Below are 230,686 nucleotides of genomic sequence, written 5' to 3' on the forward strand. Positions count from 1 at the left end.
AGACTGATTCGTCTTCAGGGTAAAGCTCCGGGGAGGCAGAGGTCCGGGGGTTCCTTCAACAGCCGTAATTCCCTGAGTGTAGAGGACGGACTCCAGCAGCAGTGTAAGCTCCTGCAATTGTACGCCCGGCGTTCCTCCTGCTGCTGCCGGTTCAATTAATGAAGCTACTCCTTCACCCAGCTTTTTAAAGACCGGGGAGCGCTCCCCCAGCTGCTGAAACTGCGGCAGCAGCCGCTTCAGGCGGAAATCTCCGGCCGCCAGCTCGCTTCCGGCAATATACAGTCTTCGAAACTCCTGATGCAGCTCCTGTAATAACGCTGTGCTCATGGATTATCCTCCTATATGAGTAAACTTGATATTTTTACTTACCGGCAGACTATTGCTCAATCAGTCAGGCTATTAATACAGCAGCCTGATAACCTCATCGTCCTTAATGACTGTAAGCGGCTGTGCGGTAAGCCGGCCCTGGTCCAGATTATGCTCGAACATCACCAGAATATAGCTGTCCATCTGGGCGTTCGCCGGCAGAAACGGCAGCAGATGCACCGTTCCCTGCGGCAGCGACGGGATATCCGCGAGCACCAGCTGGCTGCCGGATTCGTCTGTGATTACATATTGTCCGCTCTCCGTGATACCGAGGCTGGCGGCATGCAGCAGCAGGACCGGCAGCTTGTCGCTGAGCGGATTCTTGATCTGATTCTTCACCTTCTTAATTACGTCCGCGTAGGAGCGGTGAGCCTGAGCAGCTGCCCGTTCAATATCTGCAGCCTGCACTGGTCTTGGCGTCAGCGCCTCAAACCGGATGCGAGCATTCATATCCCCGGGATAGGTATAGACCTGCGGAACCACAGCAATCTCGAAGAAGCTGTCGTCCTCACGCATCAGCTTCGCAGCCTTGTACGGCCGGTAGTTCAGCGTACGGCGGATCTCTCCCCCTTCAGCCGTCAGATCCAGCCAATATCCGAGATCGACAAACTCCTGGCGGGCTGTATCATCGAAGCTGTAGAAGGCCAGCTGCAGCAGCTCGCCGCCTTCCTTCACCAGCCCGTACTCCTTCAGCTCACTCAGCTGCCAGGCATGGCCCAGCCACTCGTCAATGGTCGATTCATGATCGAGCGCCAGCTCCGGGTCCTCGCTCCGGGCCAGCAGATATGCCCGGCCCTTCTTGATGAACGCGTGGAGCCGGGTCAGCTGCTCCACCGCATATGTATAGTTCTGCTCCTGATCCTTGCCGCTGAACATCAGAATGGAGAAGCGGCGCAGCTCAATCTGGGCACCGGACAGATAATAGTTCCCGAGCTGCTTCACCTGCTCCTGAACCGTCTTCGCCGCTGAGCGGTCAAGGGTAGACAAGCCGCTGCGGACGAAGGACAGCACCAGCTTCTCCAGCAGATCCAGCCCTTCGAGCTGGGCCGAGATTTTTTTCTTAAGCGCGGATTTGTTGACCTTCTTGGGTTTGGCCGGTTCGCCTTCAGCGGCAGCCTTCGCTTTGTTCTCTTCCCGCTTCTCTGCCTTTTCACGCTTGCCGGCGATATCCTCCGGAACAGGAGCCGGACTGAATGTCTGGCCCTCTACAAAGGCGTAGAGCAGACCCAGCGCATGCTTGCAGGGGAACTGGCGGCTCGGGCAGCTGCAGCGGAATACCGGGCTCTCCGGCGTAATGAAATCTGCAGAGCATTCGTAGGGTGTCTTACCGCTCCCCGCACACTTGCCGAACAGCAGCTCACCGCCGTCAGACTGGTGAAGCTCGGTGAAGCTTTTTTTGCGGACCAGTCCCTGGCCGTTCTTCATAGCCGCAGCATTGGGTGCTAGTGAATCAACGTATGATGAAGTAAGTTCAGGCAAATCAGATTCCTCCCGGCTGAATTAGGATGTATACAGCATTAATAATAGTGCAGATACGGCACATGCATGTTATTACCCATTTCCACAGGATAAGATCACATGTTTGCATTCATCTTAGCAAAAATAAGGCTCCGGTCCAATGCCGCAACGGATCACGTGGAATAATCAGGAAAAAGGACCTATGCCTATAGGAAAATATGCGCCAGCAGAGATTTTCATACAGATGAAACGCAAAGAAACGGCCGCCCGGGGGACAGCCGCTGTTCGCTTAAAAGAATATCCTTCATAATCAGGTTAAATTACTTGAACCAGCCCTTCTCCTTAAATCGCGTAATCGCCTCAATCCGGTTGCCGACATCGAGCTTGTCCAGAATCACCGAAATATAGTTGCGGACCGTGCCGGTAGTAATGTACAGCTGGCTGGCAATCTCCTTTGTGTTCTTGCCGTCCGCAATCAGGCCGAGCACTTCCTTCTCGCGCTGTGTCAAGGGATTGGCTTCGTTGCTGTAAGCCTCATCCATCAGCTCGGGGGCATACATCCGCCTGCCGTCCATTACACTGCGGATCGACAGTGCCAGCTCCTCGCTCGGGCTGTCTTTGAGCAGATAGGCATCCACCCCTGCTTTGACCGCACGCTCGAAATAACCGGTCCGGGCGAACGTGGTCAGAATCATAATTTTGCAGCCGGAGCCCTTCAGTGCTTCCGCCGCTTCCAGACCGCTCATGGCCGGCATCTCAATATCCATAATGCAGATATCCGGCTGATGCTGCTTCACCAGCTTCACCGCCTCTTCCCCGTTGCCTGCGCGGCCCACCACCTTCATATCCTCCTCCAGATCCAGCAGGGCAGACAGCGCCCCGAGCAGCATCCGCTGATCTTCGGCAATCACAATCTTGATCATTGGGCATTAACCTCCATTTCCGGCCGCTGAGTCACATTAGGCACTTTAATGACTATCGTAGTTCCCTCATCACGCACCACATCCATACAGCCGTTAACGAATTCAAGCCGCTCTCTCATCCCCTGCAGGCCGTGGCCTTTATGATAGAGATTGGCGCCTTCGATGCCTCCGCCATTATCCTTCACCTGCAGGACCAGATCCGTCCGGGACGGCTCAATCCGGATACAGCAGAGCGAAGCGCCGCTATGCTTGACCACATTGTTCACCGCTTCCTTCAGGCACATGCTCAGTACGTTCTCCGTAATCAGCGAGGTGTTGCTCAGGATAGGATCGCCCTCAAGCATGTAATCAATCTCCGCTGCCTGAAGAAGCTGGCGGACACGGCTCAGCTCATCCTCAAGCCGGATTCCGCGCATCTGGGTAATCATTTCCCGCACTTCCTTAAGCGCGCTTCTGGCCGTCATCCGGACATCATTAATTTCTATCAGCGCCTGTGCCGGATTCTTGGTAATCAGCTTGCCGGCGAGATCACTTTTGAGGCCGATCAGCGACAGGCGCTGGCCCAGCGTATCATGCAGATCACGTGAGATGCGCTGGCGCTCCTCCATAATGACCAGCTCGGAGATGCGCTTGTTGGCATCCTCCAGCTGCCCCTGCAGCTTATCCTGGTTATTGCGGTTGTAGGTAGTGACCGGAAGCAGTACGACAGCAATAATACTGACCAGTACAAACGGCAGCTGGGAGAGAAATACCGGATTCCGCGTAATCAGCTCATAGTTGATCGCAACAATTGTAGTCAGCAGATGAATCGTATACAGGGTGAAGAAGCCGGCCCGCTTCTGGATATTGCCGATGAAGAATGCCAGGAACAGGGCAAAGTACATATACCCGAACATCAGCGTCATCGTGATCGAGACTACAATCTGCACACTGGTCCAGAAATAGACAACCCAGCCTCTCGACTTGAACGCCAGCACATAGCAGGCGAAGTAGACGATGATCATAATAATTCCGTACACCCAGCGGTCAGGCGAGGCGGAACGGATAATCGAATAGAAAGGAAGAATGTAAAAAACAACCCACACATAAGGGCTGAGACCTGTGCTTTTATGAAAAATATGATGCCACTTCTGCATATCAGCCATCCTTTTTACCAGCAAGTGTATACCCCCATTTTAGCATAAACCTTCCGGCAACCGGCAATAGCTTACAAAGTTTCATCTCAAAAAGAAAGACAGCACCGGCAGCCTGCGCTCACGGTCCTGCCTTCCTCTGCTCTATCCGCTCTATTCTCCTTGAAGCCCCGGCTTGATCACCTGCAGCACCTCGGCAACTCCAGGCTTCTGCTGCCGCAGCCGCTGCTTCATTTCCTTGAAGCTTATAAACGCCTTACGTTCCTCATCCCACAGCCGGTACTTCAGTGCCTGCAGGCTTGTGCTGAGCGTAATGGTTGTGGCCTTTTGCAGCGGCGGTGTGGCATTATGGGCCAGCTCCAGATTATAGTTAGGCACCTTCGGGCTCAAATGATGCACATGATGAAAACCGATATTGCCGGTAATCCACTGCAGCAGCTTCGGCAGCTTGTAATAGGAGCTTCCTTCTACTGCGGCATTCACATAACTCCATTCCTCATCATGCTCGAAGTACGTATGCTCGAACTGGTGCTGCACATAGAACAGCCAGATGCCCAGGAAGCCGGAGATGAATACGATCGGCAGCTGCACCAGCAGGAATGCCTGCCAGCCGGTCAGCATAATCAGTCCGCTGTAGAGCAACACAATCAGGACATTCGTCAAATACGTATTCATCCGTTCCTTGCGTCTCGCACCCTTGGCATTGAAGCGGTACTGGATGACGAACACGGCAATCGGACCGATTACGAACATAACCAGGGGATTGCGGTAGATCCGGTAATACAGGCGCTGCAGCGGCTTTGCCGCCGCATATTCGTCCACGGTCATGATCCAGATATCACCGATCCCCCGCTTATCAAGATTGCTGCTGCCGGCGTGATGGATGGAATGGCTGTGCTTCCACTGGCGGTAAGGGACCAGGGTAAGCACACCGGTCAGCGTTCCGAGAATATCGTTGGCTTTGCGGTTGCGGAAGAAGGAGCCGTGACAGCAGTCATGAAAAATGATAAACGTGCGGATAACAAACCCTGCAGCAGGAACAGCAAACAACAGCGTCAGACCGTAGGATACGGATAAGCTGAAGTACGCGGCTGCCCAGAGCAGCACCAGCGGCCCAAGTGTATTTATGAGCTGCCGGATGCTCGTTTTGCGGTCGTTTTTCTCATATGGGGCTACGCTTTTCTTCAATCCGGGAAGCTGGGATGTCTGTTTGGTGGTCACCTGGGATCAATTCCTCTCGTCCTGCACCCTGCCCTAGGATGCTTTATCTTTCTACATTATAGAGAAGGAAGTGTCACCCCTGTAAGGCATAAACGTCAAGCCTTCAGTATGACATATGTCATACTTGATTACGCATGTGCCGGCCCGGTTCCTCACGCAGCACGAGCGGCAGCAGGAGCAGCATCCCGATCAGGAACAGCACACCGCTGGCGGTAAATAACGCAGACAGTGAGAACATCCCTTTCAGATAACCGGCCGTTGACATCCCGATCACCATGAAACCCATGAACACCGGTCCCATAATTCCGCCGACCCTGCCCATATAGGCAGCCTCCGTATTGCGCAGAATCAGCGTATTGATACCGATATGGATACACGGGTAAAAGAATCCGGTCAGCGCCTGCAGCAGAATGGTCAGTCCCGCCTGATGCGACCAGCCGACAGCCACGGTCCCGGCAGCACTGACCAGGAGACCGAGTGCCAGCAGCGTCTGCGGCTTCACCGCTTTGCCTTTGCTCATAATGAGAACTCCGCCGAGCAGCATTGCTGCCCCGTTCGCCATCATCACCCACTGCAGGAATCCGCTTTCCCTTCCCAGATTCTCAATAATAACGAAGACCCCCAGCGGCTGGATCAGTCCGGCAGCAAGTCCGGCAAAGGCAAATGCAGCCCCGAGATTCCTAAGCACAGGGCTATTACGCACATAGCTGAGACCGGATTTCATCTCTGCCATAACACTCCCGCGTATTGTACCGGCTTCATCCGGAGCATCCCCGGGCAGCCTGCTAAGGATGAGTGCCGAGCCGATGAACATTCCGCCCATGACCGCCAGTGAGACCTCAATCCCGTAATGACCATAGATAAAGGCCCCGATCACCGGACCGATGACCATAAAGAAAGCCGACAGTGACTGAAACATTGCCATCACACTCTGCAGCTGCTCTTCCGGCACATGCTGCTTGAACAGCTTCATCGCTGACGGCTGCGAGAACTGAGACAGAATTGCCGATAACAGCGTTGCCAGCAGCAGCGCTCTCCACGACCCGGACAGGACTACCAGCAGCACGACGAATACAGAACAGGCAGATAACATATCGCTGATCATCATCGTCCGCTTCGGCAGCCAGCGGTCAGCAAAGGTTCCTCCGACAATGGCAAACAAAAAGACCGGCGCATACTCCGCCACCGAGATCAGGGATACATAAAACGGATCGTTCCCCGTAATCTCCGTCACATAGAGCAATATGGCAAAATTCCTTACCCACACGCCCAATTGCAGCAATACCCGGGACATAATTATTGTCCGCACATACTTGTTACTTAACACGATACACCCTCCAAATTTCATTATCGACTAAATAGATGAATATCTAATCTATTGATAAATATATAGATGTATATTTATTTTGTCTAGTAATAAATAAACATTCCATATTATCGTTTGCTTTTTTTAATCAGAATCGCCTTATTATTCACTTTGCAAAACTCTTAATTTATAGATGTCACTCCAGTGCAAATCTTGCACTTTTTGCAGGATTGTTAGGAAATGGAGACTCTTTAAGCGGGATTGTTGTTCTTAATGCAGGATTTCTGCCGGATGTAGGCCAATGTGAGCTAAATTGTTGTATCTGGTGCAGCATTATTGTGAAGCGAGGGATATCAGCAATAGCTTTGTTGTAATTTGTGCAGGATTTCAGCGGTTCTTAGAGCAGCGCAAAAAGGGCATCCGCAGATGCCCTTACATGTACTTACTGCTCTTACCGCTATACCTGCTTCACATGCTCCTCCCGGTACTCCGTGGGTGTCTTGCCGGTGGCTTTCTTGAACACCTGGGTGAAGTAACGCGGGTCCTGGTAGCCGACGAGCGGCGCTACCTGGTATACTTTTACATTGCTATTCTGCAAGATATACTTGGCGTTCTCCATCCGGCAGTGGGTGACAAATTCCAGGAAGGTATAACCTGAAATCTGCTTGAAGAGGGTACAGAAATGGCTGATGCTGAGATCGGCCACCTCGGATACCTCTTCGATGCTGAGATCCTTATGGTAATTGGCTTCTATATACCGTTTCGCCTTCTCAATAATGCTGCGCCCGTCCTCGCGCGCAGCGCTCCGGTGGCTCTGCTCGAGCCACTCACGGAACTCCGCCTTCAGCACAGCAATCATCGCCGGAAGTGTACCCAGCCCGTTCAGCTTGCTGAGCAGCCCCTCCATCGACCAGTCCTGGTGGGTATTCAAATGCTCGAACTGCCTGTACAGCACGACGCTCATCTCAATCATCAGCCGCTCAGCCAGCGGCTGCGGCAGGCTCTGGGCTTCAATGAACAGGGACATCTCATCGAACAGGGCAAGCATCCGCTCCAGATTCAGGGTACGGATGCTCTCAATCAGGGACAGCTCCAGCTCCTTCGGGTATTTCACCTCACGGCTGCCGGCAGCGGCGGTCTCCTCTTCGAGGAAGACCCCCGCCTGCCCGGAATAGAACCGCTGATATAGCGCCTGTGCCGCCAGAGGATAGATTGTGCTCAGCTGGTCGATCCCGCGTGTACTGCGGCTGATCCCCACTGAGCAGTTCAGCTTGGAGTACCGCTTAATGCCGGCAATCAGGTTCTCGCCGAGCTCTTTTTTGCCGGTGCTGATGCCGGCCGGGAAGAGCAGGATCCATTCCCCGTTATAGAACGGGAAGATGGATAACGCCCCGTTCTCAAGAGACCATTCCTCGAGAATATTGCGGACTGCAAACAGCCACAGATGCTTCTCCTCAGCACTCCACTTGGCAGTCAGCCCGGTATAGTCGTCCAGCCGGACCACCGCCATGAAATAATCCTCCTCCAGCTCGCTGTTCTCCAGCCATTTCAGATGCTGCAGCGGCCGCGGATTGCCGAGCGTGAACTCCGCCAGCATCCGCTCGCGGGCAAGCAGGGATAAGGTCTGAACAGACAGCATCAGCTGCTCGTTCTCCTTCTGGCGGTCCAGGCGCTCTCTGGCCCGGCTAAGCATCTCCGTCAGCTCGTCATGGTCGATCGGCTTCAGCAAATAATCGAATGCCCCGAGCCGCAGTGCCTCCCTGGCATATTCGAATTCCCCGTAGCCGCTGATGAAGATGAAGATCAGCTTCGCGCTGCGCGGCAGCACCTCCTTCATCAGGGCAATGCCGTCAAGCACCGGCATGCGGATATCGCTGATAATGATATGCGGCGCTGTCTCCTGAATCAGCTGCAGCGCAGCTTCCCCGTTCTTCGCCTCCCCGGCTATGCTCAGCCCCAGCTCCTCCCAGGGAATTGCCACCTTCAGGCTGCGCAGAATGATCGGCTCATCATCTACGAGCAGCACTTTATATTTCTCCTGATGCTTATTCATCCCTCATCCCCCCTTAAGACTTATTGGCCGGCCGAACTCCGGATCAGATTCCAGTATTGCTTCGACGCGGACTGAAGCTGCTCCAGCGCCTGATCTCCCGCAAGTCCGCCGTCAATCATCTCCTCGATTACACTCAGGAACGTCTTCTTCACCTCAGGCGACAGCAGATTATCGTACGGCACGAAGCTCTCGTGATTCTCCTCCATCAGATCCATCACCTGGGCAAAGACCGGTCCGGTCTGCTGCGGGTCAAACGAAATCCGCATGGACGGAATTCGAAGGCCTTCATATACAATCCTTGTCTGGATCTCCTTCGTGTAGAAGCCTTTCAGCAGTTCCAGCGCAGCTTCCCGCTTCGCTCCGCTGAGACTCGAGGAAAGTCCGATGCCTATCGTATACCCGCCGGCCATGGACGGTTCCGCTCCCTGGACGAGCGCCGGGAAGGGAATCACGCCCACCTGGTTCTGGAAATCCTCAGGCGCAGCCTTACCGGAGAATAAATTGATATCCCAGTTTCCGTTCAGATACATCGCCGCCTCTCCACCGGTGAACAGGCGGACGGCATTCTCGGTCGAGGTATCATTGGAGCCCGGACTGAAGGCTCCCCCTGCAATCCATGTATTCAGATGCCTGAACGCTTCCGAATATCCACTGTTCTGAAAGCTGGCCTGCTCTCCGCTAGTGACCAGCTTCTGGATCAGCTCCGGTCCGGCGTAACGGTCCATCAGATAGTGGGCAAAGATGCCGGCAGGCCAGCGGTCTTCGTTCCCGAGGGCGAATGGTATGTAGCCAGCCGCTTTCAGCTTTAGAATGACTGCGTCCAGCTCCGCAACCGTTGATGGCGCCTTCAGGCCAAGCCGTGTGAAGATTTCCTTATTGTAATAGAGCGGCTCTGCATTGCCTTCAATCGGCAGGCCGTAGATCCGCTCGCTGAAGGTCCACAGGTGCAGGTCCTTGAACTGGTTACGCAGTCCGTTCTCTTCTGTGAACTCCGTCAGGTCCATCAGCCTGTCGGAGCGCACGTAAGGCTCAATCTCAGCTCCCCCGAACAGGACGAACATATCCGGCGGTGTACCGGTGACCATCTCGCTCTTCAGCTTCTGCTCGCGGTGAATCGTCTGGTCCAGCCCCTCGAAGTTCACCTTCACATTGGGATGCTGCTCCTGATAGTTCCGCACAACCTCTTCGAATATCGCCAGCAGCGGCCGGTCATGCTCCTTGATCCAGAAGTGCCTGAAGGTCAGGGTGATTTTCTCGGGTGAATTATCCTCGATCTGCCCGCGGTCCTCCTGCATAATGAATACAACTGCACCGGCCATCAGCACAATGTAGAGCAGAATCCAACCCCAATTCGTCCACCACCTGGCCATCTTACGCTGCTCCTTCATTTCACTGCTCCTTCTGAGGCTGGCTGGATTCGCGGAATCCGGATACAGATGGCTGATCCGAAGCCCGGGGATGAGCAGACCAGAATGCCGTAAGGATTGCCGAACCGGATATTCAGCCGCTCATGCACATTCTTCAGCCCGACCCCGCTGTCACTGTATTTCTTGGGATTGGTGCGTTCCTTATTCCACTGGCTCATCAGCACATCCAGATCAAAGCCAGGTCCGTTATCCTTAACGATGATAATGATATCCTTACCGTTCTCCTGGGCTTTAACAGTAATCGTGCCATGCTCCTCCATCTGCTCAATGGCATGGTATAAAGCGTTTTCTACAATCGGCTGGACAATCAGCTTCTGTGTCATAACATATCTCAGCGAATCGGGCAATTCCAGCTCATAGGAGAATTTGTCCTCGAACCGGAATTTCTGGATATCCAGATAGTGGCGGACATGCTCAAACTCCATCTGCAGCGGAATCAGCTCCTGATTCTGGCTGATGCTGATCCGCAGCAGGCGTCCAAGCGAGACAACCATCCGGCTGATATCCCGGTTGCCGGCCAGCACCGCCATGGAGTTGATCGATTCCAGTGAATTATAGATGAAATGCGGATTAATCTGCGCCATCAGCGCCTTCATCTCCGCCTCTTTCTTGCGCCCCTGCTCCGTCTGCACCTGCTCAATCAGCTCATTGATCTGCGAGCTCATCCGGTTAAAGCCGTCAATCAGGGAATCACTCTCATCATTGGCCCGTGTCGGTACGGTAATCGGCATGAAAATCCCCTGCTTGACCCGCTTCATCCCGTTCACCGCACTGTTGATGCTGCGGACGAGCCTGCGGATGAAGTAGTGGTCGAACAGAAACGCGGACAGCAGCGACACCACACCGAGAATAACCGCGATATTGCGGATCGATACCGATTCTGAAGAGATCAGGTTCATCGGGGTAATGGCTGCCAGATACCAGTCTGTATTATGTGAAGGCAGGAAGGTGATCAGCGACCGCACTCCCTGATAATTGTCAATGTAATAGTCCTGCTCCTGCGTATAATTCTCCTGTAAAAAAGGAAAATCCGTCCGCTCGCCGATATGCGCTCCTGACTTGTTGAAGACAATATTGCCCTGCTTGTTGACCAGCAGGATATCCCCTTCCTTCAGGGTGGCAGCTTCCCAGAAAATCTGATCGAGCAAATCCGGTTTAACGTATACGACCAGATAGCCGATATCCTCCAGTGAATAATAATCCTTAACCACTCTGGCCTGCACGAGCACCGGCCTGCCGCTGCTGGACGAGCCGTTCTCGCCCGGACCGGACCAGACAGGACGCCCTTCGGCACCCTTCATTGCCCCGAACCAGACCTGCCGCTGCATGTCGTTGAAAGACATCGGCGCATTATATTGATAGAGCAGCCGGTCTTTACCGTAGAGGCTGAACGAAGTGATCATCGGATGGTTGATCAGCAGATTATTAATCTCCTGTTTGCGGTCATACGTAAGCACGAAATTCTGCTGCTTGAGCGATTGCTGGATAGCCGGCTGTGTAATCGCCGAATTCGTAATTGAAGTTATCTCACTGAGCGCGAACTTGAGCTTGCGGTCCGTCTCCAGCAGCGAGATCCAGTAGAAATTGCTTGATTTCTTCTCCATTGCATTGGAGAAATTGACATACGTAACCATCCCCATGACAATCACGGGAATGAATACGAGAAGAATAATAGCAAACAAGATTTTGCGGCGGAGCTTCATAACCGTTCTCTTCCTCCTGCTGTCTCTGTCCGAATAGAAGAATTTATATGTTTCACATGATAACTTATCCTTCTATTTCTCGCTGAAACGGTACCGTCCTATAAAAGGACGGTAAAGCCGTTTCCACTTGATTATTATTCTTCACAGCATTCTGTATTTCCTGTTACAGCCACGTGAATCGTGAATCAGCTCTTGATAGCGCCTGAGGTCAGGCCGGCAATTACCCAGCGGCTGAACAGCAGGAATACAATAAGCAGCGGCAGTGTCGCCGTAAAGGTCGCAGACATAATCATGCCGTAATCAAGACCGTCACGGGTCGTGAACAGCTGCTGCAGGGCAATCTGAATCGTGTAATGCTCTTTATTCTTCAGCACAACGAGCGGCCAGAAGAAATCATTCCAGACCGTCATGAAGTTCAGAATGCCCAGTGTTGCCATCGCCGGTGTAATGACAGGGACCGCGATGTTCCAGAAGATCCGGAAATGCCCGCCTCCGTCAATCCGTCCGGCTTCAATCAGCTCGGTCGGAACAGCTGCGGAGATATACTGGCGCATCCAGAAGATACCGAAGGCGTTGACCATCGCCGGTACAACCAGCGCCTTGAAGCTGTCAATCCAGTGCAGCTTCGCCATAATTACATAGGTCGGCAGTACACCGAGCTGCTGCGGTACAATCAAGGTGGCAATAACGAAGATGAACAGCATATTTTTGCCGGGAAATTCATATTTGGCAAACGCATAACCGGCCAGTGTGCAGAAGAACACGACCGAAATGGTTACCATAGACGATACGAACAGCGAGTTGCCGAGCGCCTGGAAGAAGTCCGCCTTTTCAAGTACCCGCTTGAAATTAACGAAGAACTGGTCCCCGATCGTCAGCAGCGGCGGAACATGGAAGACAGCCCCCTTGTCATTCGTGCCGACGACAAACATCCAATAGAACGGGAAGACCGAAACCAGCGCCCCGAGAATCAGCACGAAATAGAAGCCCAGCTTACCGAACAAGCCGAGATCATCCGGTTTTTTTCTGAATATCCGCAGTGTGCTCACGCTTTTTTCCCTCCAGTCTCTCTGCCGCCCCGTGAAATCAGCATATTTAGAACAGAGAACAGAATCGTAACGAGGAACAGCATAACTGCTGTTGCCGCCGCCGTACCGAAGAATCCATTACGGAAAGCTTCACTGTACAGATAAGTAACCATGGTAATCCCTTCCTGCCGGGTAGAACCGGTTCCCGATTGGCCGAGGAAGACATACGGCTCAGTAAACAGCTGCAGGGCACCAATCGTAGATTGCAGCGTCACGAAGATAATAAACGGCTTCAGCAGCGGCAGGGTGATGGAGATCAGCTGCTGCCTGCGGTTTGCCCCGTCAATCCGGGCGGATTCATACAGATCCATCGGAATGCTCTGCAGTCCGGAGAGGAACAGAATGGCATTGTATCCCGTCCAGCGCCACATCACCATGGTCGAGATGGCAATTTTGACCCCCCACCAGCCGGAGTTAAAGGCCATACTGTCCAGGCCTACCCCGTTCAGCAGCCAGTTGATCATCCCGTTGTTACCGAACAATGTACTGAACACGAGCGTTACCGCAACGATGGATGTAATGTTCGGCATGAAGTACAGGATGCGGAATGTTTTTTTGAATTTGGTCATGCCGGAATGCAGCAGCACCGCCAGCAGCAGCGCCAGGAATATCTGCGGCACCGTACCCATCAGGCCCATAATCAGCGTATTGCTGAATGAAATCCAGAAGGTCGGGTCGCTGGTGATGAGATCATAGTTTTTGAACCCTACATATTTCATAGGACCCAGTGCATCCCACTTGAAGAACGATAAATAGAATGTGAAGAAGATCGGATACAGTCCGAATATCGAGAACAGAATAAAGAACGGTGAAATGAACGTATATGCAGTGATGCGGCTCCGTCTTTGTTCGGTCAAAAAAGGACGTTTGCTCTCGGCATGCGGACTCGCTAATACAGGCTCAGCCATGTCACACCTCCAGGGAATTCATAACGTTATAAATCCGGACTCACAGAGGATGAAAGCTCACTGTGAATCCGGACAGTCGAGGAGAATAATTACTCCCCGTGTGGAATTAAGAAATATTAGCCGCGTTCTGCGAGCGTTTTGGCCTGCTTCACTGCGTCATCCCACTCTTTGGCCGGATCGGCTTTCTTCTCAAGCACGTTTTTCAGCGCGTTCTTGAAGAAGGTATCCGTCTGGTCATGCAGCGGTCCGTAGTATACCGGTTTAACGCGGTTAGCCGCTTTACCGAATTCCACTGCAGTCTGCTGGCCGCCGAAGAAATCATCCTTGAAGTCTACGAATGCAGGATCTTCATACAGTGCAGGAATGGAAGGCATCAGGCCTTTGGTCTTGAAGGATTCCAGCTGGCTGTCCTTGTTGACCAGGAACTGGATGAAATCATAAGCTTCTTTCGGGTGTTTGCCTTCTTTAGGCAGGGTAATGAACGATCCGCCCCAGTTACCTGCACCTTCAGGAAGCTGAGCGATTTTCCATTTGCCTGAAGAATCAGGCGCATTGCTCTTGATATTGCCGGCCATCCAAGCCGGTCCCATTACTACTGCGAACGAACCGTCGTTCATGCCTTGGCCCCACTCCGGCGACCAGAGCATAACATTGCTGATCCAGCCTTCCTGGATGCCTTTCACAGTAAAGTCATACGCCTTCTTCACCTGCGGATTCGTATCGCCGATGAACTTGCCGTCTGCTTTGCTGAAGTAGATTTCATCTGCCGACTGGTCACGAAGCGCATTGTACGTGAGATCTGTCAGGTCGGAGAAGTATTTACCGGTCTTGTCCTTGAAGGCTTTCGCTACCGTTCCGAATTTATCCCAGGTATCGATTGCTGCACTGAAGCCATCCGGATCGCTTGGCAGTCCTGCCGCTTCAGCCAGATCAGTACGGTAGTACACTACAGTCGGCCCGATATCGGTTGGAAGTCCCAGCTGGAAGCTGCCATCGACCGATGAAGCCTGCTTCCACTTCCAGTCCAGATAATTCGCCTGGATGTCCTTCGCGCCCAGATCATTCAAGTTGTAGAACTTATCCTGTGCTCCCAGGAAGCGCTCCATGAAACCGATTTCAAGTTGGAAAATATCCGGTGCGCCTGAGCCGGCCGAAAGGGCTGTTGTCAGGTTGTTGTGGTGGGCCGTCTGGTCACCGGTGTTCTGAATCTTGATCGTTACATTCGGATGTTCCTTGGTGTATTCAGCGGCCAGCTCTTCGTAGTTCACGTTACCAAGTGTCCAGAACGAAAGCTCAACCTTCTCTGCAGGCTCTGTTTTGTCCCCTTCAGTTGCCGGTGCATTTGTGCTTGCTGCGTTGTTACCCGTATTTTTCTCTGCGTTGTTGCCGCCGTTGTTGTTGCCTCCGCAGCCCGCGAGCGCCCCCACGAGCATGATCGACACCAGCCCCAGCGCCAGGTGTTTTGCATTTTTCATTCCTCTGTACCCCTCTCAAAGGTTTCTCTTACAAGATTTAGTGTACAGCAGGCAGATGTATTTTTTGAGGAGGTAAACTTCCGATTTATGGTGGAAATTATTCTGATTCTTAATTGAAGCTAGAATACATAGCTCATCATTACTTATTTTGGTAAAATAGGTTTAATTGTCAGCTCACTAATCTGCTATAAACTATGAAACGGGGTGATCCATTTGCTCATCTTTTTCAAATCCAAATCATTTCTAATAACCACAGTGCTATTCAGTTTACTGTTTATCGTTAACGTGACTGCTGCCCACTCCACACCAGGAGAGATTGCTCTTGCACTGCTAAAATGTGTATTAGCGGGGATTGTCTGCGGAGCCGTATTCGGAGGGATATTCTTCCTGCTGATGAATAGAAAGCAAAAACAGGATTAACACACTAACGCTAATCCTGCACTCAATGTAAATTCTGCTCATCTTTCAAGGCTCTATTCCCGCTTCAACTGCTTCGTATTAGCCAGATAGAGGGTAACCACCAGCACAAGGATGGCACCGGAGTAGAGAATCGTATCCAGCGGACTCTCATGGTCAATGATGATCAGGCGGATGATCGCGGTAATGCCGATATAGATGAAATAACGCAGCGGGAAATGGTATTTGGCTTCGAAATATTTGATGATCAGCGCAATGAATTCGAAGTACAGGAAATAGACCAGTATCCCTTCGAGCAGCTCCAGCTTGGATACGTGTGTACCATTATTAATGTAGCTGAAGATATAGAGGGTTTCCTTACCAAGGAAGATTACCAGGATTAAAGCGAGAACTACCAGCGACAGATTCAGCACCCATTGCAGCACCACCGGCACAAGGCCGAATTTACTCATTATTTTCATCAGATCAGCTCCTGCTCCAGGTTAATCCACAGTATAGAAGTGATTACGTTTCCAGTGCAAGCCCCGGTTTGCCCCGTCTGCCGGGCTGGATTAATAGCTGCTGCATGGGTATACTGGTTGTATTTGCTGCACTATATCTTTCCTACAAAAAGGAGAATTATCCCATGCCTATTAACCGTCCTTTGCTGACTGACAGTGACCTGCAGGAAGCGATTGACCGCAAGCTGCCCGTCCGTGTATTTCAGGATGATCATCTGGTGAATTCCGGCGCGACTGTTGTCCGCTTCACCGATTCCGATGTGGTAATCCAGTCCCGGGTCAGCGATCTGACCTATTATTCCCGCAGCCGCTGCGAATTCTTCGAAGTCCGGCCATAGCGAATGAAAGACCAAGCCTCCAGCAAGTGTGAGCTATGCGGCCGTTCCCCTCTTGCCACTACCGTTCATCATCTCATTCCCCGGGAAAAAGGGGGAGCGATGCTGCCTACCGCACTTCTGTGTAAGGCTTGCCACCGGCAGATTCATGCGCTGTATACCAATAATGATCTCATCGCTCTTGGCTTGACCACACTGGACAATCTCCGTAAGGACCTCCGGATTGCCGCTTATCTCAAATGGATTACGAAGCAGCCGCCAGGCTCTGAGCCCAAGCTCCGCAAATCAAAACGTGTACGCGGCGGACGGTAGCATAACCGGGTTACCGGATCTACCGGCTACCGGCTGCACAAATGTATAGATTGCCTGATTCGGAGACACTATAGAGCGGAGAATGGCCGGAAGGCTAACTATACCTATAGTGAGGCAGGTGCTTTCATGTTCAAGCGTTTTGATGAGATTGCCATCGAGATTCCCGAGGTAGAGCGTCCGGATGCCAATGCTGCGGCGGCAGTTCAGGAGCTGCTGGGCGGTAAATTCGGTGAGATGTCGACCCTGAATAACTATCTGTTCCAATCCTTTAATTTCCGCAGCAAAAAAAAGCTCAAGCCCTTCTACGATCTCGTCACGAGCATTACCGCAGAAGAACTGGGCCATGTAGAGCTGGTATCCCATGCCGTCAATAAATGCCTGTGCGGCTCAACCTCCTATAAGGATCCGGATCAGACTCCCCTGAATCCGTTCAAGGATGCCCGCAACACTTATTTCGCCCTTGCCGGCGCCCAGTCGGCAATGCCCTTTGACTCCATGGGCCGGCCCTGGAGCGGGGAATATGTCTTTAACAGCGGAAATCTGATTCTTGATCTGCTGCATAACTTCTTCCTGGAATGCGGCGCCCGCACCCATAAGATGAAGGTATATGAATTGACTGATCACCCCGCTGCACGTGAAGTCGTAGGTTATCTGCTTGTCCGCGGAGGCGTCCATGTCGTGGCTTATGCCAAGGCGCTGGAGGTAGCGACCGGCGTCGATGTCAGCAAGCTGGTGCCGATTCCGTCCCTCAGCAATAAGGCATTTAATGAAACGCGTAAATATGAGTCAAGAGGCGTACACACGAAGCTGTATACTAACAGTGACGGTGACTTTACTGCGATCAGGCAGATCTGGAAAGGCCTTCATCCCGAGGACGGACAGCCGCTGGAAGTCATTGAAGGCTCACCGAAGGGTTATCCGATTGCGGAAGCGCCTGAGGTACCGGAAGAATTCGCCCCGGGCTTCTCGGAGGAGGATTTCCTGAATATCGCCGCCCGTCTGCAGGCTGCCGCCAATATCCCTGCTTCTGAGCAAGTACATTAACATTTCCGCAGCTGCTTAGCGGTCAAAATAACGGGGGTGTCCCATAAGCCATGAAATGGCTGGGACACCCTTGTTTTGGAGTTGGATGGACGTTTGCGCTCGGTGAGGACGCTCCGCGAACGAAACGTTGTTACAATCGCTGTGCTCTCCAGATTTTTTTCATTCCTCTTAGCGGTGAAAATCCGGAGACCAAGGCGAACGCTTCCGCTTTTCCACAATCGTTCCGTCCTCTCCGCTGTTTAAGCGGGATACGAATACACATTTTTCAACAAAACAAAAAAGAAATCGCCTTTTTGGTAAAATGGAGGTACCACCCAACCATCCCAAAAGGAGCGATTTCTTTGTACATTCAATATACCATGGACCAACTTTGCCTGCCAATGGATTTAGAAGAAGACATTCCAGAAAACCACCTCGTTCGTGTCGTGAATGCCGCCGTTAGTCGGCTGGACGACGCTATCTTTGACGCTGCCTACCCTGGGGGCGGCCGTGACAGCTACCATCCTAAAATGCTGACCAAAGTCATTATTTACGCCTACACTCAGCGTATCTATTCCTCTCGCCAAATCGCCAAAGCGGTACGCGAGAATATTCCCTTCATGTGGCTCGCTGGTCGGCAGCGGCCAGACTTTCGGACGTTGAATCGTTTCCGTTCCCAACGGATGAAGACCGTTCTCGAAACCGTATTTACCGCCGTGCTCCAGTTTCTGGCTGACGAAAAATACGTTTCACTGGAGCAGTACTTTGTGGACGGAACCAAAATGGAGGCGAACGCCAACCGCTATACGTTTGTGTGGGGCAAGGCGGTCAGCAAACACAAAGCCAAACTGCAGGAAAAGGTGCATGCCCTGTTCACTGGCATTGAAACGGCAGAAGAGCAGGAACAACAGGCGAATCAAGGAAAAGATCTTGTTGAACTCGGTTCAAGTTCTGAAGTGAGCAGCGAGAAACTCGAACAAGCCGTGCAAAAGCTTGAAGCTCAGCTTAAGACAAGCCCCTAAAAAAGGCAGTACGGAAGCTACGCAAGGATTTGCTTCCGCGGCTGCTGAAGTACGAACAGTACCAAAAGCTGCTTGGCGACCGAAATCGCTTCAGTAAAACAGATTCAGACGCGACGTTTATGCGAATGAAAGAAGACCACATGCGAAATGGCCAACTGAAACCGGGCTACAATGTACAGATTGGGACCGAAAACCAGTTTATTTTAGCCTACAGTCTACACCAAAGACCGACCGACACCCGCTGTTTACAGCCGCACATGGAAAAAGCAAGGCATATCCTTGGGAAACTTCCAAAGACCGTAATCGCGGATGCAGGTTACGGCAGCGAAGAAAACTACGCCTACCTAGAAAAGAAAGAAATTCAGGCGGTCGTGAAATACGGCAGCTACCATAAGGAAAAGAGCAAAGCCTGGAAAGCGAATGCCGGAAAGATTGAGAACTGGACGTACGACGAAGCCGAGGATCGCTGGACATGCCTGGCAGGACAAACGCTGCATTTCCGCAAAGAGAGCAAGGAAATCTTAGAGAGCGGATATGAAATTCAGAAGCGTCATTACCGAAGTCAGAACTGCGAAAGATGTCCGCTAAAGGAAAGCTGCACGAAGGCAAGTGGAAATCGGGAAGTTGTGGTGAGTTTGGAACGGTTAAGGTACCAAAAGCAGGCTCGGAAAATGCTGCGAAGCGAGGAAGGATACCTCTTAGCCGTTCGTCGAATGACGGAGCCAGAAAGCGTATTTGGACAACTGAAGAACAACCGGGGCTTCCGGCGTTTTCTGCTTCGCGGCATGGAGAAAGTGACGCCCCAGGTCGGATGGCTTTCCCTTGCTCACAATCTACTGAAGCAAGCTGCGAATGACCAAAACGCAAAACAGTGATCCTCCAATAACCGAAGGATCGCTGTTTTGCTGTCATTTTACTTTTTCAAGATAATAAATTCCTGTCTCTGTTGTAAGAATATCTACTTATGAGACAGCCCCGTTTCTTACGCTGCATGTTCATTTAGTTCTTAAGTCGCTATACGCCTTCAGCTTCTCATTAAGCACATCCTGAAAGCTCTGAGTCTTATCATCCGTCCGTTGCGGCTTAGGATTAAGAACGGGCTGAGGTCTAAAAAACTGATGATTAAAAGCCATAAGATTATGTACGCTCATACTCATTGAAATTCAACCTCCTTCTTTAATCTCCAGCACGCTTTTCGCGAGTGCGAAGTATCTTATTCCTTATATAAACCGCTCCTTCCAGTCCTAAACAGTTAATTCTCATTTTCAGGAAAAAAATAATCTCCAAGCCGCTATTCCGGCTGGAGATTATGTGCAAACACGCAAATCCGTTCTACTTTTTCAGCGCTGACCAGGAAACCTCATTCAGCAGCTCCAGCTCCTCCCGGCTCAGCCGGAAGGCCATGGCACCGATATTCTCCCGGGCATGGCGGACCTTGGAGGCACCCGGAATGGCGACTACGGTATCGCCGTGATAATGAATCAGCCAGTTCAGCGCCACCTGGCCCGGAGTAACCCCGTACTTCCCGGCCAGCCCGGACAGGCAGTCAATCAGCGGCCTGCTGCGGTTCATACTGCCTTCGTCCAGACCCGACTGCATCCGCCGGATCCGTGACACTGAAGCAATCTGTGAAGGGTCTTGGTGGAAACGGCCGGTCAGAATGCCCTGCTGCAGCGGAGAGTAGGCAATAATTGAAATTCCCAGCTCCTTGGCAGCGTCCATCGTTCCGTTCTGCTCGATACTGCGGTGCAGCAGATTGTATTTCACCTGATTGGAAACCAGCGTTAAGCCGTACGTTTTCAATATGCGGTGAGCTTCTGTCATTTGCTTCACAGAATAATTGCTTACACCGACATAGCGGATTTTGCCTGCGGCAACCAGTCCCGCCATCGCTTTCATTTCACTGGCAATGCTCGATAAGGAGAAGGGCTGATGGATCTGATACAAATCAATTTCTCTTCCGCCAAGGCAGGCAATCCGTTCATCAATGGTAGCTGTAATCGAGCCTGCCGTCCGCAGCAGCGGCCACCATTTGGTGGCAATGAGCGGGGCGGCATGCGGGCTGCCTTCTTGCTTGAGCCGGTCCAGCACCTGGGCCAATGCCTGCTCAGATTTGCCCCCGCCATAGATTTCTGCCGTATCGACCCAGTTCATGCCGCCCGTAAGGCTCACGCGCACAATTTCCAGAATATCGTCATCGGTAAGATTGCTCCAGTAGCGGCCTACAATCCCGCTGCCCCGGCTGAACTGCCAGCAGCCAAGCCCAAGCGGTGATACGGATAAATCCGACCGGCCCAGCGGCCGTAATTGAACCTTGGTCAGAAGTGTCTCCATGCTTCATCCTTCTCTCAGAGATATAGTATTTAACACACAGCTTAAGACTTCCCCTGCAGCCTGTCAAATACAGGATGTACAGCAGCGATCCCCTGCTTATTTATAGAACAGGAAGAACCTGTATAATCGGTGATGGCCTCCCAAAAGGGGGATATGGTATAATGTCCCTGCCTAACTGCTCAACGCTGCAGGAAGCTCAAGCTACACAAATGTAACGGAGGGAATTCATGATTAAATTTTTAGGTGTCCTGCTGCTCTTTCAGCTGGTGGGCAATCCGTTTCTGGCCCTGATTATTCTGTTTGCCGTCCTATATTTCCTGGACCGCCGGTATGTTGGGATTATGCCCAGCATTGCCAAGCCTTTCCGCCGCAGCCGGCAAATATCCAAGCTGCGGACAACGATTGCCATGAGCCCGAATGATGTAACGGCCAAATTCGATCTGGCGCGGCTGCTCACTGAACGCAAACGCTACAGCGAATCCAAGGAACTGCTGACAGCCATTGCTGACCGTTATGAGACCTCCGCTGAATACTGGGTGGAGCTTGGCTATGCCAACCTGAAGCTGGGACAGCTTCCCGAAGGGGAAGCCCAGATGCTTAAGGGCCTTGACATCAACCGCAGGGCTCAATACGGCCAGCCTTATCTCCGCCTGGCTGAAACCTTCCGCCACACGGACCAGGACAAGGCCCTGTTCTATGTGAGCCAGTTCCAGGAGATCCAGACCTCTTCGAGTGAGGCTTACTATCTGGCCGGCTCCATGTATAAAGCGCTGGGCCGCAGTGAGGATGCCTCCCGGGCTTTTGCCGAATCCATTGCCATTTACCGCTCATTACCCAAATACAAGAAACGCCAGGAGCGCGGCTGGGCGCTGCGCAGTTACCTCGCTAAGCTCCGCTGAGAGAACCGCTACATACGTCCCGCAGTAACGGGACAGCCTTACCCGATATGCAACATTATGCAATGTATAGCGTGTGCATTCACTTGCCACTTGCCTGCTAACGCAAATAACCTCCGGGTTCTGCACATGCCCTGCGCAGCCCGGAGGTTGTTTTTTACTATTTTACAGGAACCGTGATCTCCAGCTCCGGAATATACGCCTTCAGTCCGCCCTCCTTCCCGGTATAAGGCTTGATTACAATATACTCCGGCGTCGTTTCAAAGGGTTCAAATCCAAAGCTGTAGGACAGGATATCCCCTCCGCCTGTACCGTTGCCGCTAATCATCTGAACCTCCCGTCCCTGTTCATCCGTAAGCTCAATTCCGAGGGCGAAATGGCCGTTGACCTTATATTTCTCCGGAATAGCCGCTTCTAACGCTTGGATTCCTGCTCCAGGCTCCCCTATTACCTCTGCCTCCAGCATGGTCGTAGTCCGGCTTACCTCCAGCCGCTTAATCTGCAGACGGATATGATCGTGGACTTTAATCTCATCCGGAGTGAGCACGAAGCCTTCAAGTGTATGCTTGCTCACCGGGAACTCGAAAATGAAGGGCTCAGCTTCTTCGGGAATGTAAACCCGCATTTTGAAATCAAACTGGTCCGGGACTTGCAGATTGCCTGAATTCAGTGTTGTAACAATGACAGAGTCAGGTGCCTCCAGCCCGCCGGGTGCAACGCCCCATGCCGTGTTTACAAGTTCTCCATCCACAAAAAACTCAATTTCATTTCTTTGCCCGGTCTCAGGATCAGGAATGACCCATGTATCGGAAAAGGACTCATGTGCATACACGCCCTGCGACCGGGTCAGCACCAGCGATAAGCGGCTCCCGTCATACATTTGCTCCGATACGGTCAGTGTGATCCCACCATGTGTAACGCTATGCCGGATCTCTGAAGTCAGCCCCGCCTCATTTGCTTTTTGCAGCCCCGTGTCTCCGGCCAGCCTGAATACACTGTCCAGGAACGGCAGCTTCTTCAGCGTTTCCGCCATTGCCGGGGAGACAAATCCGAGGCTGATCACCAGCACCAGCACTGCGGCAGCTGACGCTGCACTGATGAGTATCCGGGACAGCCAGGTGTGTTGTTTACGGTGCACTCTGGCTGTTTCTGCTTCGCCGTGCAGGTCCGTAGCTTCAAGCCCGGTTCCGGCCTGGCCGCCGATCATCAGGTAAGTGTTCTCCATGCGGGCCTTCACCTGATCCGGCAGCTCCGGGAGGGCCTTTTCCTTCAAGCCGGCCAGCCGTTCCTCTAATTGCTGCTCATTCATCCGTTCATCTTCCTTTCTGCAGGTTCTGTAAGGATTCCATAGAGTGTTTTCCTCGCCCTGTGCAGCCTGGTCTTGACCGCTCCAGCAGGCAGCTCCAGCAGCCCGCCGATTTCCTGGAGCGTCAGCCCCTGGTAATAATGAAGCGTCACAATTGTCCGGGAGATTTCTTCAAGTCCGCTGATGGCATTATGAAGATCCATATCCGTCTCCTGCCGGGATAACGAATGTATTCCCTCAGGCGGCTCAGACATTATCACCACCCGCTCCCGCTTCCGCAGAATCATATTGCATTCATTGATCAGAATCCGCATTATCCAGGTGCCAAAGAACGACGCTTCCTTGAGGCCGGATATCGCTTTGTAGGCTTTCAGCACCGTCTCCTGCATGGCATCGCTGCAATCCTCGTCGTTTCTGACAATCGACCGCGCCACACTGTACATCTGCCTTTCCCGGCCCTTGACCAGCCCAATAAAAGCTTCGCTGTCTCCTCCCTGTGCACGCCTGACCAGTTCCTCTAGATTGCTGTCCAAGTGGCTTCCCCTCCTTCCTTTCTGCTGATTAGATGAAGCACAGGCCCGAAAGGTTACTTCTTATGTAGACAAAAATATCCGCATGCATCCAGCTGAACAATAAAGGGCAGGCTTCACGAAACCGGAAGCCTGCCCTTATTCATTTCTGTTCAATCATACAGCAGCCTATAAATCCAGGGACCCGCGCTGTTCCTCAGCGGAGGCCGAGGCCGAGCCCGAGAACGGCCACCAGTTGGCCCGGCCGAACATCCGCACCATGACCGGCACGAAGAACGGCAGGAACACCAGCGCATACAGGGCAAGACCCGACAGCACCACTGTAGCAATCTGCATCATCGACAGCACCCCGGAAGGGTACATCGAGGCGAAGGTTCCGCCCAGAATCACTACCGCAGACAGAATTACCGTGCCCATATTCCGCATGGCATGCAGAATGGCTTCGCGCACATCCCAGGTTTTATTCTCATTGAACCGTGCCATCAGGAAGATGCTGTAGTCAACCCCGAGGGCAATCAGCATTACGAAGCTGAAGAACGGTGTCGTCCAGGTAATACCGGAATAGTTCAGCAGATGCACGAAGATCGCTTCCGTTACGCCAAGCGCAGAGAAGTAGGTAATCAGCAGTGAAATAATCAGATACAGCGGCATTACGATGGAGCGGAGCAGCACCACCAGAATGATGAAGATCCCGCCCAGCATCAGAATAACCGTACGTGTATAATCCTCATTCGAGATCGTCTGCAGATCATTGTAAGTGCTCGTAACCCCGCTCATGGCGGTCTCCGCATTCTCCAGCTTCGTCCCGGCTACTGCCCGGTCCACCGCTGCCTGAATGGCACCGACGCTGTCAATCGCTTCTGCACTGTAAGGATTCTCGGCAAACACAACATCCAGAGTCATTACCTTCCGGTCCTGCGACAGGTAAGTGTCAAATACCTGCTGAATCCCGTCCGCTTCAAGTGCCTCGGCCGGTACAAAGAACCCGCTCAGCTCTTCATCCTTGGCCTCCTGAATCTGCTTGAGATAATCCTGGGCGGAACTGAGCCCGCCCGTAATCTGCCCCAGGCCGTCCGCACTCTGGGTGAGTCCGTCCGTGAGCTGGCCGAGCTGGCCGCTCAGCTCGCCGAAGCCGTCCGCCAGCTGCTGCTGTCCGCCCTGCAGCCCGTCAAGGCCGCTTGTGATGGCCGGAATCTTCCCGGCAATCTGGCCCTGACCGTCTGCCGCCTGGTTCAGGCCCGACTGCAGCCGGCCGATTCCGGCCACAAGCTGATCCAGACCCTTCACCAGCGCGCTTTGCCCCGCTGCCGCCTTGACGTAGCCGGCGTTAGCCTCGGTAAGGCCGGCAGCTGCTCCCTGCAGCTGGCCGGAAATCTGGCCAAGCCCGCCGGCCAGCCCTGCAGCACCGGTCGCGCTCTGCGCTACCGTGCCTTTGATGGTCTGGTAATTCACATCCTGCAGCAGATCAGGATGACTTGCTTCAAGTCCGCTGAAGGAGCCGCTTAGCCCCGCCAGGGCATCAGCTACGCTCTGCAGCTGGGTCTGGACGCCCGCCAGCCCGCCGTTAAGCGCCGTCAAGCCGCTGCCGATCTTCTCGTAGCCTTCGAGCAGCGCTGTATTCGCAGCCGCCAGCTGCTTCGCGCTTGCCGCCGCCTGCGCGAGGCCGGCCTTGATCTCTCCGGCTCCGGCTGAGCCGCTGCGGATGCCGCTCTCGATCTGCGTCAGGCCCTCGCCCAGCGCAATGATGCCCGTCTTCAGCTCTGCCGTGCCTTCGGTCAGCTTCCTGCTTCCCGAAGCGGCCTCAGCCAGCTTCGGCTCATTCGCCTTAAGCTGCTCACCCGCTTCAGCCAGCCCGGCCTGAATTTTGGCCAGGCCTTCATTGCTCTGATCCAGACCGTCAGACAGCGTTGCCACCTGAACCGGGATCAGGAAATCATTAATTTGCTCCCCGGTCGGGCGCGACATGCTGCGCACAGCCTTAACACCATCCACCTTTTCCAGCTCCCGGCTGATTTTCTCCGCCAGTCCCATATACTCGGCGGTATCCATCCGGTCATCGTTCTTGATCACAATCTTGCCCGGCATGGACTCACCCGGCCCGAAGCTTTCCGAGATGATGTTGAAGCCTTTGACGGAGGCGTAATCCGAGCCGATTTCATCCAGATTGTTAAACGACAGCTTCCCGCTGTAAGTGAACAGGAACGGTCCTACAATGACTGCGACGATCAGCAGCGCAGCCCATGGTCTTTTTAAAGAAAACGAACCTGCCGCTCCCCAGATCCGGCTCTCGCTATGCTCCAGGTTGCCGCGCGAAGGCCAGAACAGCTTCTGCCCCAGTACTGCCATGAAGAACGGAACAATACTCACCAGTGCCAGCAGCATCACCGCGATGCCGACAGCCACCGCTACCGCCGAACGGTAGAGCATGAACTTGGACAGCCCGATGGCCAGGAAGCCGACGAATACCGCCAGCCCGGAATAAAAGACCGTGCCGCCAGCCTTGCGGTAAGTAGCAATAATTGCGCTTGTTGTATCCTCTGCATGGGCCAGCTCTTCCTTAAACCGGCTGATCAGCAGAATGCAATAATCCGTCCCGATCCCGAACATAACGGCAACCATGAAGATTTGCGTGAAGGTCGACAACGGGAAGTCAAACCGGTCTACCAGAAAAGCAACAACCGACTGGGACACTATGTAGCTTATCCCCACGGTCAGCAGCGGCACAAACGGCGCCACCAGCGAGCGGAATACCACGAACAGAATCAGCAGGATAAATACGACCGTAATATATTCCGACTTCTTGAGCCCTGCTTCCGAGCTGGCAATCGTATCCTCGGTAATCAGCCCTTCACTGGTCATATAATGATCCGCAGTGACATCGCCAAGCAGCGCCTCCGCTTTGGCCGGCAGCTCCTTGACAGCCTCTTCCCCGCCCTGCACCGACAGGGCAACCATGATCGTCTTGCCGTCTTTGGCAATCAGCGTATCTGCCAGCTCCGGCTGCGTGAACGGGTCTGTTATTGCGCTTAGCTGGAGAGATTCCATCTCCCCGGCCAGCTGCTCAACCCCCTGCCTGATGCTCGCGGTATCTGCGGCCTGCAGACCCTCCGGCTTGTTGAACACCAGCGCCACCTGATGGACAGTCTCTCCGCCCTTCGCGGCAGACACCTCTCTCATAATCTCAGCAGCCCGCGAAGAGGTATAGCCCTCCGGAACAGCAATTTGCCCCTTCTCCCGCACCAGATCAGACATTGCAGGCGCGCTCAGGAATAGCACGGCTGCCACAGCCAGCCAGATCACGATAACCGCCCATCTCGCTTTAAATATCGTTCTCAATTATTTCTACCTCCCGTATCCTGCATCAGAAATGCCAGCTTCTCAAACATCGTGATGAACCGCTCGATGTCATGATCCTCGAAATGAAACAAATAAGGTGAGATAACATCCTGCATCTGCTTCTCTGAAGTACTATAGACGCTCTTGCCCTGCTCTGTCATAGACAGATAGACCTGGCGCCGGTCATTCTCATCCCTGGTCCGCTGGATCAGCCCTGCTTCATCGAGCCGGTTGATGATGGCCGTAATTGAGCTTTTGCCTACGGCAACAGCTTCGGCCAGATAGGTGGAGGTGCATTTCTCCTGCCCGGCAATCAGCCGCAGAATCAGAAACTGGTCATTCGTCAGCCCTTCGCCAAAAATATCCCGGAGCCTCGCATTAATCTGCCGCGTAACGACCATATAAGCATCCACGTAGCGGTTAATCCATTCCTCCGCATCCTTTTTCAATGGGTTCCCCCCCTTTCCAGTAATAGTTCACGTGTAGAACAGTTTCACAGTAAAACTATATTGTCCTATCCGCAAAATGTCAACCATTTGTGGAGCATATAAATGCTTATATTTGTACAAAAACAGCCACCCTGCACCGTAACAGGTGCTGAATGGCTGCCCTAAATCAATTCATATCCGTATCGCAGCTACATCCTTACGGTGCTGCTGCGCTTACTCTTCATCCTCAGTCTCTTCAACCTCGTATACACAGCGGAACATTTCAATTCCGGCAGCGTTCTCACCCAGACTGTAGACCATAAACCCGAGGCTGCGGTAAAAATCTGCGGCTATCACATCTTCAGTCTCCGCGACCACATACCGCGGTTCACGGCTCGTGACCAGCTCAAGAATCATTCCGCGCGCATACCCCTTGCCGCGGTTCTCCGGCAGCACCGCAATATGACGGATATCCAGCGAGCCGTCTTCTGTCACTTCAAAGCCGGTAAGTCCGAGCAGCAGCCCGTCCTCTTCCCAGCCGCAGAGCTGCAGCGCAGCCTGCGTGCCATACTCCGCAGTCGTGCGTTCCAGCTCCTCCGGATCATCGATTACTGCATACGCCAGCAGCTCATTTACCTCGGGGTTTTGGGCCCGCGGCTTTAAATCAATCAGCATGTGTAAACCTCCTAGTAAGTATAGCATGTATAACCTTTATTTCCGCTCAGTCCTGCTTTGGCCCCATTCTAGTCCCTAATCAGCCGTACCAGTGCATAACCTGCCCAGACACCCAGCAGATTAAGCAGCAGATCATCTACATCCAGGCTGCCGACCCGCAGCAGCATCTGCATTAGCTCCAGCACGAATATACCCAGAACGGAGATCAGCGTCAACCGGAACAAAGAGTTGTAACGCGGCTTAACCAGCGGCAGCAGAATGCCAAACGGGACGAACACCGCAACATTGCCCAGTAAATTGACCAGCCTGCCCGAATAAGAGACCCCATTGCTCAGATCAAAATATAAACGTATTGTACGCAGCGGTTCCAGATTGTAGCGCAGCGGTCCTTCGGTCTGCACCGCCCGCCCAAAACCGAGAAACATCCAGTAGATGAGCATGGCGCTATAAGCAATCAGCAGCAGCCAGGCCAGGATCCTCCGCCCCTGCGGCAGAACCTGTCTGCCCGCCAGAGGTTTCCCTCCGGAACGGCGTTTACGGTTATTAGAGATTGCTATCACCCTCTATGATTTCAATCGTCCCGTCAGTCTTCCCGATGACCGCCATGTCTGCTATACCGATAAAGAGCCCGTGCTCGACCACTCCCGGAATACGCTGAAGGGAAAGAGCGAGCTCCGCAGCCGAGTCAATTGCACCAAAACGGCAATCGGCAATATAGTTTCCGTTGTCTGTCTTATACAGCTCATCGCCGCTGCGGCGAAGCTCTGCTTCACAGCCAAGCTTAATCAGATCAGCTACCGTCCATTCCCAGGCAAACGGTACAATCTCAACCGGCAGCGGGAATTGACCCAGTGTCTTAACGGCCTTGCTCTCATCGGCAACCACAATCATCCGGGTGCTGCCCATCGCTACAATCTTCTCGCGCAGCAGTGCACCGCCGCCGCCTTTAATCAGCTGCAGCGAGCCGTCCAGCTCATCTGCACCGTCAATCGTCAGATCCAGGCTGTCTACCTCGCTGAAGTTAACGAGCGGAATTCCCAGCTCGCGCGCCTGGTCCTCCGAAGCCTGGGAAGTGGCTACTGCGGTGATCTTCAGACCTTCGCTAACCCGTTCGCCCAGCTTGCGGATCGCCCAGTAAGCTGTAGAACCTGTTCCCAGTCCAACCTTCATGCCGTCCTGCACATACTCAACTGCTTTTTCCGCTGCCAGCTGCTTTACATTGATACTCATTTTATTACCCCCATGTTATCCGTTATAATATACCAAGAACGATACCTATTACACTCCAGGAGGATCCCCGGATGAGAACCCAGAATCAGATTCAATCCAAAATCAATGAATTGACCATGCAGCGCAGATCCTTGGAATCACGCCTGGCCCCCCTGCCGGAAGGAGATCCGCAGCAGGCCGCGCTGAATGCCCAGCTAACCCGGCTTGAGGATATGCTTCTGATGCTGGAATGGGTGCTTGAAGCACCGTCAGGCAAATACCACGCCTAAGCTGCGCAGACCTTTTCAGGACAGGCTTTTGCCGTAGCATAAGCTGTCCGGATCGCCAACATACGGCCCGAACAGATCAATCGGCAGGTAGCCATGCTTCACGTAGAGGGCAATGGCTTCCGGCTGCTTGATGCCCGTCTCCAGCCTGATTTCGCCGCAGCCTGCCGCAAGGGCACGGGCTTCCAGATCCAGCAGCATCCGGTCCGCAATTCCCCGCTTACGCGTACCCGGGTCCACATAGAACCGCTTCAGCTCCATGACGGAACCGGCCGGATCCAGCCGACGCAAGCCTCCGCAGCCTACCGGCTGCTTCTGCAGATAAGCCACTACGAAAGTCATCTCCTTAACCTTGGGATCAGCGAAATACACCACATAGATCGTCTCATGCGGATAACGTGACTTAAGCTCCTCATCCAGCCGCTCAATCAATGCGCGCAAATCCTTGTTCTCCGGATCAACACTTACAAATTCCACTTCAGTTGCCTTGTTCATGCCAGCTTCAAGCTCCTTCTATGTCAATAGGTTTCGTTGTCACTCTGCAGAAGACGGGTAGTGAGCATAGTCTCATATAACAAGGTATTTTCATGCTCGAAGCAGACAAACTCGATCCGCCGCAAGGGAAGCACCAGCGGTTCTACAGCGCGTACATAACGGATAATGGTGTCTACTGCCGTCTTACAGGCTATATCTTTCGGAAAGTTATACAGTCCTGTACTGATATTCGGAAAAGCAATGCTACGCGCCCCCTGCGAGCAGGCTATATCCAGGCTGCTGACGTAACATCTGGACAGCACAGCAGCTTCTCCTGCGGAGCCGCCCTTCCATATCGGCCCCACTGTATGTATGATCCCCCGGAAAGAGAGCATGCCTGCGCTGGTCAACGCAGCGTCACCGGGCAGAATCCCGCCCTGCTTCAGCCGGATCGCAGCACATTCCTCAGCAATCCGCGGACCGCCGGCACGGTGAATCGCAGCATCCACAGGACCGCCTCCATACAGTCCCGAATTGGAGGCATTCACAATGATGTCACCTTGCCAGGCAGTAATATCCCCCTCAGTTACTGAAAGAATTACATCGTTAACTCTGATCTGCATGGCGGGCCTCCTCTAACACTGCCTGTTCCAGCACCTTGATTAATTCCTTCTCGCCCCTGCGGGCGGCCTTACCGGCGTAAGCAGCGTATTCCAGCCGGATTCCCTGCAGCACCGCCTGACGGAGCTGGCCGAGCATATAAGTCTGCGCATCTGATAATACCATCTCACCTTTACCGGCGGCCACCCTGCACAGTGCATAAGTCGTCCCGGCTTCCCCTTCCGAAGGAGCTTGCGCATAACCGTCAAACAATGTGAACTGAAACAGAGGGACTGCTTCCGGGAGCTCCTTATCCGGAGAGAAATCCTGATTATATACTGAATACATCAGATACCCTGTGTAGGCTCTGGAGGAATCATTTTCCTGCTCCCTGATGATTCTGCTGTTCTGAAAGGCGATAATTCCGGCGGCCAGCAGCAGAAACAACGCAACGCTTCCGAGTAAAGCATACATGCTCATCACCCGCCAATATCATGAAATGGACAATACCGTTTCTATAATATCATGTAAGGAACTATGCCGTGAATGGCTCTGAAGGTTGAAATATTTATTTTGCATTCATTCCATAAAGTTATTTTGAGATATTCAAATTAACAGTTGAAAGTTGCTGCAGCATGTCTCATAATGAAGTGGAGCATACTGTTTTGTCAATCCATACGAAATCAAGGGAGGATACCTGGAAATGAAATTTTTCTTGGATACCGGAAATATTGAAGAAATCAAGCGTATTACCCGCCTCGGATTAGTGGATGGCGTTACGACGAACCCGTCGCTGATCGCCAAGGAAGGCAGATTGTTTAAAGATGTTATCCAAGAGATCGTGGCAATTGTTCCTGGTCCTGTAAGTGCTGAAGTAATCGGACTCACTGCGGAAGAAATGCTGAAGGAAGCATTCGAAATCGCTGAATGGGCTCCGAACGTTGTAATCAAGCTGCCGATGACAGAAGACGGTCTCGAAGCTTGTTATGAGCTAAGCAAGAAAGGCATTAAGACTAACGTTACCCTTGTCTTCTCTGCTGCCCAGGGCCTTATGGCTGCCAAAGCAGGAGCTACTTATATCAGCCCGTTCGTCGGACGCCTTGATGATATCGGTGTTGACGGCATGAAGCTGATCAAGGATCTGAAGACTATTCTGACCAACTACGGTCTGAAATCGGAAATCATTGCTGCCAGCATCCGCAACATTGCCCATGTTGAGCAGGCTGCCATTGCCGGCGCACATATCGCTACTATCCCTGGCTCACTCTTGCCGTCCCTCTGGAAGCATCCGCTGACAGACAACGGAATTGAGCGCTTCCTGAAGGATTGGGAGAAGGTTCCGCAAGCATAATATCATTATGGAGATTTCAGTCCAGCCCCGTTCCGCACTTGCGGAGCGGGGCTTTTTGTTATTGACTGATTTACTTGTTGTAATTATAATTGTCATAACAAGTATTTTAAAGGAGACTACTTTTATGCCGACTTCCTCACCTCAGCAATTCCTCGGCTTCCTGCTGGGCTCCACCTACCGGAGAATCTCCAACAGCTTCGCCCGGGCACTGCGGCCGCATGACATAACTCCCGAGCAATGGTCTGTGCTGCTGATGATCTGTGACCGCAGCGGAATCAGCCAGAAGGAGGTTGCCGCTGCCGCGGCCAAGGATCAGCCGACAACCGCCCGTATCGTAGAGCTGCTGATTAAGAAAGGCTTCATCCGCAAATCAATGAATCCGGATGACCGCCGGGCGTTTCAGCTCTACGCCACGGAAGAGGGGCGGTCGTTAATCGGAAGCACTATTGCGCTCGAACAGCAGACCATCGACAACGCCGTAACCGGGCTGAATCCGGAACAGCTTGAACAGCTGCGCTCCATGCTGGAGCTCATCTACAACAATACCGGAAATACTCATCAAGAATAGGAGCACCCCCTTTGAACGATTCATCAGAACGTCTATGGACTTCATCCTTCATTACGCTAACACTTTGCAATCTGCTGCTATTTACCGGCCTGCAGATGACCTTATCCACTCTTCCGGCGTATGCGGAAGGAACTTTGCATGCCACTTCCGTACAGGTCAGTCTTGTGACCAGTCTGTTCGCCCTGAGCGCGATTGCCTCCCGCCTCTTCTCAGCCAAAGCCATGGAGAAGGGCGGCCGCAATCTGCTGATCTTTCTTGGCCTGGCCGTCTCGCTGACGGCGGTAGCCGGCTATTACTTCGCAGGCAGCATTATTGCCCTGCTGCTGCTGCGGATACTGTTCGGCATCGGCTTCGGCATGGCCAGCACCGCGTTTCCGACCATGGCTTCTGACATCATTCCGGTCCGCCGGATGGGTGAAGGCATGGGCTATTTCGGTTTGTCCACCAGCCTTGCTATGTCAGCAGGGCCGCTAATCGGGCTTAGCCTGCTGCAAGGTCCCGGCTTCGGCTCCCTGCTGCTCGGAACCGGGGCAGCGCTTGCCTGCATCGTTCCGCTGGGCCTGCGGCTCTCCAGATCACTGCCCGCACAGCATAAAGAGCCGGCTGCCGTACCGGCGGCCGGCTCTCCCGGGAATGCATACCGCAGGCTGCTCCTGCCCTGCCTGCTTAACTTCCTGCTCTCCATCTCTTATGGCGGGCTGCTTGGCTTCCTGGCCCTCTACGGCACAGAACGGCAGCTGCAGCATGTCGCTTATTTCTTCCTGTTCAATGCCGTAGCCATTGTAATTATCCGTCCGTTATCCGGCAAGATCTATGACCGCTTCGGCCCGGCAGCCCTGCTTATCCCGGGCAGCCTGTTCATTATGGCTGGTCTGCTGCTGTTGTCCTTTGCAGCATCGACTGCCGCCCTGTTTCCGGCCGCCTTATGTTACGGCATCGGCTTTGGATCAATGCAGCCTGCCCTCCAGACCTGGATGATCCAGTCTGTCAGACCGCGCCAGCGCGGCCTGGCCAATGGAATGTTCTTCAATTCCCTCGATCTTGGGGTGGCGGTCGGCTCCATGCTGCTCGGCACGATCGCCCTGTTCACCAGCTATGCTGTGATGTACCGTTATTCGGCTCTGGCCCTTGTCCTGCTGCTGTCTGTCTACCTACCGGTATACTTAACCCAGCGGAATCATAAGCGGAAAGATCTCACTCAGGGGACGCTGAGCTGGGGTGAACAGCGAACAGAGTAAGCAATCCCCCGGCCGCAGCCAGCCCGGTCATCGTTCCGAATACCTGCCAGTGCCCCCAAGACATCAGCAGCGAGACCAGCGGAGGCCCTAATGCCACTCCGATGAACCGCATGCTGCTGTACAGGGCGGTAATGGTCCCCCGGTTCTCCTGTTCAATCCCTTCAGTAATCAGCGCATCCATACAAGGCAAGGCAGTCCCGATGCCGATGCCGCCGAGACTCAGCAGCCCGATCAGCCAATATATTCCGGCGGCGAATCCTGCCAGCAGCATTGCCGCCGTTAGCAGCAGCATTCCGCCGAATCCCAGCCATTTCATTTTGATTTTGCTGCGGCCGATGATTTTACCTGTAAGATAAGAGGCCAGACACAGCGCGGCCAGCGGAACAGCCAGCACATACCCCTTCGCCGCCCCGTGGAGCTTATACTCCTCCTCAAGCGTTTCTGACAGAAAAAACAGCACCCCGAAGGTTACAAACATGCTGATTCCGCCAACGCCGAAGATCGCGTACAGCCATCTGCCCTTCGCGCGCAATATCCCGGCAATAACGGACATGAACTCCCGCAGCCCCGTCTTAACCGGAGTCTGCCCGGAGTCCGGCTTACCGACCAGAAACCAGACAAGCAGGAAGGAAATGATACACAGCACCGGGATCGCTATAAACGGCGCATACCAGAGCAGGAGACCGAGATAGGCACCAAGAATCGGACTGAGTACTTTTCCGAAGGTATTTGCGGTTTCAATCAGTCCCAGGCTTGCGCTGACCAGCTTCTCATCCTTGAACAAATCTCCGACAAAGGGCATCACAATAGGAAAAGCACCTGCAGCACCGATCCCCTGCAGCAGCCTTCCGGCAATGATCAGCCCGTAAGCCGCTGAACCTTCGGTAAACCAAGCGGCAGCCACGCATACCATGCCGCCGACAGCAGCTGTGAGCAGGCTGGGAAGGATTACTTTTTTGCGGCCGAAGCGGTCTGACAAATAACCGGCTACCGGGATCAGCACAATCGCCATCAGCCCGTACACCGTAATCAGCATGCTGACCTGGAAGGAAGAAATCTGCAGCTCGCGGGAAATAAGCGGCAGCACAGGCAGAAGCATGGAATTGCCTAAGGTCATAATCAGCGGAATTGAGGCCAGTGCAGCCAGATCCCACTTCCGTTCCTTCATCGGTTAACCACCTTTAGGAGAAGTACTGTACGAATTCTCTTTATTGTGTATTAATCTCCGCCGCAGTATTCAAACATGCCAAATAACCCCGCAAGTGCGGGGCTTTGGCTGATGCAATTATTCAGGTACCGGTGCAACCGGAAGCCTTAGTCTTGGCGTGAGCCTGCGGCTGCAGTACCGCGTACGGAAGCCGGCAGGAAAGGGTTCGGCTGCCCCAGGCTATAGATGTGCAGCAGATGCATTGCCCGTGTGCAGGCAGTATAGAACAGCTTGCGTTCATGCTCACGGCCGTACCGCTCTGCGGAACCGTCGTAGATAATCACTGCATCGAATTCAACGCCTTTTGCCAGATAGGCCGGGAGCACAAGCGTGCCCTTCTGGAAGTTAGGCGTCTCCTTGGTAACCAGCCTGACCGGCAGCCTGTCTTGCAGCCTGCCGTGCACCTGTGCGCTCTCCTCCGCTGTTTTGCAGATTACTGCAACATAATGATAGCCCTGGGCATGCAGCTTCAGGACATCCTGCTCCACTGCCGCCAGCAGCTCTGCTTCAGTGTCTACTACGGTCAAGAGCGGCTCCTCGCCCCGCCGGTTGAACGGAACAATTTTTTCTCCGCCCGGAATCATCGCTCTTGTGAACTCAACAATCTCGTACGTGGAGCGGTAGCTGCGGGTAAGGGAAATAACCTCCGTGTTCTCTTCACCGTAAATACTGACCAGACCGGCCAGATCGCCAAGCACTTCACCCTGGGCATAGATGGCCTGGTTGAGGTCGCCGAGCACGGTCATTTTGGCCCGCGGGAACAGCCGGCGCATGAATTCCAGCTGAAACGGAGAGTAATCCTGCACTTCATCGACAATAACATGCCGGATCAGCGTATTCGTCCGGAACCCCTGGCTGAGCTCCTTCAAATACAGAAACGGAGTGGCATCTTCATACGCCAGCTCGTTTCCGCTGATGGAATCCAGCGTAAGTCTGCAGATCTCCTCCCATCCTTCCGGCAATGCCTCGCTCACGTTCAGGCTTTCCATCAATTCACGATCGCTGAACAGCCTGCTGTACAGCCCCTTCACATCGACGAACCGGCCGCGTTTGGTCCAGCCGCGCAGCGGCTTCAGACGCTGGCTGACAATATAACGGGCAAGCATCGTTTTCTCTGTATCATAATCATCAAAGCTCTCATTGTGCCCTCCGCCCTTACGGCGCGTCATATTGTAGGCACGCTGATAATCGCTGTTGTCCATCAGGTCGATCTGGTCCTCCACCCACGCAGCACTGCGCTCCTCCACGCTGAAAGCCGCGGTCTTCTTGAGCAGCCAGCCTGTCATCAGCTCAATCCGGTTAGCCAGCTTAATGCTGTGATCGTAGCTGTAGAATTGGCGGGCCATTTCTTCCTTGCTGACAACCGCCCTACCCTGGAACATCAGCGGCTTGAACAGCATGCCCTCATGCTCCAGCAGATTCACGTACCGCCGGATGACATCAAGGAAAGCCACTGAAGATTTATAGGCAATCGCTTCCCTGCGTATGAAGGCTTCCGGACCGTCCGGAGCCCCCAGCAGGCTTTCGGTCTGACTAAAGACATCCTCCAGCTGGAACTCCTGTCCAAGCCGGTGCTCCAGATACATCTGGAATGTTGTCTGCTGCATGTTGTCTTCACCCAGCTCCGGCAGGACCGTGGAGACATAACTGTTAAACAGCGGATTGGGAGAAAAGAGCAGCATCTGATCAGCTTGCAGCACTTCCCGGTACTTGTACAGCAGATAAGCTACCCGCTGCAGCGCAGCCGAGGTTTTCCCGCTGCCGGCGGCTCCCTGCACAACCAGCATCCGGCTCTTGTCGTTGCGGATGACCGCATTCTGCTCCTTCTGGATAGTCGCAACTATACTTTTCATCCGGTCATCAGCACTATGGCTCAGCACCTGCTGCAGCAGCTCATCCCCGATGGTCATCCCGGTATCGAACATCACTTCGATCTCACCGTCATCGATTACATACTGGCGCTTCAGCACCATCGTGCCTGTGATCACACCGCCTGGTGTATCATAACTTGCCGGACCCGGCGCACCGTCATAATAGAGGCTGGAGATCGGTGCCCGCCAGTCGTAGATCAGGAAATTGCCGTCATCCTCCATCAATGAGCCGATGCCGAGGTAGATCTTCTCCGCTGCCGTCTCAGCTGATTCCGAGAAATCAATCCGCCCGAAATAAGGGGAGAGCACCAGCTTTCTATACTTTTTGAGCGCTTTGCTGGACTGCAAATGATGACGCTCGCGTTCGTTCAGAATTTGTGCCTGCTGCCGCAGACTGGTTGAGGTTTCACCCAGATCGTCAGGGCTGCTGAAATTAACGGTAACCTCCTCCCAGAAGTCTTTACGCATATCTACAACATCCGTGCGGTGCAGGCCAAGCTCCTCCGACAGCTGCCGGATCCTGGCGGATAACAGCCCCGTAATGCCGGTTACCCGTGCCTGCTCCTCTTGCCACTCGTGGTCATGTTTTTCCAAGTGTATTTCATCCCCTTCAAAAGGTTAATCCTTTAAATTGTCACGGCTGATCTGGTCAGCCACCTTGTCCAGCCGGTCCAGCTGATAGCCGTAATCATAGATGGCTGCCGCGACCACAGACAGGCGCAGCTGCCCCGCCTTCTCCGGATCATAACCGTTGATGGCAGCTTCCAGGAAGCGGTCATTATCCTCTGCAAGCGGCTCTGAATCACCCGCACCCGGCTTCAGCTTATCTTCGAACTTCAGCAGGATATATTCATGATATTTAATTAACTGCTCCAGATGGCGGTCAAACAGCTCATCTGTCCGTCCCGTCCGCTCCGCCTGGAAATAATGACGGTCCACAGCCTCCAGGACCTGGAAGCCTTTCTGCAAGGAATTGAGCAGATTTTTGTATACTACCAGCTGCCTCGTCTGGCTGTATTTTGCCCTTCTCAGCTGGTTTTGCTCCTCTTCGAAGAGGGCATACTTGTCTGCAAGTGCCTTAATTGAACCCTCCAGCGCGTTCTTTTCATCCCGGAACACACTTTCCTTCATTTCATGTGACACCGCAGTGCGCAGCAGCAGCGACAAGCTGGTAAAAACGTTCTCGATCTGCTGGATGTACTGCTTGCGCGGCTTTGGCGGGAACACCGCTATATTAATTATGAATGCCGAGAAAATACCGGTCAGGGTCAGCAAAAAACGGGTCAGGGCGAACTCCCATTGGCCTGAAGCCTCCATTACGGAGATAACCGTAACCAGCGAGAGGCCGATCGTGTCCGCACGGTTCATTTTCATGCTGATCATAATGACCAGAATACATACCAGGCCGACCGCAATCGGTTCATTAGACAGCAGCATGCCCCCAAGCAGCGCAAGCACCGCCCCCATGGTGCTGGTCTGAATCTGATCGAGAAAATATCTCCAGGATCTGTATATGGAAGGCTGCATTGCAAAGATGGCTGCAATGGCCGCACCGACAGGCGAAGCGAAATTTAATAGGGCGGACAAATATAGAGCGAGTGTAACTGCAAGACCTGTTTTGAGTATGCGGGCGCCAAAAGCCAAATCCATTCCTCCTAAAGTTTTATGGAGCGCTGCTTCCTTGAATTACTCCGTAATAAAACTTGCTCCGGAAGCATCTGCTTTGTTTTATGGAGCGTTGCTTCCTTGAATTACTCCGTAATAAAACTTGCTTCGTAAGCATCCTCTTAGTTTTATGGAGCGTTGCTTCCTTGAATTACTCCAGCGCTGCTTCATACATTTATGTATATCCTGAGGCGTTTCGGTTAATCTCTAATATTTGCATACACATTATTACCCATGATGCATACTCAACACACATTTCAGAAGAGGTGAACCCATGAACAGCAACATTAGAAGAATAACCGTATTCGCCGCAGCTGTGATGCTCAGTCTGGCTCCGGCTGCCGCATTTGCAGAGCATCCCTCTGCGGGCAAGCCTACCGCTGCACCTGATTCCATTCATGCCGGCCAAGGCCACGGCCATCCGCACAGCCGGGAAAAGGGCTTCCGGACCGGCGGCCACTTCATTATCAGCGAATCAGCAAAGCTGCTTGAAATGGACCGTTCAGAGCTGATTAACAGCCTGAAAGCAGGCAAGACGCTGTACGGTCTGGCCCAGGAGAAGAAGGGCTGGAGTGAAGAGCAGTATATTCAGAAGCTGACTGAAGCAGCCGGCCTCAAGCTCGATGAGTCGGTCAAGGACGGGCGGCTGACCAAAGAAGATGCGGACAAGCTCAGAGCGGGCCTGCCGGTGATGATCAAGCTGAGCCTCAGCCACACAGCCCGGATTCAGCAGGGCCAGCCGTCTCAGCAGCCGTCTCAGCAGCCTTCGGCTCCGAAGAACAGATAAATACCAGAATGCGGATGCCTGGCATGCTATTTGCGGGGATCCGCATTTTTGCGTGGAATAACAGGCTTACGGCCCCTTGCATTCCGGTAAGCCTCGAAGCAGGCAGCCGACAGCATCAGCCAGGCTCCGCTGGCCGCGTACCCGCCAATAACATCACTGGGGTAATGCACCCCGAGATAAATCCGGCTCCAGCCGATTCCTCCAGTCATCAGCACTGTGAACAGAATCAGCAACAGCCGTTCCCGCCGGTTACGCATATGTCTCCAGAGCAGATAGGCGATTACACCATACAGGGAGAAGGCAGCCATGGAGTGACCGCTTGGGAAGCTGTAGCCGGCCTGCTCAATGAGCCGGTGGATGTTGGGGCGCTCCCGGTGGAACCAGAGCTTCAGCAGTGTGTTCAGCAGCTGCGAGCCTATGCCTACCCAGAGAAACAGAACGAGCTCCATCCGGTGCTTCAGGATGAAGAACAGAATCGCTATCGTCAGCAGCGATATTCCTACAGCCAGCTTGGAGGAGCCGACGAGAGACAGGCTTTTGGCTAAGGCAGTCAGACCCGGTGATTCCATTGATTGTACGATATTAATAACTGTACGGTCAAAGCCGGCGGTTTCGTCCAGCACAACCAGTACCGCAATTAGAATAAATCCCAGCAAAAACCATATAAAACGGCGAAATCCGCCGGACCAGTAATGATAATAAAGCATAACTACCCCCTTGTCTATTGCCAAGCCGCTTGAACAGATTTCCTGAGAGCGGCTGTCCCGTGTTATAATTGCCTAGAAGTTAATTCATATACAGATGGAGTGCTGCCAAAGTGGAAAGTCTAAAATTACAGGAACGTTTGTTGAACCAGTGCATCTCAACAAAGGTGCCCGTGACGATTTTTACAACTAACGGAGTCAAAATGCAGGGCCTCGTAACTTCTTATGACGCTTACACAATCACCTTGCAGGGCCAGGGTGACGGCAGGCAAAACGTGCTCTTCAAATCAGCTGTCTCCACTGTAGTACCGCTTAAGCCTGTCTCGCTTAAATAAGCAATCCGGCAGACATGCTCTTTAACCCACAATTACAATTATGCTGTCCCGAATCAAAAGGAACACCGGAGCAAGCTAATCCGGTGTTCCTTTTGTGATTCAATGGCCCGCTCAGGCATACATGCTGCCTAGTGCATGGCTGCGGTAAACACGCTGCTTACGCGCTTACTGCAGGAATGCAGCAGGCCGTACACAGACAGGCTTGGACAGCTCTGCCGTGTTCCCTGTGAAGTTCAGCAGCCCGCTGGCAGCATCCAAAGAGAAGACAACCAGATTGTTGCCGTCACGGTTAGCCACAATCAGATATGCCCCGTCCGGTGTAACTGTGAAATGACGCGGGTGGCCCCCACGGGTGGATTCATGCTGGACCACTGTCAGCTCAGCCGTCTCCGGATTTACCGCGTAGACCACAATACTGTCATGCCCGCGGTTAGAGCCGTACAGATACTTGCCGTCCTTGGAGAACGCAATTTCCGCACAGCCGTTCTTATCAGCCGGGTAATCATCAGGCAGGGTAGATATTGTATAAGCTGTCTGCAATGCTCCAGTGTCTGCATCATACTTGAACGAAGTTACGCTGCTGTCAAGCTCGTTAATGACATATGCAGATTTGCCGTCCGGATGGAACACAAAATGGCGCGGCCCTGCTCCTTCATGCAGCTTCGTATCCCCGATCACTTCAAACTTCCCGGTCTCCTCATGAATCCGGTAGCTGCGGATCAGATCCAGGCCCAGATCAGACACGAACAGGAAAGTTTCATCCGGGCTGAAAATAGCCGAATGCGGATGCGGCTTGTCCTGTCCCGGGCGGACACTGTGTCCTGTATGTACAGCAGTATCAGTCAGGGCAACCGGCAGTCCGGCTTCATCAAGCGCAAGCAGGCCAACCGTTCCTCCATGGTAGCTGCACACTACAATATGTTTATGGTCTGCATCTCTGTTAATATGGCAGGTTGTGGCCTGTGCTGTGCCTGCGGCAGACATCGTAGGAATCCGGCTCAGCTCTGTCAGCTTGCCTGTCTCCGGCTCAATTGCGAAGGTGATGACTTCCCCTTCTTTGCCGCCTGCCCCATTAGGCTTCTCTCCAATGGCATAGAGCTTCAGCCCGGAAGGGTCTACATTCACGAACGTAGGGTTCGTTATGCCTTCTGCTGTATCCAGCCGCTCAAGCGTACCTCCTGCTGCGCCGTCAAAAGCAAACACCTGAACCCCGCTCTCTTCTGCAGTCGCATAAGAGCCGGTAAATAGCAGCAGCTTCGTATTCTTATTCATCTGGGTACTCCTCCTCCAAGTTGTTATGGATGCTGTTCCGGCAACCGGATGGCATCAGCCATCTATATAATTTACAATTTTTCATGAGGTATGACAAATGCAACGGAAAAAATGACAAAAAACATTTCAAAAATAAGACTTCTCAAAGAGAAAAGAGTATGCTATAATGAAAGCGCTAACATCAATGTTAATTATGGATAAAGGGGGAACACGAATGAGCAGCCTGCTGGAAGCCAGAAATGTATATGAGGACTTCGAGGTGGAGACAGACATTCTGTTCTTTAAGGTCGGGGACCATGACCTGGTCATTTTTCACGGCAGAAACTACAATATTAAAAAAAGAATGACTGCCGAGCAACTGAACCGCTTATTGTCAAGCAACAGCTATTATCATGTGTACGGAGGCTGTTATGTCAACCTGAATAAGATCAGCTCCATCGAAGATGACTGCATCTATTTCGGGGAAATGGGCTTATACGCCAAGTCAGTGCGTGTTCCCAGACGCAAACAGGAAAGCATCCGCCATCTGCTGAGAGGACTCAGCTCCTGACGCGGATACATATCCGCCGTAACCTGCAACTTACCGTATTCAAAGTCTCTTCTCATCAGGCCGGAGCGCACATGGGGAACCATGGCTGCTCCGGCTTTTTCCTGTATCTTAATGAATTATTAAAAAGTTATTAAGCTTTTTTATACTTTCTTAAGGTTTGGAAATCTTTTTTCTGGTAAAGTTGTAGAAAGACAGGCACCACCTATATTGAAGGGAGTCATTACTTATAATGGACAAAAAAGATTTCAACGAAAATGAAGAGCTTCAAAACGGCGTTACACCGGAAGAGGGAAACGAACCTGCTGAGGCTGCACAAACTGATTCTGCACCTGAAGAAGTTATTGTTTCAGAAGAACCAGTGCAAGCTGCAGAAGTAAGCTCCAGCACACCTCCATCTCCGATTATTGAAGAAAGCGTTCCCGTAATGAATAAGGTTGGCGGCGCTACACCTCCTTCCACTCCGGCGGCACCTGCCGGCGGCAAAGGCTGGATGATCGCTTCGATCGTACTGGCTGCGGCGCTGATCGTTGTGCTGATTGTACAACCTTTCAAGAAGGATGATAGCAAAATTGCTGTGGCAACCGTTAACGGAGCGGATATCACCAAAGCACAGCTTTATGATAAATTGGTTGAAGCCGGCGGTAAATCCACACTGCAGAACCTGATCACTACTACACTAGTGGATCAGGAGGCCAAGAAAGCCAATATTACCGTAACCGATGAAGATATCAATAAAGAGATCGAAGACCTGACAGCACAGTTCGGCGGTGAGGAAGCCTTGAATTCTGCTCTGCAGCAGAGCTCCATGACCCTTGACGACCTGAAGAAGCAAATGCCTTTGCAGGTAGAAATCCGCAAGCTGGTAGAACCGCAAGTGAGTGTTACCGACGAAGAAATCTCTAAATATTTCGACGAGAACAAAGCCACCTTCAACCAGGAAGAAGAGGTCCGCGCATCCCATATCCTCGTTGAAACCAAAGAAGAAGCTGACGCCATCGTTAAGCAGCTGAAAGACGGCGCTGACTTTGCAGCGCTGGCTAAAGAGAAATCCGCAGATACCGGTTCGAAGGACAACGGCGGGGATCTTGACTTCTTCAAACGCGGCGATATGGTTGCTGAATTCTCCGATGCTGCCTTCAAATTGAAGATTGGTGAAACCAGCGGTGCGGTGAAGACCGATTACGGCTACCACATCATCAAGGTAACTGACCGCAAGGAAGCACATGAGTACACCCTTGAGGAAAAGAAAGAGGAAATCAAGAAAACTCTGACTTCCCAAAAGGTATCTGAAAAGTCCTCCACCTGGCTGGCTGATCTGACTAAAAATGCTACCATCACCAATACTTTGACTGATGATCCAGAAGCTTCCGCAACCCCGGCTGCAAGTGAAGAGCCTGCTGCCACAGCAACTGAAGCACCTTCCAAATAATACAGCTATACAAAGAGGACAGGCGGATTAACCGCCTGTCCTCTTTAATAGTTAAGAATACATATGTTTCGTGGTCAATGATTCTTTTTGCGGATCTGCTTATCCCGGTTCTCGCCCCATTCCTTGGCCTGTGCGGTAGCGATGGAAATCGCCCGCCCCTCCTCATACCCCTCCTCAAGCAGTGCATTAGCAATCTCTACCGCCTTATTCCTGATCGGTGCGGTGAAATTCTTCAGTGATTCAGGATAAACATCCTTATTCCATGGCATAGCAAAAACCTCCTTGACCGGACTATATACATACATAGCCTGATCAGGGAGGTTCTAAACCATCTGTTATTTGCTTGTTACATTATTTAATGAATTTCACGCGGTCTTCAATCGGCTGGAATTCCTTCTCGCCTGGAGCGGTTACGGTCTTGCCGAACGGCAGCTGGGCAATCAGCTTCCATTCTGCAGGAATGCCGAAGGTTGCCTTTACTTCATCATCAATCAGCGGGTTATAGTGCTGCAATGAAGCGCCCAGGCCCTCTTCTGCAAATGCCGTCCATACAACAAACTGCAGAATACCGGAGGACTGGTTGGACCAGATCGGGAAGTTCTCGGCATACAGGGCGAAGTTCTCCTGCAGATGCTTCACTACAGCCTGATCCTCGAAGAAGAGCACGGAGCCGTAGCCAGCCTTGAAGGAAGCCAATTTCTGTGCTGTGCCTTCAAATTGCTCTGTCGGAACGATTTTACGCAAAGTCTCTGCCGTAATATCCCACAGCTTATCATGCTGTTCTCCCAGCAGAACAACAGCTCTGGAGCTTTGGGAGTTGAAGGAAGTCGGGCTATGTAGAACTGCCTCCTCAACAATTTCTTTAATCCGGGCATCGGAGACCGGGGATTCTTTGCTGATCGCATATACGGAACGTCTGTCTTTTACTGCATCAAGGAAACTTTTAGACATAAAATAACTACCTCCATTAAATTAAGTTACTTACTTTTCTAAACTTTAACACTTTTATTCCTGAAACACAATACTTATTCTCAACTTTTTCCTGAAAATCATTCTTCATTTACACATCAGCCCTTAGTCTTGCTGGAATCCGGTTAATTATACGTCTTCCACTATTTTCATTAAGCTGATTTGCCGGCTTAGAAACATCGCACTAACTTTTCGTATATACACCTGGTAATAAATGCGCTACAATAATTCAGCAAAAGTGCAGAAAGAAGGCTAATTAATGGACTCTACTTCAATATACAGTTTCACCAAAACTGCCAGGCTCCCATTGCTGCTCCTGTTCTCGGTCTTGCTGCTTGCGGGCTGCAAAGACTCGGCTCCACCTTCATCACAGCCTTCCCCGGCAGTTACGGCTGCATCCGCCGATTCTACTGAACCCGTAGCCTTCTGGGTAGCCACAGATACTCATTATCTGGATAAGGCGCTGCAGGATGGCGGACAGGCCTTCCAGACCTATGTCACTGGCGGAGACGGCAAAATGCTTCCCTACAGCGATGAGCTGGCTGAAGCCCTCGTCTATGATGTGGAGCGCAAGCAACCGGATTTTCTCATTCTCAGCGGTGATCTGACTAATAACGGAGAAGCCTCGAGCCATACTGAATTAGCCGCGAAGCTCCGCCGGATCGAAGATATGGGTACCAGTGTCTATGTCATTCCGGGCAACCACGATATCAATAACCCTTGGGCCAGATCCTTTGACGGCGACAAACAGGTAGTTGCAAAGCATATTAACGCAGAGGATTTCGTGAATACTTACGCGGATTACGGATACAACGAGGCAATCTCCCGGGATACAGACAGCTTAAGCTATCTCGTCAAGGCGGCTCCGAAGCTCTGGCTCCTGATGATTGACAGTGCCCAGTATGCGCATAACGAGGAATATAATTTCCCGCAGACAGACGGCCGCATCCTCCCTTCTACGCTGTCGTGGATGGATGATTGTGTGAAGCTCGCCGCGCAGGAGCATGCTTCCATTATTACCGTGATGCATCATAATCTGCTCAGCCATACCTCTATGGCCGTCTCCGGCTTCAAGCTCAATAACAGTCAAGAGACAATGAAGACACTGCGCAAGGATGGTCTAAATCTGGTGTTATCCGGGCATATTCACATGCAGGATATCCGGCGTGATCCGGCTGAGGACTCCATTGATCCGGCACTGCCAGTCTATGATATAGCCACCGGCGCAATGGCGGTTAACCCCCATCAATACGGGGCGATGACCTTTGACCCGCTCTCCCGCGCGGTTACGTATACCGCAACTGCTGTGGATGTGGAGGCCTGGGCCAAAGCGAATAACAACACCGATCCCAATCTGCTGAACTTCAAGTCTTATGCAGAAAAGAGCTTTGCTGATGCATCTTATGGCAAGGCAATGAACAGACTGGCAGAGAGCACCTTCTCAGAAGAAGAGAAGCAGTCCATGGCCGAAGTGATGTCGGAGCTGAATGTGAAATATTTTGCCGGTACTGCTGCGGATTCACTGGATAAGATCAAAGCGATGCCTGGATTCACGCTGTGGGAAAGTATGGAGGGCGGCTTCATGTCCGGCTATATCCGCAGTATGGCTGAGCATTCCGGGCAGAGCAATGTGTCCCTGGAGATGGTACTAACCACCCAGTAGAAGGAGATTATATGGAAGGAGCATACTTCGTATGACCGATTCTGATCAATCGCAGCAAGGCACCAGCCTGCCTGTCAAAATCTCCAAGCCGGCAGACCGCGCACTCGCTGAAGCTGGAATTGTAAATTTGGAGCAGCTTACCGCGGTTACAGAAGCAGAGTTGCTTAGCCTGCATGGGATGGGGCCGAAGGGCATCCGGATTCTCCGTGAAGCGCTGGCTGCCAAAGGGCTGGATTTAGCCAGATAATCTTCCAAGCGGGATTTCAATTAAGTATCCCGAACCATTACGTTTATACAGAAAACGGCAGCCTGTGAACAATAATGTTCCGGGCTGCCGTTTCTTTATTCTTCAATTATTTCTGCAAGAAACCCAGCAGTTACAACCTGTTTGGCACTCATTATAGCAGCAGTTAGCATTTCTATTGATTTCTATTGCAATGCAGGGTTATTTTCTCTATAATTTCTTCGTGACTCACCACTGAGAATCAATCTCATCAATATCATGATAATGAACCAGGAGGATTTCCGGATGCGGCACACCTATGAGGAGCTTGCCCATTATTTCGCAGCAACACCTATTCATCTGTATGGTGTATACCGCACCCGGCTGGAGGGCAACCGGATCTATGGCGGCCATGTCAACAAGCCTACTGCCAAATGTGCTGTCATCATCGCACTTGATGGGGAAGCCTGCTTCGACTTTGACGGGGGAGAACAATATGTACTGAAGCCCGGCCGTATTCTGATCGGCGGAGCAGGCAGACGCCTGGAAATCACTCCAAGTGAAGACGGTTTCTTATATTGCCTGGCTCATTATCTGCCAAGCGGTGCAATTGAACAGGGACAACGGCAGAACCGGGATATCTCCTGCCTGGACATCACGCTCAATCCGGAGCTGCTCAGGCTTGTAGACCAACTGCTAAATGCAGCCTCTGCTCCCGATGTGATGGATCAGCTGAACCAGCGGTCATTATTTTACCAGCTTGTTACGAATGTGCTGCAATCCGAGCGCTACCTCCAGAATGAGGGCAGCTACCTGATCATAGAGGATGCCATCCGGTATATTCAGCAGCACTTCACTGAACCGCTCACACTCAGCAAGCTGGCTGACCGGTATGAGCTTAAGGCCAAATATTTCTCTTACCTGTTCACCAAATATACCGGAACCGGCCCGATCGATTACCTGATCCGCTACCGGATGAACAAGGCGCATGAATGGCTGCTGACCAGACAATTCTCAGTCACGACTGTGGCTAAGAGTATCGGTTACTCAGATCCTTATTATTTCAGCAGATTATTCAAAAAATATAAAGGTGTAGCTCCCAGCCAGGTTGATTTCACCAGCCGCGAGGACTGATTATTTTACTTGGATGAAGGCGAAATTGTCCAGCATCCCATCGGGAATCTCTACATTCTCATTAGGCCGGGTTGATGATACTATGGAAAATGTAATTGATAATGATCATCATTTTCAGGCAGAGGAGCCCCTTACTAATGAAATTTTGGCTAACCCATTCACGTTTCGCCATTCTCGCAGGTCTGCTTAGCATGCTGCTGCTGCTGAGTGCCTGCTCCAGCAACACTGCAGCAACCAATCAGGCGGCAGTGCCTGCTCCTTCCCCGGTGCCTGCAGCAGCTGAACAAGCAGCGGAAACAACAGCTGCCGTCGCATTCCCGCGGACCATCGAAGCTGCTAACGGCAGCATCGTCATTGACGAGCAGCCTGAACGTGTCGCTGTTGTTCATTGGGGTTACAATGATTCTATTCTGCTGTTCGATCTGAAGTCTGTTGGACTCGCCCTGCCATTCACGAAGGCTGACTCTTCACTGACCACAGATACATACAAGCCATATGCGGACAAGGTCGGTGAACTGGCTATCGTCGGTGAGAACACGACTGTCAATCTGGAGGCTTTGCTGGAGTACGCCCCGGATCTTATTATTGCCGGGAATGCCGTCAATGCGGAAATAACAGCTCAGCTGGAGCAGATTGCCACCACAGTCGTGATCGATGAAACCAAGACTGATGTATGGGGCAACTGGCCGGCGCTGGTCACTAAGTTCGGGGAAATTCTCGGCCAGGAAACGGTGGCAGCAGATTTCATCAGCGGATATGAAGCGAAAGTGGCGGACGGTAAAGCTAAGCTGGCTGATCTCGGCGGGACTGTTGCCTTCCTCCAGGTGCGCAGCAATGCGGTTTGGCTCGGCGGAACGAAGTATCTGAACCCTTATTATGATAACGGTCTTGGACTTAAGGCACCGGATAGCCCTTCCATGACAGAGGGTGCGGAACTGACCCTTGAAGGTCTTATTGCCCTGGACCCGGATTATCTGTTCCTCGGTTATTTCAACTATGAGCAGCCCTCAGCAGCCTCGGCGACTGATGAATGGGAGACAACCGAAGTATGGAAGAAGCTAAAAGCCGTCCAGAACGGGCATGTATACTCCATTAACGGATCACTGGCCATGGGCTATGGGCCGCTTGGCAACAGCTACGGTGTAGGTGCGGTACTGGAAGCGCTGGGTAAGTGATGTTTGAACAGAACACAACCTCTCATCCGGATTGCGGAGAGAGGTTGCATTTTTATTGTATACTCAATAGCTTTCAAGGAACTGTAAAGCCCGCATGGTATGATATTCAGCGATATTTCTGGCCGTCTGCTGATCCGGATACTCTCTATGAACCAGCTTCAAGCCTGCTGCAATCAATGACAGATGATGATGATACTGGTAGAACAGCATCCGGTCCGGATCAAGGCGCTCATTCCCCAAATACTGGTATAATTCCCCGAAACGGAATTTCATAAAACTGTGCTCATATTCAATATCAAAGAAACCGGCGCCCTCAATATCTATCAGGCAAGGCTCCAGATTCTCAAGGATGATGACATGATTAGGGCCAAGCTCCCCATGAATATAACCATAACGGTTTCGGGGTTCTATCTTAGCTGCAAGCCGGTTTGAAATATCGACCAGCTTATCCCGGTTCTTCCTTATCGTATCTACATGCTCAGAGGCATAGGACAAATGAGCTTCAGCACTTACAAAATGGATAAGATGGCATTGCTCCTCATTCGGGCTAGTCTGATTCGGTTTTCCGTATATATTGCTTTCATCAGCATGCATCTCTGAGATCATGTCACCCAGCTTAAGGAATACAGTATCTTTAACCTGCGTATCGCCATGGCTAAAATATGCCTCGGCACTTTGTCCCCCTGTATACTCTACAAGGGCATAATCAAAGGGATAGCGGCTTCTTTCCTGATTCAAGTTATAGAGCACCGGTGTCCGAATGGAATGCGCGGTTAAGTATCTGTTATTCACTTCAAATAAATTACTGCCGTACGACTGACTATGGGTTGTATTGCCGGCGATCTCTTCTTCAAAATAATTCTTGGTTACATCCCACACGTACAGGACACAGGAGAATCCATTCGTGCAGTCAATTTTATAGACGAGCTTTTGCGCGCCGCCATGCATTTTCATGACACCGGCGACAACAAATTTTGCCCCAAAGACATTCCTGATATATTCCTGCAGATCCGCTGAATCGAGATGACAATCAAATTTCACTTAACAACACTCCATTCTTCTTGTATTGCCGGCTACCCAAATGTATAATATTCCCCGGCAAAAATATAGACTATTTCTTTCTGTTCTGCTAGAATATTGAATTAGGTCTTGATAAAAATAGACATACAAAACAGGCTTTGGAATCATTCCAAGGCCTGTTTTGTATGCACCGTTCTGCCCGCTGACCTCCAGCATCATGAGAAATATAACCACCGCCACGAGGATATACTATCCAGCCGGTCTATCAGCCCGCGCAGGCCCGCCTCATCCACCGCATACTGCCGTACATCCTCGCCCTGCCACCTATCGACCTCTTCTCTTGTAAACGGGAAACTGTAGGAAACGCCATCGTATTGTCCCGTATTATCAATAAGGGTGTAGTTTATTTGATCAACATTATCTATCAGACTCAAGAGCAGCACCGAATTACGGTAGAATGCTTTGCGGCTTAATGCTTCAACCTCTTATCCCACACTTCCCCGTACTCATTCATGACGTAATTGATAGTCAGTTCATACGGACGGGAGCCTGTCTGCAATTCGATACCGGCACCTTCCAGTCCTTCAGGCCAAGGCAGTTCACCAATAAGCGCAGATACCTTGCTGAAATCACCTACGTAACGAGTCCGGTTCTCTATAAGCTTATCCACGTTGTAGCCCGAATACAGTGATTCTTGCGGTGATACTATAGGCTTGGGGTTGGCAGTGCAGCCTGCTACCAAAGCGGTAATTAGGAGCAGACACCCGGCGGTTCTTCTGGAAGAGGGCGGGCGGTAAGCGAGAATGTTGGTAATTCTGGTCTTGACACTGCCCTCTACAAAAGCCAGCGGGCCTCCGGGAGGCAAACCGCTGCTGCGCATGGAAAAAGCTAATAGTGATGCGGAATAACTCCCCTTAATCTGCATACCGAGCTTGTTGACAACGGATTCGTCACAGGACATCTCCATGTCTTTACTCATGAGTGCATAGGAGAGCCACATCAGCGGATTAAACCAGTGCAGGATCAGCAGCAGAAACATAAAAGGTTTAATCAGGTAATCCCGTCTACGGATATGAGTCTGCTCATGCAAAATAATGTATGACCGCTCAGACCCGCTTAATCCGGCAGGAATGTATATCCGCGGCCGCACAAAACCGCAGACAAACGGCGTCATAATCAGATCCGTCTCGAATATATTATCGCTGACAAGAGTTGCTGTACGGACTCTGCGCAGAATTCTTATGTAAGAGAAGGCACTGTATGCCAGAATGATAACAACTCCGGTTAGCCAGATGATACTCCCGGCCCACAATAGAACCTGCACAGGATTCACGCTTGCCTCAGGTACTGCGGCGGGAAGCTCTACCAGGCGGTTGATGCTGCTAATGCCGAGATCTGCAGCAGGCTTCAGCTGCATTCCAATGTCCTGCGGTATGAACCCTAGACTGGAGCCGGCATGACCGGCAGGCTGTACCAGCTGCAATAGACTGAAAGCTGAAGTGAAGCTTACAGGAACAGCAAGCCTGAAGATGACAGCCGTCCACAGCAGATAAGAGAATATTTTCGGCGCACGCCGGAGCAGCAGTCTCACCAGCATTACGGCAATAGCCACATAACTGGCCGTAATACTCATATTAAGGACTGCCACAAAAGCATTCGTCATTTGGCTGCCTCCTCAATGATCCGTTTCAGCTCCTCTGCCTCCTGCTTGCTCAGCTTCTTACCACCCAGAAAGGCAGTCAAAAACTGCGGTAAAGAGCCATCGAACGCCTTCTCCACTACAGTCTGGCTTTCATGCTGCTGTGCCTCAGTTTTTTTGATAACCGCTGTTACAACAGCCCCCTCATTCCTGAGAATTCCCCGCTCACACAGCTTCCTTAACACAGTGTAGGTCGTAGATTTCTTCCAGCCCAGCCGGGCCAGGCTAAGCTTCACCAGCTCCGTAGAATTGATCGGCTCGTGTTCCCAGATCAGGCAGGCAAATTTATATTCAGCATCAAAGAGTTTGTACGGCTCCATGCTGCTCCCTCCTTATAAGTTTAGTACAGTAAACCTTATAAGAGGAGTTTATTGGAATAAACCTCAAGTGTCAAGGTATACAGTACACAAAAAAAACCGGAGCCGCCCGATATCTCGGGGGCTCCAGCTTTTTAAAAAATATAGGTCAATCACAGTATTAAGGACGTTCAATCCAGATATATCCGTCTTCATCCACATCAATTGTAGCATGCAGTCCTTGCGCCAGCACACGCAGCGGCACATTCGCATCACCGTATTCATCCACGAAGACCGGCTTCACCAGCTTCACAGTGGTACCGCCGATCAGAGCCTGATCGGAGCCGATTTTGAATACAAGCTTATCGCCGTACACATCATCGGTAACATTAATGGCACGGTTGACTGCATCCCACTCTACAGTGGCATCCAGATCTTCAGCCACATAACGCAGCGGAACAAATGTGGTGCCATTGATAACCACAGGATAATAATAGTCATCATCCGGGGCAATCATCAGGCTTCTGTACGTAATCCCCATATCATCTTTGAGCAGGTTATAGATATCTGAACCTTGTTCAAAGCTTCTCAGCGTCTCACCCGGAGTGAGCTCAGCTGTAGAGTAATTAATTGCCCCTACTGTACTGATCGGATCAGCCGTCACCGGACCATTGACATTCCAGGTCTCTGAAGCCAGCTTCACATTGATACTCTGCAGCGGGAGATCATCATTAGCCGGCAGCGCAACATGGAGGTCGATATTTTGTTTGCGGATATGGAAGCCGCTGTCTACGAACAGATCTACTGCCAGCTTCGTATCCTTACCCAGGATCGTTTTCAGCTCAGGAGTATCCTTATAGAGGTTCTCCAATTGCTTGTCGTAGACCAGCAGGAGTGCATCAACTGCCAGTTTGGCAGCATCATGCGCTACAGTAACTACATCTTCCTTGTTCTCCAGCGGGATTTCACCGAAGCCCAGGCTATCGAGATCATCTCCGGAAGCCTCAATCAGCGGATACAGATAATCGTAAAGGCCGCTGATCAGAGCTGTGAACCCTTCTGTATCTTTGGAGACGGCTTTCAGGAAGGTCTTCAGTAAGCCAGGGAGTTCCTGGCCTGAAATCTCTGTGTGCAGCTTGGTCAGGCCTACCTGCTGGCCATATACGGATTCTGTAACAGATGCCACCGTAATAGCCTCAGGATTCGGCAGATTTTTAACTACAAACTGCGTGACCAGCTTCGACAGCTCGGTTACCTTCGTCTGATCAAATCCTTCCAGGCCAAGTACAGGATCATATCCCGAAATCGGGTAATAGAACGGCTGCTTGGCGCCTTCAGCTGTGAACACAATATTCGCTGAATCCATAAAGAATGAGAATGGAATCTGCATCTGCTTGTAACCCACAATACCGGATGCCGAGACATTGCCGTTATCCTGCAGCTTCACACTTCCAAGCGTGAGGGAGAATGAATTAATTAGATCGACTATTTCCTGATCCTCTGCACTGATGCCTGCGGCAGGCACTGCGTTCAAGCTAAGTGTAGTGCTGGATTCAGAGGATTTCACATCGAGATCCCCCAGCAGCGCCTTGTTCACATCGAAACCGCCGACGGTCTGGCAGCCTGCGAGAATCAGCAGTATTGCTAGAAACGGCAGCAGCCATTTGGTGATTGTTGCTTTCTTTGTCCTCATAGCATGTCTCCTCTGGTTCAAATTTAATAACGTATCCATCATCTCGGGAAGAGGAAGGATTGTAAATTAAGAGGGCTGATTCTATCCATACTTCAGATACTGAATAGACTCCGCCACTCTATAGATACCCATTCTTGGAAAAAGAGAATCTTTACCAGCGCAAGTACAGCCAGATGTGCCGGATAAAAGGACCACCATACCCAGCGCGGCAGGCGTTTCTGCGCAAGCAGCGCCCATAATGCCGGAGTGAGCGCAATAAGAATAGTAGGTATAATACTGGCCATCTGCACCAGCCAATTATAGTAGAACAGATAAAAAATATTAAGCGCTAAATGGGCCAGCACCAGCCAGTAGGAACGGGTATAGCGGAAAATGAGCACCAGCAGCAGCCCGTACGCATTATAATCCAGCGGCAGATAATCCATAATCAGCACAGCCGCAATTATCACGGGTATGCCGTACCAGAGGTTAGGCAGCTTATCAAGCAGCGTCAGCACAAGTGCAGACAGCAGAAGCGTGAATACAACATTCCATCCGCCGGGATCGATGGCCAGATTGTACGGAATCTGGGCAATCAGGGCAATGACCAGCAGCCGCCGCAGGTAACGCGGTCTCGATGATGTATGTATATGCCCCTGAACCAGCGCGTAGCAGTAGATTGGAAAAGCAATTCTCCCTATGTATCTCCAGGCAAGCTCACCCGGAAAAAATATAAGGCCGACATGATCAATCAGCATGGTCAGCATGGCGATGATCTGCATCTGTTACCTCCCCCCGATAATATTTAAAATTTGTTGGTCCTAGATGTTATTATCCATGTCCGGGGGGAATGGCGCAAGCGTTACATTTTATTACACCTGAACATACGCTGTTGTAAGAAAGAGGTGACCGCAATTGAAAAAGCTTAAGCAGCAAGCCCCATCCTTAGCTTTACAGAAGGTAAAACCCAAATTTCCGGTCTATAATTTACTTAAAATTGATGTTAGAGAAACAACAATTGATGAAGTAATGCCCACGCATTTGTATTTTTATGTGGACAGCCGTTTTACCCCGGCACAACTTTCCAGAATAAGACTTATACTCATGCAGGCCGTCTTCTTCTGGTCAGATTATTATGAACAAATGGATAACAAAGGAACATCAGATTTAGCAAAAAACGTGAATTTATATGCACGGTTTAATCTAAGCCCGGTCGCGATAGATGAGAAATTGGCAAATGGCCGGGTTGCAACAGACGTTATGATGAGTATTATTACTCAAATATTTCAAAGCAATGGCTTTCAGCGAGCAGGAAAATCCTATATTAAATATAAAATCCCGGCAAAAGGAACTAAAAAACATTTCACTATTAGCGCCGTTGATGGAGGTGAGGATTTGGAGCAGGCAACGCTAACAGTCACCATTAATCCGCAAAGTCTGGATAGAAAAGACCTTGGCGATGTAACTTTAACCGGCTCTTTATTCCACGCCTGGCTCCATCGCATCGGTTACCGGCATCCTGCCTCTAAATACACCTCTTATTTCATGGTTGAAGCCGCACTGTCAATAATGAGGGCTACAGCTGACAAAACTTCTGGTACTAAAGATAGTCTTTTCATTAAATATCTAGACTGATGATAGCCGAGGAGATTGTAGCTTATGCCAGAAGTTATGAAGGCAGGCAGTATAAACACAATTCTAACCTAAATAAAATTGACTGCTCCCTATTCACCCAAATGGTATACCGGAAATACAACATCCGGCTCGGCAGGACAGTACAGAAACAATCATTACAGGGTACTACAGTTGAGAAGGCTTGTCTTCAAAAAGGGGATTTATTATTTTTCTTCGTAGACGGCAAGCATTCAACGAATGAAATAGCCGGCCACGTGGGTATTTATGCGGGAGAACAGACCATGATTCACTGCATTCCATACTCGAATTTCTTTATCACCAATCTGAACAAAGCACATTGGAGCAAGTCCTATCTCTATGCACGAAGAATCCTGGAGGAATGCTGATCCATTCTGCAAATAGGCAGACTCAGAGGAAAAGAGCGGGATTCCCCCTGAACTGGAGAATTTCCGCTCTTAAATAGTGAATGTTATCCTTCTGGACGAGATTGTTCTAAGCCGTCTTCGACTTATTATAAATATCAAAGCCTACCGCCAGCAGCAGCACCAGCCCCTTGATGCCCTGCTGCCAATCGACGCCGAGGCCGACAAGCGACATCCCGTTGTTCATGACCCCCATGACGAGACCGCCGATGATTGCCCCGACCACCGTCCCGATCCCCCCGGAAGCCGAAGCTCCGCCGATGAAGCAGGCCGCAATGGCATCCAGCTCGAAGTTCGTTCCGGCCTTTGGTGTAGCCGAGTTAAGGCGTGCCGCGAATACGAGACCGGATAAAGCAGCAAGTACGCCCATGTTGACGAATACCCAGAAGGTCACCCGTTTGGTTTTGACTCCTGACAGGCTGGCCGCCTTCTCGTTGCCGCCCAGCGCATAGATATGCCGGCCCATGGTCATACGGTTCATTACGAAGGAATAAATAACGATCAGCACCATCAGGATAACCAGAATGTTCGGAATCCCGTTGTACTGGGCAAGCACATAAGTGAACAGGTTGATTACAATGACCAGCGCCGCTGCCTTGGCCACCGAAATCCAGAGCGGAGCCTGTTCAAAGCCGTATTTCACAGTGATCTTGCGGCTGCGGTATTCCTGATAGATTACGAGGAGTGACAGGATCACCCCGATGACCAGGGTCAGAATATTCAGCGGGCTGCCGCTTGCGATATCAGGCAGGAAGCCCGAGCTGATCTTCTGAAAAGCCTTCGGAAATGGCGCAATCGACTGCCCGTTCAGCACAATCATCGTCAGTCCGCGGAACAGCAGCATGCCTGCCAGGGTGACGATGAACGCCGGGATTTTGATATAAGCGACCCAAAAGCCCTGCCAGGCACCGACCAGCGCGCCCATCAGCAACGAGAGCACTACGGCCAGCACCGGATTCAGCTGCATATCCACCATCATGATTGCAGACAGTGCGCCGATGAAGGCGGCTACCGAGCCAACCGACAGGTCGATATGTCCAGTAATGATTACAAGCACCATTCCGATGGCCAGCACCAGAATGTAGCTGTTCTGCAGAATCAGGTTCGTTACGTTCAGCGGTTTAAGCAAAATGCCGTCAGTCAGAATCTGAAAGAAAATGGAGATAAAAATCAAGGCAATGATCATGCCGTATTGGCGGATATTCTTTTTGAAAATGTCAGTAATCGCTCCCATGCGGTGTTACCCCCTGCTTCGTGTCATAAATTTCATCAACAGCTCCTGCGATGCATCCTTGCGCTCCACTTCACCGCTGATCCTTCCTTCGCACATCGTATAGATCCTGTCGCACATTCCGAGAATTTCCGGCAGCTCGGAGGAGATGACCAGCACTCCCTTGCCTTCAGCCGCCAGCCCGTTAATAATGGAGTAAATTTCGTATTTGGCCCCGACATCAATCCCGCGCGTAGGCTCATCCAGAATGAGAATATCCGGCCCGGTGTAGATCCATTTGCTGAGCACTACCTTCTGCTGGTTGCCGCCGCTGAGATTCACTGTTTTTTGCAAAATGCTCGGCGTCTTAATATTCAGCTTCTTCCGGTACTCCTCGGCCACCAGCACTTCCTCATTCTCATTGATTACGCCGCGGCGGGACAGCTTCTTCAAGTTGGTCAGTGAGATATTCCGCTTGATGTCATCGATCAGAATAAGGCCGTAATGCTTACGGTCCTCGGTGACATAAGCCAGCCCGTTCTCAATCGCCTGTGTGATGTTATTCAAATGGACTTCCTTGCCGTGCATGAATGTCTGGCCGCTGATCCGCTTGCCGTACGACTTGCCGAATACACTCATCGCCAGCTCTGTCCGCCCGGCCCCCATTAGTCCGGCAATACCTACCACCTCGCCGCGGCGGATATGCAGGTTAATGCCATCGAGCACTTGGCGGTCCTGCTGCGTAGGATGATAGACATCCCAGTTCCGGATCTCAAAGATCGTCCCGCCCAGCTCCGGTGTACGCTCCGGGTAACGGTTCGTCAGATCACGGCCGACCATCCCTTTAATGATTACATCCTCAGTCACCGCATCCTGCTTCATGTCCAGTGTCTTAATGGTCTGTCCATCACGCAGAATCGTTACAGAATCCGCTATCTTCTCGATTTCGTTCAATTTGTGGGAAATGATAATCGAAGAGATCCCGCGCTTCTTCAGCTCCAGAATGAGCGTCAGCAGATTCTCGCTATCATCCTCGTTCAGCGCCGCTGTCGGCTCGTCGAGAATCAGCAGCTTCACTTCCTTGGAGAGCGCCTTCGCGATCTCTACAAGCTGCTGCTTGCCGACGCCGATTGTTGAGACTCCGGTAAACGGCGATTCCTTGAGGCCGACGGTGTTCAGCAGTTCCTTGGTCTTTACCGTCGTTTCGTTCCAGTTGATCACCCCGCGCCTTGCTTGCTCATTGCCGAGGAAAATATTCTCCGAAATCGACAAATACGGAATCAGCGCCAGCTCCTGATGGATAATAACAATACCCAGTCCCTCGCTGTCCTTAATACCCTTGAACTGGCAAACCTCTCCCTGGTACAGAATATCCCCTTCATAGGTTCCATACGGATACACTCCGCTCAGCACCTTCATCAGCGTGGATTTACCGGCTCCGTTCTCTCCACAGAGCGCGTGAATCTCTCCGGCCTTGACCTGGAGGTTCACATTCGACAGCGCTTTGACGCCGGGGAATGTCTTCGTAATGCCTTTCATCTCCAAAATATACTCACTCACGTATCTCACCCTGCTTTCCTTGTGACTGTAGCAGCGGCCAGCCGGCGGCCCGCTCCTCTGGTTACCGGAGCGCCGCCGGCTGGCTGCTAAGTAAGCATCTTAAGTACAGCAGGCTACTGGCCCAGCTGTTCTTTGGTATAGTAGCCGCCTTCCACCAGCACCTTATCCACATTGCTTGCGTCCACCGACACAGGCTCGAGCAGGTAGGAAGGTACGATTTTCACACCATTGTCGTAGGTTGTAGTATCGTTAACTTCGGCTTCTGTACCCTTCAGTACGCTTTCGGTCATGTCTACAGCCTTCTTCGCCAGCTCACGCGTATCCTTGAATACGGTCTGGGTCTGCTCACCGGCAAGAATCGATTTCACGGAAGCCAGCTCGGCATCCTGTCCGGTAACAACCGGAAGCTTCTTGTCGCCTGAACCGTAGCCAACACCTTTAAGTGAGGACAGGATACCGATACTGATGCCGTCGTAAGGAGAGAGCACTGCATCCAGATTGTCGCTTGCATAGTTCGCGCTCAGCAGGTTATCCATCCGGGCCTGCGCAGCAGCACCATCCCAGCGCAGCGTAGCCACCTGATCCATCGTAAGCTGCTTGCTGCGGACCACGAGCTTGCCGGAGTCAATGTAAGGCTTCAGGATGGACATTGCCCCATCGAAGAAGAAGTAGGCGTTGTTGTCATCCGGCGATCCGCCGAACAGCTCGATGTTGAACGGGCCTTTGCCGTCCTTCAGGCCAAGCTTCTCTTCAATATAGGAGCCCTGCAGCACGCCCACCTTGAAGTTATCGAAGGTTGCATAGTAGTCTACATACTCGCTTTTCTTAATCAGGCGGTCGTAAGCTATAACTTTGACATTAGCATCATGCGCCTTCTGCAGCACATCGGTCAGCGCCTCGCCGTCAATTGAAGCGATTACAATCGCATTCACGCCTTTGGTAATCATATTCTCAATCTGGGACACCTGGTTCTCTACAACATCCTCTGCATACTGCAGATCCGTGCCATAACCCAGCTTCTCAAATTCCTTCACCATGTTGTTGCCGTCATTCACCCAGCGTTCCGATGATTTCGTCGGCATGGCGATCCCGACCTTGCCTTTGGACGAATCACCGCCGCTGGCCGAATTCCCGCTGTTATTGCCGCATGCGGATAAAATAAGTACGAGTGCCAATGTCAACATAATCAGTGAATATTTCTTCATTCCTGCACTACCCCCTGGACTATTCTGTTGCCTGCACGGATGCCCCGTGTGACAAGTTGAGTATAGCAACGGAGGCCAGAAGGCGTATTTACACTCAGGCTACTGTTTTTATAAAAATCTAACTTTTGTGATTTGGCACGCGGGCAGGGTGAATAAAAAGCTGAATGGCGGTGCGGAGGCAGGGATGGCTTCTGTATGCGGCAGAACAGGAGAGGGTTCGGGCTTGCGTATGCGGGAGCGGCAGGGGCTGGGTTAGTACAGGGTTAGGCTTGCGTCTGCGAAAGGCAGAGGCAGGACTACGGCAGGTGCCTGTGTAAGCGTGAGATTGCCCATGGCGAATGGTGCTAACGGACACAGATGCACTTATTTCAAGCTACCCCAGTAATTTAGGTTGTTTGCGGACACCAGCGCTCTTAAATTCGGATTTTGCACCTAAAATCAGCTGCATATGCGGAAATAAGTGCACTCAGGTCCGTTAGCCGGGGAAAAAGCGCATTTTGGCGCGGATAAGGTCTCTCAGGTCCGTAACGAATTGCGTTGGAAGAATTCGTGCCAGATTGTAGTTCTCGCAGCGCTTGTGCAGCAAGAAACCTCCTTATGGGCTAAGGAGGCTCCTGTATTGAATATTGAATCGGCATGGCTGATAAAGCCTGCTTAGCAGATTAGCGGCGCAGCCTAAACCAGCTTGCTGAGTAACGCCTTAATCTCCCCCAGCTCCTGCTTCAACTGGGTGAACAGGCGGCTGTTATGGTCTGAATCTTTGTTTTTGAAATTTGTTTTGCCTAAGAAAGCCATATAAACACCAGCGATTCTTCTGGTGATACTCTCCGCTCCGGCAGGCTCTGAAGAGAGCCCGAAGAAATGATTCATCTGCTGTCTGGTCTTTTCCGTAAAGGCAGATTGCTCCAGACACGACTCCAGAATTCCGATACTGCCCAGGGCAGCCAGCCTGTATTCGCCGGCGGTTCCGGCATCTTTACTGCCAGGGTTATCTTCAGGGTTATTACTGAATTCAATATTAATCTTGCCTGCCTTCTCCAAGACTTGCCCTCCTTGCAATTATAGATAGTATAAGATTACTCATCACTGCGCTTACTGCCTCCATCCCCGGCCAGCACGCCTTTGCGGAATTGCAGCGGGGATACTCCCGTCTGCTTCTTGAACGCCGTGCTGAAATAATGCTGCGTCTCATAACCTGACTGCTCCGCTACCTCATTGATGCTTAGCTCCGTGGAGTTCAGCAGCTGGGCCGCCCTGCGGATGCGGATCTGGGTCAGGTACGTGCCGAAGGACTCGCCCAGCTCCTGCTTGAACAGCCGGCTGAGATAGACCGGCGAAGCCAGCAGCTGGCCGGCCAATCCCTCAAGGGTAAGCCCGTATTCGCTGTAATGCTCCTGGATATACTGCTTGGCCCGGCGCACAAGCGGTGACAGCGGCTGCTCCTTGGCCAGTGCAACCCGGCAGCTCCGGTATGCACCTGCCAGCTCAGTAATTCCACCCTGCACAGGCTGCATTCCGATTTCAACGGCAATCTTGAGCGTGCTGCGCACCGCACCTTCAGCCCCGGCCAGCACCCGCTCTGCAGCGGCATCCCACAACAGAATGACGATCAGTCCGGCGGGATCGCGGAAGATAACCTTGATATACGGCTCCAGCAGCTCAGCGATAATATTCTCAATCGCGAACAGAAACAGCTGCCGTTCATTCTCCTTCATCCCCGGGTTCTGCCCTTCCCATCTCCAGCGGACAATGCTGAGCAGCTCCGGCCGCTCGGCCGGCAGCTGGAGAAATTGCAGCTGCTCCCGGATCTCCGCCTGGCTGAGATTGCCGTCCAGCCATTCCTGGCAGAACCGCTCCCGCAGCAGCGGGAAATTCCGCTGCAGCTGCCGGGAGGCCTGCTGCAGATGCTGGCTCTGCTGCCGCTCCGCCTCCAGCTCATCGCGGACGCCGCGCAGCACCTGCATCAGCTGCTTCGGCTCTGCAGGCTTGAGAATATAATCGTTCACCTGCAGGCGGATCGATTCCTGGGCGTACGAGAACTCATCATGTCCTGTGATGACAATGATTTTACAGCCGGGCAGCTGCTCTCTCAGGCATCGCATCAGCTCCATTCCATGCATTATCGGCATATTGAGGTCAACCAGCGCGATATGTATGGAATGCTGAACCGCAAGCTCGAGCGCCTCTTCCCCATCCTCCGCCTCCGCTGCTACAGTCATCCCAAGAGCGTCCCAGTCCACACACTGGCGGATGCCTGTGCGGATAATCCCTTCATCGTCTGCAATCAATACCTTCCACTTCTCCATAAACGGCCCCCTCCTCCTGTTCGCTTAATCCTTCTCCGGATAGCTGTCACGGACCACCGGATGGCGGATGGTTACCACCGTGCCTGCTCCCGGCTCACTCTCAACCGCAATCCCGTACGGCTCCCCGTAGGTCAGCCTGATCCTTGCCTGCACATTCAGAATGCCGTAGCCGCTGCCGCCGCTGTCCGGAAGCGGAGCATCCGCCCCGCCGTGCCCGCGTTCCTGTGTTCCTACAGCGGCAAGCCGCTGCTTCAGCAGGGCCAGCCGCTCTGGAGCCATTCCCGCCCCGTCATCACGCACGGTGAGGTACAGCTCCTTCTCCCGCTCCTCCACTTGGATGGAGAGATGCCCGGGTCCGCGCCGTTCTTTGATCCCATGGTAGATCGCATTCTCCACCATCGGCTGCAGCAGCAGCTTAAGCACATACAGCTCCTGCAGCTGCGGCTCCACTTCGATGGAATACGTCAGCTTGCTGCTGTAGCGGACATGCTGAATCTTCAGATAACTGACGATATGCTCCAGCTCATCGGAGAGCGGAATAATATCACTCCCTTTGCTTAAGCCCAGCCGGAACAGCCTGGACAAGGACTGGACCACCTCGGCAATATCCTCCGCCCCTTTGCTGCGGGCCATCCAGTGAATCGTGTCGAGCGTATTGTAGAGAAAATGCGGCTTAATATGCGCCTGGAGGCTGCGCAGCTCTGCTTCACGCTTTTGCCGCGCCTGCAGCTCTGTCAACGATAACAGCCGGCCAATCTGGGCCAGCATCGTGTTGAAGCTGCGGCCCAGCAGCCCGATCTCGTCGGAGCGGCTGCCCCAGTAGCGGATCGTCAGATCGCCGGACTCCGCCTTGCTCATGAATGAAGCCAGCTGTCCGATCGGCCGCGAGATGGAATATGCCAGATAGAACGAGGCAGTCATGCCCAGCATACAGACCACAAACACAAAGCTGACGACGCTGAACGTAATCTCCCGCACGCCGAAGGCAGACTCGTCCATCGGGAACACTCCCATGGTAGTCCAGCCGGTAAACGGCGAGGTCCGGTAGATCAGCTGCAAATGGCGGCCGTCCACCGTTTCCGAAGTGATGCCCGAGGACTCTGTGATCAGGCCGGCCGGAATCTTTTGCATAAAAGGGTGCTGCGGCGCGTAGATCATCTCCCCCTTGTCATCCACAACGGTCAGATAGCCGGTCTTGCCCAGCGTAACATCCCTGGCCGTCTCGGCGATAACCCGCAGCTTCAGATCCACCAGCACCACCCCCTCCACAACCTGTGTTTCGGGATCAACAATCGCCCTTACCGCGGAGACGACTTCACTTTCCTTATAATCTACATGGGACATTACAGCCCGGCCATAGGGATGCCCGACGATCCGGAAGATCCCCTTGTTGGCAGCCGCCTGCTTATACCAGTCCTCCTCTGTCACCTGTGTGCCGGGACGGGCATACATCTCATTGCTGATGAACTCGCCGTCACGGTTAACCAGCATAATGCCGGCAATCTCGGAGCTGAGCGTAGTGAAGCCCTGCAGAAATTTGCGGATGTTATACTCCGCCGATTCACCGTTACCTCCATTATCCGGCTGCGCTCCTGAGTGGAGCTTCCCTTTGAGAAATTGCTGCACACCCGGATCAAAAGAAATCAGGTACGTAATTTTCTGCAGATTCTCCACATCATTCTCAATGGCTGTGTTCACCTTGCCGATCAGCTGTACCGTGTTCTCATTATTCTGCTCCTCTACAATCCGGTCGACCGTCCAGCCAATCAGCAGCCCCAGACCTATAGCAGGCAGAATACTGATCAGCAAAAAGTGGATAATCAGCTTGTAGCGGATCGGCATATTATTCAGCTTCAGCTTCTCCATGTTCAGGCTGCCCCTGCGCATCACATAATCCCCCTCTGCCGGCGCCTACTTGGCATAATAATTATCTACGTTGGCCCGGGTAACCACATCAATGCCCGTATCCACCAGATCCGGGACAGGCAGCGGTTTATTATTCGCATAAGCCGCAGGATCTGCCTCCAGATCCCGGTGCAGATGAAACAGCTCGGTCAGCGACCAGTAGCCCATATTCCAGGTGCCCTGCGCCATCGTTGCGGCAATCTTGCCTTCCTTCACCAGATCGAGGGTACCCTTATCCGTATCAAAGCTGATAATCTGCGGCGCCGGGCCGCTGCCCCGGGCGGCATCTACAGCCTCTGCTACACCAATACCGCCATTAGATTCCGTAGCAAAAATCCCCGCAAGCTGCGGATATCCGGCTAACAGCTGCTCGGCAGCATCACGCGAGGCCACCTGATCGCCCCGCCCGTCTTTTACAGCTACAAGCGTCATCTCCGGGTACTCGCTCTTAATCGTGTCCCTGAAGCCGTCTGTCCGTTCCTGATGATTATGCTGATCCGGTGTCGTAATCACAGCCACTTCACCTTTGCCGCCGGTCAGCTCGGCCATCTTGCGGGCAGCCTCGGTTCCTGCATTATAGTTATCTGTGCCGAGGAACGAATACGCCTTGCTGTCCGGCGCACCTGAGTCGAACAGCACTACCGGGATGCCGCTCTCCACGGCCTTGTTGATCGTCGCTGTAAGCAGCTTCGAATTCACTGCCGAGATGGCAATACCCGCCGGCTTCTTCGCAATCGTCTGTTCCAGCACGGTCATCTGCTCACTCGCATTATGCTGGGTAGACCCGTGATATTCCACGGACACATTCAGCTCCTCGGCTGCATCCTCGAAGCCCTTCAGCACGCTTTTCCAATAGTCGATACCGATCTGAAAAGTAACCATCACATATTTATCTTCAATATTGCCGCGCAATCCTGCCGTCTCCCACGGGTCAGCCGTGTCCGCCTGCTGCTTATAATTCAGCACGTAGATAAGGAAGATGCCGATCAATATTACGTAGACTAGCCAAAGCTTCTTCACTAATGTAACCCCTTTCAAAAACAGGAAGTAAGTCCGGATGGCCAAAGCGCACCAACCCATACCCAGTCTAGTCTACGTGCTCGGCAGGTTTCCGTCAATGAGGATCGGGCTACAGCCGGATTACCGGACGGAGTCTGGTGAGTAGGGGCTGATGGGGCATATATTCTGCTCCATTAATGATACGACATTTTATGTCGCAGCAAGTATTCTATACTGAAGCGGTAACAATCAATTTACCGAAAAGAGGATTAAACGATGGTAAAAACAAAACGCGGGCGGGTGCTCTGGACTCTCCCTTCCCATGGCCGTGGGACCTGTCCGGTCTGCGGAACTACAAGAATCAAGGTGCTCTATACAAAAGTGAAGGCCGATGGAACTACGCTTAAGGTATGCAAGCGCTGCGATAAGGCGCCGCAAGCGAAAGTAGATGCCGTATCCCGGTAACCGGTTGACCAAGACGCCCGCTGTGCTCATGCTGATGGCATGCAGTCCGGCGGGCTTCGTTATTTCCATGCGGCGTAATGAACGGTATACTGACTGTAATCAGGGAAGGAGCGGAGCCGCTTGAGCCATATTCACCGGATTCAATGGTTTGACCAGCAAATCCGAAATCAATGTTATCCGAACAGCCATACTCTTTCCAGCCGTTTCGAAATCTCCAGACGCCAGGCCCAGCGGGATATCGAATACTTGACCGAGTCCCTCCGGGCCCCGTTGCGTTATGTAGCTAAGCAGCGCGGGTACATGTATGAGGATAACAGCTTCGTGCTTCCCCATCTGTACATTACAGACGAAGAACAGCGTGTGCTGAAGTATCTCGCTTACCGTTACAGTCATTATGATTACGAGAACAGCGGGACCATCCGCCGGATCGGCGCCCTGCTGGAACGGTTGACAGATCAGACGCAGCCGGAGGAGATCCGTCTGCCGGTATTCGAGGTTAATTCCCGGCGCCTGCAGATGATTGAATTGCTGCAGCAGGCCATTCAGGCCCGCCGGGTCATACATGTGCTTACCCGCCAGCAGCCGGATGGGCCGCAGGAGCTGTACCTTTGTCCGCTCACGCTGAACCGCCGGCTGGAGGAGGATTATGTCCTTGCCGCCATCGAAGGAGACTGCCGGACAGAATCCTTCAGCCTGTCCGGTATCCGGGAGCTGGCATTGACAGACCGGCACTTCACCCCGGCCGGAGAAGCTGCAGCCCCCCGGCAGAAACAGGGCAGGCCGCTTAAACCGTTCACAGCCAGGCTCCGCCTGGCCAGCCGGCCTGAGGATAACGCCTGGAGGGGTTATCCGGTTCGCGGGAACAGCGGTGAGGCAGGAGATATATATGAGATTGAGTTTTTTGATCCCGAAGCTTTTCTGGGGCAGCTGCTGACATCGGAGTGGACCGGACTCCTGTCTCCGAAATGGCTCAAAGACAAACTCCGCAGCAGGTGCAGGGATGTCCTGAAGCTGCTGCCTGAACAGGAGAACCAATGATTCTTGACAACATTCAGATGAAGCGTGAATCGAAATCATTCACCGACGCCCTTTATGCGGTCCTGACCGCTGCCGGATTGTTTCAAGGACCGAAATTCCTGCTCTCCGGCCTCAGCGGCATGGCCTTCAAATTCACCGTTCATGAGCAGCTGCTTCCCCTCTCGGTTACCGCTTACGGACAATGGGGGGAAGCGCATCAGCCGGCTATCGATAATCTGGGCATCTTCACCAGCAATGACGGCGGACGGACAAGACATGAATCATTCGCCGTTTATCAGCAGACTGCTGTAGACAGTGTGAAGCGGAGCCTGGACCGCGGACTGGCCTGTATTTACTGGATTCCGGAGTTCGGCGTCATCCACGGTTATGACGAAGAGGACCGGGTGTTCTATGTGCAGGACGGCTGGTCCCGGGAATCACACTGTGTGCTGTATGATAACTTCGGGGTTAATATTACAGGCTTCTGGTATTGCCAGTTTGTCGGCGATCATGTAGTCATCCCCCTGCGGGACACGGTACTTGAGTCGCTGCGGCTGGCTCTAGATGACTGGGAGACGCCGCACCGGACACTGCCGGACCGGAGCCTGGCTTCCGGCCGCCTGGCCTACAGCTATCTGCTTCGCGGCTTACAGCAGGGAGACTCCGATACCGGCGGTGCCGGATATATTCTGGACTCCTACCTGAGCGCAAGAACAGAGATCCGGATGTACCTGGAGGAAGTACAAGCTGAACTGCCGGGACTCAGCAGCATCCACAGCTTGTATGCTGAGCTTGAGGCTGTCATGCGGGAGGCACTTACCGCTGCACGTCCTTCATTCAAGGAACACAGCAAAGGGACAGTAGGGCAGCAAGTGCCCCTGCTCTGCCGTTCACTGGAGCTTGCCTGTGCCCTGGAGGAGCAGGCGATGCAGCAAGCCCGGCTGATCTCCGGGCGTTATCCTGATCTGAAACGTTCCATTCTGCCAAGATGGGGGGCGCATACAGCCAGATGAATAATAATTATCAAGCTGACTTTGAACCCGCTTCACACCCCAGGAAGCCATCTGCCTTGTCTTATGTGGATGCTATGCACCGGGTTCTTACCGCCAAAGCCTGGTTCACAATGCCCAAATTTATGTTATCGGGAATGACAGCTTCGTGCTTCCGCCTGTCTCTTCACAGACAGCTGCATGAGGATTCACCCACCGCCTACAACTGGATGGCCGAGCATACGGTTGCTGCCGATCTGGCCGGCATTGTTGCCGGACAAGCGGCCGGGTTCCATTTCTCGCCCACCTTTCCGCTCTATCAGCGCCGGGCCGTAGAGGAAATCCGCCAATCGCTTGATCAAGGCACGGGAGCCGTCTGCTGGAAGGACCAGTTCGTTATCATTACCGGCTATGATGATGCCAGGCAGGTCTTCTACTATCAGGAAGGCCAGGCCTCAGCTGCTCAGGAGCTGCCGTACTGTCAATTCGGTAAGAATAAGACCCCCTATTGGTACTGCCAGATCTATGAGGGGCAGATCGGCAAGGAGCTGCCGCAGATAATCCGGGAGTCCTTCATCCAGGCTGTCTATAAGGCGGAGACACATGATCCGATGCTGCCGGAGGAGCAGTATGCCTGCGGCCTGCAGGCCTATGATGCTATGCTGGAAGCCTTCTCCAGCGACCGTTATGATACTGGCGGAGCATACGAAACTATGAAGTATTATGCAATCTGCAAAAAAGATGCCGCCCTCTATACCAGAGAAGCCTGCACTATCTGGCCTGAGCTTGAGGAAACAGCCAGCCATTACGACAAGCTCTCGGCAGTATATGAACAGCTTGCGCTGCTCCTGAAGCGGGAACCCGATCACTCCCCGGCTCCCTGTACAGATATCCTGCTGGAACTCGTCCGCGAAGCTAAGGCTGCCGAAGCTTCAGCGATAGAGTCCATCCGCCGTCTGCTGCGGGAACCGATTGCGAATCGTTTCCTTGATATAGGCCTGCGCTAACCGGCGCCGGATCGCTCAGAACATAAGGTCTTTGGCATACTGCTCCCCTTCCAGCAGATCATACTCGATCAGCCGGTAATCTTCGAGCAGCCTCTGCTGCTCTGCCGTAAGTCCGCTCAGGACCCCGCTGTTGCCCGGACCCACAAGCACCTGCTTGCTAAGTCCAGGCAGCTCGGCCTTCACCTGCTCAAGCAGCTTGTAGAAAGGAGGCAGCTCCTGTCCGGAAAGTCCGAAGACGGCCGGGCCGAGGAAGGCCGGGCTGAGTGTGCCAAGCGGTTCATTACCGATATCATAGTTGGCCAGGATCATCAGCTTCGTCTCATGCTTCAGCCGCGGCTGCTGATCCCAGCCCGCCGCCGTATAGATTCCGGCCGATAACGCCGGCAGATGATCCCCCCAGAAGACTGCGATGCTTGGCCGCTTAAGCTTCAGCAGCTCCTGCTGCAGGTAAGCCAGCGCCTGATCGGTCAGCTTGGTACTCTGGACATATGTCTCCAGCTCGTCCTTCTGCTCCGGCTGTCCGCCGGTAACTGTGATTGTGTTCGGGCCGTTCAGCCCTTTGGTGAACGGGAAATGATTCTGCATGGTGACCAGATGGAGAAAGACCGGTCCCGAAGCCGCCTGCAGCTCACGGACCGCCTCATCCACCGCTGCCTTATCCGAGATGTAGCCGTCCGGTGTCAGACGGGCTGCATCCGGCAAATCCTTTTCACTGGTGAAACGCTCAAAGCCGAGCACCGGATAGACCGTGTTGCGGTTATAAAAGGTCTCATCGAACGGATGCAGCGCCAGGGCCTGATATCCTCGCTCCTTCAGAATACTGACGATGGACGGCAGCGAGGACATCTTCACCAGCCGCTGCTGATAAGGAATGGTCCCATCCCCCAGGAAGTACATGGACAGCCCCGTCAGCGCCTCAAATTCAACATTAGCCGTATTGCCGCCGAACTCCGGTGAGAGCAAGAATCCGGATGGGGTCTTATTGTCTTCTCCATGAATAAAGGCCAGCGGATCTTCACTAAACATGTAGCCCGGCAGCCGCGTCGGATCGAAAAACGCCTCATCCATCATAAAGAGAATATTCGGCTGTTCAGCAGGGATGGCCGTTGCCTGGCTATCCGGCAAGGCCGCATATTTCGCTGCTGCCGCTTCAACCGCCTCACGGCTGTAGCCTTCAGGCTTCTCCAGCAGGTTCTGCCGCAGATTACCCGCAAAGGCAAACAGAAAGCCGTTCTGGGTATAATTCACTTTCTGATTCCAGAAAATGTTCTGGTACTTCAGCGCGGCAATAACGGGGGATTGTCCGCTGACCAGCACAAGAAACCCAGCAGCCAGGGCCATAGCCATTCCGCCCATCCCCATACGCAGCAGGAAGCCCGCCTTGATCTTAGGCAGCTTGACAATTAAGAACACCAGAACGGCAACCATTATCACAGAGGCTACAAGCACAAGCGGTGAGATCATGCCTCTTGTAATTTTGCTCATTCCGGCAGCATTCTTCACCAGCATCAGATCCCAGGGAAACAGCGGCTCTCCGGTAGTAGCGAGCTTCTCGTAACCCGTAATGCCGAGCAGCAGGAACACTATACTAACAACTGCTGGACCTGTATATGGATTCGGCACTATTACCGAGCCTATGATCAGGATACAGAACAGAAACAGGCTGCCCGCGCAGTACAACCAGGGATAGGCCGATACCCACAATACTGCGCTAAACAAATTCATTCCCAAGGAAGCTGCCTGCAGGAACAAATTCAGCATGCATCCCCCGGCCAGCAGAACTAACAGCAAATAACATAATCGTTTGGAAGGCAATAACTGCGACACTCTTATCCACTCCTAACTAGACTAAAGGAGTAGTATACGCCTTTTAGCTTAAAGCCGCCTTAAAATGTGAGATTTCAAAGCAGTACACCCTCACAGTATGGGCATCTCTCCCCCTGTTCATAATCCAGCGCGGCCGATTTGATTGCCAAAAAAAGAGAGCAGCCTATTTCGCTGCTCTCTCTGCTTCTCACTCCAAAATATATAAATTGAAAAAAATATAACAACAAGCGAAAGGACCGGAGGGGAAATTTGGAACTGTAGGAGCGGTAGCGACCGCCTTTGTCACCGGATTTCCTCCGCAAATAGCGGTGAAAACAAGAAATCTGGGGACAACAGCGGCCGGAAGTCCAAATGTTCACCGCAGCGACGTATACGCTAATGTTGATCTCTTTAGGTCAATTTATATAAAAACTACTTCACATACAGGCGGCTGCTCTCTTCCCAATACTCCCCTGGCTCAAGACCGAACAAACCGATCTCATCGGCGGGAAGATCCACTTTAGGCGCATTCACCAGATTGATTTGCGGTTCCGGGCAGAAGAAGCCTTCGGTTGCTCCGTTGTTCCAGATCATCCATTGCTTATAGGATGTGCCTACATCATACACCAGCGTAACTCCCGCTTTGGTGTCTGTAAGCTCCATCCGGTTACGGCCGTTCTGGGCCACTGCGGTGTAGTGGTTATCCATCGAGGCAAAGAACGGATTCACACCTTCATCACGCATTGCCTTCTCCTCTGCCGTCAGCTCCTGGAATTTGCCGGTCGGCAGCATCCGGTCGCTAAGCTCCCAGCGCTCGCCGAGCGTCAGCTTCACCTTGTAGTCCTGTGCTGTACTGCCTTCTGCAAACGGGGCATTTACAGCAGTATGGAATGCCAGCAGACACGGCATCAGCTCCTGTCCGTCATTGTGGACCAGCAGCTGCTGGGACAGGCCGGCTTCCCCCAGCGTATAACGCAGCTTGATGGTGTATTTGAACGGCAGGTACTTATAAGACGGATGATTCTCGTCCACCTTGATTGCGACCGTGACGAAGCTCTCATTTTTGCCGGCGCCAAATTCTTCTACTTCCCAGGCTGCTGTATGTAAGAAACCATGCAAATGGTTGCCGGTCTTGGCTTCATTCACCGGGAGATGGTAGGTTTGTCCATTCCAAGGGAACTCCCCATCCTCATAGCGGTTTGGCGGGAACAATACAGGAATGCCATGAATGCCCGGACTGGCCTTGAACGCCTCCATCTCTTCCGCACCCGGCTCATGCAGGAAACGGTAACCGTTCTCAGTATCACGGAAGCAGATCAGGTTTCCGCCAATTCCCGGCAGAATAGCAGCCTCATAACGTCCAGCCTTAAGCCAGACAGCGGCTTCCCCCTCGTAAAGTCCTTCATATGCAGTAATCGACATAATCATTTCAATCTCCCTTCCATATGTTCAAAACGACTCTCTCATAGATAGAGTACCACATCTTCCGGAACGGCAACATGTCATTTTTACAGTTGTTCCACTTCAACGCTCATGACATGCTCAATTTTTTTGACATCATAATAGATCTCAGTGGCATAGTCCCGGTCCGGTGCCGAGATGACCATATCAATCAGCTGTCTTCCGTCGTCCAGGTCCTTAATCTTCATCCGCCGGATGGTCCGGCCGGTTTTCCGGGTTTTGCGCTGCTCGGTGATTACATCACGCTGCTCGATTTTCTGAATGACATCGGTCAGAATATAATTCGGCTCCATGATGATCCGGATCGATATTTCATGCTTGTTCAGCACTTCAGGGCCAACCGCCTTAATCAGATGCGGGACGGCATTCACCGCGAACATCAGCAGCACAACCGCATAACCCGCTTCTACATAAAAACCAGCGCCGACCGCAATCCCTATGCCCGAAGCTGTCCAGATCAGCGCCGCTGAAGTCAGCCCGGAAATAGCGTCCCCGCCTCTGCGCAGGATTACACCCGCCCCGAGAAATCCGATCCCGCTGACAATCTGCGCCGCCAGCCGCATCGGGTCCATATTGGGATGATCCGGTCCGCCGAACTTGTCGTACGCATGGATCGAGACCAGCGTGACCAGACAGCTGGCGATGCTGATGACCATACTGGTCCGGATTCCCAGCGGTTTCTGTTTCAATTGCCGGTCAATCCCGATGAACAGCCCGAACAGCATGGCCACAAGCAGCTTCACAATTGATTCCGTATGCAGATTAATATCCATCGCTGCTCCTCCCTCCCTAAGACAGATAGAATCAGTATACCTGAAATGAGCGGCAGTTTTTAATTATTTTTGATATGGCAAAAAGCGGACCAACGCCCTTTCACCGGCACTCAGGCAGTACCTGGAAAGCTCCGGCAAAGGAACATCGTCCGCTTCAATAAATGCCTGCACCTCATTTACTATATGAGCGTCTAATGGCGGATAGAAGAATCAGCCGTGCAGCAATGACTCTGCCCCGTCGCAATATATTTCTGTACCCGTAATATGATCCGAATCACCGGAGGCCAGGAAGAGCGCCAGCTTCGCAACCTGGGCAGGGCGTCCCGGCCCCTTTTCCAGCGGCTGTCCGCCATCCGGGAATTCTACCGGAATCTGTACCTCCTTGAGATCTTCCGAAGGATAAGTATTATCATCGATATGGGTCGTGATGGCTCCCGGACAGATGGCGTTGACACGGATTTTGTATTGGGCCAGCTCCAGTGCCGCCATTTTCATAAAAGCGACCTGGCCGGCCTTCGTGGTACTGTATGCGGAGAAGCCGATGTTCGAGAACACCCGGTTGCCGTTAATTGAGCTGTTGATCAGAATACTGCCCCCGCGCTCCTTCAGATGGGGAATAGCATACTTGACTGTAGCGAACGTCCCCCGCAGATTGATCTGGATCGTCTGGTCCCAGGACTCGATATCCATCGTTTCGATCGGGGTCATCGCCCCGTTAATTCCGGCATTGGCGAACACAATATCCAGCTGTCCCCACTTGGCAACAACCTGCTTCATGGCATCCTCCACCTGCTGCGGCTCGGCGATATCACATTCGAATACGGCAGCCTGTCCGCCTTCCTTCTCTACCTCCCGGACCACTTTCTCGGCGTTTTCTACAGTGCGGTCCAGCAGTGCAACCTTCGCCCCGTTTCTCGCGAACTCCAGGACGGACGCCCTTCCGATTCCTGAGCCGCCTCCTGTAACTACTGCTACCAGGCCATCGAGTTTAGTATGGGTTGTATGGGTCATCTTTGCAGTCTCCTCCCCGTATTCCTTGCTCCTTAGCATAAGTTACTGTCCTTAACCCTTACCTCTCCTGGGGCAAAATGAATCGTTCAGGCCCTGCTGTAAGATGCAGGTTGAACCGGAGATATGTCTTATTCTGTGCACGGGGAGGATTATTACTCTTGCCGGTGCAGTTTTCACGCTCCATATTCAAAAAGGCTTAGGCTCTGTCTGTGTAAGAGACATCGCCCAAGCCTTGATTAAGCATTAATTATAATTAACCCAGCATCATCCGGTCATCCGCCAGCTTATGTCCGCTGATGGACTCAAATTCGCCAAGCAGCCGTTCAACCGTCAAATCCTTCTTGCGCGCTTCGTCGAAATCAAGAATGACCGATCCCTTGTCCATCATGATCAGCCGGTTGCCGAGCCGGATCGCCTGATCCATGTTATGGGTGACCATCAGGGTGGTCAGCTTCATCTCACGGACAATCGATTCGGTCAGCTGCGTAATCAGTTCGGCACGCGAAGGGTCAAGTGCGGCGGTATGCTCATCCAGCAGCAGAATCTGCGGCTGGGTGAAGGTTGCCATCAGCAGGCTCAATGCCTGCCGCTCGCCCCCGGAGAGCAGGCCGACCTTCGCACGCAGCCGGTTCTCCAGGCCAATGCCCAGCTTGCTGAGCTGTTCACGGAACAGCCCGCGTCTGGCCGCATTGACACCGAAGGACAACCCGCGGCTCTGACCCCGCTTGTAAGCCATGGCCAGATTCTCCTCAATTGTCATATGCGGCGCCGTACCGGCCATCGGATCCTGGAAGACCCGGCCGATCCAGCGGGCCCGCTGATATTCTGCCAGGCTGCTCAGCGAGCTGCCTTCGATCCGCACTTCACCCAGATCCGGCTTCATTACCCCGGAAATAATGTTCATCAGGGTGGATTTACCCGCCCCGTTGCTGCCGATAATCGTAACGAAATCACCGGCACGCAGCTCCAGATCAATGCCGAGCAGCGCAATCTTCTCATCAGGAGAGCCGGGGTTGAACAGCTTGGAGACATTATCAAGCTTTAGCATCAGCTGCGCCTCCTCTCTTGCTGCTGCGCGTCAGCTCAGCAAGCTCCTCAGTCCGTCTGCGGGCCATGCTCTTCTGCTTCATGAACCGCTGAACAGACGGGAAGACCAGGGCAATAATAACGATAATCGCTGTAATCAGCTTCAGATCTGAAGGATTAAGCCATGGCACACGCAGTGCGAGTGCAACTACAACCCGGTAGACAATGGAGCCGAGTACTACGGCCAGCGTCGCCCGGAATACGTTGCCTGCCCCGAATATAGCTTCCCCGATAATAACCGAAGCAAGTCCGATTACGATCATCCCGATGCCCATTGAAGAATCGGCAAAAGTGGAATACTGCGCAATCAGCGCGCCGGAGAGCGCTACCATACCGTTAGCCAGACTAATACCGAGAATTGTCGTTGAATCCGTATTAACCCCGAAGCTGCGGATCATGCGGGAGTTATCACCGGTAGCCCGCAATGCAAGACCGAGATCTGTACGCAGGAACAGGTCCATCAGTATTTTAACCAGCAGTACTACAAAAGGCATAACCAGCAGCGGGTTCACCGTGGTGAACAAGGATACCTCACCCATCAGCGACACGTTCGGCCGGACCAGGATCCGTAAATTGATCGAGTACAAGGCGATCATCATCAGAATTCCTGACAGCAGACCGTTGATTTTGCCTTTGGTATGAAGCAGGCCGGTACACATTCCTGCAAGCATTCCGCCGGCCAGCGCACAGATTGTAGCCAGCCACGGAGAATATCCGTGAGTAATCATCACTGCGGCAATTGCTCCGCCGGTCGTGAAGCTTCCATCCACAGTCAAATCAGGAAAATCGAGAATCCGGAATGTAATATACACACCCAGAGCCATGAACGCGTACAGCAGACCCATTTCCAGGGCGCCCATTAATGAATTATACATAGATGACTTCCTCCCTCAAGCGGCAAAGGGCGCCCGCATGGGAACGCCCCGTAATAATGTCTGTATTTTATTGAATAATATTATTGTCAGGATCTGCAACTTCAGCCTTCATGGCATCCGTCACTTCAATTCCTTGGGCTGCTGCTGCTTTGAGGTTAAGAATAAGGTCCAGCTTCTCCTGCATCGTCACCTTCATATCACCAGGGCTGGTGCCGTTCTTAAGCACCTCTGCCGCCATTTCCCCAACCTGATAGCCGTGGTCATAATATTTGAAGCCTACTGTAGCAAAAGCGCCTTTCTCTACCGTATCGCGGTCTGCCGAGAAGAATGGCAGCTTGTTGTCGTTGGCAGTCTGAATGATAGTATCCACACCGCTTACTACAGAGTTATCAAGCGTAATATAAATAGCATCTACGCGTCCTACCAGTGATTCCGAAGCCTGCTTCACTTCCGAAGTATTCGTGATCGGCGCCTTCACCAGCTCAATGCCATGCTTGTCCAGCTCTTCCTTGGCGATATCAGCCATCACTACGGCATTCGGCTCACCTTCATTAATAACGAGCCCCAGCTTCTTCACGTTCGGGAACTGGGTGGAGATGAAGCTCATCAGCCGTGTAATTGCTTCCGGATTCGTATCAGAAGCACCGGAGACATTGCCGCCGGGATGATCCAAATCACTTACAATCTTGGCGCTAAGCGGATCAGTAACAGCCGCGAACAAGATCGGCGTATCCTTCACTTTCTGTACAATGGATTGTGCAGACGGTGTAGCGATGGCCAGCACCAGATCATTCTTGTCACCGGCGATCTTCTGGGCAATCGACAGGTTGTTAGCCTGGTCTGCCTGTGCATTCTCAAGATCAACGGTCAGGTTCTCTCCTTCGACAATACCCGCATCCTTCAAGGCAGCCATGAAGCCTTCACGGGTGGCATCCAGGGAAGGATGCTCAACATATTGCGAGATGGCAATCTTGTAAGACTTCGCATCAGCAGAGCCGCTGCCCGCCGGAGCATTCGTAGCCGTACCTGCCGGAGCATTTCCTGCATTGTTCCCTGCTGCATTGTTGTTGCTTCCACAACCGGCGGCCACCAGCATTAAGGACAAGCTGAGGCCCAGCAAAATGTTCTTTTTCTTCATCGGATAACCCCTCTTCTTTTACGGTTTCAGCGCGCGAACCTGGGTTAGCGGTTCAGCATTATCGCTTTCATCTTTAAAAGCATTAAAGCAAACATTCGCGCCCAAGTGACATCTGCTGCCGCAATCTATTAAACATATATTATATGTAGGTTGATTTTCCGTCAATCATTTATGTCCGCTCCATTTTTTACAATAAACGCACAAAAGCCAAACACCCGGACCACAATTTGTCAGTTAGTCTTGACATTGATTGCTAGGCCCGGATTCCACATAAAAAAAACTGCCCTGCACAAACTTTACTTAAAGTTTGGAAATGGAGCGTGAGAAACGATGCCAAAGATGAAAATATTCAAAACAGCCGTCACTGCAACAGTACTGATAACCGCAATTCTTGGTTCTGCCGGCTGCAGCTATTCCAGCAAGGACACCAGTACCCCGAAGGTCAACTCCGTGACCCCCGCCGGAACCTTTGCCGGAAGCTATTATGAGAAGAACTCCATCACCGACAAGGAAGGAAAGTACTGGATTCCGCTTAAGCCGGCAGCAGCTTCAATCGGCTACAGAATGAAGGACGACACCTCAAGCGGAGGTTATACGAAGCTCGGCTACACCGACGTAATGTACATGCTGCGGCCGGATTCCAGCCAGGTATTCTCACTGGGCCAGACAATCACCCTGCCGGATGTGCCCATCCGCCGTGAGGGCCAGATCTACATTACCCCTACCGCATTGTCCAAGCTGCTGCAGACAGAGGTCGGCTGGAATCCGAGCACGGGTGAGATCAACATCGCCGCTCCTTCAGACAGGGAAACTGCCGCCGGTACAGGGGGCAGTGAAGCTCCGCGGCCGCTGCGGATTCAAAGTGTATCTAACGTGGATACCGGAGAGCTGATTTCCTATGCCAAGAAATTTCTGGGCGTGCCCTATGAATTTGGTGCCGGACCCTATGAGGAGACCAAACGCTTTGACTGCTCTTCCTTTACCCGCCATGTGTTCAAGAAATTCGGCGTCGACCTGCCCCGGCTGGCCAAAGACCAGGACAACCGCGGTACACGGGTATCGCGGAGCGAACTGGAGCCGGGTGATCTGATCTTCTTCACTGTGCCGGGCCGGTTCGAGAGCGACGCTGTTCCGGGTCATGTAGGCATTTATATCGGCGGCGGAAAATTTATTCATACCTGGGGGGATCCCGGAGTGCAGATCAGTGAGCTGGACAGCGGCTACTGGAGCAATGTAATCATTCACATGCAGCGGGTGCTCTAATCCTGCCGGCGTACCGGCACATGACATATAACCCAGAGAAGGCAAGGAAGACGGCGGCTTCTATGAAGCACAGGCTTCCCTGCCTTTTTGTCGGTTTTCAAGGTTGGTCCATCGGATTACTCCCAGTTCCTGCTGCGCCCGCTTATACGGACAACAAGCTTCACCAGTTCTACCAGAATCACGATTGCCAGAGCAGCTCCGCAGACTATTCCCCATTGCAATCCGCTCAGATGCTGCACACCGAACCACCCGTTTAGCCCCGGAATAATTATAACCAGCACCAGCAGCAGTCCCGAGATCACCGACGCCCCCAGCATGAAGCGGTTGCTGAACAAGCCAATCTGAAACAGCGATTTCGTATTCGACCTTACATTGAATGCGTGGGTAATCTGCAGCAGCCCGAGCGTGGCGAACGCCATTGTGACGGCAACGCCCTCATCATAATGGGTATGGGCCCAGTAAAAGACCAGCAGTGTCAGTGCCGCCTCCAGCAATCCTTGATAGATGATGGAAATCCCCACACCACCGGCAAAAATACTGCTGCCCGACTGACGCGGCTTCTTCGACATCACATCACGGTCCGCTTTCTCCAGCCCCAGCGCAAGCGCAGGCAGCGTATCCGTAACCAGATTGATCCAGAGAATATGAATCGGCTCCAGAATCCGCCAGCCGACCAGCGTGGCAATGAAGAGCGTAAGGACCTCCCCGAGATTGGCCGACAGCAGAAATTGGATCGCTTTGCGGATATTGCTGTATACCTTCCGGCCTTCCTCGACAGCGACCACGATTGTAGTGAAATTATCGTCCGCGAGCACCATATCGGATACCCCTTTGGCGACATCTGTACCTGTAATGCCCATCCCGACGCCAATATCCGCCGATTTCAGGGCAGGCGCATCATTGACCCCGTCACCCGTCATGGCGACAATTTTCCCCTTTTGCCTCCAGGCTTTAACGATCCGCACCTTATGCTCTGGCGAAACCCGGGCATACACGGAATAATCAGCCACTCTCGCGGCAAAATCCTCCTCACTGATTCCATCCAGCTCACTCCCGGTCAACACCGCCTTGTCATCCTCGATGATGCCAAGCCGTGTGGCAATCGCGGCAGCCGTGTCCCGGTGATCGCCTGTAATCATTACCGGTCGGATCCCCGCCCGCCTGCATACCGCAACCGCATCCCGGACCTCTTCGCGCGGCGGATCTATCATGCCGCTCAGGCCAATGAAGACCAGCTTCTGCTCTGTCGCATCCGGCGAAGGCTCCGCAGGCTGCTGCTCATGATCGCGGTAGGCAAAAGCCAGCACCCGCAGCGCTTCATCAGCCATTCCTTTATTGCTAGCCGTGATGCTGCGGATATGCTCCTCTGTCAAAGGAATGATCTCACCATGTATACTGATGTGGCTGCATCTCGAGACCAGCACATCCGGTGCACCTTTGGTCAATACACGGAATATACCGTTTTCCAGCCGATGGATGGTCGTCATCAGCTTGCGGTCCGAATCAAACGGCAGCTCATCCACGCGCGGATACCGCTTTTCCAGCTCCCGCTTATCCATTCCGATGCTGAGCGCATAATCGACAAGCGCGGTTTCAGTAGGATCGCCAATAATAGCTTTACCGCTGCGCGTCGCCCCGCCTGACCCCGGCCCCGCCTCAGTCGCGGCTCCTTTAGCACCGTCAGTCCCTTTCCCTTCGTCAATACTGGAATCATTACACAGCGTCATCGCCTGCAGCAGCAGCCCGCCGTCCGGTGTCTCATTAAGCTTGCTGTCCGCTTCCACAATCTCTCCGTCCACATACAGCTTCTCGACAGTCATCTTGTTCAGCGTCAGAGTTCCCGTCTTATCGGAGCAGATAATTTCAGTACTGCCCAGCGTTTCTACCGCCGGAAGCTTGCGGATGATCGCCTTCCGCTTTGCCATCCGCTGCACGCCAAGGGCCAGAATAATGGTGACAATCGCAGGCAGACCCTCTGGAATAGCTGCTACGGCGAGCGAGATTGAGGTTAGAAGCATATCCAGCAGCTCTCTGCCCTCCAGCCAGCCGATGACGAAGATGACCACGCATACGCCAAGGATGATAAATGTAAAATATTTTCCCAGCTCATCCAGCTTTTTTTGCAGCGGGGTAACTTCATTCTCAGCCTCCGAGATGAATCCGGCAATCCGGCCCACTTCTGTATTCATCCCCGTAGCCGTGACCACACCAACACCCCGTCCGTAGGTTACACTGCTGCTCATGTAAGCCATGTTCGTCCGGTCACCGATGACCAGATCACTGCCCTCCAGCGCCTGGGAACGCTTCTCTGAAGGCAGAGACTCCCCGGTTAATGCAGCTTCCTCAGTCTTCAGGGACGCAGCCTCCAGCAGACGGAGATCGGCAGGCACCACATTGCCGGCTTCCAGGAGCACAATGTCACCAGGCACCAGCTCCTCGCTTTTGATCTCAGTCACCTGAGCGCCCCGCCGGACTCTGGCTTGCGGAGACGACATGCTTTTGAGCGCTTCCAGTGCCTGCTCCGCTTTATTCTCCTGAATGACTCCAAGCACTGCATTCAGGACCACTACGAGCAGAATTATTACAGTATCTGTCCACTCCCCGAGTATTCCCGACAGCACAGCTGCCACAAGCAGAATAAAAATCATTACGTTCTTGAACTGCTCAATAAATTTGGCCAGCAATGATTTGGGCTTCACTTCCTGCAGCATGTTCTTGCCGTACCGCTCCAGCAAGCGCGCCGCTTCTTCCGCCGACAGCCCCTCCTCCCGGCTCTCCAGCCGTCTCAGTACCTCTGCCGGCTCCAGCGTGTGATACGGTTTATTGTCCTGGCTCTTTCCTTTGGCAGCATCCGATTTCAAGCCATCAGCTCCTTCAATGATCTATTTAGAGCAGTTAACCCTTCTATGGAGTTTTACCCAAAAATAGCCGGAGAATGCTGAAATATTATGTATATTTATATAGTCCCCGCCCGTACAAATCCCTTGAACCGGGTTCCCTGATAGGACAGCTGTCCCCTGTCACCTTCAACAATCTGTGCAAAAGCCTTAGCCTTCACCTCCAGCTCCATCCGGGTGCCGTCGTGAAATTCAAATGTGACGTAATAGCTGGTATTGGCCTGTGCATGCCCTCTTCCGCCCCAGACCTCTATCCGCTTGGTCACTGCAGTCACCAGTCTGGACTGGAGAGGACTGGCATTATTAGTCATCCAGGTCTTCATTGCCTTTACAATCGTATATGCAATGTAACCGGTTATCAGCAGCAGCACCAGCTTTAACAGAATAGGCCCTTCAAAAAAGAAGCCGCGCGAACTGCTCAATATAGCAGAATTCATCAAAACGTCAAAATTGCCCTCTGGATGCAAATTATCCGCTCCTTTGCCAAAAATAAATATAAAAAGCTCATTTTACTTAGAAATACGCTGATTTTCAACGCCGGTTTCGTTTTTTGGCCTTTATTCCTCACCAAAAACAGCGGCAGAAATTTGGTCCTGCTAAGAATCATATGTTATGCTTTAACTACAATATACAGGAAGGAGGTGTTCTTATGATGAGTTATCTGGAAAGATTGTCTCTCCCCAGACTGCTGAAGGCCGCTTTTATTCCAGTGCTTCTTCTGACCTTCCTGGCTGTTTCCTCCCAGTTGCTTCACGAACAGGAGCCGGAGGCGCAGCAGGCCAGTCTGGAACGGTATGAACATAAAATGGCACAGCCGGCCCGTACCCACAGCAGCCAGATTCACTACATTCCTTCTGTGCGGCAGGCTCATCCCGAGAACATTCTGGCACTTTGGCCGGAAGCGTCCGCGCCTCTGCTCTGTATTTCAGTTTTTTCCGTTATTTATATCATCCTGAAGCGGCTGCTGCTGTATCCGCTTAAATATAATTCGCATTTCATTCGGATGTAAGGTCTGATGTCACATACCTGATCAGGCCCCCCAAGACCTATACACTGGAGGCTGGAAATCCAATGAAAATCAGATATAGGGGCATTGCCCCGCTGCGCTATTCCAAACTGCTGCGGCTGCTCTTCGTCATCGGAGGAGGACTGCTCGCTGCAGTAGGGCTTGAATTGTTCCTGATGCCGCATAAGCTGCTTCCCGGTGGAATTGCCGGATTGTCCGCCCTGCTGTCACATATCACGGAAATGCGCCTTGGCTTATTCCTGTTTCTGTTCAATCTTCCGTTCATTCTGATGTCGCGCAGTCAGATTAATCTGCGGTTCGCACTGTATACCATGCTCGGATTGGTTGGCCTGACCGCTGGCTCACTGGCTCTGCATCACTTCCCTGCGGCCATCAGCGAGCCGTTACCCGCTGCTATCGCCGGAGGGCTGTGTCTGGGATTCGGACTGGGTATTTCAGTCCGCTTCGGCGGGATTACGAGCGGCAGCGAGAAGCAGGGTGTCGCCCTGCTGAACGGCGGTCCGCCCAAATCGGCTGAAATGTCAATTATGCTGTTCAACTGTGTCATTCTGCTCTTTGGCGGATCTTTATTCGGCTGGGATCAGGCGATGTACAGCATTATTGCCTACCTCCTGGCCTTTGAAGCACTGCGCTTCTCCTTAAGGGATCTGTCCCTCTCACAGGCAGTCTGGATCACAAGCAGCAACGTTGAAGAGATCCGCCGCAAGCTTCAGCAGTCCCTCGACCGTGAGGTTAAGCTTGTGAAATCCTCCGGCCCCGAGGGCCAGCCGGGTACGGTCTTCTGCCTGGCGAGCAGACTGGAGGAAGAGGAGCTCGCTTCCATTGTGCACGGCTGTGACCAGGACAGCAAGATTGTAATCAATACAGCCCGGAACAACCGGATTTCAGCGCTTTTCCGCCATAAGCCGCCGGGATGATTATCCGTTACCGGCCCGTGAACAGTATTCTGCTTCATATCAAAAAGCGTTCCCGCCTATTTCCGGCGGGAACGCTTTTTGATTATGATCCGCTCCTGGAGCAGCCCCGCTATTTCAGCGGAACATTCCCCACAGCCGGATCAAATGAAAGGTATTGCTCGGATCAATTTTCTGGGCGATCACGAATTTCACGATTTGCTCTTCCTGCGCCGAAGTCAGCTTCTCATTCAGCACTGCTGAAGCATTGCGCACCAGCCTCCGTACAACAGCTGTATCCTGCAGCTCCTGCCGCGATATTCCGTTGATCATATTCTTGATGCGTTCCTTAACCGCCGGATTCTTCATCTTCAGCTTAATACGCTCCACCAACTGGGGACTGATTCCGAATTGCTGATAACCCAAGCCCAGCACCTCCCGTCATATCAATCATTCACAGTATATGAGGGCCGGGGGCCGCATGTGCCTAATCAGTCAATTAAATCCCCCTGGAAAATTTGCTCCTGCTGCAGATAGCCGCGCAGCGGGGCATAATCAGCGGAGGTCCAGAAATCGGCAGCCCGCAGCAGCTCTGCGGCATCATCCCTTGCCTGCTCCAGAATCTCGAAATCAGCCGTCATATCAGCCAGGCGGAATTCCGGCAGCCCGCTCTGCTTCGTCCCGAAGAAGTCTCCCGGGCCCCGCAGCTCCAGATCCCGGCGCGACACCTCGAAGCCGTCATCCGTATCGGTCATCGCCGTCATCCGCTCCCGTCCAATCTCTGATTTGGGATCAGCCATGAGCACGCAATAGGAGGCATGCTGGCCCCGGCCGACCCGGCCGCGTAATTGATGCAGCTGCGACAGGCCGAAACGGTCGGCATCCATAATAATCATCAGCGTGGCGTTCGGAACATCGACACCTACCTCTACTACGGTCGTAGAGACCAGCAGCTGCAGCTCATTGCTGTAGAAGGCACGCATCACCTCATCCTTCTCGCCCGGCGTCATCCGGCCATGAAGCAGTCCTACCTTATATGCCGGGAAAGCCTGGGACATCTGCACATGCAGATCAATCGCATTCTGCACATCCAGCTTCTCCGATTCCTCAATCAGCGGACAGATCAGATAAGCCTGCCGTCCCTGCTCAATCTCCCTGCTGACCAGATTCAGCACCCGCTCCAGCATATCGGGCTTTACCCAATAGGTCGTAATGGGCACACGTCCTTTAGGCCGTTCTGACAGTGTAGATACATCCATATCCCCGAATACGGTAATGGCCAGCGTCCGCGGAATCGGCGTTGCCGTCATGGTCAGCACATCCGGGTTATACCCCTTGCGCCGCAGGACACTGCGCTGGTTCACCCCGAAACGGTGCTGCTCATCGGTTACCACAAGCCCCAGGCTGCGGAAGAAGACATCCTCCTGAATCAGGGCATGGGTGCCGACTACAACATCCAGCATGCCCAGCTGGAGCGACGCCAGCAGGTCCTTGCGTTTGCGCCCGGTCACGCTGCCGGTCAGCAGACCGACTGTAATCCCGAACGGCTCGAACATCCTCGTCAGCGAGCGCATATGCTGCTCCGCCAGGATTTCGGTCGGCACCATCAGGGCGCCCTGGAATCCGGAGCGCACTGTAGCATATAGCGCGATAGCCGCAAGCACTGTTTTGCCGGAGCCGACATCCCCCTGAAGCAGCCGGTTCATACAGAACCCGGAACGCATATCATGCAGAATCTCCAGCTCTACGTGCTTCTGGGCATCCGTCAGCTCAAACGGCAGGCTGCGGACGAACTGCCGTACGGTAGCATTGTCCACCGTATGAACCACACCGTCCATTCTGCCGCGGTTCAGCACCCGGAAGGCTTGTACCTTAAGCTGGAACAGAAAAAGCTCTTCATAGACCATTCTGCGCCTGCCCTGCTGGCCTTCACGGGTATCCTCCGGCTGGTGGATGGTCGCGATTGCCCGCTTGCGGGACATGAAGTCATACTTACGCATAATACTGTGGGGCAAAATCTCCGGAATCAGCTCCCCATACTGCTGCAGTGCCTGGGTAATAACTTTACGGATCCATGATTGCGTAATCTTGCCGCCTACGGAATATACCGGCTGCAGTGTTCCGGTCTTGCCTTCCCCCCGGTCCGGGAATTCATACCCTGTCACCGTAATCTGGCTCCGCTTCTGATCCCATTTCCCGGTCAGCACCACTTCACGGCCTACGGTCAGCTGCTCACGGACATAATGCTGGTTGAACCAGGTTGCCGTGAACATCCATGGCTCGGATACCATCTTGCAGCTCATGCGTGATTTGCCCCCGAAGCGCTGCAGCACCGGTATGCCGATTACTTTGGCAACCAGCGTTGCCTTATCGCCATGCTTAACCTCACTAAGCGGTTTGGGACGGAAGTCCTCATACCGGAACGGATAATACTCCAGCAAATCCTTCACTGTAGAGACGCCAAAGGCGTGAAGCTCGCTTTGCTTTTGAGCACTCACGCCAGTTACTTGCTTCACTTCAATTGCATCCAAAGATAACACCAGCTTCATCCCCTATACTTAGGCGGGCCAGATGAATACGGCTAAGGTACCGTTGCCGACATGGCTGCCTACAACAGGGCCGATGTTGGTCAGCACCTTCTCTTCCAAGGTGAAATGCCCGGCTAATTCCTTCAGGAATTCTTCCCCGGAAGCCGGTTCAGCCGTATGACCCACGGCCACATTGATTTTGTCCACACCCGGCAGATCGCTCTTGAACAGCTCGATCATGCGGGCAACTGCCTTCTTGCGGCCTCTGACCTTCTCGACTGCGTAGATAATGCCTTCCGCATCAATCGAGAGGATCGGCTTAATATTGAGCAGCGTGCCCAGGATGGCTGACGCTTTGCCGATCCTGCCGCCTTTTTGCAGATACTCCAAGGTATCCACAAGGAAGTACAGCTTGCGCGACCGGCGCAGACGTTCTACCTCCTCCAGGATTTGCCCAGGTGCTTTACCCTGCTCTGCAAGTCTGGCAGCTTCTACGACCATAAATCCGAATCCGTAGGAAGCGGACAGGGAATCAACCACGGTGATAGCTTCCCCTTCCTCTTCCAGCATGGATTTGGCCAGAACCGCAGACTGGTACGTACCGCTGAGTCCTGAGGAGATATGGAAGGACAGTATAGGACTGCCCTGGTAACGTTCCTGAATGCTGCGGTACACATTCATATATTCGACCGGTGACGGCTGTGAGGTGGTCGGCAGCTGCTGCGAGCGGGGAAGACGTTCATAGAACTGCTCCGGCGTCATATCCACATTATCCCGGAATGCCTCTTCGCCGAACATTAAAGTGAGCGGAACAACTTCAATGCCGTACTTGGCCGCCAGGGCAGGCGGGATATCGGATGTGCTGTCGGTAACGATTACGGTACGATTCATGGATTTCCTCCCCATACTGTATTTTTGCTGATCCACACTGCTTGCTTATATCTATGGCTCCACGGAGAAAAGATAGTAATACAGCGGCTGTCCGCCTGCATGTACTTCAACCTCAACCTGCGGATAGGTCTCTTCCAGCCAGCTTCCGAGGGCATCCGTAATATCAGCTTCGGTGTCAGCACCTGTCAGTACGGTAACGATCTCATCGCCGTTCACCAGCATGCTGCCAAGCAGCTGCTTGCTCACTTCCAGCAGTTCATCCGCCGCAGCAACGATTGTGGAATTGGAGATGCCGATATACTGTCCGGACTTGATCTCAAGGTTCTCAAGCACCGTATCACGTACAGCGTTGGTGACTTGTCCTGATTTCACCTGGGCGATCGCCTCCAGCATGTTGCTGGTGTTAACCTGGGCATCGTCTTCTTCCTGGAAAGCGAAGGCAGCAGAAATCCCCTGCGGAATGCTCTTGCTCGGGATTACAGTAATTTCACGCTCATTCTCCAGCAGGTCCTTGGCTTGCTGTGCAGCCAGCACGATATTGGAGTTATTCGGCAGAATGTAAATATGCTTTGCTGAGATTGAAGAAATCGCATTAACGAAATCCTCTGTGCTTGGATTCATCGTCTGTCCGCCGGCCAGAATGGCATCCACCCCAAGGCTGCGGAAAATATCAGAGATCCCGTCGCCCGAAGATACTGCAATAAAGCCGTAAGGGGCCAGATCATCCGCAGGCGGAACTGCAGGTGCCTGTACACTGGATTTCTCTTCCGGAATATCCGCGAAGACATCCGGCATTGGCGCGATATCCATCCCTGCAGTCAGCAGATCACGGTGCTGCTCGCGCATGTTAAGGATATGAATCTGCGTAATCTCACCGTGCACCAGTGCCAGATTCAGCACCTCGCCGGGAGTCTTCGAGTGCACATGGACCTTGATTGTCTCGTCATCCGAAATGACGATAATCGAGTCACCGTTAACTGACAACGCTTTCCGAAAAACATCCTCATCGAAATCAGATTTCACGGCTCCGCCCAGCTGGCGGTTGATGAAAAATTCCATATCATATAAAAATTCAATGTCTTCCGTATGAAGCTGGGATTGTGCGGAGGACTGCACAGATGAAGGCACTGGCTCATGCTTGGTCAGCACGGGTATTGCAGCCGCAGGCGCAGGAGCTTGTCCCTGCACAGAGGCAGGTTCAGCCGTAATTCCGCCAGTCAGATACTGATGGAAGCCTTCATAGATGTAGACGAGACCCTGGCCGCCGGAATCCACAACACCAACCTGCTTCAGCACAGGCAGAAGCTCCGGAGTATTCGCTAATGCTTCTTTGGCTTTGGACAATACTTCAGTCATCAGTTCGGTAACATCAGTAGTACGGCGCGCATAATACACTGCATGTCTGGCAGCTTCCTTAGCTACCGTAAGAATAGTACCCTCTACCGGTTTGACCACTGCCTTATAAGCGGTATCCACACCGGTCTGCAGGGCTGCAGCGAACTGCTGCGTGTTTAATTCCTCATATTGGGCTGCATAACGTCCAAGACCTCTGAACAGCTGCGACAAAATAACGCCGGAGTTCCCGCGTGCGCCCATCAGGAGTCCCTTGGAAAGTACTCCTGCACATTGACCGACAGAGGCAGTATTATTTTTCTTCAATTCGTTAGCGCCTGCGGTCATCGTCAAATTCATGTTCGTTCCCGTATCGCCATCCGGCACCGGAAATACATTTAAGGAATTGACATGCTCTGCATGCTGCTGCAGTTTTTCCGCACCGGCAAGTACCATTGCGGTAAAATCTGTTCCATTTATAGAACGCTTACTCAATGAGAATTCCCCTTCCTAACTTCATGCCTAATCAATTCTATGATTAACTGGACATAATGCACTAATTTATATTGTACTATAAGAGTCTAAAGAAATAAATGTTTTTGAAGCGGTTGACGTAGCAAATTTTGCTGTGATATTATATTTAAGTATTGTTTTATGCAGGTGTAAGTAACAAGGAGGTGTAATCTATGTCCCGCACATGTACAGTAACAGGCAAGAAACCGGGAAGCGGCAACCACGTGTCTCACGCGAACAACCGTAACCGTCGCTCTTGGGGAGTTAACGTTCAGAAGGTCCGTATCCTGGTGAACGGCAAACCGAAACGCGTGTACGTCAGCACCCGTGCTTTGAAAGCCGGCAAAGTTGAACGCGTCTAGTCTTGGTTTAATCCAGGGCACTTTATAGCGCATAGCATATAAAGGCTTGTATTTGTAGCAAAAAGCACCCTTTACATTCGTAAGGTGCTTTTTTTCATGTTTTCTATTCTTTTTCCGCTCAGCTCTTCTGAAAAGTATTCAAAATCGCTTTAACAAAACCTCCCAAAAATCTTGGCAGCTTGAACGTGTAAAATTTCATGATTTACCCTCCCATCGATTCATGCCGTGCAGCAGGAGCCTATCCTGTCATGATGTATATCCGGCGAACTGCAGACCTCCCTTATCAAACCAAAAAAGGCTACATGAGATTTCTGCTCATGTAACCATATTTATGCGGGCACAACTTGGCCTATACCTTATCCCTTAAGTGAGATTACCGGACCGCTGTCTCAGCAGCACTGCGGATCGCCAGAATCGCTGCAGCACGGTCTGCCCGTCCAAATACTGCGTTACCTGCCACCAGCACGTCTGCACCGGCTTCAGCTGCAAGCGGAGCTGTAGCCTCACCTATGCCTCCGTCCACTTCGATGTGCAGGCCCTTATGATTGATTTCCCCCGCCCATTCGCGGATCTGGCGGATTTTGCGCAGGGTAGCCGGAATGAAGGCTTGTCCGCCAAATCCGGGGTTCACTGTCATTACCAGCACCAGATCCACATCCTCCAGCACTTCACGCACCGCTGCTGCCGGAGTGCCCGGATTAATCGCTACCCCCGCCTTCAGGCCGAGCTCCTTAATCTGATGGACTACACGGTGCAGATGCACGCATGCCTCCGCATGAACAGTAATTACAGCAGCTCCGGCAGCGGCAAAATCAGCGATATACCGCTCCGGGTTCTCAATCATCAAATGAACATCAAGCGGCAGTGCAGTATGGGCTTTGACTGCCGATACAATGGCCGGTCCCAGTGTAATATTCGGCACGAAATGGCCGTCCATCACATCTACGTGAATCCAGTCTCCACCGCTGGCTTCGGCTTCGGCTACTTCTGCGCCAAGTGCTGCGAAATCTGCCGATAATATAGAAGGAGCAACAATAACCATGAGTTTAGTACCTCCGCTTTTTATCTTTCATTTCGTTGTAGAACGTCTTGTAATGCTCATAACGGCTGCCGGCAATTTCACCTGTCTGCACAGCCTCAATGACCTTGCAGCCCGGCTCGTGGAGGTGGCTGCAGCCGCGGAATTTGCAGCTGTCCGCATAGGAGGCGAATTCCCGGAAGCAATGGGATAATTCCTCCACCCCAAGCTCCAGGAAATCCAGCTGGCTGAATCCCGGTGTATCGGCTACAAAGCCGCCGTTCCCGATATCCATCAGCTCTACATGACGGGTTGTATGCCGCCCGCGGCCCAGGCGCAGGCTGATCTCGCCTGTCTCCAGCGCAAGGCCCGGCACCAGCCGGTTCAGAAGCGTTGACTTGCCTACACCGGACTGGCCAGAGAAGACGCTGATGATTCCGGCCAGTCGCTCGCGCAGGGCATCAGCACCGAGTCCATTCAGTGAGCTTGTGACCATCACTTCATAACCAATCTCCTCGTACATAGCTCTGACTGCCTCAGTAGCCTGGCCGTCGTCCTCCTCCAGATCCTGCTTCGTCAATACTATCAGCGTGTCCAGGCCGGAATGCTCAATATGAACCAGGAACTTATCCAGCAGGTTCAGGTTCATATCCGGTTCACGTACAGAGAACAGGAGTACCGCCAGCTTCACATTTGCTACCTGCGGACGGATCAGCTCGGATTCACGGGGAAGGATTTCATCAACCATTCCTTCGCCGTTCTCGGTCAGCATATAGATAATCCGGTCACCGACCAGGGGAGCCGTTCCCTTTTTCTTCAGGATTCCGCGCCCCCTGCACTGTACCGCCTCTTCTTCTGTCACAATCACTCCGTCATGAAGCGGCTTGACATAATAATAACCGCTGAGCGCTTTAATAATGATTCCTTCAGGCATACATGATGAGCCTTCCTCTCCTGATTTTGCGCAAATGACCCAAGTGTGGAATCACCGGGTCATTTCGCTGCTTCAGCTGCCCCAGGTATCAACCGGGAGGCGGCATAGCTTATCTCTTCTTATTTATGGTTGCCTTTACCTTTAGCTTTACCCTTGCCGTTGTTGTTGCCATATCCGTTAGCGGCGGCGATCAGCTTGGTTTCGCTGCCCTGGCTTGGCACGAAGCCGGTAGCCGGCTCTTCCGTGCCGGTATCCCCGCCCTCACCGGAGCCCGGAGGCAGGATCTCAGGTTCAATTGTCGGCTCAACCGGAGGCTCCGTTGGCGTAACTGTCGGTGCCGGTGTCTGGGTCTGTACCGGAGGCTCCGGCACCTGCACATTGTTATTCTTCACATCTACATAAGTGACCGGGTATGTTTCCAGGAACTCTCCGTCACGGTAAACCGATACCATTCCGTCCTTATTCGGAGCAAGTACGAGATTTACAGACAGAATCTGGCTCTTGCCGATGGTCCGGGTGCCCCACTCCTGGTTCTCGCCTTCATTACGCGCATCTGCAAAAACAATCCGGATCTGGCTTCGCTTGCCGTCTGCTGCCGGTGCTACCGGTACAGGGAAGGTATATTCCAGCGCTTCCGGCGGATAACCTGTACTGAGATAAATCGTAATCTTCTCACCTGGAGGAACCAGATCACCTTTCTCATATGCCCATTGCTTCGTTACTTTGCCCTGTTCATAAGTGAAGCTCGGCTCTTCCTTGATCTCATCCAGTACCAGCCCGGCTTTCTCAATTGCAGCCTTCGCTTCCTTCTCGGTCATGCCGAGCAGTCCCGGCATCTCAATGCTTTCTTTTCCCTTACTGACGATCAGGTTAACTGTCACCGTCTCAGGATCAAATTCCGCGAGCGGGGCAGGCTCAGAGCTGATTACCTTGCCTGAGTCAAAGTCCTCGCTGAAGCGGGGATCCTGATTAATTCTGTCCCGGGCGATGCCCAGTGCAGCCAGTTCCTTGACCGCATCCTCATAGCTTTTACCCGAAACATCAGGAAGCTTAGGCAAGGTCTTGGCTGTGCCTACCGTAAGAATAATATGGGTTCCCTCTTTGACCATCGTATCTTTCTTGCTCTGCTCCCAGACGATGTTCTCTTCAACATTAGGGTTGTATTTCAGCACCGGCGGCTCCTCGGCAAGCAGGCCAACCTTTTCCAGTTCGGCCTTGGCCGCTTCAAAGGTAATACCGGTAACATCCGGCACCGCTACTTCGTCCACTGACAATTTGGAATTAAAATACCAGACTACTCCGGCCATAGCAATCAGCACGACCAGTGTAAGGCTGATCCACAGCACCGGCCGTCCCCATTTACGCTTGCCGGAAACAGGAGGAGGATCATCATCCACACTGCGCATACGGTCTTCTCCGCCGCTGCGGCTGCCCAGCCCGCGCTGAAGCGGTTTGATCGCGGGGATAATCCGCGTTCTGTCCTCATCATCATCATCATGGAATACCGCTTTGGCCTCGCTCCGCCGCTCAGGCAGCAGGCAGGTCTCCAGGTCCTGCAGCATCTGCTTGGCCGACTGATAACGTTCCTCCGGGTTCTTGCGCATCGATTTGAGAATTACATTCTCTACACTCTGCGGAATAAGCGGATTAATCAGGCGCGGCTCCTCGAATTCCTCCTGCAAATGCTTCAGCGCAACACTGATCGGACTTTCCCCCAGGAAAGGCAATACTCCGGTAAGCATCTGGTACAGCACAATACCCAGGGAATACAGGTCGGACTTCTCCCCTGTAGTCACCCCTTTGGCATGCTCCGGGGAGAAATAATGTACTGAACCGACCACAGACCCTGTCTGGGTAATAGTCGTCGATGTCACCGCCCGGGCAATTCCGAAATCTGTTACTTTCACCCGGCCGTTGCGGCCGATTAATATATTATGAGGTTTAATATCGCGGTGAATGATCTGGTTCTGGTGTGCATGGTCCAGCGCATCACAGATTTGCGAAGCAATCCGCACGGATTCATCGACCTGCAGCGGCGCCCGTTCTTTAATAATTTCATTCAGGTTCTTGCCTTCGACGTATTCCATCACAATGTAATGAACGTCCTCTTCCTGGCCGACATCATAAATGCTGACTACGTTCGGATGAGATAACGATGCGGCTGACTGCGCCTCCCGCCGGAAACGGCGGATGAATTCCTCATCATGCACAAATTGATTGCGCAGTACTTTGATAGCAACATTCCGGTTCAGCAAAATGTCATGGGCTCTGTATACCAGGGCCATGCCACCTCCGCCAATCCGTTCGATGACTTGGTAACGGCCGCCCAATTCGTGACCGATCATCTATCCCACTCCTTTGTCTCGGGCACTGCGGCCTCTCCTTGATGTTCTAACATAGCAACGCTGATATTATCGCTGCCGCCGGCAAGCAGTGCCAGCTGAAGTAATCGGTCCGCTCTTTCCTCGAGTGAAATCTCATGAATACCGGCTACCTTGCCCATATGCTCCCGGCTGATGAAGTTGCTGAGCCCGTCACTGCACAGCAGCAGAAGCTCGCGGGGAGCAAGCGCAACAGGGATCAGATCGGCAGATACCGCGGCATCCGTTCCCAGTGCTCTGGTCAGTACATTGCGGCGCGGGTGGCTGCCCAGCTCTTCCAGGCTGATCTGGCCGTTCTTGAACAGCTCATTGACCAGCGTATGGTCTTCGGTTAATTGTACTGCGGTACCGTCCTGAATGAGATAGGCTCTGCTGTCTCCGATGTGGCCGATAAATCCTGCTGACTCTTTGAGCAGTGCCGCTACGATGGTAGTCCCCATATTATGGTACTTCTCATCGCTCTGTGCCTCCTGGTGGACCGTGTGATTGGCCTCCATAATAGCGGCAGACAACGCTTCTCTCAGCTCCTCCTCCGGGAGGTCAGGCTGAAGTGTGTCCAGAATCCCGCGGACCGTCTCCAGCGCAAGCCTGCTCGCGGTATCGCCAGCCAAATGTCCCCCCATTCCGTCGGCGATAATGCCGAGGGTATAACCGTGGCGCGTGGCGCCGATCCAGACCGAATCCTCATTGACCGTACGTACCCGGCCAATGTCGCTGGCTTGAACTGTTCTGATCAAATATCCTCACCCCAACTCCATATGTTTGGCGCGCAGCTGTCCGCATGCGGCCGCAATATCATGGCCTTGTTCACGGCGGATCGTTACATTTACACCGTTGTCGGCCAGTATACGCTGAAATTCAAAGATATCATTGCGGGAAGTCCGTACATACTTGCGCTCAGGCACGTGGTTGACCGGAATCAGGTTGACATGGCAGAGCATGGTCTTAAGCACATCTGCCAGCTCCTGGGCATGCTCAGGCTGGTCATTCACGCCGCCGATAAGCGCGTATTCGAAACTGATCCGGCGGCCTGTTTTGGCCTGATAGTAACGTAAAGATTCAATCACATCATCAAAGGGATAACGGCGGTTAACCGGCATCAGCTTGGAGCGGAGCTTGTCATTAGGTGCATGAATCGAAATCGCCAGATTAATCTGCGTGTCTTCATCAGCGAACTTATAAATATTCGGTACGATGCCGCTGGTGGATACAGTAATATGGCGCTGGCCGATATTAAGGCCCTTCTCATGAATCATCAGGCGCAGGAATCTCATCGTTGCATCATAATTCTCAAACGGTTCGCCGGTACCCATAATGACTATGCTGCTTACGCGCTCACCCCGGGTATCCAGAATCTGCTGGGATCGGACGACCTGGGCAACAATCTCCCCGGCAGTCAAATCACGCTTCAGCCCGCCAAGTGTCGAAGCGCAGAACGTGCAGCCGATCCGGCAGCCTACCTGTGTGGTTACACATACGCTGTTGCCGTAATTATGCTTCATAATTACCGTCTCAATCGCATGGTCATCATGCAGGCCGAACAGGAACTTCACGGTGCCGTCTTTGGACTCAAGCTTCGTAATCTCAGTCAGTGCCGCAATCCGGAACTGGTCTGCAAGCTTAATGCGCAGTGCCTTGGAGAGGTTGCTCATCGATTCGAAGTCGTTGACACGCTTCACATACAGCCAGTCGAAAATCTGTCCGCCGCGAAAAGCCGGCTCGCCGTTATCCTTGGCCCACTGCTGCAACTCTTCTAAAGAAAAATCATATATTAAAGGTTTCATTGTTTTTTAGCACCTGTACTTTCTTAATTTATATGCGTATTATTTCTCATTCTTCCTATTTTAACACAAATATTAGAGACGGTAAAAGAAAAGCCCGCCGCGCAGGGGCTCTGCGGGCGGGAAGCTGTAATTCCTTACGCAAATCACTATATTACAAGAGTCGCTCTAACCGGGCAATATAGAAGCCGTCGCTGCCGAAATGCTGCGGAAGCAGCTGCATGCCTTCACCTGCGGCGATTGCAGTGCCTTCCAGCCGTTCCCAGGCGGCTGTCTTAAAGGTAACCGGTGCAAACCCGGGATTATCCGTCAGGAAACTGCTGATAATCCTGCTGTTCTCTTCCTGCTCGGTAGTGCAGGTGCTGTACACCAGCACACCGCCCGGCTTCAGCAGCCCGGAGACGGACTGCAGCAGCTCCCGCTGCAGCGCAGCGATGCCAGCCACATCCCCCGGCTGCTTCCGCCATTTGAGATCCGGCTTGCGGCGGATGACGCCTAACCCCGAGCAAGGCGCATCCAGCAGAATGCGGTCGAAGGATCCGGGCTGAAGCGCCTGGCTAAGCTCCAGTGCATCTCCGCTAGCCGTGGTAATGCACTCAAGTCCCAGGCGTGCCGCCTGATCCGTAATGAGCCCGGCCTTGTGCTCATGCAGGTCATTGGCCAGAATTGTGCCCTCATCCTTCATCAGCTCGCCCATGTGGGCGCTTTTGCCTCCCGGTGCTGCACAGCAGTCCAGCACCTTCATACCGGGCTCCGGGGCAACAACCTCCGCTACAAGCATGGAGCTCTCATCCTGGACGGACAGATAGCCGTCCTTATACCAGGAGGACAGCGCCAGATTGCCGCCGCCCCTGACAGTCAGCCCGAAGGGGCTGACCGCAGATTCAGCGGCATCCAGCCCGGCTGCAAGCATCTCGGCCAGCAATGCCGCACGGCTGATCATTGTCGTGTTCACACGGACACTGACCGCTGGCGGCTCATTGTTCGCGGCACACATGGCTTCTGCCGTGTCCGCGCCGTATTCCGCAGACCAGCGCTGCACCATCCACAGGGGATGGGAATGAAGAATAGAAATCCGCTCTTCACGGCCAAGGCCATCCGGCAGCACCGGCAGCTCTCCGGCCCGCAGCACACTGCGCAGCACGCCATTAACCATGCCGGAGATTCCCTGATGTCCGCGCTTTTTCGCTGTATTCACCGCTTCGTTCACCGCGGCATGCGAAGGAACCCGGTCCAGATACATGATCTGGTACAGGCTCAGGCGCAGCAGATTGCGTACCCAGGGCTCAAGCTTATGCAGCCCCTTGCTCACGAAGCTGCCCAGCACATAATCCAGCGTAATCATCCGCGAGAGGCTCCCGTAGACCAGCTCAGTAGCAAGTCCTGTATCCTCCCGGTTGAGACCCGCTTTCTGCAGGCTGCTGCCAAGCAGCAGATTGCTGTAAGCGCCTTGCTGCTCTACACGGACCAGCACATCAAGCGCTACCTCCCGGGCTGTAGCCGGTGCAGCAGGCTTATAACCTGCCTTGCTTTTCCCTTGACCGGCAGCAGCTCCCTTACGCGGTCCGCTGCCGCCCTTGCCGCCCGCGCTCAACCCAGCACCGTCCCGGCTGCAAGGCTCGCACCGCGGCTGAAGTCAGCCGCACTCATCGCTTTTTTCCCGGCAGGCTGTACCGTGGTCAGCAGGATCACTCCGTCTCCTGTCTTCACTTCCACACCTCTGCTACTTGCAGCCAGCACGGTACCCGGAGCGGCACTGCCGCCTGTACTGTGCGGATCAGGCTTCTCAGCCGCCCACACCTTAAAGGTCTCGCCTTCTAGCAAGGTGAATGCACCGGAGAACGGCACCAGACCGCGGATGCGGTTGTAGACCGCAACCGAGCCGGCCGTCCAGTCAATCCGCTCGTCGTCCCGGCTGAGATTAGGCGCATACGTAGCTTCGCTGTCATCCTGCACAGCCGCCTCTACACGTCCTGCTGCCAGGCGCGGCATTTCAGCCTTCAGCAGTTCCATTCCGGCAATACTAAGCTTCTCAAACATCGTGCCGGAAGTATCTTCGTCCTCGATCGGCACCTCTACCCTTGAGATCATGTCTCCGGTGTCCAGACCTTCCGCCATATACATCAGCGTAACGCCGGTAACTTGCTCACCGTTAATAATACTGCGCTGAATCGGGGCACCGCCGCGGTACTTCGGCAGCAGCGAGCCATGCACATTCACACAGCCGTTCTTCGGCATATCCAGCACACTTTTCGGCAGAATCTGACCATAAGCGGCTGTTACAATCAGATCCGGCTCATAGGCAGCCAGCTCAGCAACCGCTTCAGGACGGCGCATCCGCTCCGGCTGCAGCACCGGCAATCCAAGCTCAAGCGCAGCCTCCTTAACCGGAGACGGCACAAGCGTCTTCTTGCGGCCCTGCGGCCGGTCCGGCTGGGTAACAACAGCCGCTACCTCATAGCCTTCTTCCAGCAGCATCCGCAGGGAAGGCACCGCGAAAGCCGGGGTTCCCATGAACACTATCTTCATTTCATTCACTCCTCAGTTTCACTGCGTTCTGCTGTATACTCATATACCTTCTCGGCGATATCCGTAAACAGCACACCGTTCAGGTGGTCAATCTCATGCTGAAAGGCCCGGGCCAGCAGGCCGCTTCCGGTGATCGTTATTTCAGTGCCTTCACGGTCAAGGCCGCGCACCGTCACCGTCTCCGCACGGCGCACATCGCCGTTCAGGCCGGGAATGCTGAGGCAGCCTTCGGGTCCGAACTGCTCTCCGTCCATACTCACAATCTCGGGATTGATCATCTTGATCAGTCCATGCTCTTCGTCAGCATCCACAACGATCAGCCGTTTCAGGATACCGACCTGCGGTGCTGCCAGGCCGACACCTTCTGCGTCATACATGGTGTCCGCCATATCGTCGAGCAGCTTTTGTACATTCGGGGTAACCGTAGTTACCGTTTTCGCTTTCTTGTGCAGCACTTCATCCGGTTCTTTCACAATCAGCCTGATTGCCATTACAACAACACCATCCTTGTTCTTAACATGTCTATAGTATATGAAACGAAGAGCAGCCCTTCATTTCATAGTAAAGCTCCTGAATAATACTTTCAGCAGAAAACTCCTTACCCATTGTAACACGCCGGGAGATTACATCAACATCTGCGGATCAACATCGATGCTGATCTGCAGACCCTTATCCCGGACGGAATCCTCCAGCTCCTCGGCTGTCTTGCGGGCCAGACCGATGGCATCAATCGCCCCGCGCCATTTAATAATGCACTGGAATCTGTAGCGCCCCTTCAGGCGGGGCAGCGGCGAGGCCACCGGACCCAGCAGATCGAGCGCATCGGAGGAAAGCTTGTCCAGGCTGCCGTACCAGCGGAGCTGCCGGGCCTTGCCTTGAATACTAAGAGCATAATTCTCCGCAAGCTTCAGCAGCAGGGGAAGCTGCTCATGCGACAGAGTGACCAGAATAAGCCGGCAGTACGGCGGATAATGCAGCGCCTTGCGGTGCTTCAGCTCATCCCGTACGAAGGATCTGTAATCATGCCCGCTGGCATGAATGATGGAATAATGCTCCGGAGTATATGACTGCACGACCACCTCGCCGGGAAGCTGATGCCGTCCGGCCCGGCCTGCTACCTGCGTCAGCAGCTGGAAGGTTTTCTCGGCTGCCCGGAAGTCCGGCAGATTGAGCGCAGAATCCGCAGTGATTACACCGACAAGGGTAACATCCGGAAAGTCGAGGCCTTTGGCAACCATTTGTGTTCCAAGCAGCACATCAGCCTTCTTATCCCTGAACTGGTTAAGCAGCTTCTCATGCGAACCCTTCTCCGTAGTTGTATCCACATCCATACGGATTACGCGGATGCCGGGGAACAGCTTGCCCAGTTCCTCCTCCACCCGCTGCGTCCCCGTTCCGAAGAACCGGATATGCTCACTGCCGCATTCCGGGCATGTCTTCGGAGCCGGCTCGGCATGACCGCAGTAGTGACAGCGCAGATTGTCGCTGCGGCTGTGGTAGGTCAGCGAAATATCACATTCCGGGCAGCCGGCGACATATCCGCAGCTCCGGCACATGACAAAGGTGGAGAAGCCTCTGCGGTTCAGCAGCAGCACCGTCTGTTCCCCGCGCTCCAGTCTCGCCGCCAGTGCAGAATGCAGCCTGCGGCTGAACATGGAGCGGTTGCCCTCCTTCAGCTCCTCACGCATATCGACCACATCCACCTTCGGCAGCTCATTACCGAGCGCACGGGTCGGCATCTCGAGAAGTACAGGCGAGAAGTGAATATCGATCTGTGATTTTGCTGCATAGTAGCTTTCGAGCGACGGGGTGGCTGAACCCAGTATGACCACCGCTCCGCCCTGCTCTGCCCTGCGGACTGCTACATCCCGGGCATGGTATTTCGGATTCTCTTCCTGCTTATACGAGCCTTCATGCTCTTCGTCCATGATAATCAGCCCCAGATTGGCAAACGGGGCAAATACCGCCGAGCGCGCTCCAACTGCAACCATCGCTTTTCCTTCGCGGATTTTGCGCCATTCATCATAGCGCTCACCGACAGACAAGCGGCTGTGCATCACCGCCACGCCGCTCCCGAAGCGGCCCTTGAACCGCTCAACCATCTGCGGGGTCAGGGCAATTTCCGGTACAAGCACGACAGCCTGGCGGCCCTGCTCGATACAGCGCTGAATACACTGCAGGTAGATTTCCGTCTTCCCGCTGCCCGTAACACCATGCAGCAGAAACACCTCATGCATCTGCTGCTCCACGGCGCCTACAATCCGCTTATACACAATCTCCTGCTCCGCAGTCAGCGGCAGCGGAGCGGTTGGCTTGAAATCACGCCCGCGGTAAGGATCACGGTATACTTCAATTTCACTTATCTCGATATAGCCCTTATCCTCAAGCGCCTTCACCGTTCCGGCAGTGACCTGGAGAACTGCCAGCACATCCTTAAGCGGCATAGGCAGCATAGCTTCCATATCAATCAGGAAGGACAATACTTCCCGCTGGCGTGCCGAACGCGCCGGGAAGCCCGACAAGGATTCACGGGCAGCAGCAAGCCCAATCGCCAGATCAACGGCCTTCAGCTTTTTTTTGCCCAGCTTATCCTTGATGGACTGGCTCTCTGACAGCACCCCGCGCCGCAGCATGAACTTTACGGTCTCCGCTGCCTCCGGAAAGGTGCGGGTCAGCTGCTTCATCGTTACCTCGCCTTGACGTCTTACGAAGTCCGTAATTAACTGTTCTTCCGGGTCGGCTTCAAGGAACAAGGGAAATAGCCCGTCTCCCGATGCTGCCTCCTCCTCACCCGCATCCCCTAGCGAAATCAGCCGCTCCGCCTTGCCCTTAAGGGCAGTCGGAAGCATCGCCTGCAGGGCAGAAATCCGCCTGCAGGCATATCTTTGGCTCATCCAGTCGCCAAGCTCCACCAGCTCCGGGGAGAGGGGCGGAAGCAGATCCAGCACTTCTTCAACCGGCTTCATCCTCGAGACGCTGCCGGTCTCCCCCGATTCAAGAGAGACCACAAAGCCCTGCACCGTACGGGGGCCAAATGGAACTGCTACTCTGCTGCCTACCTCAATCCATAGTTTCAATGATTCCGGAATCAGATAATCAAACGGCCGGTCGGTGCTGCGCACAGGAACATCGACGATGACCTTGGCAATATCCATTATATTAAGGCTCCGCTGACACGCTCCGCAGCAAGCCGGAGCACCTGGCGTGCGACCTCATCCTTGGAGACGAGCGGAAGATCCAGCACCAGGCCTTCAGCATCATACACTGAGACTATATTGGTATCCGTACCGAACCCGGCACCCTCTACAGCAACATCATTAGCCACGATCAGATCCAGGTTTTTGCGGACCAGCTTATCCTTGGCGTAATATTCGGCATTCCCTGTTTCTGCGGCAAAGCCGATCAGGAACTGCCCATCTTTAATTTTGCCCAGACTCTCCAGTATATCTGTAGTTTTCACCAGTTCAAGCGTCATGGTGTCGCCGCTCTTTTTGATCTTGGAGCCTGCACTGTGCTTCGGCCGGTAATCGGCCACAGCCGCCGCCTTAACCAGGATGTCGCAATCCTTCCAGCGGGTCATGACCGCATCATACATCTCCTGTGCGGACTCCACACGAACCAGCGCAATACCGTTATCGCGCGGCGGCGCTTCATCGGTGCGTGCTGCAATCAGGGTAACCTCAGCCCCCATGTCACGGGCAGCACGGGCCAGGGCAAAGCCCATTTTGCCGGAGGAATCATTGGAAATATAACGGACAGGATCAATGCGTTCTACTGTTCCTCCAGCGGTAACAACAACCTTTTTACCTTGAAGGGGACCCGGCTGCTTGTCCGGCTGCAACGCAAAAAAATTCTCCACTACCTTCACAATTGTCTCCGGCTCCTCAAGCCGCCCTTTGCCTACATAACCGCAGGCCAGCAGCCCTTCCCCCGGCTCGATAAAATGAACTCCCCGCTTATAAAGGGTATCCATATTGGCAAGCACAGCCGGATGCTGGTACATATGCACGTTCATTGCAGGTGCGACCATAATAGGCGCCGTGACAGCAAGCAGTGTGGTAGAGAGCATATCGTCAGCCAGGCCGTGTGCCATTTTGGCGATCATATTGGCGGTAGCCGGGGCAATCAGGACGAGATCGGCGGAATCCGCCAGATCGATATGCGAGATGGACGACGGGTCACGCTCCTGAAAGGTATCACTGTACACCCGCTGCTTGGACAATGACTGGAGCGTCAGCTCCGTAATGAACTCCTTGGCCGACGACGTCATGATTACATGCACCGCAGCCCCCTTCTGGGTAAGCTTGCTGGTCAATGCCGCCGCCTTATAAGCTGCAATTCCGCCTGTCACCCCAAGAATAATGGATTTCCCCTGTAAGCTCTTCAATTTGAACTCCCCCCTGTTCCTTATCCGTACCCACTCTAAATGCAGATATGAAAAGAAAAGATGAAAATCTTCATTTCCTCTTATAAATAGAGAAAAAAATAACAACCTTCCGGTTGTCAGGAACAGCCCGGTACGGGCCATTAATACTTCAGTTACGGCAGTGCCTGGCAGAAATGGTTCTGCCGACCTTATTCAAGGGCGGCACCATTTCAGCTGTAAGCCTTAAAACAGGATCACCTGAGACTATTCTTCGCCGCGGGTTACCACAATACGGTCTTCATAAATCTCTTCGAGCGCAACACCGACAAACTTATGCGATCTTGGAGCTTTAATATCGGTTTTTCCGCCTTCACGGAGCGCTCTAGCCCGTCGGGCTGAAGCGACAACCAGGGAATACTTGCTATCAACCTTGGTCATCATTTCGTCAATGGATGGATATAGCATGTAAGGCACCTCTTCATCTTTTACTGTAAATCTGGGCAAGTCCTGTATAATCTGTTATCTCACCTTACAATGTTCGGCGATAATAATACTTTCTATTCGCTTGCAGGCCAGATCGATCTCATCGTTCACAACTGCATAATCATAATGACGGATCAGGCCAATCTCATCTTCAGCGACAGACATCCGGTGATTGATCACATCAGGATGCTCCGTGCCGCGTCCGCGGATGCGGTCCTTCAGCTCGTCCATGGACGGAGGCAGCAGGAACACAAAGATTCCTTCGGGGAATTTCTCTTTGACTTTGAGCGCACCCTGAACCTCGATCTCCAGAATGATATCTCTTCCGCTCTCAAGTGTCCGCTCCACAAAGTCACGCGGAGTACCGTAGTAATTGCCTACGTACTCTGCATATTCAAGCAGCTGGTCAGCTTCAATCATCTCAGCAAACTGCTCTCTGGATTTGAAGAAATAGTTGACTCCGTTCTCTTCGCCTTCACGCGGTGAACGCGTAGTGGCAGAGACAGAATAGACGAGTTCAGGCATCTTCGGCCGCAGCGCCGTGCATACCGTACCTTTGCCGACACCGGAAGGGCCGGATAATATAATCAGCAATCCTTTTGACATAATACACTCCATTTGTTGTTATTCGTCGTTATCGTCATCTTTGCTGGACAGGCGGTGAGCCACGGTCTCCGGCTGAACCGCCGAGAGAATGACATGATCACTGTCTGTAATGATGACGGCCCGCGTCCGTCTGCCGTAAGTGGCGTCGATCAGCATGTGCCGGTCTCTGGCTTCCTGAATGATCCGTTTGATCGGTGCAGATTCCGGGCTGACAATGGAAATAATGCGGTTGGCCGACACGATATTTCCAAAGCCGATGTTGATTAGTTTGATTGCCATGTTCCGGTTGTTCCCCCCATAAGTAACATCTTGGCTTGCTTCAGGTCTCTGTTATTCTAAATTCGCCGCCTGCTCGCGTATCTTCTCAAGCTCTGCCTTCATATCAAGCGTAAGATTCACGATATTCAGATGATTGCACTTCATCCCGATAGTGTTCGTCTCCCGGTTCATCTCCTGAACGAGAAAATCCAGCTTGCGTCCTGCCGGCTCACTGTCCAGCAGAATTGCCCTGCATTGTCCCAGGTGACTGTGCAGACGGGTCAGCTCTTCATCTATATTGCAGCGGTCGGCAAATACAGCCAGTTCCATGCCGAATTTATGCTCGTCCCAAGGAAAGCTTCCGTCATTAAGTCCGCCAAGCCGCTGCCGCAGCTTCTCGCGGTATTCACTAACAACCAGGGGAGCAAACCCGGAAATTCCGGCATGCAGCTCTTCCAGATGATCCAGCCGGCGTGACAGATCGGCAGCCAGAACCCTGCCCTCACGGGCGCGCATCTCCAGTAAACCCTCAAGGCTGGCTTTCAGGCCCTGCTCCAGAAGTGCGGCAAGCTCTCCCGACATATCCGCAGCAGCAGGGTTAGCATCTTCCTTCAATTCCATAACCCCGGGCATAGAAAGTATATCACGGAGAGTCAACTCTCCCTTGAAACCGTACTTCAGGCGGAGCATCTCCGCTGACTCCAGATAGGAATTCACCATACCCATGTTCAGCGCATGACCATCAGCCGCCCCGTCAGTGAGCTCTCTATTAATGATGATATCTACCCGTCCCCGTTTGATATGCTGCTGCGCGAGCCGCCGCAGCATATCCTCATAACCTGACCAATCCCGGGGCATCCGCAGCACAACTTCGCAGTACCGGTTATTCACCGATTTGACTTCGAACGTAATCTTGTGTCCACCGAATTGCAGGGATGACTGACCGTATCCGGTCATACTAAATGACAACGGAATCACATCCATTACACTATTGTAATTGATTCTTACTAGCGAAACAAGGGGGACAATTTGCGCCCCTGCTTGGCCCAGATATACTCCAGCAGCTGTACGCTCATATCATAGAACATAAACGGAGTGATCAGATAAATGCCGTTAAAATGTGCTATTGCCGCATCCAGCAGCTCCTTCGCGATCAATACGCCTTCCGCCCGTCCCGCTTCACCCTCCAGTCCCTGCATCCGGCTGCGCACCTCGGCGGAAAGCTGGATACCCGGAACCTCGTTATGCAGATATTCGGCATTGCGGCCGCTCGCAAGCGGCATAATACCGATGAAGATCGGAATATTGAGATGCTCAGTGGCTTTGGCTATGCGGGCAATCAGCTCAGGATCGTATACCGGCTGGGTCATAATATAATCCGCACCTGAAGCGATCTTCTTCTCCAGCCGCTCCACTGCCTTATCCAGATGCTTGACATTGGGATTAAAGGCGGCGCCGATGACGAACCTGGCCTTCTGCTTAAGCGGTTTGCCCGAGAAGGCAACCCCGTCATTCAGCTGTCTGATCATGCGGATAATTTCGAATGAGGTCAGATCGTAAATGGAGCTTGAGCCAGGCAGATCGCCGAACCGGGCCGGATCGCCGGTTACGGCGAGGACATGGTCTATACCCAGGGCATCGAAGCCCATCAAATGCGATTGTGTCCCGATCAGATTGCGGTCCCGGCAGGCAATGTGCACCAGCGGCCGCAGCCCGGTACGGGCCTGAACCAGATGTCCGAGCGCCATGTTGCTCATCCGGGTGACAGCCAGCGAGTTATCCGCCAGCGTCAGCGCATCAGCGCCGGCTCTGCGCAGCGCCTCCGCCCCCTGCATGAACTTCGCAATATCCAGATCCCGCGGCGGATCGAGCTCCACAATCACGGTATGCCGTTCCTTAACCAGATCCACAAGCGTCGGCTCTCCGCCGCCCTGCCCGGCATCTTCAGCGAGATGCTCATGCACTGTAATCCGTTCCGCCGCCTTGGATTCAACAGGCTCAGGAAGCGGAAGCACCTCGTAGCCCTTAAGCGCAGCGGAGATCTCCGCAATATGGCGCGGGGTTGTCCCGCAGCAGCCGCCGATGATCCGGCTGCCCATATCCGCGAAGACCGGGGCCATCTGGCCGAAATATTCAGGCGACGCCCCATAGCGGTACTGGCCGTCAACGTAATCCGCCACACCGGCATTCGGATAGATGGACACGGGAAGCACAAGACGCCCCTGAAGCGTACCCAGCGCCCGCTTGATCCCGTTAGGTCCGGTATTACAGTTGAAGCCGATGACATCTGCCCCGTCCTGCTCCAGAATGCGGAAGGCTTCCGGCAGGGTGAGCCCGTCCAGCGTACGGGCGGAATCATCCACTGCCAGCTGGCAGATCACAGGCAGCCCGCTCAGCTTGCGCACCGTTCTTAAGGCAAGATGCAGCTCCTCCACATCATAGAAGGTCTCCAGCATAATGCCGTCCGGCTGCTCTTCCAGCAGCGCAGCTATCTGCTGGGAGAAGAATCTTTTCAGTTCTGCCGAAGACAGGTTGGCCCGCTTGCCGGCACGGATAGAACCTACAGCCCCGACAACATATCCCTGCTCACCCGCGGCACGCCGGGCAATCCGGATTCCCGCACGGTTGATCTCGGCAACCTTGGATTCCAGTCCGAATTTGGACAGCTTATCATAGTTCGCAGAATAAGTATTACTCTCCAGCAGAACAGCACCAGCCTCGATGTAGCTCCGGTGTACATCCTCAATAACCTCCGGAGAGGTCAAATTCAATTCCTCGTAAGAGATACCGACCGGGAAGCCCTTTTGATATAAAAAGGTTCCCATCGCTCCGTCTCCGACCAATACGTTATTCTCCCATGCAGAGCGCAAATCCGGCTTCACCGCAAGAACCTCCCCTTGTGTGGCATTAGTTTCATACTAATGTAACATAAAACGGGATGGATGATAAGCTTTCACCGGGAAATGAGGCTGGTGCCTCCGCTGCCTTGCATGCCTGCGGGGAAAATGATTCATACTACTCCTAATTCTTGCAAAGGAGCCTCAAAATGAAGAAAAAAACAAGAAAGCTGCTGCTGCGCAAATACGCGGTCATTCTGCTGTTGTCCCTGTTCTCCCTGCTGTATCTGTATCTGGGGGACTGGCTGTTCGGCTACGGCCTTGGTAACATCAGCTATATCGTCGATTATCTGCTGTATACAGCTTCCGAGAAGCTCGCCGCGGCCGTTCTGGTGCTGTGCCTGCTGGTGCCGGATGCCGTGTACTGGATTCGCGGAAGTCAGCCGGGCCGCGGAGCGGAGAAATGAGCGCGGACCGCGGCGACAATAATCAATACGGCAGGAATGACCAGCATGAAGAACGGGTACACCGTATACAGCAGCGCCCCGCCTTCATCCAGATGCTCAGTGAAGCTGCGTGCATCCAGCATGGAGGTGAAAAGAATGATGAGCGCGCAAGGATAGAGCATTCTCCGGTAGGATATCCTGAACAGCTCGGAGATACCAATCAGCGCAGCAGCGAAGAACACAGCCATTTTGAAAAACACCCCGATGATCAGCACCATCACCACAAAGATATCCACCCGCTGGATGAAATCCGAAATCGAAATCTTGCTGATCGTCGGCATCAGCGGCAGCGGGGAACGCTCGACGATGTCTGCTCCCAGTACAGAAATATTAAGCGCCATAGTAAAGCTGAGCAGAACTGCCGAGAAGAGCATGGCGGCAGCGATGACCCAGGGCCCTTTTTTCACATCCGGCAAATAGGGCATCAGCATCGTGAAACACACCATCTCCCCAAAAGGGAACATATAATTCTGATGCGCCACCGAGGCAAGCACCGGCTGCAGGCCATCCCCCAGCACAGGCAGCAGCCTGTTCAGATTAATCGAGCCGGAGAGCATCAGCATAATGGTCCCGAACAGCCCTATCAGCATGACTACCAGCGCGAATACCATCGAGGTTCTGCCCAGCACCTCCACACCCTTATGCAGCACGTAAGCTCCCGAGAGCAGCATCAGGGTACTGAGAATGAACAGCGGGGTGTTATGCATGGTAGCCATAGCGAGCATAGTACTGCCGTCGCGCAGATCCCGGGCGGCCAGATTAATGTACAGTATAATGTAAGCTAAACCGACCGGAGCACCGATGTATTTGCCGAGCAGCTTGCGGGTATATGCGGTAAAGGGAAGGTCCGGATGCTTCCGGTACAGGTAGGCATAACCCGTAAAGACAATCAGACCGGCAGCACAGCCGAGCAGTATAGATATCCAGGCATCCCTGCCTGAACTCATCCCCAGATTCACCACCAGCGCCGTCCCCAGCTCAAACAGCACCGTCAGGCAAAAAAACTCGCCCAGTCCGAATTTAACAGTACCCATTCTGAACACCTCCAGGGAATTATAATACAGATTTGTGCAGATCCATTATTGAAGCGGCTGGTTAGTTGATCTGAAAAGAGTTGCTGCGCATATCCGTGTGCCGGATGACCGCATCTGCTTCGAATTTAAGCTCACAGCGGGCAAAAACTTCCTCCCAATGGTTCTTTATCTGCTTCCAGCCGCGCGGATTGCTCCGCTGCATTGCCTGCCCGAAGCCGAGATAATCGCTGTTAAACTCCCGGGCTGTAGTTACCGCCAATCTGATCTGCTTCACCGTCTCCCCGGTAAGCTGCTCCGACAAATCTTCAAGCACCTCCGGGGAGGTGAGATCCAGGGAATTGGGCGACTCCTTCACAGCAGCCTGCTGCCTGATTCTGATGGTAATAACGGGATGCTCGGGATCGGCAGACTCCACCTTCAGCGATACCTGCGACTGATACACATTGAAGGCAATATATCCGCCCTCACTGTGTTTAATCAGGACGGGGAACTGTTTGGTTTTGTTATGCAAAAGAACCGTACCCAGCGCAGCGTCGCCATCCAGCCAGCCCTTCATCTTATCATCCTTGAACGCGGCAAACCCTGATATCCGTAAAATGCTCTTCGGTTCAATACTCTTCAGATTGTCATTGGTATCCGCCTGTTTCCGGCTTCCGGACGTAAACACCCCGTTAATAATCGGCCCTCCCCCTCTCAGCTGAATGCCTCTGATCACATCATCCACTTCCATCCGGAAGTTATAGCCGAATTGCTTGGAACTCGTTTCCAGCTTTTCTACCAGGTCGTTGGCAGGGATCTTACTGAACACCGTCATCGTGGACATCAGTGTAAGCGCCGGCTGGCCCCTCGATATAAAGATCAGGCTGGTGAGCCTGGTGTCACTTTCGCGCTCCAGGACATCCAGAATGTCCTTGATTCCCTCACGGGCAAACTCCTCGGAGATGACCAGCACCCGCACATGCCCCAGCGACAGGAAACGCGCCGTCTGCCGCGAGGCGTTGGCCAGCGCCTCAAACATAGTCCGTCCCGTGCCTGTGTAGAGGGCAACCGGCGAGATTCCCCGGGTGTTCTCCCCGGAGATTTCTTCAGCGACGATGACCTGAAAAGACAGCCTGAACTTCTCGGCCTCTGTCTCCCCCCTGTCAATCGCTACACCGGAGACAATTGCCCGGCGGTTCAGCTCCACACTGTCCCAGCAGCCGGTCAGCAGCAATAGCTGGACAAGAGCCAGCAGTATCCCGGAGAGCTTAAACGGTTTATTATTCATTCGTTTCATGGTCTTCACCTTCAGCCTGCTGCCCTGCAGCGGAATTGTTCTTCAGAATAAGCGGGGACAGCTGCTCGTCATACCCTGTAGTGACCCGCATGTATTCAGGCATCTCCGCACGTATCTGCTGCGGGGATTTGCCGGATCCCATCACCCAGAGCGGCAGCCGCAGAAGGGTATCCTTCTGCCCCTTGACCGAGAGCGGCACAAACGGGGAGAGATACGGAATTCCGAACGAACGCAGGCTGTTCATATGTGCTACCAGCACGATCAGTCCCAGTGTAATCCCGTAGAAGCCGAACATACTGCCCAGTACTACGAAGGCGAAGCGGATAATTCTGCCGGCAATCGCCATGTTATACGCCGGAATGGCGAAGCTGGCAATCCCGGTCAGCGCTACAACAATAACTATGATTGGGGTGATGATCCCCGCCTCCACAACAGCTGTTCCCAGAATCAGCGCTCCGACTACAGATACTGTCTGCCCGATTACGCGAGGCATCCGCACCCCTGCTTCACGCAGAATCTCGAAGGCGGTTTCCATCAGCAGCACCTCGACAAAAGCCGGAAACGGTACATTCTCCCGCTGCGAGAGCAGATTAATCAGCAGCGTCGTCGGAATCATTTCATAATGATATGTAGTCAGTGCAATATATACAGACGGTCCCAGAAGCAGGACGATAAAGCTCATATACCGGACCAACCGCATCAGGATGGCAATATCGAACCGCTGGGAATAGTCCTCGGCAGACTGGAAAAACTGCGTAAATACCGCCGGAAGAATCAGCACAAACGGTGTCCCGTCAACAATAACAACCGCCCTGCCCTCCAGCAGATTCCCGGCAGCCACATCAGGCCGCTCCGTATTATAGATGGTCGGAAACGGCGTGAACGTCTTATCCTGAATCAGTTCTTCAATAAAACCAGACTCGAGCACTTCGTCGATGGATATCTTCCGGAGCCGGTCCCTGACCTCCTGAACGAGCTCCTCCCCGGCGATCCCTTTCATATACATCAGCGCTACATGAGTCTGCGTCTCTGTGCCGACCTTCATGTATTCAAGATGCAGCTTGGGCGATTTGATCCTCCGCCGGATCAGCGCAATATTCGTCGCTGCCGATTCCACGAAGCCGTCCTTCGAACCGCGGACCACCAGCTGCGAGGTCGGCTCGCTGACTGCACGCTGCTCCCCGCCCCTCGTCTCACAGATGATGGCCGTTCTGTAGCCCTCCAGCAGTATCGCCGTGTCCCCTGAGAGAATGGCCAGCATCATCTCCTTCCACTCCTCTATGAGCACCGCATCCCCGATTTCCAGGGCACGGCTTAAGAGAAGCTGCGGAAGCGGGGGCAGTTGCAGAGCTTCGGCTTCCGCGGCAGCAGCGTCAATTGCTGCGGCGGGGCGGATGCCTGGGGTAACGCTGGTGTCACCGGCGATAGGAGCGCCGGGGGCTGCTGCGGCCGGCTCGGCGGTGGGAGATGCGGCGGCTCGGGCGACATCGCCGGGGACGGCGGGTGGACCGGCACCGGGACGGGTGGCAGGTGCGGCGGTGTGACATGTACGTGAATACCCGGCAGATGCAGATTTAGCCGATCCTCTTCCTGTTCTGCCGTCTGCAATGTCCGCAAACAGCTCCTCTGTATTGGCTAGCAACGAGCCCATAACAAATTCGTTGACCGCTACAGTATCAGCCAGCCCGCTAAGATGGACGGCCGCCGCCTCGATCCGGAGTTCTCCTCCAATCAGGATGCGGCGGATCTTGAGGTCCGGGCTGCCGCCCAGCTCAGACTGAATATAGCTCAGGCTCTGGGCGACGGTATCGGCCAGGCATGGGACAATGCGAACGGGTTGTTCTCCCGGCACCTCAGTTCCTGTTGCCTGTGCATTTCTCTTTGTCATCGACTTCATACATGCCACCTCCTCCCCTGTTTATGCAGAGTCCTATTATTCGCGGATAACCTTACCATTATTCGGATAACCTTCCACTCTGTCACCTAAACTGCCTACTTTGCACCGGGCTTAGTCTCATGCAACTCACTTTCAGCCTCAGTAACGGGATTTTTCACTCTAATCTCCTCGTACAGCCCGATTTCCGCCTCAGTAATGGGATTTTTCACACTAATTTCCTCCTACAGCCCGATTTCAGCCTCAGTAACGGGATTTTTCACTCTAATTTACTCGTACAGCCCAATTTCCGCCTCAGCAACGGGATTTTTCACACTAATTTCACACGTACAGCCCGATTTCCGCCTCAGTAACGGGATCTCCGCATCCGGATTACAGGGATCAAGACAACCCCCGAGCAAGCAGCAGCTCCTTAAGAAGTTTCTTTTCCTTCCCAGCACAAAATGCCCCGCAAGCTCGCAGCTTGCGGGGCACCCATGCAAAACATAAGTTATCTTACTAAAGTAGTGTGATCGAGCCTCTTTTATACATCCACCGAACCGGTGTACACTACCTGTGCAGGACCGGTCATGTAGACATGATTGTCTGCCTCATTCCACTCGATATACAGGTCGCCGCCCTTCAGGCTGATTACAGCCGAGCGGTCGGTCACACCGTTCAGCACCGAGGAGACCAGCGTAGCACAGGCTCCGGTTCCGCAGGCCAGCGTAGGTCCGGCGCCGCGCTCCCAGACGCGCATATCCACATGTCCGCGGTCAATTACAGTGGCGAACTCCACATTGACTTTGCGCGGAAAGAGCGGATGCACCTCAAGCTTCGGCCCCCAGGTGCCAAGATCGAAGGATACCGCATCGTCGACATAAATAACTGCGTGCGGATTGCCCATGGAAACTGCCGTAAACTTGAATTCAGTCCCGTCCGCTTCAATCGGCTGATCCAGTACCGGCTCGGCATCGATAGCTACCGGGATCTGCAGGCCTGACAGCACCGGCTCACCCATATCCACCGTAACCGTCTCTACCACACCGTCTTTAACTTTTAACGATACCTTCTGCTCACCGGCGCCGATCGTCTCAATAACAATCTGCTCCGACTCGACCAGTCCGTGCTCATATACATATTTGGATACGCAGCGGATGGCGTTGCCGCATTGCTCAGCCTCCGAGCCGTCGGAGTTCATGATGCGCATCATATAATCACCGCGCTGCGAAGGCAGAATGTACACCAGACCGTCAGCGCCGATGCCGAAGAACCGGTTGCACAGGGTAACCGCCAGCTCTGAGGCATTGGCCGGCAGCTCCTCTTCACCGAATACGATAATAAAATCATTGCCTAAGCCATGCATTTTTGTAAATTCCATTGGACCGTCCACTCCTAATGTTTTGTCAGCATTCACTACTTCCGAATCCGCTTCGTACAAAACTTGCTTCGAAAGCATACGCTTAGTTTTGTCAGCATCTACTACTTCCGAATCCGCTTCGTTCAAAACTTGCTCCGGAAGCATACGCTTAGTTTTGTCAGCATTCACCAGCTCATTCAAGCATAAGCCAAGCTGCCCAGTGAAACCAGCATACCTTATAGGAGTGGAACTTTGCTATTGATTTTATGCCGAAAACTTTGTACTTTTTATCATTTGCTGTCCGCCGCTGCGCATGCGGTTGCGGTTCTTCTTGCCGCCCCAGACACTGCCCGCCCCCATCACGAATGTAGGGACACCGGCCATAACCAGCACAAGGCACCATTCACGGAAGCTGAGCGGAACGGTCTTGAAGACCGGCTGCAAGAGCGGAATATACATGACTGCCAGCATCAGTATCACGGAGGACAGGACGGCGAGTACCAGATATTTGTTCTGGAACGGGTTACGGTGGAATACCGAGCGTGAGCTGCGGCAGTCGAAGACATGGATCAGCTGGGCCATAACCAGTGTGGCAAAAGCAACCGACTGTGCGCGGATCAGCTGCCCGGCATCATGCGGGGCAATCCGTAGGGTCAGCCAGAATGCGGCGAGTGTGCAGAGGCCGATCAGCAGTCCGCGGCTGACGATTTTCCAGCCCAGGCGGCGGGCAAAAATATTCTCCTTCGCACCGCGCGGCTTGTGCTCCATTAAATCCTTCTCCGGCTGGTCTACGCCAAGCGCCATGGCCGGCAGCCCATCCGTCACCAGATTGACCCAGAGGATCTGGATCGGCACCAGCGGCAGCGGCAGGCCCAGCATCATGGCGAAGAACATCGTCAGAATCTCACCGACATTCGAGGCCAGCAGATAGCGGATGAACTTGCGGATGTTCTCATAGATATTCCGGCCTTCTTCGATGGCTGCAACAATCGTCGAGAAATTATCATCGCCGAGAACAAGCGCCGAGGCTTCTTTAGTGACGTCAGTTCCGGTGATCCCCATTGAAATTCCGATATCCGCCGCCTTGATCGCCGGCGCATCATTAACCCCGTCACCGGTCATCGCCACCACATGGCCGTGGCGCTGCAGCGACTTGACAATGCGCAGCTTATGCTCCGGAGATACCCGGGCGTAGACATACACGCTGTCGGAGACCTTATCGAGCGCATCATCATCCATCCGGGTCAGCTGGCTGCCGGTCAGGACCGTGCCGCCCCGCTGCAGAATCCCGAGCTGATGGGCGATCGCCTCCGCGGTTGTACCGTGATCGCCGGTAATCATCACGGTTTTGATGCCTGCCCGGCGGGTCACCTGGATTGCATCGCGCACTTCCCGGCGCGGCGGGTCAATCATGCCTGTAAGTCCGGCGAAGACGAGCTGGCATTCCACTTCCTTCTCACTACCGGCGGCTTCTCCGGAGCGGATATCGCGGTAAGCCATCCCCAGCACGCGCAGCGCACCGGAGGCCATTTCTTCATTGGCATCAAGCACTTTCTGGCGCAAGGTCGGCGTTAACGGCACCACTCCGCCTTCCCATAGCATGTATGTGCAGCAGTTCAGCAGCACATCCGGCGCCCCTTTAGTGCAGATCATCCGTCCGCCGGGATGGCTGACGATGACTGACATCAGCTTGCGTTCAGAGTCAAAAGGAAACTCTGTATCCCTGGTAAAGGTTACGGCAAGTGTACTTGCCGATAAGCCCATTTTGGCAGACAGGGCTACCAGCGCACCTTCAGTCGGATCGCCCTTCAACTCCCAGACGGATGCTGTACCCGCAGCAGGATCCGTATCGGTACCTTTTCCTTTTTTCTTGCCGCGTGTATCCGTAACGGTCTCTACAATTTCCGCATTGCTGCACAGTGCGCCTACCTGCAGCATCCGCCGTAGGCTCTGGTCGTTTTTCAGATCAACAGGCTTGCCCTTCTGGAGTACATGTCCGGTGGGAGCATACCCTTCTCCGGTTACCTCAAGGCTCCGTCCGGCACTCCAGAGCCGCGTCACCGTCATTTTATTCTGTGTCAGCGTTCCCGTCTTATCAGAGCAGATAACCGAAGCACACCCAAGCGTCTCTACCGACGGCAGCTTGCGGACAATCGCCTTGCGCTTGATCATCCGCTGGACACCGAGCGCCAGGGCTATGGTTACAATGGCCGGAAGGCCTTCCGGAATCGCCGCAACAGCCAGGCTCACACCAGCCAGGAACATGGCTGTCGCCGGCTGCCCGTGCAGAATACCGGCAATGACAACGACGATGGTAAGTCCTAAAGAGACATAGATCAGAATCTTGCCCAGCTGTTCCAGCCGGTGCTGCAGCGGCGTTTCCTGCGCTTCTGTATTCTGGATCAGATCGGCAATCTTGCCCATTTCCGTATCCATACCGGTACGGACCACCACTGCCCGGCCGGTCCCGCGGGTGACCATCGTGCCCATGAAACCGATATTTTTCTGATCGCCCAGCGGGATCTCTTCGGACCTGATAGCCTGTGCATGCTTCGAGACCGGCAGGGATTCACCCGTCAGTGCCGACTCCTCGGCATAAAGCGCGCTGCACTGCAGCCAGCGTACATCTGCAGGAATCCGGTCCCCGCTCTCCAGCAGGACAATGTCACCGGGCACCAGCATTCTGGCCGGGATATTCTCCTGCTTGCCCCCGCGCAGCACCTTGGCCGTAGGCGCAGAGAGCTGCTTAAGCGCCCGGAGTGAACGCTCGGCGCGGAATTCCTGGACGAAGCCGAGTATCCCGTTAAGCAGAATAATAGCGATAATCGTAATGGCATCCAGATACTCCCCGAGGAGGCCTGATACCAGTGTTGCACCCATCAGCACCAGCACCATGAAATCCTTGAACTGATTGAGCAGCAGCATCACTGGCGATACTTTTTTCCCTTCCGACAGCTCATTGAACCCGCTCTCTTTGCGTCTTTCCGCAGCAGCCTCCGCACTCAGACCCGCGCCCGGCTGGACGCCGAACATCTCCTGCAGCTCCTCTGCACCGAGCTGGTGCCAACTTTTTTGTTCCATGTCTTATCTTTCCCCTCCCGGTCGTTTCTTGACTTCCGGCGGCGCACAGCTTTTCCACCTGTTTAGTCCAAAGTGTATTCAAGGTCGTCCCAAATTATCACCCCGGGAGACTTTCTCCTTTTGCGCGAACAAGGGAAAGTATGGCATCATAGGGAGAGTACATCATTTTAGCGACAGGAGAACCTTATCATGGCATTAGACGGAATCGTTACCAGAGCGATCGTGCATGAGCTTCAGGCCTTTATCGGTGCACGTGTCAGCAAAATATATCAGCCCAGCACACATGACCTCATCTTCACCCTGCGCGGTGCGGGCGGCGGCGGCAAGCTGCTGCTGTCTGCCAATCCGACTTATCCCCGCCTGCATCTGACAGAGCGGAATACTCTCAACCCGGCGGAGGCGCCGATGTTCTGCATGCTGATGCGCAAGCATTGTGAAGGCGGGGCCATTGAGAGCATCACCCAGGTGGGCATGGAACGGATCATTCATATCACAATCAGAACCCGGGATGAGCTGGGGGATGTCTCGGCCAAAAAAATCATTATCGAGCTCATGGGCCGGCACAGCAATATCATTCTGACGGAGCTGGCCACAGGGACCATTATCGACGGCATTCATCATGTCACGCCGTCCATCAGCAGCTACCGGGTCGTTATGCCCGGGGCCGCCTATACGCAGCCGCCGCAGCAGCACAAGCTGAATCCGCTGGACATCAGCGGATCCGCTTTCGTTACATTGATGGCTGACGCCGAGGAAGCGGCGCGTTATGCCGCCGAGCATCCCGCCGAGCCCGAGGAGGATATGATTGAGGGCGATATCGCCGGATTGCTGGCCTCCCTTGGAGAGCCGCAGGCTGACGGCACCGGCGGCCCTTCTCCTTCAGCCGATCCGGCCGGCTGGATGGTCCATGCTTTCAGCGGATTAAGCCCGCTGATTGCCGCAGAGATACTGCTCCGGTACAAGCAGCTGCAGGGCGGGGAAGCCGAATACAGCAGCTTAACAGGAGCAGACAACCCTCAGCAGCTGTGGGCGGCTTTCGATTCTGTGATGGAGCCGGTAAGGAAGCAGGAATATGAGCCGGTGTCCGGCCTGAACGCCAAGGGCAAGCCTGTCTTCTCCGCTCTTGCGCTGAGACTGATCGGCGGACCGGTGAAGCGGTTCAGCTCCATAAGTACCTGCCTTGAGGATTATTACGGGGATAAAGCGGAGAAGGACACGGTCAAGCAGCGGGTAAGCGATCTGCTCCGCTTCCTCGGCAATGAGCGCAGCAAGAATATCAAGAAGCTGGCCAACCTGCAGAAGGATAGGGATGAGGCCGAGGATGCCGACCAGTACCGGATCTGGGGCGAGCTGCTGTTCGCCTCCTTGCATTCCGTAGCTAAAGGCGATAAGGCCGCAAAGCTGGTTAACTATTATGATGAGGATCAGGCAGAAATTACGGTCCCGCTTGATCCGCTGCTCAGCCCGACAGATAATGCCCAGCGGTATTTCAAGAAATACAATAAATACAAGAACAGCCTGCGGGTAATCGGTGAACAGCTGCTGAAGACCCATGAAGAGATCGCCTATCTGGAGACACTGCTCCAGCAGCTCGCCCATGCCTCGCTGAATGATATTGAAGAGATCCGCGAAGAGCTGGTGACCCAGGGCTACCTGCGCGACCGCAGTAAGAAGGGTAAGAAAAAGAAGAAGGCGGCCCGGCCGACGATCCAGGTGTTCACTTCTTCTGAAGGTGTAGATATCTATGTCGGCAAAAATAACCTGCAGAACGAATACGTCACCAACCGTCTAGCCTCACCGAATGACACCTGGCTGCACACCAAGGACATTCCGGGTTCGCATGTGGTGATCCGCAGTGAAGAATTCGGTGATGCCACACTGGAGGAAGCCGCTCAGCTCGCCGCTTACTACAGCCAGGCCAAGCAGTCCAGCAGCGTGCCGGTGGATTGTACCCTGATCCGCCATGTGCGCAAACCGAGCGGGGCCAAGCCGGGCTTCGTGATCTATGATCATCAGCGGACGCTGTTCGTCACACCGGATGAAGAGCGGATCAAGCAGCTGCCGAGTGTGCTGCGGAGCTAGCACAGAGCAGACTAAAATAACCCTACAAAGTGGGGCTTTGGCTTCGAGGCGAACTCAGGTACTTTGCGGGGACCCCGAAACCTATCAATTCTTATCTACAAAAAAACAACCTCAGGTCCAGAAGCGTCGCCGCTGCTGGACCTGAGGTTGTTTTCGGTTAATCTGTACTTGTCCGCCCAAGAGGGCTCTTCCCGTCAGATGCCGCCTGCGGCCTTCAGCTCTTCCAGGACAGCGACCGGCACATTGACACTGCCGAGATCCCCGTGGAAAACAACTCCCTGCCGCGCCCCATGGAAATCGGAGCCGCCGGTAACGAGCAGCCCGAATTCTCCGGCCAGCGCCAGATAGCGCTCATGCTCTGCCGGGCCATGATCGGAATGGTAGACTTCTATTCCGCGCAGCCCGCCTGCCTGGGCGAGCTTCCGCACCAGGGCATCATCCCCGTATATTCCGGGATGGGCCAGCACGGCTGTACCGCCTGCCTCCTGAATCCACTGGCAGGCCGTTTCCGGCGTAATCCGCGGCGGCGATACATATGCCGCTGCACCTTCGGCCAGATATTTGTCGAAGGCGTCGCGCATATCTGCAGCCGCGCCCAGCCGGACCAGCTCATCGGCAATATGCGGACGGCCGATGCTCTCATCCGGCTTAAGCTCCCGGCCCATGCCGGACACAACCTGCTCCAGGGTAATCTCTATACCCAGCTCCCGCAGCTTGGCGAGAATCGCTTCATTCCGGCCGAGCCGGGTACTCCGCTGCTCTTCCAGCCGGGACAGCAGCAGCTCCTGCTCAGTATCAATATAGTAGCCGAGCACATGAATCTCTTTCCCTCCGGCCCGCGTGCTGATCTCAACACCGGGAACCACCGTAATCCCGTACCGCTTACCGGCCTCAAGGGCTTCCGCGACACCGCTGACCGTATCATGATCAGTAATCGCTACCGCCGCCAGTCCCTTTTCATAGGCGAGCCGTACATTGTCGGCCGGAGGCTGCATGCCGTCCGAAGCCTGCGTATGCGTATGCAGATCGCAGCGCCCCGCTGTCACGTTTACACCGCCGGTCTCATTTTCGCCAAGCTGAATGTGCTTCTCCATATAATTCTCCGCCTCCGGGAATAAAGTCTTGTCCTGTTCCAATTCGCTACTGGCCGTCTGCATGCTGGCGCAGGAAGGTCAGGAAGGTTACCGCCGAGATCGGCAGCAGCGTCGATTTCAGATGAATCGCATAGAACTGCCGTTTGAATGAAGCATCCTGCAGATTCACGACCTTCAGCAGCCCGAGCGCCACCTCATGCTTGACCGACGAGGTCGAGATAATCGTAATCCCCAGCCCCGCCTCTACAGCCGACTTCACCGCCCCTGTGCTGCCCAGCTCCATCACAATCCGCATGGCAGCAGGGTCCAGCCCTTTCGCCAGCAGCTGCTCCTCCATCACCCGCCGGGTGCCCGATCCCTGCTCGCGCAGCACGAACGGATACCCGAGCGCATCGCCAAGTGTAACCTCAGCCCGGTCCGCCAGCGGATGATCACGGGGAACAATCAGCTTCAGCTCATCGCCCATGACGGGCTCAATCTCCATATCCGGATGGGAGACCGGAGCTTCAATCAATCCGAAATTCAGCTGATGCTTATGGATCTCATCCATAATCTGCGAGGTGTTCATCACCTTCATCATGATGGAGATATTCGGATATTCACGGCCGAAGGGGCCGAGCAGGCGCGGAAGCACATATTCGCCGATCGTCAGGCTCGCCCCGAGCTGCAGCCGGCCCTCCAGCATATGCGTGAAGGCCGACATCGCCTGATCCGTCTCCCGCATCAGCTGCATGCTGCGCAGCGCGAACGGCATAAGCGTGCGCCCGGCTTCAGAGAGCATAATTTTTTTGGTCGAGCGGTCAAACAGCTTTGTTCCGAAATAATCCTCCAGCGCCTGAATCTGCATGGTCACCGCCGGCTGGGTCATATGCAGTGTCAATGCCGCCGCCGAGAAGCTGCCCCGCTCGGACACGGTGTAAAAAATATGAAGCTGATGAAAATTCATAACTTCCTGACTCCTTTGCCTGATTTCCGATTCCCCCGCAAAGCGGAGCTTTAGCTTAGATAATGACCCCAACAGGTAAAAAAAGGCACGCAGCCTCCGGCCGCATGCCTTCGTTCCTTCCGTCCCCTTACTTGCGTCTGCGGCGCTTCTTCATCAGCTTCATACGGCGGGAGTGGCGCAGCCACGAATAATACGTTTTGAGGTCCCGCAGCTGGGGCGTCACCGAGATTTTGCCGAGAAAGGACACGATTACCATAACGTACAGCCGCTCCCCGGAGAGCGCTGTGACCCCCTCAAGCTGCCTGAAATCTGCTACAATGACCGTATCATTGTCAATCAGATAAGCGTTATATTCACTTCGGGAGTAAGGCCGCACCCGGTTCTGCTTCAGGCATTGCCAGAGCCAGGCTGTCACCTCACTGTCCCCGCCGTCCTCCTGGGCAATCCGGTCACTGTAACGGCTCTTCGCATGCTGGGTCAGCACGACATCGGCAATCCCGTATTCATTCAGCATGATATGAAAAGGCTCATAGGCCCCCCACCATTCCATCCCCTTGCCATGCATTGTCATCACACTCCACGTAAAAGGGTCTTGGCATGCTCTTATTGTTGTCAATCTTACCGCATTGACGACTGTTGATCAAGCATACCTGTTACCCCTGTGAGCTGTGATGGGTGCATGTCTCAACGCCTGCTCCTGTGCATGCTGATATCGCTATCATCCACGTAGCTGCTGCCCTTGATCATTTTACAGCTTTTTTTGAAGCGGGCCGCTTCTTCTGACAGGTCTTCTATGGAGTCAAATCTGCGGCTGCGGTTCGTCACAACGGCGATGGAGATGGAGACGAGCGGAATTTCCTCCATCCGTCCGGAACGGCTCTCCGTCAGCACATACTGCTGGGCCAGATGCCCGGCATGGTAGAAATCCTTCACTGCAGTCTCGAAGGCCCGGATGATGCTCTTGCAGCATTCCTCATAGTTATAATCACTGATAAATATAATAAAATCATCCCCGCCGATATGCCCAAGAAACCCGTCCAGGCGCAGCGCCTCATGCTTCAGAATCTCTGCCGTAGCCTGAATCATCCGGTCGCCTTCCTTGAATCCGTAGGTATCATTGTAGGCCTTGAAATGGTCAAGGTCGATGTACAGCACACTGAACTGCTCCTGAAGCAGCGATTTGATCATCCATTCCGTAATGCTGATATTGCCCGGAAGCCCGGTTAAAGGGTTCAGGAAGCTTGCAGCCACCGCCTGGATTTCAGCAAAATTAAGCAGCAGATCCCGCACACTCACCGCTCCGAACAGTGTATTTTCATGCGTAACGATGACATAATCGTACAAATTCTCTTCATTCCTCGCCATGGCCAGCCTGCTCACATCAATGATCGGCGTCTTGTAATCCACTACCAGCGGATTTTTGTCCATCACCAGCTCCACAGATCTGCCCATGTACAGCGTATACCCGTATAAGGTCCCGATTTGCTGATAAAAGCGGATCCGCATAATTAGCGCCACTGTACACCCGTTCTCAGTGACCGCAACACCCTGGAGCTGCGGATTGCTTTTAAAAATCTGATCTACAGTTTCACATTTATGATTTAGTGTAATTTGCGGAATCTGTTCGGCAATTTCACCGATTTGAAGAAACATGCCTATAACCTCCCCTAACTGGAAACTGCAGTGCCGATGCCGGAAACCCTCCATATCCAGGGTGATGGGCCGGTCTCCCGAGCGCATACCCCTGACCAAAGTCAACCCCGGCCATCTGTAAAAATTGCAGCTCCTGCACCGTCTCGATTCCTTCAGCAATCACCCGGGTGGATGAGCGCTCCGCATATTCCCGGACCAGCTCCAGGAGCTCCTGCTGTTCCCGGCTGCCGTGGATTCCGCGGATCAGGGACTTGTCCAGTTTGATGAACTCCGGCTTGAGGTAGACCAGCGTCTTAAGGCTGTTATAACCGGAGCCTGCATCGTCCACGGCAATCCGGAAGCCCTGCTCCCGGTAATGGGAAAGCACCTTCTCGAAGCCGATATAATCCTGAACCGCCTGGCGTTCCGTCAGCTCGAAGACCACCCGCTCGGGCGCAAGCCCCAGCTCCTTAAGCAGCATAAGGGTTTCTCCGCTTTTGTGGCGGGAATCATTAAGCACTCCCGGGTGCACATTAATAAAAACAAGCTTGTCCCCGTCAGCATCCTCCACCGGCACTCTCTCCATATACCGGGACAGCGACATTCTCCGGCAGTACTGCTCAAACCTGAACATCTGCTCCGTCCGCCCGGCAAAATCATAAAAATGCTCCGTGCTGGGAAACTGCGGGGAGCTCGGCGGCCTGTTCAGAACCTCATGACCGACAGTCTTCCCGCTGCGCAGGTGCAGAATCGGCTGAAAGTACGTATCCAGCAGTTCATTGTTCATAATTTCAAGCAGCATGGACAACCTGCCCAGTTCCCTCGCTTCCTCTCTGAATATGCCGCCCAGATGCTGGAGATACTGCGGCAGAGCCGCCAGTTTACGGGCCAGCGCCCCTGATTTATTCATCATATCACCTGTATGCTTTTCTTCGTGAATTTTGTCACTCTTTCTTCAGCATAGATTGGAAGTATTAAGCAGGTATAAACTACGATGATTAGTCAATGCCTTCTGCCGACAATTTTTGCAGATTGGACATAATTTCATTCCAGGCTGTCCCGGGTATACCCCGTATTCACATTTCCATTGTAATCCTAAAAAAAACAGGCGCAGCAGCGCCCGTCCAAGTTATTGCTATATCTGAATTCACAAAAATTACAAACCATAGTAACGGGACTTGTCCGGTCCGTTGCTGGTATATTCCGTCTTAAGTTCATTGCGGTAAGAACGCTCAATCTTGCGTACATAGGAAAGTCTGCGCACATTCTTCATGACTTCCTCTGCCCGCTCCGCATTTACATACATTACTGCATAGTGCATTTTTCGGGAAACATAATGCAGTGTCCCGTACTTCTCCAGATTCCGCGCCGCTTTGACGTCGCTGACCCATACGATATAACCTGTCCGTTCCGCAAACATAAGCTCATCCGCCTTTCTGTCTCTATTTCCTGTCAGGGCCAGCTTATCCGCAGGAGCATTTGCCGCCGCTGCCGCATCCGCCTTTGGGGAGCGGATCATTGCTTGGCACCTTGATGCTGTCCGATACCGAGAAGGCAATCGCTTCAGACATGGAATGCAGAATATCATCCAGCGTCTTCTCCGCATCCTTGAAGCGGACAACCTCCTCGAACTGTTCCAGTTCCCGTTCTACCAGCTCAACCTGATCCTTGGCCGAATGATAGTTCGGGTGAAAATGGCCAAACCGCTGTGTCTCCTCAAACAGCTCCTTCTGGGCTTGCAGCCGTTTGATCATGGCCTGGATTTCGGGGTTCTGGTCGACCCGCCCCTTCCAGTATAAATAATCCGACACTTCGGCGGATTGGTTAATCATATCGCCTAATTCATAGGCGTATGTCAGCACTTCGGCCATATCAACCGTATTCAATTCCGCTACGCTCATGAACTTCATCTCATTTCCGCATTAATGTTCTACCGCGGGCGGTAGACTACCTTATCATAACATATCCGCCCGCTTCAGCAGAAGAGGAATTTCCATATTTGAGCGGAGACAGCAGCTGCATTTCCTGCCAGTCTCCGGCGGCAAGCTGAATCTCCTCCCCGGCCTCTGCTCCGGGAAGCAGCATAATCCCCCGCACAGACCACGGACGCCCGCTGAGCTGCTCCGGAATAAAGTCGCCCTGCTGGCCCAGGCGCGAGATTCTGACCTTGATTCCCCAGGCCAGCGCCTGCTCCATTACCTTCTGTGCGGTAGTGGCATGATATTGCCTCCACTGGTTCATCCACATCTGCGGAACCGCTTCTTCTCCGGGGAGCTGCCGCCCCTGCTCTTCAGCCCCTGTTCCCGGCGGCAGCAGCTGCGGAGGAGCCCCCTTGCCCAGGAGGCCGCGTTCCTCCGCCTTATCCGGCAGCCGGTAAGGGATATCCGCAGCCGCAGGTAATCCGGGAGCTTCAGACCAGCAGGCCGGCCTGTCAGCCTCCTCCCGCCCTCCGGACAACATCTGCGGGTTCATGCCCGAGCCTGCCAGCTCACTGCGCAGCTGCTGGATGCCATCCGGGCGGACAAGGAAATGGAGCGGGCCGATCCGGGTAATAATATCCTGCAGCCGGGGATGGGCTGCAATAGCCTCCCCGTCTGCTTCACCGGCACAGGACAGAAGGATCACCTCTGATAAGGCTGTCCGCCCGATGCCTCTGGCCCACTGCCGGAGCGCCAGCTCCACCTGCTCCGGCAGTCCGCCGGTCGTATGGGCCGCCAGCCAGGCAATGCTCTGCTCAGGCGGGCTGCCCTGCTCCGCTGCAGTCTCCAGCAGCTCCCGGGTCAGCCGGAAGCTCCAGAGATCCTCATTATGCAGCAGTTCGGCATATGCGGCCAGCCGCCAGCGGATGCTGAAGGGAACGTCCGGCGGTACAAGAACCTCAAAGTCCGGCTGAACAATGAAGCCTGCTGCCGGATCTGCCTCCGGCGGGCCGCCGCTGCCCGCATTCCACTCTGCCGCTGCCCGCTCCGCTTCCAGCTGCGGTTTCCCTGCCTTCCAGCGGAAGCAGGCTTCCCCTTCTGCTGTATACCCCAGGTCACACCAGCCGAATCCGGCCAGGCAGCTGAGCCATGCCTGTACAGCTCCGTTAAGTCCTGAGCCGGCCGCAGCATCCTCCTGCTGCCCGGGAGCAAGCCCGCGGCCGCTCATCCAGTCCAGAACGGGGGCGGCAGCGAACCATTGCCCCGGCGGGAATTCCGCCGCAGCGATCAGATGCCTGAAATGCTGCACAGCGGGCTCTGAACAGCTGTAGCGGCTGATTACGATCCGGTAGAGCAGATCCGTCATCTCCGGCTCCGGCTTAGCCAGCCATTGCTGCAGCCGTACCGGGTCGGGCTGATATGCGCCAGGCTCACGGCTGATAAGGCCCAGCACAGCCATCAGATCTACAATAACCATTACCGGCAGCGGATATTGCTCAGGGCCGGACTGTTGCAGCAGCAGCCCGGACAGATGCTCCTCACGCAGGGCCAGCTGCCCGGCCAGACGGCCCAGCTGCTTCTTATGGATGACGCCTTTCGCCGTCAGGGGCAGCCCCTCGCGGGCTGTAAACAGCAGCGCCTTGAACAGCTCGGCGGCGAGCCCTGTGCAGGCTGGATATTCCAGCCGCACAGCCGCCTCATTCAGTGGCTGCTGTGCGGGCGGCCCGAAGAGGCGCTGAATCTGCGCCAGATGCTGCTGCGGAATCTGGTACAGCGTATCGCCCCACAGCTTGCGGCGCAGCTCCAGCATCCCGGCCCGGCGCAGCTCCTGCAGGGCCAGCTCCTGTTCGGCGCGGCACAGGTAGTCCGGCCGCAGCCGCCCGGCTGTCTCCGCCGGAAAGGGCAGAGCCGCGTGAGCCGCACAAATCCGCTCCAGTACAAGCCGCGCCTCCGGCGACAGCTGCGTTAATGCTGCATGCAACTCCGCCGCCATCACAGAACAGCCTCCTCTGGCGGCTCCAGCTGCCGGACCGCATATTCGTAGCCCTGCTCGGTCAAGAACATCCGGCGCCGCAGGGCGAAATCCAGCTCGCGGCTCTCACCGGAGACCAGCGTATAGAAGTACGCCTTGTTATCGCCGGGCTTAGGACGCAGAATCCGGCCCAGCCGCTGCGCCTCCTCCTGCCGGGAACCGAAGGCCCCGGATACCTCCACCGCTACTGAAGCATCCGGCAGGTTCACGGCAAAGTTAGCCACCTTGGAGACGATCAGTAGCGGCAGCCTTCCCTCGTTGAAGGCTGCGTAGAGTGCACTGCGTTCCTTATGCGGGGTTTTGCCGGTAATAAGCGGCGCATCCAGCTGCTCTGCCAGCTGCTGCAGCTGATCCAGGTACTGGCCGATCACCAGTACCGCTGCTCCAGGATGGGCTGCAGCAATCTGCGCGGCAGCCGCAGCCTTCGCCTGATTCCCTGCGGCCAGGCGGAACTGCTCCTTCGCTCCGGCGTACAGATATTGCTGCCTCAGCCGCTGATTCATCGGAACGATCACCTCGATGCAATCCACAGCCGCAATAAAGCCCTGCTGCTCCAGCACCTTCCAGGGCAGATCATAACATTTCGGGCCGATCAGCGAGAACACGTCGCCTTCACGGCCATCCTCCCGCACCAGTGTCGCGGTCAGGCCGAGCCGGCGCGTTGCCTGAATATCCGCTGTTGCCCGGAAGACAGGGGCGGGCAGCAGGTGGACCTCATCATAGATAATGAGCCCCCAGTTCCGTTCATTAAACAGGCTCATATGCAGGAATGGCCCGCCCTTTGCACTCCGGTGTGTGAGCATCTGATAGGTAGCTACGGTTACTGGCCGTACCTCCCTGTTCTCGCCGGTATACTCCCCTACCTCTTCCGGCAGAAGTGTCGTACGCTGCAGCAGCTCCGCCCGCCACTGTTCCACCGAAGTAGTGCTGGAGGTGAGGATCAGCGTTTCGCACTGCAGCTTCTCCAGTACGGCAAGGCCGACTACTGTCTTGCCCGCGCCGCAGGGAAGGACAACTACTCCGCTGCCCCCGGTACCGCTGATGCCCTGGAACCGGCTCACAGCCTCCTGCTGGTAGGCGCGGAGGCCGAACTCCGCACCTGCATGATCCTCCCCGGCTTCGTCCGCCTCCCGTAAGGCCAGCTTCAGCTCCTGCCCGTCCCGGTAACCGGCATAATCCAGCACGGGATAGCCCATTCTAGTCAGCTCCTGCTTCAGCAGACCCCGGTTAGCCTTGGGGCAGTGGCTCTCTACCGGACCTGCCCGGTGCAGGCCCAGCTCGCGTAAGCTCCGGCTTCCTTCCAGCAGCTCCAGTTCATCCAGCAGTCCGGCCTGAGCGGCAGACAGTGTAACCAGCAGCGGATTGCTCTCATGCCTGCAGAGCTGCAGCAGCCCGTAACGGGACATCAGCAGCGTAATCTCCCCTTCAAGGCCGGAAGGAATTCCCCAGCGCGAGAGCCCGCGGAGCGTATCAATCACGGCTTCCGGTGTATGTCCCCTTGCCGCTGCATTCCAGAGCGACAGCGGGGTAATCCGGTAGGTATGATAGGCGGGCGGGCTTTTGAGCAGCTCGGCAAAATCAGCCAGAGCCGCCCTTGCCGCCTCATATCCGGGATGGGCACATTCCAGCAGAATGGTCCGGTCGCTGCGGGTAATGCATGCTCCTGTCTCTGCCCCTTTCATAGCAATGCCTCCTTGTAATAGATATGACAGCGGTCCATCAGCCGGATTGGCTCTGCCCGCAACAACAAAGAAGCCCACCCGCAGCAAGCGGACATGGGCTTCTCTCGTATCGGTCTGGCAATTGTCTTCAAGCAAGAACCCCTCCGTCCTGTAATCCTGGTATACGGAAGTAGGTTCTCCTGAGAAAAGCGTAATTATACAGAAAAAAGGCTATTCGTTCAGACAGGAGTCCGCCATGGCAACTAGCAGCTTTGCACCATACAGCATGGCATCCTCGTCAAAGTCAAATTTGCTGTGATGATGCGGATAGACAGCATCCTTATCCGGATTGCCCGCACCCACAAAGATGAAGCAGCCGGGAATTTCCTTCACATAGTAGGAGAAGTCCTCCGCCGGCATAATTTTCTCCATCAGCATAACGTTTGCTTCTGCTCCAAGGGCAGCGGGAGCCACACGGGCAAAGCGGCTATATTCCGCTTCATCATTCACCAGCGGCGGATAGCCCATCAGATAATCCACCTTCGCTTCCGCACCATAGGCCGCTGCTGTCGCGGCAGCCAGCTCCTCAATTCTGCGGCGGATCAGATAACGCGTCTCTTCATCGAACGCCCGCACGGTACCGGTAATCCGGCAGCGCTCCGCAATAATGTTCTGGGCCGATCCGCCCTGAATGGTCCCTACACTGACAACAGCGGGACGCAGCGGATCAACCGACCTGCTTACAATACTCTGCAGCTGGGTAACCAGCGCAGCACCGGCTACAATGCTGTCTACTGTGCGGTGCGGCATGCCGCCGTGCCCGCCTTTGCCGGTTATATCGATAAAGAACTCATCGGCGGAGGCCATCAGCGGCCCTGGCGCACTGGCTACTGTGCCGAGCGGAAACGGCGTCCACAAATGCAGACCGTATACAGCATCCGCAGCGTCCAGCACGCCTTCCGCGATCATCCCCATGGCCCCGCCGGGGCAGACCTCTTCCGCAGGCTGGAACAGAAAACGGATCTCTCCCTGCAGCTCCCCGCGGCGTGCGCTGTAATAGGCAGCAGCAGCGAGGAGCATCGCCGTATGCCCGTCATGCCCGCAGGCATGCATAACACCGGGACGCTGCGAAGCATAGTCCCGCCCGTTCTCCTCCGTAATAGCCAGCGCATCCATATCCGCGCGCAGCACAACTGTCTTGCCGGGCGTATTCCCCTTCAGAATTCCCGTCAGCCCGTAGCCTGCCCCGCTCTTCTTGACTTCGATCCCAAGGCCGGCCAGCTTGTCCGCTACATAGGCCGAAGTCTCCTTCTCCTGGTAGGACAGCTCCGGATTGCGGTGCAAATGGCGCCGCCATTCCACCATTTCCGGCAGCAGCTCCTCTAATGTTAACCTCACCATACTTCTCCATTCCCTTCTCCGGCAGCATCCGGCGCCGGCTCCCCGGCGTTCTCCCTCCATGCTGGCTCATGCCGCAGTATGCCATATCTCTTTATTGTAGCAGAAACGCAAAAAAGTGGGTATCGGTAGGCCCTCTCTACCTTGCACAACCCCGGGAAACATACTATCATGAGGAAGAACATGGGCAATTTCTATTTTCAAATGTACTATTATACTTCATAAGGGGGAGTTGTGCGCTATGATATTTGAGAACACGGGCCTCGTAGGATTGACAAGCGACCTGCTTTATCTCGACGAAAGTGCAGCCAAAGCCGGTTTCATCCGCTGGCAATGGGAATACTACCGCGCTACTTACGACTGCAAGATAGAAGACCGCCAGAACGGCGGGGAATACTTCCTGCGCATTAACACGCGGGCCGTGGAAGGAAAGCTGGAAAAGGCGGATGCTGTACTCGCGATTGAAGCCGTCTACTTGGGCAAAGCCACTTTCCCGCACGGCCTGGAGTATGATTCTCCGGTGCCTCAGCCGGTACTCGATGCCGCGCAGAAGCATATATCGGAATTGAAAGGGCTGCTGGAGGCTTGAGCACAGCGAAAGGAAAGACCGCCCCCAAAGCCCGCCTGCCCAAAAGAGGGACGCCCGATTTCCAGCTTCTTATTCTCACTCTGCTGCTCGTCGGCTTCGGACTGGTAATGGTGTTCAGCTCCAGCTCCAGCCTGACACTGGCCAGCGAGAAATTCGGCAATGATGCGTTTTATTTTGTCAAAAAACAATTAGTCTGGGCTCTAGCCGGAAGCTTCATCATGTTTGTGGTAATGAATATCCACTACAGCAAATTCAAGAAATGGTATGCCCCGATTTTTGTCATAACGTTAGGATTATTGCTTGCCGTTGCTTTCGCCGAGCGGATCAATGGCGCCCGGAGCTGGCTCAACCTCTTCGGGCTCGGTATCCAGCCTACAGAGCTGGCCAAGATCTCAATTATCCTGTACCTGTCTGCACTCATCACCAAGAAGGGGGAACGGCTCCGGGATCTGCGCACCGGCTACATTCCCGTGATGATCATCGTAGGCATCGTCGCCGGACTGATTATGATGCAGCCGGATTTCGGGTCCTGTATGATTCTGGTAGCCACCAGCGGACTTGTTATCTATGCCGGCGGAGCAAGCATGAAGCATATTATCGGTTCGATCGCCCTGCTGGTGCTCGGGGTTGGACTGGTGCTCGGGACGATGACTGCCATCGAGTCCATCACTCAGCCGGCCGCCAAGGTCGAGAACGGCCAGGATTACCGGCAAGGCCGCATCGAAGCGTTTCTTGATCCTGAAGCCAACTCAGAAGGCAGCGGTTTCAACATTATGCAATCCCTTATTGCCTTAGGCGAAGGCGGACCGCAGGGAGCCGGTTTTGGCCAAAGTGTCCAGAAGCTGCACTATCTGCGTTACCCGTATACCGACTTTATCTTTGCTGTTATCGGCGAGGAATTAGGCTTCATCGGAACCTCCATCTTCCTGCTGCTGTATCTTTATTTCATCTGGCGGGGAATTCTGGTCTCGCTCAGGTGTACCGATCCCTTCGGGACCCTGGTCGGTATCGGGGTCATGGGACTTATCGCCATTCAGGCCTTTATTAATATCGGCGGTGTAACCAATACCATTCCCCTTACCGGGGTTACCCTGCCCTTTATCAGCTACGGCGGCTCTTCTCTGCTTGTCAGCATGCTCTGTATGGGGATTATGCTCAGCATCTCAAGGGAAACCAACCGTCCGGCGCAGAAGGAAGTCACCAAATCCGTGACTACTGTCCGCCAGGTACGCCCGCGCGCAAGCGCCCGCTGACAGATATCTGCACTTTTAAATAACTTCACAACTTGAAAAGGCAGCCCGGAGCTTCTCCGGACTGCCTTGTTTTGTACTGCTCACCCATATGATTGGCATTGATCGCTCAGTGCAGCGCTTACGAAATTTCGTCATTCTTGAAGGCTACGCCCTCAACCTTAACATTAACCTCCACAATGTGAAGCCCGGTCATGCTCTCGACAGCCTCGCGTACATTCTGCTGCAGCATCCGGCATACCTCGTGAATCGGTGTTTCGTACAGAACAATAATGCGCAAATCCACTGCGGCTTCAAGCTGCCCAACCTCGACAGTTACACCCTTTTGCACGTTCTTCCCGCTCAGGCGTTTCGCCCAGCCTTCGGACAGTCCGCCAGACATGGCTGCAATCCCAGGAGTCTCCAGTGCTGCCAATCCGGCGATCTTCGAGACGACGTCATTCGATATCCGTATATTTCCCATTTCCAGTTGAAGTTGTTCCGCCATGCCATATCCCCCCTACACTCATTATCAATTATTGTAATTCGAAAACAGGCTAAAAAGCAAATGACTTTCTCTCACCCCCCGTTTACAGTCAGGAACAATTTGGTTATATTGATTATGAAATCAACCTACATACTAAAGACTGGAGTGTGCCTTACCTTGAAAAAATGGATCTCACCGGCGCTGCTGGTCATCACCTTCCTGCTCAGCGCAATCGGACATTATGCGAACTGGGATCATACGCTTCAGTTTATCCTGTCCGCCATCTCGGTTATTTTCGTAGCCGGCTTCCTCGGCCGGGCTACAGAAAGCGTGGCCCACTACGCCGGACAACGGCTGGGAGGCTTCCTGAACGCCACCTTCGGCAATGCGGCCGAGCTGATCATCGCTTTTTTCCTCGTCAAGGAAGGACTCTTCGACATGGTTAAAGCAAGTCTCACCGGCTCAATTATCGGTAACCTGCTGCTCGTACTCGGACTCAGCATCTTTGCAGGAGGCATGAAGTTCAAAGTGCAGAATTTCAACGTTACGCTTGCCGGGCTGAACGGCTCCCTGATGATTGTTGCGGTCATCGCCCTGTTCGTTCCCGCCATGTTCTTCAACACCCATTCCATCACAGAGAAGGATACGGATGTGCTCAGCCTTGTTGTAGCCGGCCTGCTGATTGCTGCCTATATGGCCTGGCTGGTCTTCTCGATGATTACGCACAAGAAGTATCTGGCTGATGTCACCGATGACCATGCTGAAGAGCTTCCCAATGAGCATGCGCCTGTCTGGTCCAGAAACCGTTCGATCCTCTATCTTATTATCGCTACGGTTATGGTCGCATTCGTCAGCGAATGGCTCGTCGGGACACTGGAGACCCTGACAGAACGGTTTGGCTTCAGCGAGCTGTTCGTGGGCGCCTTCCTGGTAGCGATCATCGGTAATGCCGCTGAGCACAGCGCAGCCATCATGCTCGCCATGAAGAACAAGATCGGCGCCGCTGTAGAAATTGCTGTGGGCAGCAGCCTGCAGATTGCCCTGTTCGTCGCACCGGTGCTGATCTTTGCCAGCTACTTCATGGGCAACACCATGTCCATCGTGTTCACAACCATAGAGATCGTGGCCATTGCCGTATCTGTGTTTATCGCCAAGTCCATCATTCAGGACGGCGCGACCAACTGGTACGAAGGCCTGCTGCTTCTGGCGGTGTACGTCATTCTCGGAGTATCGTTCTATCTGGTATAAAATCCACTGCAAAGTGGGGCTTTAGTTCTCACTCCAGCAAAAAAAACGCACATAAACGGCCCCGCAGGGTCCTTATGTGCGTTTTTATGAATGAACGGTTCTACATCTCCCGCTCCTCTGCCTTCTTATTCAGTGCTTCATAGAGTACCGCCAAATTACGCTCCAGCTTGCTCAGCACCTGCTTGCCCGTAAATTCCGGTACCAGCCCTGCTCTAACCGCAAAGTCGACTTCTCTGGAGAAACCATACATCTGGGTATCCAGCACTTCCTCATAGAGAGGGCAGTAACGAGTCGCCAGATTCTCCATCTGTACTTCAATAAGCTTCTGAATTTTATCGGCATCTTCTTGAAGAAGATTGATTGCTTTGATATTTAGCTGTTCCTGCAAATCCGATGAAGTCATGCATTTTCCCCCCCATGTCCAAAAGTTACAGCTGCTACTGCTTATTATTCTTAATATTAGTCGAAATTAGGACCTAATACAAGAATTCAGTTCAGGATATTCACGAAGAATGGACAAAAATAAATTTATTCATAGCAAAGACGCCCTGCCGCAAGGCCGGACGTCTCCTGTGAATGATGGATTACTCAGCTACTACTGTAAAATTCAAATTGTGTTTGGCAAATACTTCGCTCATTGCTTTCTTGGCTTCCTCGGCATCTGTGCCATGTACATGAAGCTCATAGCTTTGGCTGGAGACCAGGGTAGTGAACAAGCCAAGGATGCTCTTCACATCAATGTACTTGTTGTCCGCTTGGAGAACGATAGATGAATTAAACTGGCTAGCTGTCTGTGCAATATCCACGATTGCCGCATTGTTGGACATAGGAATCCCTCCGCAACTTGATTATAAAAATGGGTTCATTTGCTACCAATTCCATGATACATTGAATCCGCTTACTCACGCAAGGTGTTTCTTTAAAACAAGCCCTGATAAGCTTGATTACTGACCTTACTGCTATATGTTATTTCAGATTCTCCGGATTCAGACCTTCCAGTTCCGGCACGACGAAGATCCCGTCCTTGCGGATCAGCACATCATCGAAATAAATCTCTCCGCCGCCGTACTCCGGACGCTGGATCAGCACCAGATCCCAGTGAATGGAGGAGCGGTTGCCGTTATCGGTCACATCATATGCCTGGCCCGGTGTGAAATGCAGGCTGCCGGCGATTTTCTCGTCAAACAGAATATCCTTCATCGGATGCAGAATATACGGATTGAAGCCGATCGCGAATTCACCGATATGGCGTGCGCCGTCATCGGAATCAAGAATTTCATTCAGCCGCGCTGTGTCATTGCTGGTAGCTTCGACAATTTTGCCGTGCTCAAACTTGAACTTCACATTCTCGAAGGTAATGCCGTTATACAGGGTGGCCGCATTGTAGCTGATCGTCCCGTTTACGGAATCGCGTACAGGCGCGCTGTATACTTCACCGTCAGGGATATTTTTCTGGCCGGAGCATTTCTCGGCGCCGATGCCTTTGATAGAGAAGCTAAGCTCTGTTCCCGGTCCGGAGATCCGCACCTTGTCGGTTTTGCGCATCAGCTCTGCCAGTGCATCCTGGGCTTTGTCCATTTTGGCATAATCCAGATTGCATACTTCAAAATAGAAGTCTTCGAAGGCTTCCGTGCTTGTGTTGGCAAGCTGGGCCATGCTGGCGTTAGGGTAGCGGAGCACCACCCATTTGGTGTGCTTGACGCGCTGCTCACTATGTACCGGGTGGGAATACAGGGAATTGTAGAGCTTCATGTTCTCTTCCGGCACGTCCGCCAGATCGTTAACGTTCTCGCCGGCCCGGATTCCGATATAGCAGTCCATCTGCTTCATCCGGTTCAAATCGATTTCCGCCCAGGCCTTAAGCCCTTCCGGAGTAGCATATTTCAGCATGCTGCGCAGAACAGTACGGTCCGTCAGCTGCACAAATGCATGGCCTCCGGCTTTGCCCACTTCTTCCACAACCGCTTTAATCAAGTCTCTTTCACTGCCGATCATTTCAACAAGCACATTCTCGCCGGGCTGTACGTTTACGGAGTAACCTACCAGGTTCGCCGCAAGCTTCCCGATTCGGGGATCATTCATAATTCTCTCTCTTCCTTCCTGATACTGAAAATAAACATACCGTTATATTGTAGCACTTCCGCCATAGAGCGCAAGCATCTGTGTCATGTTACTTCTCATTCATAACCGTAAAAATCAACCCGGGTAATGTAGGTCTCCTCCGTTACCGTCCCGGCGCTGCCGGGGTATGCTGCCGTACGCTTCCAGGTCAGCCTTGTAGGCAGATTACGCTTCGGATCAACCTTAAGGTAGTAAACCGACCTGATGCTGGCCTGATTCAGCCGCTGCTGCAGTTCAGCCTGCTTCTGCTCCCATAGGACCCGGCGCGCCTCCAGCACCTCAGCGGACTTGCCAGCCGCCGCTCCGGCGCTGCCTCCCGCTTCAGGGCGGATCGCCTGCATCCCGCGTTCCAGCTCTGCAGACAGTTGTCTGCCCGCTTCTTCCGCCGTCAGCTCAATGCGCAGCACTCGCGTCCCCCGGCCGCTTCCCGTCTCCTCTGTTACTGTCTTCTCCAGGCTCTGCAGCTCTTCCAGCTGGCGCAGCGGGTTCAGCGCCTCCAGCGGACCCGTCTGCTGCGCCTCCGCCGCCGCCATCCTGATGCCCCATTCACCGTCTTCTTTTACCAGCCGCGTATAATAGATTGGAGCCTTGCCGGAGCTCTGCTCCAAATCACGGACACCTGCCCCCGCCGCAGCCTTCTTCGGTCTGCCTTTATCGGGGAGCATAGAATACAGGCTCACCTTATTATGGTCCGCAAGCTTTCCCCCGTAATAGAGCGATGACTCTGGAACCACCTTCCCACTAAGCAGCAGCGCCGCCTCCCCTTCGAAGGATACGCCGTCACTGCCGTCCATTCCGGCGAGCACAAGACTTAAGTCCTGGATTGCCGGCTTGTCTTTCATGACTCCGCAGCCGCTAAGCGGAATAAGAGCAGCATTCAATATTATAAGGAGCGTTCCTGCCCGGACCAGCAACAATTTCATCATGGCTACCCAGCCCTTCCCGGCCATATTTGGATGATTAGTCATCCATTTCTAGAGTCTCCCTGATTGCACGGGTTATACAAACGCAGGCCCTCTGTCAAGAATATAGACAGTCGGCAGCAGTTTTCAGATTAATCGCTTAGCGTAACAGCCAAAAGTCCCACTAATCGGCTAAATAACGAACCTGATGTCCTTTAAGGATCTACTCTGGTGCTTTTCCGCTGGCATAACGGCTCTCATGTCCGTAACGCTAACCTTCTCACAATTGCTGTTTGCTTCTCCCGCCCTTTAGCCAACTTTTCACCGTTGTCCATCTCAGGCAATGTATAATTCCTAATAAAATAAAAAATCCCTGAGCTTATGCCCAAGGATTCTTCGAGTAAATCTCCCCGTTCAAATTCTTATTATCGATCACGACCTGGTTACGCCCGTTATTCTTAGCTTCATACAGCGCCATATCCGCCCGGTAGAACAGTGATTCTACACTGACCCGCTCATCTGTCCAGCTCCATTCGGCAATGCCGCAGGAGACCGTTACACGCGGCTCCGTCTCACCCATTACCCGTTTGCGGATGCGTTCGCCGACATAGACCGCCTGCTGCACGCCAAGCTGGGGCAGATACACCGCCAGCTCTTCCCCGCCCCATCTGGCGGCGATATCTCCCTGGCGGATGGAGGATTTAACAATTTCGCTTACCTGCTTCAGAATCTTATCACCCTTCTGATGGCCGTAGGTATCATTAACCATCTTGAACTGGTCAATATCCACAACGATCAGCGTCCCGCAGAAGTCCTTGGACTGGCGTTCCTTGATCTCTTCATCCAGGTAATGCCGGGCGAACAGTCCGGTCAGACTGTCACGGTTGGCCAGACGCCTTACTTCAGCATGCAGCCGGGCATTGCCGACAGCCAGCCCGATATGCCCGGCCATGGCCTGCAGCAGCCTGTAGCTGTCATAAGAGAAGAAATGCGGGCTCCTGTGGGCAAGCATAATGGCCCCCCGGACCTCTCCCCCTACACTCAGAGGGGTTGCGATCAGCGACTGGGAGCCGGTTGCCTCCATAAGCTTCGACTTCTCTCCTGCACCATACTTATAATCAGAAAGAAAGAGCGGCTCCCCGGTGACATAGACCTTTCCGCCCAGCCCCTGTCCGGCCTCAATCATTTCGTTCAGCAGCTGATGATGATTGCAGGCAATCACTTCAAGCCCGCCCTTTTCTTCGCTCATATGGAGAATACAGCAGTAATCGGCCTCGAACATCCCCAGAAGCTCCTCGAAGGCGAATTGAAAAATATCACCGAGACGCAGGCTCTGATTGAGGCGCTGTGTAAGCTCATTGCTCATGCGCAGCTCACGGATGAGCTGGTTGGAGCGTTCATAGAGCTTCGCATTCTCAAATGCCGTACCGGCTGTATCTGCCACCATAGACAGGAAGTTCAAGTCCACCTCCCGGTAGGAGCTCTTGTCCATCACCATATGGAACACACCGTATACCCCCTGCTTGCCCCCCAGCGGAAGACCGAGCTCTACTGTAGAGCCCGCCTCATGACCTGAGTGAAGGGAGACCCGGCCGTCCTTGAAGGCTCTTGCACAGACATCATTGCCGGCCCAGCGCAGCGGCAGCGGCTTCACCTGCGGATGCGCACTGCGGTGGTCCTGCGACATGAACAGATCCAGCTTCGCACCCGGATACATCGCTGCGATACTGTCGATTACCTCAGTAAGCACTGCGTCCACATCAATATTGTCATGCATCCGCTGAACGATCTGAAAGAGCAGCGAACGGCGGCTGGCCTCGCGCTCAGCATGCATATGTATACCTGCAAGATCCGAGACAAATACATGCTCAAAGCTATGGTAAAAGCAGGTCTGGAAATGCATCGACATCGCTTCTGCCGTATGCCTGCCGCCTTCGGCATACTGCTCGGCCGGCATCACACAGCTCAATACAGCAAAAATTTCACGATGGCCCCGGGTAAAGACCGGCATGGCCAATAACACGAACGATTGCCCGTCCTCTTGAAGCGCTGCAGCATGGACCCCGCCCGTGAGCAGGCTGGCCTGCGCCGCTTCTTCCCACTTCTCATCCCAGCGCCCCTGCCGGAATTCATACATGGGATCAATTATTTTGCCTTCGAAATTCAGTACACACCATTCCCAAGACTGCGCAAAGGACGGTGCCGCCTGCCCCCGCCACTCCTTGAAGCTCTCCGCAATCAGGCTGGCTGCGTAAGGAAAATCATGCGAAACAATATCTGTTTCTTTAAGCCAAGCGGCGGGATCTTCATAATCTCCGCTTGATTGCTTGGTGTCTTGTAACAGCATACGGCCGCCCATGCGTCCATATGCTTCCTGTTCTGACATAAAGAGGATCCCCTTTGCATCTTCAATTAAGCAAACCGGACCATGCCACTCTGTTTCTATGATTTAGGGCAATACCGTTTTAGCTAGAAATAGAAGGAATATTTGATACTTAGTTTTATCCGATAACATCTAATTAACTATATTTTACTCCCTTTCTACTGGTATTGCATTATATTTTCCTTAATTACGGGATTTTTTTTGGGACCAAAGAACTAACGACAAAGAGTGACAAAAACTCTTTGAGGAACTGCTTGACTTTGACTGTCATTTTCATATAATATTTATTGTTGAACAAGACCGTAACAGGTCTTACTTGGGCGTAACGTTGTGTCACCCTCTACGCATTTCGTTACCGCCAGGGCAGCGGCTGAACTTCCCTCGGCGGTGTGAAACCATCTAACGCTTTCACGGATACGAATTGCGGCGCAAATAGGCCCTGCCAAGAAATTTCAAATTAAAAGGAGTCTACTATAACATGGCACGTTACACCGGACCTAAATTCAAACTCAGCCGCCGTCTGGGCATTTCCCTTAGCGGTACAGGCAAAGACCTGAAACGCCCTTTCCCACCGGGACAGCACGGCGCTAACCAACGCAGAAAAGTAAGTAACTACGGAATGCAGCTTTTGGAAAAACAAAAACTGCGCCACATGTACGGCTTGGGCGAAAAGCAGTTTAAAACTCTTTTCACCAAAGCACAGAAGCTTCAAGGTATCGCGGGCGAAAACTTCATGTTCCTGCTTGAAAGCCGCCTCGACAACCTGGTTTACCGTCTTGGATTTGCTAACTCCCGTGCAGGTGCACGCCAGCTGGTATCCCACGGCCACGTAACTGTTAACGGCAAAAAAGTTGATATCGCTTCTTACCGCGTAAGCGTAGGCGACGTTATCGGACTTCGTGAAAGAAGCCGCGCTATGACTTCTATCAAAGAAGCTCTTGACAACCGTTCCCACCTTCCAGGTTACCTGGAGTATGCTGACGGTTCGTTCGAAGGCAAATATATCCGTTTGCCGGAACGCGCTGAGCTGTCCCAGGATATCGATGAGAAGCAAATCGTCGAGTTCTACAACCGTTAAGATTTCGCCTCCGCGCGAATCTGATCAAAGCCTCCGGATTAACTCCGGGGGCTTTTTTTATGTACTGGTATGACGGAACTCTTAGACTTTCCGGGCAGAAGCGCATTCAAAACCGCCAAATTGTGCTATAATAATTCCGTTAAAAGGAGGATTATCGTCGATGGTTGAGGAGAAAAAGAAGAAGACCGCCAAGCCGCGCCGGCCGCGCAGGTCCTGGCTCCGCAGATTCGGTTCAGTCGTCAAGTGGATGTTCATACTCGGCGTACTTGGAGTTCTGTTTGCCGGCGGTGCCGTATCAGGCTACGTTGCTTCGATTGTGAAGGACGATCCTGTACGAACCGAAGAATTAATCCAGCAGCAGGTCAGCCAGAATTCCATCACCGGCTTTGCTTATTTCAGCGACGGGCAGCCGATCGGCCAGCTCCGGACGGAAGAAGACCGCAGACTTATTGAATTTAACGATATCCCGCAGCTTGTGATTGACGCCGTTCTCGCCATTGAGGACAATAATTTCTACAATCATAAAGGTGTGGACTTCAGCGGTACCCTGCGTGCAGTCAAGCAGAAGGTGCTGAACGAATCCGTTCAGACCGGGGGCAGTACACTTACCCAGCAGCTGGCCCGGCGTGTATTCCTGAATCTGGACCGCACAGAAGACCGCAAAGTTAAGGAAATTCTGCTGTCCCTGCGCCTGGAGCGTTTTCTGTCCAAGCAGGAAATATTAACAGCATACCTGAATAAGGTTCCCTTCGGGAACGGCTCAAACGGTTATAATGTATTCGGCATCAAGGCAGCGGCCAAAGGCATATTCGGCCTGGATGATCTGGAAAAGCTGAACGTAGCACAGGCGGCATATCTGGCCGGCCTCCCGCAGCTCCCTTCCAAATACTCTGCCTTTAACGGTGTAGGTGAATTCAATGAGACTGCCTTCGGCAGAGCCATTGACCGTCAGCGCCTCGTACTGCGGCGGATGCTGGAAGAGAACAAAATCACCACCTCCCAGTATGATGAGGCCCTGCTCTTCGACATCAAAGCTTCACTTGCCCCGCATACGAAGAAGGCTTATGCGACCTTCCCTTACCTTATGCTGGAGACGGAGCGCAAGGCTGCTGAAATTATGCTGTCACTGAACGAAGATAAAGCAAACGCTTCAACAGAGAATACTGAGGGCACAGCGGATAATACCCTCCTCCTGGAGGAGGCACGGCAGCAGCTGATGACCGGCGGCTACCGGGTGTACACGACTATTGACAAGAAAGTGTACAGCGCTATGCACAGCATCTCGGAGAACGCTGACAACTTCACTGCTGACAGCAAAGCCCGGGGTAAAGAACAGACAGCCGGCATGATGATTAATAATAAGACCGGCGCCATTCTCGGAATGATTGAAGGCCGTGACTTCAACATCGAGCAAATGAACTATGCCACCCAGATGATCCGCCAGCCGGGTTCGACTATGAAGCCTATTGCCGCTTATCTGCCTGCGCTGGATGCAGGACTGATTCAACCGGCGGGTATTCTGGATGATGCCCCTATTGTCATGAAAGACGGCGCAAAGGGCTTCCATATTCCCAAGAATGCCAATAACCGCTATCAGGGGCTGGTTACTGCCCGTTATGCACTGAACAAATCACTGAATCTTCCGGCACTGAAGCTGTTCAATGACAAGGTCGGAATTGAGAATGCCTGGACCTTTTCCAAAAAGCTGGGAATTACAACAATTCAGGATGATGATTATCATGCGCAGACGGGAGTTATCGGAGGACTGAGATACGGGGTTTCTGTTGAAGAGCTGACTAATGCCTATTCAGCTATCGGGAATCAGGGCGCCTTCAACGATGCTTATATGATTGAGAAGATCGTTGATTCACAAGGTAAAATCATCTATCAGCATAAAGTCAATCCGGAGCAGGTCTTCTCTGAGCAGACTGCATACCTCATGACAGATATGCTGCGTACAGTTATCACTGACGGTACAGCCAGTACAGTCAAGGCTAAATACAAACATTTCAGTGATGTTCCAATTGTGGGCAAAACCGGTTCAACCCAAAACTACGGCGATGTATGGTTCATGGGCTACTCTCCGGATGTTACACTTGGCATATGGGTTGGCTATAAGGAGCAGATCAATACTCTGCAGGGCGATACACAGAAACGGCAGGCACAGACGTTATGGACCAAAGTTATGAATGCCGTAATCGACAAGCGGCCCGAGCTGTTTGTCACCAAAGAGTTCACGAAGCCTGAAGGCATCGTTAAGGCGACAGTCTCCGCCTACAGCGGCAAGAAGCCGACTGAACTGACGGATAAGTTCACAACGGACCTGTTCAATGCCAAATTTGTACCTACTGACAGTGATGACGGAATTTCCAAAGCCAAATATATTACCTACAATGGTGTGAATTACATTCCGCTTGACGGCACACCGGAGGATTTCCTGAAAGAGAAAATCGTGGTGAAGCGCGAAAAACCGATTCAGGATCTGGTCAAGGAGCTGCTTGCAGCCTTCCCGGTTATGAAGGAGCATGAGCCGCTGGCGTATTACATGCCGGCCGATGCCAAGACCGATTTCCCGACTGAGGTTGATCCGCGCGTAGATGACGGCAATAGCCCGAGTCCACCAGGCGACATCAATGTCTCTTACAGCACAGGCAAGGCTGTAATTACCTTCTCGCCAAGCGGTTCCTCCGATGTCATCGGCTACCGGCTCTACCGTTCACTGAACGGCGGCGCCTTCCAGAAGCAGGCTGTACTCTCAGCCGGTGAAGCAACCGTCTTCACTCCCGGGACACCGGCTAGTGCCAATGCCACCTTCTATGTAGCAGCCGTTGATGTAGCCGGCCACGAAGCCTCTTCCGGCAGCATAGCCGGCGGACTTCAGCCTACACCGGAGCCTACGCCACCGCCGGAAGAGACTCCCGGCACAGGTACAGAACCTACTCCGGACACCGGAATTATTCCGGAGAGCAGTGATGATCCCGGCATGATTATTATCCAGCCGCCTGCTGCTACTGAAGCGCCGCCGCAGGGCAGCGCCAATGGAACCGGCGGTAATACCGGCGGATAAGAACACAGGCGTTAATACAGCAATCACCCCGGACTGGCGCTGCTGCTGCAATTAAAAAAACCGTTCCCTGAGCATAGGGAACGGTTTTTTTGACGGCCGGCACACTGAGGAGCTTAATCTTCAATGGTTGACAAGTCGCCGGCCGGAAGCTCCAGCTCCCAGGCCTTCAGGACCCGGCGCATAATTTTGCCGGACCGGGTCTTCGGGAGCTTATCCTTGAATTCAATCTCACGCGGCGCAGCATGAGCCGACAGGCCTGCTTTGACGAAGGCTGCAATCTCGGCCTTCAGCTCAGCACTCGGATGATAGCCGTCACGCAGTGAGATGAAAGCTTTAATAATCTCTCCGCGCATGACATCCGGTTTGCCGATCACTCCGGCTTCAGCAACCGCCGGATGCTCAACCAGCTTGCTCTCCACCTCAAACGGTCCGATCCGTTCACCCGAAGAATTGATTACATCATCAATCCGGCCCTGAAACCAGAAGTAGCCTTCCTCATCCATGTAAGCCGAATCTCCGGAAATATACCATCCGGGAATCCGGAAATATTCATCGTATTTGGCCTGATTGTTCCAGACCTTCCCCATCATTGATGGCCAGGGTGTACGGATGGCCAGATTGCCCATGGAGTACGGCGGCATAACATTGCCGTGATCATCCAGAATAGCTGCTGTGATTCCCGGCAGAGGCCGCCCCATTGAACCGGGCTTGATATCCATTACCGGGTAATTGCAGATCAGCTGCGCCCCTGTCTCTGTCATCCACCATGTATCATGGATACGCTGATGATAGACTTTGTCCCCCCAGCGTACGACCTCCGGATTCAGCGGCTCCCCCACAGAGAGTACATGGCGCAGACTGCTCAGATCGATGTTCTGCAGACTCTCCTCGCCTGCCCCCATCAGCATGCGGAATGCTGTAGGCGCACTGTACCACACGTTAACCCCATAGCGTTCAATCGTCTTGTACCAGTCCTGCGGGCTGAAGCGCCCGCCCCGCACCACATTGGCTACCCCATTCAGCCACGGGGCAAAAATCCCATAGGATGTGCCGGTTACCCAGCCAGGATCAGCGGTACACCAGTATACGTCGTCCGGACGCAGATCAAGCACAATTTTGCCTGTATAATAATGCTGAATCATTGCTCTTTGCACATGATAAATACCTTTGGGCTTGCCGGTAGAACCTGATGTATAGTGCATAATCAGGCCGTCCTCCAGACCCAGCCATTCCGGCTCCAGCTCCGCAGATGCAGCAGCCATCTCCTCTGTATAACTTAACAGGCCTGGCTCCAGTGCCGAATCCGGGCTGCCTGCCAGAATAACATGCCGCAGCCCCGGAAGCTGTTCGCGTTTCACCCGGTGCAGCAGCTCCGGCGTAGTTACAAGCGCTACTGCTCCGCTGTCCTCCAGTCGGTCCTTCACTGCCGTCTCCATGAACGCCTCGAACAGCGGTCCGGCTACAGCCCCCACCTTCAAGATACCCAGCAGGCTGATATACAGCTCCGGTGTCCGCGGCATGAAGATGAATACCCGGTCACCCCGGCCAATACCGTACTTACGCAGCACATTGCCGAACTGATTAGAGCGCTGGCGCAAGTCGGCGAAGCTGTACCGCTCCTCGCGCACGGCATCACTGTAGATCAAGGCTGTTGCTGCTCCCCGGCCCTCCTGTACATGGCGGTCCACGGCTTCGTGAGCCATATTTACTTTCCCGGTCTCATACCAGGTAAAGCTCTTCTCTACATCCTCCCACCGGAATTCATCAACTGCCCGGGAATAGTCTGTCATATTCGCCTGCTGTACCCGGCCCGGTACAATTTCGCTGTGGACTTGCCCCATTACTCTTGCCTCCCCTACCTGTTTGATTTAAGCTTTAAGGGCGAGCTAATTCATTTGAGTAAACCAGATTTGTCAATGTTATAATTGTGAATATTCCGTGTCGGAATCAGTATATCACAGGAAGCGATTACATTCCATAATCAGTAAGCGGAAAGGAGCCCATTCATGGAGCACCGCAAAATCGCCGTTACCCATAGCATAGAATGTAAAGGACAGCAGATTTCTGTCACCGGGCCGCTAACAGCTGATACACTCCGGGGCTATGCCATGCACAGCGAGCTGGATGCGTTCAGGAAGCCGCAGGAGCAGCTGGAAGCATTAATTGAAATCTCCATGCTGCCGGAAGGCCGCATCGTTGCAGCCGTGGCCTCAGGCGTTATAGTCGGGTATGTGACCTTTCATTACCCGGATGAGCTGGAGCTGTGGTCACAGGGCGGGATGGAGGATCTGATTGAGCTGGGGGCGGTAGAAGTTGCTGACGGTTACCGGGGAATAGGGCTCGGCAAGCTGCTGATTGCTAGTGCTTTTGAAGAAGGACAGCTGGAGAACTGCATCGTATTTACAACGGAGTATTACTGGCACTGGGACCTGAAGGGCAGCGGACTTAACGTATGGGAGTACCGCCGGATGATGGAGAAGCTGATGAAAACCGTGGATATGGTCTGGTATGCCACAGACGATCCCGAAATCTGCTCGCACCCTGCCAACTGCCTGATGGTGCGTATTGGCCGGGCTGTGCCGCTGTCCTCCCGCGAAACCTTTGACCGGGTACGCTTCAGACAGCGGTTCATGTACTGAGCACCTGAGAAACAGGCGCCCCTATGCAGCAGGCCTACAGGCTCTCCAGCATATGCTCAAGGATAGCGTGTGAGCTTTCTGCCGCACTTACAGTGAAATCACGGTAGCTCACATGCGCTGAACCATCTGCTTTATCAGACATGGAGCGGATGATTACAAACGGAATCCCGTTCATATGGCAGACCTGTGCTACAGCCGCCCCCTCCATCTCGGCGCATGCCCCGTCCAGCTGCTCACGCAGCTCAGCAACGGTTGCCTTACTGGCGATAAACTGATCCCCGGACAGTACGATTCCGGTCACAAATCTCCGGTGAAGCTCCCGGCAGGCCTGCTCCGCAAGCCTCACCAGTTCCGGATCTGCCGCAAAGACTGAGGTCTCCTGATAGGGGATTATGCCTCTGGCATACCCAAGCGCAGTCACATCCATATCATGCTGGATACATTCAGAAGAAATCACTATATCCCCGATGTCCAGCCCGGGATGCACTGCTCCGGCAACACCAGTGAACAGTACCCGGGATACGCCGAAGCTGTCCAGCAGAATCTGTGTAGTGACAGCAGCATTCACCTTGCCGACCCCCGATTTGCAGAGCACCGCCTTTGCCCCGAATACAGTTCCTGAATAATAAGTAATCCCCGCTTTAACTATCTCTGCCTTATCTTCCATCTCCTCCAGCAGAAGCTTAATTTCTTCATCCATTGCTCCGATTAAGCCGGTCACTTCACTCAATTTCTTAACCCTCCTGTTATGTAGCGGGAATACTGCTTCCCTGAGAATCCGGCCGCAAACATAAAAAGCTCCCGAAGGAGCTTCCTATGTAAACCTTATATTCTCTTGCTGATTGTACTCGTCTTATTTGTTAACGTGGTTGACAGACAGGCGGAGAATCGTCTCATGCGGCAGAATAACCCGCGGATTTTCTACGGCTTCCTTCTTCATCAGCTTCGTCAGCAGCCGCATCGCAACCGCTCCAAGATCGTACATCGGCTGAGCTACTGTAGTGAGCAATGGGCGCACCATCGAAGCCATACGAATGTTGTCTACGCTGATAATGGAGAAATCATCCGGAACCTTAAGTCCCTCATCCTGGATGCTGTGAATGGCTCCAATGGCCATTTCATCTGTTGCAGCAAAGATGGCTGTCGGCTTCTTCTTGAGGCCAAGGAAGTATTTCATAGCTTCGACACCGGATTCGTAACGATAGTTGCCAATGCGCACCAGGTCTTCCTGGTATTCAATACCAGCCGCTTCCAATGCTTTCTTGTAGCCCTGGAACCGGGCATAGCCGTTCGCAGGATCCTGCAGTGTACCGCTGATCATCGCAATCTCACGGTGGCCGTGGCGGATGAGGGTGTTCACCGCATCAAATGCAGCCGTCTCGTGGTCGATATCAACAGACGGGTAAGTCCCCTTCTCATCACGCGTGGCGCAAAGAACAATTGGAACTGCCGAGGTCTGGAATGCCTGGATATGCTCATCCGTAACTGTTCCGCCCATAAAGAGCAGTCCGTCAACCTGTTTCTCCAGCAGTGTGTTAATAACACGAATTTCCTTCTCTTTGCGTTTGTCCGCGTTACAGAGAATAATATTGTAATGATACATGTTGGCAATATCTTCAATCCCGCGTGCAATTTCAGCAAAAATCGAGTTGGAGATATCAGGAATAACAACCCCTACGGTTGTCGTTTTCTTGCTGGCGAGACCTCTCGCCACGGCATTCGGACGATAGCCCAAACGCTCAATCGCTTCAAAAACCTTCTTCCGGGTCTGCGGTTTCACGTTCGGGTTATTATTCACAACCCGTGAAACCGTAGCCATAGATACGCCTGCTTCCCTAGCTACATCGTAAATGGTTACCGTCAAATTACTCTCTCCATTGCGATAAATTTTATCGTTCGACTAATTAAAATTATGATACGACACTTTGTACAATTGTGCAATGATAACGCTTCATTTTCCTTTCAAAATTTCTTTCAAAAGCTGAAACGTCAGTTCTGGCGCGGAAAAAAGATTCTGCCGCCAATATTGCTGCTCCAAAAACTCCCAGCCGCCAAATCAATAAATTTCAGGATTACAGGGGCTAATATGACTAATCAAGCGCTAAAGCCGGCCTGGCAATTACATGATTCCTGTAATCTCTTTCTATCGTATCAAAAAGTGCGTGAAAAATCCAACATTCGTTGAAAATTTTTCATTGATTTTGCAGAAATATTTTTCAAAAGGCCGGAAACGCCTAATTATTTGGCACTTCCTGCCGATTGAGCAGTTAACTGGGATAATCTCAGACCGGTTTCTTCCATCCAATCCTTGTCAGCAGCATCTGTGGCCACCCGGTACAGATCCAGCAGCAGATCTATCCGTCCCTGAAACACCTTGCGGACAGACTCCTCCAGTTCAGGCATACCCCCGGGAAAAATACCGGAAGCAAGTGTATCCTTCAGTACGCTGGCCCACTCATTATGTTCAGCAAATGACAAATGTACTTTGCCTGGCGGATGATCACGCAGCTCCCCGATCAGCTTCCCCAGCTCACGCTTGATCACAGGCAACGGCTCGTAACGCTCACACTGCCCGCAAGTGTATACAGGCACATGTGATATCTTGATCTTCGCACTATAAACCAGCGTATGCATATGTATGGTCATGATTCCGCCGCAGCCGCATGACTTTCTCATTAAATTCTCTTTATACATCTCCCACACCTCAGAATAATCTTTTAAAAAACGCATAATTTCGGCTTTTCAAATGCTATATTCGACCTTCCTCGCTTAAATCCCTGCTGGTTTGCATATAATGATTTAATTGGCAATGTATCTAAGGATTGCTATATGAAATGTGACTTCAATCCTTGCATTTGCTAGAATGAACAAGAGACCGCGTTACTTACATGTATTACTGAAGGGAGCTGCCTGGTATGAGACTTAATGGTAAAAAGGTTATCGCGCTTGTTGACGATGAGTTTGAAGATTTGGAGCTCTGGTATCCTGTATACCGTGTGCGGGAAGAAGGAGCCGAGGTTCATTTGGCCGGGCTGGAGAAAGGTAAAACTTATGTGGGCAAATACGGTGTCCCGGCCACCGCTGAATATTCCTGGGACGAGCTGCACGCAGCCGATTACGACGGCATCCTGGTTCCCGGAGGCTGGGCTCCGGACAAAATCCGGCGTTACAGCGCAGTGCTGAAGCTGGTACAGGATTTCAATGACGCCAAAAAGCCGATCGGGCAGATCTGCCATGCCGGCTGGGTGCTCATCTCTGCCAAGATACTGGACGGTGTAACCGTCACCTCCACTCCGGGGATCCGTGATGATATGGAGAATGCCGGTGCGATCTGGAAGGACGAGCCGGTGGTAACAGACGGGCATATCATTTCTGCCCGCCGTCCGCCGGATCTGCCGCCTTACGGCAAGGCGTTCTGTGATGCGCTGGCCGGGAAATAAAGCATGACTAAGCCCTGCCTGCCGGCATAACGGCGGACAGGGCTTTTCTAAACATGATCTGTTATTTTCGCAATATTAGCTCAGCCTTCGCTTTAATCTGATTCGGGTAACTGATGATTTTGAAAGTCAGGGGCTGCTGCAGCTTAGCCGTTCCCAGATTGTAAGTATACTGGTATGGCGGAAGCTTCTCATTGGCATTAGCGGGATCAGCCGGCAGCACCGTGAAGCTCCTCTTAGCCGTGTCATGTAAATTGCCTGCCCCATCCTTGAATGTCTGATCCAGAATTACATTTACAGTGTCTGCAGCACTTCTATTGCTTACTCTATAGTAGTCCAGAACAATACGGTTAGCCTCTGTCGCAGATGCTAGACGCAAGCGGCCGTCCGGCCCTTTGATAATCTGTCCTTTAACTGTATCTACGATAAACTCCTGGGCAGATTTCTCCATTCCAATAATCCCGTCAAATTTCAGCTTCATGCTCCCCGAAGATATATCACTGCCGGGGAACACAAGAAACTGTCTGCCCTCTACAGTCCGCGTTGATTTCGAGTACAGCCCGGTGTAATCGTTGCCGCTGCCAAGCAGAATAGACGGTCGATCCAGACTGAATATTTCCATGGAGTTCTGTGCACTGTAATCAGTTTCCACGTAGATTCCTGATGCAGCTATATACACATCCCCGATCGTGATGTCCTGTCCGGCTACTGTTACCGTTTCATTCATAGCCAGCGTTTCTCCCGACTTCGCAATGGAATTAAGATCAAGTGTAACCGGCACAGAAATTTCTGTTGCGTTCTCATACTGCAATATGCCCTCTTCGATCTCACCGGCCGGTTCCGCGGCAATCACAGAAGCCTTCATCCTAATTTGCTCTGGCAGCTTCGAATAATTGATGTTCCACTGCATGATTTGATAACCGCGCTGTATTCCTGTTTTTTTGCTATTTAGGCTGCTGCCGGATATTTGTCCCAGCCCTAATGGCGCATCCTTGCTGTCAGTCACCGAAAAGGTGTAATCCAGCGCCTTCTCATTCTTGTTCTCCAGCGTGTAGAGCAGAATAATCCCCATCCGGTCCGCAGCGATCCCATCGACAGTCAGAACATAACCATCCTTCTCTGCCGTTGCGCCGCTTAGCTGCTTAATGAGCCCCGCCTCGAATGCAGTAGTCACTGTAGAATCACCTCCGGCAATGCTGCTGTAAGGCTTGATCCAGTCCATATTTTGCGCGGCTGCCTGCGAGCCCTGTGCTTTGCCACCTGGCTTCAGGGCTTCACTTGCCCACGGCAGCGAGAACAGGAGCAGCATAGCCAGCACAGCTGCAATCCCCAGGCCATAACGTTTCCCCGGTGACAGATGATATTTGCGGGAACGTGAAATACCGCCGCGAATGGCTGCATTCAGCTTGAGCTCCGCCACTTCCTCCGCTTCCGCTGACAGACTGTGATAATATTTCTTCAGCAATGCTTCCTCACTCGTGGTCATTGTACACTCCTCCTCTAATTCTCATTTTGTCACGCAGCTGCTTAAGCCCCTTATTCAGCCAGGTCTTAACTGTCCCTTCCGGCTTGCCGAGTACTTCTGCAATCTCAGTTAGTGTCATATCGCGGTAATACTTCAGTACAAGCACCTGGCGGTATTTCGGCTTGACCCCTTCCAGCGCCCGCTCCATATCCAGCTTGCGGTCACTTGTCATCTCCTGCAGACCGCCGCCGGCCTGAGCCGGCACTGGAGATGCCTGGCGTTTCCTCCGCTTTAATTCATCCTTGCAGCAGTTGATCAGAATCCGGGTCACCCATGGGGCGAACCGGTCAGTATCCTTCAGGCTGGCGCGCTTAACCCATGCCCGGTATGTAGTTTCCTGCAGCATTTCCAGCGCATCCGCCTCACTGCGCAGATAGCTGTAAGCAATGCTGTACAGTATATTTTTCTGCTCCAGTACCCGGCTGATAAACTGCTGCTCCTGTTCATTCAGCACCCGCACGCGCTCACCTTCCCAAAGATTCTCCATTCCTGCACCCTCCCTTCTTTTTTGGCTTCTGTATATACTGACTGCGCAGCAGCACAAACGGTTTTACTTTTTTGGGGACAGACCTGCAAAGCTGCCGGGCTTCACCTTCAGCCCGCCGGGTAAAATAAGCTGATTTAAAGCAAAAAAAGTCCGGGAAGCATGGAATGACCACCCTCCCGGACTTATTGCAAAACTGTTCTATGTGGTCCTGTGCTTGCTCAGGACGTCTTCTCTTTAGGATCTCCGCCAGCGCCCATGGCAATTCCGCTCCGCCCGACAAACGCCCCCAGCTGCTCCTCGTTCTCCGAGCTGGTGCGGTTACGGAAGCAGATCTTGGCAATCTCCCTGGCCTCCGAAGCCAGCGTATTCAGTGTCCGGTGCTTCACCTTCAGAAGAGCCTGCGGCGACATGCTCAGCACCCCGATACCCAGCTCCAGCCAGAGCGGCAGTGAGCGCTCATCGGCTGCCATCTCACCGCAGACACTGACATCAATACCTGTGCGGTGCGCTGCATCTACAGTCATCTTAATCATCCGCAGTACTGCGGGATGGTAGGGATGGTACATGTGGGCAATCTGCTCATTCATCCGGTCCACCGCCAGCACATACTGCACCAGATCGTTGGTGCCGATGCTGAAGAAATCGACTTCCTCCGCCAGCAGATCAGCAACCATAACCGCAGCCGGAACCTCGATCATGATCCCTACCGGCATCTTGCGGTCATACGGGACTCCACGGCTGTCCAGCTCTTTCTTCACCTCGCTCAGCACCGCTTTGGCCGCCTGTACCTCTTCAACGGAGGAAATCATCGGGAACATCATTTTGACGTTGCCGTAATGGCTGGCCCGCAGAATTGCGGTTATCTGCGTCTTGAACATATCCTTGCGGTCCAGGCTGATCCGGATAGCCCGGTACCCCAGGAACGGATTCTGCTCCTCCGGCAGCTGGAAGTAATCCAGGTGCTTGTCTCCCCCGATGTCCAGCGTGCGGATGACTACCGATTCGCTGCCGACTTTTTCCGCGACCAGCTTATAGACCTCAAACTGCTCTTCTTCCGTCGGGAAGGAGCTCCGGTCCATGTACAGGAATTCAGTACGGAATAGCCCCACCCCTTGCGCTCCATACTTCAGGGCCATGTTCAGCTCTTTCACGGAGCTGATATTGCCGGCAAGCCGCAGCTGCACGCCGTCTTTGGTAACTGCCTCAACCGTAGCCAGCAGCTCCAGCTGCTCGCGCTTCTTAAGCTGCTTCGCACGCCTAGCGCTGAAGTCGCGCAGCGTCGATTCATCCGGGTGCAGCATAACTGCCCCGGTGTCTCCGTCCAGCACCAGCATGTCCCCCGTTTGAATCGGGGTCAGGATTTTGTTTTCCAGTCCGGCAACAAGCGGAATTCCGAGCGCCCGGGCCATGATGGAGGAATGCGAGGTTTTACCGCCCATCATTGTGACGATTCCCAGCACATACGCCGGATTCAAATGGGCAAGCTGGGAGGGCGACAGCTCTTTCGCCACCAGAATGTAAGGCTGGGTATCAGACGGCAGAGTGACCTCCGGCGCGCCCAGCAGATGCTTCAGCAGACGGTTGCCGACATCCTTGATATCGACCGCCCGCTCCTTCATATATTCGTCATCCAGCAGATCGAACATCGCCACAAAATGGTCAATGGCTTCCTTAACCGCCACCTCAGCCGCCTTATACTGGCGTTCGATAATCCCCCGGATCTCGCTCATGAACACAGGATCATCAAGAATAGCCAGATGGGCGTCGAAAATGCTCGATTCCTCCGGACCGACAACCTCCCGGAATTCTCTTTTGATAAACTCGATCTCATCCTTAGAGGTACGGATTCCTTCATACAGCCGTTCGAACTCCTTCGCCAGATCCACCGGATTCACCTGGGTGTCCGGCAGGCTCCATTCCCAGTTCGGCAAGACAAAGGCCTTCCCGATGGCAACACCTGCTGCAGCGCCTATGCCTTGTATCATGCTTCGATCCCTCCAACATTGCTTTCATGTAATACCACGGACATAACGGATGTCTGCCCCTTTTTAACATTCTTAAACGGAGCATAGCTCCAGGATTTTACCCGGTCCGGATTGGTAATGACCATCGGCGTAGCCAGTGAAGCGGCATGCTCGCGCAGGTAGGCCAGGTCAAATTTGACCAGCAGCTGTCCCGGCTCCACACTGTCCCCTTCCCCTACAAACGCCTCAAACGGCCCTTTAAGCTGCGAAGTGTCGATCCCGATATGCATGAGCACCTCCAGCCCTTCAGGCGTGGCAATGCCAATAGCGTGCTTGGTAGGGTAGATATGCATCACCTTGCCGAAGACAGGCGAGACCAGCTCCCCTTTTTCCGGGAAAAAGGCCACTCCGTCCCCCACCAGCTTCGCGGCAAAAATATGATCCGGCACTTCCTCAATCGGCATCATCCGGCCCTGGATCGGCGCGCTGAACAGCACCTGCGGCAGATCGCGCAGCATCAGTTTGTCAATCTCTTCGCGGATCAGCTCCGAATAGGTGCCGAAGACCACCTGCACATTGCCGCCGCCCAGCTTGATAATGCCTGCGGAGCCCAGCCCTTTCAGCGCTCCTGTATCAATAAACCTGTCATTATGCACAGTTAATCTTAGCCGGGTGATACATGCCTGGACCTGCACAATATTCTCCTTGCCGCCCAGCGCCTCCAGAATCAGCGGAGCCTGGTAAGGGATATTGCCCGCCCAGTCGCCGAGCTCGGAGCCTTCTTCACGGCCCGGTGTAGGAATCTGGAACCTCCGGATCGCCCAGCGGAACAGATTATAATAGACTATTGCATAGCCGATCCCGATCGGAATCAGCAGCCAGGCCCGCTGGGACAGATGCATATTGAGGAAGAAATCAATCGCGCCTGCCGAATAGGAGAAGCCGTGGTGAATACCCAGCGAGTACGTCAGTACCATCGCCAGACCTGACATGACTACATGCACAGCGAACAAGTAGGGCGAAGCAAACAGGAAGGCGAATTCAATCTGCTCCGACACTCCGGTCAGGAAGCAGACCAGAGCGGCACGCAAAAAAGTCTTCTTGATCTTAGGCTTTAAATCCTCGCGCGCTTCCTGGATAATGGCAAAGGCGATGGCCGGCAGGGCAAACATCATGATCGGGAACAGCCCGGCCATGAAGATCCCCGCTGTAGGATCACCGGCAAAAAAGCGCGGCAAATCCCCCTGCACGACCGCACTGCCGTCAGTCGTCGTGAAGGAGCCCAGCTGAAACCAGAATACATTATTCAGAATATGGTGCAGGCCGAAGGCCGTCAGCACCCTGTACAGCACGCCGTATATAAAGACTCCATACCCTCCGGTATTCTGCACGACCCTAAACAGGTCATTCAGCAGCTCCTGCAGCAGCGGTGATACCCCGAGCATCACCCAGGCAAACAGGGCCGAGAATAGTCCCATGAAAAGCAGAACAAAACGCGACCCTCCAAAAAACTGGATCGCCTCCGGCAGTTTGATATTTTTGAACCGGTTATGCGCCACTCCGGCTACAATTCCGAGTATAATCCCAATTAGTGTTGCAGGCTGAACAGCCCCGTCTCCCATGTTGGAAACAATCCGGTCATAAGTGAACATTCCTGCGAGCGCCGCAAGTCCCGCCGGACCGGCCTGATTGGACAATCCCCATGCCACACCGACAGCAAACAAATAAGGCATGAAATAGAATATTCCTTGCCCCGCGTATGTCGTCACTTCGGATACCGAAGAAAGTCCCCATGCAGACCACGGTAAGCTGCCCAAACTCAGCAGAATGGCCGCCGCCGGAAGCACCATGGTAGGAAGCATAATGGCTCTGCCCAACTGCTGCAAAGATCCGAGCCAATTCAAGGTGACCCTCTCCTTTCTTTCTATATTGAATGGTAAGCTCTGCAGCAGTTTTTGTCAAAAGAATACGGAGAAAAATGCGGAGGTTAGAAAAAATCCGTGACAGCCAGACAAACCGTTCAGCAGCCGCCGTTACTCCACCGGCGTAGGTATGATTGAGCTACGGTGTAGGACGATCGGGCCTGCGAATGCTAGTATGAAACTGCTGCGGCGTGGTGATTGTATTTTATACAATAGATTGACCATGTTCCTGCTCAAAATGCCGATCTATTGCACTTCATACATTAGAATTTTTAGAAATCAGCAAAAATCAGCCATTCAGCAATATTCTAGTGTACAAAATGCAATAGAACCTAATTTTCCGGGTTTTCCAGCACATTCTAGTGTACAAAATACAACCGCTCCAGCAGCAGATCCACTTTTCCCATCCTCCAGCTAATTTCAGCCTGCCCATAGTAACACAACACCTTATTGTGTCTGTATAAAGCAAATCACCAATCCTGATCATGCTGCATCGGCTTTAACTCATAAGATCTTACTCCTTTGCCGCCCGCAACCGGAACTAGCATCCCCTTATTACTTAAAGAAACAAGCAGCTTACGGGCCGTCCGAAAGTTCATCTGAAAATAATCAGTAACATCCTTGGGGCGAAGCGGCTTGCCCATCTGCCACGCCAATCGCAATATTTCTTTCTCTTCAGGCAAAAGCCTCTCTCCTCCCGCCGATTTCCGGGCCAGGTAAGGTACCAGTACCAACTGCAGCAGCATCGTGCAAACTTCAGGACGCTGCTGAATGTCATCGAAGGAGAAGTGCAGCATTTTCCAGCCCATGCCTGTAAGAAACATATCCCGGTTCAGCGCATAGCTGAACTTCTCACGGTCCATATCCTTTACATGGCTCTGATAGCCGTCGCATTCAATTCCGAAACGGGTACCGTTCGGCGGTAAAAAAGCAAAATCCAGAAACTGCGACTTCCGGTTCCAGTCATACACTTCGTATTCCGGATGCAGATTCTCCAGTGACTCAAACAACGGGTACCATACATTCTGCAGAAAAAGCTTCTCGGCATAATTATGTCCGCGTACCAGCCTCCCGCGCCGTTCACCAGTCCTGTCATTTGTATGCAGCTCCAAAAAAGAGATGTGCGCTTGCTCGAATTCCATTAGCATAACCTCCATTCAAATAAAAAAAAGAACGCCCTGCCTCCAAAGGAAAATGGAGTAAGGACGTTCTTCGTCTGCATTAAGTATAGCAATGAATTTTGTAATAATCTACCACTTGCGCAATTTCCACATTCTCCACTTAGCAACTCACACCAGCCAGCTTCGCAATAACGCGAGGTAGAAATGGTTCCGGGGTTCCGGGGTTCCGGGGTTCCGGGGTTCCGGGGTTCCTAACCCTGGCGCCGCCCCTTCACCGTTATCGCTTCCTCCACCTTGATGCAGCGGTCCATGATCGCGATCATATCATGTGCAGCAGCGATATCTGCCGCCTCCTGGCTGATAATCCCCTGCTGCAGCCAGAGCACACGCGCACCGATATCCGCGGCTTCCTGCGCTACCGCCGCGCAGTATTCACTGCGGCGGAACACATTGACAATATCCACCGGCTCCGGTATCTCGGCCAGGGTGTGATAGCACTTCTCGCCCAGAATCTCCCCGTCCACGGACGGATTGACCGGAATGATCCGGTAGCCCCGGCTCTGCATAGCTCCGGCTACCATATAAGAGGTGCGGTCTGTTTTGTCGGAGAGTCCGACGACCGCTATATTGCCTGCAGAGACAAGAATGTCGCCAATCTGCTCCCGGCTTGGATTTTCAAAACTCATCTTTAGCTCCCCTTCCCGTTGTTAGTGCCGCCAGCCTATGCAGAATAAGCTTGCCTCGGAGACAGCACGTAATCTGCTACCCTTCCATCATACCGCGCAGCACACAAAGTTCCAAATCCATACAGCTCAGGTAAAGAGGTCCCCCTCACGGTATACAGTATGGCTTCAATTCACGCTGCACAGCCAGATCAGATGATCTGAGCCTGGACCCCAATGATCCTTAGCCATTGCATAGGGCTCGCCGAATTTCTGCAGCCATTTGGCCTGTGCACGTTTGTAGCCGCTGTCCAGGCAGTACCGGGTAACCCCGCGGCTCCTGAGAAAAGCCTCCACTTCCGCAATGAGTGCCGATGCAATCCCGCGCCCCTGGTACTCTGGCATAACATACAGCGTACCCAGCTCACCTACATGCTCAAGCTCACAATCCGTTAAAATCCGGATATCCTCACCGCATGGTGCGTATGAGATGGTACCGGCAACTTGTCCGCCTATCCGGGCAACCCAGAAATGAATGTCCGTATTGTCCGGTTCCATGCAAGCGCAAGCCAGCCGCTTCTTGCCCGCAATTTCCTGCTCCATATCACTTTGCAAATGACTGAGCCCTTCGCGTTCAAAAGCATCAGCAATCGTAATTTCAAACAGCCGGGCGGCTTGCCCAAGATCCCCCAAGGTTAGCGGAGCAATGCTTACCCGGCCCGGGACGGTCATTCCACCCATTCCACATTCGCACCCAGCGAGATTAGATGGTCAAAGTATTGCGGATAGGATTTCGCAACGTGGTGGGCATCCTTGATCCGCAGCGGCTGACGGGCTCTTAGCCCCACAACAGTCAGCGCCATAATTACGCGGTGATCATAATGCGCGTTGATCGTTACTCCGCCTTCAACACCTTCCGGAGTGCCGTGCACAATGATCTCATCACGCCGCTCCTCCACCTTCGCCCCTGCACGGGTCAGCTCAGCCAGATAGTCGGTAATCCGGTCACATTCCTTGTAGCGCAGATTCTCCACATTGTAAAAGCGTGAGGTGCCCTCGGCAAATACTGCGGCCGCCACCATCGCCAGGACAGCATCAGTAGCTGCGTCACCGTCGAATTCAACCGCCTTGAGGATGCCGTTGCCCTGTACATGTACCGTTCCGTTCTCATGCGTAAGCGGCACCTCCATCATCCGCAGCACATCGACAATTGCCCGCTCCCCCTGCTTGCTGTTCTCGGCAAGACGGTGAATCGTCACATCCGATCTCGTTACTGCAGCAGCGGCAAGCACGGCGGCGGAGCCCGGGTAATCTCCCTGCACCGTATAGGACTTGGCGGCGTAAGCCTGGCGGCCCGGCACCTTGAACGACATATAGTCATCTGCCGCATGAACAACAATACCCGCCTGCTCCATGACCTCAAGTGTCTGGCCGATTACCACTTTGGATTTGAGATCATCGAGTACGATAATCTCACTGTCTTCCGCAAGCAGCGGGGTAAGAAACAGCAGTGCACTGAGATATTGCGAGCTGACCGCACCGGATACAGTAATCCGCCCGCCCTGCGGCTTACCGCCGCGGATGGTGATCGGCAGCCGTCCATGGTTATGCTCTACCTGAACGCCAAGCTGGCCCAGTGCCTGAATCAGATCATCATGCGGCCGTTTGCCCAGGGAATCAGGATAGGTATTCACAAAGGTTACTTCCGGGCTGAGCGCAGCAACTGCCATCAGGAAGCGCAGCACAGCACCAGCATTACCGACGTTCAGCTCCTTGACATCACGGGGATGGCGCCCGAAGCCCTGCACAACAATCTTCTCGTCATCCTCGGTCAGCACCGCACCAAGATCGGCGATACATCTGCGGATGGCATCACTGTCTTCACTGTGCGCGGGATGATAGATCGTGCTTGTCCCTTCCGACAAGGCAGCTACCAGCAGATAGCGTGTGGTGTAGTTTTTAGAGGATAATGCCCCGAATTCACCTTGCAGCGTTGGTGTAGGTCTAACAATAACGTCCATTTGATTAGCGCTCCTTAATAGTAAAGTTGTCTCTATGTACGGCTCCGTTTGACAGGGTAATCCGCAATTGTGTTATCATTAATTTTATAGAATGAAGCCAATACATCCTAACATCTGATGAGAAAAGAGGGTACAACCATGAATGATATTCCCCAAATTACACCACAGGAACTGCGGCAGCGCCTGGCTTCAGGCGACAAGCTTGTGCTGATCGATGTCCGTGAAGATGATGAGGTTGCCTTCGGCATGATTCCCGGTGCGCAGCATATCCCGATGGGCCAGATCCCGCAGCAGGCTGAACAGCTTCCGGCGGATTCAGAGATCATCTTCATTTGCCGTTCCGGCAATCGCAGCCAGCGTGTCTGTGAATATCTGCAGCAATTCGGCATTCAAGGCGCTAACCTGAGCGGCGGCATGATTGAATGGAATGAGACCGAGTAAGCTTGATCCTATCACCAACACACTTAAAAGCTCAAGCGCGGTAATGCATTAAAATATATTGTGACACTTCTGCCACAGTAAGGTCCGTTGTATCGACTGTGCAATGCGCGAAACGGTAAGCCTCCCGGCGCTGCTCCATAATGGTGCGGACCCGTTCAGCTGCATTGCCGGCGAGCAGCGGCCGGTTCTGATCTCCGCTTACGCGGGCTATAACCTCTTCTTCAGTGGCTGTAAGTGCCACTACCAGCCCATGCTTGAGCATGATCTCCGCATTCCCCGGTGCCAGCACTGCACCTCCACCGGTAGAAATAACTCTCCGCCGCCCCTCCAGCACCTGCTTCAGAACCGCCGATTCGATCTTCCGGAAGGCCTCTTCACCGCCCGAAGCAAATATTTCGGCAATACTCCGCCCTTCACTTTCAGTGATCACTGCATCCAGATCAATCAGCTCATATTCAAGCTCCTCAGCCAGCATAGCGCCAACCGTTGACTTGCCTGTAGCCATCATGCCGACCAGAATAATATTGCTGCTGCCAGCCTGTTTCTGCACACTCTGCTGTTCTTCCTGATCCCCAGTCATAACTACCTCCAAGCCTCGACATTTGTCATATCATAACACAGGGTGAAAAGTTTGCACAATGCCAGCCAGAAGACAAATAAAAGCCCGAAAGCTCTCCGCATTAAGCGAAAAGCAGTTCGGGCTGCCACTTGCTAAGCTATGCTGCTAACCTTACTCAGACAGCCAGTTGTGGTGGAATACGCCTTCTTTATCCACACGTTTGAAGGTATGGGCGCCGAAGTAATCGCGCTGTGCCTGCAGCAGGTTCGCCGGGAGGCGTTCTGTGCGGTAGCTGTCGTAGTAAGCCAGTGCGCTGGAGAAGCCCGGAACCGGAATACCCAGGGTTACGGCCGAAGCAATAACTTTACGCCATGCGGACTGGTAGTTATCCATAACATCCTTGAAGAACGGATCAAGCAGCAGGTTCTTCAGATCGGCATTGTTGGTGTAGGCATCTGTGATGTTCTGCAGGAACCGGGAGCGGATGATGCAGCCGCCGCGCCAGATCTTGGCCAGCTCACCATACTTCAGATCCCAGCCGTATTCGTCCGAAGCTACACGCAGCTGCGCGAAGCCTTGCGCGTACGATACGATTTTGCTCGCGAACAATGCTTTGCGCACGTTCTCGATGAATTCAGCCTTGTCGCCTTCGAAGGCTGCTGCAGCCGGTCCGCTCAGCACCTTGCTGGCTTCTACGCGTTCTTCCTTCATTGCAGACAGGAAACGGGAGAATACGGATTCGGTAATCATCGACAGCGGCACGCCAAGATCCAGCGAGCTTTGGCTTGTCCACTTGCCGGTACCCTTCTGGCCTGCAGCATCAAGGATTACATCTACCATCGGTTTGCCGGTCTCTTCATCATACTCAGCGAAGATATCCTTGGTAATCTCGATCAGGTAGCTGTCCAGTTCGCCGCTGTTCCAGTCAGCGAAGATGCTGTGCAGCTCCTTGGCATCCAGGCCAAGCACATCCTTAAGCAGATGGTACGCTTCGCCGATCAGCTGCATGTCGCCGTACTCGATGCCGTTGTGCACCATTTTCACATAGTGTCCGGCACCGTCCGGTCCGATATATGTACAGCAAGGCTCTCCGTTCACTTTAGCCGAGATCGCCGTAAGAATAGGTTCTACAAGCTTATATGCGCTTTCCTGGCCGCCTGGCATGATGGAAGGGCCTTTGAGTGCGCCTTCTTCACCGCCGGACACTCCGGTTCCTACGAAGCGGAAGCCTTTGTCCTCCAGATATTTGCTGCGGCGGACCGTATCAGGGAAGTATGCGTTACCCCCGTCAATGATGATATCGCCCTGGTCAAGATACGGCAGGAGCGATTCAATTGTTGCATCTGTAGCTTGACCGGCCTGAACCATGATCAGAATTCTGCGCGGCACTTCCAGTGACTGTACAAACTCCTCAACGGTAAAAGTACCCACCAGATTCTTGCCTGCTGCTTCTGCAACCAGATCATGTGTTTTCTCCGGGGAACGGTTAAACACGGATACGCTGAAGCCTTTGCTCTCGATGTTAAGAGCCAAATTTTTGCCCATTACTGCCAAGCCAATAACGCCGATTTGTTGTTTTGACATCTGGTTCTCCACCCTTTGCACCCTGTATTTTTGTGAAATCCATTTCTCGCAGTATAAGAATACCACCCTTTGTCAGAGACAGCAAAGTTCTGACTGCGGAAGAGATCAATTTCATTGACAAAGTCCTATGGATCAGGAAATTGCTCACAATGACTATTTTAACGGTTTTGCGTGCAGAAGTGAACCCCCGCCCTGCAAGTTGGCCCACAAAACTCAAGGCACCCCGTAATGCGGGATGCCCTGAGCCTAATAACATGGTTACTACCATTCAAGCGCTGCCAGCTCTCTGGTCAATTGCTGCAGCCTGGCCGTGCAGGCACCCGCTGCCGCAGTGTCCTCCTTACGCATGGCTGCGTTCAGGCGGTCCAGCTGCTCATCCACCTCCAGCCTGCGGTCACGGATACGCTCCTCTCCATGGGTGGAGTAGAACAGCTTCGTCAGCTCCTGATCTGTTAGCAGCGGGCCCTTCTGATACAGCACACGCTGCTGATAACCCGAAATCTCCACCAGACGGATAACTTCACCGAATAAAATGTTCTCAATAAGAATCTGCCGGTCACGGAACCGTTTCACTACAGCATGGCCGCGCATATCCCCAATCAGCTTCTCCATCCATTCCGAGAGGCGCGCATCACGGATCATATAATCTCCCACCAGCTTGAAGCCGTCTTTAATCCGCTGAAAGCGCAGCTTCACCAGCTTGCGGCCGGTGCGCACCGAAATAAGAAAAACACTTTCATTCTCACTCCAGTACAGGGAATAGCCTTCCTTAATGAGATCCTTGATCAGATCCTGGATATGCCCCCTGTCAAACCGCAGCTCCAGATTACAGTACTCCACCTCGTCATTTTTATTCACGGCGCTCCCCCCTAACTGCCTGATTTAAGCATAGCCAGCCTCTTGGCCTGCCTTAAGAAGTAGAACCGACTGCCGGACCTCCACATGTATCTGTTCATTTGGCGTGCATCTTACACTTATTTTATACTTCATTTTATGTAGCGGTAACTTGGTTTATTGACTATTTTTACCCGCTATGCGCCTTTTCCAAACGATTTCCTTATAGTAAAAAACCCAAAAAGCCGCCGTCCTCCGGAAATCCGGATGAATCGGTGCGGTTTTTTGGGCTAGTATTCAGAGAATTGCGGCCGGGGTCAGCCGTCCGCTGCCACTTACTGCAGGCTGCCGGCCTTAAGCTTAGTCCTGTGGACAATCAGCAGGTGCAGGCCGAAGAGCAGCACCATGACCCCGGCACTCGCCAGAAAAGGCGCGCCATGACTGACCGAATCCCAGAGCCTGCCCGACAGCACAGGCCCGGCGACCATTCCCGAGCCCTGCAGCGTCAGGAACAGCCCCCAGACCGTTCCCCGTTCGCCCTTAGGCACCTGCTTGGCCACAAAGGCATTCCACGCCGGCAGAATAAGCGCGTAGCTGATTCCGACCAGCGCAACTGCGACAAAGGCCAGCGGCAGCCAGCGGACCTGTGAGAAGAACGCCAGCGAGCAGGCAGCGAGCAGAAACCCGATGTTCAGGAACGTGGTTGTCCCGATTCTGTCGACCAGCTTGCCCGCCGGAATAAGCGTCAGTACAGTGATGCCTCCTCCGGCAATAAGCAGCAGGCTGAACTGGTTTGGGGTGACATGCAGCTCAGACCGTGCGAACAAGGTGACTACCGGAGTCATAAGTCCTATGGCAAAAGCCTGCAGGAACAGCGCCGGGAAAAGCAGCCGGCTGACCTTCAGGGATGTACGTATCTGATGCCACGTCCCTTTAAGGCTCCGCAGCGGGCTAAACCGCTTACGCGGTGCTCCCGGCTCCCCGGCATGCATCTCCCGGACAGCCTGCGGCGCATGGCCGCCGATTCTCGGCGGCAGCAGCAACGCTACAGCGACTACAGCAACAGCGAAGCCCATAAGCACCAGGAAGACGGTATGGTAGCTCTGCCCTCCGTGATCCATGATAAAGTTAACGATAATGGGCCCGATTCCTGTTCCCGCCAGCGAAGCCATCTCCACTGCACCCATCGCTGCTCCGCTGCTTCCGCTTTCTGTAGAGCCTGCCAGCTCGGTAATCCCGGTCATCGTGACGGGCCACAGCGGTGAGGTGCCGATACCGAGAATCAGGCAGGCAGTGGTCAGGGTAGCCGCATCCTTGGCATAAATAATCAGCCCGACAGCCACCAGAATCAGCAGCAGTGCTCCGGTCATTGTCCAGCGGAATCCGATACGCTCCATAACCCAGCCGAACGGGCTGCGGAACAGATTGTCCCCCAAATATTGCAGTGCAAAGGCGAAGCCGACCACCGTAACCGAGAGGCCGAGAATATTCTCCATATAAACCGGAAGCAAGGCGACCAGCAATGATCCTTTGATGAATTCAACCAGAAAAATAATAACCCACATCTCCACAATAAACGGTGAAGCTAAATTGATATGCATACGCTGCGCTACTTTGCCAGACATTTCATCACATCCTAGTATTATGGTGATTGATTTGTTATACTGATGCTTGCTCAAGTAGAAACGGCTGCGCCGTCCTCTAAGGGATGCTTCCCGTTTCCGTGAGAAATATACTCTTCGCGAAAGGTTGTGACAGCATTAAATGGATCAACAAGTAACTCCCCTCTTCACAGCTCTCAAAAAGCATGCCGCCGGAAACCCAGTTCAATTTCATATTCCGGGGCATAAGAAGGGGCTAGGGACCGATGCCGAATTCCGTGAGTTTATCGGCGATAACGCTCTATCCATAGATTTGATCAATATTGCACCGCTTGATGACCTTCACCAGCCCACCGGGGTAATTCTTGAAGCTCAGAAGCTGGCTGCAGAGGCTTTCGGCGCCGACTACACCTATTTCAGTGTACAAGGCACGAGCAATGCCATCATGACTATGATCCTCTCTGTCTGCTCAGAAGGAGACAAAATAATTGTACCGCGCAACATTCACAAATCCGTGATGTCGGCCATTATTTTCTCCGGAGCCAAGCCTATATTCGTCTCTCCTGTACAGGATGAGAATCTTGGGATAGACCACGGCATAACCACCAGCTCGCTAGAACGGGCTTTAAGGCGTCATCCGGATGCCAAGGGTGTCCTCGTTATCAATCCGACGTATTTCGGCGTATGTGCTGACCTGCGTTCGATTGTCGACCTGGCCCACAGTTACGGGGTTCCCGTACTTGTGGACGAGGCACATGGAGTATTGATTCATTTTCATGAGGATCTACCGGTATCGGCCATGCAGGCCGGTGCGGATTTGGCAGCTACCAGCGTCCATAAGCTGGGCGGCTCCATGACGCAAAGCTCGGTACTGAATCTCAATGCAAAGACGGGTCTTGTCAACCCTCAGCGGGTACAGACTATTCTGAGCATGCTGACCACAACTTCAACATCATATATTCTGCTTGCTTCACTGGATACCTCCAGACGCAATCTTGCCCTGAACGGCCATGAGATGGCGGCGAGAACGATTGCCCTGTCCAACTATGCCCGGAAGGCTATCAACGAAATCGAAGGCTTGTACAGCTTCGGCAAAGAAATTCTCGGCACCGAAGCCACCTTCAATCTTGACCCGACAAAGCTGAACATACATGTCCGCCATCTGGGCATTACCGGGTATGAGACCGAGAACTGGCTGCGCCAGAAGTACAACATCGAAGTTGAACTGAGTGACATGTATAATATTCTTTGCCTGATCACTCCGGGCGATACCCAGGAATCTGTAGATAAGCTACTGGCTGCACTGCGGGTGCTATCGGCAATCCACTACAGCAAAGGCGAAATCTATGAGCTTAAGGTACAGGTGCCGAATATTCCGCAGCTGGCCCTGATTCCGCGCGATGCCTTCTATGCGGATACCCAGGTGGTTCCGTTCCGCGAGTCCGCCGGTTACATCATTGCAGAATTTATCTATGTCTATCCGCCGGGAATTCCAATTTTGCTTCCTGGTGAAGTTATTACCCAGGATAACATCGACTATATCATTGACCACGTAGAAATCGGTCTGCCCGTCAAAGGACCGGAAGACCGCAGCATTAACTACGTTAAGGTAGTAGTTGAGGCAGAGCCGATCTCTTAACCGGCCCTTCTCCATGCAGCAACACAAAACCCCGATACTGTTACAGTATCGGGGTTTTGTGTTAGATCATGCAGCCTTGTCCAAAGGCAGGACCGCATGTTCCTTGAATCACTGAAATCTATTCTTGCTGGGCCAGCAGCTCGTTGTAAGCTTCTTCAACAGCTTTCCATTCAGCTTCATCTTCAATGTTGTAAAGAACCATTTCTTCGTCTTCTTCTTCCATACGCAGAATGATGCCGTCTGCTTCAGGGTTTTCGCGTTCAAGCAGCAGGGCGTACAGCTTCTCGCCTACGTCAAACGTTTCTACCAGCACCATTTCTACATCTTCGCCCTGCTCGTTCGTCAAGGTCAGCACAAACTCCTCGTGCTCATGGTCGTGATCATGTCCGCAACCGCATGCTTCACCATGTTCATGGCCATGCTCATGTTTGTGATCGCTCATTGAAATACCTCGCTTTAAGTGAATTATCCTACATTTGGTATCGTAACACGTAAGATAAGTTCAGGTCAATTTGTAGAAACCCGGTTAATTCTTGACCGAGGCTGTAACTACCTTTTCAGACACCAGAACGTAATCTCCGCCCTTATTCAATTTGACGAAGAAGCCTACGCTATATTTGCCCGGATCTTTGAAATCATAAGTAAATTCAGGTGTAGAGAACCAGAAATCCTCATTCTTGGAACCGCCGGCATCCTCCAGGATATCTTTGGTATTCCCTGACGGGTCGGTAATCGCCACCTTCACGGCTGAGACGCTGTCCTTCAGGCTGTCAACCTGGGTGAGGATCTTCATCTTCAGCTTCCCTGTATTGACATTGCCGAATACCGCATCACCCTTGAACAGCACGATATGCACATTAGGCTTAAGGATCGTCACTTTGCCGGAGCCGTCCCAGCTGACAATGCCCCCTGCCTCCCGGGCAGGGATATAAGCCTTGCCGTCAATTAAATAACCGCCGTCGGAAATCTCCTTGCCGTTGCTCCATACTTTAATTTTCTGGTTAACTGCATCAGCGAATAAGTACGAGCTGCCCATCATGGAAAACACAACCACACACAGCGCTACCTTCCTCCATCTCATTGTAAAAACCCCCAAGTAATTCATGCTGTTAATGTATACTACTTCCCCTTCGACAAGTTGCGCAGAACTATTGGAATTATTACTTTTTGCAGAGGAATATTTTTTAGGTAATTGCCTGCAACCGGTTTCGGATACAAAATACTGAATGGAATGAACTCCGCACGACGCAGATGCCTGCTCTGCAGCGCAAAAAGCAGCCGGTCAGCGGTCTCAAAGAGACTCTTGTCCGGCTGCTTCGCCTGCTATTTAGGCCCGCCTAAAATTGCGGGAGCTGATCCAGATTGTTGGTAGGATCACCGTCAGCATCACCGCGGATATACATTTCGCCGTCTTTCCCTTTGAACACGTTAACTCCGGCAATGCTTCCGGCCTTCACTTCCTGTAACGCCTGCTGGTAATCCAGCACACGCCCTGAAGAGGTCTGGAACCCGGTCAGGTCGCCGTCACCGTTTCTCTGAGCAGCTACAAAGCGTTCACGTTCATTGTTCATCACTTAGGATCGTCTCCTTCGCGCTGGAATTAGCCGTATATCCGGCTCATTGCTAGCTTGTCCATAGGAGCGGAAGAGTATGTGTCCCTGAAAAGTGCGGGTTATAGTGGACGAATTAAGTTCTCAGTCTATAGTGCCTTCTGCATTCTCACATGAAGAATTCCGGCATCATAGAAGGGTTCCTTAGAGATGACTTCATAACCCAGCTTGCTGTAAAAGACTTCGGCATGACACTGCGCGTCAAGCACCGATGCTTCAAAGCCGAGTTCACGCGCACGCTCTTCCATGGCAAGCAGCAGAATCCGCCCGTAGCCTTTGGACCGGTGATGCTGGTGAACCGCGATCCGCTGCATTTTGGCGGCCCCGGCTTTATAATAGATCAGCCTTCCGGCGGCAGCGGGTTCTCCGTTATCCATAATCAGAAAATGATGTGCGTTATCACCGATTACATCATATTCATCAATTTCCTCTTCTTCCGGGACCTTCTGTTCCTCGACAAATACCTTTTTGCGGATGGTAAGCCCCATCTGGAGCTGTTCCTCTGTAGTTACGTGTACAATTTCCACGGCCATTGCGCTAGCCCCTCTCTGTAGGTCGGTCAACATTGAGCCATTATACAGAATTCTTAATATTCTGTATATAGAGAGCCCGGACAGCCGGCCTGCAAGTGCTGAGACAGACAGCCGCTGAACTACTGAACCGAATAAACCTCTTCCGGAATGGACCGGTCGTACACATCCAGCATCACCGGTGATACCCGGTTGTCCTGAGTATCCAGCCCTCCGTCTAGTCCGCTCATACTGCGGATATGCGTGTATTCCGGCTCCCTGCTTCCTGCTGAACATCCCGCTGTCACGAGGAGCAGGCAGATTCCGGCCACTCCAGCCCGCACTGCTGTCAAAGTCATTGTTGTCCCTCCCATTCATCTTGGCTCTATACAGCTTTGACGAATAAGAAGCTTCATAAACGAATAATTATAGATTTACATTGCCAACAATATGAACAAGATACATCATGCCCCCAAGAATCCCTGCAAGTGCAAAGTAAGCAATTCCGTATCTCCAGCGGGACGCTGCCGGAACATCATAGTATTTATCATTCTCATAAACGCTGAAGCTGACCTCACACTGCATCTTCAGCTGCGCCCGTGCATCCACATAAATCTCTTCCAGCTGTACCACCCGCACTTTATAGATAATAGACTGGACCGGCATGCTTGCAGTGCCATAATAGTCCAGACTCTCCCAGCGGACACCTAGATACTGCTGCCGCTCCAGATCACTGTAGGTTGTAAACGGCAACTCCCGTTTATGTTCCGGCCCGGGAATCAGATACCCCTGATCCCGCAAGTCCTCTATCGGGATCAGGAAGCTTTTCAGCACGGTATGCATCTGCTTCTGTGCACGGCGGCTAATATATTTCTTGTACAAGTCGTAAGCAAACAGCACCCAGATAATGAAGAACAGAACGGATTTCAAGTAGATGATGACAGCTAATCCGCCGATCAGGCCTCCGAGCCATAACCAGCGGGTAACCGCCGTAGCAATTCGTCCGCCATCCAGCGGATGAATCGGCAGCAGATTGATCAGATTCAGGAAGAATCCTACATAGGCCAGCGAATAGAGCAGCGGGCTGTGATAATAATAAGCTGCCCCGAATACTGCCGCCGCACCGATGCTGCCCAGCACCGGTCCGCCAAAGGCCAAGTAAGCTTCCTCCCTGGCATTAAGCGGCTGCTTCTTCATCGTGATGAGCGCTCCCATAAACGGGATGAACAAGGGGGCGCTTACCGGCAGGCCGATCCGTCTGGCAGCCAGCACATGCCCTAATTCATGTATGAACAATAGGGCAACGAACCCTGCAGCAAAGCCCCAGGGATAGATCTGAGCGTATGCCCAGATGGATACTGCCATAGAGATGACCGGACCCGCCAGCTTTCCCAGCTTGAGGAGAGAGAGAATAGCCTTCCCCTTCAGCAGCAGCAGTACTAACCCGCCGCCGAGCCATCCTTTTACACCACCTGAATTATTCTTTTCCTGCTTTTTTTCCAGTTCCGGCAAAAGTCTCATTCTCCTTTTCTGTGTGAATCAAATTGCGGTATTGACATAACCAGTGTCTGCCCTTTATGATATCCAGTAATTAGCATAACTACAATAGCTGCGAAGAGAAAGAGTACCCTGGCAATTCTTTCACAGAGAGCTCCGGCCGCTGAAAAGGAGCAAAGAAAACCCTCGGGAATATGGTCTCAGAGCTGCGCACCGAAGTCCGTTCACACGGGCCGTAGGCTGCGCCGGAACCCGCATCCGTTACCATGCTAGGGTATATCCGTGATTCTCACGGCCGTACCTGAAGAGGTGGATGCTGCAAGGCATCGATGAATTTGGGTGGTAACACGTGAGCACAGGCTCTCGTCCCTTTGGGGATGAGGGCCTTTTTTGCGTTCCGGCGAACTGAAGCTGATGCTATCAAAACTTAAGCTGATGCTTCCGAAGCGAGTTTTGCGAAGAAAATTCATGGAAGCTGATGCTTTCAAAACTTTGAGGAGGATGATTAACATGCGCAATATTTTTATCGGAGGAGCTTGGCCGTATGCCAACGGCTCCCTGCATCTGGGAAGGCTCGCCAGTATTCTGCCGGGAGATATCCTGGCCCGCTACCACCGCGCCAAAGGCGACCAGGTTCTATACGTATCCGGCAGTGACTGCCACGGGACTCCGGTCGCTGTACAGGCCGCCCAAGAGGGGGTATCCCCCGGGGCATTCGCCAGCCGGTACCATCAGGAATTCACAGATTGCTTCCGTACCCTTGGCTTCACCTATGATCTGTACACCCGGACCGATCAGGAGCAGCATCACCGCGTTGTACGGGAGCTGTTCCTAAAGCTGCTGGAGAACGGGCATTTGTACCGGAAGTCTACACTTCAATGTTATTGCGAGCAGGATCAGCGGTTCCTGCCGGACCGTTATGTTGAAGGCCGATGTCCGGTCTGCGGCAAGCAGGCAAGAGGCGACCAGTGTGATTACTGCTCCACTCTGCTTGATCCGGCGGATCTGCTGGAGCGTACCTGCAAGCTATGCGGAACCACGCCTGTACTCCGCTCTACCGAGCATTTCTATTTGTCTCTATCCAGCTTCCAGAGCACACTCTCGGATTACGTAGAATCTGCGCAGGGCTGGAGAGAAAATGCTGTGCGCCTAACCCGCAGGTATCTGCAGGAAGGGCTCCAGGACCGGGCGGCTACGCGCGATCTGGACTGGGGCGTAGATGTTCCGGCAGACGGCTTCGCCGACAAAAAGATCTATGTCTGGATCGAAGCCGTCAGCGGTTATCTCTCGGCCAGCAGACAGTGGGCTGCTGAAACCGGCAACCGCTGGGAGGATTTCTGGCTGGATTCTGCTGCGCAGGATAGGGAAGAGCCTCACTCCATAACGGCCTACTATGTCCACGGCAAAGATAATGTGCCGTTTCACAGCTTAATCTGGCCGGCTCTGCTGACTGGTGCAGGCGGACTGCATCTGCCGGACCGTATTCTGGCTTGTGAGTATATGACCCTCGAAGGTGAGAAATTCTCCACCAGCCGCAACTGGGCTGTCTGGGTACCGGACATTCTCAGCCGCTATGAGCCGGATTCCATCCGGTATTTCCTGACTGCGAACGGCCCTGAGAAACGGGATGCCGACTTCTCCTGGCGCGAATTCATTCACAGTCACAACAGTGAGCTGCTTGGTGCTTTCGGTAATTTTGTCAACCGCAGCCTGGTGTTCGTGAACAAATCCTTCGCGGGAAAAATCCCATCCGGTGAGCTTGCGCCTGAGTGGGCAGACTTGATTGAACATTTGTACCGTGATGCCGGTCAATTAATAGAAGCAGGCCATTTCAAGGAGGCGCTTGAGCTGATTTTCAGCCACATCCGCAAAGCCAATAAATATTTCGACTCGCAGCAGCCTTGGCTGCAGATCAATCAGGCCCCCGCCGCCTGCGGCAGCACAATATACACCTGTGTACAGATTATCGCTAATCTGTCCAGTCTGCTGAACCCGTTCATCCCCTTTTCCTGCGGGAAAATCAGGGGATTCTTGTCCTTTGGCGAACCGGGGTGGCAGCCGGTTTCCGTTCCTGCAGGGCAGCCGCTGCAACCTCTTACGCTGCTGTTCGAGCGAATCGATCTGAAGCAGATTGAAGAGGAGACTACGCGGCTTGCCGCTGCTCAAAATCCGGATTTAAGGTAATCCTTAATTTTGCTGAGTAACACAGGATAAATCTCTGGATACGTTACGTCTTCCGGTATTTCGCTGAATCTGCGAATCTCCTCCATTTCAAATGGGGGCAGGGGACCGAACTTATCCACAGCAGCAAAATACAGCATTCCATAGCTCTCAGGGACTTCACCCCTGCGGACGGAATAACGGCAAATAGGATATAACTCAAACACTTCAGCACCAGTTTCTTCATATAATTCGCGGGCGGCAGCTTCATCCGGGCTCTCGCCCTCGTCTATATGCCCTCCGGCAAACTCCCATGTGAACCGCTCACGATGGCGCACCAGCACCCAGTCCTCTCCCTGCTTCATGGCGATTACCACATATTTCAGCTTAGTCCCGGCTTCCGGCACTTCAGTATCATAGATAGTTACGTTCATCATCTCGCAGCTCCTTTTTCAAATAGCCTGCTATATATGTAGTTGTTCTGTTCATTGTAGTCTATATGGTTAATCAGGATCTCCTGCTTGTCGGCAGCCAGCCGGTCAAAGCAGTTCTCTTCTATAGAGAGCCACTCGCGAAAATAGTCCATTAAACCAGCTCTGCCGGATACCTTATGCCTCCGCCCGTACTCGGATTGCTGTACATAGTCTATCATCCAGTCAAGCCAGTCCGGGTAGAGCAGATAGTTATCGGATACCCGCTCTGCGGCTACTTTACTTATTTGTTCTATCTCAAGAATATAAGCAATCATCTGCTGCTCATCACAGTCCATTTTCCGTAAAAGTTCATTCAGCACCTGCTGGAACATCACATTCTCAAATATGTATACCTTGTCCGTGCCAAGTGCCTGTTCCACAAATGCTGCCATGCGGCTCTTTAACGCCTGTATGAAACGTTCGGTCTCCAAATTTCCGTTGTCCGCAACAAACGGTGTCAATTCCTTATAAATCTCTGGGTACTCCTTAAGATGAGGCATAAAAATACAATACCATCCGCCGTATGCCTTAACTCTAGCGTCCAGCTCTTCTTCGTACACAGGGAATCTGCTTCTAGTTGTGGCATATTCTTCAGCTGACATTACTGCAGTCATCCTTATATCACACGGATTCTCTGAAGCAGAGTCTGCATGATATTCAAAGTAAACCTCGGCTTCCCTTCCGTTCTTGTTCAATCGATCATACAGCTGCCATGCGCTTGCGGATTTCCCGCTGCCGTGAATGCCTTCAAAAACTATAAATCTATGCTTCACTCGTCTCACTCCGTTTGATGAATGATATGTATTGTCGTGTTCACTTGGCCTTAAGGAAACAGTCTAAGGTGCGTCTTACATAGTTGGAAAAACGTATCTTAATTTGGCGGTTTTGGAGCGTTTGCGGGAATTAGGTGGATAAACGTATCTTAATTTTATGTATTTACCCTCTTTCTACTAATCGGCCTCGAATTAAGTGCTGTTTTTCCAACTGTTGTTTGAAATCGGACTATTCCGTACGTCAGCAAGTGGAGAAAATCCACTCGCATTGCATTAACCCTAACATGAAATCTATATATACCTATTTATTGGTTTTAAAGAATATTTTTACATCCACTTCTTCTCTCAAAAGTTAAAAAGAGTAGGAGGGAATAGATGTAAGACGCGTTTGTCAATTAAATCCATATTTGCGTTCGAATTACTTTTTGCTCGGCCGTAGCTTGCCTACCGTCGTTCGTAGAATTTTTGGTTTTGGACGGACGCCCGTGGGTTTCCCTTTGGACGATTTTCGCGGACGTAACACCTCTTGCTCCAATGCAGACCACGGCAGATAGAGATACACCCGCATCAGTTTAAGCAACTGCCAAGGCGTTAGCTTCCGGGCGAAAGAAGCATTGGCCTCCTGCACCAGAAGCGCCGTAATTAAGACCAGGAACAACTGATTCCAGATCGCCTGCGGTTTGTAGCTATGCACGTGCACGGCTCGCAAATGCTGCTTCATCCATTTAAAAAACAACTCAATGAGCCAACGGTTTTTGTAAATCTGTGCGATCTCTTCCGCCGATACCTCCCAGATGGAAGTGACAAGCCGGTAGAGGCGCCCTTTTTCATCCAGAAATTCAATGAGGCGTAAGGTTTTCTTGTCCGCCCGATCCGCACGGCCCATGTGGACCTTGGCGTCCCGAAGGATTCGGCTTCCGGCAGGCACCGTAGATTCTTCAAGGACAGTGGTGTATGCCCGGTCCCGCAGACGCATCACAAATCGAATCCCTTGGGTACTCCACGCCTCCATCTTTTTGTAGTCATCGTACCCCCGGTCCATGACATAAGTCGTGTCCGAAGGAATGACCAATTCTACGGCACACGCTCGATCTCCGACATTGGCAGTCGTGGGAACCATAGCATCGGGAAACACGGTGTCGGGCGAGGCCACAACCAGACGAAGATGCATTTTGACGCTGCTGGCCTTACGAGTCACCTGTGCCCAATTCCCCAAATTCAGGGGTAACGAAATGGTGGAAGCATCTACAATGCTCAGTTTACCAATGGTTTTGGAAATCCCACTTAACGATGCTGTCCGCTCTTTGGCCCGCAGAGCCAGTTGCTGAAAAAGCCACTCGAGCAGTTCGGTAGGCAGACGATCTAAGGAACGGGATAACTGAGAGCCGCTAATACTTTCCAAATGAAACAAACGCTGCAGTTCGGTTTGTGCACGGATTTGAGCTTCGATTTCGCTGTAAGAACCCCATCGATTCAACTGGGCGGAAACAAAAATCAAGATACTTTTCATCACAGTTAGCTTTTTAGTGTAGTAATCGAACACGGTGGGGTCTAGAGCATTGACCGGAAGTAAAGATAAGAATTGACGTATGACTGAATTTGCTTTAACGTTATCCATTGAGAGCTCCTTTGTAAGGGGGTATGGACAACGCGCCTACCTTCTTACATTAGAGTTTTTTTCTGTTTCTGGACAGGTAGTTTATTCCATTCGGATAATGTTAGCTTTTATGCAACGCTAGTGGAGAAAATCCACCTAATTTCCTGCATCGCCTACGCAGGTTTTGGAGTATCCACATTTGTACAATGTATCATCTCCTATTCAACAAAAAAATCCCGCCGGCATACAGCGGGACCTCTGCAAAAGCTTGTTATCTGCCGCCTGTAAACGGATTAATCTCACTGGATAAATCCCGGCCGGCTTTCTTTTCTTCCGCCGTAATCCGCTTTCCGAGAGCAGCATAGTACCAAACCAGTGGAGCGCCAGCCAATACCAGAAACCCAAGGGACATAAGTAATGACATGATTTGTCAGCTCCTTTCTAGCTCCAGCTTAACACCACCACCTAATTATTACAATTATATCCCAGCTATAATCCAGCCCATTTCGTCTTTCAAAAAAACTTATTGCTATTCCTTCGCATCCTGTGGTATTATAAATTTCGTTGCAGGACGGTAGCTCAGCGGGAGAGCACTATCTTGACAGGGTAGGGGTCATGGGTTCGAACCCCATCCGTCCTATACTGCATCACCTAGAACACCCCCTTATATGTAAGGGGGTGTTCTATTTTTGTACCCCTTAACCATCTCAGCATAGGCTCTGTATTATCTATCATTGGTCACATCGTTTTTTTTCAACCGAATAATAAATCAGAAAAATCAATTGCTGCTTCATGTTACATGTTGGGCATTGGGTGAGTATATAAGTCAAGGTTGGTTTGAATTTTGGAGTGACCATGATGATATTGTATTATTATACAAATGAGGTGAGGGAAAAGTACTTAATAAAGGGACTATAAAATAATTAGAGTTAGAACTTGAAAAAATATGGTTGAAAGTTGGGAGTGTTTTTAGTGACAATTAAAGTTTTAAAAAAACCTTTAGCTCTATTCAATATGAGTCTTCTTATACTATTATTGTTTCTTAATCCTTTATCAGTTTTTGCGGCTGATAATGAGAATGACAAAGTAGTTGATTATCTTTTACCTTTAGTTTCAAATAAAGCTACAAGCGATCAAGTTTCTTATATTGCAACTAACGATAAAGGAACAATCCTAGTTAAAACCTTACATGGTTATTTAGATATTACATATGATTACGGCAAGACATGGCAATCTAGGAAACTACCTAGAGACGCTAATTATAATCTCCAATACAATAATGGTCTTTTTTATTTATCAGTAAGTGATTATAAAGGCACGGAAAGTTATTATTCTACAGATGGTGTAACATGGTCATCTTTTACTCTGCGCCCACCAGCAGAAGTTAATTTAGAAGGAAGCAGTCTATCTATAAAAGATGTGTTTACCGTGAATGGTAAATGGGTTTTGTATGGATCAGGTTATTATAATCGGCAATCTTATATTTTCACGTCTGATAATGGTATAAATTGGGATTATACTGGGGTTATTCCTACAAATAAAGTGTTCGGCTTATTTTGGAATGGACAAAACTATAGTGCTATTATGTTATCCGGATATATGTTTGTAGATAAAGATATTAAAAATAGCAAATATAGACATTTCCTAGGCCCTCAGGGATCAGCAGAACTCATAGTATATACATCACCCGACTTGAAAAAGTGGAAACAAATTTCAGGGTTAACTCCAGGAAACTGGTATTATTCTACCGGCACTAGCTCATCACAAACTGGAATTTTCTATTGGTATGATCCTTACTCTAATGAATTAACTTCGACTGACGGTATTAATTTTAAAATCAAAAAGTTACCTAAAGCTTTACAAACAAATGATTACCGTTCTCCCATTTACAAAAAAGGTAATATTTATTATGTTTTTATGAATGAATGGGTAAGCACCGGGGTGGTCCATACAAAAGTATTAACTTCGAACGATAAATTAAACTGGAAGGAAACGAAAATAAATGTTTTAAATTCTATGGTAGTTATTCAGTCTGGAAGCAAGTTTATTGGCAAAGGGACTGATGAAGAAGGGAAAATTGTCATATCTGATGATGGAATCCATTGGAAAAGAATTAAATAATCATAGGCCCTTCCTCATATCTATTAATCCTGTTAGTGCTAGACTTCTTAACTCCCAAGTAACATCTTCTCCAGTTGGTCAGTGGTTTCCTTACCTCAAACGTTTTTAAAAGATCCGGATTAGTGCTTGTAGCGGTCTCTCTTAATTACTGAAAGATCGTAAATTTATCGTGAGTGTTATAAACGAAAAAAAATCTTATCGCTATGTTGGGATACATCAGTTTATATACCTGTCAATCTTAAAAGGGTGAGAGCATGGGTTAACTCCATCAATCCTACACCACCTTGAACAACCTCTTATTTTGTAAGAGGTTGTTCTTTAGGGGGCTCTTCTTAAATAAGTCATTCATCCACTACCCATTCATCATAAACACGATTAGCCTCCAAATGAATATAACGAAGCAATCCCACAAGGTCCATCAGCCGCTTTTCATTTGAATGATAGAAGCGCTTAGGGAGCATCCGCTTGATGTTAATAGCTTCATAGATGAGTTCATGCCACTGCTGCGGAATCATTGTAATGCCGTAATAACCGGCCTCAACCTTGCTCTTAATATCATGATGATTCAGGGTATATAACTGCCGCAGCATGCCAAGTGTACATAATTCAACAGCTTCATCAAACTGCTTAGCGGTGCTTGCCGGATCTGGGTCTGCTGAGTTAAATGAAGCCAGATGCTTCTCTAACCGGTGGATCCAGCCGAGCCAATAGGAATTCAAGTTATTAATGGTGAATTGAAGCAAAACATCATTGTCAGTTTCCACCTTTAAGGCTTGTGCCGATCCAAACACTTTAATGCCATGATTGCCGAGAATCCACCAAGTGACTGGATTAATATCAGAACCAGAACCATCAGTATGTACTTGCTTATAATAGTAGGTTATCAGAGAACTAATTGCACTTTGCGGTTTGCCTATATCCTTCCTTAGCAGATAAGCTCCCATGATGTCAGTGTGCGGAAATACATTTTCCAGCTCAGTATGGGCCGCCGCGATAGACTGGATATCAGACTCAGTAGCCGGCTTCTGAAGAATTGCAATGAAATCAATATCGCTGGAACCTTCAATATAGTCTCCCAGTGCAACCGAACCGTATAGGTAAACGGAATCGATATCTACATTATTCTTCACCAAAGCGTTGCACAGCGTATTCATAGTTTGTTCAACTACTTGCGGTAACATGATAAGCCCCCTTCAGTTACTTCTTCCACTTCTCCGCGACCTTCTCCTCACCCTCATAATAGTCCACCTGCTCAGCCAGATACACTTCCTCATAAGGTAAAATGTTGATTTTCCCGGAATCCGGATATTCACAAATATCAATCCCGTGATTCGTGCGCAGGTCCAGATAAACACAAGGGTCACTGGTATGATTATACAGCTGATGAGCCCCCTCCGGCCCGGTTTCAAAAAACACGGTATCTCCTGCCTTCACCTCCTGAAAACCTTCAGGTGTTCTTAACGTAGCCTGGCCCGAGAGAATTACAAACATCTCCTCAGCGCTTCTATGAAAATGATAAGGATATGAATACTTCCCGGGATCAAGAGACCTCATTTCAAACAGCAGCTGCTTCGCCCCCGCCTGCTCTGCCAGCTTCCGGCTGGTATGCCAGGCATACTCCGGAACGGGTGACTGTTTTTGTTCAAACATAATATTTTGTTCATTAAAAATAATAGCCATTACTATCTCTCCTAACCTTCGGTTTATTAGAAAACCCCTTCGACCACAAGTGGCGTAAGGGGTTCCTGCAGCTTATTCAATCGGGAAATATAGATCCATAAAGGTCACACCGTCAATTACCAGCACCTCTTCAGGCCAATATCTCTCTTGTTCACATGATGTTTCATAACCTTTACTGTTTACCCAGCTGACGAGTTTGTTCCAGCCTAGAGGTATCCGTTCAAATGGATCGATAAAAGGCTCGGTTATGCGCAGTACTGCATATTTACATGACTGCACATCTTTAACCGTAATATCCTCTGGAGTCTGGATACGCTCATTCAAGGCATACCAGTACTCATATCCCCGCAAGCCGCGCTGCTGCTCCTCTTCTGTTACAGGAATATCAAATCCAAAGTTCCTGTTCCCCCGTATTCCTGCCGTCTCTGCCCACTGATCCAAATACATCATAACATCCTCTTCAGGATTATCACTAACTCTGCTGGCACTTGCAACTGTCATACTGTTAAGCTGTTCGATTCGAACCTCACTCAAATACTCCATTGTGAAACCTCCATGAAATGGGTTAAGAATGTCGGCCAGTACCAATTTTGCCGGGATTGAATATCTGCCGTTTCTGCATCTGCTCGGTACCTGGCCGAATTCCTGCTGGAAAGCTCTACTAAATGTACGTTCGGAGCTATAACCATAATCCAGGGCGACATCTAAAACTCGTCTGCCATTTAATATGTCAACCATGGCATGGCACAAACGCCGCTTGCGGATGTATTCCATTACGGTATAGCCAGCCATCAAGCTGAACAGCCGGTGAAAATGGAATTTCGAGAATCCGGCTACCCTCGCACATTCATCGATCGTAACGGTTTCCTTAAGATGTTCTTCGATGTAGTTGATGGTTTTTTGCAGATGGTCCAAGTGGCTCATTTACTTCTACTCCTCGTTGCAACGATTAAGTTCAGTATAATTATTACTTTGGCAGGCTACAGGACATTTGTTGCTGTACTTGTAATCCAATCCCTCTAATCCGGCTCCAGAAAATTATGTATTGGTTAATACTAATCGCTCTCTTTATCACCCAACTCCAATACGCCTTCGATTGCCGTTCTATAGTTATCCCATTCGAAGTAAAATGGTCCGATATCAAAAGCCGCTGGTACATAGATTGGCCGTCAATGATAATATCAGCAAACACTGTATTTTTGTTTCCAATCCGCTCCGGATCCTCCTCCTCATATCTGCTGGAACGTCTTGTTTCAATCTTGCTGATATGTGTCATAACTCCTCCTGTGTAATTAGCTTTATTCTTATAAATATTCACATCAAAGAATCATTTCCAGCACATTCCATAACTTTAAAGTTATCAGAAGAGGATATATATGTAAACGAGTAAGTATTGCTATTCAAAAATAATTACTATATAATGCAGCAGCAACACCTGCAACATGAATAATACCAGATGGGAGTGTTTCCGAATGTCCAGCAGTGACAAGAACCCTAAAGTTGATTTTTTCTTCAATAAAGCAAGCCAGTGGCAGGAGGAATACGGGAAACTCAGGTCGGTTCTGCTCGGCTGCCAGCTGACCGAAGAATTGAAGTGGGGTGTGCCTTGTTATACTTTTCAGGGCGGGAATATCGCATTAATCCACGGGTTCAAAGAATACTGTGCCATTATGTTTGTCAAAGGCTCCCTGCTGCCTGATCCCCAGGGGATTCTGATTCAGCAGACGAAGAACGTGCAGGCCGGACGCCAGATCCGCTTCACGAATATTCAAGAGATTAACGGTTTGGAAGCTACTATAACTAATTACATTTATAATGCGATTGAGGTTGAAAGTGCCGGTCTGACCGTGGATTATACAAAAGATACCGAATACGACATTCCGGAGGAATTCCAAGCCAGGCTTGATGAAAGTCCTGATCTACAGGCAGCCTTCGAAGCCTTAACCCCGGGCCGCAAGAGACAATATATCACGTATTTCACAGAACCTAAGCAATCCAAGACCCGTACAGCACGGGTGGACAAGTGTATGTCTCGCATCATGGAGGGTAAGGGGTTAAGTGACTAGGAAGCATCTCTGTGATCAACGTACGAAAAAAGAGCTACCACTGGGGTAGCTCGACAAATTTAACCTCATTATCAGATGTTCTGACGTTGTTGAGAATTTCTTTATAACCTTTTTCTGAAAGAAAACACTTTTGTTCGATGCCTCTGTGGTCTTCCCCGAAATAAGCAATATGAAATGTCTTATCCAGCTGGATAATGTTAGAAACGTGTATTAATGTGTTTCTATCCGCTAGAACGAAATTATATCCTGAACTGGCTAGGGTATTCACCCAATATTTCAGCGTACCTACTGTATAATAAGTCTGATCGTACGTATGGACAATAATCCTATAGATAGTTCGTTCAAATTCCATATAAGTTATTTTAGCAATATCGAGTGAGAATACACCAGTGTTTCCCTCTGCGTCTCTAGTGACAGATATACTACTCAAAGGGATCAACTCCAATGCTATTTGAGTAATTCTTCTGGAACTTCAGGTTGATTCACATACAGAACACTGGCGGTTACCAGGACCAGAAGAGCAGCCATAGCAGAAAGGCCGGAAGCAAGCTTATAAACAGCTTTACGTTGCAGAGACTTCATCATTAGGATTTCACCTCCTTTCGGGCGATTAGCAGACTAACAGATTGTGCCAGCAGACTGGCCGCAATAACCGGTGAACCAATAAATATATTCGATACAACCATTAGTGCCGCTATTACTTTGAGCTTCGGCCAATGTCTACGGGGAATCCGGGTCTGCCGTTCAATTCCAATCGGAGCCAGCCACAGCACAAGCCCCAAGCTTATCATGTTCATTAACAGGACAAATAATGGGCTTACATTTACAAAGGACAATACCGTAAATAACGCAGTGGTAAACAAAATACAGGCTGTCCCGGATTTTAGATGTACTCCCCCTGACACCTGCCGCAACAGTGCAAAGGAGATCAGAATCTGAACCGCTTCACCAGTCTTGTCCGTCAGAAATGAAACAGCCACTGTAAGACTAATAATAAACACAACATTCAGCACGACAGCGATCGCAAACTTCAGAACTGCATAGGATGCCGGGTGCTCCGGGACGATATTTTTTATTCCCGCTGCCAGCTTTCCGGACAATGCTTCAAGCATCCTCCTGCTCCTTTCGGGTTGAGTAATATAGAAGAAATACTGACATAATCAGAAAAATCAATGCGTTTAACAAGATTTCTTTGTAATACAATAGAACGGAAATACCAATCACAAATCCAACAATCAGGACGGATAAAATGATATCTTCTAACTTCATCCGGAGTTTATCCATATCGAATGTGAACCCTTTACCTTTACGGTAAGTGAAGCTGAACACGGTAAATACCACTGCTGAAGTCAGCAACTGAAGTAAATAACCGTTGCCCACATTGTTGTCAATCCGGGAAATGGAACCAAATACAAGCAGAACAATAATGGTCTGAATTACAGCAAAAACTGCATAACCTGATATCGTAGCGATAATAGATAGTATCAACGGCATCCTGACTACGGCCGAGAAAAACATAATAAAGATTAAAATCAATATGAGCGGTGAAACATTTGACATCCCCAGTTCATTTCTTAACAAATAGCTTTGCAGATTGTTTAGCAAAATAACAAATAGTACCTGCCATATGTACCATTTCCATTTGAATCTGAATAGTGACATAATCAGGTAGTAAAGGGCTAACGTTTCTATTGTTGAGAAAAACATGAACCCCAGAGGTTCCCACGACAAAATTCAACACCGCCTGACATAATTTTCATTCCAATCTAATTATATAACTGCTGATTAGTCCGCGTATACTATTTTGTTTACATTTTTCGACACTTATTATTTCGCTAACTATTTCACTTGGGGCATATTTCATCCCTTCAGTTTCCTTATAACTAATTTCCTCTTTCTCCGCCATTGTGTAGCACATTACGCTCTCCCCGGCATTCTATATCAAGAAGCTTCATAGAAAGGGGTAGATCAAAAATGGCTACACGTCAGACGGATTTGGTGTTGATTACCTGGAGCCGGAACCCGCTTGTTCCCGGATCAGCGCGCAGAATTACCGCCAGCCGGGTTATCGGTAATGCCGGGCCCTGCTTGCCCAGCCTGCGGGTAAACGGATTGCTCCGCACAGCACTCGCTTGTCTGCAGGATAATGATATCGGTTTCAAGATTATGTACAGCAAAAAAACTTCCAGCATTAGCGGATATGTATTGCTCCAGCGTAATTCATAGGATTTGAAGGGAGGGCCGGCTTATGCCGGCTCTTTTCAACGCAACTATATTAATGTAATCAGGAAGATGCTTTTACATTTCTGCCCAGGTTACATTCAGCTCGATGACGCCTTCTTGCGAGGCCAAAGATCCGCCTATAATCGACCAGCTCTGCTTATTATCCTTCGTAGTGCCTTGAATAATCAGATTCTTATCATCGATGGTCTGTGCAGAATCACTCCCCAGCCTGGATGATAGATAATCCTTATAGAGCTTCGATACGGAATCCATACTTTCTTTTGTTGTGAAGATCAGAAGTGCTGCCTTCCTGCCCTCATTGTCTTCGGAATGGGAGAGTGAGATCACTGCATCCTCCGGAAGCGGAAAATCCGCAGGCAGATTATCGGGAAGCCCCTTGTTCTCTCCGGCGTCAACGGGATCAGCTGTGTCCGGAGCATTCCCGGAGGCCGGCTGGGGAGCTGCCAAGGCCTGCACAGCCTCTGGGGCTGCATTCTCCCCTTCATTGCTGCAGGCACTAACACTAAATACGGCTAACACCAAGGATAACATCAGGATCATTTTTTTAGTATACAAGTCCCTCACTCCTTAAGTTTGCTACGGCTTACACAACCTGTAAGATATGCATGCCTACCGGATAATACCCTATATGTTATTCCGCCAATCAGCTTTCTGTCCTAACAGGAGTGATTGTTATGGTCCAAGGGCTTTCCGCCGTAGTAAACTCGTAAATTCCTACTCTTACCGTGCTGTTTCTGCTAAGATAGACTCCATATCCATGCAAAAGGAGTCATTAGCAGATGTTCAATTCCAGAAACCGCAAGCAGCTCAAAAGATACAGCTTAATCCTCTTAGCTCTTATCATTTCGTTGTTAACCGCAGTTCTATCCAAACAAGAACCGGACAGTTATTCTGAACCGCTGAACACTCATAAATTTCGCGAGGCTGAGGTGCTCTCGGTGACCGATGGTGATACCTTCAAAGTAAGGTCCGAAGATGGTTCGGTAGAGAAGGTCCGGCTTCTTCTTATTGATACTCCTGAGACCAAACGAGCCAATACATCGGTCCAGCCCTTCGGCCCTGAAGCCAGCGATTATTTGACAGAGCTTCTCACCGGGCAAACGGTCCAGCTGGAGAGTGATATGTCTGAGCGGGATCAATACGGGCGTATTCTGGCCTATGTGTACCTGGGGGATAAGATGGTAAATGAACTGATGCTCGCAGAAGGCCTGGCCCGAGTGGCCGTATACCCGCCGGATGTGAAATACGAAGCTCAGTTCAGGAGAATTGAGGAGCAGGCAAAGAGCGCGAAGCTCGGGGTTTGGAGCATTGACCATTATGTGACTGAACGGGGATTCAACTCTGCTGCTGCCACTGCCGTTCCCTCCTCCAACTGAAATACCCCGCCATCCGTCAGGACAGCAGGGCATTTTGTACATACAGGCCTTTATATGCTGGGCTTAGAATCCATCTTTTCTCGGGCCGGATTCGTAGCGTTCGCGGATTTCGAGATTCTTGGCATGGTTGTACAGGTCCAAAGCTATGATCCCTCTGCGCGCCAGCTTGACAACCAGAACGAATAAATAAATGCCCAGCCCCAGGCAGGTTAGCCAGATCAGAAGAATAAATATGCTGAAGCCTCCAAAAAATAATGTATCATGATACGTTGACATTCCTCTCACAGCCCTTCTTCTCATGATATAAGTCTATATGCTGATCATACCGGGTTTGGGACATTTTGTATATGTATGGAAGCAACCCGCTGGGCTTAAGTCTCAACGGGTTGTTCCGCTAATACGGTATTTGGTTTAGCCGATAGAGGTGCCTGAGAATGTAACAGGTCCCGTAACGCTGGCTGTATTCAGTAAAATATTCAGGCTGTTGTTCGCAACACCCAGGCTGTAGGCGTGATATCCGGCAGGTACATTTCTGTCCATAAAGGAAATGGTAATCGGCTGGATTGCAAGCAGGGCAAGCCCGCTGGAGCCCATATTAAAGATCGGCTGGCCGTCACGGTACATTGTAAATACTACACTCGGGACACCAAGCGTTGTCTGGAAGCCAACGGAAGCACTCAGCAGGACAACGCCTGATGTAACAGTTGCAAGGCCAAACTGGGCCAAGAGCAGATTGCCGGCCGGTGAAAGAATAGGAATCGAAACGGTCTGACTGCCCGTCGTCGCTGTACTGGCCCCTGTATCAATAATTATTGCCATTATTATTCCTCCTCTCCTGATTTCTGCTAATAGAATATGCCAGTGAGGAGCTATAGTTTGGACAAAATAGAGTATATTTCAAGCAAGACTAACAACAAATCTCTTTCATCTGTCCTCCTCTTTGCTATCAGGATTTAGCAGCGACTTGATCCTGGATACACGGTACTTCCTGATATATTCCTCCACTTCCGCCCACACCAGAAAGGCAATTCCCACCCAAAGTGCCGCCTTGCTGAGCTTGCGCGGTTCTTCTCCGACATAGGTAAGCATGTTGTTAAACAGCTCACTAATATACCTGATTGCATACAGCAAGGCCGAGATAGTTATAAAAATCATTCCGCTTGTTCTTCTGCTCATTGCAATGTTTCGCTCCTTTATCATTTCCTCTTATTGGTATTTTAATGAATATAGGAAATTTGACTAAGAAGCTTCTTAATTAGGATAGTAATAATAATCCATTTTTGATACACTAATTTGGGTTATCACGAATCTGGGGGAAATTATACATGTACACAAAAATAACTAGAATTGCTTTAGCAATGGCACTGCTGACGTTACCGGCAGCCTTAGCCGGATGTGGAGGATCTACTAACTCAGCACAGTCACAGACAGTCACTTCTACACCTACACAGTCACCGACTGCCACTTCTACACAGTCACCGACTGCCACTTCTGCACAGTCACCGACTGCCACTTCTGCTCTGCAGGTTGAGGGTTTCTCAGTAAAGGATCAGACATTGGAATACCTGGAGCACTTCGGAACGAATACCTGGAATTCTGGACTATCTAAAGATCTTGCCGAGAAAATCCGGGTGATAGCGAGAGAAAGCAACGGGGATAAATACACTTACCTGGAAATTGCAGATTCTATTGAAAAAGACGATATACAAAGTGTAAAGAAGCTCTACACAAAAATAGGAGGAATTGTACCAGCGTCTGTGGAAAGCCGTTATCCTGATACAACGCTTACTTCAGCTCCAACAGAAGAACCGCCCTCTGCTGAAAGTGACGCTAATCAAACGTATGCTGATTATGATCAAAAAAATATTGCTGACGCTCTTGCTACAGCCAAACTTTATTTAGATAAGGGAATCCCTGATGAGAGTAAAGACGATGCTTTAGAAATTATTTTTAACGCCAGCTCATCAGCAATTAAAGAACACGAGAATAAGTTCAAGGAAATGGGATTTGCTATTCAAAAAGATGATCGCGCCAGTGTAAAGAAGCTGTATGATGAGCTATTGAAGTTATACTCTGGCAAGCAAACCACGGCTGTCAAAACAACGGCAACTCCAGAAACTGCAGCCGCACCTGACGATATCATTCATCTCAAAGGTAAAAGTGATCAGGCAACTGATTTCTTCAATTTAAAAAGCGGCATTGCAATCGTAGAAGCAACCGATGCAGGCGATTCAAATTTCGTTATCTACCTTTACGATGAAACCGGAGCTTCCAAGGAAATGCTTGTAAATGAAATTGGACCCTACAAGGGAAAATCTCTAGTCGTCATTCCAGAAGACGGAAAATACATGCTGAATGTGGATTCAGATGGATCATGGAAGGCTGAAATTACACAATCCATACCAGATAATATAAAAAGCGCCCCGACTAAACTATCCGGCAAAGGCAATGATGTTGTTTTTGCAAAACTGCAAAGTAAGCTGACCAAATTCACTTCCAAACATGTTGGAGAATCAAATTTTGTAGTCAAAGTAAATGATAGTTTCCTGCTGGTTAACGAGATTGGGAATTATTCCGGTTCTACAGCTGAGGCCATTAAATCTGACGGAGTTTATGTATTTGCCGTTGAAGCTGATGGGCCATGGAGTATTGAGATCGAATAGGAAGCGGATGGTACATTCAAACTGCCTCCTTATGCAAATGAAAAAAACGATTGCTAACCCGGCTGAGGTAGCAATCGTTTTTTTATTTGCCGATTCAGCAGCCTTTCATCCGCATCTCCCCGCCAGCCTCCTCCAGCTCCAGGAAAATTGGCCGCTCCTCCGGGGTCTGATTCGGGGTATGAATCGCCAGCATCAGCTTCCCGTCAAAGGTCTCGAAGACCATGGCATGTCCGCCGTCATTCTGATAGAGCGCCTCTGGCTGATGAATCCACGGGCCGGTAATCTCCCCGCTCGCTGAGCGGACGATGCCCAGTGCGTATCTATTATTAATGAAGCTGGCCCACAGCAGATACAGCACGCCTTCAGCGGATCTGAACAGATAAGGTCCGTCTGTTACATAATTAATCTGATCCGGATACCGTGCGGATACAAACGGGGTTGTCCAAGGTGCTTCGGATGCCCGGAATAAAGTAACCGGCTCACCCATAGCACTCTTCAGATCCTCAGTCAGCCGCATTGCGCAGACCTCCCCGTCACCGGTTTGCTGCCACTCATGGCAGAAGATCATCCAGGGCTGGTTCCCTGCATCGACATACAGCGTCCCGTCCAGTGAGCTCCAGTCCTGCGGGGTCACAGGCCCTTCACTATGCGGCTTGAACGGGCCAAGCGGTTGGGGTGCCGTAAGAACAGCCGTGCCCAGCAGATCGTTATCCTTCCGCCGGAAAGTAGCAAACATGATGTATCCCTGCCCGTAAGCATACACCTCCGGTGCCCAGAAATTCCGCTCGGCATAGAAATCCGCCTCCGGGCGGAAGACCGGGAACGGTCCCTCCCAGTGCTCCAGATCCTTTCCTGTATATACATTGAATCCCGTGCCCCTGCCCCAGATATTGCTGTCAGTACTCCCATACAAATAGTAGATTCCCTGTTCTGCCGCCGGCAGCACAAACGGATCTCTAATCTGCAGGTTTTGATTATCAATCATACATAAGCTCTCCTTTCATGGTCTGGTCCAGTTCATCCGGAGCTTACCTGTATTCCGGAAATACCACTCCAATGTCACTGATGCTGCTGAATCCTCCGTCTGTATATTCAAGCTGTTCGTTGCCCTTAATAATGAACGGGAGGCTCTGCCCCAGATAGCTGATGCTTCCTTCAATTGTACGGACACTCATTCCGATCAGCTTCTGCAGCCGCCCGCTCCGGTCTGTCACTACGCGGACGCCAAAGGGGAAGCACATGTATTCTGCCTGATCCCGGTAGATTACAGCTGTCTCCCGGTTTGTTAACAGCTCATAGACTGTGCCGTCCACCACCCGGCGGTAGCCGGTCTCATGGGCAAGCTCCCGGCCATGATCCATATTATATGGAAGCAATCCCGTAAACCACAGCTCTTCTCCGCCTGCCGGCAGGATGCCGCATAGCCGTTCAATATAGTCGAGCAGGCAGAGAATAGCCGGAGAATAGGTGTCTGTATAACCTTCTTCTCCTGTCCATGGGCTTAACGTCTGGCCGAAGCGCTTCATGCGGGATAATGCTGACAGTATGGGCTGCATCACCCAGGTCAGCTCGACATAACGGCCATGGTGCTCGAAGGCATGCGGCGCACGGATGATACTGAGGAAATTGGAGGACCCGGCCCAGGTATTATAGCTTGAGAAAGGGTCGAACCTCGGGTCATCCATAGCAATGGAGGTGAAGGGATACTTCGCAAAAAACTTGCTGGTGTTCAGCAGGTAACGCCGGAGTGCCTGGTCAAAAAACTCCCGGTCGCCTACTTCACAGGCCAGCACCCGCAGCAGCACATCGGATTGCACCCGCACGAACCGGCCCTTCCGGTCCCGGTCATAGAAGAAGGCATCTGCTTCATCATAGCAATGGCTGAAGAGGCTCTTCACACTCGCCACCGCCTTAGCGCTCCATTCCGCCCCGCTCACTCCAAGCTCACCGGCCATCCGCGACAGATACAGCCGCTGGCAATAGACATTCGCGGTCAGATCAGGTGCCAGCAAGGGCAGCAGCGGGGAATCCGGGTTAAACTGGGCAGCATCGTCCAGATGAGGTGTATCCGGAATATGCCAGAAGCGCGGGGACAGATCATGTCCGGTATCAAAGGTACAGAAGGCCTCCACACAGCCAGTCCCGCGGGTATCACGCCTGGTTGCCAGCCAATCGTCAAACCGGCTCATGGCGTGATACATTCTGCTGAGAAAATTCCGGTCCCGGCCGTTCAGCACATAATGATTCCACACACTCCGGGCCAGCGGAGTGACCATTTGAATCTGCCGGTAAGCCGGACCTGCCGGAGTAATTTTGTAAGGAATCAGCCCGTCCTCCCGCTGATAATCGGCGAACAGCAGAAACGTAGCTTCAGCAACATCCGGCATGAACCGTGACAGCAGCTCGCTGCTAATCGTCCCTGTACTTTCCAGCCAGCTTCCGCGGTAGACCCCTCCTTCATGCAGCACATGGCTGTTTCCGGTCATCGGAACGATACAATCCATGAGCTTATGCAGTGCAGAATAATAGACATCCTCCAGCTCTTCGGACGAAGCGGTGAAGGCTGTACCCGACTGCTTCCAGCGTTCTACAGAAAGAAGATCCTCTGTTTTTTTCAAAGTGCCCACCCGGTCTTCTATATTAATATCGCGAAGCCTCTTCAGCACCTCACTGTTCATCTCTTCCCCTCCTGTATCCTTAGCCTTCTCTACAGACAAGGAAGCAGACTGCCGGGGCAGCCTGCTTCCGGTGCATACTATTTACTGCCGAAGATCTGCGCAGCCCCTTTATAGAAATCTTCTACGCCTTGTTTAACATCCTTTTGCTCGAAGCCAATCTCCTGAACGGCTGTTTCAGCCAGCTTGGTAAACTCAGTGAAGCTTGGCGGGTTATAGCTGATGGCAAACGGCTCCGTCTTTGTTGCTTCAGACACCCGGCTTGTGAAGTCATATATGGTCTGCTCAAGCGGAGAGGCATCCTTCATTAACAAATCACGCATTTTTGAAGTTACAGGAACTCCGCGGTCGCTGCCAAGAATCTGAGCCGCATCAGGATCATTAATCCAGTAATTCATCAGTGTAGCCACTTCCTCCGGATGCTCGGTCTTCGCATAACCCGACAAGCCCTGGCTGGATTCAAATACTACACCTGTTCCTTTAGGTCCGCGCGGTACCTGAACCATCGTCAGCGTATCCTGAATGAGATTCTGATGGGCAACGAACTGGTTGGACGGAATCAGGCTCATCGCTACTTTGCCGGTAACAACAAGCGATTTACTCGTGTCTCCAGGAGGATTGGATACCTGCAGTGAAGGGGTAACCATGCCGCCGGTCTTCGACATATCATTCCAGTAGTTGAACCAGTCCTCCGCATCCTGCTGCTCGAAGCCGAGAGCGTCATGCTCCATATCGTAGACCTGCTTGCCGCGCTGCTTCATATAGATATCCATGCCATCCACCGTGAAATTATAGGTGCCATAATACCCTTGCCCGAGCTTCCCGGCTATTTCCTTGCTGATCCGCGAATAATCCTCCCAGCTCCAGCCGTCGGCAGGAAGCGTCATTCCCGCTTTTTTGAACATTTCCGTGTTGATGACAATGCCTCTGGCATTTGCGCCGGCTGAGATATGCACCAGCTTCCCGTTCAGTGTGCCGTACTCCACCATCGTCTGGTCCATATCCGTCAGGTCAAGCTGCTTGCCTACATAAGGCTGGAGATCAAGCAGCACCCCTTTTTCCGCATAATCCGTTACATTCCCGCCCAGGAAAAACACATCCGGTGCTGTTCCGGAAGCAAGCTGGGTGTTCAGCTTGTCAAAATAGCCGGAGTTCGGCGCAAACTCACCGACCACCTTGATATTCGGATATTTCTCTTCAAATTTGCGCAGTGCTTCATTCGTCTTGTCCGCCCGCTTCTGATCGCCCCACCACATAATCCGCAGTTCTACCTGCTCTGCAGCCGGTTCAACAGAGTCCCCGCTGCCGGCAGCGGGCTTGGCATTATTAGTTCCGCCGGAACAGGCAGTCGTTGCTGCGAGGAGCAGTGCAGCCAGTGTGAACCCTAAGCTTTTTTTCATCGGTATCGTCCCCCAACACATATTTGTAATCGCTTGCATCCCTATCCTAACCATTTCTTGGCCGGAGTTGAATTTCATTTCTTCGGGTATCCGCTAGTGGTTTTTTCGGGTCCTTCCCGCAGCGCAGGTCTACCTCATTTCAAGCCGGTCGTAGCGATGCCCTCAAGGAAATGCTTCTGGAACAGCATAAAGATCGTCATAATCGGCACAAGCGAGAGCACCGACATCGCCAGCAGCGCACCCCAGTCGGAAGAGCCGGAAGGGTCATAGAGTGAACGGATGCCCAGCTGAACCGTAAACAGGTTGATCCGGCTTAAATAAATCATCTGGCTGAAGAAATCATCCCAGCTCCAGATGAACGTGAAGATCGCCGTTGTGATCAGCGCCGGAACGAGCAGCGGAATAATGATCCGGAAATACAGCTGACCCTGGCCGCAGCCGTCAATGGTTGCACTCTCATCCAGCTCCTTCGGGATGCCGCGGATAAACTGGATCATCAGCAGCACGAAGAACGAATCATGCGCCAGCCATTTCGGGACAATGAGCGGCAAATAGGTGTTGACCCAATCCAGCTTGCTGAAAATAATATATTGCGGGATCAGCAGAACGTGGTACGGAAGCATGATGGTCACAAGCATACAGGCGAAGAGCACACTTTTGAAGCGGAATTCCAGCCGGGCAAACGCGTACGCCGCCAGCGAGCAGGTCACAATATTACCGATAACCGACAGCACCGAGATCGTTGCCGAGTTGAGGAAGAAGCGGCTGAATGAGATGCCCTGCAGCCCTTTCCATCCGTTCACATAGTTCTCCAGCGTAAATTCTGCCGGCCACAGGCCGGGACTCGAGAAGATCAGCGCATTCGGCTTAAAGGAACTGGACAGCAGCCACAGTACCGGATAGAGCATCAGCAGCCCGAACAGAATAATGATGCCATGCCTGCCGAGTTTAACCACTGTTTTGGATTCAGTCATGATTTATCTCCCGTCCTTTCCATCGCCATAGAACACCCAGAACTTCGAGGTGATGAACACTATAGAGGTGAACAGGCCGATGATAATCAGCATGATCCAGGCCAGCGCTGCGGCATAGCCCATATCGAAGAACGAGAAGCCTTTGAGATACAGATAGAGCGTATAGAACAGCGTAGAATTGACCGGACCGCCGCGCCCGTCCCCAATGACATACCCCGGGGTGAAGACCTGGAATGAATTAATAATCCCCATAACCAGGTTGAAAAAGATGACCGGTGACAGCATCGGCAGCGTGATCCGGCCGAACTGCCGCAGCTTCCCGGCGCCGTCCACCTGAGCCGCTTCATACAGATCTGCCGGAATCTGCTTAATCCCGGCCAGGAAGATAACCATCGCGGAGCCAAACTGCCAGATCGACAGGGTGACGATTGTGGACAGAATGTAGCTCGGGTGGGCGATCCAGGCCGGTCCTTCAATCCCGAACCAGCTTAAGAAGCGGTTAACCAGCCCTTCCCCGTCAAAAATCTGCCGCCATACGATGGCGATTGCTACACTCCCGCCCAGCAGGGAAGGAATGTAATACACCGTTCTGTAAATGCCCAGCGCCCGGATGCCCTTGTTCAAGGCTACGGCAACCAGCAGGGCAAAGGCCATTTTGAGCGGGACTGAGAACAGGACATACTTAAAGGTTACTCCCAGGGATTTCGTGAAGTAGTCGTCCGCCGTAAAAATGTGCTTGTAGTTGCCAAAGCCCAGCCATGCCGGAGGATTGAGCAGGTTGTACTTGGTCAGGGACAGATAGAAGGACCCCAGCATAGGTCCAAGTGTCAGTCCGAAAAAGCCGATCAGCCAGGGAAGCAGGAACAGGTAAGCAGTCCCGCTGTTTTTCCATAAAGCCGATTTGTGTGCAGTCTTCATATGCGCCTTCTCCTTCTTAGTGGATATAGGCTCATTATAGGAATAACAGCTCCCGGCTTGAATGCTATTTCTTCGGCTGCTGACTATTGAATTTTTCAGGTGGATTCTGGCGGAAGTCTGACGGTGCCATCCCGTATATCTTCTTGAATTTGGAGCTGAAATAGCTCGCATTAGAGAATCCGGTAAGCTCCGCTATATCCCATAGACCAAGTGTAGTGTCCGTAAGCAGATGAATGGCCCGCGTCATGCGGATTTCAGTCAAATAGGCGATGAAGCTTGTCCCGACCTTAGCCTTGAACAGCTCCGAGAAATAAGAGGAGTTGTAGTTAAACCGTTTGGCCAGCTCCGTCAGATTCAGGTCATACATGTAGTTGCTGTCGATATATTGCGTGGCTGTGCGGATTACCGATTCATCGGAATCCCCTGCTCCCTGGGGGTGATGTAATGTCTGGCCGGCCAGCCCGGTAAGAAAGCTTACAGCCTTATCCACCGAGTCGAGCTTATGGACCCTTTCCGGATGCAGCCACAGCTGCTGGTCATATCCGGGCCTGCTTGCAGGAGTTCCGGCTGCTGCATCCACGAGCAGATACAGCTGGAAAATCAGCTTTACGAAGCAAGCCCGGGACCGGGAGAACGCCTGCTGCAGCTCATGTTGAGCGGTCCGGCTGAAGCATTCATGCTCCCCCTGCTGAAGCTGGCGGCGCAAAGTCCGGGACAGCTCTTCCGTCAGCACCGCTTCCGGCCCTGAATTACCTTCTCCCGGATACAAAGAATGCTCGGAGAGATTCCAGGCGAGCAGCGCCTCCATGAAGCCGTCCTTCCACTCCCGGAAGGAGAACTTACGGCTGCTGCAGCCGATCACCGGCTCAAAGCCCAGATGGGCGGTAATGCAGGCGGCCAGCTCTGTACTGAACTGCGGGAGAGCGGTATATCCTTCCTGCACGATAAAGTGAATCAGGCCGGGGTAGCTGTGATCAGTAAATACCTGGCAGCAGCTCTCCAGCCTGCCTGCAAACTCCCTGCCGAGCAGCTCGAACGGCAGCCGCAGCTTGCCGGGGGTCCGCTCCGGCGGCTGCGCGGCTGCTCCGCTCCGTTCCCGCAGTCCGGCAGTGACAAAATAAACGCCGGCGGCATCCCATTCGCCCAGCTCAAAAAGAACAGCCCGTTCCCTGAGCGCGTCCGTTTGTGCGGCATCCTCCTTGACCAGATGAACCAGGAAATGTTCCTTCATCTCCTTGTAGTACTGGGACAGCCGCCACTCTATTACTGCCTGCTGGTCACGGCTGTTACGCTCCTTATCAAGCTCCTCCTTCACCTTACGGAGTACAGCCGTCAGCTCATCTGAAGCAACTGGCTTCAGCAAATAATCACGCGCCTGATTACGGACAGCGGCTCTGGCGTAATGGAAATCCTCGTAGCCGGTAATGACGATCAGCTTCAGCTCCGGATACAGTCTGCGGCAATCCTCCAGGAAGGACACTCCGTTCATAACAGGCATATTCATGTCGGTGATCACGATATCAATGGCCTCGCAGGCCAGCCGTTCCATCGCCTCCTGCCCGTTCCCCGCCTCACCGATGACAGACAGGCGCAAGGCTGCAAAGTCTGCCTTAAGCCTGAGCCCCTGGCGGATTTCCGGTTCATCATCCACGATCAATACGCGGTACATTGTCATTCCTCCTCTGGATGGGCAGACTCAGCTCAATGCGGGTGCCTTGCCCCGGCTCTGAATCCATCTTGAATTTGAACAGTCCTCCGTAATACAGCCGGCATCTGGCCAGTACATTGCGCAGTCCGATCTGATGGGTCTGGCTCTGTAGAATCTGCTCCAGCTGCTGGCGCATCGCCTGCTCATTCCATTGCTTCAGCTGCTCAGGTGACATTCCGATGCCGTTATCAGCCACGGCAAGATACAGCCTGTCCTGATCCTGCCTGACCGAGATCAGCACTCTGGCATTCGACTGGTGGATGAAGCTGTACTTCACCGCGTTCTCAATCAGCGGCTGCAGCAGGAATTTGACAATTTCCAGATCATCAAGCTCCCCTTCCTCTTCCAGGCGCAGATCGAGACCACTCCCGAAACGGACCTCCAGGATGGACATATAATAGCGTACATACTTCAGCTCCTCGCGCAGCGGGATCAGATCCTCGCTGATCCGCAGCGAGAACCTGAGCATTTTGCCCAGCGATTCAATAACCGTAACCGTCTCCTTCGTCCGCTGCTGGATCGCCAGACTGCTCATCAGCTCCAGCGTATTGAACAGGAAATGGGGATTAATCTGCAGCAGCAGCGCTTTGTATTCAGCCTGCTGGCGCAGCAGCTTCTGTTCAAACTCGGTCCGGATCAGCACACGCAGCTGCCTGACCATATTGCGGAAGGTGTCGGTGGCATAATCCACCTCACTGCGTATCCTGCGCTCCGGCGGGGTCAGCCGCTCCGCTTGCGCGAAATCCCCCTTCTGCACATGGCGCATAGCCGACACCAGGCGGGACAACGGTTTCGTAATGCCATAAGAAATCCAATAAGCCAGCACAAATGCTGCGATTAACATCAGTGAAGCGAACACAATAATGCTGTTGCGCAGCTTGAACAGCTTAGCGTACAGATCCTGCTCCGACACGAAGCCGACCAGCAGCCAGTTGGTGATGGCCAGCTTTTTATAGACCAGAATGTGGGAAGCGCCCTGCTGATCCTTCAAGTACACAACGCCCTGCGCTGCTGCTCCTGCACGGACACGTTTCACCTCAGCCGCCGCTTCCGGGTAGGTGCTGTATTCCTTCTGGGATAATATCGGCTCCCCCTGCTGGTTCAGCAGAAAGATGGTACCGCTTTCACCAAGATGTATCCGGTTCAGCGGCTCCAGCAGAAACTCCGCTTTGATATTTACCTTCATTACGTTCTTTGCCAGCGACGGTTCAAAGATTCCGATCGGCAGCAGCAGGCTGACTACCTCATAGGGCTTAGCCCCCTTGATCTCAGCCTGATCGGGATGAGCCGGAACCCAGTGATTGCTGTGTTCTATGAAATTGCGGTACCATGACTGCTGCTTAAACGCGGCATCTGTGATCACCTGATTATCCGCACCAATCCGCATGCCCTCGTCACGGTAAATGTTAACCGAGGAAACAATCGAATAATTGTTCGTCGTCTGGGTCAGAAACTTGCTCATTGTAATATTCGCGAGCATCTTCTGCCCCTCCGATGAGGCTGGACTCGAGAGCTGCGCATCCCACTTCTGGGTAATATCGCTGTTATAGACCAGTGAGGATAAGTCATAGCTCTGCTGCAGGGCCATATTGATAAATGAACCGTACTCGTCCATTTTCTCCAGTGCCGACGATTCAATATACGACCGGATAATCGAACGCGACTGATTGAACAGCAGCAGCGACATCGTGCCGAACGACAGCACAAGCAGCACGACGAAGAATGCAATCAGCCGGTTTTTCAACGAGTAAAAAATAGCAATTCCTCCCTTTCCCTGACTCCGTTACTTGATGCATTTATTTGTAACGCAGAATGGAGAATCCGGCAAGGCATAATTCTTTGCAGAGGTGATTGATTTTCAGGTAAAAGTATTTTACAATGAGTTCATAAACGCGCGTTTACAACAGAGGGGGTACACTATGCGAAGCGAAGATATTGCCAAGCTGGCCGGGGTTTCGCGAAGCACCGTCTCCCGTGTGATCAACAACTATTCCAATGTCCCTGAGGAGACCCGGATTAAGGTGCTGAAGGTGATTGAGCAGCATCAGTATGAGCCGAACAGCTTCGCCCGGGCTCTTGCCGGCAAGAAGACCGATACCATCGGGCTGTTTGCCATCAGCATGAACGAGAAAGAGAATACGACCCGGATCTATCAGAATAACTACTTTGCACCGTTCGTTGATGCCGTAGTTGACACTTCGAATGCCCGCGGCTGTTATGTTCTGATTCACACCGTCTACTCTCCCGACGACTTCCTGAAGGTGAAGCAGGCCTTCCTGCAGAAACGGATTGACGGCGGCATTATTGTCGGCACCCAGAAGGATATCGAGATTGTGCGGGAGATGGTCGGCCTTGATTATCCGCTTGTGCTGATTGATTATGACATTTCGGAGATTATGTCGGAGCATCTGGACCGCAATCATCTGGCCATCGTGAACTCCAAGGACTATGAGGGTACGGTCGAAGCGATTGAGTATCTGATCGGTCTCGGCCATGAAGAAATTGGTATGATCCGCGGACGGATGAACACGTACTCCGGCAGGGAACGCTACATGGCATACGAGGATACGCTGAAGCGTCATGGGCTTGAACTGAATGAGAATTTCATTCTGCAGGGCGATTTCCTGAAGGAAACAGCCTATGCCGAGGTTACGAAGCTGCTGAATTCCGGCAGGCCGTTGCCTACGGCCTTCTTCTCCTCGAACGACGATATGGCCATATCGGCCATGGAAGCGTTCTCCGAGCATGGAATTTCCGTGCCGGAGGATATCTCCATCGCGGGATTTGATGATGTGCAGCTCGCTTCACGCATTCATCCCAAGCTGACCTCCGTCCGCCTGCCGATTTACGAAATGTCCAAGGCTGCAGTCGAGAAGGTGATTGAGCTGTGCGATTCACAGCAACCTACCTTCAGCACCATCAGCTTCCCGGCACGGCTCGTAGCAAGAGATTCCTGCCAGCCGCCGAAGAAGTAAAGCTTCACAGGTAATTGCCATTATCCGTTACAGAAAAATCCCTTACCCCGAGGGAATTTTTTCTCAGTCTTGTAAACGCGCGTTCACAATTGAAAGGAGACTTGTCTCTCATGAAATTCGGAAATTTTGACGACACTCGCAAAGAGTATGTAATCAATACCCCAAAAACACCTTACCCTTGGATTAACTACCTCGGGAACGAGCAATTTTTCGGCCTGATCTCTAATACTGCCGGCGGCTACACCTTCTACCGTGATGCACGCATGAGAAGACTTACCCGTTACCGGTATAACAATATTCCGCTGGATACAGGCGGACGTTACTACTATCTGTATGATGACGGCGATTTCTGGACTCCGGGCTGGATGCCGGTGAAACGTGATCTGGACTTCTACGAATGCCGCCACGGTTTGGGCTACACTTCCATTACCGGCGAGCGTAACGGAATTTCCGTGAATCAGCTTGCTTTTGTACCGATGGGCCACAATGCCGAAGTACACCGTCTGGTTGTTAAAAACACTGGCACTGCGAAAAAAACCGTTAAGCTGTTCTCTTTTGCTGAATTCTGTCTGTGGAACGCCAACGATGATATGACCAACTTCCAGCGTAACCTCAGCACCGGTGAAGTTGAAGTGAAGGATTCTGTAATCTATCACAAGACGGAATACCGTGAGCGCAGAAACCACTACGCATTCTACTCTGTAAATAAAGAAATCGCCGGCTTTGATACCGACCGCGAGTCCTTCGTAGGGATGTACAACGGTCTTGATGCTCCGCAGGCAGTGGCTGCCGGCCAAGCTACAAATTCCGTAGCCAGCGGCTGGTCGCCAATCGGCTCCCACGCGCTTGAAATCACCCTGGAACCGGGTGAAGAGCAAAGCTTCATCTTCGTACTGGGCTACATTGAGAACCCTGAGGACGAGAAATGGGAAGCACTGAATGTCATCAACAAAAAGCCTGCACAGGCTGTAATCGATCAATTCGCTACAGATGCCCAGGTGGATGCAGCCCTGGCTGTACTTGCCGCACACTGGGATAACCTGTTGTCCAAATATCAGATCCAGAGCGGTGACGACAAGCTGAACCGGATGGTTAACATCTGGAATCCGTACCAGTGTATGGTTACCTTCAACATGTCCCGTTCGGCTTCCTACTTCGAGTCCGGCATCGGCCGCGGTATGGGCTTCCGTGACTCCAACCAGGACTTGCTCGGCTTCGTTCACCAGATTCCTGAGCGTGCCAGAGAGCGTATTCTTGATATCGCCGCTACCCAGTTCCCTGACGGCAGTGCCTATCACCAGTACCAGCCGCTGACCAAAAAAGGCAACAACGAAGTCGGCTCCGGCTTCAACGATGATCCGCTCTGGCTGATCTCCGGTACTGCTGCTTACATTAAGGAAACCGGCGACTATTCGATCCTCGACGAGCAGGTTCCGTTCGACAGCAATCCGGACAACACCGCTACCCTGTTCGAGCATCTGAAGCGCTCCTTCGAGCATGTAACGAATAATCTCGGACCTCACGGCCTGCCGCTGATCGGACGCGCGGACTGGAATGACTGTCTGAACCTGAACTGCTTCTCCACTGAGCCGGGCGAATCGTTCCAGACCACTGAGAATATCGCTGGCGGCGTAGCCGAATCCGTGTTCATCGCCGGACTGTTCGTCTTCGTCGGACCGGACTATGCGGAAATCTGCCGCATGCGCGGCCTTACTGATGTCGCTGCAGATGCGGTTGCCAAAATCGAGAACATGAGTGCCATCACCCTGTCCCACGGCTTCGACGGCGACTGGTTCCTGCGCGCTTATGACCACTACGGCGACAAGATCGGCAGCAAGGAGAACGAAGAAGGCCAGATCTTCATCGAGCCGCAGGGCATGTGCGTAATGGCCGGTATCGGTGTGGAGAACGGTGAAGCTGCCAGAGCGCTGACTTCGGTTCAGGAACGTCTGGATACGGACTACGGTATCGTATTGCAGCAGCCTCCTTACTCCAAGTACTATCTGAATCTGGGTGAAATTTCTACGTACCCTCCGGGCTACAAAGAAAATGCCGGTATCTTCTGCCACAACAACCCGTGGATCATGATCGCTGAAACAGTCCTTGGACACGGCGACAGAGCCTTCGAAATTTACAAAAAAATCGCTCCGGCTTACCTGGAGGATATCAGCGAAGTGCACCGCATGGAGCCTTACGTATACTCGCAGATGATCGCCGGTAAAGATGCTGTACGCCACGGCGAAGCGAAGAATTCCTGGCTGACAGGTACTGCAGCATGGAACTATGTAGCGATTACACAGTCCATTCTCGGTATCCAGGCCGACTTCGCCGGTCTGAAGGTAGATCCTTGTATCCCTGCAGAGTGGAACGGCTTCGAGATTACCCGCGTCTTCCGCGGAGACACTTATGTGATCTCGATCCAGAACCCGAACCATGTGTCCAAAGGCGTAGCCAGCCTGACCCTTGACGGCGCTGCGGTTGAAGGCAACATTATCGCTCCTGCGGGCGATGGTGCAGTGCATCAGGTAGTTGTAGTATTGGGCTAAATTCTTATTATATAAAAAGAACCCGGTTGTCCGCCTAGGCGGTGCAACCGGGTTCTTGCTTGTTGTTCGGAAAGCAACTTGTATACCACTCACGGGAGCCGTAACTGTACGAAATTAAATGACGTTTATCCACTTACTTGGCTCAGAGAGTCCAAAATCGCAAAATTAGGATACATTTTTCCACTTATTCCCGCAGAGGGAGGTCGGCTTTAGCGTTTTATATTGCGTTACTGATCGCAAAAGATTATTCCGGAATCCAGACCTTCATCTCACCGCTTCCGCGGTTGCCCCACAGATAATAAGGGACTGCGGTTACCTTCACCGCTTCCAGCGGGGCCTTCTCCCTGCTGTACAATCCTCCGGTCCAGCCCCCTTGCGCTACCCGGAAGCCGGTACCCTCCACTACTACTGCACCGCCAAGGAGCGATTCATCATAGGTTTCGGTAAGTGTCCCTGCTTCATTCAAGGAAATGGAGCTTAGCGGCTCACTGTTATCGGCCGACTCCAGGCAATAGACCAGCGGGCCGCGCTGGATGGCTGTCTTCTGGGCATCGGCGCGCAGATTCGGATGGGCATAGACACGGTAAGCCTCCATCGGCATCGATACCCTGATTACATCACCTGCGGACCACAGCCGGCGGATGACCGCATAGCCCTGTTCCTCGCTGACGGAGTCAGAGACAAGCCCGCCGTTCACAGTGATCTCCATTCCCCGGCTCCAGGAAGGAATCCGCAGGGCAATCCCGAATTCAGCTGCCTCTGCCGGGCTGACCTTCAGCGTTACCTCGCCCTTCCAAGGATACTGGCTCTCCTGGACCAGAGCAACCTCTGTACCGCCAAGTGTTACGTTCAGCTGGCTGCCGATATACAGATTGGTATGCAGCGTGTCGCCGTGAACGGTATAAATATACTGGTTCAGTGAGGTCAGCAGCCGGGCCACGTTCGGCGGGCAGCAGGCGCAGCCGAACCAGCCCTGGCGCTCTGACTTCACATGATGCTTGCCGGGATTACAGCTGCAGGCCTGCGGCCAGACTTCCAGCGGATTCACATAGAAGTAATGCTTGCCATCCTGCGCCATCGAGCCGATCACGTTGTTATAGAGCGCCCGCTCCATCACATCGGCATACTTGGCGTCAGGAACCAGCTCCAGCATCCGCTTCGCGAAGAAGATCAGGCCGATCGAGGCGCAGGTCTCCGCGTACACCGTATCATTAGGCAGATCATAATCGAAAGTGAAGGCTTCCCCATGATGTGTCGAGCCAATTCCTCCGGTAATATACATCTGCTTCTCAGTCGTGTTCTTCCACAGCCGTTCGCAGGCTTCGCGCAGTCCAGCATCTCCGGTAAGGAGCGCAAGATCAGCCATAGCGGTGTACATATATACGGCGCGGACGGAATGGCCGAGGGCCACACTCTGCTCACGGACCGGAATATGAGCCTGATTATAGCCGGGATCTATACTGTCAGTAGCCGTACCGGTCCAGTGTGTGACCCGCCCTCTCTGTTCCCATTCCTGTACCAGGAAATTCGGCTCCTGGCCGCGCTGGTCAATGAAGAAGCTGCTGAGCTTCAAATATCTCTCTTCACCGGTCAGCCGGTACAGCTTCACAAGGGCCAGCTCAATTTCCTGATGGCCGTCATAGCCCTTCAGCTTGCCCTCCTCCGGTCCAAAGACAGTTTCAATATGGTCTACGAACCGGCACACAATGCCAAGCAGCTTGTCTTTGCCCGTGGCTTCATAATAAGCCACTGCCGCTTCAATGAAATGTCCTGCACAATACAGCTCGTGGCAGTCCATCAGGTTCGTCCAGCGTTTGCCCGGCTCCTTGAGTGTGAAGTAAGTATTCAGGTATCCGTCTTCATACTGTGCTTCCCCGACCAGATCGATCATCTCATCCGCCTGGCGCTCCAGCTCAGGATCACGTTTGATGCTGAGTGAATAACCCACAGCCTCCAGCCATTTGGCTACATCACTGTCCTGGAATACCCAGCCCTTGAACTCGCCTTCCCTCCTGCCGGCAGCAATTTCAAAATTGGCGATGGCATGGCTTGGCTCCGCCTCCGGCACCCGGTCATGCAGGGCCTCATATTGATAAGGAATAACTGTATCCTGAACCAGCCGGATATAGCGTCCCCAGAAATCATCCTGAACGGTTACCTTCTGTCCGGCGGCAGCGGCTTGCTGCTGGTCTGCTGTTTTACTCATTTTCACTTCTCCTCTTCTGTATATCTCCCTCGCTATTTGCAATTATAGACGGTAAAATAAATAAAAAACAGAATCATACACAACTCTGTTTTTGTACTATTTCACACTTGAGTTGTTAATCCGCGAAAGGAGCTGAACTGCCATGAATCCCACCTACATTCATCTGGCTGCGCCGCCTTTCCCTTATTTTCTGGAATGCGGGCATACCGTCTATGCACCCGGCGACCAGCATCCGAACCGCAGCCGTATGGGCAAATTCGATCTGATTCTGGTCGAGCAGGGCTGTCTGTTCATCGGCGAAGAGGATAAGGAATGGGCTGTTACCTCCGGACATGCCCTCCTCCTGCTTCCGGACCGCTATCATTATTCAGTCAAGCCCTGTGAGGAGGAAACCTCCTTCACATGGGTGCATTTTCACACGGTCAGCGAATGGCTCGAAGCTGAAGGCGAACCTGTCTACGCCAGCCGGGATGAGCACTTCAGGCATTTCCTCACCTACCCTTATACCATCCGTATTCCCCAGCTTGGCCCGCTGCCGGGCCCCTTTGCCCGGAGCGGGCAAGCAGAGCAGCTGCTGCAGCTTAGCCTGGGCCGGAGATCCAGCGCCGTCTGGCAGCAGCAGCGTATCTTCGAGGAGATGCTGCGGATGATGGATATGGCCCAGCAGGATGCTGCGGGCAGCCAGGCTGCGGAGATCGCGGAGCAGACCGAGGCCTATTTACGCAATCACTATGCAGAACCCCTGACGAACACTGCACTCGCAGATGCCCTGCATTTTCATTACAATTATCTGGCCCGCTGCATGAAGCGCGTCTATGGTCTGACCCCTATGGAATATCTGACCGACTACCGGCTGGATCAGGCTAAGCTGCTGTTACTTAAGACGGAAATTCCGATAGCGGCGATAGCTGAACGTACAGGCTTCGAGAGCACCGCTTATTTCTCCAGGCGGTTCAGCACTAAGGTGGGCATCTCCCCGCTGCGCTTCCGCAAGCGTTACTCCAGATAATAACCGCCGGCCAGTAACGATTCTGCAGAAGCTCCAGCTACTCGCACCGGAGTCTGACCCGGAATTCATACAGCTCCCGGCTGTAGGAAAGACCCCGGATGCGTACTGCATTCGGGGTATACGCGCGAATAGGCCCGCCTAATCCGGCGAGCTCTTCATCCGCAGCCTTCACCGCGATTCTGACTTCTATTTCCGAAAGTGCGGCAGCCAGCAGCTCGATATCGCTTTGCAGCACTTTATATATGAAATCCATGCTACTCTCTCCTGCAACTGTAGTTCAACCGTGGGTACCCGCTGAAATCCTGCGGACGCAGGATTTTTTGAATATCAGCTATTTTTTACCAATCGGATGCATATGATTAAGACATGCCCTTAGTCTGGAGATGTTGAATATGCGCCCATTTCAGAAGTATGTCATTATTCTGCTGTCCAGCCTGCTGATTGCAGCGGGAACCAACTTCTTTCTTGTACCTTATAAAATTCTTGATGGGGGTATTATCGGCATCGCTCTCATCATTAATTATATCTCCGGCATAAAAATCGGACTGGCTATTGTGGTCTGCAGTGTCCCGGTCTTTCTTCTGGCCTGGTTCCGGGAGCGTGAGATCTTCTATAACAGTATCGCCGGACTGCTGGCCTCCTCATTCCTGATTGAACTGCTGGGACCGCTGCAATACCACTTTCTGTATTATATTGAACTGGGGTCAGTTTCCAGTGCTATCATCGGCGGCTTCCTGATGGGCAGCGGCCTTGGGCTGATGCTGCGGTTCAAAGCCAGCACCGGCGGAACCGATCTGCTGGCTAAGTTCATGAGGCGTTATATTCCGCTTAATGTAGGGGTGCTGATCTTCCTCTCGGATGCGGTTATTATCGGCGCGGGCGGCCTGCTCATATCCAAGGAGACGTTCTTCCATTCCATTCTGACCATAGCCGCAGGAGGCGTTGCCACAGGCTTATGCACCCTGGAGCAATAACTAAATTTCAACGCCGGCAAAATTCTTTCGAATAAAGGTTGATATTTTCATACATTGCGGCGACAATCGGATATATAACATTCCCGGGGAGGATCGACGAAGTTGGATAGCACAAGCAATAACAGCAATACCTCTGCGTATGACATCACGGACCTGTGCCTGCTGGCCGGCAAAATCATGCTGCAAAGCGGCGCCGAAACTTACCGCGTAGAGGATACCATGAGCCGGATGGCCGCAGCGCTCGGCTTCCCTGGGGCGCATAGCTACGTCACACCGACGGTCATTATGTTCACCACCAGCCGGACTGAGCCGGTGAAGCTGTTTCGGATCGCCGAGCGGACCACCGACCTGCAGAAGGTGTCGGAGGTTAACGATATCTCCCGGCGGCTGAGCGAACGCCAGCTTACTGCCGCTGAAGCCCGTGAGCGCCTGGGGGCCGTCGATGATGCAGCGCATGCCTATCCAGTATGGCTGCAGATTATCGCCGCCGCGCTCACCGGAGCCTGCTTCACCGTAATGTTCAAGGGAAGCCTGTGGGATGCCCTGCCGGCACTCCCCATCTCAGGACTCGGCTTTGCTGCCGTCACTTATTTGCACCGCCTGGTGCAGATCCGCTTCTTCGCAGAGTTCACTGCGTCCTTTCTCATCGGGCTGCTGGCCTTCTTCTCAGTTAGGCTTGGCATTGGACAGGAGATGGACAAGATTATTATCGGCTGCGTGATGCCGCTCGTGCCGGGTCTGCTCATTACGAATGCTGTCCGCGACTTAATGGCCGGACATCTCGTTTCCGGACTGTCCAAGGGGGCGGATGCTTTCCTGACCGCCTTTGCCATAGGCACCGGCATCGGGCTTGTACTGTCACTGTTCTAATCACCTAAGTGAAAGAGGTTAGCCCTTCATGATTTTGCAACTTATAACGAGCTTCATCGCTGCTGCCGCCTTCTGCGTCCTGTTCAATGCGCCGGTACGCGCGCTGGTACAATGCGGATTCGCCGGTATGATCGGCTGGATGCTGTATCTGCAGCTGGATGAACGCTGGGATACCGTCATTGCCACCTTCGGGGCTACTGTAATTGTTGGCGTGATCAGCCAGTTTTTTGCCCGATCCTTTAAGATGCCGGTTATTATCTTCAGCGTCGGCGGGATTATCCCGCTTGTTCCGGGCGGCCTTGCTTATGATGCCATGCGCAAATTCGTGGAGAATGATAATAACCACGGAATTCAGTTTGCTGTGCAGGCACTGCTCCTCTCCGGAGCCATCGCTGCCGGACTGGTACTCAGCGAGGTGCTCGGGCAGATGTTCCGCCGGAAAAGCGTATAGCACCACAATACAACCCCGCAAAGCGGGGCTTTGGTGCTGATGATTACTCAGGTACTTTGCGGGACCCCGAAACACATTCTTATCCCGCAAATAAGCCCGCTTGCCGGCAAGGAGCATTCCTTGCGGCAGCGGGCTTATTCATGTTCGTTCAAATCTAACTGCCGATAATCTTCTGATAGCTGACAATGTCCAGCCAGCGGCCGAACTTGCGGCCGATCTCCTTGAATAAGGCGCTCTGCTCATAACCGTACTTCGTGAAGAGGCGGCGGCTGGGCTCATTGTCCGCACATACAGTGGCTACCAGCACATGGAATCCTAGCTCGGCTGCCCGCTCCTCAATGAATCGCAGACTCTTCCCTCCCAGTCCCTGTCCCCCGCTGCCGGGCTTCAGATAGATTGTAACCTCGCCTGAGGTATCATAAGCTTCCTTATTCTTGTGTTTGGTGATGAGCACATAACCCTGCATCACTTCATCCGCCAGTATCACATAGGATTTAAACCGCGGATCCCCATGCAGCAGCGCCTGGGCCATCTGCGGCAGCGTTTGCGGCTCGGTATGAAACGAAACCGTTGTATTCAGTACATAATAGTTATAAATGTCGAGCACTTCCGGCAGATCTTCTTCAGTAATTTCGGTGAACCGCAGTCCGCCTGCCATGATTTTCCCCATAATTAATCCTCCCAAATCGATGTTTCCAGCTGATCCACGAACCGCCGGAGCTTGCCGGCGACCTTAAGATTAATCGCCCCGTTCTGGTACATCTCCTGTACCGTGTTCCGCTGCTCCTGAATCGCCTGCAGCTTCAGCTCCAGCTTCTCATTATCAAGGACACCGTCCTTGCTCCAGCCTTCTCCCTGCGCCAGCCGGGACTCCAGCCGCTCATATTTGTCGATGACCTTCTGCGAAGCCAGGCGGTTCTCATCGCTGATTCCGGCGCTGACAGCAGATACTGCCGCCTGGCACATGGCAATCTTGGCCGTCCGCGCACTTTCGGCAATCTGCAGCGCCCGCCGTCCTTCTTCCCCGTCGATCCGACCGGAGAACAAGCCCGAGAACAGACGCTGAATCTCAGTTAATGAGAATTTGATCTGTGTATCCAGCCGTCTGCAGAGCAGCGATTCCGTATGATCCAGCAGCTCCTCCATTTTCACAGCTACCGGAGCAGGCAGCGCCCCGTTATCCAGCATCCGCCGCAGCTCCGTACGCTCTGCCTCCAGACCGCTCAGCTTCGCCTCGACTCCCAGGCGGCGGAACCTCTCCGCTTCCGGGTCATTATCCGCCTTGGGGGCACAGAGCCGGTCGATCTTGTCTGTGAATTCCAGCAGCACCGGCTGTGTCGCCCGCTCCGGATGCTCTGTTACCAGACTGCGCAGCATCGTCATTCCGGCGTCGATCACTACATTCCGGGCCGCCAGCTCCGTGCCTGAGCGGCTGCTGATAGCCTGAACCGCCGGTTCTTCCTTGTCTGCCAGCAGCGGCAGGAAGATGCTGGCGATAACCAGCGACATCAGAATTACTCCAGCAGCCAGCGCAATGATCAAATCCCGTTCAGGGAAGGGTGTAATTCCGTCACCCAGCACGAGCGGGATGGAGAAGGCGCCGGCCAGTGTCACCGCTCCGCGTACACCGGAAATCGAAGTGATGACCTGGGACTTCAGCGGTGCCTTCTCCAGCTTGAGCCTCCGGCTCTCCCAGTGCGAATAAGCATAGACCCACAGGAAGCGCAGGATGATGAGCAAAGCCGTGATTGCCAGCACATAACCGGCAACCATAAAGTTACTCACCGTCTGATCACGGTAGATAACCTCAACCACATCCGGAACCGATACACCGAGAATCAGGAAAACAAGCCCATTCAGGACCATCAGCAGTACAGACCAGGTACTGGCCGATACGAGCTGGAGCTTGTATTGCGGCGAGACAGCCCGGTCCTTCTCAATGGCAAACATAACCCCGCCGGCCACCACGGCAAGAATGCCGGATACGCCGATCTCCTCGCTGATCAGATAAATGATGAACGGAGTGAGAATCTGCAGCAGAACGTGAATCGTAACATCCTCCATGCCGAACCTGCGGATGAACACGCTGATCCGGATCAGCAGGAAGGACAGCACCGCCCCCAGCACAAGGCCGCCTGCAGCAATCAGAATGAAGCTGAACGTTGCCTTGGGGAGGGAGAATACGCCGGTTACGGCTGCTGCAATCGCAAATTTGAAGGCCACCAGGCCGGAGGCATCATTCATCAGCGATTCCCCCTCAAGAATGCGGTGGATGCTCTTCGGCAGATGGACCCTTCCGGCCAGCGCGCTGACCGCAACAGCATCTGTAGGTGACAGAATCGCTGCCAGTGCAAAAGCTGCGGCAAGCGGAATGGAAGGAATCATCCAGTGGATCGCGTAGCCCGCTACAAATACGGTTACAAAAACAAGTCCGAGTGCCAGCAGCAAAATCGGCGCCCGGAGGTTCCACAGCTCATCGCGCGGCGTCCTTCTCCCGTCATTGAACAGCAACGGGGCAATGAACAGGACAAAGAACAGCTCCGGCTCAAAGTGCATATGTATTCCAGTCGGTACAAGTGCAGCAATAACCCCAAGTCCAATCTGAATCAGCGGAACCGGAACAAACGGAATGAACCGGTTCACGATATTCGATACTGTGATCAGTCCGAGCAACAGCAGCACTGCAAGAAAAGTCTCCAAATCCCATCATCTCCCGGTATGTATTTCCCCAGTATTAACGCGAATAAACGGGAGGCACTGCGGAATTATCCGCCTGTACCTCCCGTTAATCTATAATTCAGCAATCCCTCCGGCTGTCCGGTCAGGATCTGCAGCGCGATCAGGACTCGGATACAACAGTGAACCGTTCACCGATGTGCTGCGGGTGCTCCAGCTCATCCACAATCGCAATCGCATAATCCGCATAACTTACGTAGCTCTCGCCTTTGGAGTTCACGAGCAGCTGATCCTTGCCTTTAACATAGGCACCGCGCCGCTCACCTACGGCGAAGTTGGCTGACGGACTGACGAAGGTCCAGCGGAGCCCTTGCGTGCCCTGCAGTATCTCCAGATTCTTACCCTGGTTCAACGCTGTCGGCTTCACAAAATCAGGGAATCCCGGGGTGTCTACCACCTTCATAGAGTGCGCTTCGTCAACATACAAGCTGCCCGCACCGCCGACAACGATAAGACGCGTGTCTGGCGCATTCTGCAGTGCCTGAATCAGCACATTTCCGGCATCCACATGCTGATGCTCCTGGCCGAATGGTGCAGCAAAGGCGTTAACAACGGCATCATAGCGCTGCAAATCTTCCGCCGTCAAGGCGAAGATATCTTTTTCCACCACAGATGCCTTCGTTCCCGCCGCCTTGGAAGCATCCCGTACAATCGCTGTTACCTCATGCCCTCTGCTCAGTGCTTCCTTCACAATCTTGCTGCCTGCTTTACCGCCTGCTCCGATTACTGCTATATTCATAATTACTGCCTCCTCCCACACTTATCGATTTGCACATATTATAGGGGAATTCATCCGGATGAACAAGCCGCCCGGACGCTTAGTCCTTCACCAGCAATTGGATACCGATGTTCCACGGGTCCTGCACAGTTGTAATCCCGTCGATGACATCTACACGGTATCCGGCCCGCTTCACCCGTTCTGCAGCTTCGGCCACATCCATACTTCCAGGCAGCAGCAGAGTGAAGTAATCAATGCCCGCCGCATCAGCAGGAGCTGCCGGAGCACCTTGGCCTGCCCAGATATTAAGCCCCATATGATGATGATATCCGCCGGCCGAGATGAACAGCGCTGAATTCCCGTAATGGGTAGTCGGTGCAAAACCAAGCGCATCCACATAAAACCGCTTCGCTTCTGCCAGATCGCCCACATGGAAATGTACATGCCCGATCACTGTACCCGCGGGGAGCCCGTTCCATTCCAGCCCTTCGGAAGCCGCAAGCAAGCCGTCTACATCCACAGGATCCGTAGTCATCACCACGCTGCCGTCAGCTTCATGCCTCCAGGTATCACGCGGACGGTCACGGTACAGCTCAATGCCGTTGTTGTCCGGGTCCTGAATGTACAGCGCCTCACTGACGAGGTGATCTCCCTGGCCGATCTCGATCTCCGACTGGATCAGATTGCGCAGCACCAGCCCGAGGCTCGGACGGTCCGGCAGCAGAATGGCGAAATGATACAGACCTGCTACCGAATTACGGCGCAGAACCCGGGCCTGCCCGATCTCCCGCAGAATAAGCAGCACATGCTTGCCATCCGCCGTCAGCTCCGCCACCCGTCCATGCTGGCGGAGAAGCTGAAGTCCTATTACATTCTGATAAAACTCAAGTGAGCGCTCCAGATTGCTTACTCTGATTTGTACAAGTCCAATTTCCAGCGTTTGCGGCAATGCTGCTGTTGCTGTCATGATTAATCCCTCCCGGATCATTGTTAATCTAATGGTATGCCTGCTGTAGTGCTAACATCTTAATGTTGACTGTTCATTTCATTATCATGCAGGATCATTCAAGCCTGTAACTGTTTCCGTTACACATTAACTAACTTTAGTATAGTTGCGCTCTATATGTTTGTCAATTACTTTTGAAAACAATCTGTGTACATGCGAATAAGCCCGGCCGGCGGCCAGGCTCGTTAATTCATTTTTCATTTTACGGCAGAGCCGTTATTCTTATAAACTACATCGTCTCCCCGACCGGAACGGTTTAGCAGAATATAGCGCTTCTCTATAGCCGCTTATCAATAATATGCTTGTTCTCTTTGATTTCCTTACGCAGCAGCCGGATTTCATGAATCAGCTCATCCAGCTTGTCAGTAGCTCTGGACTTGTCAATTGCCATCTTGATAATCAGCATCAGGACCAGAAGCGACGCGATCCACATCACGATTCCAAATATACCCGTAACCATCAAACCCTCCACTCCCCTGACTCAGTCTGCACATATGGTGCCAGTCTAACCTATCTGGAATAATGTGTAAAGGGTTCACTGTGAATCCAATAACCCCGCAGCATGTAAATTCTGATCTTATAAAAAAAAGGACCCCGCCGCTTTCCGGCAGGGTCAAGATCTATTCTAAGGGGGTCATGTGACTACTATACCGCCTGAAGCTTAAACGCTGATGAAAGACACCTAAAGGTTTGCTGAAATTTCGCGGAACAGGGGCTGCATACAAAGAGAAAGACCCTGCCGAGGCACGGCCGGGTCTAACATAAATGTTTCCACTGGGGGGTGGAGATCTTTAATATACTCCCCGAACCTTAAAGGCACATAAAGATACGCTGAACGTTAGCTTAAATTTTGGTGAAGGCTTAGAAAACTGAACTACACCCGGTTTACCTGAGGCTTCACTCAGGAAACAGGCATCTGATGGATAATCTGGTCCAGTGTTACTTCCTGCAGGACATTCTCCATTGCCTTCTGTGCCAGCGAGAATACAGGAACGATAGCTCCGGCGATATTCTGGCCTACCGGACATTCAGGATTCGGATGCTCATGCACAGCGAACAGTGAGTCATCCCGCGCTGCATTCACAGCCTTGTAAATCTGCAGAAGCGTAATATCAGCGGCACTGCGGGTAAGCTTCGCTCCGGCCACACCAGGGCGGACATCAACCAGGCCTGCTTTATGCAGCATTCCTGTCAGCCGGCGGATCACCACCGGGTTAGTGTTGACGCTGCCGGCGATCCACTCGGAGGTGCTTTTGCCGTCTTGTTTGCTGTCTATGAGGGTTAAAATATGAATGGCTACTGCAAACCGGGTACTGATATTCATGACAATCTCTCCTTCGTTAACACCCCCGCCGGACGTTCCCGGCAGATGCAACTATAATAGTTACATTCTAGGCAATTGTCAATCCCGCAAGGATCTCCGCTGTCTCATCAGGATACTTCCCGCTCAGCCGTTTCTTGGAGAGATTGCTCTTTACAATCCGGATCATCGTTTTATCTCCGCTGCAGGATATCCTGCGCAGAAGGGCAAACCCCGCTTCCGGCTTGCCGGCTACGAAGAGGCTCAGCGCATACTCCAGTCCCTTGGATAAGACCCGGAGATGTTCAGGATCAGCTTGTGCATGGCTGCCGGACAGCAGCCCGCTCAGGATTTCCTCAGACAGCTCCAGACAATACCCGGCATGAACCTCATCTTTAAGCAAGGGCGGATGAGCCAGCGCTGCCACAAATGCACGCTGTTCCAGCGCCGTGGCATCCCGCCGCCAGCCTTCCAGCAGATTCTGCAGCAGACTGAAGTCAAATTCGCCTATCAGCTGCAGGCTCATGGCCGCTGCCTCGCGCACCCGCCATCTGGAGTCATTCATGGCTGCCTGGAGCTTCTCCTCCACCATACTTCTATGCTCCTGCTCCCCATATCCGTAATAGGCTCCGTATGCCAGCAGCGCACAGAGCGGAAGATATTCCTCCGGATCATTAGCATCCTGCGGGTTCGGCGGAAGCTCACACCAGGAAGACAGCAGCGACAGCGCCTCTGCTGAAACCTCCGGATTCGCAAAGCACCGGGCGAAATCCCCGGCCAGCCCCAGATTTGCCCGCGGGCCGGGCAGCCCGCTCCGGCTCAGCAGGTAATCAGACAGCTGCGGCCAGTGTTCCCTTGTTCCGGCCCACAGCAGAAACGGCAGCGGTGCGTCAGACAGGTCGCTTTTTACCGGTTGTCCCTGGACCTTACTCATTGTCATACGCCTGCAGAGCTGCCGGCAATGCCTGTATCGCCACATTGCCAACAGCAGGAAGCGGCAAGAGCACTGCGCTGATGATCTCTTCACGGGTCGCTCCAAGCAGCTTGGCACGTTTGACGTGGAAAGGTAAGCCGCTCTCCAGTCTTACAGCTGCAAGCACTGAGATATAGGCAATCTCTTCGGTTTTGGCATCAAGCGCACTTGCCGCATCCAGCTTCTGTACAGCTTCTCCCCAGGCCTTCTGCTGCTCCGGGGCTTCCTTCATGAATGTCATGAATGCATTGCTGACCTGCGGTACATTTTCCATGATCCATATCCCTCCGATGGTAGCACTATCCGCTGTAACAGTTCCTATGCCCTTTTAATACAGCGTCCGTACTCCTTAGTTATTAAGCGCTTGTCAGGATAATCGGTTTACCCTTGGTCACAATAATCGTATGTTCATACTGGGCCACACGGCTGCTGTCCTGTACACTGAGTGTCCATCCGTCCGCCTGCTGCTCTACAAAGTCAGCTCCGGTGGAAAGAAACGGCTCAACCGTAATCACCTGCCCCTCTTTAAGGACCGTTGTCACCCGCGGATTATAGAAGGGAAGGATCTCGAAAGGCTTCTCATGCAGAGCTCTGCCGATGCCGTGGCTGCACAGATTACGCACTACCTTGTAGCCGCGTCTGTGGGCTTCCGACTCCATTACACGGCCGATTTCGTTCACCTTCATTCCGGCCCTGAGATGATTGATCACACTCATCATTGTCTCTTCCGTACTGCGGCAGAGCCGGACCAGCTTCTCATTATACGGCGGCAGTTGAAAAGATACCCCGGCATCGCCAAAATAACCGTTCATTTCAGCAGATACATCAATATTGATTAAATCCCCGGCCTGGATGACCCTTGGACCCGGGATGCCGTGGGCGACTTCTTCATTGATGCTGATGCAGGTGGTTCCAGGGAAATTATATGTAACCTTGGGGGCAGATTTCGCGCCAAACTGCTCCAGTATCTTTGCCCCGATCTCATCCAGCTCAGCCGTGGTCATCCCGGGAGCTACACTCTTCTTCATCTCCGCGATGGTATGACCAACTACCTTACCAATGGCTTTTAATCCTTGCAGATCCTGTACTGTCTCGCTCGTCATTTCTGTTCACATTCCTCTCGTCTGTTGTCTATGGTGCTCTACAGCAGCCTGATGCCTAAGGTGCTACCCGCTGAAAAGCAGTCCCGTTCCAGCGGTATGCTGTTTCAATCTGCTTGCCAACCGAGTTGTCATAATGGCTTGCCCGGAATCCCCCGTCTATCCTTTCAAGCTTAACCGAATACCTGTCAGGGCTGCTGATGAACAGCCCGGAGTCCGCTCCCTCAACCGGCAGCTCTTCTATAGTATGGTTTGCTTTCAGTGTGAACAGCTTGTATAAGGAGCCGTTACCGGAACCATATTGCCCGATCGTAAAGTCAGGATTGCCATCCCCGTTGTAATCCGCGAATTGAATCTGGAACAGGTCACCGAAGCTCAGCTCTTCCGGAAAATGCCGGCTCAGGGCAAATGTGCCCAGCGCCTCTCCCGCTTCATTCGTCAGCGCCAGCCGGAACTGTCCGCTCCAGCTCCGCCCGGCCAGCGGGGAAGCCGTGGACCAATTCTCATGGTAGCTCCCCTGCAGCAGCTGCAGATTGAGAAACTCCTTATTTCCTGTAACCGGGAACAGATCATTACGCGATAAGGTTACCGGTCCCTGTGTTTCTACTGCCGCCCCGTCCGCTTCCGACCTGGCCGCAGCCGCATTTCCCCGGCTGAAGATCAGCCTCCGCAGCTTGTCGGCATTCTCGGCAGAAATGGAATAGCCCTTTTCAGTGTCTTCAGCGGACAGCAGCAGCCCTTTATTCCCTTCAGTCTGTCCTAGTCCCAGAATGTATTCTTCCTTATAGCCGTCACCATACAGCAGCTCCATACTGAAATCCGCGTCGAAGTCCAGAACGCCGGGGATCCGCTTACTGGTATTCATGGCATCGGCTACCGTCTTGATGATGGCGCCGTCCGTAAAGTGCTTCGTCACAGATGCTGCTGCTCCGTCGCCTTCATAAGAATCATAGACCAGGTTAATTTCAGAGATCCATCTTGCATTAATATAGCCGTAAGCATTCTGGCAGCCGCTTATTAGTACAACCAGAAGAACAGGCAGAATCAGCCATAGCCGCCTTATGGGTGCCACCTCCAAATCATATGTATATATACATCATTCAAGTATAGCAGTCTTCTCAAGCAGAGTGAAATTGCCGCAGTGGCACGCCCCTCTGACTGTCGGCAAGACAGCGGGTATAGCAAAAACCGGCCCGCTGAAAATCCAGGAACCGGTTGCTGCAACTCAGCTGATATGTACAGGCGGGATAGCAGCCCATTGACGTTCTATCTAAGAGCGCCTACAGCTTTCAGCCAGGCTTCTGCAATCAGAGCATGGCCGGCAGGTGTCGGATGCACGCCATCGCCGGCCCAGAAGGCAGGTGCGGCCTTCACGGATGCTGCTGCGAACAATCCGTCCAGCGGAACCAGCACTGCGTTATACTCACGGGCCAGCTCACGCACTACGTGGATTTTGGGATCGAGATCCTGGCGCCAGCCCTTACGGTCTTCCGGCACCGGCAGCACAAACGGCTCCACCAGAACCAGCCTGGCGTCCAGGTTCTTCTGTGTGCGTTCAATCAGATCACGGTATGATGCCTCAAAAGCTGCAGCTGTCGTCTCCTCCCCGGAATCAAAACGGCGCCACGTATCGTTAATCCCGATATACAGGGATACCCAGGTCGGGGCAAGCTCCAGACAATCCTTCTCCCAGCGGTTCTGCAGATCGACAGCACGGTTGCCGCCGATACCGCGGTTAATAATTGTAAGATTCTTCTCCGGATATAACAGTCCCAGCCGTGCAGCCGCCATCAGCGCATAACCCGTGCCCAGTGAGGAAGGGTCGTTGCGGTCGCGTCCGCAATCCGTAATGCTGTCACCCTGGAATAAAATAATATCATTCTGTTGAAATGGCATTCTCTTAAATCTCTCCTCTGCAATAATATCAAAAACGCTTACAATCTTAACCATTATACCAGACTGGCTACTTGAGCAATATAAAATCTGGACAAATTCGGCTTAGGCGAAACAGTTCAGCATATATCCACTACTTTGCGGTCAAATTAGATTGACGACTTGCTAATATCCGCATAATTTCTTCTATTACAATGCCGGGCTCAGCCCGCTGGATATAATGGCCGCTGCCTGCGGCAATGACCTGCCGGCTTACGGCTGACATTTCCAGAAACTCCGCCTGGCTCTGTTGCTCAATCTCGAGAATGGCTTGGGCCGGCCAGTCTGCATCCGCTTCATCCGGCAGGCCCCTCGTGATTACCGACAATGGAATATCCCCGGGCATTGCAGCTTTGGCAGCAGAAACCTGCTTATAGCTAAGCAGCTTGTCAATGTGTTCACTATTGAGCAGAGGGTTCAGCAACGACTCCCTGCATGCGGCAGCATGCTGCGGAGGAAGCACCCTGGTGAAGGTCAGCTCCTTATATTCAGCTACTGCATCTACCAGAACCAGTCCCGCTACTGCAGCAGGGTAGCAGCATACGAACAGCCTGGCAACCAGTCCGCCAAAGGAGTGCCCGACCAGAATGTACGGCGGCTGCACGTCCAGCAGGGTGAGCAGCTCATGCAGCTCCAGCACCAGATTCTGGCAGGACCGGGGTTCAGTCATCACCGGTCTTCTCCCGGTGCCAGGCCGGTCGTAGACCAGCGCCGAAGTGAACCGGGAAATGTTCTCATGTACCCCATTCCAGGAATCACCTCCATCCCCAAGACCGGAGATGAAAACAACAGCCGGCGTACAGGCAGCGGAATCCGTAACTTTCCAATTATAGTTCTCATTATGATACTTCATCTCGACCTCCTGATACCTATACATCCGGATGCCCGGATATTTCCAGCTTAAAACCCTTTAAAATATTTCACTATGCCATTTAACACAAAAATCCCCTCTAGCGGCTGTAACTGCCGTTAAAGGGGATTGGGTAAATCTCTGGATATAAATTGAACTGAAAATCTTTACGCCCGAGCCAGTAAAGTGTATTTCGCTTCAAATCCAGCAAGAGGTTTGACAGCCGCCTTGGGCCAAGCACCGCGTCTTTAGAAGCAGCGTGGAGCCAATTGCGAATAATAATTGCATTTTGTGCAATTAAAAATGTTCCTGCACAGGAATGAAGCGTTATAGTTGTACAAATTACAGTTATAACATGAGCGGTAGTCCCATAGCAGGCCACCTGTAACTTACAATTCGGGCACGACGTACTGCGAAATCAGGAAGCTCTCCAGTTCAAGATAAAATAGTAAGAAATAAGCAGCAATTAATAAGCCAGGCTGAATAATCCATGAATATGCGACAGATAACGGATATTGCTGGCTTCCTTCATCAAACTTGCCGGAAGCCCCTTGAGCGGTGTTGAATTACCGCCTACAATGGCCACGCCGTCTTTGCGTCCCAGGCTGGCAAGCGTCCCGGAATTTACCGGACTGAAAGCTTCTGAAGCCTTGTCATTCAGATAAGCGAACAGATTATATCCGATCAGCTCGCCCATCTGCCAGGCAATTTGGGCTGTCGGCGGATAAGGGCGGCCGTCCGGTGCGAATACCACTGCACTGTCTCCAGCCACAAAAACATCCGGATGGGAGGTGGATTGCAGGAACTCATTAACGGTTGCCCGGCCGCGGTTCACTTCCAGCCCGGATTCACCGATCAGCGGATTGCCCTGCACCCCGCCCGTCCATACGAAGGTTCCGGCTGTAATCTGCCGGCCATCCATCAGATCAACCGTCTGACCGTCTACTTTCGTTACGGCAAGTCCGGTCAGGAACTGGACGCCTCGCTTCGCAAGGCTCGCTGTGGCCCGCTCGATCAGATGATCCGGCAGAACCGGCAGAATCTTAGGACCAGCTTCAACGAGCATGAGCTGAATTTCTTTAGGGTCTACCCCGTACTTCTTAGTCAGCTTAGGCAGCTCATCGGCAATTTCACCCGCCAGCTCCACACCGGTCAGACCGCCGCCGCCGATCAGAATCGTTGCATCTGCCGTATTACGGCTCGACGCATATTCGCGGATCCGCTCTTCAATATGTCTGCGGATGTGGTTAGCATCCGCTGCCGATTTCAGCACCATACTATGCTGCTCCAGCCCCTGGATACCGAAGAAGGCAGTGGTGCTTCCCAGACCAACAACAAGGGCATCATAGGTCAGCATTACGCCGTCCGAGAGAATTACCTGTTTGTTATTTACGGAGAAGGACTCCACCTTGGCAATCTTCAGATCAATATCCTTACCGGCAAACAGCTTTGCAAGCGGCATTGCAACAGCCTGTTCCGAAGCACTGCCTGCGGCAAGCCGGTGCAGCTCCGTAATAATCTGGTGGGTCGGATACTGATTGACCACTGTCACTCTGGCTTCTGCCTTGCTCATATATTTGCGGATGGTTAAAGCGCTCAGCAGACCGCCGTAACCCGCACCCAGAATAACTATATGTTTTGACATTATATTTCCTCCGTCCTTACTTGTAAGTGTTAAAAGTTATTACTTGCCGGACTGCCGTTCGCCGCTGACCTGCAGGTACGCGTTCATAAACCGGAGAACATGCTGCACCTGCGGGTCCTTAATCATTTTCATCATGCCGAACAGGCTTACCGTTTCATTGCTGGCATCCGCACGGTCCTTCGCTTCTATCACTGTAGCCGCCATATTCTTGACGGAACCTACTACAGGACCTGCCAGCTCTTTAATCGCACCTACCGTATCATTCTTCAGCACTTCATCTGTGGCAACCGACTGCACGAAGTCAACTGATTTGCTCAGTACGCTGACTAATTGGGTAATCTGCGGCAGCTGTCCGATCAGCAGGTTCAGCGATTCCTGGACCTCCGGCTTCAGCAGCTGCTGCAGAATGTCTTCTCCCGATCCGGCTGCTGTTTTCTCCTGTTCCACAGGCGTTTCCATAATTGTTTCTGGCATAACGAAGTCTCCTTTACACTGGCTATTTTACTTACAGTTGATCTTCTTTTACATACTATGTGATTATTATAACACCCCAATTGTTAAAAATGTCACAAAGACATCCCCTTTATAGCTTTGTTTTGTGATAATATTCACTTCTTTTCTCTCGAAATCGAATTATCTCGACTGTTTGAACAAAAATTCACAATTACTATAGTTTTCCTTATTGACGGCAACAGATGAATGTGATATTTTTAGCAAGTAACTTATAGTAAGTTAATTTATTAATATTATCAGTTTATTAATACTAACCACTATACATACAACAAATGGAGGAATCATTATTATGAGTACTTTTTCCGAATTGGTTCAATCACGCAGATCAGCTATGAATTTCGTGGAAGGCATTAAGATCCCGCAGGCCGAGCTCGAAGAGATGTTCTCGCTGGCTCGTCTTGCCCCATCAGCCTTTAACCTGCAGCACGCCCATTACAAGGTCATCAGCGACGAGACGGTCAAGGAAGCGATCCGCAAGGACGCCTACGGCCAATACAAAATCCATACCGCTTCGGCGGTCATCGTTGTACTCGGTGATAAAAACGCCTATCTGCAGGCACCTGAAATCTATAGCGGGCTTAAGATGCTGGGTGCAATGAGTGAAGATGACTTTGACCGTACGATTAAGTCGATCAACGACTCATATATTGGCAATGATGCGTTCCAGCGGGATGAAGCGATCCGCAATGCCTCGCTGTCGGCAATGCAGTTCATGCTGATTGCCAAGGACAAGGGCTGGGATACCTGCCCGATGATCGGTTTCGACCCGGAAGCGGTGAAGCAGACGCTCGGCCTTGGCGACAATTTCGTTCCGGTGATGTTGATTACGATCGGCAGAGACAACAAGCACAAGATCAGACCTCGCGGCTACCGCAAGCCGGTGAATGAGTTCGTACAGTTCATTTAAGTCGCGGCTGTCAACTGGCAACGTATAAGAGGGTCTTCCGGCAATCAGCCGGAAGACCCTCTTGTTGTATAGCATATGAACATGAACAGCCGTTGCTCAACCGTAACCGCCTGGCCCTATTTCGCATATTGCAAAATCGCTGCCGCTGCACGCTCCCGCCGCTCAGCATCGGGGCTATGCAAAGCTTCCTTAAGCACAGCCAGCGCTTCAGCTATCGTGGCCTCGTCTACTTTTACATGAGCTTGCGTTGTTTCTGCACCGCCGGGAGCAGTCTGCTCTGCAAGCCACAACTCCACTTTTGCTGCAGGCAGCACTCCTGTATATTGGGTGACTACAGCTTCTGCATGAAGCAGAGCTTCGATTGCAGGATTCACCTCCGTGCGGGGCAGGCTCTTCAGCCAGGTGACTCCGCGGCGGTGGGCAGTTCCGTCCTCCGGACTGTCGTGCAGGTCAATATAGAAATAATCACCCAGGTCACCAAGATACACCCATTCATCGTCTGCTGTCAGCACATAATCGCCATCCTGCATAACATTCACGAAGAGGTGCAGACTATCAAGTGCCTCCTCCAGCTCCTGGCCCTGATACCCGCCAGCCGTAGCCAGCTTGATGATAATCTCTTCCCTGCCCCTGTTCTCCAGGTCACCAATGCCCGGATACCCTGGACTCACATAATTATCCTCTAAAAAAGACTTAATCAGCCCGCTGCGGGTCTTCTCTGCCTTCATTCCAAACAGCCTCATATCTTCTCCCCTTTACTCACGGATGTAAGAATAACTGAGTAAATTATACAGCAAAAAACCAAGAAAACGGAAGTATAACAGCGCTTACATAACAATCCGGCTGAAAATATCCCTAAATTTAAAGTATTCAGCTTTTTACTCAAACGGCGGTTCCCGGTATAATACAGGTATCAGCTCAAGGAAATATACACTGCAGTAAGAAGAGGATGCACGGATGTATACCCGGCAGTCACTCTTAGCAGCTGTACCTCCTGAGATCTGAGACTATATCTTTGATCCTGGCTCTAAGCTTTCAATTGATCCCTAACACGAAATGGTGTGAGCTTCTTAAAGCTCCAAAGCTGAACAACCCATAAACCCGTGATCAGAGGATGAATGAGAGAGGAAGAAACAGAGCAGGATAGGCAAATTTACTGCCGCCTCGGACGATTTCTACCCGGCTGAGTACAAGGATAGGATAAGGAGTCTGAGCATAACATGGGTATAGTGGTAACAGTATAAACCTCTATTATTGATGATCTTATCAATAATAGAGGTTTATACGTGTTATAGGGGTTTGTACAATTCGTTAGCGCAGCCCTTCCGCGAATTGCAGCAGGGTTTCCTTTGATATCCCGCGCGATTCTGTACGCACCTCATGCAGGATGTTCTTCTCCTTGTCTTTGCGCAGCTCAATCCAGCGGATACAAGCATAATACCCGGTACTGCTCATCTCATACGACTGCTGATTTACAACATAGAGAGCATCAGTAAAATTAACCTTAAATTCCTCAACCTTGGTAGCCGCCGTAACATCGAATCTTATTTGCGCATCAGGACCGCTCGGTGAATACGTGACAATGATTGAATCCTGCCCCCCCTTAGATCCTTCGTATACCAGCTGGGGGCTTACGGTCCCGGCAAGCTGGTTGGGTACATTGAAGCTCTTGATCCAGGCATAATGCTCGCCCGGCTTAAGCCGTTTGGTTAGCACATTCGTATATTTCTTCAACCAGGAGTTATCTGTAATCCCAATTAGACTGTCTGACATCCCCCGGGCAAAATGATATCCTTCCGGTAAAACATCCGGGATAGCCAGCTTTCCAGTAACCGGCTCTACTGACTCTTTCCAGCTCTTTATATCGGTGAACAGCTGCGGACGGTTTACCATCAGCATGTTATAACCGCCACTTGGCTCAGACACATAAAGCATAGCAGATTCATTGACACTAAGCTGGGACTGAATATCTTCAATAACTTGACGGGTCTGCTTGCCGAAGGCTTCCGGCTCATTATATTTTGAATTAACATTCACATGAATTCCGGTAGTCCCGTATGTAACCGCCCATAACCTTTCCGCACCATAAACCGCCCCGCCGAACAGCATAATTCCGCAGAGGATAACGGCAATTCTTGCCGTTCCGCGCAGCTGTCCTATAGCTCTCCGCTTCTTCTCAGGTCTATAGGTTTGCCCGAAGCTTGCGGCTAGCCGCGTCTCGAGCTGCTCTGGCATAACTGTATTCTGCTTGAAGCTTGCGAACTCCCTTTTCAATTGACTTTCGATAGACATGCCCATTCCCCCTTCTGCTCATCTTCCTCCGTGAATCCGGCATTCTGCCGCAGCTTGCGCAGTGCCTTGTGATGCCGCGACTTCGCCGTCCCGAGCGGAATATCCAGGGCCGCTGCGATCTCGTCGAAGCTGCATTCACTATAGTAGCGCAGGACAATCACACTGCGCAGCTTAGCAGGCAGCTCTGCCACCAGCTGCAGCAGCTCCCCGCGCTGCTCCTGCGCCAGGAGCCGGGTATCTGCCCCGGGAAAAACCGCTTCTGCAGCATTCTCCTTGCTGCGGAGCTGGATCCGCAGCCGGCGCCAGCTTTTCCGGTTCCAGTTGCTGCACTGCCGGACGATCATCCCGTTCAGCCAGGCCCGGAAGGGCCGCTTCCCGTCATATTGCGGCAGGCTGCGGAACAGCTCGATATAGATTTCATTTACTACATCGGCCACATCCCCCGGCTTGCCGAGCAGCAGGGTGACCGTCCCGAACACCTGCTGCTTGATACTGTTATGCAGCGCTGTGAAAGCTTCCCTGTCTCCCTCTTTCAGACGCTGCAGACAGTCCCGAAGCTCTTCGTCTGTCATCTGATTCTCTCCTCTCTGCCTTGATTTCACTCTATATTGGTCCGCAGCCGGATAAAGGTTCCCTTATGTACCAAAATTACTGCCCGGCAGCTCCTGCTTCAGGAACTGATAGAGCTTCAAGCTGGCCGGCTTCAGCGGATAATCGCTAGTCCGGCAGGCGATTCCGCAGCTCATATCAATAGCCGGACCTGACAGCTTCCGCACAACTGTACCCGCCGGAAGCGGATGCAGCATAATCTCAGGTACAAAAGCCATCCCGAGCCCGCTCTCCACATAGAATTTCAAGGCAGTCATACTGCCGATTTCCATCGTATTAAGCGGCAGACCGGAGCTTTCCTGCAGCACACTCTCCAGCTTCTTGCGGTAAGGGCAACCGGCTGCCGTAATCAGCAGACGGTGTCCGCGCAGCTGATCTGCATGAATCTCCGGTTCGCCTGCAAGCGGATGCCCCTCCGGCAGCAGCAGTGTGAACTTCTCGGTAAACAGCGGCTCAAAATACAGCTCCGCCCCGATATCCGGTGCCGAGCAGAGTATCAGATCGAGTTCACCGCGCAGCAACTGCCCGCAAAGTGCCGCCGTGCCGGCTATCTCTACAGACAGCTCTATCCGGGGATTCGCTGTCATGAATTTCTGCAATAGCTGCGGCAGACGGCAGCTGGCTGTAGGATCAGTCACCCCGATACGGACCTTCCCGGCCCCGCCGGATTGCAGCTCTGTCAGACTATTCTGCAGCCGTTCCATATCTTTCACTAGCTGCAGGCTCTGCTCCTGGAACAGCCGTCCGGCTTCGGTAAGGCTTACCTGTTGTTTGCCGCGTTCCAGCAGTTGAACCCCAAGCTCTGCTTCAAGCTTCTGAATCTGCATCGTTACTGTAGACTGGGCATAATTAAGCTCTTCAGCAGCACGGTTAAAGCTTCCTGTATGTACAATGGCCTGAAAGGTTTTTAAGGTTTTAAAGTCCATTTTTTCCTGTTCCTCCATTCATTCACTATGCTAAATTCAATATTTATGAACTGAATATTCATTTCATTCAATTATACAAAACCGGATAATCCGAATACAATTCTATACAGAACCATAAATGAAAGGTAAGGTGCAGCTATGGTGAGCTTAAGCGGAAAAGTAGCGATTGTGACCGGCGGGGGTACAGGAATCGGGCGGGCAACAAGTGTGGCATTAGCTGAACATGGAGTTAAGGTTGCCATTATTTACTCCCGTTCAGAAGCGGAAGCCCGGGAAACAGCAGAGCAAATTAATACGCAGGGCGGGCAGGCAATCGCGGTTCAAGCAGACGTATCAGCGGATTCAGAGGTCCGGGCTATGGTTGAACATGTAGTTCAAACCTACGGCACCGTGGACCTGCTGGTGAATAATGCCAGCATCACGCAGCATATCCCGCTGGATGATCTGGAGGCTGTCACTCCCGAGGTCTGGGATGAATTATACGGAGTGAATGTCAAGGGTATGTTCTTCTGCGCCCGGGCTGTTGCTCCGCATATGAAGCGCAGCGGGCAAGGTGCCATAGTCAATCTGGGCAGCATTGCCGGGAACACAGGCAACGGTTCATCCCTGCCTTACGCCGTATCCAAGGCAGCGGTTCACGGGCTCACCCGGTCGCTCGCCCGTGCGCTTGCTCCGGAGATCCGGGTGAACTGCGTTGCTCCGGGAGCTGTTGCAACCCGGTGGTGGGCCGGACGGGAAGAGCAAATGCACAGGCTCGCCCCGAATCTCCTGCTGCAGCGTATAGCCGCGCCTGAGGATATCGCCGTCTTCATTTGTTCGGCACTTGCCCAGGAGGCTATGACCGGACAGATCATTACTGTGGACAGCGGGCAGACACTGTAGCGGTGCCGCCGCATGTTGCCGGGAGCTCAAGTTTCGCGAAACGGCAAACAGCCCTCTTTTCCACAAATCAGGAGAAGGGGCTGTAGATGTCGTATACTCAATTCTATAATTAGTGCCTCAGCACGAACTCATCCAGCTTATTACCACTGGTATCATAGGCCTGATAAGTTAATGTATCCCCGCTGACTGTAATCCCCGCGAACATCGGCTGATGATTCTGGAAATGAACCTTATGGTAGAACTGGTCCTCCTTCTTCTCATTGAACTTGGCCCCGGATGCGTTCGTCACGACATAGACCGTTCCGCCTGTGGCAGCAGCAGGATCTGCTCCTTCTGTTACGATTTTGCCGCCGCGCAGCGGGTAGGACCGGGAGTATTCATGATTATGCCCCTGCAGCACAAGATCGACGTTATATTTGTCAAAAATCTCCGTCCAGTCCTCCACCTTGCTGTACATATTCCCGCCATAAGCCGGGCGGTGCATCGCTACGATAGTCCACGGCTTATCCGTGCCGGCCAGATCCTTCTTCAGCCAGTCACTCTGTTTCTTCAGATTGCTCTCCGTATTCAGCACCGCCACATGGACAGGCCCGTAATCGATCGAATAGGAGGTCCCCGGTATGGAACCCTTCGCCCCGTTATCCGGCAGATTGAAATGTGAAGTGAACAACTCCGCCTCTCCATCTACCTCATCATGATTGCCCGTTACCGGCATCAACGGCACCCTCGCTATTAGCGCTTGAACATTGCCAAAAAAGCTGTTCCACGCCGCAGAATCCTCCGGATCCTCCGTTAAGTCCCCGTTATGCACGATAACCTGCGCGGCCGGGAAGGTCTTGAACGCCTGCTCCAGCGTATCGCCCCAAACGGCAAAGTCTGCGGCGGTACTTCCCTGGGAATCCGTAACGTTAATAAAAGTCACCTGCTCACTCCCGGCCTCCGCTGTGGTGAACTCATAAGTTGGGCTCCATAGCCCTTCTGTCCGGCTGCCGACCCGGTAACTGTAGCGTGTGCCCGGTTCAAGTCCGGTAATCTCGGCTTTGTGCACGCCTTTTTTGCCGGAATCCGTCTTGATTGTTGTGCTGGCTGCCTGAACCTGAATGACATCGCCTCCGGTAAAAGCGGAAGCCCCGCCTCGGACTACCTCCAGCCATCCGTCCGCTCCGGCATCTCCGGTATACCAGGTGAACGCCCGGCCTGTGGCGGCATCCCCCTTAACCGTACTGACCAGATCAAACACGGCACCTGAGTCATCTGCTCCGCCCTCTGCGGTCTGCAGCGCTCTAAACCGCTCTGCTCCAAGCGCCAGTGCAATCAGCACGGCAACAATAATCCCAATGATGATGAACAGTTTCATGTCTTTCATGTGCTCCCTCCACACCGTCCTCTTCTTGCGTGCTGATGCGCAGCCTGCGATTCCTTTCAAGATAGACCCAAGCAGAGCCCTAAGTCAAATTTACACCAGGTTAACAAAATACCTGACATTCGCCGTGATTTGTTAACGCAGTGTAAAAACATTCAGCTGGCATTCAGTTTAATTTAAGAAAATCATAAGGTGCGTCCCTTACACTAGGATCAGCAGCCAGACGAAGCTTAACCCGAGAACGAAATGAGGTGTGAAATGAACCAGAAGCTGCAATTCCGGCACGAGCTGAAATATTTCATTAATTATCATCAATACCTGATTATCCGCCAGCGGCTGCGGAGCCTGATGGATACGGACCAGAACGCCAATCAGAGCGGTGAGTACCATATCCGCAGCCTGTATTTCGATGATATGAACAATACAGCCTTGTCCGATAAGCTGGGCGGCCTGCGCGAACGGGCCAAGTACCGCATACGTATCTACAACACGCAGGATGATGTCATTCATTTCGAGAAAAAAATCAAGATGGATGATTATATCGCCAAAATCAAAGAACCGCTGACGCGCGGCATGTACAACCAGATAATGGCTGGCAACTATGAGGTGCTGAAGGTACCGGAAAGTCCGCTGCTTATGGAGCTGTACGACCAGATGCGGCATAACCTGCTGCGCCCGAAGGTGATCGTCGATTATGTGCGCGAGCCTTATGTGTGCCACAGCGGGAACGTGCGGATTACATTTGACAAGGAGCTGCGTACAGGGCTGCATGCGGTCGATATTTTCGACAAGGAGCTGCGGCCGGTGCGGGCGCTTGATGAGGGCTTTATTATTTTCGAGGTTAAGTTCGATGAATACCTGCCCGATTATATCAAAATTGCGCTACAGCTTGAAGGGCTGAACCGGCAGTCCGCTTCCAAATACGTCATTTGCCGGAAATTCCTAAAAACCAACTCCTGGGAGGATTATTGAAATGAGCACTTTAGCAACACTGGCCGCAGCGGCGGCACAAGGCACGAACGACACGGCGACAACGTTTTCGGATATGATCAAAAGCTCGGTGGTCGATAATTTCGTCTCCGATATCAGCATCTCCAAGATTCTGATTACGCTCGGCGTGGCTTTTCTGATCGGCTTCTTCATCTACATACTCTACAAGCGGGTCTTCAGCGGCGTCCTGTATTCCAAAAGCTTCAACGTCTCCCTGATGGGCATGACTATGATTACCGCCACTGTTATCATCGCGATTAACTCAAACCTTGTGCTGTCACTCGGGATGGTCGGCGCCCTGTCTATCGTCCGTTTCAGAACTCCGATCAAAGATCCGACCGATCTGATCTTCCTCTTCTGGGCGGCTGTTGCCGGGATTGTGACTGGTGCGGGCTTCTTCACGCTGGCGATTATCGGCTCCATTATCATTGGCCTGATTCTCTTCCTGTTCATTAAACGCTCTTCGGTAGAGACTCCGTACCTGCTCGTAGTGAACTGTGACGGTGACGACAGCGAGAAGGCCATTCACAGCCATCTGAACAAATCGGTGAAACGGTATAATATGAAGCAAAAAACCGTAACCGCCGGCAACATCGAGCTGACACTGGAGCTGCGGCTGGATGACAAGGAGGGCGGATTCGTCAATACCGTCTCGGATATTACCGGTGTCAGGAATGCCCTGCTGATCAGCTACAGCGGCGATTATGTCTCATGATGAGGGCGATGAAAGGCGGTGCTCAGGATGAAAGCACAGGGTAAGCGGATTCTGCTGATTCTTTGCTGCCTGCTGCTGGTTGCCGTTACCGCGGGATGCCAGCTAGTTAGTCCCTCAGCGGAGAATAATAGCGGGCAGGCGGACACGCAGACCAAGAAGGTTTCGGGTGAGGAGCAGAGTCTTGACACGGAAGTTTTTCCGAAGGATAAGGTCGTAGATGTCAATATCACCCTCGACCCAGGCGACTTCCAGGACATGCTGGACAACGCCAGCACCGAGGAATACAAGATGGCCTCCGTCGAATACAACGGCATCAAGATGGATAATGTCGCGGTGCGGACCAAAGGGAACTTAAGCCTGCGCAGTGTGGTGCAGATGAGCGATTCCGACCGGTACAGCTTCAAGATTTCCTTCGACGAGTATGTGAACCAGAACCTGTTCGGCATCACCAAGATCAATCTTAACAACAATTACAGCGACGCCTCGTACATGCGGGAGTTCCTGACCTACGAGCTGGCAGAGACCATGGGCCTGCCTACGCCAAAATACTCCTATGTCAACGTCTACGTTAACGGGGAGCTGAAGGGCTTCTATCTGGCGGTGGAGCAGATCGGCGATGCCTATCTGGAGCGCCATTTCGGCAATGCATACGGCGCGCTCTACAAAGGCCAGATGACCGGCCAGGGCAGTGAGCTCACCTGGCTCGGCGATGACGCTTCGCTCTATACGGGCCTTGAGATGAAATCCGAGAAATCGAATAATGACATTCTCCTGAACATGCTGGATGAGCTGAACAACGGCAGCGATTACGAGAAATACATCGATGTCGACGATGCTCTCGGCTATATTGCCCTGAACGCCGTAACCGGCAATATGGACAGCTATCTCGGCAGCAATAAGCAGAACTATTATCTGTATGAGGACGACGGCGTCTTCTCCATCCTGCCTTGGGATTACAACATGGCCTTCGGCGGCATGGGCGGCTCGGATGTACTGATCGATGAGCCTACCCAAGGCGCACTCGCCGAACGTCCGCTGGTAGCGAAGCTGCTGGCGAACGAGATCTATAAGGCGAAGTATCACGAGATCGTCCGCAGCATGCTCAGCGGCTACCTGAAGGATGAGACCTTCCAGACCCGGATCAATGAGCTGAACACCATGATCTCCGGCTATGTGAAGGCCGACCCTTCCGCCTTCTACACGTTCGAGCAGTACGAAAGCGGTATCGAAGCCGTCAAGACCTTCATGTCGACCATGTCCAGCACGGTCGAGCAGCAGCTTGACGGCACGCTGCCTGCTACCAATGACGGCAACGGCAGCGGCGGCGGCATGGGCGGCGGCGGTTTCGGCGGTGCGGGCGGTGGCATGGGCGGGGGCGGTGCGTTTGGGGCGGCGCTGGGCACGGGTGGTGCAGCGGTGCAGAGTGGTACTGACGCAGCTGCAGACGCTGGCGGAACGGCAGCGGGCGGTACGGCTGGGCAGGCGACGCAAGGCACGGGTGGCGCAGCGCAGGGTGCGACAGGCAGCAATGGCGGTGCGCCGCAGGGTGCAGGCGGTGGCGGCGCGAACGCTGGCGCAGCGAGCGGGCAGGCGGCGCAAGGCGCGGATGGCGCAGCGCAGGGTGCTGCCGGTGACGACGCGAACGCTGGTGCGGCGAACGGACAGACGGCGCAAGGCGCGGATGGTGCAGCGCAGGGTGCGACAGGCACAGGCGCTGCTCCTGGCGGTGGCGGTACAATGCCGCAGGGTCAGGACCAGGCCGCACAAGGCGGAGCGCCAGGTGCGATGGGCGGACCGGCGATGCCGGAGGGCGGCAACGGCCCAGGTGGCGGCCGCAACGGCGGCGGTATGGGCGGTTTCGGCGGTGGCGGAGGTTTCCCCGGCGGTATGGGCGGCGACTTCGGTGGCCAAGGCGCTGCCCCGCAGCAGCAAGGCAGTATAAGTGAAGCCATTACTACTGGCGTAGCAATTGTACTTTTGTTGCTGGCAGCCGCATTCGTTAGCTTTTATAAGCGGAAACGGCTATAAAACTGATTTTATGTATCTTAAAAGTTACCCTCATTAGAGTCATTATTGATGTGAGTGCAGATAAGTTCGGCGTATTCACTTCCTTTCTTGCAGGCACGCTGCAGTTTCTTAAGATGTGGATTGTACTGATCATCATCAATACTTAGTATTTTTCCATTATTATCTATGGCTTCTATAAAATTATCGACACTGTCAGCCTCGCATCGGAAGGAGTAGCAAATCGCTTCATCCAAATTTCTGAGACCGCGGGCCGGTTAAAAGGGAAAAGACTTATCCTGCAGGATTCAATCAGGACAGGCACTACAACAAACAGGGATGCCCTAAGCCGTTATCGGCCGGACATCCCTGTTCGCATACACTGCTATAGTTGTTGCGGATTATTGCACATTGATGATATTGCTGATAATGACAGCGGCTTGCGCGCGGTTGGCAATTCCTTTTGGCGCAAAAGTGTCAGAGGTCATGCCTTTCACGATGCCCTCCTGGGTAAGCAGTGCAACCGCATCTTTACCATAGGAAGCGATACTTGATTTGTCTTTGAAGTTCGCAAGTGCAGCATCTGCATCAGCAACCGCTTTGCCTTTGAACTTCTTCAGTGCGTTCGCGGCGATGATCGCCATCTCTTCACGCGTGATCGGGCGGTTTGGCTCGAACTTGCCATTGCCCACACCGCTCACCAGGTCGTTCTCTACCCCGGCAGCAACATAGCTGTACGCCCAGCCGGTAGTGCTCACATCACTGAAATTAGCGGAAGCATTCTTCAGCGGCAGATTGAAGGCACGGACGATCATGGTAATGAATTCGGCCCGGGTCACTTCTTTGAGTGGTGCGAACGAGTTGCCGCCTACACCCTTAATGATGCCTTTAGCCGTCAATTCTTCAATAGCAGAGGCAGCCCATGCTGCTTTGCCAAGATCTGTGAATTTAATTGCCGGAGCAGGTGTAGCTGTAGGTTGCGTAGTTGGAGCTGGTGTTGCTGATGGTGTCGGTGTTGCTGATGGTGTCGGTGTTGCGGCTGGAGTGGCTCCGCCCGACCCCGGGTTAGCCGGTTCCGGCTCAAGCACACCATTATCCATACCATCTGCTTCCGTAGCTGCCGGAGCAGAGGCATAGATTGCATTCGCCAGCAATCTGAACTGGTTCTGCGGATGATATTTGTTCAGCAGATCATTCGCAAACAATGTTACATGAATGTTATCCGTTTGGTAATTCAGCGCCAGCACTTGATCCTTGGCAGCATCGCTGTTCGGCCACCAGCCGGCTTTGAAGAAATCTTCGCCCGTTCCGTATTTCGCCAGCACTTCAGCGCCTTCCGGAACAGCCGTGAAATAAGCGGCAGATACAGTATACAGGTATTCACTGTCTGCATAAGGAGCAGTAATTACGCTGTCTTGCGAGATGGCTGCTTTGAACAAGCCTTCATGCGCTGCGGCTCTGTTCGACTTGTTCACCGGATTGGAGTAGTCCAGGCCCGGCAGAACATTCAGAGCTTTAATACTGCTCAGAATCGTACGCCCATAGCCGATGAATGGTTTACCGCTGGCAATCAGGCCTGTGCCGGAGTTGACCAGAACGTCCGCTGCAGCCGTATCAGTAGTCACTTTAAATCCAAGGTCAGCCAAAATGAATGCAGGTGCTCCGGCAATGGCTACATTCGCCGGCTTGAGCAGCTTGCCTGTCTTGTCTCCTGCTGCGCTGAATGGCACCAGATCAAGCAAGTATTTGGAAGTTATAGTTCTCAGGTTCGATCTGGAGACGAGGAAGCTGCCTTTCTCATAGCCAGGTCCATCATTTGAGAGCAAGGTTACTGCTTTATGGTTCGCAAGCAATTCGTTAACGGCTTTGATTGCATCATTGTTGCTGTTGCGGATAACGTAATTCTGGGCAAAGGCATATTGAGTCAGGTCAGTCGTTGGAATGACGATGCTGTTAACCTGCTGTGTCTTGCCGGTGAATGCGCCAGTGCTGCGGCTGACATACCGGTCGAATCCGCGCATGTCGCCAAAGTTCTGTACGGTATCAGAATACATGGCATCAAAGTCAGATACATCCAGTCCGTCATATAGTACCAGGTTGGCATAGCCGCGCTTCGCCTGATGCATGTTCACTACATAGGTTCCAGCCGGATAGTAGACTCCATCCACGTTTACCGGCATAGTAGTCTGCTCAACCTTCACTCCGTTACGAAGCAGGTATTGCACCATTTTGTAGGTTTCCAGTGCGTTCTTCTGCAGATCCTTGGCTAACGGAAGCACATAGTATTCAGGGAAGAAGTTCGTTTCTGCAGTTGCACGCTCACGGCCGATCGATTCATATTTGGCATTTACCAGAAATTCGTCAACCGCTTTATTGTCTTCATTATTCAAACCGCGTTTGAAGATTTCGAGCTGGTTCAGGAACAGCTTCTCTTTGTTATCCTGTACATAACTGGTGGCAGCAAGTGCCGCATAATAGAACGCATCGAGCGAATCCTGATTCAGCTCCGGCACCTCAATGGTATGTCCAAGCGCACCTTGGTGCATCGCATAAACAGCGGTGTAAGCCGGTGAAGCATCATCCCATCCGGTCGCATTGCCATAAGGATCAGAGTATTTCGGATTATCTTTTAATAGCCCGGCTTCTTCATAAGGAATATGATACTTATCATATTTGGTGTTGGAAATCCCTGCCTTCCCCATTGCATTGGCCTGTTCAAGCATATTTTTCATGACCAGATCATATTCGATGTTCGGATCATGCGGCGGTGTACATGGCTCGATCAGGAAGCCGCTCACGAAACCGTGCATATCCAGGAAGCTCAGCGGGGTCCACTTGGCGATTTGTGCTGTAACCGCCTGGGTCTCCGGCTGGGTCTGGTATGAATTGTCGCGGTTCGGGTCAAGCAGCGTTGAAGTCGCACGTGTGTTCAGCGCACGGCCATCCGGATTCTCTACATAATCCAGCAGGAAAATCACATTGTCCAGCGCCTTGTCAATGTCGAGGGCAACCGGAACCACATTATCGTTAGCATCGATTGTATCGTAGTTGATGATCTTGTCGGTCATCAGTGTATTCAAAAACTTAATAATAACATCTACGCCATTGGCTTCATCCGCATGGATATTGTTCAGCCAGATTGGCACTTTATAATCCTTCAACTGGCCGCTTCTAATCATCTCCTGTAATTTTGCAGGGTCATTGTTCATAAGCGGCAGTGTTTCATTCAAATATTGGTCCACGGACGCTTTGTCCTTAGCGACAATGGAGAAGTGAATCGCCCGTCCTTGAGTAGACGTTCCGATTTGCTGATACTCCACATAACGGCCGTATTTATTGTTGCTGCCCGAGGTAATCCGGTCAATCGCCGGTTTAATCTCATCATAAGTATGATAGTCATCATACGGGTTCAGCTTCACCTGCTGCTGTGCCAGCAGATCGCCGGCAGGAGTGGCAGCTGTCAGGTTGTATACTCCGGCAAGCTTCACATATTCGGCACGGATGCCGCTGGTTGATAGATTGGAGCCGAAAGGCATATCAAAGTATACCAGAGCAGTCACCGTAGAAGGTGATTCAGGCGCATAGCTTACTTTTACGAACGGATCTCCGGTATATGCTCTAACGCTGGAGGCGTTATCCCATTTTTTCCACTGTGCCAGCGGCTTCATCTCTTCCGCTGTTCTGCCGAAGTTCCAGGTGACCTGGTCTGCTGTTACTCCTTCAGGAAGGGTCAGCGTAATCGGCAATGTTCTGGCCTCGGTCATCGAGGCTTGATAGACTTCAGTTGATACTGTAGGAGCAGTAGTTTGATAGACTTCCGAGGATACCGCCGCTGAAGCGCCGGAGTCCGTTGATACCGGTGCAGTCAGAGCTTGAGGCTGTACTTCAGCGACTGATTCACCGGCATAGGCTGCCGGAAGGATTCCGGATAACGTAAGGGTTAATGCGATTAATAAGGATAATAATTTCTTAGACATCAGTTACCTCCCAGTGGTTCTCTCTATTTATTATGGCTTGCCGGTAAAACGGACTGCTCTGCGTCTGCAGGTTCATGCATCCCCCCCTGATCGATTCGTACTGTAATACTTCATGAATATGTGAAATGCATTCTTCACATCACATGTAACGAATCAATATACGAAAAATATTATTAATATGCATTTGAAATATCATAATATAGTATTTCTTTTAAAAGTGGAAGCTTTTTTATAGATTAAGGCGTTATCTGAAAACTCGATATGGCTGCCAAAGCATATTCATAGCATAATTTCACAAGAATAAAACTCTCGGGAAGCTTGTAATAAGAGGCGAGGACGCTGCGAAATCAAAGACCAGGGCTGGAACGGATTAAGAAGTATTTCAGCTAGAAAAATTTAAAATGATACGGGTGCGGATATACGGCGTTTTTGTTCTTTCCTGTTTGCTATAGTTGTCCGCATAAATGAGAAAACAGGCCAATAAGCGGCCTGTTTTTCTTGGCTTGTATTTGTTTGTCACGCTGATTCCCGATAGAAGCGGAGTGATTTCCTGCTAGAGCAGAATACGAAAGTATGCGTAAACGTCCGCTTTCATCATACTGATACCCGAATAAGCTTCCGTTGTAATCTGTTTTCGCTGCCAGTTGGCCCAAACTGTTATACCTATAGCTTTCACTTTGCGAAAACACTTATTATGTCCTTACAACAGTTGTTCACATACAATCTGTTCAACATGAATATTTCCAAAGACTCGCAGGATTCTATCCAAATACCAGCTAAAATCAGTAATATCAGAATTATCAATTGTTTTAATTTTGCTTATATAGATTGAACTAGAAAACTTTAGAAAAAGGAGAGTCGGTGGAGGGGTGCTGAGATCTGTAGGGATGCCAGGTGACCACCTGCGTTACTGGATTTTCACCATGAACAGCGGTAATCATCAAAAAATCGGGAACAAGAGCGGCCGGAGGTCCAGAACTCATTTTTAAGCGGAAAA

Annotated in this window: 216 protein-coding genes, 1 tRNA gene, 1 pseudogene and 1 other annotated feature (1 of these 219 only partly in view); of the genes and pseudogenes, 56 read left to right on the forward strand and 162 right to left on the reverse strand. The window is 52.5% G+C overall.

What is annotated here, in order from left to right; genetic code table 11:
* The 13 genes from LOS79_RS10475 to psiE form a co-directional block, all read right to left on the reverse strand.
* On the reverse strand, positions 1-327 hold the 5' portion of the coding sequence (locus LOS79_RS10475) for a HEAT repeat domain-containing protein (RefSeq protein ID WP_315419098.1). Its footprint begins 1,524 nt before the window's first position; the window shows 327 of its 1,851 coding nt (coding positions 1-327); it begins with the start codon at positions 325-327; its stop codon lies beyond the left edge, outside the window.
* Positions 328-399: 72 nt separating this feature from the next.
* Positions 400-1,845: an SWIM zinc finger family protein gene (locus LOS79_RS10480; RefSeq protein WP_315419101.1), complete on the reverse strand. Its 1,446-nt coding sequence runs from the start codon at positions 1,843-1,845 to the stop codon at positions 400-402.
* A gap of 299 nt (positions 1,846-2,144) precedes the next feature.
* Positions 2,145-2,747: a response regulator transcription factor gene (locus tag LOS79_RS10485; protein WP_315419103.1), complete on the reverse strand. Its 603-nt coding sequence runs from the start codon at positions 2,745-2,747 to the stop codon at positions 2,145-2,147.
* A complete protein-coding gene (locus LOS79_RS10490; protein WP_315422134.1) occupies positions 2,744-3,883 on the reverse strand; it encodes a sensor histidine kinase in 1,140 nt (379 codons plus the stop codon). Before LOS79_RS10490 ends, LOS79_RS10485 begins: the two co-directional genes overlap by 4 nt.
* A gap of 150 nt (positions 3,884-4,033) precedes the next feature.
* Entirely contained in the window at positions 4,034-5,101 is a 1,068-nt protein-coding gene (locus LOS79_RS10495) for a Delta(5) desaturase DesA (RefSeq protein WP_315419105.1), read from the reverse strand.
* Positions 5,102-5,219: 118 nt separating this feature from the next.
* Positions 5,220-6,428: an MFS transporter gene (locus tag LOS79_RS10500; RefSeq protein ID WP_315419107.1), complete on the reverse strand. Its 1,209-nt coding sequence runs from the start codon at positions 6,426-6,428 to the stop codon at positions 5,220-5,222.
* A gap of 436 nt (positions 6,429-6,864) precedes the next feature.
* The gene (locus tag LOS79_RS10505; RefSeq protein WP_315419109.1) at positions 6,865-8,460 is read right to left on the reverse strand and encodes a response regulator; all 1,596 of its coding nucleotides are present in this window, start codon (positions 8,458-8,460) and stop codon (positions 6,865-6,867) included.
* 20 nt (positions 8,461-8,480) lie between these two features.
* Complete coding sequence (locus LOS79_RS10510; RefSeq protein ID WP_315419111.1) at positions 8,481-9,848, reverse strand: ABC transporter substrate-binding protein; 1,368 nt, start codon at positions 9,846-9,848, stop codon at positions 8,481-8,483.
* A complete protein-coding gene (locus LOS79_RS10515) occupies positions 9,845-11,590 on the reverse strand; it encodes a cache domain-containing sensor histidine kinase (RefSeq protein WP_315419113.1) in 1,746 nt (581 codons plus the stop codon). The genes LOS79_RS10510 and LOS79_RS10515 overlap by 4 nt, the downstream gene beginning before the upstream one ends.
* Positions 11,591-11,775: 185 nt before the next feature.
* Positions 11,776-12,639 (reverse strand): carbohydrate ABC transporter permease, encoded by an 864-nt coding sequence (locus tag LOS79_RS10520; RefSeq protein ID WP_315419115.1) that lies wholly within the window; start codon positions 12,637-12,639, stop codon positions 11,776-11,778.
* Positions 12,636-13,586 carry a carbohydrate ABC transporter permease gene (locus LOS79_RS10525; RefSeq protein ID WP_315419117.1) on the reverse strand — a complete coding sequence of 317 codons (951 nt, stop codon included), beginning with the start codon at positions 13,584-13,586 and terminating at the stop codon, positions 12,636-12,638. Before LOS79_RS10525 ends, LOS79_RS10520 begins: the two co-directional genes overlap by 4 nt.
* A gap of 116 nt (positions 13,587-13,702) precedes the next feature.
* Positions 13,703-15,061, reverse strand: a complete 1,359-nt coding sequence (locus LOS79_RS10530) for an extracellular solute-binding protein (protein WP_315419120.1) — start codon at positions 15,059-15,061, stop codon at positions 13,703-13,705.
* Between the two features lie 473 nt (positions 15,062-15,534).
* Positions 15,535-15,939 (reverse strand): phosphate-starvation-inducible protein PsiE, encoded by a 405-nt coding sequence (gene psiE, locus LOS79_RS10535; protein ID WP_315419122.1) that lies wholly within the window; start codon positions 15,937-15,939, stop codon positions 15,535-15,537.
* Positions 15,940-16,103: 164 nt separating this feature from the next.
* Between psiE and LOS79_RS10540 the strand changes: the two genes are divergently transcribed.
* The 4 genes and pseudogenes from LOS79_RS10540 to LOS79_RS10555 all read left to right on the forward strand — a co-directional run bounded on the left by LOS79_RS10540 (position 16,104) and on the right by LOS79_RS10555 (position 19,545).
* On the forward strand, positions 16,104-16,316 hold the full coding sequence (locus LOS79_RS10540; protein ID WP_039298136.1) for a hypothetical protein: 213 nt from the start codon (positions 16,104-16,106) through the stop codon (positions 16,314-16,316).
* Between the two features lie 3 nt (positions 16,317-16,319).
* Entirely contained in the window at positions 16,320-16,625 is a 306-nt protein-coding gene (locus LOS79_RS10545; protein WP_315419129.1) for an HNH endonuclease signature motif containing protein, read from the forward strand.
* Positions 16,626-16,751: 126 nt separating this feature from the next.
* Positions 16,752-17,669: a manganese catalase family protein gene (locus LOS79_RS10550; protein ID WP_315419133.1), complete on the forward strand. Its 918-nt coding sequence runs from the start codon at positions 16,752-16,754 to the stop codon at positions 17,667-17,669.
* Positions 17,670-18,010: 341 nt separating this feature from the next.
* Positions 18,011-19,545 (forward strand): annotated as a pseudogene (locus tag LOS79_RS10555) (IS1182 family transposase).
* Positions 19,546-19,665: 120 nt separating this feature from the next.
* On the opposite strand, the gene LOS79_RS10560 reads toward LOS79_RS10555, so the two are convergent.
* Entirely contained in the window at positions 19,666-19,827 is a 162-nt protein-coding gene (locus LOS79_RS10560) for a hypothetical protein (protein ID WP_315419136.1), read from the reverse strand.
* 175 nt (positions 19,828-20,002) lie between these two features.
* Positions 20,003-21,004 (reverse strand): aldo/keto reductase, encoded by a 1,002-nt coding sequence (locus LOS79_RS10565; RefSeq protein ID WP_315419139.1) that lies wholly within the window; start codon positions 21,002-21,004, stop codon positions 20,003-20,005.
* 227 nt (positions 21,005-21,231) lie between these two features.
* On the opposite strand from LOS79_RS10565, the gene LOS79_RS10570 reads away from it, so the two are divergent.
* The gene (locus LOS79_RS10570) at positions 21,232-21,903 is read left to right on the forward strand and encodes a tetratricopeptide repeat protein (RefSeq protein WP_315419141.1); all 672 of its coding nucleotides are present in this window, start codon (positions 21,232-21,234) and stop codon (positions 21,901-21,903) included.
* A 157-nt stretch (positions 21,904-22,060) separates the two neighbouring features.
* Here LOS79_RS10570 and LOS79_RS10575 read toward each other — a convergent pair whose 3' ends face one another.
* The 7 genes from LOS79_RS10575 to rpiA all read right to left on the reverse strand — a co-directional run bounded on the left by LOS79_RS10575 (position 22,061) and on the right by rpiA (position 29,399).
* Entirely contained in the window at positions 22,061-23,209 is a 1,149-nt protein-coding gene (locus LOS79_RS10575) for a DUF4179 domain-containing protein (RefSeq protein ID WP_315419143.1), read from the reverse strand.
* The gene (locus LOS79_RS10580; RefSeq protein WP_315419145.1) at positions 23,206-23,739 is read right to left on the reverse strand and encodes a sigma-70 family RNA polymerase sigma factor; all 534 of its coding nucleotides are present in this window, start codon (positions 23,737-23,739) and stop codon (positions 23,206-23,208) included. The genes LOS79_RS10575 and LOS79_RS10580 overlap by 4 nt, the downstream gene beginning before the upstream one ends.
* A 165-nt stretch (positions 23,740-23,904) precedes the next feature.
* Positions 23,905-27,072 carry an MMPL family transporter gene (locus LOS79_RS10585; RefSeq protein WP_315419147.1) on the reverse strand — a complete coding sequence of 1,056 codons (3,168 nt, stop codon included), beginning with the start codon at positions 27,070-27,072 and terminating at the stop codon, positions 23,905-23,907.
* Positions 27,069-27,521: a MarR family winged helix-turn-helix transcriptional regulator gene (locus LOS79_RS10590; protein ID WP_315419149.1), complete on the reverse strand. Its 453-nt coding sequence runs from the start codon at positions 27,519-27,521 to the stop codon at positions 27,069-27,071. Before LOS79_RS10590 ends, LOS79_RS10585 begins: the two co-directional genes overlap by 4 nt.
* Before the next feature lie 213 nt (positions 27,522-27,734).
* Positions 27,735-28,175, reverse strand: a complete 441-nt coding sequence (locus LOS79_RS10595) for a GNAT family N-acetyltransferase (protein ID WP_315419150.1) — start codon at positions 28,173-28,175, stop codon at positions 27,735-27,737.
* A 68-nt stretch (positions 28,176-28,243) separates the two neighbouring features.
* A complete protein-coding gene (locus LOS79_RS10600) occupies positions 28,244-28,735 on the reverse strand; it encodes a VanZ family protein (RefSeq protein ID WP_315419152.1) in 492 nt (163 codons plus the stop codon).
* Positions 28,719-29,399, reverse strand: coding sequence for a ribose-5-phosphate isomerase RpiA (gene rpiA, locus LOS79_RS10605; RefSeq protein WP_397386789.1), 681 nt, complete (start codon positions 29,397-29,399; stop codon positions 28,719-28,721). Before rpiA ends, LOS79_RS10600 begins: the two co-directional genes overlap by 17 nt.
* A gap of 77 nt (positions 29,400-29,476) precedes the next feature.
* Between rpiA and LOS79_RS10610 the strand changes: the two genes are divergently transcribed.
* The gene (locus tag LOS79_RS10610) at positions 29,477-29,674 is read left to right on the forward strand and encodes a hypothetical protein (RefSeq protein WP_315419156.1); all 198 of its coding nucleotides are present in this window, start codon (positions 29,477-29,479) and stop codon (positions 29,672-29,674) included.
* A 15-nt stretch (positions 29,675-29,689) separates the two neighbouring features.
* Here the strand turns inward: LOS79_RS10610 and LOS79_RS10615 are convergent, their stop codons facing one another.
* The 3 genes from LOS79_RS10615 to LOS79_RS10625 are packed head-to-tail and all read right to left on the reverse strand — an operon-like array spanning position 29,690 to position 31,219.
* Positions 29,690-30,166 (reverse strand): GNAT family N-acetyltransferase, encoded by a 477-nt coding sequence (locus tag LOS79_RS10615; protein WP_315419158.1) that lies wholly within the window; start codon positions 30,164-30,166, stop codon positions 29,690-29,692.
* Between the two features lie 23 nt (positions 30,167-30,189).
* Complete coding sequence (locus tag LOS79_RS10620; protein WP_315419159.1) at positions 30,190-30,768, reverse strand: macro domain-containing protein; 579 nt, start codon at positions 30,766-30,768, stop codon at positions 30,190-30,192.
* Complete coding sequence (locus LOS79_RS10625) at positions 30,752-31,219, reverse strand: hypothetical protein (protein ID WP_315419161.1); 468 nt, start codon at positions 31,217-31,219, stop codon at positions 30,752-30,754. Before LOS79_RS10625 ends, LOS79_RS10620 begins: the two co-directional genes overlap by 17 nt.
* A 229-nt stretch (positions 31,220-31,448) precedes the next feature.
* On the opposite strand from LOS79_RS10625, the gene fsa reads away from it, so the two are divergent.
* The 3 genes from fsa (at position 31,449) to LOS79_RS10640 (ending at position 33,902) form a co-directional block, all read left to right on the forward strand.
* Positions 31,449-32,096 carry a fructose-6-phosphate aldolase gene (fsa, locus tag LOS79_RS10630; protein ID WP_315419163.1) on the forward strand — a complete coding sequence of 216 codons (648 nt, stop codon included), beginning with the start codon at positions 31,449-31,451 and terminating at the stop codon, positions 32,094-32,096.
* Between the two features lie 124 nt (positions 32,097-32,220).
* On the forward strand, positions 32,221-32,664 hold the full coding sequence (locus tag LOS79_RS10635) for a MarR family winged helix-turn-helix transcriptional regulator (protein WP_315419165.1): 444 nt from the start codon (positions 32,221-32,223) through the stop codon (positions 32,662-32,664).
* Between the two features lie 11 nt (positions 32,665-32,675).
* Positions 32,676-33,902, forward strand: coding sequence for an MFS transporter (locus tag LOS79_RS10640; protein WP_315419167.1), 1,227 nt, complete (start codon positions 32,676-32,678; stop codon positions 33,900-33,902).
* Here the strand turns inward: LOS79_RS10640 and LOS79_RS10645 are convergent.
* From LOS79_RS10645 to LOS79_RS10655, 3 genes are all read right to left on the reverse strand, one after another.
* Entirely contained in the window at positions 33,859-35,070 is a 1,212-nt protein-coding gene (locus LOS79_RS10645) for an MFS transporter (protein ID WP_315419169.1), read from the reverse strand. The genes LOS79_RS10640 and LOS79_RS10645 overlap by 44 nt on opposite strands.
* Positions 35,071-35,216: 146 nt before the next feature.
* A complete protein-coding gene (gene helD / locus LOS79_RS10650) occupies positions 35,217-37,574 on the reverse strand; it encodes an RNA polymerase recycling motor HelD (protein WP_315419171.1) in 2,358 nt (785 codons plus the stop codon).
* Between the two features lie 24 nt (positions 37,575-37,598).
* Positions 37,599-38,624: an FUSC family protein gene (locus tag LOS79_RS10655; protein ID WP_315422136.1), complete on the reverse strand. Its 1,026-nt coding sequence runs from the start codon at positions 38,622-38,624 to the stop codon at positions 37,599-37,601.
* Positions 38,625-38,919: 295 nt separating this feature from the next.
* Between LOS79_RS10655 and LOS79_RS10660 the strand changes: the two genes are divergently transcribed.
* Positions 38,920-39,432 carry a hypothetical protein gene (locus LOS79_RS10660; protein ID WP_315419173.1) on the forward strand — a complete coding sequence of 171 codons (513 nt, stop codon included), beginning with the start codon at positions 38,920-38,922 and terminating at the stop codon, positions 39,430-39,432.
* Positions 39,433-39,458: 26 nt separating this feature from the next.
* On the opposite strand, the gene LOS79_RS10665 is transcribed toward LOS79_RS10660, so the two are convergent.
* Positions 39,459-40,139, reverse strand: a complete 681-nt coding sequence (locus LOS79_RS10665) for a phosphatase PAP2 family protein (protein WP_315419174.1) — start codon at positions 40,137-40,139, stop codon at positions 39,459-39,461.
* Positions 40,140-40,249: 110 nt separating this feature from the next.
* Here LOS79_RS10665 and hfq point away from each other — a divergent pair, with 110 nt between their 5' ends.
* On the forward strand, positions 40,250-40,471 hold the full coding sequence (hfq, locus tag LOS79_RS10670) for an RNA chaperone Hfq (RefSeq protein WP_039298097.1): 222 nt from the start codon (positions 40,250-40,252) through the stop codon (positions 40,469-40,471).
* A 165-nt stretch (positions 40,472-40,636) separates the two neighbouring features.
* Here the strand turns inward: hfq and LOS79_RS10675 are convergent, their stop codons facing one another.
* Entirely contained in the window at positions 40,637-41,743 is a 1,107-nt protein-coding gene (locus tag LOS79_RS10675; RefSeq protein WP_315419176.1) for a lactonase family protein, read from the reverse strand.
* A gap of 214 nt (positions 41,744-41,957) precedes the next feature.
* Between LOS79_RS10675 and LOS79_RS10680 the strand changes: the two genes are divergently transcribed.
* Both LOS79_RS10680 and LOS79_RS10685 read left to right on the forward strand, forming a co-directional pair.
* Positions 41,958-42,293 carry a LytTR family transcriptional regulator DNA-binding domain-containing protein gene (locus tag LOS79_RS10680; RefSeq protein ID WP_039298093.1) on the forward strand — a complete coding sequence of 112 codons (336 nt, stop codon included), beginning with the start codon at positions 41,958-41,960 and terminating at the stop codon, positions 42,291-42,293.
* Positions 42,294-42,522: 229 nt separating this feature from the next.
* Positions 42,523-43,722 (forward strand): peptidylprolyl isomerase, encoded by a 1,200-nt coding sequence (locus LOS79_RS10685; RefSeq protein WP_315419179.1) that lies wholly within the window; start codon positions 42,523-42,525, stop codon positions 43,720-43,722.
* 74 nt (positions 43,723-43,796) lie between these two features.
* On the opposite strand, the gene LOS79_RS10690 is transcribed toward LOS79_RS10685, so the two are convergent.
* Positions 43,797-43,991 (reverse strand): DUF2188 domain-containing protein, encoded by a 195-nt coding sequence (locus tag LOS79_RS10690; RefSeq protein WP_315419181.1) that lies wholly within the window; start codon positions 43,989-43,991, stop codon positions 43,797-43,799.
* Between the two features lie 82 nt (positions 43,992-44,073).
* Positions 44,074-44,673 carry a nitroreductase family protein gene (locus LOS79_RS10695; RefSeq protein ID WP_315419184.1) on the reverse strand — a complete coding sequence of 200 codons (600 nt, stop codon included), beginning with the start codon at positions 44,671-44,673 and terminating at the stop codon, positions 44,074-44,076.
* A 277-nt stretch (positions 44,674-44,950) separates the two neighbouring features.
* Between LOS79_RS10695 and LOS79_RS10700 the strand changes: the two genes are divergently transcribed.
* The 4 genes from LOS79_RS10700 to LOS79_RS10715 all read left to right on the forward strand — a co-directional run bounded on the left by LOS79_RS10700 (position 44,951) and on the right by LOS79_RS10715 (position 48,886).
* Positions 44,951-46,354, forward strand: a complete 1,404-nt coding sequence (locus LOS79_RS10700; RefSeq protein WP_315419186.1) for a metallophosphoesterase — start codon at positions 44,951-44,953, stop codon at positions 46,352-46,354.
* Positions 46,355-46,385: 31 nt separating this feature from the next.
* A complete protein-coding gene (locus tag LOS79_RS10705; protein ID WP_315419189.1) occupies positions 46,386-46,601 on the forward strand; it encodes a helix-hairpin-helix domain-containing protein in 216 nt (71 codons plus the stop codon).
* Between the two features lie 282 nt (positions 46,602-46,883).
* Complete coding sequence (locus tag LOS79_RS10710) at positions 46,884-47,711, forward strand: AraC family transcriptional regulator (protein WP_315419192.1); 828 nt, start codon at positions 46,884-46,886, stop codon at positions 47,709-47,711.
* Positions 47,712-47,848: 137 nt separating this feature from the next.
* The gene (locus LOS79_RS10715; RefSeq protein ID WP_315419195.1) at positions 47,849-48,886 is read left to right on the forward strand and encodes an ABC transporter substrate-binding protein; all 1,038 of its coding nucleotides are present in this window, start codon (positions 47,849-47,851) and stop codon (positions 48,884-48,886) included.
* Between the two features lie 63 nt (positions 48,887-48,949).
* Here the strand turns inward: LOS79_RS10715 and LOS79_RS10720 are convergent, their stop codons facing one another.
* The 6 genes from LOS79_RS10720 to LOS79_RS10740 form a co-directional block, all read right to left on the reverse strand.
* Positions 48,950-49,882, reverse strand: a complete 933-nt coding sequence (locus LOS79_RS10720; RefSeq protein ID WP_315422138.1) for a phosphotransferase — start codon at positions 49,880-49,882, stop codon at positions 48,950-48,952.
* Positions 49,883-50,121: 239 nt separating this feature from the next.
* Entirely contained in the window at positions 50,122-50,349 is a 228-nt protein-coding gene (locus LOS79_RS33045) for a hypothetical protein (protein WP_397386746.1), read from the reverse strand.
* 26 nt (positions 50,350-50,375) lie between these two features.
* Entirely contained in the window at positions 50,376-51,569 is a 1,194-nt protein-coding gene (locus LOS79_RS10725) for a M56 family metallopeptidase (protein WP_315419197.1), read from the reverse strand.
* On the reverse strand, positions 51,566-51,925 hold the full coding sequence (locus LOS79_RS10730) for a BlaI/MecI/CopY family transcriptional regulator (RefSeq protein WP_315419200.1): 360 nt from the start codon (positions 51,923-51,925) through the stop codon (positions 51,566-51,568). Before LOS79_RS10730 ends, LOS79_RS10725 begins: the two co-directional genes overlap by 4 nt.
* A 157-nt stretch (positions 51,926-52,082) precedes the next feature.
* A complete protein-coding gene (locus tag LOS79_RS10735; protein WP_315419202.1) occupies positions 52,083-53,594 on the reverse strand; it encodes a copper amine oxidase N-terminal domain-containing protein in 1,512 nt (503 codons plus the stop codon).
* Between the two features lie 92 nt (positions 53,595-53,686).
* A complete protein-coding gene (locus LOS79_RS10740; protein ID WP_315419204.1) occupies positions 53,687-54,355 on the reverse strand; it encodes a TraX family protein in 669 nt (222 codons plus the stop codon).
* Positions 54,356-54,488: 133 nt separating this feature from the next.
* Between LOS79_RS10740 and LOS79_RS10745 the strand changes: the two genes are divergently transcribed.
* Together LOS79_RS10745 and LOS79_RS10750 are read left to right on the forward strand one after the other, a co-directional pair.
* Positions 54,489-55,208, forward strand: a complete 720-nt coding sequence (locus LOS79_RS10745; protein WP_315419206.1) for a hypothetical protein — start codon at positions 54,489-54,491, stop codon at positions 55,206-55,208.
* Complete coding sequence (locus tag LOS79_RS10750; protein WP_315419209.1) at positions 55,208-55,594, forward strand: C40 family peptidase; 387 nt, start codon at positions 55,208-55,210, stop codon at positions 55,592-55,594. The genes LOS79_RS10745 and LOS79_RS10750 overlap by 1 nt, the downstream gene beginning before the upstream one ends.
* A gap of 106 nt (positions 55,595-55,700) precedes the next feature.
* Here the strand turns inward: LOS79_RS10750 and mmsB are convergent, their stop codons facing one another.
* The 7 genes from mmsB to LOS79_RS10785 form a co-directional block, all read right to left on the reverse strand.
* Positions 55,701-56,864, reverse strand: coding sequence for a multiple monosaccharide ABC transporter permease (gene mmsB / locus LOS79_RS10755; RefSeq protein ID WP_315419210.1), 1,164 nt, complete (start codon positions 56,862-56,864; stop codon positions 55,701-55,703).
* 6 nt (positions 56,865-56,870) lie between these two features.
* Positions 56,871-58,400, reverse strand: a complete 1,530-nt coding sequence (gene mmsA / locus LOS79_RS10760) for a multiple monosaccharide ABC transporter ATP-binding protein (RefSeq protein ID WP_315419213.1) — start codon at positions 58,398-58,400, stop codon at positions 56,871-56,873.
* A gap of 113 nt (positions 58,401-58,513) precedes the next feature.
* Positions 58,514-59,605 carry a multiple monosaccharide ABC transporter substrate-binding protein gene (gene chvE, locus LOS79_RS10765; RefSeq protein ID WP_315419215.1) on the reverse strand — a complete coding sequence of 364 codons (1,092 nt, stop codon included), beginning with the start codon at positions 59,603-59,605 and terminating at the stop codon, positions 58,514-58,516.
* Between the two features lie 675 nt (positions 59,606-60,280).
* Positions 60,281-60,646, reverse strand: coding sequence for a hypothetical protein (locus LOS79_RS10770; protein WP_315419218.1), 366 nt, complete (start codon positions 60,644-60,646; stop codon positions 60,281-60,283).
* A 35-nt stretch (positions 60,647-60,681) separates the two neighbouring features.
* Positions 60,682-61,911: a response regulator transcription factor gene (locus LOS79_RS10775; RefSeq protein WP_315419221.1), complete on the reverse strand. Its 1,230-nt coding sequence runs from the start codon at positions 61,909-61,911 to the stop codon at positions 60,682-60,684.
* Between the two features lie 24 nt (positions 61,912-61,935).
* On the reverse strand, positions 61,936-63,798 hold the full coding sequence (locus tag LOS79_RS10780; RefSeq protein WP_315419224.1) for a cache domain-containing sensor histidine kinase: 1,863 nt from the start codon (positions 63,796-63,798) through the stop codon (positions 61,936-61,938).
* A gap of 24 nt (positions 63,799-63,822) precedes the next feature.
* On the reverse strand, positions 63,823-64,836 hold the full coding sequence (locus tag LOS79_RS10785; RefSeq protein ID WP_315419226.1) for a substrate-binding domain-containing protein: 1,014 nt from the start codon (positions 64,834-64,836) through the stop codon (positions 63,823-63,825).
* A gap of 255 nt (positions 64,837-65,091) precedes the next feature.
* Here LOS79_RS10785 and LOS79_RS10790 point away from each other — a divergent pair, with 255 nt between their 5' ends.
* The 4 genes from LOS79_RS10790 to LOS79_RS10805 all read left to right on the forward strand — a co-directional run bounded on the left by LOS79_RS10790 (position 65,092) and on the right by LOS79_RS10805 (position 68,293).
* Entirely contained in the window at positions 65,092-65,280 is a 189-nt protein-coding gene (locus tag LOS79_RS10790; protein ID WP_315419229.1) for a hypothetical protein, read from the forward strand.
* Positions 65,281-65,400: 120 nt separating this feature from the next.
* The gene (locus LOS79_RS10795; RefSeq protein WP_315419231.1) at positions 65,401-66,318 is read left to right on the forward strand and encodes a helix-turn-helix transcriptional regulator; all 918 of its coding nucleotides are present in this window, start codon (positions 65,401-65,403) and stop codon (positions 66,316-66,318) included.
* On the forward strand, positions 66,315-67,310 hold the full coding sequence (locus tag LOS79_RS10800; protein ID WP_315419235.1) for a hypothetical protein: 996 nt from the start codon (positions 66,315-66,317) through the stop codon (positions 67,308-67,310). Before LOS79_RS10795 ends, LOS79_RS10800 begins: the two co-directional genes overlap by 4 nt.
* 56 nt (positions 67,311-67,366) lie before the next feature.
* Entirely contained in the window at positions 67,367-68,293 is a 927-nt protein-coding gene (locus tag LOS79_RS10805; protein ID WP_315419238.1) for a hypothetical protein, read from the forward strand.
* Positions 68,294-68,308: 15 nt separating this feature from the next.
* Here LOS79_RS10805 and LOS79_RS10810 read toward each other — a convergent pair whose 3' ends face one another.
* From LOS79_RS10810 to LOS79_RS10840, 7 genes are all read right to left on the reverse strand, one after another.
* Positions 68,309-70,120: an LTA synthase family protein gene (locus LOS79_RS10810; RefSeq protein WP_315419241.1), complete on the reverse strand. Its 1,812-nt coding sequence runs from the start codon at positions 70,118-70,120 to the stop codon at positions 68,309-68,311.
* Positions 70,121-70,531: 411 nt separating this feature from the next.
* Positions 70,532-71,521 (reverse strand): aldose 1-epimerase, encoded by a 990-nt coding sequence (locus tag LOS79_RS10815; RefSeq protein ID WP_315419244.1) that lies wholly within the window; start codon positions 71,519-71,521, stop codon positions 70,532-70,534.
* 86 nt (positions 71,522-71,607) lie between these two features.
* Positions 71,608-72,333 (reverse strand): MgtC/SapB family protein, encoded by a 726-nt coding sequence (locus tag LOS79_RS10820; RefSeq protein WP_315419246.1) that lies wholly within the window; start codon positions 72,331-72,333, stop codon positions 71,608-71,610.
* Positions 72,334-72,543: 210 nt separating this feature from the next.
* Entirely contained in the window at positions 72,544-73,344 is an 801-nt protein-coding gene (locus LOS79_RS10825; protein WP_315419249.1) for an SDR family oxidoreductase, read from the reverse strand.
* Positions 73,345-73,597: 253 nt separating this feature from the next.
* A complete protein-coding gene (locus tag LOS79_RS10830; protein ID WP_315419252.1) occupies positions 73,598-74,392 on the reverse strand; it encodes an ABC transporter ATP-binding protein in 795 nt (264 codons plus the stop codon).
* The gene (locus LOS79_RS10835) at positions 74,379-75,305 is read right to left on the reverse strand and encodes an ABC transporter permease (RefSeq protein ID WP_315419255.1); all 927 of its coding nucleotides are present in this window, start codon (positions 75,303-75,305) and stop codon (positions 74,379-74,381) included. Before LOS79_RS10835 ends, LOS79_RS10830 begins: the two co-directional genes overlap by 14 nt.
* Before the next feature lie 67 nt (positions 75,306-75,372).
* On the reverse strand, positions 75,373-76,443 hold the full coding sequence (locus tag LOS79_RS10840) for an ABC transporter substrate-binding protein (protein ID WP_315419258.1): 1,071 nt from the start codon (positions 76,441-76,443) through the stop codon (positions 75,373-75,375).
* A gap of 330 nt (positions 76,444-76,773) precedes the next feature.
* Between LOS79_RS10840 and LOS79_RS10845 the strand changes: the two genes are divergently transcribed.
* On the forward strand, positions 76,774-77,706 hold the full coding sequence (locus LOS79_RS10845; RefSeq protein WP_315419261.1) for a C40 family peptidase: 933 nt from the start codon (positions 76,774-76,776) through the stop codon (positions 77,704-77,706).
* Between the two features lie 116 nt (positions 77,707-77,822).
* Here the strand turns inward: LOS79_RS10845 and LOS79_RS10850 are convergent, their stop codons facing one another.
* Positions 77,823-80,513 (reverse strand): calcium-translocating P-type ATPase, SERCA-type, encoded by a 2,691-nt coding sequence (locus LOS79_RS10850; protein WP_315422140.1) that lies wholly within the window; start codon positions 80,511-80,513, stop codon positions 77,823-77,825.
* Positions 80,514-80,662: 149 nt separating this feature from the next.
* Entirely contained in the window at positions 80,663-81,040 is a 378-nt protein-coding gene (locus tag LOS79_RS10855; RefSeq protein ID WP_315422142.1) for a DUF2500 domain-containing protein, read from the reverse strand.
* 212 nt (positions 81,041-81,252) lie between these two features.
* On the opposite strand from LOS79_RS10855, the gene LOS79_RS10860 reads away from it, so the two are divergent.
* Together LOS79_RS10860 and LOS79_RS10865 are read left to right on the forward strand one after the other, a co-directional pair.
* The gene (locus tag LOS79_RS10860; RefSeq protein ID WP_315419264.1) at positions 81,253-81,612 is read left to right on the forward strand and encodes a hypothetical protein; all 360 of its coding nucleotides are present in this window, start codon (positions 81,253-81,255) and stop codon (positions 81,610-81,612) included.
* A 62-nt stretch (positions 81,613-81,674) separates the two neighbouring features.
* On the forward strand, positions 81,675-82,547 hold the full coding sequence (locus LOS79_RS10865; protein WP_315419267.1) for a YitT family protein: 873 nt from the start codon (positions 81,675-81,677) through the stop codon (positions 82,545-82,547).
* Positions 82,548-82,661: 114 nt separating this feature from the next.
* Here the strand turns inward: LOS79_RS10865 and LOS79_RS10870 are convergent, their stop codons facing one another.
* From LOS79_RS10870 to LOS79_RS10885, 4 genes are all read right to left on the reverse strand, one after another.
* A complete protein-coding gene (locus tag LOS79_RS10870) occupies positions 82,662-82,949 on the reverse strand; it encodes a stage VI sporulation protein F (protein WP_315419269.1) in 288 nt (95 codons plus the stop codon).
* Positions 82,950-83,014: 65 nt separating this feature from the next.
* On the reverse strand, positions 83,015-85,072 hold the full coding sequence (gene recG, locus LOS79_RS10875) for an ATP-dependent DNA helicase RecG (protein ID WP_315419272.1): 2,058 nt from the start codon (positions 85,070-85,072) through the stop codon (positions 83,015-83,017).
* 9 nt (positions 85,073-85,081) lie between these two features.
* Positions 85,082-85,942, reverse strand: a complete 861-nt coding sequence (locus tag LOS79_RS10880; protein ID WP_315419275.1) for a DegV family protein — start codon at positions 85,940-85,942, stop codon at positions 85,082-85,084.
* A 51-nt stretch (positions 85,943-85,993) separates the two neighbouring features.
* The gene (locus LOS79_RS10885; protein ID WP_315419278.1) at positions 85,994-87,769 is read right to left on the reverse strand and encodes a DAK2 domain-containing protein; all 1,776 of its coding nucleotides are present in this window, start codon (positions 87,767-87,769) and stop codon (positions 85,994-85,996) included.
* Positions 87,770-87,960: 191 nt separating this feature from the next.
* Here LOS79_RS10885 and rpmB point away from each other — a divergent pair, with 191 nt between their 5' ends.
* Entirely contained in the window at positions 87,961-88,149 is a 189-nt protein-coding gene (gene rpmB, locus LOS79_RS10890) for a 50S ribosomal protein L28 (protein ID WP_042175942.1), read from the forward strand.
* A 118-nt stretch (positions 88,150-88,267) separates the two neighbouring features.
* Here the strand turns inward: rpmB and spoVM are convergent, their stop codons facing one another.
* From spoVM to LOS79_RS10970, 16 genes are all read right to left on the reverse strand, one after another.
* Positions 88,268-88,348, reverse strand: coding sequence for a stage V sporulation protein SpoVM (spoVM, locus tag LOS79_RS10895; protein WP_020431362.1), 81 nt, complete (start codon positions 88,346-88,348; stop codon positions 88,268-88,270).
* A gap of 174 nt (positions 88,349-88,522) precedes the next feature.
* On the reverse strand, positions 88,523-89,191 hold the full coding sequence (gene rpe / locus LOS79_RS10900) for a ribulose-phosphate 3-epimerase (RefSeq protein WP_315419282.1): 669 nt from the start codon (positions 89,189-89,191) through the stop codon (positions 88,523-88,525).
* A gap of 4 nt (positions 89,192-89,195) precedes the next feature.
* A complete protein-coding gene (gene rsgA, locus LOS79_RS10905; protein ID WP_315419285.1) occupies positions 89,196-90,101 on the reverse strand; it encodes a ribosome small subunit-dependent GTPase A in 906 nt (301 codons plus the stop codon).
* Positions 90,102-90,220: 119 nt separating this feature from the next.
* Positions 90,221-92,446, reverse strand: a complete 2,226-nt coding sequence (pknB, locus tag LOS79_RS10910) for a Stk1 family PASTA domain-containing Ser/Thr kinase (RefSeq protein ID WP_315419288.1) — start codon at positions 92,444-92,446, stop codon at positions 90,221-90,223.
* Positions 92,443-93,219 carry a Stp1/IreP family PP2C-type Ser/Thr phosphatase gene (locus LOS79_RS10915; RefSeq protein ID WP_315419290.1) on the reverse strand — a complete coding sequence of 259 codons (777 nt, stop codon included), beginning with the start codon at positions 93,217-93,219 and terminating at the stop codon, positions 92,443-92,445. The genes pknB and LOS79_RS10915 overlap by 4 nt, the downstream gene beginning before the upstream one ends.
* Positions 93,220-93,225: 6 nt before the next feature.
* The gene (gene rlmN / locus LOS79_RS10920; RefSeq protein WP_315419292.1) at positions 93,226-94,266 is read right to left on the reverse strand and encodes a dual-specificity RNA methyltransferase RlmN; all 1,041 of its coding nucleotides are present in this window, start codon (positions 94,264-94,266) and stop codon (positions 93,226-93,228) included.
* A 151-nt stretch (positions 94,267-94,417) separates the two neighbouring features.
* Positions 94,418-95,737: a 16S rRNA (cytosine(967)-C(5))-methyltransferase RsmB gene (rsmB, locus tag LOS79_RS10925; protein WP_397386790.1), complete on the reverse strand. Its 1,320-nt coding sequence runs from the start codon at positions 95,735-95,737 to the stop codon at positions 94,418-94,420.
* Positions 95,738-95,853: 116 nt separating this feature from the next.
* Complete coding sequence (gene fmt, locus LOS79_RS10930; protein WP_315419296.1) at positions 95,854-96,792, reverse strand: methionyl-tRNA formyltransferase; 939 nt, start codon at positions 96,790-96,792, stop codon at positions 95,854-95,856.
* Between the two features lie 5 nt (positions 96,793-96,797).
* Complete coding sequence (gene def, locus LOS79_RS10935; protein WP_315419298.1) at positions 96,798-97,283, reverse strand: peptide deformylase; 486 nt, start codon at positions 97,281-97,283, stop codon at positions 96,798-96,800.
* 132 nt (positions 97,284-97,415) lie between these two features.
* Positions 97,416-99,947: a primosomal protein N' gene (priA, locus tag LOS79_RS10940; RefSeq protein ID WP_315419300.1), complete on the reverse strand. Its 2,532-nt coding sequence runs from the start codon at positions 99,945-99,947 to the stop codon at positions 97,416-97,418.
* Positions 99,947-101,179, reverse strand: coding sequence for a bifunctional phosphopantothenoylcysteine decarboxylase/phosphopantothenate--cysteine ligase CoaBC (gene coaBC / locus LOS79_RS10945; RefSeq protein ID WP_315419302.1), 1,233 nt, complete (start codon positions 101,177-101,179; stop codon positions 99,947-99,949). Before coaBC ends, priA begins: the two co-directional genes overlap by 1 nt.
* A 243-nt stretch (positions 101,180-101,422) precedes the next feature.
* Entirely contained in the window at positions 101,423-101,623 is a 201-nt protein-coding gene (gene rpoZ / locus LOS79_RS10950; RefSeq protein ID WP_315419306.1) for a DNA-directed RNA polymerase subunit omega, read from the reverse strand.
* 54 nt (positions 101,624-101,677) lie between these two features.
* The gene (gene gmk, locus LOS79_RS10955; protein ID WP_315419309.1) at positions 101,678-102,247 is read right to left on the reverse strand and encodes a guanylate kinase; all 570 of its coding nucleotides are present in this window, start codon (positions 102,245-102,247) and stop codon (positions 101,678-101,680) included.
* A gap of 18 nt (positions 102,248-102,265) precedes the next feature.
* Positions 102,266-102,526, reverse strand: coding sequence for an extracellular matrix/biofilm regulator RemA (gene remA, locus LOS79_RS10960; RefSeq protein WP_006209218.1), 261 nt, complete (start codon positions 102,524-102,526; stop codon positions 102,266-102,268).
* Positions 102,527-102,577: 51 nt separating this feature from the next.
* Complete coding sequence (locus tag LOS79_RS10965) at positions 102,578-103,474, reverse strand: YicC/YloC family endoribonuclease (RefSeq protein ID WP_315419312.1); 897 nt, start codon at positions 103,472-103,474, stop codon at positions 102,578-102,580.
* A gap of 38 nt (positions 103,475-103,512) precedes the next feature.
* On the reverse strand, positions 103,513-105,387 hold the full coding sequence (locus LOS79_RS10970) for a bifunctional homocysteine S-methyltransferase/methylenetetrahydrofolate reductase (RefSeq protein ID WP_315419315.1): 1,875 nt from the start codon (positions 105,385-105,387) through the stop codon (positions 103,513-103,515).
* Positions 105,388-105,551: 164 nt separating this feature from the next.
* On the opposite strand from LOS79_RS10970, the gene LOS79_RS10975 reads away from it, so the two are divergent.
* Positions 105,552-105,809: a hypothetical protein gene (locus tag LOS79_RS10975; RefSeq protein WP_315419317.1), complete on the forward strand. Its 258-nt coding sequence runs from the start codon at positions 105,552-105,554 to the stop codon at positions 105,807-105,809.
* On the opposite strand, the gene LOS79_RS10980 is transcribed toward LOS79_RS10975, so the two are convergent.
* The 5 genes from LOS79_RS10980 to LOS79_RS11000 form a co-directional block, all read right to left on the reverse strand.
* Positions 105,782-106,882, reverse strand: coding sequence for a GerAB/ArcD/ProY family transporter (locus LOS79_RS10980; protein ID WP_315419320.1), 1,101 nt, complete (start codon positions 106,880-106,882; stop codon positions 105,782-105,784). The genes LOS79_RS10975 and LOS79_RS10980 overlap by 28 nt on opposite strands.
* Positions 106,883-106,943: 61 nt before the next feature.
* Complete coding sequence (locus LOS79_RS10985) at positions 106,944-108,149, reverse strand: Ger(x)C family spore germination protein (RefSeq protein ID WP_315419323.1); 1,206 nt, start codon at positions 108,147-108,149, stop codon at positions 106,944-106,946.
* Positions 108,142-110,055, reverse strand: coding sequence for a spore germination protein (locus LOS79_RS10990; protein ID WP_315419326.1), 1,914 nt, complete (start codon positions 110,053-110,055; stop codon positions 108,142-108,144). Before LOS79_RS10990 ends, LOS79_RS10985 begins: the two co-directional genes overlap by 8 nt.
* 520 nt (positions 110,056-110,575) lie before the next feature.
* On the reverse strand, positions 110,576-111,412 hold the full coding sequence (gene dapF, locus LOS79_RS10995; protein ID WP_315419329.1) for a diaminopimelate epimerase: 837 nt from the start codon (positions 111,410-111,412) through the stop codon (positions 110,576-110,578).
* 243 nt (positions 111,413-111,655) lie between these two features.
* Positions 111,656-114,472 (reverse strand): calcium-translocating P-type ATPase, SERCA-type, encoded by a 2,817-nt coding sequence (locus LOS79_RS11000; protein ID WP_315419332.1) that lies wholly within the window; start codon positions 114,470-114,472, stop codon positions 111,656-111,658.
* Between the two features lie 189 nt (positions 114,473-114,661).
* Between LOS79_RS11000 and LOS79_RS11005 the strand changes: the two genes are divergently transcribed.
* Positions 114,662-116,554, forward strand: coding sequence for an Rqc2 family fibronectin-binding protein (locus LOS79_RS11005; protein ID WP_315419335.1), 1,893 nt, complete (start codon positions 114,662-114,664; stop codon positions 116,552-116,554).
* 194 nt (positions 116,555-116,748) lie between these two features.
* Here LOS79_RS11005 and LOS79_RS11010 read toward each other — a convergent pair whose 3' ends face one another.
* The 10 genes from LOS79_RS11010 to LOS79_RS11055 all read right to left on the reverse strand — a co-directional run bounded on the left by LOS79_RS11010 (position 116,749) and on the right by LOS79_RS11055 (position 127,239).
* A complete protein-coding gene (locus LOS79_RS11010; RefSeq protein ID WP_315419338.1) occupies positions 116,749-117,648 on the reverse strand; it encodes a PHP domain-containing protein in 900 nt (299 codons plus the stop codon).
* A 46-nt stretch (positions 117,649-117,694) separates the two neighbouring features.
* Positions 117,695-118,594: a selenium metabolism-associated LysR family transcriptional regulator gene (locus LOS79_RS11015; protein WP_315419340.1), complete on the reverse strand. Its 900-nt coding sequence runs from the start codon at positions 118,592-118,594 to the stop codon at positions 117,695-117,697.
* Between the two features lie 127 nt (positions 118,595-118,721).
* Complete coding sequence (locus LOS79_RS11020) at positions 118,722-119,165, reverse strand: hypothetical protein (protein ID WP_315422153.1); 444 nt, start codon at positions 119,163-119,165, stop codon at positions 118,722-118,724.
* A 113-nt stretch (positions 119,166-119,278) separates the two neighbouring features.
* Positions 119,279-120,247 carry a GGDEF domain-containing protein gene (locus LOS79_RS11025; RefSeq protein ID WP_315419343.1) on the reverse strand — a complete coding sequence of 323 codons (969 nt, stop codon included), beginning with the start codon at positions 120,245-120,247 and terminating at the stop codon, positions 119,279-119,281.
* A complete protein-coding gene (locus LOS79_RS11030) occupies positions 120,228-121,139 on the reverse strand; it encodes an EAL domain-containing protein (RefSeq protein ID WP_315419346.1) in 912 nt (303 codons plus the stop codon). The genes LOS79_RS11025 and LOS79_RS11030 overlap by 20 nt, the downstream gene beginning before the upstream one ends.
* 243 nt (positions 121,140-121,382) lie before the next feature.
* Positions 121,383-121,646 (reverse strand): YlbG family protein, encoded by a 264-nt coding sequence (locus LOS79_RS11035; RefSeq protein WP_020432997.1) that lies wholly within the window; start codon positions 121,644-121,646, stop codon positions 121,383-121,385.
* 43 nt (positions 121,647-121,689) lie between these two features.
* On the reverse strand, positions 121,690-122,127 hold the full coding sequence (locus LOS79_RS11040) for a YlbF/YmcA family competence regulator (RefSeq protein ID WP_315419348.1): 438 nt from the start codon (positions 122,125-122,127) through the stop codon (positions 121,690-121,692).
* A 46-nt stretch (positions 122,128-122,173) separates the two neighbouring features.
* A complete protein-coding gene (locus tag LOS79_RS11045) occupies positions 122,174-124,138 on the reverse strand; it encodes a helicase-associated domain-containing protein (protein ID WP_315419351.1) in 1,965 nt (654 codons plus the stop codon).
* Positions 124,138-125,859, reverse strand: coding sequence for a DNA repair helicase XPB (locus LOS79_RS11050; protein ID WP_315419353.1), 1,722 nt, complete (start codon positions 125,857-125,859; stop codon positions 124,138-124,140). The genes LOS79_RS11045 and LOS79_RS11050 overlap by 1 nt, the downstream gene beginning before the upstream one ends.
* Before the next feature lie 210 nt (positions 125,860-126,069).
* Positions 126,070-127,239, reverse strand: a complete 1,170-nt coding sequence (locus tag LOS79_RS11055; protein ID WP_315419356.1) for an amidohydrolase — start codon at positions 127,237-127,239, stop codon at positions 126,070-126,072.
* 238 nt (positions 127,240-127,477) lie between these two features.
* On the opposite strand from LOS79_RS11055, the gene LOS79_RS11060 reads away from it, so the two are divergent.
* Together LOS79_RS11060 and ftsW are read left to right on the forward strand one after the other, a co-directional pair.
* A complete protein-coding gene (locus tag LOS79_RS11060; protein WP_315419359.1) occupies positions 127,478-127,825 on the forward strand; it encodes a YugN family protein in 348 nt (115 codons plus the stop codon).
* Positions 127,822-129,078: a putative lipid II flippase FtsW gene (ftsW, locus tag LOS79_RS11065; protein ID WP_315419361.1), complete on the forward strand. Its 1,257-nt coding sequence runs from the start codon at positions 127,822-127,824 to the stop codon at positions 129,076-129,078. Before LOS79_RS11060 ends, ftsW begins: the two co-directional genes overlap by 4 nt.
* A gap of 118 nt (positions 129,079-129,196) precedes the next feature.
* Here the strand turns inward: ftsW and LOS79_RS11070 are convergent, their stop codons facing one another.
* Positions 129,197-129,562 (reverse strand): Asp23/Gls24 family envelope stress response protein, encoded by a 366-nt coding sequence (locus tag LOS79_RS11070; protein WP_019911482.1) that lies wholly within the window; start codon positions 129,560-129,562, stop codon positions 129,197-129,199.
* Between the two features lie 156 nt (positions 129,563-129,718).
* Between LOS79_RS11070 and cax the strand changes: the two genes are divergently transcribed.
* On the forward strand, positions 129,719-130,789 hold the full coding sequence (gene cax / locus LOS79_RS11075) for a calcium/proton exchanger (RefSeq protein WP_315419375.1): 1,071 nt from the start codon (positions 129,719-129,721) through the stop codon (positions 130,787-130,789).
* A gap of 100 nt (positions 130,790-130,889) precedes the next feature.
* On the opposite strand, the gene LOS79_RS11080 is transcribed toward cax, so the two are convergent.
* The 5 genes from LOS79_RS11080 to LOS79_RS11100 all read right to left on the reverse strand — a co-directional run bounded on the left by LOS79_RS11080 (position 130,890) and on the right by LOS79_RS11100 (position 136,198).
* On the reverse strand, positions 130,890-131,192 hold the full coding sequence (locus tag LOS79_RS11080; RefSeq protein WP_173126212.1) for an Fpa/YlaN family protein: 303 nt from the start codon (positions 131,190-131,192) through the stop codon (positions 130,890-130,892).
* Between the two features lie 181 nt (positions 131,193-131,373).
* Complete coding sequence (locus tag LOS79_RS11085) at positions 131,374-131,616, reverse strand: HPr family phosphocarrier protein (protein WP_036695008.1); 243 nt, start codon at positions 131,614-131,616, stop codon at positions 131,374-131,376.
* Between the two features lie 139 nt (positions 131,617-131,755).
* Positions 131,756-132,871: an aminopeptidase gene (locus tag LOS79_RS11090; protein ID WP_315419380.1), complete on the reverse strand. Its 1,116-nt coding sequence runs from the start codon at positions 132,869-132,871 to the stop codon at positions 131,756-131,758.
* A gap of 95 nt (positions 132,872-132,966) precedes the next feature.
* The gene (locus tag LOS79_RS11095) at positions 132,967-133,878 is read right to left on the reverse strand and encodes a hypothetical protein (RefSeq protein WP_315419383.1); all 912 of its coding nucleotides are present in this window, start codon (positions 133,876-133,878) and stop codon (positions 132,967-132,969) included.
* Positions 133,879-134,191: 313 nt separating this feature from the next.
* Positions 134,192-136,198 (reverse strand): sensor domain-containing diguanylate cyclase, encoded by a 2,007-nt coding sequence (locus LOS79_RS11100; protein ID WP_315419386.1) that lies wholly within the window; start codon positions 136,196-136,198, stop codon positions 134,192-134,194.
* A 475-nt stretch (positions 136,199-136,673) separates the two neighbouring features.
* Between LOS79_RS11100 and rpsD the strand changes: the two genes are divergently transcribed.
* Both rpsD and LOS79_RS11110 read left to right on the forward strand, forming a co-directional pair.
* Positions 136,674-137,273: a 30S ribosomal protein S4 gene (gene rpsD / locus LOS79_RS11105; RefSeq protein ID WP_315419389.1), complete on the forward strand. Its 600-nt coding sequence runs from the start codon at positions 136,674-136,676 to the stop codon at positions 137,271-137,273.
* A 160-nt stretch (positions 137,274-137,433) separates the two neighbouring features.
* Positions 137,434-140,340 (forward strand): transglycosylase domain-containing protein, encoded by a 2,907-nt coding sequence (locus LOS79_RS11110; protein WP_315419392.1) that lies wholly within the window; start codon positions 137,434-137,436, stop codon positions 140,338-140,340.
* A 113-nt stretch (positions 140,341-140,453) separates the two neighbouring features.
* On the opposite strand, the gene acsA is transcribed toward LOS79_RS11110, so the two are convergent.
* Positions 140,454-142,130 (reverse strand): acetate--CoA ligase, encoded by a 1,677-nt coding sequence (acsA, locus tag LOS79_RS11115; RefSeq protein WP_397386791.1) that lies wholly within the window; start codon positions 142,128-142,130, stop codon positions 140,454-140,456.
* Positions 142,131-142,346: 216 nt separating this feature from the next.
* Here acsA and LOS79_RS11120 point away from each other — a divergent pair, with 216 nt between their 5' ends.
* On the forward strand, positions 142,347-142,979 hold the full coding sequence (locus LOS79_RS11120; RefSeq protein WP_315419395.1) for a GNAT family N-acetyltransferase: 633 nt from the start codon (positions 142,347-142,349) through the stop codon (positions 142,977-142,979).
* Between the two features lie 34 nt (positions 142,980-143,013).
* Here LOS79_RS11120 and LOS79_RS11125 read toward each other — a convergent pair whose 3' ends face one another.
* The 3 genes from LOS79_RS11125 to LOS79_RS11135 all read right to left on the reverse strand — a co-directional run bounded on the left by LOS79_RS11125 (position 143,014) and on the right by LOS79_RS11135 (position 145,655).
* Positions 143,014-143,709 carry a 5'-methylthioadenosine/adenosylhomocysteine nucleosidase gene (locus LOS79_RS11125; RefSeq protein WP_315419398.1) on the reverse strand — a complete coding sequence of 232 codons (696 nt, stop codon included), beginning with the start codon at positions 143,707-143,709 and terminating at the stop codon, positions 143,014-143,016.
* A 123-nt stretch (positions 143,710-143,832) separates the two neighbouring features.
* Entirely contained in the window at positions 143,833-144,843 is a 1,011-nt protein-coding gene (gene ccpA, locus LOS79_RS11130; RefSeq protein ID WP_315419400.1) for a catabolite control protein A, read from the reverse strand.
* Positions 144,844-145,217: 374 nt separating this feature from the next.
* The gene (locus LOS79_RS11135; RefSeq protein WP_315419404.1) at positions 145,218-145,655 is read right to left on the reverse strand and encodes a hypothetical protein; all 438 of its coding nucleotides are present in this window, start codon (positions 145,653-145,655) and stop codon (positions 145,218-145,220) included.
* A 239-nt stretch (positions 145,656-145,894) separates the two neighbouring features.
* Between LOS79_RS11135 and LOS79_RS11140 the strand changes: the two genes are divergently transcribed.
* Positions 145,895-146,419 carry a type 1 glutamine amidotransferase domain-containing protein gene (locus LOS79_RS11140; protein ID WP_315419406.1) on the forward strand — a complete coding sequence of 175 codons (525 nt, stop codon included), beginning with the start codon at positions 145,895-145,897 and terminating at the stop codon, positions 146,417-146,419.
* A 61-nt stretch (positions 146,420-146,480) separates the two neighbouring features.
* Here LOS79_RS11140 and LOS79_RS11145 read toward each other — a convergent pair whose 3' ends face one another.
* The 8 genes from LOS79_RS11145 to aroA form a co-directional block, all read right to left on the reverse strand.
* Entirely contained in the window at positions 146,481-147,902 is a 1,422-nt protein-coding gene (locus LOS79_RS11145; protein WP_315419409.1) for a DUF4179 domain-containing protein, read from the reverse strand.
* The gene (locus LOS79_RS11150) at positions 147,889-148,428 is read right to left on the reverse strand and encodes a sigma-70 family RNA polymerase sigma factor (protein WP_315419411.1); all 540 of its coding nucleotides are present in this window, start codon (positions 148,426-148,428) and stop codon (positions 147,889-147,891) included. The genes LOS79_RS11145 and LOS79_RS11150 overlap by 14 nt, the downstream gene beginning before the upstream one ends.
* Before the next feature lie 218 nt (positions 148,429-148,646).
* The gene (gene ptsP, locus LOS79_RS11155) at positions 148,647-150,413 is read right to left on the reverse strand and encodes a phosphoenolpyruvate--protein phosphotransferase (protein WP_315419413.1); all 1,767 of its coding nucleotides are present in this window, start codon (positions 150,411-150,413) and stop codon (positions 148,647-148,649) included.
* The gene (locus tag LOS79_RS11160; RefSeq protein ID WP_315419416.1) at positions 150,410-152,296 is read right to left on the reverse strand and encodes a glucose PTS transporter subunit IIA; all 1,887 of its coding nucleotides are present in this window, start codon (positions 152,294-152,296) and stop codon (positions 150,410-150,412) included. The genes ptsP and LOS79_RS11160 overlap by 4 nt, the downstream gene beginning before the upstream one ends.
* Positions 152,297-152,784: 488 nt before the next feature.
* Complete coding sequence (locus LOS79_RS11165; RefSeq protein ID WP_315419419.1) at positions 152,785-153,456, reverse strand: hypothetical protein; 672 nt, start codon at positions 153,454-153,456, stop codon at positions 152,785-152,787.
* A gap of 230 nt (positions 153,457-153,686) precedes the next feature.
* Positions 153,687-154,121 (reverse strand): CoA-binding protein, encoded by a 435-nt coding sequence (locus LOS79_RS11170; RefSeq protein ID WP_315419422.1) that lies wholly within the window; start codon positions 154,119-154,121, stop codon positions 153,687-153,689.
* 165 nt (positions 154,122-154,286) lie between these two features.
* Positions 154,287-154,838: a GNAT family N-acetyltransferase gene (locus LOS79_RS11175; RefSeq protein WP_315419425.1), complete on the reverse strand. Its 552-nt coding sequence runs from the start codon at positions 154,836-154,838 to the stop codon at positions 154,287-154,289.
* Positions 154,826-156,118, reverse strand: coding sequence for a 3-phosphoshikimate 1-carboxyvinyltransferase (aroA, locus tag LOS79_RS11180; protein WP_315419428.1), 1,293 nt, complete (start codon positions 156,116-156,118; stop codon positions 154,826-154,828). The genes LOS79_RS11175 and aroA overlap by 13 nt, the downstream gene beginning before the upstream one ends.
* Before the next feature lie 138 nt (positions 156,119-156,256).
* Here aroA and LOS79_RS11185 point away from each other — a divergent pair, with 138 nt between their 5' ends.
* On the forward strand, positions 156,257-156,559 hold the full coding sequence (locus LOS79_RS11185; RefSeq protein WP_315419430.1) for a rhodanese-like domain-containing protein: 303 nt from the start codon (positions 156,257-156,259) through the stop codon (positions 156,557-156,559).
* 31 nt (positions 156,560-156,590) lie between these two features.
* On the opposite strand, the gene LOS79_RS11190 is transcribed toward LOS79_RS11185, so the two are convergent.
* From LOS79_RS11190 to LOS79_RS11205, 4 genes are all read right to left on the reverse strand, one after another.
* Entirely contained in the window at positions 156,591-157,139 is a 549-nt protein-coding gene (locus tag LOS79_RS11190) for a shikimate kinase (RefSeq protein WP_315419433.1), read from the reverse strand.
* Positions 157,140-157,289: 150 nt separating this feature from the next.
* Entirely contained in the window at positions 157,290-158,702 is a 1,413-nt protein-coding gene (gene gndA / locus LOS79_RS11195) for an NADP-dependent phosphogluconate dehydrogenase (RefSeq protein ID WP_315419435.1), read from the reverse strand.
* A gap of 261 nt (positions 158,703-158,963) precedes the next feature.
* A complete protein-coding gene (locus tag LOS79_RS11200; RefSeq protein ID WP_315419438.1) occupies positions 158,964-159,560 on the reverse strand; it encodes a hypothetical protein in 597 nt (198 codons plus the stop codon).
* A 311-nt stretch (positions 159,561-159,871) separates the two neighbouring features.
* Positions 159,872-161,161 (reverse strand): MFS transporter, encoded by a 1,290-nt coding sequence (locus tag LOS79_RS11205; RefSeq protein WP_315419441.1) that lies wholly within the window; start codon positions 161,159-161,161, stop codon positions 159,872-159,874.
* Between the two features lie 139 nt (positions 161,162-161,300).
* Between LOS79_RS11205 and LOS79_RS11210 the strand changes: the two genes are divergently transcribed.
* Positions 161,301-162,776: an aminotransferase class I/II-fold pyridoxal phosphate-dependent enzyme gene (locus tag LOS79_RS11210; protein WP_315419444.1), complete on the forward strand. Its 1,476-nt coding sequence runs from the start codon at positions 161,301-161,303 to the stop codon at positions 162,774-162,776.
* Between the two features lie 118 nt (positions 162,777-162,894).
* Here LOS79_RS11210 and LOS79_RS11215 read toward each other — a convergent pair whose 3' ends face one another.
* The 6 genes from LOS79_RS11215 to LOS79_RS11240 all read right to left on the reverse strand — a co-directional run bounded on the left by LOS79_RS11215 (position 162,895) and on the right by LOS79_RS11240 (position 166,416).
* Positions 162,895-163,218: a DUF1292 domain-containing protein gene (locus LOS79_RS11215; protein WP_019911532.1), complete on the reverse strand. Its 324-nt coding sequence runs from the start codon at positions 163,216-163,218 to the stop codon at positions 162,895-162,897.
* Between the two features lie 84 nt (positions 163,219-163,302).
* Positions 163,303-163,857 (reverse strand): copper amine oxidase, encoded by a 555-nt coding sequence (locus LOS79_RS11220; protein WP_315419450.1) that lies wholly within the window; start codon positions 163,855-163,857, stop codon positions 163,303-163,305.
* A gap of 256 nt (positions 163,858-164,113) precedes the next feature.
* Positions 164,114-164,350 carry a DUF3892 domain-containing protein gene (locus LOS79_RS11225; RefSeq protein ID WP_315419453.1) on the reverse strand — a complete coding sequence of 79 codons (237 nt, stop codon included), beginning with the start codon at positions 164,348-164,350 and terminating at the stop codon, positions 164,114-164,116.
* A gap of 125 nt (positions 164,351-164,475) precedes the next feature.
* On the reverse strand, positions 164,476-164,919 hold the full coding sequence (locus LOS79_RS11230) for a GNAT family N-acetyltransferase (protein WP_315419455.1): 444 nt from the start codon (positions 164,917-164,919) through the stop codon (positions 164,476-164,478).
* Positions 164,920-165,038: 119 nt separating this feature from the next.
* On the reverse strand, positions 165,039-165,254 hold the full coding sequence (locus LOS79_RS11235; RefSeq protein ID WP_315419457.1) for a hypothetical protein: 216 nt from the start codon (positions 165,252-165,254) through the stop codon (positions 165,039-165,041).
* A gap of 67 nt (positions 165,255-165,321) precedes the next feature.
* A complete protein-coding gene (locus LOS79_RS11240; protein WP_397386747.1) occupies positions 165,322-166,416 on the reverse strand; it encodes a site-2 protease family protein in 1,095 nt (364 codons plus the stop codon).
* Between the two features lie 81 nt (positions 166,417-166,497).
* Positions 166,498-166,766, forward strand: a binding site (T-box leader).
* 94 nt (positions 166,767-166,860) lie between these two features.
* Between LOS79_RS11240 and metG the strand changes: the two genes are divergently transcribed.
* Positions 166,861-168,576 (forward strand): methionine--tRNA ligase, encoded by a 1,716-nt coding sequence (gene metG, locus LOS79_RS11245; RefSeq protein ID WP_315419460.1) that lies wholly within the window; start codon positions 166,861-166,863, stop codon positions 168,574-168,576.
* On the opposite strand, the gene LOS79_RS11250 is transcribed toward metG, so the two are convergent.
* The 4 genes from LOS79_RS11250 to LOS79_RS11265 all read right to left on the reverse strand — a co-directional run bounded on the left by LOS79_RS11250 (position 168,555) and on the right by LOS79_RS11265 (position 171,819).
* Positions 168,555-168,989, reverse strand: a complete 435-nt coding sequence (locus LOS79_RS11250) for an NUDIX hydrolase (protein ID WP_315419461.1) — start codon at positions 168,987-168,989, stop codon at positions 168,555-168,557. The two genes, metG and LOS79_RS11250, sit on opposite strands and share 22 nt — an antisense overlap.
* Positions 168,986-169,720: a P-loop NTPase family protein gene (locus tag LOS79_RS11255; RefSeq protein ID WP_315419464.1), complete on the reverse strand. Its 735-nt coding sequence runs from the start codon at positions 169,718-169,720 to the stop codon at positions 168,986-168,988. The genes LOS79_RS11250 and LOS79_RS11255 overlap by 4 nt, the downstream gene beginning before the upstream one ends.
* A gap of 496 nt (positions 169,721-170,216) precedes the next feature.
* Positions 170,217-171,416 carry an IS4 family transposase gene (locus tag LOS79_RS11260; RefSeq protein ID WP_315415358.1) on the reverse strand — a complete coding sequence of 400 codons (1,200 nt, stop codon included), beginning with the start codon at positions 171,414-171,416 and terminating at the stop codon, positions 170,217-170,219.
* 250 nt (positions 171,417-171,666) lie between these two features.
* Entirely contained in the window at positions 171,667-171,819 is a 153-nt protein-coding gene (locus LOS79_RS11265; protein WP_315419467.1) for a hypothetical protein, read from the reverse strand.
* Positions 171,820-171,963: 144 nt separating this feature from the next.
* Here LOS79_RS11265 and LOS79_RS11270 point away from each other — a divergent pair.
* Both LOS79_RS11270 and LOS79_RS11275 read left to right on the forward strand, forming a co-directional pair.
* Positions 171,964-172,035 (forward strand) — tRNA-Val (locus tag LOS79_RS11270).
* Positions 172,036-172,367: 332 nt separating this feature from the next.
* Positions 172,368-173,516 (forward strand): hypothetical protein, encoded by a 1,149-nt coding sequence (locus tag LOS79_RS11275; RefSeq protein ID WP_315419469.1) that lies wholly within the window; start codon positions 172,368-172,370, stop codon positions 173,514-173,516.
* 341 nt (positions 173,517-173,857) lie between these two features.
* Here LOS79_RS11275 and LOS79_RS11280 read toward each other — a convergent pair whose 3' ends face one another.
* The 3 genes from LOS79_RS11280 to LOS79_RS11290 all read right to left on the reverse strand — a co-directional run bounded on the left by LOS79_RS11280 (position 173,858) and on the right by LOS79_RS11290 (position 176,120).
* On the reverse strand, positions 173,858-174,697 hold the full coding sequence (locus LOS79_RS11280; RefSeq protein ID WP_315419471.1) for a nucleotidyltransferase domain-containing protein: 840 nt from the start codon (positions 174,695-174,697) through the stop codon (positions 173,858-173,860).
* Between the two features lie 16 nt (positions 174,698-174,713).
* Positions 174,714-175,166, reverse strand: a complete 453-nt coding sequence (locus tag LOS79_RS11285) for a cupin domain-containing protein (protein ID WP_315419474.1) — start codon at positions 175,164-175,166, stop codon at positions 174,714-174,716.
* A gap of 102 nt (positions 175,167-175,268) precedes the next feature.
* A complete protein-coding gene (locus LOS79_RS11290) occupies positions 175,269-176,120 on the reverse strand; it encodes a helix-turn-helix domain-containing protein (RefSeq protein ID WP_315419477.1) in 852 nt (283 codons plus the stop codon).
* Positions 176,121-176,668: 548 nt separating this feature from the next.
* Between LOS79_RS11290 and LOS79_RS11295 the strand changes: the two genes are divergently transcribed.
* Positions 176,669-177,262, forward strand: a complete 594-nt coding sequence (locus LOS79_RS11295) for a YdeI/OmpD-associated family protein (RefSeq protein ID WP_315419480.1) — start codon at positions 176,669-176,671, stop codon at positions 177,260-177,262.
* A gap of 34 nt (positions 177,263-177,296) precedes the next feature.
* Here LOS79_RS11295 and LOS79_RS33050 read toward each other — a convergent pair whose 3' ends face one another.
* Genes LOS79_RS33050 through LOS79_RS11310 form a run of 4 tightly spaced genes read right to left on the reverse strand, consistent with a single transcriptional unit; the run spans position 177,297 to position 178,756 of the window.
* The gene (locus tag LOS79_RS33050; RefSeq protein ID WP_397386748.1) at positions 177,297-177,707 is read right to left on the reverse strand and encodes a LytTR family transcriptional regulator DNA-binding domain-containing protein; all 411 of its coding nucleotides are present in this window, start codon (positions 177,705-177,707) and stop codon (positions 177,297-177,299) included.
* Positions 177,708-177,709: 2 nt separating this feature from the next.
* Positions 177,710-177,847, reverse strand: coding sequence for a cyclic lactone autoinducer peptide (locus LOS79_RS11300; protein ID WP_315419482.1), 138 nt, complete (start codon positions 177,845-177,847; stop codon positions 177,710-177,712).
* Positions 177,847-178,374 (reverse strand): accessory gene regulator ArgB-like protein, encoded by a 528-nt coding sequence (locus LOS79_RS11305; RefSeq protein ID WP_315419484.1) that lies wholly within the window; start codon positions 178,372-178,374, stop codon positions 177,847-177,849. Before LOS79_RS11305 ends, LOS79_RS11300 begins: the two co-directional genes overlap by 1 nt.
* A complete protein-coding gene (locus LOS79_RS11310) occupies positions 178,367-178,756 on the reverse strand; it encodes a hypothetical protein (protein WP_315419487.1) in 390 nt (129 codons plus the stop codon). The genes LOS79_RS11305 and LOS79_RS11310 overlap by 8 nt, the downstream gene beginning before the upstream one ends.
* A gap of 480 nt (positions 178,757-179,236) precedes the next feature.
* Here LOS79_RS11310 and LOS79_RS11315 point away from each other — a divergent pair, with 480 nt between their 5' ends.
* Complete coding sequence (locus tag LOS79_RS11315) at positions 179,237-179,488, forward strand: hypothetical protein (RefSeq protein WP_315419489.1); 252 nt, start codon at positions 179,237-179,239, stop codon at positions 179,486-179,488.
* A gap of 72 nt (positions 179,489-179,560) precedes the next feature.
* Here the strand turns inward: LOS79_RS11315 and LOS79_RS11320 are convergent, their stop codons facing one another.
* Entirely contained in the window at positions 179,561-180,061 is a 501-nt protein-coding gene (locus LOS79_RS11320; protein ID WP_315419492.1) for a hypothetical protein, read from the reverse strand.
* A 224-nt stretch (positions 180,062-180,285) separates the two neighbouring features.
* Here LOS79_RS11320 and LOS79_RS11325 point away from each other — a divergent pair, with 224 nt between their 5' ends.
* The gene (locus tag LOS79_RS11325; RefSeq protein ID WP_315419495.1) at positions 180,286-180,882 is read left to right on the forward strand and encodes a thermonuclease family protein; all 597 of its coding nucleotides are present in this window, start codon (positions 180,286-180,288) and stop codon (positions 180,880-180,882) included.
* Positions 180,883-180,945: 63 nt separating this feature from the next.
* Here LOS79_RS11325 and LOS79_RS11330 read toward each other — a convergent pair whose 3' ends face one another.
* From LOS79_RS11330 to LOS79_RS11340, 3 genes are all read right to left on the reverse strand, one after another.
* Positions 180,946-181,158, reverse strand: a complete 213-nt coding sequence (locus LOS79_RS11330) for a hypothetical protein (RefSeq protein ID WP_315419497.1) — start codon at positions 181,156-181,158, stop codon at positions 180,946-180,948.
* 135 nt (positions 181,159-181,293) lie between these two features.
* The gene (locus LOS79_RS11335) at positions 181,294-181,701 is read right to left on the reverse strand and encodes a hypothetical protein (RefSeq protein ID WP_315419499.1); all 408 of its coding nucleotides are present in this window, start codon (positions 181,699-181,701) and stop codon (positions 181,294-181,296) included.
* A gap of 105 nt (positions 181,702-181,806) precedes the next feature.
* Entirely contained in the window at positions 181,807-182,058 is a 252-nt protein-coding gene (locus LOS79_RS11340; RefSeq protein ID WP_315419501.1) for a hypothetical protein, read from the reverse strand.
* A 149-nt stretch (positions 182,059-182,207) separates the two neighbouring features.
* On the opposite strand from LOS79_RS11340, the gene LOS79_RS11345 reads away from it, so the two are divergent.
* A complete protein-coding gene (locus LOS79_RS11345) occupies positions 182,208-183,545 on the forward strand; it encodes a hypothetical protein (RefSeq protein WP_315419503.1) in 1,338 nt (445 codons plus the stop codon).
* A gap of 94 nt (positions 183,546-183,639) precedes the next feature.
* Here LOS79_RS11345 and LOS79_RS11350 read toward each other — a convergent pair whose 3' ends face one another.
* The 7 genes from LOS79_RS11350 to LOS79_RS11380 all read right to left on the reverse strand — a co-directional run bounded on the left by LOS79_RS11350 (position 183,640) and on the right by LOS79_RS11380 (position 192,976).
* Entirely contained in the window at positions 183,640-184,530 is an 891-nt protein-coding gene (locus LOS79_RS11350; RefSeq protein ID WP_315419505.1) for a glycoside hydrolase family 43 protein, read from the reverse strand.
* Positions 184,531-184,573: 43 nt separating this feature from the next.
* Positions 184,574-186,223 carry an MGH1-like glycoside hydrolase domain-containing protein gene (locus LOS79_RS11355; RefSeq protein WP_315422158.1) on the reverse strand — a complete coding sequence of 550 codons (1,650 nt, stop codon included), beginning with the start codon at positions 186,221-186,223 and terminating at the stop codon, positions 184,574-184,576.
* 77 nt (positions 186,224-186,300) lie between these two features.
* Positions 186,301-187,620: an ABC transporter substrate-binding protein gene (locus LOS79_RS11360; protein ID WP_315419507.1), complete on the reverse strand. Its 1,320-nt coding sequence runs from the start codon at positions 187,618-187,620 to the stop codon at positions 186,301-186,303.
* 134 nt (positions 187,621-187,754) lie between these two features.
* Positions 187,755-188,594 carry a carbohydrate ABC transporter permease gene (locus LOS79_RS11365; RefSeq protein ID WP_315419509.1) on the reverse strand — a complete coding sequence of 280 codons (840 nt, stop codon included), beginning with the start codon at positions 188,592-188,594 and terminating at the stop codon, positions 187,755-187,757.
* Positions 188,595-188,597: 3 nt separating this feature from the next.
* Positions 188,598-189,512, reverse strand: a complete 915-nt coding sequence (locus LOS79_RS11370; protein WP_315419511.1) for a carbohydrate ABC transporter permease — start codon at positions 189,510-189,512, stop codon at positions 188,598-188,600.
* A 64-nt stretch (positions 189,513-189,576) separates the two neighbouring features.
* Positions 189,577-191,181 carry a response regulator transcription factor gene (locus LOS79_RS11375; RefSeq protein WP_315419514.1) on the reverse strand — a complete coding sequence of 535 codons (1,605 nt, stop codon included), beginning with the start codon at positions 191,179-191,181 and terminating at the stop codon, positions 189,577-189,579.
* The gene (locus LOS79_RS11380) at positions 191,156-192,976 is read right to left on the reverse strand and encodes a sensor histidine kinase (RefSeq protein ID WP_397386792.1); all 1,821 of its coding nucleotides are present in this window, start codon (positions 192,974-192,976) and stop codon (positions 191,156-191,158) included. The genes LOS79_RS11375 and LOS79_RS11380 overlap by 26 nt, the downstream gene beginning before the upstream one ends.
* A gap of 91 nt (positions 192,977-193,067) precedes the next feature.
* Here LOS79_RS11380 and LOS79_RS11385 point away from each other — a divergent pair, with 91 nt between their 5' ends.
* Together LOS79_RS11385 and LOS79_RS11390 are read left to right on the forward strand one after the other, a co-directional pair.
* On the forward strand, positions 193,068-194,195 hold the full coding sequence (locus tag LOS79_RS11385) for a LacI family DNA-binding transcriptional regulator (RefSeq protein WP_315419519.1): 1,128 nt from the start codon (positions 193,068-193,070) through the stop codon (positions 194,193-194,195).
* A 110-nt stretch (positions 194,196-194,305) separates the two neighbouring features.
* Entirely contained in the window at positions 194,306-196,741 is a 2,436-nt protein-coding gene (locus LOS79_RS11390) for a glycoside hydrolase family 94 protein (protein WP_315419522.1), read from the forward strand.
* Positions 196,742-196,985: 244 nt separating this feature from the next.
* Here LOS79_RS11390 and LOS79_RS11395 read toward each other — a convergent pair whose 3' ends face one another.
* Positions 196,986-198,947: a glycoside hydrolase family 127 protein gene (locus tag LOS79_RS11395; RefSeq protein WP_315419524.1), complete on the reverse strand. Its 1,962-nt coding sequence runs from the start codon at positions 198,945-198,947 to the stop codon at positions 196,986-196,988.
* 142 nt (positions 198,948-199,089) lie between these two features.
* Between LOS79_RS11395 and LOS79_RS11400 the strand changes: the two genes are divergently transcribed.
* Positions 199,090-199,956, forward strand: a complete 867-nt coding sequence (locus LOS79_RS11400; protein WP_315419527.1) for a helix-turn-helix transcriptional regulator — start codon at positions 199,090-199,092, stop codon at positions 199,954-199,956.
* A gap of 37 nt (positions 199,957-199,993) precedes the next feature.
* On the opposite strand, the gene LOS79_RS11405 is transcribed toward LOS79_RS11400, so the two are convergent.
* Positions 199,994-200,209: a hypothetical protein gene (locus LOS79_RS11405; RefSeq protein ID WP_315419530.1), complete on the reverse strand. Its 216-nt coding sequence runs from the start codon at positions 200,207-200,209 to the stop codon at positions 199,994-199,996.
* 139 nt (positions 200,210-200,348) lie between these two features.
* Here LOS79_RS11405 and LOS79_RS11410 point away from each other — a divergent pair, with 139 nt between their 5' ends.
* The 3 genes from LOS79_RS11410 (at position 200,349) to LOS79_RS11420 (ending at position 202,251) form a co-directional block, all read left to right on the forward strand.
* On the forward strand, positions 200,349-200,930 hold the full coding sequence (locus LOS79_RS11410) for a YitT family protein (protein WP_315419532.1): 582 nt from the start codon (positions 200,349-200,351) through the stop codon (positions 200,928-200,930).
* A 102-nt stretch (positions 200,931-201,032) separates the two neighbouring features.
* On the forward strand, positions 201,033-201,800 hold the full coding sequence (locus LOS79_RS11415; protein WP_315419535.1) for a threonine/serine exporter family protein: 768 nt from the start codon (positions 201,033-201,035) through the stop codon (positions 201,798-201,800).
* Between the two features lie 28 nt (positions 201,801-201,828).
* Entirely contained in the window at positions 201,829-202,251 is a 423-nt protein-coding gene (locus LOS79_RS11420; RefSeq protein ID WP_315419537.1) for a threonine/serine exporter family protein, read from the forward strand.
* 154 nt (positions 202,252-202,405) lie between these two features.
* Here the strand turns inward: LOS79_RS11420 and LOS79_RS11425 are convergent, their stop codons facing one another.
* The 14 genes from LOS79_RS11425 to LOS79_RS11490 form a co-directional block, all read right to left on the reverse strand.
* Positions 202,406-202,921, reverse strand: a complete 516-nt coding sequence (locus LOS79_RS11425) for a GNAT family N-acetyltransferase (protein ID WP_315419540.1) — start codon at positions 202,919-202,921, stop codon at positions 202,406-202,408.
* Positions 202,922-202,923: 2 nt separating this feature from the next.
* Entirely contained in the window at positions 202,924-204,951 is a 2,028-nt protein-coding gene (locus LOS79_RS11430) for a Na+/H+ antiporter (protein WP_315419542.1), read from the reverse strand.
* 139 nt (positions 204,952-205,090) lie between these two features.
* Entirely contained in the window at positions 205,091-205,726 is a 636-nt protein-coding gene (locus tag LOS79_RS11435; RefSeq protein WP_315419544.1) for an NAD(P)-dependent oxidoreductase, read from the reverse strand.
* 79 nt (positions 205,727-205,805) lie between these two features.
* Positions 205,806-206,672 carry a VOC family protein gene (locus LOS79_RS11440; protein WP_315419547.1) on the reverse strand — a complete coding sequence of 289 codons (867 nt, stop codon included), beginning with the start codon at positions 206,670-206,672 and terminating at the stop codon, positions 205,806-205,808.
* Between the two features lie 316 nt (positions 206,673-206,988).
* Positions 206,989-207,171, reverse strand: a complete 183-nt coding sequence (locus LOS79_RS11445) for a hypothetical protein (RefSeq protein ID WP_315419549.1) — start codon at positions 207,169-207,171, stop codon at positions 206,989-206,991.
* A gap of 441 nt (positions 207,172-207,612) precedes the next feature.
* Positions 207,613-208,035 carry an Rrf2 family transcriptional regulator gene (locus LOS79_RS11450; RefSeq protein WP_315419553.1) on the reverse strand — a complete coding sequence of 141 codons (423 nt, stop codon included), beginning with the start codon at positions 208,033-208,035 and terminating at the stop codon, positions 207,613-207,615.
* Positions 208,036-208,102: 67 nt separating this feature from the next.
* Positions 208,103-208,951, reverse strand: a complete 849-nt coding sequence (locus LOS79_RS11455; protein WP_315419556.1) for a hypothetical protein — start codon at positions 208,949-208,951, stop codon at positions 208,103-208,105.
* On the reverse strand, positions 208,938-209,258 hold the full coding sequence (locus LOS79_RS11460; protein ID WP_315419559.1) for a carboxymuconolactone decarboxylase family protein: 321 nt from the start codon (positions 209,256-209,258) through the stop codon (positions 208,938-208,940). Before LOS79_RS11460 ends, LOS79_RS11455 begins: the two co-directional genes overlap by 14 nt.
* Before the next feature lie 82 nt (positions 209,259-209,340).
* Positions 209,341-210,087: a type I methionyl aminopeptidase gene (map, locus tag LOS79_RS11465; RefSeq protein WP_315419562.1), complete on the reverse strand. Its 747-nt coding sequence runs from the start codon at positions 210,085-210,087 to the stop codon at positions 209,341-209,343.
* A gap of 55 nt (positions 210,088-210,142) precedes the next feature.
* On the reverse strand, positions 210,143-211,156 hold the full coding sequence (locus LOS79_RS11470; protein WP_315419564.1) for a YhfM domain-containing protein: 1,014 nt from the start codon (positions 211,154-211,156) through the stop codon (positions 210,143-210,145).
* Between the two features lie 194 nt (positions 211,157-211,350).
* Positions 211,351-211,980: an SGNH/GDSL hydrolase family protein gene (locus LOS79_RS11475; protein WP_315419567.1), complete on the reverse strand. Its 630-nt coding sequence runs from the start codon at positions 211,978-211,980 to the stop codon at positions 211,351-211,353.
* Between the two features lie 130 nt (positions 211,981-212,110).
* Entirely contained in the window at positions 212,111-212,869 is a 759-nt protein-coding gene (locus LOS79_RS11480) for an alpha/beta fold hydrolase (RefSeq protein ID WP_315419570.1), read from the reverse strand.
* 463 nt (positions 212,870-213,332) lie between these two features.
* Positions 213,333-214,511 carry an NAD(P)/FAD-dependent oxidoreductase gene (locus LOS79_RS11485; protein WP_315419573.1) on the reverse strand — a complete coding sequence of 393 codons (1,179 nt, stop codon included), beginning with the start codon at positions 214,509-214,511 and terminating at the stop codon, positions 213,333-213,335.
* A 39-nt stretch (positions 214,512-214,550) separates the two neighbouring features.
* Positions 214,551-214,985 (reverse strand): DUF1641 domain-containing protein, encoded by a 435-nt coding sequence (locus LOS79_RS11490; RefSeq protein ID WP_315419576.1) that lies wholly within the window; start codon positions 214,983-214,985, stop codon positions 214,551-214,553.
* A gap of 328 nt (positions 214,986-215,313) precedes the next feature.
* On the opposite strand from LOS79_RS11490, the gene LOS79_RS11495 reads away from it, so the two are divergent.
* Positions 215,314-215,931 carry a nitroreductase family protein gene (locus LOS79_RS11495; RefSeq protein WP_315419579.1) on the forward strand — a complete coding sequence of 206 codons (618 nt, stop codon included), beginning with the start codon at positions 215,314-215,316 and terminating at the stop codon, positions 215,929-215,931.
* A 116-nt stretch (positions 215,932-216,047) separates the two neighbouring features.
* Here LOS79_RS11495 and LOS79_RS11500 read toward each other — a convergent pair whose 3' ends face one another.
* From LOS79_RS11500 to LOS79_RS11515, 4 genes are all read right to left on the reverse strand, one after another.
* On the reverse strand, positions 216,048-216,674 hold the full coding sequence (locus LOS79_RS11500) for a hypothetical protein (RefSeq protein WP_315419582.1): 627 nt from the start codon (positions 216,672-216,674) through the stop codon (positions 216,048-216,050).
* A 568-nt stretch (positions 216,675-217,242) separates the two neighbouring features.
* Complete coding sequence (locus LOS79_RS11505; RefSeq protein ID WP_315419584.1) at positions 217,243-218,223, reverse strand: hypothetical protein; 981 nt, start codon at positions 218,221-218,223, stop codon at positions 217,243-217,245.
* The gene (locus LOS79_RS11510) at positions 218,202-218,795 is read right to left on the reverse strand and encodes a sigma-70 family RNA polymerase sigma factor (protein ID WP_315419589.1); all 594 of its coding nucleotides are present in this window, start codon (positions 218,793-218,795) and stop codon (positions 218,202-218,204) included. The genes LOS79_RS11505 and LOS79_RS11510 overlap by 22 nt, the downstream gene beginning before the upstream one ends.
* Positions 218,796-218,858: 63 nt before the next feature.
* The gene (locus LOS79_RS11515; RefSeq protein ID WP_315419592.1) at positions 218,859-219,758 is read right to left on the reverse strand and encodes a LysR family transcriptional regulator; all 900 of its coding nucleotides are present in this window, start codon (positions 219,756-219,758) and stop codon (positions 218,859-218,861) included.
* Positions 219,759-219,896: 138 nt separating this feature from the next.
* On the opposite strand from LOS79_RS11515, the gene LOS79_RS11520 reads away from it, so the two are divergent.
* Positions 219,897-220,640, forward strand: coding sequence for an SDR family NAD(P)-dependent oxidoreductase (locus tag LOS79_RS11520; RefSeq protein WP_397386749.1), 744 nt, complete (start codon positions 219,897-219,899; stop codon positions 220,638-220,640).
* Positions 220,641-220,749: 109 nt separating this feature from the next.
* On the opposite strand, the gene LOS79_RS11525 is transcribed toward LOS79_RS11520, so the two are convergent.
* Complete coding sequence (locus tag LOS79_RS11525) at positions 220,750-222,006, reverse strand: purple acid phosphatase family protein (RefSeq protein WP_315419595.1); 1,257 nt, start codon at positions 222,004-222,006, stop codon at positions 220,750-220,752.
* Between the two features lie 255 nt (positions 222,007-222,261).
* Between LOS79_RS11525 and LOS79_RS11530 the strand changes: the two genes are divergently transcribed.
* Genes LOS79_RS11530 through LOS79_RS11540 form a run of 3 tightly spaced genes read left to right on the forward strand, consistent with a single transcriptional unit; the run spans position 222,262 to position 225,736 of the window.
* Positions 222,262-222,975 (forward strand): polyphosphate polymerase domain-containing protein, encoded by a 714-nt coding sequence (locus LOS79_RS11530; RefSeq protein WP_315419598.1) that lies wholly within the window; start codon positions 222,262-222,264, stop codon positions 222,973-222,975.
* A gap of 1 nt (position 222,976) precedes the next feature.
* Positions 222,977-223,708, forward strand: a complete 732-nt coding sequence (locus tag LOS79_RS11535) for a DUF4956 domain-containing protein (protein ID WP_315419601.1) — start codon at positions 222,977-222,979, stop codon at positions 223,706-223,708.
* Positions 223,709-223,735: 27 nt separating this feature from the next.
* Positions 223,736-225,736, forward strand: coding sequence for a CotH kinase family protein (locus LOS79_RS11540; protein WP_315419604.1), 2,001 nt, complete (start codon positions 223,736-223,738; stop codon positions 225,734-225,736).
* A gap of 377 nt (positions 225,737-226,113) precedes the next feature.
* Here the strand turns inward: LOS79_RS11540 and LOS79_RS11545 are convergent, their stop codons facing one another.
* Together LOS79_RS11545 and LOS79_RS33055 are read right to left on the reverse strand one after the other, a co-directional pair.
* Positions 226,114-229,689, reverse strand: a complete 3,576-nt coding sequence (locus tag LOS79_RS11545) for a M14 family metallopeptidase (protein WP_315419608.1) — start codon at positions 229,687-229,689, stop codon at positions 226,114-226,116.
* Between the two features lie 446 nt (positions 229,690-230,135).
* Entirely contained in the window at positions 230,136-230,378 is a 243-nt protein-coding gene (locus LOS79_RS33055) for an RHS repeat domain-containing protein (protein ID WP_397386750.1), read from the reverse strand.
* Between the last annotated feature and the right edge of the window lie 308 nt (positions 230,379-230,686).

The sequence above is a fragment of the Paenibacillus sp. MMS20-IR301 genome, from assembly GCF_032302195.1.
In the GTDB taxonomy this organism is placed as follows: Bacteria; Bacillota; Bacilli; order Paenibacillales; family Paenibacillaceae; genus Paenibacillus_AQ.

Coding starts and splice junctions, on each gene's coding strand:
- rpsD (WP_315419389.1), top strand. CDS start 136,674: ATGGCACGTTACACCGGACCTAAATTCAAACTCAGCCGCCGTCTGGGC.
- LOS79_RS11060 (WP_315419359.1), top strand. CDS start 127,478: ATGATATTTGAGAACACGGGCCTCGTAGGATTGACAAGCGACCTGCTT.
- LOS79_RS11240 (WP_397386747.1), bottom strand. CDS start 166,416: ATGAGACTTTTGCCGGAACTGGAAAAAAAGCAGGAAAAGAATAATTCA.
- LOS79_RS11525 (WP_315419595.1), bottom strand. CDS start 222,006: ATGAAAGACATGAAACTGTTCATCATCATTGGGATTATTGTTGCCGTG.
- LOS79_RS10725 (WP_315419197.1), bottom strand. CDS start 51,569: ATGACGAATGCTTTTGTGGCAGTCCTTAATATGAGTATTACGGCCAGT.
- LOS79_RS11440 (WP_315419547.1), bottom strand. CDS start 206,672: ATGACAGCAACAGCAGCATTGCCGCAAACGCTGGAAATTGGACTTGTA.
- LOS79_RS10680 (WP_039298093.1), top strand. CDS start 41,958: ATGAGCAGCCTGCTGGAAGCCAGAAATGTATATGAGGACTTCGAGGTG.
- LOS79_RS10715 (WP_315419195.1), top strand. CDS start 47,849: ATGAAATTTTGGCTAACCCATTCACGTTTCGCCATTCTCGCAGGTCTG.
- LOS79_RS10545 (WP_315419129.1), top strand. CDS start 16,320: ATGAAAGACCAAGCCTCCAGCAAGTGTGAGCTATGCGGCCGTTCCCCT.
- LOS79_RS11475 (WP_315419567.1), bottom strand. CDS start 211,980: ATGCCATTTCAACAGAATGATATTATTTTATTCCAGGGTGACAGCATT.
- LOS79_RS10575 (WP_315419143.1), bottom strand. CDS start 23,209: ATGAATGAGCAGCAATTAGAGGAACGGCTGGCCGGCTTGAAGGAAAAG.
- LOS79_RS11325 (WP_315419495.1), top strand. CDS start 180,286: ATGTTCAATTCCAGAAACCGCAAGCAGCTCAAAAGATACAGCTTAATC.
- LOS79_RS11230 (WP_315419455.1), bottom strand. CDS start 164,919: ATGGCCGTGGAAATTGTACACGTAACTACAGAGGAACAGCTCCAGATG.
- LOS79_RS11015 (WP_315419340.1), bottom strand. CDS start 118,594: ATGAATTTTCATCAGCTTCATATTTTTTACACCGTGTCCGAGCGGGGC.
- LOS79_RS11360 (WP_315419507.1), bottom strand. CDS start 187,620: ATGAAAAAAAGCTTAGGGTTCACACTGGCTGCACTGCTCCTCGCAGCA.
- LOS79_RS11205 (WP_315419441.1), bottom strand. CDS start 161,161: ATGTCTGGCAAAGTAGCGCAGCGTATGCATATCAATTTAGCTTCACCG.
- LOS79_RS11235 (WP_315419457.1), bottom strand. CDS start 165,254: ATGACTTTGACAGCAGTGCGGGCTGGAGTGGCCGGAATCTGCCTGCTC.
- LOS79_RS11005 (WP_315419335.1), top strand. CDS start 114,662: ATGGCATTAGACGGAATCGTTACCAGAGCGATCGTGCATGAGCTTCAG.
- LOS79_RS11035 (WP_020432997.1), bottom strand. CDS start 121,646: ATGTTTGCGGAACGGACAGGTTATATCGTATGGGTCAGCGACGTCAAA.
- LOS79_RS11400 (WP_315419527.1), top strand. CDS start 199,090: ATGAATCCCACCTACATTCATCTGGCTGCGCCGCCTTTCCCTTATTTT.
- LOS79_RS11485 (WP_315419573.1), bottom strand. CDS start 214,511: ATGTCAAAACATATAGTTATTCTGGGTGCGGGTTACGGCGGTCTGCTG.
- LOS79_RS11490 (WP_315419576.1), bottom strand. CDS start 214,985: ATGCCAGAAACAATTATGGAAACGCCTGTGGAACAGGAGAAAACAGCA.
- LOS79_RS11435 (WP_315419544.1), bottom strand. CDS start 205,726: ATGAATATAGCAGTAATCGGAGCAGGCGGTAAAGCAGGCAGCAAGATT.
- LOS79_RS10550 (WP_315419133.1), top strand. CDS start 16,752: ATGTTCAAGCGTTTTGATGAGATTGCCATCGAGATTCCCGAGGTAGAG.
- LOS79_RS11515 (WP_315419592.1), bottom strand. CDS start 219,758: ATGGACTTTAAAACCTTAAAAACCTTTCAGGCCATTGTACATACAGGA.
- LOS79_RS10490 (WP_315422134.1), bottom strand. CDS start 3,883: ATGCAGAAGTGGCATCATATTTTTCATAAAAGCACAGGTCTCAGCCCT.
- LOS79_RS10690 (WP_315419181.1), bottom strand. CDS start 43,991: ATGCCATGGAATAAGGATGTTTATCCTGAATCACTGAAGAATTTCACC.
- gmk (WP_315419309.1), bottom strand. CDS start 102,247: ATGTCAAAAGGATTGCTGATTATATTATCCGGCCCTTCCGGTGTCGGC.
- LOS79_RS10530 (WP_315419120.1), bottom strand. CDS start 15,061: ATGAAAAATGCAAAACACCTGGCGCTGGGGCTGGTGTCGATCATGCTC.
- LOS79_RS11340 (WP_315419501.1), bottom strand. CDS start 182,058: ATGAGCAGAAGAACAAGCGGAATGATTTTTATAACTATCTCGGCCTTG.
- LOS79_RS11095 (WP_315419383.1), bottom strand. CDS start 133,878: ATGACTAATCATCCAAATATGGCCGGGAAGGGCTGGGTAGCCATGATG.
- LOS79_RS11295 (WP_315419480.1), top strand. CDS start 176,669: ATGTCCAGCAGTGACAAGAACCCTAAAGTTGATTTTTTCTTCAATAAA.
- LOS79_RS10570 (WP_315419141.1), top strand. CDS start 21,232: ATGATTAAATTTTTAGGTGTCCTGCTGCTCTTTCAGCTGGTGGGCAAT.
- LOS79_RS11420 (WP_315419537.1), top strand. CDS start 201,829: ATGATTTTGCAACTTATAACGAGCTTCATCGCTGCTGCCGCCTTCTGC.
- LOS79_RS11410 (WP_315419532.1), top strand. CDS start 200,349: ATGCGCCCATTTCAGAAGTATGTCATTATTCTGCTGTCCAGCCTGCTG.
- LOS79_RS10620 (WP_315419159.1), bottom strand. CDS start 30,768: ATGCAGATCAGAGTTAACGATGTAATTCTTTCAGTAACTGAGGGGGAT.
- dapF (WP_315419329.1), bottom strand. CDS start 111,412: ATGGAATTTACAAAAATGCATGGCTTAGGCAATGATTTTATTATCGTA.
- LOS79_RS11460 (WP_315419559.1), bottom strand. CDS start 209,258: ATGGAAAATGTACCGCAGGTCAGCAATGCATTCATGACATTCATGAAG.
- LOS79_RS11165 (WP_315419419.1), bottom strand. CDS start 153,456: ATGGAATTCGAGCAAGCGCACATCTCTTTTTTGGAGCTGCATACAAAT.
- LOS79_RS11330 (WP_315419497.1), bottom strand. CDS start 181,158: ATGTCAACGTATCATGATACATTATTTTTTGGAGGCTTCAGCATATTT.
- LOS79_RS10980 (WP_315419320.1), bottom strand. CDS start 106,882: ATGGGTACTGTTAAATTCGGACTGGGCGAGTTTTTTTGCCTGACGGTG.
- map (WP_315419562.1), bottom strand. CDS start 210,087: ATGACGAGCGAGACAGTACAGGATCTGCAAGGATTAAAAGCCATTGGT.
- rpoZ (WP_315419306.1), bottom strand. CDS start 101,623: ATGCTATATCCATCCATTGACGAAATGATGACCAAGGTTGATAGCAAG.
- LOS79_RS10835 (WP_315419255.1), bottom strand. CDS start 75,305: ATGTATAATTCATTAATGGGCGCCCTGGAAATGGGTCTGCTGTACGCG.
- LOS79_RS11045 (WP_315419351.1), bottom strand. CDS start 124,138: ATGGCGGCGGAGTTGCATGCAGCATTAACGCAGCTGTCGCCGGAGGCG.
- LOS79_RS11520 (WP_397386749.1), top strand. CDS start 219,897: ATGGTGAGCTTAAGCGGAAAAGTAGCGATTGTGACCGGCGGGGGTACA.
- LOS79_RS11545 (WP_315419608.1), bottom strand. CDS start 229,689: ATGTCTAAGAAATTATTATCCTTATTAATCGCATTAACCCTTACGTTA.
- LOS79_RS11120 (WP_315419395.1), top strand. CDS start 142,347: ATGGAGCACCGCAAAATCGCCGTTACCCATAGCATAGAATGTAAAGGA.
- LOS79_RS11505 (WP_315419584.1), bottom strand. CDS start 218,223: ATGTCTATCGAAAGTCAATTGAAAAGGGAGTTCGCAAGCTTCAAGCAG.
- LOS79_RS11265 (WP_315419467.1), bottom strand. CDS start 171,819: ATGTCATTACTTATGTCCCTTGGGTTTCTGGTATTGGCTGGCGCTCCA.
- LOS79_RS11170 (WP_315419422.1), bottom strand. CDS start 154,121: ATGAGTTTTGAAAATCCAAGCCGGGAGCAGATTGGCGACATTCTTGTC.
- rsgA (WP_315419285.1), bottom strand. CDS start 90,101: ATGCCTGAAGGAATCATTATTAAAGCGCTCAGCGGTTATTATTATGTC.
- LOS79_RS11510 (WP_315419589.1), bottom strand. CDS start 218,795: ATGACAGACGAAGAGCTTCGGGACTGTCTGCAGCGTCTGAAAGAGGGA.
- LOS79_RS10685 (WP_315419179.1), top strand. CDS start 42,523: ATGGACAAAAAAGATTTCAACGAAAATGAAGAGCTTCAAAACGGCGTT.
- def (WP_315419298.1), bottom strand. CDS start 97,283: ATGGCAATCAGGCTGATTGTGAAAGAACCGGATGAAGTGCTGCACAAG.
- LOS79_RS10625 (WP_315419161.1), bottom strand. CDS start 31,219: ATGTATGCTTTACTCGGAAGCGTTGCGTTGTTTCTGCTGCTGGCCGCC.
- LOS79_RS11150 (WP_315419411.1), bottom strand. CDS start 148,428: ATGGAGAATCTTTGGGAAGGTGAGCGCGTGCGGGTGCTGAATGAACAG.
- LOS79_RS11390 (WP_315419522.1), top strand. CDS start 194,306: ATGAAATTCGGAAATTTTGACGACACTCGCAAAGAGTATGTAATCAAT.
- LOS79_RS10505 (WP_315419109.1), bottom strand. CDS start 8,460: ATGAATAAGCATCAGGAGAAATATAAAGTGCTGCTCGTAGATGATGAG.
- LOS79_RS11145 (WP_315419409.1), bottom strand. CDS start 147,902: ATGACCACGAGTGAGGAAGCATTGCTGAAGAAATATTATCACAGTCTG.
- LOS79_RS10825 (WP_315419249.1), bottom strand. CDS start 73,344: ATGACCCATACAACCCATACTAAACTCGATGGCCTGGTAGCAGTAGTT.
- LOS79_RS11455 (WP_315419556.1), bottom strand. CDS start 208,951: ATGACAATGAGTAAGGTCCAGGGACAACCGGTAAAAAGCGACCTGTCT.
- LOS79_RS10775 (WP_315419221.1), bottom strand. CDS start 61,911: ATGGAGAAGTGGAAGGTATTGATTGCAGACGATGAAGGGATTATCCGC.
- LOS79_RS11495 (WP_315419579.1), top strand. CDS start 215,314: ATGAGTACTTTTTCCGAATTGGTTCAATCACGCAGATCAGCTATGAAT.
- LOS79_RS11310 (WP_315419487.1), bottom strand. CDS start 178,756: ATGCCGTTGATACTATCTATTATCGCTACGATATCAGGTTATGCAGTT.
- LOS79_RS11285 (WP_315419474.1), bottom strand. CDS start 175,166: ATGTTTGAACAAAAACAGTCACCCGTTCCGGAGTATGCCTGGCATACC.
- LOS79_RS10595 (WP_315419150.1), bottom strand. CDS start 28,175: ATGCTGATTGATTTAAAGCCGCGGGCCCAAAACCCCGAGGTAAATGAG.
- LOS79_RS11070 (WP_019911482.1), bottom strand. CDS start 129,562: ATGGCGGAACAACTTCAACTGGAAATGGGAAATATACGGATATCGAAT.
- LOS79_RS10565 (WP_315419139.1), bottom strand. CDS start 21,004: ATGGAGACACTTCTGACCAAGGTTCAATTACGGCCGCTGGGCCGGTCG.
- LOS79_RS11365 (WP_315419509.1), bottom strand. CDS start 188,594: ATGACTGAATCCAAAACAGTGGTTAAACTCGGCAGGCATGGCATCATT.
- LOS79_RS11375 (WP_315419514.1), bottom strand. CDS start 191,181: ATGTACCGCGTATTGATCGTGGATGATGAACCGGAAATCCGCCAGGGG.
- psiE (WP_315419122.1), bottom strand. CDS start 15,939: ATGAAAATAATGAGTAAATTCGGCCTTGTGCCGGTGGTGCTGCAATGG.
- LOS79_RS10840 (WP_315419258.1), bottom strand. CDS start 76,443: ATGAAGAAAAAGAACATTTTGCTGGGCCTCAGCTTGTCCTTAATGCTG.
- LOS79_RS11050 (WP_315419353.1), bottom strand. CDS start 125,859: ATGAAAGGGGCAGAGACAGGAGCATGCATTACCCGCAGCGACCGGACC.
- LOS79_RS10865 (WP_315419267.1), top strand. CDS start 81,675: ATGAAAATCAGATATAGGGGCATTGCCCCGCTGCGCTATTCCAAACTG.
- LOS79_RS11305 (WP_315419484.1), bottom strand. CDS start 178,374: ATGCTTGAAGCATTGTCCGGAAAGCTGGCAGCGGGAATAAAAAATATC.
- LOS79_RS10510 (WP_315419111.1), bottom strand. CDS start 9,848: ATGAAGGAGCAGCGTAAGATGGCCAGGTGGTGGACGAATTGGGGTTGG.
- LOS79_RS11215 (WP_019911532.1), bottom strand. CDS start 163,218: ATGAGCGATCACAAACATGAGCATGGCCATGAACATGGTGAAGCATGC.
- LOS79_RS10645 (WP_315419169.1), bottom strand. CDS start 35,070: ATGAAGGAACGGAAGTGGGATCTGGCTGCACTGGCCTCAATTCCGCTG.
- LOS79_RS10695 (WP_315419184.1), bottom strand. CDS start 44,673: ATGTCTAAAAGTTTCCTTGATGCAGTAAAAGACAGACGTTCCGTATAT.
- rpe (WP_315419282.1), bottom strand. CDS start 89,191: ATGGTTATTGTTGCTCCTTCTATATTATCGGCAGATTTCGCAGCACTT.
- LOS79_RS11350 (WP_315419505.1), bottom strand. CDS start 184,530: ATGATTGATAATCAAAACCTGCAGATTAGAGATCCGTTTGTGCTGCCG.
- LOS79_RS10750 (WP_315419209.1), top strand. CDS start 55,208: ATGATAGCCGAGGAGATTGTAGCTTATGCCAGAAGTTATGAAGGCAGG.
- LOS79_RS10735 (WP_315419202.1), bottom strand. CDS start 53,594: ATGAGGACAAAGAAAGCAACAATCACCAAATGGCTGCTGCCGTTTCTA.
- LOS79_RS11210 (WP_315419444.1), top strand. CDS start 161,301: ATGGATCAACAAGTAACTCCCCTCTTCACAGCTCTCAAAAAGCATGCC.
- LOS79_RS10860 (WP_315419264.1), top strand. CDS start 81,253: ATGATGAGTTATCTGGAAAGATTGTCTCTCCCCAGACTGCTGAAGGCC.
- LOS79_RS11025 (WP_315419343.1), bottom strand. CDS start 120,247: ATGTTTCTTCAAATCGGTGAAATTGCCGAACAGATTCCGCAAATTACA.
- fmt (WP_315419296.1), bottom strand. CDS start 96,792: ATGAAGATAGTGTTCATGGGAACCCCGGCTTTCGCGGTGCCTTCCCTG.
- LOS79_RS10515 (WP_315419113.1), bottom strand. CDS start 11,590: ATGAAGCTCCGCCGCAAAATCTTGTTTGCTATTATTCTTCTCGTATTC.
- LOS79_RS11030 (WP_315419346.1), bottom strand. CDS start 121,139: ATGATGAATAAATCAGGGGCGCTGGCCCGTAAACTGGCGGCTCTGCCG.
- LOS79_RS10830 (WP_315419252.1), bottom strand. CDS start 74,392: ATGCTAAAGCTTGATAATGTCTCCAAGCTGTTCAACCCCGGCTCTCCT.
- LOS79_RS10675 (WP_315419176.1), bottom strand. CDS start 41,743: ATGAATAAGAATACGAAGCTGCTGCTATTTACCGGCTCTTATGCGACT.
- LOS79_RS10635 (WP_315419165.1), top strand. CDS start 32,221: ATGCCGACTTCCTCACCTCAGCAATTCCTCGGCTTCCTGCTGGGCTCC.
- LOS79_RS10815 (WP_315419244.1), bottom strand. CDS start 71,521: ATGTCGATTACTGCATATGAAGGACTTTACGAGGGGGAAGCCGCTGTC.
- LOS79_RS11535 (WP_315419601.1), top strand. CDS start 222,977: ATGAGCACTTTAGCAACACTGGCCGCAGCGGCGGCACAAGGCACGAAC.
- LOS79_RS10800 (WP_315419235.1), top strand. CDS start 66,315: ATGATTCTTGACAACATTCAGATGAAGCGTGAATCGAAATCATTCACC.
- pknB (WP_315419288.1), bottom strand. CDS start 92,446: ATGATCGGTCACGAATTGGGCGGCCGTTACCAAGTCATCGAACGGATT.
- LOS79_RS10730 (WP_315419200.1), bottom strand. CDS start 51,925: ATGGAGCCGTACAAACTCTTTGATGCTGAATATAAATTTGCCTGCCTG.
- LOS79_RS11450 (WP_315419553.1), bottom strand. CDS start 208,035: ATGAATATCAGTACCCGGTTTGCAGTAGCCATTCATATTTTAACCCTC.
- LOS79_RS11480 (WP_315419570.1), bottom strand. CDS start 212,869: ATGAAGTATCATAATGAGAACTATAATTGGAAAGTTACGGATTCCGCT.
- LOS79_RS10525 (WP_315419117.1), bottom strand. CDS start 13,586: ATGGCTGAGCCTGTATTAGCGAGTCCGCATGCCGAGAGCAAACGTCCT.
- LOS79_RS11190 (WP_315419433.1), bottom strand. CDS start 157,139: ATGACTGGGGATCAGGAAGAACAGCAGAGTGTGCAGAAACAGGCTGGC.
- recG (WP_315419272.1), bottom strand. CDS start 85,072: ATGAAGCTGGTGTTATCTTTGGATGCAATTGAAGTGAAGCAAGTAACT.
- LOS79_RS10485 (WP_315419103.1), bottom strand. CDS start 2,747: ATGATCAAGATTGTGATTGCCGAAGATCAGCGGATGCTGCTCGGGGCG.
- LOS79_RS11315 (WP_315419489.1), top strand. CDS start 179,237: ATGGCTACACGTCAGACGGATTTGGTGTTGATTACCTGGAGCCGGAAC.
- LOS79_RS11500 (WP_315419582.1), bottom strand. CDS start 216,674: ATGAGGCTGTTTGGAATGAAGGCAGAGAAGACCCGCAGCGGGCTGATT.
- LOS79_RS10705 (WP_315419189.1), top strand. CDS start 46,386: ATGACCGATTCTGATCAATCGCAGCAAGGCACCAGCCTGCCTGTCAAA.
- LOS79_RS10660 (WP_315419173.1), top strand. CDS start 38,920: ATGAACAGCAACATTAGAAGAATAACCGTATTCGCCGCAGCTGTGATG.
- rpmB (WP_042175942.1), top strand. CDS start 87,961: ATGTCCCGCACATGTACAGTAACAGGCAAGAAACCGGGAAGCGGCAAC.
- LOS79_RS11540 (WP_315419604.1), top strand. CDS start 223,736: ATGAAAGCACAGGGTAAGCGGATTCTGCTGATTCTTTGCTGCCTGCTG.
- LOS79_RS11290 (WP_315419477.1), bottom strand. CDS start 176,120: ATGAGCCACTTGGACCATCTGCAAAAAACCATCAACTACATCGAAGAA.
- LOS79_RS11345 (WP_315419503.1), top strand. CDS start 182,208: ATGTACACAAAAATAACTAGAATTGCTTTAGCAATGGCACTGCTGACG.
- LOS79_RS10880 (WP_315419275.1), bottom strand. CDS start 85,942: ATGAATCGTACCGTAATCGTTACCGACAGCACATCCGATATCCCGCCT.
- rlmN (WP_315419292.1), bottom strand. CDS start 94,266: ATGAAACCTTTAATATATGATTTTTCTTTAGAAGAGTTGCAGCAGTGG.
- LOS79_RS11110 (WP_315419392.1), top strand. CDS start 137,434: ATGGTTGAGGAGAAAAAGAAGAAGACCGCCAAGCCGCGCCGGCCGCGC.
- LOS79_RS11260 (WP_315415358.1), bottom strand. CDS start 171,416: ATGGATAACGTTAAAGCAAATTCAGTCATACGTCAATTCTTATCTTTA.
- LOS79_RS11020 (WP_315422153.1), bottom strand. CDS start 119,165: ATGACAATGCATGGCAAGGGGATGGAATGGTGGGGGGCCTATGAGCCT.
- remA (WP_006209218.1), bottom strand. CDS start 102,526: ATGGCAATCAAACTAATCAACATCGGCTTTGGAAATATCGTGTCGGCC.
- LOS79_RS10615 (WP_315419158.1), bottom strand. CDS start 30,166: ATGAACAAGGCAACTGAAGTGGAATTTGTAAGTGTTGATCCGGAGAAC.
- LOS79_RS10610 (WP_315419156.1), top strand. CDS start 29,477: ATGAGAACCCAGAATCAGATTCAATCCAAAATCAATGAATTGACCATG.
- ptsP (WP_315419413.1), bottom strand. CDS start 150,413: ATGATACAAGGCATAGGCGCTGCAGCAGGTGTTGCCATCGGGAAGGCC.
- LOS79_RS11405 (WP_315419530.1), bottom strand. CDS start 200,209: ATGGATTTCATATATAAAGTGCTGCAAAGCGATATCGAGCTGCTGGCT.
- LOS79_RS10990 (WP_315419326.1), bottom strand. CDS start 110,055: ATGAAGTCGATGACAAAGAGAAATGCACAGGCAACAGGAACTGAGGTG.
- LOS79_RS11080 (WP_173126212.1), bottom strand. CDS start 131,192: ATGACTTCATCGGATTTGCAGGAACAGCTAAATATCAAAGCAATCAAT.
- LOS79_RS10820 (WP_315419246.1), bottom strand. CDS start 72,333: ATGGATATTAATCTGCATACGGAATCAATTGTGAAGCTGCTTGTGGCC.
- LOS79_RS11040 (WP_315419348.1), bottom strand. CDS start 122,127: ATGAGCGTAGCGGAATTGAATACGGTTGATATGGCCGAAGTGCTGACA.
- LOS79_RS11300 (WP_315419482.1), bottom strand. CDS start 177,847: ATGATGAAGTCTCTGCAACGTAAAGCTGTTTATAAGCTTGCTTCCGGC.
- acsA (WP_397386791.1), bottom strand. CDS start 142,130: ATGACAGACTATTCCCGGGCAGTTGATGAATTCCGGTGGGAGGATGTA.
- LOS79_RS10790 (WP_315419229.1), top strand. CDS start 65,092: ATGGTAAAAACAAAACGCGGGCGGGTGCTCTGGACTCTCCCTTCCCAT.
- LOS79_RS10665 (WP_315419174.1), bottom strand. CDS start 40,139: ATGCTTTATTATCATTACTGGTCCGGCGGATTTCGCCGTTTTATATGG.
- LOS79_RS10710 (WP_315419192.1), top strand. CDS start 46,884: ATGCGGCACACCTATGAGGAGCTTGCCCATTATTTCGCAGCAACACCT.
- LOS79_RS10540 (WP_039298136.1), top strand. CDS start 16,104: ATGCCTATTAACCGTCCTTTGCTGACTGACAGTGACCTGCAGGAAGCG.
- LOS79_RS10740 (WP_315419204.1), bottom strand. CDS start 54,355: ATGCAGATCATCGCCATGCTGACCATGCTGATTGATCATGTCGGCCTT.
- LOS79_RS11000 (WP_315419332.1), bottom strand. CDS start 114,472: ATGGAACAAAAAAGTTGGCACCAGCTCGGTGCAGAGGAGCTGCAGGAG.
- LOS79_RS11090 (WP_315419380.1), bottom strand. CDS start 132,871: ATGAATGATCCCCGAATCGGGAAGCTTGCGGCGAACCTGGTAGGTTAC.
- LOS79_RS11370 (WP_315419511.1), bottom strand. CDS start 189,512: ATGAAGACTGCACACAAATCGGCTTTATGGAAAAACAGCGGGACTGCT.
- LOS79_RS11280 (WP_315419471.1), bottom strand. CDS start 174,697: ATGTTACCGCAAGTAGTTGAACAAACTATGAATACGCTGTGCAACGCT.
- LOS79_RS11395 (WP_315419524.1), bottom strand. CDS start 198,947: ATGAGTAAAACAGCAGACCAGCAGCAAGCCGCTGCCGCCGGACAGAAG.
- LOS79_RS11010 (WP_315419338.1), bottom strand. CDS start 117,648: ATGGAGAAGCACATTCAGCTTGGCGAAAATGAGACCGGCGGTGTAAAC.
- LOS79_RS11425 (WP_315419540.1), bottom strand. CDS start 202,921: ATGGGGAAAATCATGGCAGGCGGACTGCGGTTCACCGAAATTACTGAA.
- LOS79_RS11530 (WP_315419598.1), top strand. CDS start 222,262: ATGAACCAGAAGCTGCAATTCCGGCACGAGCTGAAATATTTCATTAAT.
- LOS79_RS11140 (WP_315419406.1), top strand. CDS start 145,895: ATGAGACTTAATGGTAAAAAGGTTATCGCGCTTGTTGACGATGAGTTT.
- LOS79_RS11185 (WP_315419430.1), top strand. CDS start 156,257: ATGAATGATATTCCCCAAATTACACCACAGGAACTGCGGCAGCGCCTG.
- LOS79_RS11135 (WP_315419404.1), bottom strand. CDS start 145,655: ATGAGAAAGTCATGCGGCTGCGGCGGAATCATGACCATACATATGCAT.
- LOS79_RS11335 (WP_315419499.1), bottom strand. CDS start 181,701: ATGGCAATAATTATTGATACAGGGGCCAGTACAGCGACGACGGGCAGT.
- LOS79_RS11100 (WP_315419386.1), bottom strand. CDS start 136,198: ATGTCAGAACAGGAAGCATATGGACGCATGGGCGGCCGTATGCTGTTA.
- LOS79_RS10560 (WP_315419136.1), bottom strand. CDS start 19,827: ATGAGTATGAGCGTACATAATCTTATGGCTTTTAATCATCAGTTTTTT.
- mmsB (WP_315419210.1), bottom strand. CDS start 56,864: ATGGGAGCGATTACTGACATTTTCAAAAAGAATATCCGCCAATACGGC.
- LOS79_RS11250 (WP_315419461.1), bottom strand. CDS start 168,989: ATGATGAACGTAACTATCTATGATACTGAAGTGCCGGAAGCCGGGACT.
- LOS79_RS10845 (WP_315419261.1), top strand. CDS start 76,774: ATGCCAAAGATGAAAATATTCAAAACAGCCGTCACTGCAACAGTACTG.
- LOS79_RS11220 (WP_315419450.1), bottom strand. CDS start 163,857: ATGAGATGGAGGAAGGTAGCGCTGTGTGTGGTTGTGTTTTCCATGATG.
- LOS79_RS11445 (WP_315419549.1), bottom strand. CDS start 207,171: ATGGTTACGGGTATATTTGGAATCGTGATGTGGATCGCGTCGCTTCTG.
- aroA (WP_315419428.1), bottom strand. CDS start 156,118: ATGGACGTTATTGTTAGACCTACACCAACGCTGCAAGGTGAATTCGGG.
- LOS79_RS11055 (WP_315419356.1), bottom strand. CDS start 127,239: ATGGTGAGGTTAACATTAGAGGAGCTGCTGCCGGAAATGGTGGAATGG.
- metG (WP_315419460.1), top strand. CDS start 166,861: ATGGAAGCTGATGCTTTCAAAACTTTGAGGAGGATGATTAACATGCGC.
- spoVM (WP_020431362.1), bottom strand. CDS start 88,348: ATGAAATTTTACACGTTCAAGCTGCCAAGATTTTTGGGAGGTTTTGTT.
- LOS79_RS11355 (WP_315422158.1), bottom strand. CDS start 186,223: ATGAACAGTGAGGTGCTGAAGAGGCTTCGCGATATTAATATAGAAGAC.
- priA (WP_315419300.1), bottom strand. CDS start 99,947: ATGGATATTGCCAAGGTCATCGTCGATGTTCCTGTGCGCAGCACCGAC.
- LOS79_RS10700 (WP_315419186.1), top strand. CDS start 44,951: ATGGACTCTACTTCAATATACAGTTTCACCAAAACTGCCAGGCTCCCA.
- gndA (WP_315419435.1), bottom strand. CDS start 158,702: ATGTCAAAACAACAAATCGGCGTTATTGGCTTGGCAGTAATGGGCAAA.
- LOS79_RS10975 (WP_315419317.1), top strand. CDS start 105,552: ATGAAGAAAAAAACAAGAAAGCTGCTGCTGCGCAAATACGCGGTCATT.
- LOS79_RS10855 (WP_315422142.1), bottom strand. CDS start 81,040: ATGAATTCTGCTATATTGAGCAGTTCGCGCGGCTTCTTTTTTGAAGGG.
- LOS79_RS11175 (WP_315419425.1), bottom strand. CDS start 154,838: ATGGGTGGAATGACCGTCCCGGGCCGGGTAAGCATTGCTCCGCTAACC.
- LOS79_RS11085 (WP_036695008.1), bottom strand. CDS start 131,616: ATGTCCAACAATGCGGCAATCGTGGATATTGCACAGACAGCTAGCCAG.
- chvE (WP_315419215.1), bottom strand. CDS start 59,605: ATGAAGAAATATTCACTGATTATGTTGACATTGGCACTCGTACTTATT.
- LOS79_RS10780 (WP_315419224.1), bottom strand. CDS start 63,798: ATGCGCAGGGGCAGCCTGAACATGGAGAAGCTGAAGCTGAATAATATG.
- LOS79_RS10985 (WP_315419323.1), bottom strand. CDS start 108,149: ATGAATAATAAACCGTTTAAGCTCTCCGGGATACTGCTGGCTCTTGTC.
- fsa (WP_315419163.1), top strand. CDS start 31,449: ATGAAATTTTTCTTGGATACCGGAAATATTGAAGAAATCAAGCGTATT.